This window comes from Flavipsychrobacter stenotrophus (assembly GCF_002954265.1).
GTDB lineage: Bacteria > Bacteroidota > Bacteroidia > Chitinophagales > Chitinophagaceae > Flavipsychrobacter > Flavipsychrobacter stenotrophus.
In genome coordinates this window covers 461,371-692,056 of record NZ_PPSL01000002.1, presented here as the reverse complement: position 1 = coordinate 692,056, position 230,686 = coordinate 461,371, and the positions used below count along the sequence as shown (strand labels likewise).

The window sequence follows — 230,686 nt, the reverse complement described above, 5'->3', positions numbered from 1 at the left end:
GTTAGCAATAAAAGTCAGACATTCGCGTTTTGTATTGTTGCCACATCTGTTGGTGGTTCGAATTTTGAGTATTTAAGATATGCGTAAATTACTGGTACCTGTTATATTAATAACCTTTCTTCTTGCGGGTAAGTCCTCGTTTGCGCAGTCTTATTTCACCGCCAATGAATACGGCATTTCGTTTGGTGGCAGCCAGTACTTTGGAGACCTCAACGAAAATTATGGTTTTCATACTATTAACATGGCTTACGGACTTTACGGCCGCAGGCGCATGAATTCATATATAGCATTGAAACTCTCTGCCAATTATACGCAGGTGGGTTATGACGACAAGTACAATACCATTCCCTACAAAGTATCCCGTAATCTCAATTTCAAAAGCAAGGTCATAGAAGCTACTTTCCAGGCTGAGTTTAACTTCTTCAGATTTGTTACCGGCGACAAGAGCTTCCGGTTTACACCCTATCTTACAGGTGGCATAGGGGCATTTTACTACAATCCATATACTACTTACAATGGTTATACCTACGATCTACGTCCTTTGGGTACTGAAGGTCAGAATACCGGGTTATACGACAGTCGTAAGTATAACAGTATAGGTGTTTGTTTCCCCATTGGTGCCGGTATTAAATACTGGATAGCTCCCGGGGTCAACTTTACCTTTGAAATTGCAGACCGACTTACCGCTACCGACTACCTCGATGATGTAAGCCAGACCTACGTGGGTGTAGATAAATTCCCGCGTAGCACAGCATTAAACCCCGCCAAATCCCTCCAGGACCGTAGCATTGAAATTGCAGGTAATCCCGAACTGGGTCGCACAGGTAAGCAACGTGGCAACTCAAGCAGCCGCGATCAATACCTTATGGCCGTAATTAGCCTGTCTTTCAACTTTACCACCTACAAGTGCCCGGCATTTATGGGCAGGGATCTGATAAAGACATATTAGAATGTTCTCCTTTATTTCTGACCTTGGCAAATTTTGACAACTAACCAAGGTTCAGCACTGCATTCACCCATTCAGGATCAAAGCTGGCATCAAACTTTTTGTAGAAATTGAGCGCGGGTTCATTCCATTCCAGCACCTGCCACACTATTCCGCTGAATTTCTTTTCTTTAGCCTCTTCTATCAGTGCATCCATCAGCATCTTGCCCAGTTTGCGGCCACGTGCTGCTTCAGTAACTATAATGTCTTCCAGATACATACGCTGTCCCTTCCAGGTGCTGTAGCGGATATAGTAGAGCGCAAATCCCTGTATCATGCCATCTTCTTCCACAACAAATGCCCACCACACGGGGTTAGCGCCAAAACCACTTGTTATAAAATGCTCCAGCGTTACCGTTACTTCGTCAGGAGCACGCTCATATAGCGCCAGTTCCCGCACCAATTCCAGCATACGTGGGCAATCTTCAACTATAGCTCTTCTTACTATGGGCGTTGGCATAATGTTAATGTGTTATTACTGAATGCAATACTAAACACGTGTGGGCGTTATTCCAAGTATTCCTCCTGTCAAACTTGCGTTAAACTAATTTTTAAATGCAGGCTTCCCCAATAATTTCAATAAATTTATCTGATCTTAAAACACACACCGAAAAATGAGTACACAAGGGGAGATACTATGGGTAGACGATGAAATTGATTCGCTCAAGTCGCAGATCATGTTCCTTACCAATAAAGGATATATTGTTACCCCGCTTTCCAATGGCTATGATGCCCTTGAACTATTGAAAGAAAAGATCGTAGATGTGGTGCTGCTGGACGAGAGTATGCCCGGTCTTACAGGGCTGGAAACGCTTGGGAAAATAAAAGAAATGCTGCCACAGCTGCCGGTGGTGATGATCACCAAAAATGAGGCGGAGAACATAATGGAGGAAGCCCTTGGATCACAGATCACAGACTATCTGATTAAGCCGGTGAATCCTAACCAGGTGTTGCTTTCATTGAAGAAAATAATGGATGGCAAGCGCCTTGTTTCTGAGAAAACTACTGTGGCCTACCAACAGGACTTCCGCAATCTGTTTATGGCACTGAACGACAACCCCAACCACGAAGAATGGAAGGAGCTATACAAGCGCCTGGTGTATTGGGAACTGGAGATTGGTAAGAGCGATAGTTCTGAAATGATGGAAGTATTGCAAACACAAAAAGCGGAAGCCAACAGCGAGTTCTTTAAGTACATCAGCAAGAATTATGCAGGATGGATAAAAGACAACAACAAAACAGGGCCACTGTTCTCTCACAAATTGTTTGAGACCAAGATAGCGCCGCATATAAAGGCCGGTCAACCCACATTTATGATTGTGGTCGATAACCTCCGTTATGATCACTGGAAGGCTTTCCAGTCTATCATTACAGAGTCTTTCCGTATCACAGAAGAAGATCTTTATTACAGTATATTACCTACGGCTACACAGTATTGCCGCAATGCAATATTTGCAGGCATGATGCCGATAGATATTGAAAAACACTTTCCGCTGGAGTGGAAGAACGATGATGAAGACGGCGGTAAGAATCTCTATGAAGAATTCTTCTTTGCCAACCAGCTGAAGCATTTGAAAATGGATAAGCTGAAGTGGCAATACGTGAAGATCACTAACAATGATGATGCAAAGTTGCTGGAAGATAACATTCACAACTACCTGACTAACGACCTCACCGTTGTGGTGTACAACTTTGTAGATATGCTGTCCCACGCCCGCACCGAAATGGAGGTACTGAAGGAGCTTGCAGGCGATGAGATCTCTTACCGCTCTCTGGTTACCAGCTGGTTCGAGCACTCACCATTGCACAGGGCACTGCGCAAAATAGCGGAGAAGAATATACAGGTGTTTATGACCACCGATCATGGCAGCACGAAGGTAAAGACCCCGAGCAAGTGTGTGGGAGACAGGCAGACAACCGCCAACCTCCGCTACAAGCACGGCCGCAACCTGCAGTTTGAAAGTCGCGATGTATTGGCATTTAAAGACCCTAAGCTGGCAGGGTTACCCACACCTAATGTTAGCTCCACATTCATTTTTGCGAAGGAAGACGTATTCCTGTGTTACCCTAATAACTACAATCATTACGTCAACTACTACCGCAATACATTTCAGCACGGTGGCGTTTCAATAGAGGAGATGGTTATTCCTATAATAAGAATGGAGAGCAAGTAAGTTAAATAGAGATAAAAAAATGAACGGGTGTCAACTTGATAGTTGGCACCCGTTTCTTAATAGTATTTTGTATCAGAGTTATTCGCTATAGCCCGGGGGAACGAAAAAATACTTTGAGGGTTGAGCTACTATCCTTTCAACCAATCTTCAGGGTTCAGCTTTGCAGCCCCTTCTCCCTTTGATCTCCATACCTGGAAATTAAATGATGGCTTCTTTTTATCAACATCATTGGCTACAAGTCCCAATTCCTGTCCGGCTACTACCTCCTGACCAATTTTTACACCTATTGATGCAAGTCCGGTATATACAGTAAAGTAAGCACCATGTTGTATAACTACTACCTGCATTGTGCCTGTCATAAATACAGACGATACCTTACCTTTAAATACCGATCTTACCGGGGCATTTGCAGCAGTCGTGAAATCTACCCCCGCATTGTCAACTTCTACTCCCTTTGCTGTAGGGTGGTGCTGTTTTCCAAAATGTGAGGTTATTGCACCATTGACAGGGTATTGAAGCTTGCCCTTACTCTCTTCAAATTTTTTTGTTAATACTGTGTTTTCATTCGCCGGGGCTACAGTCTCTGTAACCATCTGCGGCTGCATTGGATTTACGGGACGCTGTGCAAAGCAGGGTAGCGACAGACCAAGAATAGCAATTGTAACAATTATCTTCATAATTTAAATTTATAAGATTAAAAATCGGTCATTTCAATACTGCTTAATGATCCATACCTCAGGATCCAGCTTTGTTCGCTCTGCCTTCTTAGGTCCCGCCTTCCATATCTGAAAGTTCAGGCTCGGCTCACCGTCATCATTAGCGGCTACTGTTCCTATTTCCTGGTTGGCAGTGATCTTGTCTCCGGTTTTTACTGCTGTTTGCGTAACACCATTATATACCGTAAAGTAATTACCATGCTGGAGTATCACAACTTTATTCTCATTATCATCAACACTGAAAATTTTCGATACCACGCCATCGTAGACAGCCCGTACACATGATCCTGAATGACAATTAATGCTAATGCCTGGTACAGGGTGGTATTGAATATGGTACTTAGCAACCGGTATTTCTTTTGCAACAACTCGTTCCACAGGTAACCGTAAATTTCCCTTTTGTGCTTCAAATTGCTGAGACAATATATCTTCTTCTGTAAGCACTTTGGGTTTGCTGTGCTGCACTACTGCACTATGGTGGCGACTGTGATGAGACCTATGTGCCACGGAATGATGATGACTACTGCGATGGTGGTGTTTATGGCGGTGTTTCGCCATACTTGGGCCACAGATAAACAGCAATATAATAGCTACAGCGTATCTCATAAGCATTGATATTGGTTAGTAATTTAAGAGCCGTTTATGTACGTTACCGTTTTGCACTTGAGGGCAAAAGAAACATTACAGCAACAGGGTGCTTTTTACTTTTAAGTTTTTACTTTTTACTTATCAATGTGCTTTCCCTATCCAAGTCTCCGGATTAAGTTTCACCTTAGCCCCTTTACCTGCAGACTTCCATATCTGGAAGTTCACCGTTGGTTCACCTTCATCATTATTGGCTACTATACCTATTGGCTGGCGTGTATCTACGTGCTGGCCGTTCTTTACAGACACACTTGCCAGTCCGTTATAAACCGTGAAGTAGTTACCATGCTGTATGATCACAATAAGATCACTGCCCCCAGTAGAGAACACGCTGCTTACAGTTCCTTCAAATACAGCTCTTACAGCAGCACTAGGCGATGTGCGTATATCTATACCTGCCTGGTCTACCATTACACTCTTTGCAAGCGGGTGTGGGTGTGTACCAAAGTGGTCAGATATAGACCCCTGTGCTACAGGCCAGTAAAGCTTACCATGGTTACCCTCAAAGTTTGCCGCAAGAGCTACTTCCGTTGGGGTCATCATCAATGGTGGTGCATCCGCTTTCGCAGGTTTTGGTTTGGGTGCTATATAAGGTAACGAAGGGTCTGGCTTGCCATTACCCGCAGGTCTTGTGTCCTTTGGATTAGATGCCGGAGTAACTGGTTTACCTGCCGCGGCAAGCCTTCTCTTTTCTTCATCTTCTGCCTTCTTCAATGCGGCAGCCATCTCACGTTCTATAATTACACCAATTGCTTTGTTTATCCTGTTGGCAACAATCCTGTTCTTCTCTATTTCTTTTGCCAGTTCTGCTTCCTTGCCCTTTAGTCCTTGTATTACTGTATTGGTTTGTTGCACGTCTCCCTGTAGGGCTACCGTTTGTTGCTTCTGGTTCAGTAACAGTTGGTCTTTTTCTTGCTTTTCCTTATTCAGGTCACCTATCTTATGCTCTATCTGGTTCTGTGTCTGGCGTATCTGGTCAACCTGCTGCTTGCGGAACTCCCTGAATTTTTTCAGGTACTTCATCCTGCGCACGGCATCATTAAAGTCTTGCGATGAGAATAGAAATGCCAGCATGTCATAAGAACTACGGGTCTGGTAAGCGTAGCGTAGAGACTGTGCATACCGTACTTTCAGCAGTTCCAGCTTTTGCTTCAGCGTCATTATTTCCTTAGAAGAAGACACTATCGTATTGTCAATGCTACCTATTTCCTCATTGATATTGCCTATCAGCGTCTGTCTTTGTGCCAGCTTATATTGCAATGCCCTCAACTGGCTCATTGTGGCATTCTTATTCTTCTTTATCTCCTCCAGTTGGTGCTCTGTATCATTGATGGCATCCTGTATCTCCTTACGTTTGGCTTCCAGTTGAGCCTTGGTAGGGGGTACATACTCCTTTTGCTGCGCGGTAGCAACAAAAGAAAAAGCCAGCAAAAATAGTAAACAACTTTTACGCATGAGGAACCGTGAGTGAGAAACAAATATACCCATTTATTAAAGTCATTGTTAACAGCCCCTTCGTTTTTAGATAATTTTATCAATTGTGCTGAAGAAAATACGGTGTTGCTACTGGCGTGAGGGAATAAATATTAGTTCGTAAATAGCGATGGTACAGGCGTCTCCTCGCTATCGTAAACCATGATAAATTGGTTTTATTGTAAAACTTTGTTTTCTTTTGTTGCAAATAAGTAAGTTATGTTATACTCAATGACTGGTTTTGGCCGGGCAGATGCCGCAATTGGCAATCGCCAGGTAGTAGTGGAAATGAAGGCGCTTAACGGCAAGCAATTTGAATTGATGACCAAGCTGCCACCCATACTTCGCAACTATGAACTGGACATCCGCAATCTGCTGAATAGCGCATTGATGCGTGGTACTATAGATGTAACCATAACGGTAAAGCAGGAAGGTGCCTCTAAGCCAATGGTGGTAAATACCGATCTGGCAATGTTCTATTACCAGGGTATGAAGCAGATAGCTGAACAGGTAGGTATTCCTACAGACAATATCATATCTACTTTAATGCGTATGCCGGAAGTAGTAGCGCCCGATCAGGATGCACTTGCCGTTGAAGATTGGGAAAAGGTGAAGATAGTAGTAGAAAAAGCAGCCGCTAACCTGATGGAGCACCGCAGACATGAAGGCGAGGTGCTGTATAAGGATATACACTCCCGTATCAGCAACATAGAGCAGCTTTTGGAAAAAGTTATACCTCTGGAAGGCGAGCGCACCACACGCGTAAGGGCAAAAATTGAACAGTGGCTCATAGATGTTGTGGGCAAACAAAAGATAGATGAGAATCGTCTGGAGCAGGAAATGATCTACTACCTCGAGCGTATGGACATCAGCGAAGAAAAGACCCGTCTCAAACAGCATTGCGTATACTTCCACGAAACCGTTGACAATAAGGACACTGCCATAGGCCGCAAACTCAACTTCATACTACAGGAAATAGGTCGTGAAGTAAATACTTTGGGGTCGAAAGCTAATCATGCCGAAATTCAACAGATCGTTATCAATATGAAGGACGAACTGGAGAAAGCAAAGGAGCAAATTTTGAACATACTATAAGTTATTGTAGGGTTTATATCTGGTAAAACAGACATTACAAAATAAAACACCAAAGACAACACCGTCTTTGGTGTTTTTGTTTTTAAGAAACAGGTTTAAATAATAGCTACGCCAGTATATGCCGCCACATTAATACTATCCTATGAGATACGTCACTATTGTTAGTGATCGCCATTAGCTTTGCCTGCGAGCTATGGATCTAGTTTTGCGGCCAATAACGAGTCATTGAATGAAATACTGGGTAAAACGCACTCATGCCGAACTGGACAGGAAAATAACTGAAGCACTTGCCCGCAATGTCAGTTACACACAAAATGTATGCCTGGGTGTACCTGCGTCTACGCTCGATCAGCACGTATTTTATGAGCATGCTGCCTTTCTTAAAGATGCGCCACTTTTAAGAGCCTATGTCCAGAATCCCAACCACATCGGCTGCCACACCTTCGGCGACTCCGAACCGTTTTTTGAAGGCACTCACGAGTTGGAGAAAGAACTGATTGAGTTGTTATGCGTTGATATGTTCAAGGCCGCAGATCATTCATGCGATGGCTATGTAGCATCCGGCGGAACAGAAGCCAATATTCAGGCGGCATGGATCTACAGGAACTATTTTGTCTCTGAGCATAGCGCTGCTCAAAATCAGATAGCCTTACTTAGCTCTGCAGATACGCACTACTCAGTTGCCAAAGCAGCTAACCTACTCAATATTGAAATGTATACCGTGCCGGTCAATGACAATGACAGGCAAATAGAATATATACAGCTGGACCGCACAGTGAAACAGGCAATTGCAGCGGGTATAAGTTACTTCATTGTTTTCTGCAACATGGGCACCACCATGTTTGGTAGTGTAGACAGCCCTGATCTGTACAAACAAGTACTGGATGCAAATGATGTACTATTTAAGTTGCACGTAGACGGAGCATTCGGCGGTTTTGTTTATCCTATGACCGACAAGAAAAGTCAGCTCAATTTTGCCAACCCTGTTGTCTCCTCAATCACCCTCGATGCCCACAAAATGCTGCAGGCGCCATATGGTACAGGCATATTCCTGGCCCGCAAAGGGTTAATGCAACATGCATATACCAAGCATGCAAGCTATGTAAGCGGTATGGATATGACGCTAAGCGGTAGTCGCGGTGGTGTCAACGCTATTGCCATATGGATGATCCTGTTTACATATGGTCACTTCGGCTGGTTGGAAAAGATCAATAAACTACTCTACCGCACTCAATGGATCTGTGATAAGTTGGATAAACTTGGCGTCGCATATTATTGCCACCCCAGAATGAACATTGTGACCATAAGAGCCGCACATATTGCTCCGGCTTTGGCCGACAAGTACAAACTTGTACCCAACAACCATCATGGAGATGCAGCATGGTACAAGATAGTTGTAATGGACCATGTAAGCATCGATCAGCTTCAGGCATTCATCAGAGACTTACAGAATGAACTCGTTAAAATCTGACTTTCCACCAGCCAGTGCATTAAATCAATTAGAGGCCGAAGCGCTTCGAAGTGTAACTGATCGTCTTCAATTATTTTTTTAGCTCGTTCCCACAGCAGTACCCATCTGCCCATACTTATTCACTATCTCAAACACCTTCAGGTTGATCTCATGCTTAAGTCCCGCAAGGGTACTGTCTTCCGGCAACGGGTGCGGCAGGTGATAGGCCACCACCAGCTGAAAAGTTTCTTTCTCAAAATTGTCAAGCGATACTGTTATCGGATCTTTCACTACCTCCATTTCATGTAGCGTCTTCTTTACTTCTGCTATTAGTTGATTCAGCCCATCATTACTGATCCCATATTTAATGTTGGCTGTAAGTTTTAGCCCGCGTGTACTGCGATTAGAGAGATTGATCAGGTTCTGGCTCACCAGGTTCTGGTTAGGAATAATATATGCCGAGCCATCTGTGTTACGCAACCTTGTACTACGGAAACCAATACGCTCAACCGTTGCCTCTATTTCACCCAGCTTTATGACATCACCTGTCTGAAAGGGCTTATCAGATAGAATAGTAAATGCAGCGAAGAAGTTCTCTACTGTTTCCTTACCCGCCAATGCTATGGCCACACCACCAATACCCAAACCGGTTATCAACGCCGGCACATTCACATGAAACACCGACCCTAGTATCCAGAACGCACTCAAGGTCCAGGTAATGAGCTTAGATATCTCCTTGATGAGTGGCAGCATCTGTTGGTTAGACAGGTTATGCTCTTCGTTGGCCTTTCCCATTCTTATGTAGTACAGGAAATCTATTATTCTTGTTACTACCTGCGTAAGGAACAGGATAAATATCAGCAGGAATAAGTGATCGGTAAGGGAGCCCAGGTTTATGTTCATACCCTTTTTGCTTCCACCCGCCCTATGTATGTCTACACTATCCAACAGAGGTGCTATCTGTTCAGTGGCTACAAAATAGAGTATGATCTGTAGCAGTCGCTCCACCGGTTTAAAGAGGATTTCTCTTATGGTATCCCGGTGCTTCATGTAGCTATACTTAGAGGCTATCCTTGTACTCAACTTCGTGAGTAACCCTGCCAACGGCTTCTTTAGCACTATGGTAAGCAGTATAATTACAGCAAACAGGATATAGTCCGACAGCTTTACATTGCTGTAGGTTCTGTTAAACACGCCCCAATCTATATCCAGTAATAACACACTCATATCGTTCCTCCTCAATTATACGGCAACATTAAACTCTCTCAGCGCATCATTCAGACTTGTCTTCAGGTCGGTAGATGCCTTACGCGTACCAATGATCAGCGCACAACTTACCTGGTAATCTCCTGCGGGGAATTTCTTGGTATAGCTGCCCGGTATTACTACGCTGCGTGCAGGTACACGGCCCTTATATTCTATCGGCTCAGGTCCGCTCACATCTATTATCTTGGTCGATTGTGTCAATACTACATTGGCACCCAGCACAGCTTCTTTCTCAACAATAACACCTTCTACCACTATACAGCGCGACCCAATAAAACAACCATCTTCTATGATCACCGGCGAAGCCTGCAAAGGCTCCAATACACCACCAATACCCACACCACCACTCAGGTGCACGCCTTTGCCTATCTGCGCACAAGAACCTACCGTTGCCCACGTATCCACCATAGTACCTTCATCTACATAGGCACCTATGTTCACGTAAGAGGGCATAAGCACCACATTACGGGCGATAAACGCACCGTAGCGGGCAACAGCCGTAGGTACTGCACGTACGCCTAACCCTGCATAGTCTTTCTTCAGCAACATCTTGTCATAAAACTCCATCGGCCCTACCTCCCATGTCTGCATGGGCTGTATGCCAAAGTAAAGCAGGATGGCCTTCTTCACCCATTCCTGCACTTCCCACCCATTATTGGTTGGCATGGCCACACGCAGGCGCCCTTTGTCTACTTCTTCTATTACGGCACGTATTGTATCCTTATAAGCTTCTTCCTTCAGCAGTTCTCTGTTTGCAAATACCGCTTCTATATTTTTTTGCCATTCCTGGTGCATAGTATATACGTTGTGTGATTTTATAAAAGTCCGAAGGCGCAAAGATAAATACTATCTGTTTGCGCCTTCGGTAGAATTATTATGTCAATGAAAAAATTACTTCTTTATAAACATGTCCATTATTGCAAACACCCTGTTCATATCTGCCTGTGTAAGATTAGAACCTGATGGCAGGCAAAGGCCATTTTCAAACAATCTTTCAGAAACACCCGTACCGTAATAAGGGTACTTGCTGAAGATTGGCTGCATATGCATTGGCTTCCACAACGGGCGACTTTCAATATTGTCTTTTTCCAACCCCAGTCGCAGATCTTCACGGGTAAACCCGGCTATTGCAGGATCTATCATTAATGCTGATAACCACCTGTTGCTGAAATAGCCCGCTGGCTCAGCTACAAAGCTTATTCCCTTTGCACCACTGTATCTATCTACATATTGCTGATAAACTGCTCTTCTCTGCTCTATACGCTTAGCCAGCACTTCCATCTGTCCGCGGCCTACACCTGCACACAGGTTGCTGATGCGGTAGTTGTAGCCGATCTTAGAATGCTGGTAATGTGGTGCCTCATCGCGTGCCTGAGTAGCCAGGAATCGTGCTTCTTTCACTATCGACTCATCGTCAGATATAAGCGCACCACCACCAGATGTAGTGATGATCTTATTGCCGTTGAACGAAAGGATGCCGATCCTTCCAAAAGTGCCGCACATTTTTCCGTTAATAGAAGATCCCAGCGCTTCAGCTGCATCTTCCAATACCGGAATGTCATAACGGTTAGCAACAGCCATGATCTCATGCATCTTGGCAGGCATACCATACAGGTGCACAGGTATAATTGCTTTTGGCTTTTTACCGTTCGCTATGCGGTCTTTGATTGCCTCCTCCAGCAGTGTTGGCGACATGTTCCATGTATCTTCTTCACTATCTACAAATACAGGTATTGCACCAACATAAGCAATAGGATTAGCAGATGCTGAGAAAGTCATACTCTGGCAGATCACTTCATCACCTGCCACTACACCCAGTAATACCAGGCCCAGGTGCAAACCTGCAGTGCCCGAGCTCAATGCAGCTACATGCGTTTTACCACCATGAAATAAAGTAAGGTCCTGCTCGAAGCCATTCACATTAGGGCCCAATGGGGCTACCCAGTTAGTATCAAAAGCTTCCTTTACAAAGGCTTGTTCGTTTCCGCCCATGTGCGGCGATGACAACCATATTTTAGGATTCATTTCTTTTATAATTTTTTATACGTGTTTCGTTTTTATCACTTTTGCCGGCACACCTACTGCGGTTGAATAGTCGGGAATATCCCTCACTACCGCTGCCCCGGCACCTATTGTGCACCACTTACCTATTCTTATACCCTGTATTACCGACGCGCCGCTGCCTATATGTGTGCCTTCACCCACATGCACATCACCACTAAGTGTTGCATTGGGCGAAATATGCACAAAATCTGCCAGCACACAGTCGTGATCTATAGATGCGCAGGTGTTCACTATACAGTGTTTACCCACTCTCGTGTCGGGGTTTATTCTCACACCCGCCATCACTACTGTTCCTTCATCAACCGTAGCTCTTTTAGATATATATGCATCGGCATGTATTGCCGTCCCAAATTCTACTGTGTTCGCAAATCGCTCAGCTACTCGCTTTCTGGTGGCATTCACGCCAATGCTAATTACCATCTTCCCCGGCATTACCGATCCCGGCGGCAATGGCTTTTCTACAGGGTATTCCCACATATCGGGTTTAGCTGCGTCATCCCATACCCTTATGTCGGTATCGTTGTTGCTTTCCAGTATCTCCAGTATTACTTTGCCATGGCCACTGGCCCCGTACATGATCATATCTTATTTGGCTTTACCTGAAACCGTTTCCTGCATACTGAATGATCCCGGATCGTTCCGCATGTTTTATTCTGCCTTTCCTTCTGTGGCTTTCTTTCCCATTAGCTTCGTCACCCACTTCTTATCCATAAATGGTCTTTCAATATACAGGTAGAATACTGATGATATTGCAAGTATCGCAAACATCAGCACTGTAAACTGAAATAGGAGATTAGGGAAAAAATAGTCCGTAAATTTTATCTTAGCTGTAAACCTACCCAGCATGGAGATAATTGTATAGTGCAGCAAATAAATAGTGTAGCACATGCCACCTATAATAGGTACAAACTTAAAACTGAACACCGACTTTACTATAGCGTTATTGAGGATGATGTAATAAAACAGACCAATAAGAAACGGCAACAGAATTTTATACTGAATATTCTCGAAACCAGCCATATGACCCATTGGCATCAGGAACATAAACAGAAATACAGCAATGCCTGTTAATGCCATCCATTTCTGCGCAAAAAAATCTTTGGCAATGCCACATACATAAAAATCAGCTATCAGCATCCCGATAAGAAAGTGCTGAATGTTTCCATATATACTTAGAAATGTAGGAGGATAGATATTCTGTAACAATATAAAACCAATAATAGCACCGCTTATCAGCAGGCGTCTGGTCACAGCCGATAGCTTTAATATGCGAAACATGAACGGTGCAATAATGTAATACTGTATTTCTACTTCCAGTGTCCATGCAACAACTGTAACCAGTGGTGTGGCATGAAAGATAAGGTTATGTGAATAGATAAGCGATGCAAGAAGGCTTGGAAATAGCGCTTTGAATGTGTACACATGCATAGCTATCTGAGCCAGGAATATAATGGTCATTACTATGAAATATGGCGGCTCCAATCTGGTGACCCTTCGCACAAAATAATTCTTCAACTCTATTTTCCTTCCACCCTTTATATAATGGTTAGCAAACGGGAGGCACAATATAAACCCGCTGATAGCAAAAAATAACGGCACGCTTCTGTCGGCACCAGCCATAAATCTATTGAACCAGTAGTAGTTGTCCGGATTGTCGGCAAAAACTATTTTAGTTTTCTCCATGAAATAACCATGGATATGAAAAAGAGTGACAAGCGTTAGAGAAAGAAACCTCATCCCATCAATTTCGGCCATGTAGACCCCGTTGCTGGTTATCCGCCTGAACTTATTACCTAAATATGTAAACATATATATTACACGCTGTTAATCTACAAATGTATTCATCAATTTCTGAAAACCGTAATTTCGGTGATTATCTTATCTATACCTAAGTAGAAAGCGAGGATTATTGCACTTTTCAGGATATTTACTTTAAAAATATTTTATATGTGGTGGATATATGCATTACTATCGGCCGTCTTTGCTGCACTTGTAGCTGTTTTTGCTAAGGTGGGCATTAAGGGCGTAGATTCTGATCTGGCAACAGCCATTCGCACCGTTATCATTTTAATGTTGGCTTGGGGCATTGTGCTGGCCAAAGGCTCTGTTACCCAACTCAGCACCCTCACCCGCACCAACTGGCTGTTCCTTATACTATCCGGTGCGGCAACAGGTCTATCGTGGCTGTTTTATTTTCGTGCATTGCAGCTAGGTGATGTATCAAGGGTAGCACCTATCGACAAGCTGAGCGTAGCACTGGCAATTATTATATCAGTTATTTTCCTTCATGAAAAACTATCCTGGCAGGAAGTTGGCGGTGTAGTGCTCATCATTGGCGGCACTTTGTTGCTGATATTTAAGTGATAAGCTAACTAATACAGGCAATACGGGTTCAACTAATTCTGTATATTATCATTACCTTCATACGGGTATTACCTATATGTCTATGAAGAGGATGCTGCTTACTATATGGTTACTCACTTACTTTCTTTCTGCATCTGGTCAGTTAGAGACCACTCCGCTATTCCCCGGTAACAATGATAGTCTATTCCTGAAAAACCTGATCAGCTTCAATTCAGATTCAGCGGGCAACTATTCTATGTTCTATAAATATATGATAGAAGACAGGGGGATGGTGTATGAATTAAAACGGGTGTATGCTTCCGAAAAAGGGCAATATGTCTTATCTGATACCTTTAACTACTACGAGGAGCAAGATCAATTACAGATATTTGGAGACACCCGCAACAAAAAATACCATTGCAAATTTTAAAAAAGCAACTATATATTCGGCCCTTACGAACCGATATTCAAAATTCGCTACTCCGCTTCGTCTACTCACATTGCTGTTACTACAGAGGATAACAATGTGATGAAACTGTATATCAATAACATGCAAATGGCCGTTATCGACTCTGCTGACACCAGGCCTTTTCCGTATGCCGATTGGTGCACATTTAGTGCCAATGGTAATCTCCTTTATTATATTCCCGCCAGAACAAAATATACATTATATCTTAACAACAAACCAATCAATATTTCGGAAAAGCCCTTTAGGGCAATGTCGGTAAATAATGGCGGAAAGTACGCTTATGTTAAGGAGGAAATGGACAGACAGTATTTAGTAACCTCGGATACTACTATCGGGCCTTTTTATAAAAATAAGAGCGCGGAGGGTCCTTACGGAAATATACAAAATTCAGGCAATTATGCATATACCATAGAAGACAGCGCCGGAGCTTATATGATTATAAATGGCGGGGTACATCGCACACATGACGGCGATAGCAAATTAAGTACTCGCGGCCATATTGTATGCAGTTACAAAGACGACTCCGCTTATAAAAAGAACACCTTTAAATCAAAATCAAATGAAGTTTACGGATTCCGAAACCGCTATAGTGATCGTGACCTGACAATGCGTAACTACCACAATACAGTTGAAATTGATGCGCCATTCCTTATAAACATAGATGGCCAAACTAAATACACAAAATACAACAAGATATATGCACTGGGTGTAAACGACAAAGGGCAAATTTACTTTTGTGGACAGAGAAATTATTGTATTTACCGCAATATAAATGGAAAGGAACTTCCGGAACCTATCACAAAATATGGAGTAAGGCCGCATATATTTTCTATGACCGCAGAAGGAAGCACTGTTCATTCATTCACTACCGATGATTCGGAATATCTGTATCATGATGAAGAATTACTATATAAATGCGCCAGGGGAAAACCGGGAATATTTTATGTAGCAGGCTACAACTTGGTTAAAAGATCAGATGAGACACCCAAAAATCTGTATGGGTTAGCTACTGATACCAACATGTATGTTATCTATAATGGGGAGTTTTCAAAACCGATCGGCAGTACCATTGCGGTAGGTAATTTAGTGTATGGTACAATCGAGGACCCTGTAACTGGAGAAAAAGCCTATACGAACGAAAAAGAAATAGATCCGCAGATCATCAAGTCTGGTGGAGACGGTAGAAATTTTTTCTTTATCCAAAAAATGACCGACAACAAGTATGTGATTTTGTACAACAACAAAATAATCGCCACACTTACAAAAGATGAACTTGGAGATATTAGCAGTGCCGTTTCTAATGAGTACTACATAGACAAGCAGCAATTAATATTTTATGGTATAAAAAATGGCAAGGTATGCCACTACAATGCTAAATTATGAGTATAAAGAGCGTATTATATTTGTTGCTGCTACTGGTTCTGCCCTTCATGAGCATGGGCCAGAAAATGCCCGATGATTATTATGAGGAAGGGAAGGCAGCCGTGTTAACCGGAGATTATGCAAAGGTTCAGGCAGATTACAAATATTTATCTGCACATTACCCCCAATACGATAAATATAAAGGTGTTTATTATGCCGCCGCCACAGGCTATTTGCTGAATAAACAATACAACGAAGCACTTTCGATCTTAAAGGTTCAGTTCGCGGACACATTGAGTGCTGTGAGGCATATGAGGTATGGAGCTGTGATGGATGTGTATGAGTGCTATAAGGGTTTGAAACAGTATGACAGTGCGCTATACTATATAACCCTTGCAGATACGGGTTGCAGATACAACACAGATTGTGGCAATGACGCGGAAGATGAAGCGGCCAGAAGGCTGGTGAAAATTAAAAACCTGTACTTGCTTATGAATGACACTTTAAATGCCGAAAAAGTACTGTTGAGAATCTCTTTGTTAGAAATAGGCCCCAAACGTGTTGAAGAGCTTTTACAGTATTTATCAAAGGATAATAGTGCATCTGATTTGAAAAAACAATTCACTGCGGCAATGAAGGTCAATTACCATGACCCGCATCCCGTTTCAACCTTATTCAGAAACAATTATATTGTCTTTTTAGGAAATAGAATGTATTGGGGCGATTTTGGCGGAGGAACCGAGTACGCAAAATCAGTGAAAAATACCCTCTTCTATAATATGTTGATGAAGCTACCAGATGATAATCCTGCAAAGAAGCGGTAATATCAGCATTCTACCTTGTACTTTAGACTTTCTACTCCTTCATAGATTCCCCCTATCGTACCATTGAACCATTCAAAAATTGCCCTCTTAAAATTATCTACCTTTGCACCTCTAAATTGAAAACATGGGCAAAGTAGCCATCAATATAGCAACAGGCTCCCTGTTGCAGGAAGAAATAATAGTAGGAATAGACCTGGGTACCACCAACAGCCTCATAGCCATAGTAAAAAGTGACACCCACGAGCCTATCGCACTCCGCGAGATCGACGGACTCACTTTGGTGCCGTCAATTGTGCATTTCGATGAATATGGTAATGTAACCGTCGGCAATCCGGCTAAAGATCTGTTGGTAAAAGAACCTGAACGTACCATATATAGTGCTAAAAGGCTCATGGGCAAATCTTACAAAGATGTAAGCCACGATGCCGGTTTCTTTGCTTACAATGTAATAGACGATGGTACCGATGCACTGGTAAAAGTGCAGGTAGGTGATAAGTTCTATTCTCCTATCGAACTGTCTTCTTATATACTGAAGGAATTAAAGAAACGTGCTGAACACATTCTTAAGACAACTGTATCCAAAGCAGTGATCACTGTTCCTGCATATTTTAATGATGCCCAAAGGCAGGCTACTCGCGATGCGGGCCGTCTGGCGGGACTAGATGTATTGCGCATTATCAACGAACCTACCGCGGCCAGCCTGGCATACGGCCTTGGTGCTAAAGCCGGCGAAGACAAAACAATAGCTGTTTACGATCTTGGCGGTGGCACTTTCGATATATCCATCCTCACCATCAGCGCTGGCATTTTTGAAGTGCTGGCAACTAATGGGGATACTTACCTCGGTGGCGATGATATGGATAACCTGCTGGTGCGCTACTGGCAGGAAGATGCCGGTGTAGACGGTACTTCACTTGGTTTCGGCAGTCATATAGACAAGAGCCTGGCGCAGCAAATGAGGGTAACCGCCGAAGAAGCTAAAAAGCACCTCACTAACAATGAAGTTTTTGAAGGAACAATAGATGGCAAAGCTGTTCGTATAACCCGTGAAGAGTTCAACGAACTCATACAACCGCTTATCGATCGCACCATTACATCTTGCGCCAATGCACTCCGCGATGCAGGATTGACTGTAGATCAGATAGATGCAGTAGTGATGGTAGGTGGCAGCACCCGTGTACCATTGGTAAAGGAAAGCGTAAAGAACTTCTTTGGCCGAGACGTACATGACAAACTCAATCCTGATGAAGTAGTAGCCCTTGGCGCAGCAGTGCAGGCAGATATTCTTGCAGGTAACAACACAGAAATGTTGCTGCTCGATGTTACTCCGCTATCACTGGGTATCGAAACCATGGGCGGCCTGATGGATGTGCTTGTTCCCCGCAACTCTAAGATACCAACAAAGGCAGGCCGTCAATATACCACTCAAAAAGACGGACAAAGTGGTATGCGCATCTCTGTATTCCAGGGAGAACGCGATATGGTACAGGACAACCGCAAACTGGCTGAATTCAATTTGTCAGGTATCCCCGCCATGCCTGCAGGTCTGCCTAAAGTAGAAGTGACATTCCTTCTGGATGCCGACGGCATTCTGAAAGTGAGTGCAACTGAACTACGTAGCGGCGTAGCTACCAGCATAGATGTGCAGCCCAAATATGGCCTTACAGATGAAGCCGTAGAGCAGATGCTTATAGACTCGCTTACAAATGCCAAAGACGACATAAAACTCCGCGCCCTCACTGAGGCCACAACCGAAGCGATACAGATGCTGGACACCACTGAAAAGTTTATATCCAAGCATCGTGACATCCTGACTGAGGAAGAGGTGAATAAAACCCTCGCCGGTATGCAAAACCTGCGTTATGCCATTGATGCAAAAGATAAAGACAAGGTACAACACGAGACCGAAGCACTCAATGAAGTCTCCCGCCCATATGCAGAACGTGTAATGGATGCGGCATTGAAAGATGCAATGAGAGGTAAGAAAATATTGTAATTTACGATCAGACCATAAATGAAATAAGGGAAGCAATATTGCCTCCCTTATTTCATTATACTAAGATGGTTTTTCGGGCTTTATCTTTTCCACAACTGGTTTGCCCGTTTTATGGTCTTTACCGGTAAACTCTATATACTCAATATTGGGGTTCATAGGCGAACCGCCATTTATCTTCAGGTATACTTTATTCAGCGCTATTGTCTTGCCGTTTACGGAAACAAAAGCATTGTATTTTTTCGGTGATTTTGCCGGCGCGGGTTTCAGCATAATATCTATGCTTTTATACGCGACAAGGTTTAGCTTAAATGTCTTTTCGGCAGCATCTACAATTTCAGTCTTGGCACCGTATGCAAACTTCTTCTCTATTTCCAGCAACTCTTCCTTTTGTCCGCCCTTCATGTATTTTATCCAATACACGTGTACCGGGTCAACAGTATTAATACTGCCATCGGCCATGTAATTGATGTCGTATACTATGGTGTTGGTGTTAGGATCTCTCTGCAGATAAAATAGCCTTTCCTTGCTGTCAGCAGGAGTCGGAAACGTTGTTTGTCCGTGCGAGATCATAGTGAACAAACAGAGCAGAGCGGGTAGTAATGTAAAGCGCAACATGGTATATCTTTCTCTTATAACGGGAATATAACAATAATAGTGCCATCCTCAATTCTACTTCTAATATACAATAAAATTAAAAACCGCCCACTATATGAGGGCGGTCTAAATAAATGACCGTCTGAGAAACTATCATTTCTTAACAATTATTTTGTTGATATCCTTTTGATCCTTGCATCATGCCAATCAAGGTTCAGACTTTACAATTCTTTTCTCAATCTTGCTACCGGAATATTCAACTGCTCCCTGTACTTGGCTACAGTACGGCGGGCTATATGATACCCCTTTTCTACCAGCATATCGGTAAGGTGTTCATCCGAGAATGGCTTCCGTTTATTTTCGGCACCTATTATCTCATTCAGTATCATCTTTACCTCGCGGGTACTTACCTCTTCACCACTATCCAGTTGCAGGGCTTCGGAGAAGAAGTACTTGAGTTTGTGCGTGCCGTATTCTGTTTGTACAAACTTACTATTGGCCACACGGCTCACTGTCGATACATCCAGCAAGGTAAGCTGGGCTATATCTTTCAATATCATTGGCCTCAGCGCCGCCTCATCGCCCGTCAGGAAGAATTCTTTTTGAAAATCCATGATCGCCTGCATAGTGTGCAACAGTGTATGTTGGCGCTGCTTTATGGCATCAATAAACCACTTGGCAGAGTCCAGTTTTTGTTTGATAAACATTACCGCTTCTTTCTGTCGCTTATCCTTCTTTTGGCCTCTCTCATATGCCCTCATCATCTCCTTATACCCCTCTGACACGCGTAGTTCAGGGGCATTTTTAGAGTTAAGTGACAATTCGAGTATGCCATTATTGTTATAGACAAAGAAGTCGGGTATGATATAGCTTTCTGCCTTGTTCAATACCGCAAATGAAGACCCCGGCTTAGGATTCAGCTTGATGATGATGTTGATGACAGCCTTAAAGTCTTCATCATTCAGGTTCAGCTGGCGTTGTATCTTATCGTAGTGCTTCTTAATGAACTCATTAAAGTATTTGTCCAGTACAATTATCGCATCCCTCAGTGGCTTGGAATCAGGCATGCGCTTCAACTGCAGCAACAGGCACTCCTGCAGGTTCCACACGCATATCCCCGCCGGGTCAAATTGCTGTATTTGCTTGATCAGTTCATTGATCTCGTCTTCGGTAGTCTCTATATTCTGCCCGAAAGCCAGGTCATCCGCCAGTGAGGTTACTTCCCTTCTCAGGTAGCCATCTTCATCCAGGCTGCCTATTATCTGCTCGGCTATCTTATGCCTGCGCTCATCAAGCTCCAGCATACCCAGCTGATCCAGCACATGGTCATGAAAATTGGTTTCTACCCTGGCCGGTGTTACCTGTCGCTCATTATCAGCACCATAGTAGTCATCTCCATAGTCATAGTTCCTGTCTCCGTCATCTTCATGTTTCAGAAAATCATCCAGGTCTACTTTATCGGCGGTGTCATTACTTAGCTCTACATCATCGCCACCTTCATCATAGTCGTTATCGTCACCATCATCATTACCACCCAGGTCGTATTCGTCGTCATCCTGTCCCACTTCATTTTCTAATGCGGGGTTTTCCTCCAGTTCTTCCTGTATGCGATCCTCAAGGCTGGCCGTAGGTATCTGCAGCAACTTCATTAACTGAATCTGCTGTGGTGAAAGTTTTTGTAAAAGCCTTTGTTGGTTCGATTGTCTTAGCATAATATGTCTTGCACTTCGTTGCAAAAATAGAATTTAAAGCTACACAATACGCATCAAAATCAACACTTATCAAATTCATAAATCGTCAGGATCAGGCAATTGTTAAATTACTTTTTTTATATGTAGCAATACTGTATCTTGTGAGGTCTAAAGAGTCATGAATTCTGCTCAATGAGTAAAAAACCATACATATCTCCGTCTTTCTCTTACACACCACTGGAGGAAACTTTACAGATCATTCCTAAAAAAAAACAGCTATTTATAGGTATTCCTAAAGAGACCTCTTTCCAGGAAAACAGGGTGCCTCTGACACCCGAGGGTGTATCTGTACTCATTAACCAGGGACATGATATAGCGGTAGAACATGGGGCGGGAGAAGGATCTTTTTACTTCGACAATGACTATAGCGAGGTAGGTGCACGAATAGTGTATGACAAGGCCGAACTATATAAGGCTACCACAATACTCAAATCAGCACCAATTTCGGAAGAGGAAGCGGGTCTGCTGCAGGTGAACCAGGTAGTTATATCGCCTATTCACATGCCCATGCTTAAGACCGGGCTGCTGGAGCAACTGATATCTAAGAAAATAATAGCCATAGCATTTGAGTCTATAATGGATGAAAATGGCAGCTTTCCTATTGTACGCTCTATGAGCGAGATAGCTGGTAACTATGCCATACTCACTGCTGCCCGCTATCTCGGCAATACCGACAATGGCAAGGGTGTATTACTGGGTGGTATCTCCGGTGTACCACCGGCAAGGGTATTGATAATAGGTGCAGGTATAGTGGCTGAGTTTGCTGCTCGTGCCGCATTTGGTCTGGGTGCATCGGTTAAGATATTCGACAACTCTATTTACCGCCTTATGAAGTTGCAAAACAACATAGGCAGGCGTTGCTTTACCTCGGTAATAGACCCTGTGACACTGGCGGAAGAACTGAGAAATGCAGACGTAGCTATTGGCGCACTGAAACCTATTAACGGTGTAACACCAATGGTGGTATCTGAGCAGATGGTGAGTAACATGAAGGCCGGCTCTGTGATCATAGACGTAAGTATAGACCGCGGTGGTTGCTTTGAAACTTCGCGCGTTACCAGCCATGAAAGGCCCGTATATAAGAAATACGATGTGATCCATTATTGCGTACCCAACATAGCATCAGGCGTTTCCCGCACCGCATCACGTGCCATCAGCAATGTATTGATGCCTATCTTGCAACAGTGTGCCGATACAGGAGGTGTAGAAGAGGTAATTCAGACACGCAACGGTATCCGTAATGGTGTTTATCTCTACAAGGGCTGCGTAACCAATGCTCCTATAGCCAAGAAATTCGGGTTTAAGTACACCGATCTGGATCTGTTGTTTACCGGCCAGTTCTAGAACTCTGAATCAGGATGGTCTGGATTTTAGGAAAAGGTGGGCCATATAGTGATTAAGCATAATGAACCACTTCATCCCTACTTTCTGTTATCTACTAACGACTATCTGCTATTTATCAGCAACTGCGTCCACAATATCCATTGTAACAGATGATGCGTCTTTCACATGACTTACTTTTATTTTGAAGTCAACAGATGATCCGGGCTTAGCCACATCATCAAGTGTGTGTTTCTGCTTATCTACAGTAGATCCATCATTAGAAAGGAAAGTGAGCTGTATCTCTATATTCTTATAACTGGTAAGCGTGGCATGATTAGACACTTCACCCTCTACCACTTCCTGACTCACCAGGTTGCGCCGGTGCGAACCTGATATTTTCAAAAACTTCAGCGGACTCTCTTTCTCCATGTCGGCCATTGAAGCTTTTTTCTCTTCATACTTAGTACTTGGACGCTGATTATTGGCAGAGTTGCAGCTAACGGACAAGGTACATATTATCAGGGCGGCAATGGCGTACTTCATAGTTTTCATTTGTGTATCAAACATAATACATATTTATAAACAGCACAAAGATACACGACCAAAACAAAATAAAGCCACCTGCCCCACATGGGGGCAAGTGACTTATTATAAAACACACCTATTCTACTTCTTCGTCATTACAGCTTTTGTCTCCTTAGTAGTTTTTACCACCTTACTCTTGTGCGTTGTAGTCCGCGTCTTAGTGCCGTTTTCAGTAGTTTTCAATTCCAGCGTTTTAGTGTCGCTTTCCACCTTTGTCTGCTTCTTGGCCGCAGCAGTATTTGTTTGCTGCATTTCGGTTTTAGACACCTTCTTAGTTTTAATAACACTCTGAGCATTAGCCATGGTGGTTGTCAATAATGCGCCTACCATTGTGGCTGCTACGATGATCTTTTTCATAAACGTTGTTTGATTTGTTAGGTGTATTTCACAATCCGTGCCACATTTCATTTTGTAAAAGTTAAAGAAAAATAAAGAGTTGTAAGTTGATAGTCTTAATTCAAAAGTCCTGCGTAGTTGATGAGGCCGGGGCCAGTAAAGACCTCTGCTTAATTAAATATAGCTTTCTACCTTCTGCTTTACACTTTCTACTAAAATAATTAAGCCGTCTATCTACTATGTACTAATGACTATGTACTAAAAACTCCCTATCTTGACTAAAATTTCCATCAATGGCTGATGCTCAGGACATAAAATCAACGTCTTCCAACTCGGGGGCGCTATCAACCTTAGTTACTGTATTCTTTTTCTGGGGCTTTATTGCCGCCGGCAACGGGGTGTTCATTCCTTTTTGCAAGCACTACTTCCATCTCGATCAGTTCCAATCTCAGCTGATAGATTTTGCATTTTACTTTGCTTATTATCTCGGCGCACTTGTGCTATACATCATATCGTATATCCTGCAAAGAGAGATAGTAGGGCGATGGGGATACAAGAATAGCATTGTATACGGCCTTTTGTTCTCGGCTATAGGCGCAGTGATGATGATAGTAGCCGTTAACGCCAACACCTTCCCCGGCATGCTGGGCGGGCTGTTTGTAGTAGCACTTGGCTTTTCATTACAGCAAACAGCCGCCAATCCATTTGCAGCATTACTTGGCTCACCGGAAACCGGTGCACAGCGTATAACATTGGGTGGTGGTATTAACTCATTCGGTACGGCTATAGGCCCTATAGTAGTAGCACTGGCATTGTTTGGTGCTACAAAAGCAAATGATGCACAGATACAGTCTCTAGGTCTGGACAAGGTGTCTGTACTATATGCCTGTGTAGCTGCATTGTTTGTAATAGCCGCCGGGTTATTCTTCTTTTCTAAGAAACTGCCAGAGCGCAAGTATGATGATATTACTGAGCGTTCGCCTAAGGCGCTGATGGCACTGCTGGTGATGACTGCATTATTGATAGTCATCTTTGTAATGGTATTTAAGAGTTATGCTGTTGTGACTACTGATGCGTTGTTACTGGCTGAGGTAGAAGATACACGTGTTAAACTGGCACTGGCAGGGCTTGGCGTTATACTTGCTACCTTGTTCATATCACTACTTAGCGCTAAGAAGAATGTTACGGGCTGGGGAGCGATGAAGTACCCGCAGCTGGTACTCGGCATGCTGGCTATATTTACTTACGTAGGTGTTGAGGTGACCATTCAAAGCAACATGGGTGCACTATTGGAACAGCCTGCATTTGGCGGTTATACATCGGCTCAGATAGCACCATTTATTTCCATGTACTGGGGTAGCCTGATGGTTGGCCGTTGGACAGGATCAATAAAAATATTCGAACCATCTAAACCCATGAATACGCTGTTATTATTCCTGGTACCACTTGTTGCATTTGGCGTGGTATTACTCGTTAACTCCATTGCTCAAAATGATGTAAGTGCGTTGTATGGTTACGTGGTTTGTATAATGATACAGGGTATTGCATTCTACATCAGCAAGGATAAGCCGGCTCGTACTTTAATGATATTTTCGCTACTCGGAGTAGGCAGTATGCTGTTTGGCATTGCCACTACGGGAACCACTGCGATCTATGCTTTTATGAGCGGCGGGCTTTTCTGCTCTATAATGTGGCCATGTATCTTCGCTTTGGCTATTGCAGGGCTGGGCAAGCTTACCGCACAAGGCTCTGCATTCTTAGTAATGATGATATTGGGTGGCGCTATAATACCGCCTATACAAGGTAAACTGGCAGATATGCCTTCCATTGGTATCCACCAATCTTACTGGATACCGGTGATCGGATTTGCGTATCTGGCGTGGTATGGTTTCGGCGTACGCCGTATGTTACAAAAACAAGGAATAGATTATGACGCAAGCACTGGCGCTGGGCATTGATATCGGCGGAACAAACACAGCATTTGGAGTAGTAAACAGGCGGGGAGAGATCGTAACCAAGGGCAGCATGCCTACCCGCGGACATGAAACGCCGCACCATTATATAGCCGCCTTGCAGCAGGCACTGCAACCTATTATAGAACAGGCCGGCAGAGATAATTTTGTAGGCGCAGGCATAGGAGCGCCCAATGGCAACTTTTATAGCGGCGACATCGTATTTGCACCCAACCTGCCATGGGAAGGGGTAATACCTATGGCCAAAATGGTATCGGACGCGCTGCATATGAAAGCGGTACTGACCAATGATGCCAATGCAGCAGCTGTGGGTGAAATGACCTATGGCGCGGCAAAGGGCCTTAAAGATTTTATACTGGTAACGCTGGGTACGGGCCTGGGTAGCGGCTTTGTGGCTAATGGCGAACTGATCTATGGTCACGATGGATTTGCAGGTGAATTGGGTCATGTAATAGCGGTGCGTAACGGGCGTAAGTGCGGCTGCGGTCGCATGGGCTGCCTGGAGACCTATGCATCTGCAACCGGTATTGTGCGCACGGCACACCTACTGCTGGCCGACAGAGATGACGCTACTATACTCCGCGGTCAGGGCGATGAAATTTCGGCACGCAGCATTTATATAGCTGCAAAAGCCGGTGATCATTTTGCATTGGAGCTGATGGAATATACCGGCAGGATACTGGGCCAGACGCTTGCTGATGCAGTGGCTATAACCTCTCCTGAAGCTATTATCTTCTTCGGCGGACTGGCCAATGCCGGGGAGATGCTGCTGGATCCTGTTCGTGCACACATGGAAGCCAACCTGCTTAATATTTATAAGAACAAAGTGGCGCTCATTCAGTCGGCACTGCCGGATGCTGATGCGGCTATTTTGGGGGCGAGTGCGTTAGCTTGGTAACAAATATATTAGCATGTAATCTTCTCGCATTACCTCCGAATGTCATGGGAGTATCATCCTGGCGCTCTCGAAGGACGAACCATGACAATTGAACCATCGGGCCGGTTCTCTTTGAGAAGTAACAATATCTCTTGGGTCTCAAAACGAATACGTCCCGATGCGCCTACCTATCATGGTTCGAGAGCCTCAACCGTGAAAGGCACGCGGTGTTTAATGCTACTCCCGGAGATATTTATTAACCCAGTTCAATGTGTCAGGGAATATAATATTGGACGACTTGAAATCCCTGGGAGTTATTAACATCGATGCAAAGGATTTATTTTCTGGATTATAGATCACCGGAAAAGTCTTTCCAATAAAATGTTCATTGCAATCGTTAAGGGGTATTAAATTTTCTGTTTTCGAACGAATATTATTAAAGGCATCTACCTGGTATTCATATACTAAACTTATTGAACCTCCTGATTTGGAGAGGAATCGACATTCGATAACCTTGCCAATGGTAATTTTATGATTTTTTAGTAACTGGCATCTTTGATATAGGAAATAAATTATCCCTAATACGATAACGGTTAAAAATAAAGAGAATAAAATTCTACTCGTTTTGGGATTCATTTTTAATCCTTTTAAGCACTTCGATTGCAGCAACATGAACACAAAGCGAATACGTCCCGATGCGCCTACCTATCATGGTTCGAGAACCTCACCATGACAGGTAGTCGGGATGCCGTTCGGTATCTGAGTTATTTTATCCATTTTCAAATTGTCAAATTGCCGAACCTGCCAGCCGACAGTTAGCTAATTCAGCAAATGCGGGCGTTCTCTGTATACCTTCCAGACAAACTCGCCGAACAGGGTATTGGCCCAGGCGAACCATGGACGGGTGAATTTGGTGGCGTCGTCTTTATGGAATGATTCATGCATAAATCCGGTATTGGCATGGGTGCGCTGCAGCGTGGCAAGGCAGTTCTTTATTTCGGCCTCGTCGGTGCTGGTGAGGCCGCGCATAATGATGCTGATGGGCCATATCATATCTGCACCTACGTGAGGACCACCCACGCCCTCTCCCGCTGTTCCTTTGAAATAAAATGGATTTTCGTCTGATAGTACGAACCTGCGGGTGTTGTTATATGTGGGTCGGTCGAGCAGTTTGCTTTCGTTGCCCAGCAGGTATGACAGCGATAGTAAGGATGGTACATTGGCATCATCCATAAGGTTATAACTACCGAAACCATTTGTTTCATAGCTATACATAGCTACATTCTTACTATTCTTTACCGTGGCTACTTTCAGCAGACCTTCTTCTACCTGACTGGCCAGCATGTATATGGATGCCGTTTCGTTTGGTTCTACCAACTCCATCATAGTGGCCATCTGGTGCAGCGATGATACTGCGAATATATTTGATGGGATCAGGTAAGGATAGATAGTGGCATCGTCGCTGGGGCGGAACATAGAGCAGATAAGTCCGTTGGGCTTAGCCGGATAGCCATAGCCGCCCATAGGGATGCTATCTGTAGCATATGGGCTGCTGCGCATAAAGCTGTAAGGGCCTTTGTCTTTCATGCGCTGCTGTACAGTAAATGTTTCCACTATCAGCTTCATAGCTTCCTTCCACGATGTGTCCATGTGGCTCATATCGCCCGTTTCCTGCCAGTAGCCGAATGATAATCTGATGGGGTAGCACAGGCTGTCTATCTCCCATTTACGCTCGTGGGTGCCGGGTTGCATTTTGGTCTGGTCATTATGCCACTCGCTTACCTTGCTTTCGTCTTTATAGAAGGCATTGGCATAGGGGTCTTTAAGTATACACCTTACCTGGCGGCTGATCACTCCCTTGATCATTTGCTGCAATGCCTTATCATCTTTACAGAGCGGCAGATAGGGCCACACCTGTGCCGATGAATCTCTCAGCCACATGGCATCAATATCTCCGGTTATTACATAGGTGTCTGGTTTGCCGTTTACGTTGGTATGGTCTACTGTGGTATCTAATGTGTTGGGGAAGCAATTTTCGAACATCCAGGCTATTTCCTTATTGCCAATGTTCTTTTTAACCTCTCCTATAAGGTTTTCCACTGCTTTGCTGGTAAACTTCCGCTTATCGGCAGGTGTGCGTACTGCCGGGAATGCAGTTATATTGTTGCCTCCTGCTATTGCATAACGGGATGCCAGTATTCCGGCGGTTGCCAATGCGGAGGTCTTTACGAAAAAACGCCTGTTCATGGTTTAAATGTAGAGAATATTGGTGTTAAGTAAAAGTTGTGTGATTGCTGAACTATGGTTAGGCTGAAATCAGATGCCGTTTTTGTCTCCGTTTTGCAGATGCCCGACGGAAATGTAATTCTAATCGGGCATGGATTGGAGGTTAATTGATTGTTTTTCATTTGGTTGTGATTTTGGGTTATGCCCGATCGTGCCCGATAAAATGAGAGCGAGAGGGGAGAGCGTTGTCTCAAAGAGAACCGGCCCGATGCGTCAAAGATTGTCGCGGTTCGAGGGCCTCACCGTGACAATCTTTGACGGTGTTTTATGAACGTTGCTTATTATATGCCCGATGAAAACTAAAAAATAATCGGGCATCGGGTTGTGGTTAATTTATTGATTTTCATGTGTTTGTGATTTTTGGGTATGCCCGATCGTGCCCGATAAAATGAGTGCGAGAGCGGAAGGGCGGAGAGCGGTGTCTCAAAGAGAACCGGCCCGATGCGTCAAAGATTGTCGCGGTTCGAGGGCCTCACCGTGACAATCTTTGACGGTGTTTTATGAGCGTTGCTTATTATATGCCCGATGAGAAATAAGTACTAATCGGGCATGGAGTTGGGGTAACTATACCCAATTACACGCAGGTGCTAAATAAGTAGGGTAACTATCGAAAACAGGGCTGCCATTGCGGCCTATTTTGTTATCTTTACTGTATATGAAATACGCTCTCCTAATCTTTGGACTTATTATGCTATGCTCTAAAAATAGTATAGCGCAGCAAACCGCCCCCGCTTCTGCATCTCCGTCCTACATTATAATAAAACATTCGTTGTGGTGGGGGTGGAAAATGAAGCATGTAGATAAACCACAAAAAAAACTCCGCAAGTGGCATTACGATACAAAGACTAACACATACTTTCGTATGAAGTCTGGTTATGGGATAAACGTACTACTAAGAGGCTAATTTAAAACCGAGGAACCCTAAAATACTATAACGTCTTATTAAAATTCAAATTGAGACACTACCTGCGATTCCATTTCTTCCTGTATATCCATAAAAAAAGGCTACTTTAAGGTAGCCTTTTTCTTTGGTTGATTCGGTGTAAGGTCTCTATATTTTAATCTGTTCCCGTGTGCGTTTTTTATTGCTGCTAAGAACTTTTCCTGAGTAGTAGTAGTGCGTGTATTGTAGTGGTGTGCAAATTCATCGCAATACCTTTGCAAGTGCTGAGGGCTAACAAAGTGAAACGTGCCTATTATGCCCCTTTTAAGTATGCTCCAGTAACCTTCTATGTTGTTGGTGTGTTCGTCTCCCTTAGTCCTGTAATCGCCAACAGTGTGCTTAATAGATATGTGGTTGTAGTCCTTACGCAATTCAACGTAAGAAGCTAATGCGTCAGATATTATACGTGAGTCTGTCTCCACATTAGCCCGCATAATGGGATTTAAAACGTCTGCCTGTCTGTTAGGTACAACAAACGTTCTTACCTTACCATCCCTTTGCAGGATGCCTAATACCATAGTCTTTGGAGTTACAATCTTTTCATCCAGTTTGCGGCTAATCTTAGAACGCTTAACCTTCTCACTGATATGCTTATTCTTTTCCAAACCACCGACAAAAGTTTCATCTACTTCAATTGTACCTGTCAATAACTCTGGGGCTGTTTCTGTCAGCATAGCACGTAAACGGTGATTAATAAACCACGCTGTTTTCTGAGATACACCGATACGGGTTGCAAGTTCTACGCTGCTAATACCTTTCTTAGAAATTGATATTTCGTAAGAAGCCTGAAACCACTTGCGCAATTCTACTTTAGAGCCTTCAAATATGCTACCTGTACGAACTGTGAAAGGCAAACTGCAAGCCCTTTCAGAACAGCGATAAGAAGGTATATCAATGAACTTGCCACGTGCTTTTACTGTGTATGGTTTCTTTGCTGTAGCGCAATGTGGGCATACTGGAACACCGTTCCAACGCTGAGTCTCAAGAAACTCATAGCATGTCTTTTCGTCTTTAAAAAAATCGTTGAATTCTGATATGTTTTTGAAAGTAAAGTCCATAATCGGTGTGTTTGATAATGTAAAATTAGAACATCCTACACGCAAAAACAAATTTATTTGAAAATATTTTTAAAAGATTTTTCCCTTGTCGGTTTTAATTTGAAATGTTTATTAGCTATAGCATTGAATATCAATATATAATAAATACCTGTCAACTATATGTTACATATTGTTGTTTTTATAAAATTCCTTTTCGTAATTTTGAATTGCGAAAATCATACAAGATGAATACAGAACAAAATTCCAATCCAGAAATAACAGAGGGGAAGGCTCGGAAGTCAATAGAGCGAAGTGCTGCTTATCCCGCATACAGCATAGAGTATTGCCTATCATTCACGGGAGAAGTTTACAAGCACTTTAGAAATAGCTTCGCAAAAAGGGACGATATACTATCCTTAATTAAAGGAGCGCATCCTAGTAAAATAGCGGCCTGTGGGCACTATGGTTTTTTAGAGAGAGAGAAGGATACCTATAAAGTATCCGAACTTTATAAAAAAATAGTCAACCACCTTACCCCAGAAGAAAAGGCTGAAGCATTACTAAAGGCGTTTATAACGCCAACCCTCAATGCGGATATTGTAGAGAAATTTGATGGCGACATTCTGCCCCAAAACTTACACATCCACCTTTTTAGGTTTCACCGTATATCAGAGGGCGCATCGCAAGCGGCTGCTGACGTTTTTATATCAAATGCACAATATGTCGGAGTACTGAGTGATAGTAATAAGCTGTGCTATAATGAAGTGCTTCGATTCATTCCATCTGGCAGGCCTATCCCAGAATTTGCAGACAATGAACCTCCTGTGCAAGTAGTCCCTGTGACTAGTAGCCCAACACCAGCTACACAAACCGAAAAAAACGTTACATCTGCGGTACAGGATGAAGCAAAACCCGCACTGCTACTTACAGAGATTGCAGGAGAAGAGAGGCTTCCGATAAAGTTAACAGAGGGCAAAAGGGCTTACCTATCATACCCGAAGGACTTAAAAGAAAAAGACATAACTATATTGAAGTTACAACTAGAGGCTTTAGCACTAACTCTATAAAAAAAGGGCGGAACGAGTCCACCCAATAGTTAGTTTTTTTGCGAAAATCATAACTTCTGTAAAGGTACTTAAATAAATAATAAAGGGCAAACTTAATTGCCCAATAAGATACTTAATACGCAGGTCAGAGGCGGTCTCATTAGCCGTTCCGAGATGGAAGGTGAAAACTTCTAACTGCTTTTTTTAGCTGTTGACGCAGCAAACAAACCAATAGGCGAAACAAACAGATGTTAGCCGAACCTCATTATACTCACTGCCTCATTAGCAGTCCCTCATTAGGAGCGAGAAGTACATGGGGGTTGTTTTGTTTTTACAAAGGTAAGAATATTATTGTATAAATTTGCACTACATGGCTAAGGCAGTAAAAAAGAAAGCTCCCGTAAAGAAGGAGCGTGGCACATATGAAGAGCCGCTAACGGTTAACGGGTCATTCATGGATATTATGAAGGCTGCAGTTAAACATGCTGACAATAACAGCAAGTCAAAAAAGAAGTCTTAAAAATGGCAAAACAGCTATTTGTGCTCGTAATAGTCTTAGGTAGTTGCACCACAGCATATAAAGCGAAGAAAATAGACTACCAAACAAGCAGAAATAAGGTAGAAAACGCTCTTGGGATTCCAATTTGGTGTAATACTAGCAACGATTTTTGCTATTACAAAGTAAGAGTTGGTCTATTTTTCAGAAGAGATACTTGTTACGTAAAATACGATAACGGGAGAGTTACCAAAATTTTTATTGGACGCTCTCGTTCCCCCGTTCAACTTTAGTGTGCGTGTAATTGGGTATAGTTACCGGAGTTGGGGTTAATTGATTGTTTTTCATGTGTTTGTGATTTTTGGGTATGCCCGATCGTGCCCGATAAAATGAGAGCGAGAGCGGAAGAGCGGTGTCTCAAAAAAAACCGGCCGGATGCGAGACTGCTTCGTTCCTCGCAGTGACGTCTTAGCGAAACTAAAGAGAGCCGGCCCGATGGTCGTCGGTCAGAGACCGACAACAGGCGTTTTCTGAAGTATGCCCGGTGAAAAATAAAATTTAATCGGGCATGGATTGGAGGTTAATTGATTGTTTTTCATTTGGTTGTGATTTTTGGTTATGCCCGATCGTGCCCGATAAAATGAGAGCGAGAGCGGAAGAGCGGAGAGCGGTGTCTAAAAGAGAACCGGTCTCCCGACCTGTGATTGGGATCGATTGGATACCGACAGCAGGCGCTTTGGGGGGGGGTGCCCGGTCGTACCCGATGGTCGGGGCAAGAAGTGTTTCTGTCCAGTTGCATGGGAGACGCAATTATGCGTCTTTACCAAAAAGTTGGTTGTTGAAGGTTTTGTTGAGGTTCATAAGGTCAAAGATCGCTTCGTAATATTTTTTCTGTCCTTGGGTAAACTAAGGGTGAAAACAATAATCCGAGGTGCAAATTAATGTGTGGAAATGAGTTTGAAAAATAAAGATATTCACAAAAATGTGGATATCTTTTGATTGTGGAGGGAGGATTAATTAGTTAGCGATGGTTACTTGAAGTGTTGTATATTTTTTGTTGTTATGAAATGTGGGTGGGTTATATCTTATTTTTTCATTTCCTACTTAGTAAGAAGGGCTGTATACTTCTTTATTTGTGATATAATTGTTACATTGCATCATTGTTATTATAATCAATAAACTATTTTGCATATGTATTTTAATGGTACAAAATGCCAACTGCTCTTATTCAGTTGTTTATTATCGGTATCTGCCCTTGCTAAAGACGTGAAATCACTAAATGCGGGTGGTTTGCAAAAGCCACTTTGCTTTGTAGAAAATAAAGGACAGGTGCTGGATGAGAACAATCATTCCCGTAGTGATATCCAATTTAAACTCTCGGGCAAAGGAGTGAGTTTATTTGTTGGTAATGGTCAGTTGCATTACCAGTTTAAAAAAGTAGTAGCAGGAGATAAAAGGCCTGATATCACAACGTATGCAATGGACGTGAAGTTGCTAGGCGCAAACCCTTATGCAGCTGTCAAAGAGTCTGACATTGTAGATTACCAGGAAAATTATTACATACCCCAGTCGGGACCTGGTGGGTTTCACGCATTGGCATACCGTAAAATTACCTATTCAAATGTATACCCTAATATTGACTGGGTGTTGTACGTGAAAGATAATAACGTAGAGTATGATTTTGTGGTGCGCGAAGGTGGTGATGTAAAAAATATACGATTACAATATGGCGGTGCAACCGAATTGAGCGTTACTGCCGATGGCGGCATACTTGCACGTACCCCAATGGGTGATGTAACAGAGAAAAAGCCATTTGCTTATGAAAGTGCTACTCACAAAAAAGTGTCTTCGCGTTTTTCCCTAAAAGACAATATCGTAAGTTTTGAAACAGGGAGCTATTCGGGTGTGTTGACTATTGATCCGTATCTCCAATGGTCTACCTATTTTGGTGGAACAAATGAAGATGTAGCCACCGCGGTAAAGATCTCTGCTAGCGGCAGTGTGTATGTATGTGGTTATACTGCGAGTACCGGGTTAGGTACTGGTACAGCTCCTATTACAACGTTTGGCGGTGGAAACTATGATGCATTTGTTGTTCGTTATCCTACAGCAGGTAATCTGGTTACATGGGCTACTTACTTTGGAGGCAGTGGAGAAGATAAAGCAATGGGTATGGCTATTGATGCTTCAGGCATTTACATGGTAGGCTCTTCATCGACGTCTCTTACCTCTATTGCTTCGGGAGCACCGGCACCATTTCAGTCAACGAATGGTGGTGGCAGCGATATTATCGTAGCTAAAATTGCCGGTGGTGGTGGAATAACATGGGCTACTTATCTGGGAGGAATAGATGATGAGTTCGGGTATTCGATCACACTGGATCAGTCTAACAACGTGTATGTAGCAGGAAGTACTGAAAGCGCAGGTCTTGCAACTGATGCGACTAACCTGAATGGTACAAGAGACGGTATAATGGCTAAATTCAGCAGTGCAGGGGTTAACCAGTTTGTTACTTATTATGGCGGAACGGGCGAAGATGAAATACGCGGTGTAACATTAAACACAACCACTGCCACAGCATTTGTAGCCGTTACCGGTTTAACCAACAGTATTGTTGGCATTGCTACAATACCTGCTTATCAATCAGCAATAGGCGGTACTACAGATGGCTTTCTTGCACGTTATTCAGTTAATACAGCTACTCCTTCCATTTTGTGGAGTACATATATTGGAGGCAGCAGCGATGATATAGGGAATTCAGTTGGATCTGATGCTGCAAACAACGTTTTTGTTACCGGTAATACATCAGCCAACGACGCTATAGCATCAGGTATTTCATATACCAGCACTTATGGTGGATTGCAGGATGGATTCCTTATGAAATTTAACGTAGCCGGCAATAAGCAATGGGGAACTTATCTTGGTGGAATAGATTCAGATTATGCACAAGCTATTGTTGTTGACGGTATGGGATTCATTGCCATAACCGGTGGTACAAAGAGTGCGGGTATTGCTTCAGCAGGCGCACTTCAGACCGGGCTAAGCGGCGTTTGTGACGCTTTTGTAGCAAAGTATAATACTTTGGGACAAAAGCTATATACAACCTATTTTGGCAGAAGCGGGAACGACTTCGCAAATGGTATTACTGTTGATGGAACTGCTACAGCCGGCGCAACTAACAGTATTGTTATAGCAGGCCGAACAACAAGCCCAACCGGATCAGGATTCGCTACAACCGGAGCTGCCAGTACTACTAACAATGGTAATACTGAAGCGTTCGCAAGTAAATTCGCAAGAGATACTATCGTAGGTTTCCGCCAGATATTTATGGATACGTTGCTTTGCGCGGGTTCTTCTATTACTGTTCATGATACTGTTAACTACAACTTTGGTGCGGGTAATATCTTCAGGGTGCAACTGTCTGATGCTACAGGTAGCTTTGCTGCCCCTGTTGTGATAGGCTCTGTTACTTCATCTACGTTTGGTGCTATACCCGCTATCATACCGGCAGGTACAGCGGCAGGTACAGGTTATCGCATCCGTATAGTGTCTACCAACCCGGTGACAACATCGGTTGATGATAATATCAACATCAATATTGTTACTACATTACCAGCTACTACGGTTACTGCCAATTCACCGGTGTGTGTGGGTCAAACTATCAATTTCACGGTTACCGCACCTTATTCAGTAAATGGTTACTCATGGTCCGGCCCTGCAGGGTTTACTTCTACCTTGCAGAACCCTTCTATACCATCGGTTACCACTGCTAATGGCGGTACTTATTCTGTAACTGTAACCCATGCTAATAACTGCCCGGCTTATATTAATACAGTGCCGGTGCTGGTGAATTCATTTATACCGCCTACACCACTCGATAGTTCTAACTCACCATTGTGTGCGGGTAGTACTTTGCAGTTGTTCGCTAACCCTAACTTCTCGGGTATATTCACGTATCATTGGTCAGGACCAGGTGGCTTCAGTTCTAATCTGCAGAACCCTGTTATCCCGTCTATAGCTTACGCAGATACCGGTTTCTATTACCTTACAGATACATTGGATGCATGTCCTTCATTGAGGGATTCTATCCACATCGTTATCAACCCTACAGACACACCGAACATTGTGATCACGGTAACTCCTGACGATACTGTTTGCGTAGGTACAACTTTCCATTTCCATGTGGCGGTAACCAATGGTGGTTTCTCACCACAGTACCAGTGGTTGTATGGTCCTACTTACCCAATAGTAGGCGCTATATTCGATAACTATGCATCAGCATCATTGGCCAGTGGCGCAAACATAAGCTGCGTACTGACCAGCAGTATTGCCTGCCCTGATAAGCCGCATGATACCAGTAACATAATAGTGGTGACAGTATTAAATAACACACCTGTGGTGAGCATTACATCTACCGCTACGTCGGTATTGGTAGGTTCTACAGTAACCCTTACCGGTTATGCATCAGGTCCTAGTATTGTTGGTTATGTTTGGTATGTAAATGGTGTGGTAGTGCCAGGTGCTACGACTACTACGCTTGTATTGAGCGGCCTTACACACAGCGACACAGTAAGAATGGAAGTGTTGAGCACAGGTCTTTGCGCAAGCCTTGGAGTGAGCAATACCATCATTGTACATGTAGGTACTGTAGTAGTCAACACAGTTCCTGAATTCAGCGCGATAGAAATGTTCCCTAACCCTAACAATGGTAGTTTCGCCATCAAGGGTCAGCTGGATAATATAGCAGACGGACAGGCGAGTGTGCAGGTAACCAACGCTATCGGTCAGGTTGTCTATCTCTCAGAAGCTACGATAGCCAACGGGCAGCTGGACAAGTCTGTAGATATGTCGAACGTGCCTGCGGGTATCTACCTGCTGCGCCTGAACAAGGATGGAGCAAGTAAGGTATTCAAGTTTGTAAAAGAGTAAAACACACAGCACTATTTCATAGTAAAGCGCCCCGGTTTCCGGGACGCTTTTTTGTGGGTGGGGAGGGGCAGGTGCGGCCTTGCTGTCAATGACATCAGGTTAAGAGCAATTCGCTTAGTCAGACATCCGATACCTTCGGCATCGTTTCCAATTTACGACTGACTTTGCTATAAACATCTGATACCTTCGGCATCATAACATGTTATTTGTCCTTAACTTAATGACATTGCCCTACGGGGCGCCGGACAAAAACAGATAAACAAGGCTACAAAGTATAAACTTCCCGCACTTATCAGATTTGACAAATTTTAGGAAAGTTGTCAAATCTAAATACCCAACAACCCCCTACATTATCTTAAAAGCGACCGGTAATACATACACCGTTCTAACAGCTTTGCCATTTATTTTTCCGGGATGCCACGGTGGCATGGCCTTTACCACTCTTACTGCTTCTTCATCGCAGCTATAACCTATACCTTTTATGACCTTTACGTTGGTAATAGTGCCATGTTCATCTACCATAAACCGCACAATTACTTTGCCTTGTATATAGTTTTCCCTGGCCCCATCGGGGTAGCGCAATGTCTTGTCGAGATACTTGTCTAATTCGGCGGCGCCACCTTTGAACTCGGGTTGCTGTTCTACGGAGGTAAATACCTCAGGTGGCATCTGTACAGCTACTATACAGTCTCTCGGCTGCAATACACGCATGCCGCGTTGCGCCTTCTTCTTTGGCTGTTGTGCTGCAACCATATTGACAACCAGCAGAGCTGTAAGCAACAATAATGTATACCTCATCAGCTTTGTTTTTTACCTCGTAAGGGTCGGGTCATTCTCTGCCAGATATTGGCTTTCTTTCTAAGCGGCTCAACATAATGCACAGGAATTCCACCATAAGTTCTGACGTTTATATCAGGCATGATAAGATCATGCTGTTGCAATGTTTGCACTTGATACGCATAAAGTACAAGTTCCTTATTGTTGACCACGTCGGCGAAAGTCATTGTATCTTCTATTATCATGTCACTGCCTGTGTAGTTGGGCAGGGAGCCCAGCAATAATAGATGCGCCATATTAAAGTTGTCGGGTAGCGTGAGGACAAACATACCGTACTTATCAGTAACGCTATCTATCTGTGTATCGTTTATCCATACACGCGCTCCGGCTATTGGCTCCTTGCTGCCATAGTTGAGCACACGGCCGCATATCTGTAGTTTGCTGGTCTTTACAGCTGTTTTTTGCTTGTCGGCCTGCTGGTTAACCGTAGCCTTCTTTGCCTGCTGCGCCAGTGCTGCTATTGTTACAGACTGAAACAAAATAAGCATTGCCGCAGCCCGCTTCATGATCATACTGAAAAAATATGGTCTGTACCTAGTATCTACCAACTCCCTGTTCAGTTGCGTTTCCAGGAAGTACCCGCACGGCGGATTATCTTTTGCCTTTTTGAAAACATCCAGTATCTCACCATCACTCAGCAATGTAAAATCTACCACCGTCTTACAACACTGCGCGCAATGGCGCCCCCTATCTGTAGGCGTCATCTGCTGCCAATCGGCATCGCAGGGTTGTGGTAGTGTTATTATATTTTTTGCGTCGCTCATCACGTAGTTGTTTTCCTTCATCAAGCTATGCATTCCTATATCTAAAGACGATATCTACACCGGTAATCTTTGCTTCCTGATAAAATAAGAAAAGTGCGGTTTATCTAATCTGTACACATTATTTCTTCTTACCCATCCAGTAATTGGTCAACCTTCCCCACACCGTTTTCTCCGACCGCGCTGCAATTAAATCTTTCGGCAGCTTGATGACGGGCTTACGAAATGTACTGTCTCCCTTTACCAGGGTATATACAGTACATACATAATTCTTCAGCCAGTCAACGGTAGTAATCATTGGAATGGGGCCCGGCGAAGCGCCTGCAACGGTAATAACACCCGGGTTATAAATTGTAAATGCGGTCGATTCATACCTTACATGCACTTCCAGCGCGCCACCATTTTTTGTTTTAGTTACTGCAACGGTTTGTTCGGGAATGGGTACAGTTGGAGATTGTAACGCTGCTACTACCCCCGTATTATCGATGTAGATTTTTCGGTTCACCAGCACCGATACAGAATCAAGTTCGGCAGGCATGGCAAATGAAAATTGACCGTTCAAATCAGTAAACACCGTAGTGTCGATCTGTTTGATATAAATACTCATATGGGATAGCGGTTGCTTGCTTAGTGTATCTATAAGCTTACCCGATACCTGTATGCGACCCAGCGAGTCTGTGTCGTATTCGTGATATTGCTCCACAGTGACCATATGGCTTTTTGCCTGCTGAGCCATAGCTGTTGAGGCCGACTGCACCAGCAATACCATTGCGGCAATACGCTTAACCAGCGTACCAATGAAAGTTGTTTTTGGCCGGGTATCCAATAATGGTCGGTCTAACTGCGAAGGGAGGTACCGTCCACAAGGATGGCGGCCACCCGCTTTCTTAAACACATCCAGTATCTGGCCATCACTCATCAACGTAAAATCTATCACAGTCTTCTGACAAGCACCACAGTACCTGCCCTGTTGCACAGGTGTCATTGCATCCCAGTTTTCGTGGCATGGATCGGGGATGGATATGATGGGGTTACTTCGCTTCATTGGTCTTGTTCTTTTTTCTGAACGGCTTGGCAATGCGCTCCCAAAACGTGGGCTTATCCTTAGGCACAATAGCAGGTGTGCTACTTTTCGCATTTGGTGCGGCTCCACCTCTCTTTTGTTGATAAATGCCCGGAGTCGTTGCAACAAGATCATTTGGCTCTGCCCCACCGATCATGCGGATCAAATCTGACTTTCCGGAAGGCGAGTTTATTATCTTCATGCTTGGCTGCAAGTATAAAGACACATATGCACCGTCCTTAATATCCACGGTTACTCCGCCAATTGTACTGCTATTCACTTCTGCTACCAGCAATAGCTGTTTAGCCTGTAACGTATCTGGCAGCAAGAGCGTAAACTCACCGGTATCATCTGTCACAGCATCTACAGGCATCCCCTTTATATGTACCGTAATACCCGCCATAGTAGCATTATGCACATCTCTTACTCTTCCGTGTATCTCTCTTAATTGTTTGGGGTCGAGAGTATTCTTCACCGTTTGATGCATGGCGCCCATATCTGGACCAGCCTGCTGCGACCAAGCCGGAGTTATGACAACCAGTAAAAACACAATTATTGCAGCCAACCGAGTTGACGTAATCAATGTAAAGTCCATCACTATCTTCTGGCAGGCAGCGCAATACCTGCCCCTGTCGGCAACAGGCATACGCTCCCAATCCTCGTTACAAGGGTTATGCAGAGTCAGTATGTTTTGCTGGTGCTTCATCGTTTCTTATATTATTGACGGTCTGTCCTATATTAAAGGCGTTTATTAGTCTGTTTATCTTTGATCGCTTGTAAATGAAGGTTTTCAATTTCACTTCTTTCGCCCTTCCAGTATGCGGTCAACCGCTTCCATACTGTTGATGTTTTAGGAAAGTTCATCAGGGTAGTGCGTGGATCTTTCGTCCATAATGTTGGAAGGTCAACAGTTTGTTGCCGGGGAGTAGTCATTGTAGTAAACCCTGTTACCGCCGGCACATCAATGGGTTTTGCAGGCACTGATGGATTAGGGAAGGTTCCCGCAACAGACACTATTAGAGGCTTAGAGCTCAATACTATCTCCTTACCAGCTGCAATATCTGAATAGCGTACCTGTTTGTGCATGACCTCGTAATAGGAGAATGTATATGGTGGTGTTGATCTGTCCTCCTCAATAATAATTTTAGCACTATCAAATCCGTCAGGCAGCTGCAATACAAAACGGCCATTTCGGTCTGTTTTAGTCGTGATATCTGTTCCCCTTATTTTTAGCGCAATACCTGCTCTATATTCTTTGAGGATACCTGTCACCCGTCCCTTTATTTGTAGTGGCAACTGAGGTAAAATTGCAGTATCTTTTTTGTCAGTTTGCTCTACTCTTACACTGTCCTTTTGCTGGGCTGTTGCCGCACTCACCATTGACTGAACCAGCAACACCATCGCAGCTATTCTTTTAATTAATATTCCGGGAATGGTACTTCTGCTGATTGGAGCCACCAGGTCTCGGTTCAGTTGAGCAGGTAAAAATCTGCCGCACATTACACTGTCGGTGCTGTGGGCAAAAAAGGCCGGCATCTGCTCATCACTCATTGTTGTGAAGTCAGTCACCGACTTTTGGCAGGCAGCACAATGCCGCCCCTGCTGAGCAGGTCTCATAGCGTTCCAATCTTCATGACAAGGATTGGCGATGGTGATATGCGGGGTACTTTTCACTTACCCTAAATTTACACCATTACACGCATAAATATTTAAAGCCCGCAGGTGCGGGCTTTAAAATAAAAGTTAAATTTCAATATATTATTACTTGCAGTTAAAGCTCAATACCTAATAAAGTGCATCACACACTTTTTACTTTTAACTTGGTCAAGCTATTCTTCAGTCTTCTTCTTCTTGGCAGCAGCTTTCTTAGCAGGTTTTTCTTCACCTTCAGCACCATCTTCAGCTACAGCTTTCTTTTTTGCAGCTTTCTTGGCAGGCTTTTCTTCAGCTACCGGTTCAGCAACAGCAGCCGGCGCTTCTACTGCAGGTGCAGCTTCTTCGTTAGCAGCATTATCTTCAGCTATCTGTGCATCAAAATTAAGCAGATCATTTGCCTTCAGCAGTTCAAACCACTTCAGCATCTTCTTCATATCGCTTACGTATACCCTTTCCTCGTCAAATTCAGGGAATACGCTCTTGAAATATCCAGATACGCCTTCTTTAGTAGCCGTCTTAGGATCTACAGGAGGTATAGATGTTTCATGCTCCACCATTTTCTGGAATACATTATGTAAGCGCACGTTCTCAGCTATAGTGTATACTTCTATACTTTCAAGCGGCGTTACATTATGTTGGCGGGCAGATATAAACTTGGTTGTTTTATCGCCAATGTTGCGCACAATAGCACCATCACTCTTGGTGGTCAATAATTGGTAAAGGCCACTAAGGCCGGTTACAGAAACTATTTCTTTATACTGCATATTTTTAATGTAAAGGGTGGCAAAAATAGAATTTTTTACGCCAATTAGCTAATCTGCCAATTTATTTTTGCCCTTCCCGTTTAAAATCGCCCTTTCAGGCATTAAGAAATCATTATTTTCTAACTATTTCACTGCATTATCGCATTCCATCACATTTCCTCCACAGTCCATCACATTGCCGCATTTTCATCTAGCATTGAGCCATTAAGCCATTGCGCAATTCAGCCATTCTCAGGGCACCGGATTATTGATCTCTCCAAGCTTCTGTCGTGCTACCTGCACAAATGTACTTCCCGGAAAATCTATGATCAGCTTCTCGTAATACTCTTTGGCGCTGTCTTTCTTGTTCAGGTTGTAGTTATAGATCTCTGCCATGGTAAACACCGCATCATCGGCCAATACATCTTCAGGAAATTTCTGAACTATTTCTGTAAGGAAGGTGATCGCTTTGTCGTAGTTGGTATGCTTCATGGCTATTTTAGCATGCTGCATCAGTATGTCGTCATTCAGCGGATGTTTAGGGAATGCGGTGGAAATGCTATCCAATAAAGCTTCTGCCTGCTTATCCTTGTTTTGGAACAGCAACAGGTCGGCATATGCGAAACGTGCCAGGGGGTAAAAATTGCTGTCCTGCACATTTTCGGTTATCTGTACCGACAGAAACAGTGCATCATTGGCTATAAGCTCTGTAGTAGAGCGTTTCAATACGCTCAGCATGCTCTGCGCCCACTCAAAGTCGCCGCGATAGTAATGAAGTTTAGCATTACGGAAGCGGGCATCTTCACCCAGCATATCTTGTTTGAACTGTTTGTCTACCTGGCTATATATAAGCGATGCATCCCACACCTTACCCTTGATCACATAATAATCGCCTAACTGCAAACTCAGTGCACCTACCTGCTGCACTCTTGTACCGGGATAAGTAATGGCATATTTCAGGATGGCAATTGCCTTATCTATACTATCCGCATACTGCGCGGCTATCATTGCATAATCGCTTGCGGCAGGGGTAGAGTAGTTTTGCGGATAGGCTACAAAAACTGCGTCGTATTCCTTCAGCAGGGCAGTGATGCTTTCGGGCTGTATGTTGGGTGTGGTCTTCAGCTGAGCCAGTTGTGCAGTTATCTTTTCGCTCTTCGCTGCTCCGTAGAGTGGCTTGTCAGCACCCTTGGCTATCACATCGTCATAGGCCTTAAAGGCTATATCATATTTCTTAGCTGCGGCAGCTACGTGGGCAAAGTCTATCAGGGTCTTGCCGGTCTCGTTGTTGCGCTCATCAACAGCTTCCATTTGTATCAATGCGCCGTCCCAGTCATTCTTCTGGGTATATATCCACGTAAGCAGGCTCACGTAGTAAGTGTTATTAGGCTCTTCATTAATTCTGCCCATCAGGTATTTCTGGGCGGTCTGCAATTTCTTTGGGTCTGTACCCATCCATTGCAGAAACAAGGCTTTCACATTGTCTACAGTTATGAACTGACCGGGGCTACCGGTCATCACCACATCCATGGCTTTATCTATCTGGTTGTTTTTGGCGTAGAGGTTGGCCAGCTGCACTGCATATAAATATGGATTGCCTAATCTCTGTATTGCCTGCTCATAGGCCTTAATAGCATACTCAGGAAGGTCGGCATCGGTAAACGCTTTTACTATCCGCTGTGTGAGCATGTCGTCGCCATTGATCTTTGCTACCGCTTTTTCAAAAAGCTCAACGGCCTTTTTATCCTTGCCTTCCAGTTTATATACACGTCCCAGGTCTACTTCGGGTACAAACTTATCGGTATACTTATCCTGATAAGACGAAGCCAGTTTCTCTGCGTCCTTATACTTCTTTGCTTCAAGCAGTGTATTGAAATAAGGGGTGTACATGGCTTCGCCACTCTCCTCATAGAGCTTCTTGTAAATGATTATGGCGCTATCATAGTTTTTTGTAGCTACATAACCCTGGGCTTTCTCCAGATAGTTTACAGGGGGAGGAGCCGGCGGTGTCCATGTCAACTGCGCATTGGCAGTATAAGATGCACAGATCAACCCCGCACTCACCATTAACATCTTCGGCCACTTACTCACCTGCATATTTTTCATTCAGTATTATCTTCTCAAATGTAATGCTTATTATCTTTTTACATTCTTATGGAAAACATAAATGTTATCATGTTTCTTCAATTTTTATTCGATCCCCGAAATGCAATCAGGTGTAAATCTTTACACAATGTGTAAAGATTTGCTTATCTTTGAGTGTGTATGTTATAGAGCCACAAACGAATCAGAAACACAAAGCGGACGTATTGATAGTTGATAGTAATGACTATAAAATCATTACTGCGAAACAGTTCTTTTTCCAATGGAAGAAAGAAAGAGCTCCTGCGATCACCTATAAATTAGTTATATTAAATGAGCAACTATTAGGTGTAATATCGCTCATTCGCTATGACTCGGAATACAGAATTGAAATAAAATTATTGGCTGTTTCAACAGACAATAAGGGAAAGAGCAAAAAATATGATAGAGTAGCCGGCTGCCTTATTGCTTTCGCAGCATCAGAAGCCCTTACGTTATATGGCGAATTGGGTTGCGTTTCGCTTATCCCTAAAACAGAACTAAAACAACACTACATCCGGCAATACGGAATGATTGATGCCGGCTGGCAGCTTTACCTGGAAGGCAGACAATTATTACAACTACTTAAAGCATACTTATGATGAGCGTTATTAAAGTTAATGAGCTATTTGAGCAGAACACACCGGCAGAACTTGCTGAAGCTTATGTATTCCCTGTAAAGCTTACAAAAAAGCAAAAGGAGGAAGCTGTTGCGCAGCTAAGTGAAGCAAGGGCAAAATTGCGCAAGGAAATAACACAGGAAGAAGTTCTTTCTTTAAAACTAATGCGTTTTAAGTTGCTTTTAGAAAAATATATAAAGAGCACTGAATTTAAAATCGATTATAGCTTCGGTTACTTTCTTTCGATTTATATTGACACCATCGGCAAAAAGAGAACAGAGTTTGCTGATGAGATCGACATACACGAAACATTATTGAGTCAATTGATCAATAATAAGCGTGAACCAAATGAGAGTCTAATGATCAGATTGGAAATACATTCAAACGGCACGATTCCTGCATTAGATTGGCTCAAACTTGTTGAGAAGAAAAAAGAGAACTATATCAGCACTGATAAGGAAATAAGAAAAGTAGAAAGACAATTTGTCAAAAATCATCTTGCAGTAAGTTTTTAGCCTATTCCGTCTCATGCCCTTCCAAGCACTCCGTTCAGGCAATATCACGCTCCACCTTATCACAGAAGCTAATGCAGATGAGGTGCTGGATATGTTTGCCGTTTTCCCCGATGCTGATGAACTACTGAAAGAGATAAAAGAAAACTACCTGCCCGAATATGAAGACGAACAAAGGACACAATATGGCTTTTACACAACCGTAGGTGATAAACTGGCAGGACTTAGTCTGCTGAGTGTAGATAGCTTTAATGAACGCAGAGGCTCTACCGGGGCCGATACTTTATTGCACATGCGGGGCAAGGGAATAGCTCCTATGTCAAAACCACACCTTTTCTATCTTGGGTTCGAGCTACTGGGGCTCAACCGCATAGAGACCGGCTGTCTGGTTTCCAATATATCATCTAAACGATCGATAGAGAAAACAGCCGGATTTCAATTTGAGGGTATTATGCGCGAGTCGGGTCTGAATGATAAAGGAGATTTGGAGGATCAATATCTATTTTCCATTTTGCGAAAGGATTGGCAAAAGATCTATTATTCAGTAAAAGTGGAAGTGATTCACTAACCCTTTTGTTCCAGCAACGGCCTTGGGTCAAACACCACTCTCAGCATATTTATCTTGCCTTCTTTAACGTGGTACCAGCCGCAGCCATAAATGGCTTTTCCACCCATCAGCAGGTCGTATAGCAGGCACACATCATCGCCTTCGGCAAACACCTTATGTACCTGATATCTTATCTTCTTTAGTTCCAGGTAGTCAACATAGGCATCTCCGCCATCGCTGGATCCCATTACGCCCAGGAATACCATCTGGTCGGAAACGTAAGTACGGGCTTCTTTATAATCTCCATTGTTAACAGCCTCTACGCACGACAGCACAGTGTCGGCGGCTAAGCTATTTTCCCGTTGAGATGGATTGTCTGTGATCATGGTTGCAGATTTTATTGATTAAAGTTAAGCCATACATCTGAACAGACCTCAACAAACGGCAATACCACCGTGCCGGCATCAAGCCCCGGCAACGGTGGTTGGGAATTATCCCTCATCTCATTTATTTTATACCAAATAGACCTCTATTTTACACTTTTGAATACGTCAACCACTCTCCTCCTTTTGAAGGAGGAGTACGCTAAGTTTCGGCTTTTTCTGCCGAAACTTAGGGGGAGGTGGTTATTTCATTGGGTGTATATTTAAAGTCGAACTGGTTTTACTTTTTACCTTGATACTAATCTTCGCGGCTACCGTCATCGGCCATTCTTACCATTTTAGGCTTGAACTTAGCAACTACATCTACAAGGTCTGTCTGGCCCGCCATTACCTTGTTTATGTCCTTGTAGGCCATTGGTGCTTCATCAAGGCCTGCACCTATCAGGGTTACATCATTAGCTTTAAGTATAGCGCTCATTTCCGCCTTAGTAATGTTCTTTGTGGCAGCGGTCCGGCTCATCTGCCTTCCCGCACCGTGCGATGCTGAGTTTAGCGACTGTTCTGCACCCTTTCCACGCACCAGGAATCCCGGCGCGGTCATACTTCCCGGTATTATTCCCATCACTCCCTTTCCTGCGGGAGTAGCACCTTTACGGTGAACGATCACCTCTTCTCCGTTCCACATTTCCTTCCATGCAAAATTGTGGTGGTTCTCCACCCTGGCCAGTACCTGTCCGCCAATGGCGGCAGTCAGTTTACGGTGTATCACATCATGACAAGCCGATGCATAATCTCCCGCAAGGTTCATGGCCAGCCAGTATTCCTGACCCGCTTCACTGTTCATGTCCAGATAGGCAAGGTCCTGTGCGCCTTGTGGCAGCTTACAAAGGTTCTTAGCTATTCTGGTATAGTGCCCTGCAATAGTGGCCCCAAATCCGCGCGAACCGGAATGCGTTAACAGCGCCACATACTTACCTGCGGGCATGTTCAATGCTTCATCTGCCTCAGCAAACTCAATGATACCCCATTCCACAAAGTGGTTACCACCGCCCGATGATCCCAGCTGCTTAGCAGCCTTGCTATGCATATCCTTTATAAAAGAAGTGATGTTGAAATCGGCACTATCCAATAGAGCATGCTCTGCTTTGTCTTTTCCCTTAAATCCACCACCTGCACCAAAGTTAGTCTGGGCAATCAGCTCTCTTTTAAACTTAGCCTGGTTCTGCAGGAAAAAGTCTTCGGTAATATCAAAGACCGACAAAGCCATACGGCAACCAATATCCACTCCCACTCCATAGGGTATGATCGCGTTCTTTGTAGCCAGTACACCACCTATGGGCAAGCCATAACCCTGATGGGCATCGGGCATCAACGCACCCGCCACAGTTACCGGCAGCCGCATAGCAGTAGCCATCTGCTTTCTGGCACCTTCTTCTATATGGTCAGCACCGTAGATAACATAGTCGTCGCCAATTTCTTTTATAGGTATAATATCATTAGGGTCAGGCTTACCGGCACCAAGTGCTCTTGCTATTGGGGATAATACCTCATGGAGAACATATGATTCAGGCTCTTGCAGAACCTTTGTGAGCAACGCCATTAGTTTACCCTTATCTTCTTCCGCAATATTCTTGTTGGCTATATTCATAGCCTTACCTAAAGCTCTGCCTTCCGTGTACCCAATGGCTAATAGATCTTGTCCTGTTATCTGTAATGTCTTCATCTTTTTGTAGTTCTAAAAATTGTTAGTGAATAGGCAAATGGAAACAGCATAACTCAACGATTTGGTTACTATTCGATATAAACTGCTGTTTTCTCATTGACAATACAAAGGTGAAACACTACTGCGCAATCAATCTGCGCAGTGGAAAATAATTTTATTTTTATTTTGAAGATGCCGGGAATCAGAATTTGGCGCGAATATTGTGGATTGTAAATCATTATTTTGTACACCTAAAATCAGTCTGCTATGGCACATCCCCGCATTGTCCTTTTAAGCACCTTATTGTCAATTGGAACACTGACTACAATAGTCGGCACATCTTGCGGACCTGAAAAATGCAGTGTAGTCTGTATCAATGGTGGTACCTGCAATGATAAACAATGCATTTGCCCGGTAAGCCATACAGGTGTAAACTGCGAGAAGACCACCATACTAGATAATTGGCTAGGGAATGATAACAACATTACCAATTCATCAACCTATCAGCAACAGATAGCTATAGCCCGGTCCACTACAGATACCACACAGATACTCATCGGGTTTTCTCAGGGTTTTGCAGCAGGACACGTCATTAATGGTACACTGAGTGCAGATGGCGCCATAGTTACTTATTCCAAACAGCTGATACCCACAAGTACCACCCCAGATACGGTATCGGGCAGAATAGTACTACTCACCACCACAACGGTATCTAATAACTATACTTACAATAATAGCCACGATGGCATTATATACAGTATACAAGGAAATTATTCAAAGTAAGACAGCAGCAGCAGATCAGGCTTTGGCTATCTGAGTGCCATCATAAATGTCTGCGAGCGGCAGTGATACTTTTATTGAGTTAAGAGACAGTGTATCACTAATGTTATTAAACTCCTTCAAAGCCCATTCAGATTCTGCATTGATGTAAAAGGCCTCTATACTTATCCTTTCTGGATCAATGAGAATATATTCCTTTAGAGAAGGGATATCTCGGTATAATTTAAACTTATCGCCGCGGTCGTAGCTCCTGCTTGATGCAGAGAGAACTTCAATGATGATAACCGGGTTTAAAAGATTGAATTGATCATCGTTAAGAAATTCCGGTTCCCCGCACACAATTGAAACATCAGGATAAGTGAACAAGGTATTCTTAGGTATGTAGATACGCATGTCACTACTGTTGGGCCGGCATGGCTTCTTTTTCAATTTTATCCTGAGAGCCGCCGTCAGGTTAATAGTAACTATGTCGTGTTCATGCTTTGCTCCAGACATAGCAAATATCTCTCCCTGATAGTACTCATGCTTTTCATCCGTAGCATTTTCCATCTCAAGGTATTCCTCGATGGTGAATTTCTGGTTTCTATAAGCTAGTGCGGGTTCTCGTACGTACATAGGATAAAGGTAAGAAAAAAGAATATTAGTGCATCCCGCTCTCCTTCCTCAATACCTCATTCACCATGCCCAACCATATCTGCATGCCATTGTTATTCCAGTGTGTATCACCGGATCTGTAGAGGCGGCTGGGGTTAGCGTCGCTTTTAAAGATGGGGTATAGGTCTATGAGTGGCATGTTCATGTTGGGGTGAGCACTTACCCTGGGCAGAAAATGATTGTAGCGTGCCGGTTGTAGTATGGTTACCGGGGTAGGGATAACCGACAGATACACCTCATCAAAACCCTCAGCCTTATAATGATCATAAACACTATCAAACTCCTTTACGAACCAGTCTATATCGCTGTTGGGGAGTACCTGATAACTGCTATAGCCGTGCTTAGGTAAAATTGTTTCTTTGATAAACAAATTCCTGCCGTTATCTGATATTACAACATTCCCCGAGCCACGGTTGAAGAGCAGATAGTTCATATCAGCTTTCAGAAATCGGGGCTTATTGAGGAAGTTATAATTGAAGAGAAGGAACTCAAGATTCTGGTTAATATGCCCTTCAAAAAAATCTTCAATACCCACATTTATACCTAAGGCGGCATAACTATTAGTAACCTTAAAAGTAGCACCAATTGCTGTTCCGGTGTCTTTCTCGCGGGATACTGAATTGTAAATGCTTCTGTAGCTAAAATATGGCCTTGCAAACCTTTCACTGGTCTCAATGATCAGCACATTACGTTTGCTCTTGTCCAGCTTATAATGCAGTTCTTCATAGTATGTTCGCCCAAAGTGATAATTGGCTACATGGGCAAATGCTTTTTCCGGTACATCTTCCAGGTAGCTGTCGCCCCATACATACAGATCTATGTTCTTTGCCCCGGTATCAGCAGGTGTTGTAAACACATAGTCTTTAGGTGATCGGAATGTATTGATATCATCGAGATAAGCCATATTCACCAGGTCGCCGTTATCACTATGATGTTCTCCCCACCAGCTTTTATTGTTCTGGTAATACTTCTTGCCGTGCACAAAATTAAATAGCTCGGATGAAGTACCGAAGACCAGCACTGCCAAACCAAACACTATACATATCCATGAGAGTATCTTTTTCATAGCGTCAGAATTGAAAGTATATAAACTGGTTTTCGCCAAATACACCCAGGAAATAGCATGCTGCAACCATTACCGCACAATATGCCGCAAAGCCCGCATCACTGCGTATAAGGTGCCTTCTGAACTTATATTCCCGCACCATAAGTATACCTACCAGCAGCACGCACAACCACATTTCCATAGTGTTCAGTCCATAGAAAGTAACCCCTTTACCAATTGCGAACATACCCTTCAAATAACTGATAGCCACCCCCACACTCTGTGCCCTGAAGAATACCCAGCATAGCGTTACGACCAGAAAATTGATGATGCCAAACAATACAGCACTCCATAGCCTTGCTTTCTTACTACCTCTATTAGGTAGCAGCGTAACAAGCAGTCCATGCAGCATACCCCATATGATAAACGTAAAGTTGGCGCCATGCCATATACCACTCAGCAGGAATACTATAAACACATTGATCTTTCTTCTTATTTCGCTCTTTCTGCTGCCGCCCAGTGGTATATACACATAGTCGCGAAACCAGGAGGAAAGGGAGATATGCCAGCGTGTCCAGAACTCAGTAATGCTGCGCGAAATATAAGGCTGCTTAAAATTCTCCATCAGCTTTACACCCATCACCCGCGCTGCACCCAACGCTATATCTGAATAGCCCGAAAAATCGCAATAGATCTGAAAGGAATAGAACATAGCCCCCACCCACATAGCCCATGGCGATAGTCCTGTGTGTCCGTAGGCATAATCTACTACCAGCGATAGCCGGTCGGCAATGACCACCTTCTTAAAAAATCCCCACAACATACGTGCAAGACCTTCCTTTACATTGTCCCATTTATATTCCTTCCGCTCATGTAGCTGTGGCAGTATATTCTGCGGCCTTTCTATTGGCCCGGCTACCAACTGCGGATAGAACATAACATAGAGCGCATACACAATAAAGTTCCGCTCAGGTGGTTGCTTCCCTCTGTACACCTCTATGGTATAGCTCATAGCCTGGAAGGTATGGAATGACAAACCTATGGGCAGCACAATATCCAGGTAGGGTATGTGCGCATGGGGGAACAATGGCTTTATGGCCGGTGCAACAGTATCGAGAAAGAAATTGGTGTATTTGAAGAACACGAGTATCCCCACGTTCACTATGATGCTAACCGTGAGCCACGCTTTACGCTTCCTGCCTTCGCTGCTACCAATAACAATACCCGCCACATAGTCTATCACTATTGTGCCCGCCAATATCAGCAGATACTTGGGTACAAAACTCATGTAGAAATAGCAACTGGCTATCAGCAGCAACCACACCCGCTGCTTTTGCTGCGGCATGCGGTAGTAGAGCAGCGTTACCACCATGAAAAAGACTAAAAACTGCAACGAATTAAAAAGCATGGGTACCTAATGCTATAGATTTTCTGACCAATGGAAACAACTTGAACCGCTTACGACTTATGACTATCTACTAACTACTATGATCAGCAACCACCACCCACTGTCCTTTTATCTTTTTGATCAGCAGTGTATAGCTGCCACCTACATCACCGGCACTACGTTTCAGCGCCCACGTACCCACCACAAAGTAGCATTTGCCCGACAACTTTTCCATACGGGTGATCACCGATGTAAGCTGCCCCATATGTGCAAGGTCGGGGTAGGCCTCTTTATATTTCTTTAAGGTAACGTCATATCCATATCTCGACCCCTTAGAGCCTATGAACAGCAGGCTGTCATTTTCCCAGTAGCCATGCATGTACCCTTCTATGTTTCCCTTGTTCCATTCTGTTACCTGGGCTGTGAGCATGGCTCGGATGGCTTGCTCACTTTTGTTGATGCCATAAGAGGCCATGCTGATGGCGAGCGCCATAATGACAAAAAGAAACCGCTTCATAAAATTATATTGTTGGGGTGTAAAACTAAATGAATTTCAACTGCTGAGGTAACGCGTACACGAGCCTATACCCATCAGCAGCATAAAAGCACCTGCCAGGGTAATATAAATACCCACCTTTTCCAGTTTGGCAAAGTCATTTACCCATGCTACAACGGTAAGTATAAAACCACAAAAGATTGTTATTACCCCTATGGCAAAAGCAATAAAAACGAAACTCAATATGTGCATACCAATGATAGGGTGATGAACAATAATACAAAATTAGGTTTACGTATCTTTTTTTATCACAAAATAATATCGCCATAACCTGCAATTAAAATAAAATATATTGGAACCGTTTATTTGTATTCCTCAATAAAATAGTTACCTTAATACACTAAACATTTGCGATGTATGAAAATAGTAGAAATTAAAGCGATGAACGGGCCTAACTACTGGTCCTCAACAAGACATAAACTTATAGTCATGGTGCTTGATCTCGAAGAGATGGAACAGCGCCCTACAGATACTATTCCCGGATTTATAGATCGTATATCTGCACTCATGCCCTCACTTTATAGCCACCGCTGTTCAGAAGGTGTGCCAGGTGGCTTTTATACCCGCATTAAAGAAGGCACATGGATGGGCCATGTCATAGAGCATATTGCACTTGAGCTGCAGACCCTTGCCGGCATGGACACAGGCTTTGGCCGTACCCGCGAAACTTCAGACCCGGGCATATACCATGTTGTATTTTCTTACCAGGAAGCTAAAGCGGGTATCTATACCGCTAAGGCAGCTGTGAAGATAGCACAGGCATTGGTAGACAATATCCCTTATGATCTGGCTGACGACATTCAGAACCTGCGTGAGATACGTGAGGACGAACGTCTTGGACCTAGTACCGGCTCTATAGTAGATGAGGCGATAAAAAGAAAGATACCATATATCAGGCTCAACCGCCACTCGCTGGTGCAGCTGGGTTATGGTGTAAATCAGCGCAGGGTGCAGGCTACCATTGCCAGTACTACAAGCAGTATAGCTGTAGAGATTGCATGCGATAAGGAAGAAACCAAAAACCTGCTGGAAGCAGCAGAGATACCGGTTCCTCGCGGACGTATCATTTATGATGAGGAAGACCTGCAGGCCGCTATTGATAAGATCGGCTATCCTATTGTTACCAAGCCGGTAAACGGCAATCATGGTAAGGGTGCTACTACCAACATCCGCAACTGGGAAGACGCTGTAACCGGCCTTAAGGCTGCTAAGGTTTATGGCCGTGCCGTTATCTGCGAAAAGTTCATTACAGGCCGCGACTTCCGTGTGCTTGTTGTGAACTACAAGTTTGTAGCTGCAGCATTGCGTACACCAGCCGCCGTCATAGGTGATGGCAAACATACCGTGCAGCAGCTGATAGATATAGTGAACCAGGATCCGCGTCGTGGTTATGGACATGAAAAGGTACTGACCGCTATTAAGATCGATGACTTTACCATGGATATGCTGGCTAAGAAGGGTTATACCCTGGAAACCGTTATTGCCGACAAGGAAGAACTGTGGCTGAAGCCAACAGCTAACCTTAGCACCGGCGGTACCGCTACCGATGTTACCGACTATGTGCATCCTACCAATGTATTTATGGCAGAGCGTATTGCACGTATCATTGGGCTTAACATCTGCGGTATAGATATTATGGCCGATGACTTGTCTACTCCATTGGTAGAAAGCGGTGGTGCTGTACTGGAAGTAAATGCGGCTCCTGGTTTCCGTATGCACCTTGATCCTACAGAAGGATTGCCAAGGAATGTGGCCGAGCCGGTTATTGATATGTTGTACCCTCCTGGCACCAGCGCACGTATACCTATTGTAGCTGTTTCCGGCACAAATGGTAAGACAACTACTACCCGCCTTATTGCACACATTGTAAAGCAAATGGGCTTTAAGGTAGGTTACACTACCACCGACGGTGTGTACATTCAGAATCAGATAATGATGCGTGGCGACTGTACAGGGCCTGTTTCTGCTGAGTTTGTATTGAAAGATCCTACGGTAGACTATGCTGTACTGGAGTGTGCCCGTGGCGGTATACTGCGTGCAGGTCTTGGCTTCCACAATTGCGATGTAGCTGTGGTTACCAATGTGGCCGAAGATCACCTGGGATTGGGTGGTATCGATACCATAGAAAAGCTGGCAAGGGTAAAGGCAGTTGCTGCCAATACAGTGTTCCCTAACGGCTATGCGATATTGAATGCCGATGACGACCTGGTATATGAAATGCACAAAGATCTGTCTTGCAAGGTGGCCTACTTCTCGCTCAGTGAAAATAATGAAAGGATCATCAAGCATTGTGCGAAGGGCGGCCTGGCGGCTATCTATGAGCATGGCTATATAACTATATTGAAGGGTAGCTGGAAGATTAGAGTGGAAAAGGTGACCAATATTCCGCTTACCTTCTCGGGTATGGCTGAATTCAATATTGCCAATGTACTGGCGGCAACACTGGCCGTTTACGTGCAGGACTTTAAGACGGAAGACATTCGTGAAGCGCTGCAGACATTTGTACCATCACCGGCGCAAACACCGGGCCGTATGAATATGTTCCACTTCCGCAATTACTCCGTGATGCTCGACTATGCACACAATACTCATGGACTTAGGGCTATAGGTAAATTCCTGAATTCTGTGAACGCATCTGTGAAAGTAGGTCTGATAGCGGGTGTTGGTGACAGAAGAGATGAAGACATCATATCACTGGGTGAGGCTGCTGCACAGATATTCGACGAGATCATCATCAGGCAGGATAAACACCTGCGTGGCAGAACGGAAGAAGAGATCATTGGTTTGATGACCAAGGGTATACATTCTGTTGATCCGCTGAAGAAGATAACAGTGATCAAGAAGGAAGCCGAGGCTATTGATTTCGCAATGAAGAATGCGATAAAGGATAGTTTCATAGTGATCATTAGTGATGTAATACCAGATGCACTGGAGCAGGTGAAAGAGTACAAAGCCAAAGAAGACGGTGCAGTGCTTGCTGACTAGACAATAGCATTATTTTGTTGAGCCCCCGGTCTGTGATCGGGGGCTTTTTTAATGCACCAACACTATTTATTCCTCCCCTTATGACCGGGATAAAGTTCCTGAACAATGAGGCTTTGCCAGTATTGTTTAGTGTCAACGTTCATGGCGCTGAGCTTGCCGTAAAAGGCGGCGCCGGTATCTATGTTCCATACGTTGCAGCCCTGCATGGGCTCTTCAACATCGTAGTACAGTGTAGGGGTATGGCCTATAAATATTTCATCGTAAAGCAGTAGCCGCTTAGGGTAAAGTTTTGAGTCTTTCGCTATGCGGGTATCCATAGTCCGGGCCACTTCCCATAATGTTCTGTCCCATGAGTAGTTGCTCTCAAAAGGCTCTTTGGAGGGGCCGTGCATAGAGGCAAAACCGGCATGAATAAACAGCCTGCTATGGTCGTCTTCGTAATAGTTGATGAGCTTATTGAAAAACGCAATGTGCTTGAGCTTTCGTTCCGCACTTATCCCTTTATAGCTATCTACAGTGGCTATGCCGCCATGGAACAGCCAGGTAGTATCAGGTGCACCACCATTCAGCCATTCCGCACACCACAGGTCATGGTTACCTTTTATGAAGATGCAGTCATATTGAGTGTCCAGTTCTATGAGGTAGTCAATTACCTGTGCCGATTCCGGCCATCCATCTACATAATCTCCAAGAAATATAAGTTGATCATTGTCCTTTAGTTTCAGCGCAGCTATTACCTGCTGCAAAGCCGCTAGCGCCCCATGTATATCGCCTACTACAAATGTTCTTTGCTGTTGCATTTTTTACCTCCAGATCTTTTCCCTCAAACACTAAATCCCATTCTCCGTCCACGAATTCTCATCATCGGGAAACATCACATGGCTACTGAGGCGGTTGCGGTCATCAAACTTGAACTGGTGAATGATCATTTGTTTTTCGCCGTTCACATCGTTAGCCACGCCTATGTAGAAGACCGACCTGTTAGATGCGTCTAAATAGTGCTGGCGGCGTTCATCATACTTAAACCCGTACTGCACCCGTGCAAACTTGTTGTAGCTCCAGAAATCCCAGTCGTAAAAGTCTTTTGATTCCAGCAGTACAGATCCTTTGAAGAGTGCTTTTCGATATTGCTCAGGCGATATCAGAAACCCATTGGCCATATCATTCAATATAAGGTAGCAATAGGCTTTGTCGGTATTGGTAAATGCAATGTCCGACCGGGTCATCAGCCTGTTGAAGGCCGGCGGATTTTCTACATCAACCTGCTCGCCCGACTTCACATAAACGGCAAAGTGCCGCTTGGGGCATAGCTCGCAAGTCACCTTGTTCCCATTTATAGCAGAGCGCCCCGGCAGAAAGGAGAAGACTTTTATATGCGGGAAATAGCCTTTAAACACTTCGTATGCATTGCCATAGTATCTGCCGCCTATTATCTCTTCTGCAGTTGCCGAATGATTCAGCGACTGCTCGTACCTCAGGCCTATCAACTTCTTCAGGCTATCGTCTGCAAGTTGAGCATGGGTATGATTGGCTAGTATTGCCAGCAATACCTGCACCAGTAAGTAATATTTTATCCTCGACATGTGCATTGTGCAGTGTTTTTTATTCAAAATTTGTTTGCGAAACGGGCAGTATTACAGTGAACACAGCACCCTTGCCCGGTTCGCTTTCCGCATATATTTGTCCATGATGGTTCTCCGCTATCTTTTTACAAATGGCCAGTCCTATACCCGTTCCCTGATGGGTTTTCTCCAGTCGTTGAAATGTTTCAAAGATCCTGTCTGCAAATTTAGCTTCAAAGCCAATACCATTGTCCGAAAAGGTGATCTTGTAAAACTGCTCTGCATCCCAGAATCTTTTTTCACTGCCCGAGAATTTAAAGTGCGCCCTTATAAGATCATCGTTAATTATATCGGCACCTCTTATCATTGATGCGTTAATACTGATAACCGGCGGGCGGGCAGGGTCGGCAAATTTTATAGCATTGGCAATGAGATTCTGAAACAGCTGGCACATTTGTGTGCCATTCGCATCTACAACAGGCATTTTCCCCGGTATAATTACCACACTACTACTTTCAATGATCACCTCCAGGTTACTGCCCACTGTTTTCAGCACATCATTCAGGTCGGTTTTGCTGTAAATGAGTTTGGTTTCAGCAGTAGCTATTTGCGAAAAAGCCAGTATGTCATCTATAAGCCTCTTCATCCTTGCCGCGGCATGATCTACCTTGCTTAGATATAATGCCCCGTTGCCTGCAAGTTCCGTATTCTCCCCTTGCAACCTGGATATGAATGTCCTGATCTTTCTTAGTGGTTCCTGCAGGTCGTGAGAGGCCACGTAGGCAAATTTTTCCAGCTCGGCATTTTTCATTTCCAGCTCGGCTGTCTTTATTCGTAGCTCCTGCCAGTTCAGCGGCAGTTTTAAGGGAGAAAGCCGTGGGCAAAAGGCGGATCAGGTAATACACGGTAACCCAGCTGATGATACCTGTTATAAACCGCGCAATGGCACTGAGCCTGTAAACGGGATGCCAGAAGGTAATTGCATCTAACAGATGGGTAAAACCGCAGGCCAGGATGAATGCCGCAAAGAGGAAATAGATCTTATGGAAACGTGCACTGGTTTGTTTGGCTATATACCGCACTATAAGTACCGGCATAGTGAAGTAGGCTGAGAATACCAGCAGGTCGCTGATGATGTACAACCATCCGTGAAAATCGGTCCAGCGGCCGCAATGCCAGCGCGGCGGCCAGGATGATGTATCTAATATCCCACTAAAAAACTCAACCACCTGATCCATAATGACCATAAAATTTGCCCCAGATTTAATGGCACAATGAAAGTATAAAAAAAAGACAGATTGAAAGTAACTTGTTGGATATAATAGTCAGGCGGCTCTACCTCGACGTAGTTTTTTGTTTTATGCCCGATGAGTGTGAAAAATATAATCGGGCATGCAGATGTCATAAATTATTTATAGTTAATGTGTTATGTAAAATGTCTATGCCCGATCGTGCCCGATGCTGATTATCTGAATCAAGATGGTCAGGATTTCAGGAACAGGAGGATTGTGTAGGCATTTTTATATCATGCCTGATGAAACAGAAAATTCTAATCGGGCATGGATCGGTGTTAATTGTTTGTTTTTCATGCTGTTGTGAATTTTGGATATGCCCGATCGTGCCCGATAAACGAAGAGCGAGGGTGAAATAGCGATAGCGGTGTTCATAAGATCCAGCCTGATGTTCGGGTCAGAGATCCGTTAAATTTTGTCGTCACAAGAGCGCTACGCTAACTCTTGCGACAGTAAAAAGAGCCGGCCTGATGGCTGTTGGTCAGAAGACGCAACAGCGGCGAACACGGTGTTACTTTTAGCGAAAATGAAAAGTGGCAGTTTTTCAAGAAAGTGGCAGTTTTGTATAGGGGTATTCGGCGGTAATGCACTGTGGATAGCCGTTTCGGGGTATTTTAACAAACTGCTACTTTCTGCCACTTTCTGCTACTTTCTGCCACATGTTGCCACTTTTTTTGCTTACCTCGTCCCTAATTAGGTTACACATTGATTTATCACGGGCGTTACAAACGCCCTGCCGATCGATCCTCGTTACAAACGAGGACCAGTGCCTAGAACCGGCAATTCTTGCAATTGTTGTGGTTAGGCGCGGTTTACCATGACATTTGGGGGAATTGCATAATGATGTAATAAGGGTCTATATGTCAAAGAGCGAAAAGATTTTCACCTGAATCAGGTGCAAATTAATATAGGGAAATGGATTTCTAAAATAAAGATATTCACAAAAGGCTACGTCTGCGTAGCATGTAATGTGCTGTGGGCAAGGCTTTGGGTAGGGTGATTTTCTGTGGATATGTTTTTAGACACAGATATTCCAAGTATAGTAAGGTGGGGGTTAAACATCATCCCTGTTACAAAAAAGCCGCACCGAAAATTCGGTACGGCTCTGATATATTGGAATTTTTGACTTGTTGTTTGAATTACAGTTTTATAACACGTACATGATGCATGATACCATCAAGGCCATATACATTAAGAGTATAGTCGCCCGGTGCATATGTGCTCATGTCGAAGTCAACTGCGCTCATGCCATTTGCATCTTGTGAAGTGTGGTAAATGTGACCTGCCATGTCTACAACATCGATATACAATGTGCCTATACCTGTGTTGGGCAATACTATACGCGTGCTTGCAGATACAGGGTTAGGATATACAGTAAGGTCGTTGTTTGAACTAATGTTAGTTACTGAAGACGGACCGACACCTGTATAAGCCCTTCTCATGCTGATGTCTTTTACCGGAGTGCCATAGCCAATCTGGCCGGCCGGTGTAGGATCTGTAGCGGAAGTACCCTTGTGATAACCACTAACAGCAGCATTCATATCATACAGTACAGAATAGTTTCCCTGCACGGCACTGTCGCCATAATAGTTAGCCGCCATGAAACCAAAGTTAGCGTCAGCTGCTTCATCGAAAGCGATATTCATATGGGCATTATTGTAGGTAGTATTGTGCACCAGCAAAGAAAGAATAGTATTCAGGCTGATATCTGTGTTGATGTATCCGCTTGAACCATTACCGTAACCCATTGTGCCATTACCTGTGTTGAATTTGATCATAGCACCTGTGTTGGCATCAAAGCCAAACATCTGAGTAGTTGCATCGCCATTATAACCTGTATAGGCTACTGATATAATATTGGCCGAAGCACCTACATTAGCATCGCCGGTTACATATTGTGTAGCTGCATCTGTAGCTACAATAGTACCTGTGGCCGCATTAATGCGAACATTTACTGTGCCGTTGTTGCCGATCACCCTTATTTGATTGTTGTCTGTAGGAATGAATCTGAAACCAACGTTTACATACACACCTGAACCATCGTCTGAGCCGAGGTCAAGGCTTATAGCACTGGTGTTAACCGCTGTTGCGCTACCCGAAGCTGAATCTATAGTGTATAACTGATAAGAGTGACCTACTGAATTATAACCCAGACCATACAAGGTGCCGGAAGCTGAGTAATCTATGGCCACCATGGTCTGACCCGCTGATATGCCTGCCAATCTGATCATACGGCGGATGTTGCTCGGGTGATCAGAATCGAGGAACAACATGTTGCGATGGTTAAGTGACAACGCGGTAATAAGGTGGCCTGTGATTGCTGAAGTAGAGTCGCGATAAACAGGGAAGGCAATATCCTTTGCAGATAAAGAACCGGAACCGATGGCACCTAAGTCAGTCATTGTGCCGGCGCTGCCTGTAGCCATGTTATAGCTGTATAGGTGCGTGCCCAATGCACTTGATGCAGACATGTAGATCATATTTGCATTGGTAGTTGTATCATAAATTGCATCCATACCCACACTGGCGCTGCTACTAATAATAGCACCGGTAGACAGGCCTATAGAATGAAGTGTATAATGCTCATTATCAAAGCCATTTGCAAATGAAGCCGCATCGAACGACACCAATACATTGTTTACGGCATCATAACCTACCTGGGTAGTAGCATCTGCACCATAAAAACTATTAGTATACGCTGTTCCTGTTATCAGATTGCCAGCCAGTCCATGAACATCAGTAGATGCGAATGAAGTAGCGCCGGTGCCGGTACTTACAATAGACCCGTTATTGGTATTCATAAGGTAGGTGTTGCCATTGCGCCCCATTATGCGGATCTGATTATCCAGCGTCGATATAAAGTCGAATGACGCATTGGTAGTAGAGCCCAGATGAATGGACGGAGTGGCAGGTGCAACGGCGTTGGCCGTATAAGCGGTGCCGCTATTGGTAATAGTGTATAACTGGGCCATAGTAGCTGCAGAATCATATCCCAGGGCATATAGCTTGCCTGTAGATGGTTGATAATCCATAGCCACTAATATCTGTCCCGAGGCTACACCTGCAACCGAGTACGGCCCGCTGATAGAGGAGGGGCTGGAAGCATTAGCCATTGTAAAAATGGAATTAGAACTTGTTAAACCGACCATAGCATGCTGGGCGCGTAAAACGGGGCTGAATGCCATAAGCGCGAGGGAGGCGCTGAGTAATTGTTTTTTCATGACTGTGTCTTTTTAATTATTGATTATTTTTTCTACAGACTTGAAAAACTGTGCCATATGCGTACTTGTATAGCTGCACCAGGCAATACTCAAAGCAAATAGAGGATGAATAGGTATATAAAATACAAGTGATTGTAACTTTAGCTGGGGGAATACCCTGATTTTTAATTTACGATCGCGTTAACAGATATCAATAACGCAAACATTGCCGCAATTATAGCTAACGGGGTGCAAATTGGGGCGGGATTACTCAGAATGTCATTTTAAGGTAAATTGCGACATCGCATTGACCCCTTTAATTGGCGCATAACTACTGCTTCGCTGCGCTTTGTTGCTACTACCTTTAATCTATTTTAAATTATGATCTATGGAGACGATAGCAATTGATAACGACATACTTGTAGCATACATACAGGCCAGTTCTTTTCCTGAACGAGTGATGGCTGTGCACGAGCAGTTGCATCTGCATTTCCCCGGTACAGACAAAAACAGAAAATTCTACGGACTATCGAGGCCGGAGAATGACGGGGCAATAAGTTACAAGGCTGCAGTGGAAGTGCGTGATGAAGCGGAGGCGCAGTTGCAAGGACTGCAAACTCTTATTATACAAAGAGGGAATTATGTGAGCGTGACTATACAAAATTTTATGCAAGACATAGGGTCAATAGGCAGTGCCTTCCAGCACTTATTAATGCAGCCGGGCATTGACCCCAACGGATATTGTGTAGAGGTGTACCTTAATGAAAAAGATGTGCAGTGTATAGTGAGGATAGTGGGGTAGGGTGCGTTCGGACTTTCCGTTACTTCTTATTGATCTGATCGAAGAAATGCTGGAGGTTGGCGAATACGTCTTTGGCGAAGGGGAGTAGATTGCCGGCAAAGCCGAAGAACCATGGTGCAAGGCCGGAGAGCCAGGTGTATGTTTTAGATGAGGCGATAAGTTCGGGAGAGAACATGTTCATGCGGCCGCCTATCCATAAGATGGAGCTCCACAGCACAGCGCCGAGGAAGGCGTAAAGGAGCCCGCCGGCAAGTTTGTTTACCGTGCCCAGCATCATACCTTCTACCGCCTTTTGCAGCATTTTGGCAATGAGCCTGACTACCAGTACCACGCCCACAAATAAGATGATGTAACTGAGCATAGGTGCCCATGCCGATGTCATGTAGCCTTTGAGCAAAAGCCATGCAGCAAAAGATTGCGACAGTTTCAGTGCGCACAATACCCCAAGGAGTATAGCGATCACTGAAAATGCCGCAACAATGAGTCCGCGGGTATACCCACGGATAAAGAATAACAAGATGATGATGAGACCGGTTACATCAAGTGCCACTTATGCCAGTAATTGTTTTACCGCGTCAGAGATAGCCTTTCCATCTATTTTGCCGGCCAACTGTTTGCTGGCAACGCCCATAACTTTGCCCATATCGGCAGGAGATTTAGCGCCTACCTGCTCTATGATGGCCTTTATTTCTTTATGTAATTGCTCAGGAGACATTTGCTCCGGCAGGAATTTTTCTATGATGGCCAGTTCCTCGCGCTCCTTTACGGCAAGATCTTCACGGTTTTGCTTGGTGAATATCTCGAGGGAATCGCGGCGCTGCTTGGCAAGCTTTTGCAGCATCTTCACTTCCTGCGCTTCGGTGATCACATCACTTGCGCCTTCGGCAGTCTTTTCGATGATGATTGCAGATTTGATAGCGCGCAGTGTGCGCAGAGCGGCTTCGTCTTTTGCCTTCATGGCTATCTTCAAGTCATCCATTACTCTTGTTTCGAGAGACATAGTATTTCTTATTTAGGTGTTCCGTTATATTGCGGGGACTAAAGGTACAAAGCTATTTGAATTTGAGCGTGGTGAAAAGATAGTGATAGTTGACCGCGTAGTATCTTTAGGAAAGAATTAAGATGCATTGTTCGTTTTATTAGCCGGATATTCGCATTTTTACCGTGTATCTCACCTTCCCTCAACGGCAGATCATGATCATCAGAATATTGACATTATTTATTTCAGCTATTTTGATCGGGGGTTCCTCGAAGGCACAATCGACCATTACCGTTAATATAAATAACGTAAGAAATTCGAACGGGGTGTGTTGTGTCTTGTTGTTCTCAAATGCTTCTGCATTTCCGGGTGATGCAAGAAAGGCGGTGGCAAGTAAGGTGGTGAAGGCGCAGAAAGGATTGAGGAATATACAATTTGAGAAAATACCTCCCGGCACTTACGCAGTAGCGGTGATACATGACGAAAACGGCGATGGTAAATTGAATACCAATTTCTTTGGCATCCCCAAGGAGGGTTATGGTGCATCTAATAACAATTTACCTATGACCAGTGCGCCCAAATTCAATGGATCATCATTCACGGTTTCGGGGAAAGACAAGACGTTGGATATTGGGTTGAAGTATTTTTAAAAAAAATCCGTGCCCGTGTAATAAATACAACACTCGCACTACTAATAGATAACACACATTTAAACACCTAAAAATTCCCCTCATGATCAGTATCCGGAACATCGTTAAAGAATATGCGGGGCACCGCGCTTTATCGGGTGTAAGCATGGAAATAGAAAAAGGAAAGGTATTTGGCTTACTAGGCCCCAATGGCGCCGGTAAAACATCACTTATCCGCATCATAAACCAGATCACCGCTCCCGATTTGGGGGAGGTATTGTTTAATGGAGAAAAGCTGAATCAGCACCATATAGCCCAGATAGGATACCTGCCCGAGGAACGCGGACTCTACAAAAAGATGGAGATCGGCGAGCAGATAGTGTACCTGGCGCAGCTGAAAGGACTTAGCCAGGCAGAAGCTAAACTGAGAGCGCGCAAGTGGTTCAAAAAACTGGAGATAGAAAGCTGGTGGAAAAAGAAGATAGAAGAGCTGTCGAAAGGGATGCAGCAAAAGGCGCAGTTTGTAGCTACTGTGATACATGAGCCGGAACTGATCATACTTGATGAGCCGTTTACCGGTTTTGATCCTGTAAATGCCGAAATAATCAAGAATGAGATACTGGAATTGAACCGCAATGGCGCAACCATCATCTTCTCTACCCACCGTATGGAAAGTGTGGAAGAGCTATGTGATTCTATAGCGCTGCTTAACCTGTCGCATAAGATACTGGATGGTAAGGTGAAAGAAATAAGAAACCAGTTCCGCACCGGGACCTACATCATAGAGTATGAAGGACAGGGTGTTCAAGTGGGTAGCGATGCGCCTTTTACCGCACTATCGGAAACAATTGCAGATGATCATACCCAACTGACGCTTAGGATAAAGGAAGGCAGGAAAGTAAATGACCTGCTCCACTATATGCTGCCATTGTCGAACATCAGTAAGTTTGAAGAGGTGATACCCACTATGAATGAGATATTCATACAGGCTGTAAGCAAGCAGAAATAAGACAACTCATTCCAAAATATTACTTCAATAGAAATTCCATGAATAAGATATTACTCATAATAAAGCGCGAATACCTGACCAGGGTGATGAAGAAATCATTCCTGATGGTGACCTTTCTTGTGCCTGTGCTCTTTATAGGTATGATGTCGCTGGTGGTGTACCTGGCTGTGAACCAGGGAGGGCTGGGCGATGTAAAGAAGGTGCAGGTGGTAGACGAAAGTGGCTGGTTTGCCAACAAGCTGCAGAGCAGCAAAACCATTCAGTATTCATTTGCTACCGACTACGCAGCAACCAAAAAAACCTTTGTTAAGAATGGCTACGACTACCTTTTGTACGTACCTGCGACAATGAACAAAATACAGTTGTTTGGCGAGAGCACACCGAGCGTCATCAACTCAGGTAAGATAGAAGATGAGCTGACGAGAGTGGCAAGATCTCGCAGGCTTAGTGAAGCACACATAGATTCTGCAGTATTGGCCAATGCCCAGACGGCGCTTACCGTGGAGCCCAAACAAATTGGTGAGAATGGCGAAACGGACGCAAATGTGATGGCCAAATATGGTATAGGGCTTTTTTGTGCATTCCTGATCTACATATCGTTGTTCCTTTATGGAGCGCAGGTAATGCGTGGCGTAATAGAAGAGAAGGTAAGCAGGATAATAGAGGTGATGATATCATCTGTAAAACCCTTCCAGCTGATGCTTGGAAAGATAATAGGTGTAGGCATGGTGGGACTCACGCAGTTTGTTTTGTGGATAGTTTTAACAGCCGTATTGTCGACTGCTGCAGGTAGTGCGGTGGGGTCTAAAATGGCCGCCATGCAGCAGGTGCAAACAGCACAACAAGTGCCAGGCGTTAAAACGGCAATGACGGCTAATGCTGACAAGATGGAGCCTAACAAAGTAGCGGCGGTGATCCATTCATTTGAAAGCCTGCCTATAGCCCAGATAGTATTATGCTTCCTTTTCTACTTCACATTTGGCTACCTGTTGTACAGTGCGTTGTTTGCCGCAGTAGGTTCTGCCGTAGACAATGAGACGGAGACGCAGCAGTTTATGTTGCCGGTTACCATGCCACTCATCTTTACTATTATTTTGTCGCAGTCGGTGATAGTTAACAACCCTGATAGCGCATTGTCGGTTTGGTTGTCTATGATCCCATTCACATCTCCAATAGCCATGATGATCCGCATACCATTTGGTGTGCCCCCATTGCAGATCGCAGCATCAATGGTGCTGATGGTGCTTGGGTTCTTATTTACTACGTGGGTAGCTGCCAGGATTTACAGGGTAGGAATATTGATGTACGGCAAAAAAGCGAGCTACAAGGAGCTGGCCAAATGGTTTATGTATAAAGAGTAGCGCGCATTTTTCAATATGAATTGCAAATAGCCCGGATTTTTCCGGGCTATTTGTTTGTCATAAACTCCCCATTTTTGAATCAATTGCCGTATGTTTTTTTATTAGATAAAGAAAAGTGGGTAATTTACGGGGTAGAAAAACAGAACAAGCAAAACAAAAAGGATGAAAAGAATCTTATCGGGCCTGGCCTTAATGGCGGGCATCTTAAATTGTTCCACCTCGCAAGCAGGTAATTTGTGGGAGAAAATAGACGCACGGTACGCACCTGCCAAGAGCGTAATGGCTTTTCAACCAAAGAACTATAATGTCTATACAATGAATGAGACATCTCTGAAGTTGCAGATGCTCTCTTTGTCTACCGACCCGAATGAGGCGCAGATCATACAACTGCCTATGCCGGATGGCACCATGCGCGATTTTAAGGTATGGCAAACACCTATGCTACCTGAAGCATTGGCTGCACAATATCCCGACATCAACACGTTTACAGCTGAAGCGGTAAACAACCGTAATATAACTGCCAAGATAGACTTTACCATGTATGGTTTCCATGCAATGGTATTTGATGGCGACAATACATTTATGGTAGATCCTTATGATAACTTTCATGATGGTTACTACATGGTGCATCTGAAAAATGATGAGACACGTACCATGGACCAAAGAATGAAGTGCACTTTCAAAAGCAAGAATGATGAAAGCCTTGCAGGTGAAAGTGTTGACTTCGCAGGTAAGGGCTTGCCAAAACTAGCGCAGCGTACTGTGAATGGCTACCAGTTGCGTACATACAAACTGGCACTTGGCTGCTCTCACCAGTATGCGCAGGCTGCTACAGGCTTGGGTTCTCCTACAGTAGCACAAACGCTGGCAAAGATGACCACAACCATGAACCGTGTGAACGGAGTATATGAGCGTGAGTTTTCTGTAACAATGGTATTTGTAAGCGGTGAAAATTCATTGATATTCACCACAACAGCAGGCGACCCTTATGGGCCGGATGATTCTAACCCGGGCAATTTGCTTACAGATAACCAGACCAAGTGTGACGCAGCAATTGGCAATGCCAACTATGATATAGGACATGTGTTCAGCACAGGTGGTGGTGGACTCGCCTTGCTGGGTGTAGTTTGTGAAGCGGGCTTTAAAGCACAGGGTGTTACAGGTAGCAACACACCTACCGGCGATGGATACGATATTGATTTTGTTGCACACGAGATGGGGCATCAGTTTGGCTCTGAGCATACGTTCAACAACGACAATGATGGTTCATGTTTCAGTAACAGATCCGGATCGGATGCTTATGAGCCGGGCAGCGGTTCTACTATTATGGCGTATGCCGGCATCTGTGACCCTGACAACATACAACTGCATAGCGACGCGTATTTCCATGCAAAGAGTTTACTGGCTATACAGGGGTATATTTCTACAGCAGGCGATGTTTGCCCTGTAAAAACACCTACCGGTAATAAGCTGGTCTCTTACGCGGCATTCACCAATACCTATTCTATTCCTTACCTAACACCGTTTGAGTTACTGGCACCAACAGCAGTTGATTCGGTAGCTGACTCGGTAGTGTTGTATTGCTGGGAAGAGTATGATCTGAGCACCTCGGGGACTACGTTTTCTGCTGCTACTACTACAGGACCTATCTTCAGGTCGTACAATCCTGTACAAAACGGGCTGAGGATATTCCCAAAGAACAGCATGGTGTTATCAGGAATATTGAGTAACGCAGGTACTAACAATGCGCAGGGTGAAAAAGTGCCTACAGTAGCACGTACCATGAAGTTCAAATGCACATTCCGCGACATTATTCACAATCATGGTTGCTTTGTGTTTCCTGATGACATGACTACTGTAAATGCAGTAAATACCGGTGCAGGATTTAAAGTTACTAGCCAGAACACGACAGGTATTACTTATGCAGGTGGTAGCAGCCAAACAGTTACGTGGAATGTAGTGGGTACTACTGCAGCGCCGATAAGTGCAGCCAATGTGAATATATACATGTCTGTAGACGGCGGAAATAGCTGGGTATACAATCTTGGTTCATTCCCTAATACGGGTACTGCCAGTACTACCGTGCCTAACCCGGCAACTACCAGCAGCACCGTGCGCTTCAAGGTGAAAGGAACAGGTAATGTGTTCTTTAACGTAAATGCCAGCAACTTTACTGTTACCTACAATTCGGGCTTACCGATATCTGCATCGGTGAACACTGTAGCCAATTTCGCAAGCGATGTGAAGTTGTATCCGGTTCCGGCAACAGATATGCTGCATATAAACGCAGGCAGCCGCAACAATGTACAGGCGATCATTATCAACGCTGTTGGTCAAACAGTATGGCAGGGCCAGGTAAACGGACAAGCAGATGTGAATGTAAGCTTATGGGCTAAGGGCGTTTATCATGCCCGCCTGATGACTGAAGCCGGCAACGAGCAGGCTGTGAAGTCTTTTGTTGTGGAGTAGCAGATAGCTCTGCTTAATTATTTAGTAGAAAGTTGGAAGTCTTTATTCTTCTAAATATAAAAAGAGGTTGTTCGGATAACGGACAACCTCTTTTGTTTTTTAAAGGACGGGGGATACTTAGTATCGATCGAATTTATACACCAGTGAAAGGTTTGCGTTTATGCCTGCAATCGGCTCGCTATAGCTGGTGAGCAAACGTCCTGCATTGTTGGTTCTGTTTACGTTTTCAATTGTGAAGTCGGGTTTTGAGTAGTAGTAGTCGAGATTTAGGGCTACACCAAAATGCTTGCAGAAATCGTATTGTACTGCGGCGCCTGCCTGGAAGCCGATAGTATTGGCATTGGCTGTTTTTTGCTGAAAAGTGCCATCCGTATTGTCTTCCAAGCGCACTTCATAGCCTGCCAACCGTGCATGGACCAGTCCGGTCATTGCACGTAGATCTAGAGATATATGATGGCAAAACGAAACTGAATAATCAGCACCAGCGAGGTAACTGAAAGTATGGTTGTCGTCTTTTACTTTGACAGTTGCGTCGCCAACGGCAAAAGACTCTACAAAGCCACCTGCTATATTTTCAAGTCCTGCCGAACTATATCGCGTATATGAAGCGAGGCCTGTAATGCCCCAATGCTTATTGACCATGTAAGTGCCGGTGATGCCCAAATTAAAGCCTGTAGCAGCAAAGCCTGACTTACTATCGGAGTATTCTGTTTTGGCAAAATTGCCAAGTGGCATACTGGCTCCACCTGTAATGCCTATGTAGACAGAAGGCTTTACTCTTAATAAGAGATCGTGAACCAGAATAGTGTCTTTTTGTGCCATAGCATGGCCTGAGCCCAGTAGCATTATAGCTGCTATGGGCGCTAACTTGTTGAAGAAGCGTTTCATTTTTATTTGTTTTAGGTGGTGAGGTATTAATGTTAATCTACGTGTACACGGAAGTTTACATCTGCATCGATAGAGCCGGGTGCACAGTCGCCATTTTTTACATTAGGCTGATGGTGTAGTGTTACCTCTAAGTTGCCGGTACCTATGAGATTTGTAGTAACCCTGTTTCTAAGGCCTATAGGTAGTGATGGGCTATTCGTGTCATGATCTGTTGGCACTATGCCCAGTGAAAGAGCACCTGATATGCCGAAACATACAAGATGATAGTTGCCCCGCGCTCTTATATCTGCAGTTATATCGCTTGCCGGTGTTTTAGACTCGTCAAGGAATATTACCGAAAGATCGTAAACTGCGCTGTTCTTCAGGTAAAGCACCGCATTTGAAGTATCTAAAGATCCACCAGGAATACTTACCCATTTTGCAGATGGCGTATCGGTAGGATCTTGTGTGTTTACCGCTTTTAGTTGAACTGTTGTGAGCAGTTCGTTAGTGGGCTGCTCTGTGACGTTTTTCTCGGCCTTGGTGCATGAGCTCCAAATGAAGAGCGTCATTATACCGGCTGCAAATAATATTATTGATCGATTTTTCATTGTTAGTTCTTTTGTTGTTAAAATGAATATTTGAGCCTCAGTACGTAATTAGAACCGAGATCATCTGCATAATACCTGAAATGGTTCAGGTAGTCGCGGTAGGCTACATTGCCTACGTTGGTAACACCCACATTTACCGTCAATAAATGTCGTAAAAACGGAGTTGTAAAACCTGCATTTACATTGAACAAAGTATAGCCTGCCGGAGGTGGTGCAAAGTCTGATCCCCGGTTACCCTGTGCCGTAGTATAAAGTGCGCCGGTAGTAGCTGTTGGTACCCTGATCTGCTTGCTGACACTTACATTCTCTACAGTAATGTATGGCTCATTGAGTTTCCAGATCTTATGCACCTGGTAGGTGATGCCATTCTGGAACCTGTTTGCAGGCATGTAAATAAGGTAATCATTTGTAGATTCATTGTAGCCCAACACTATGGTAGTCTTAGACTGGAAAGTAAAGTGCTTCACAAAATCATACTGGAATGACAGATCAATACCCTTGATGTTTACATCGTGCTGCACATACTGGAATTTAGGGAATGTGCCGCTGATCAATACCGTATCTCTGCCGGTAGGCATAGAGTAAATGTAGTTGCCGATTTTATTGTAATAAAGATCGGCAGTAATTCTCCATTTGTCGCCGGTATAGTTGGCAGACAAGGTAGTATTTACTGATCGTTCTGACTTCATTCCTGAATCACCCACTTCAAAGGTCGCGCTGCTGAAATGCTCTCCGTTGATATACATCTCATTGATGCTAGGTGCTCTCCATGCAGTGCCTATATTGCCGGTAAAGGTAAGGTGAGCATTGTAGCGGTAAGAAGCACCGGCGGTACCTGTAAGGTTCTGATAGTTGTAAGTGGTGTTGAATAACTCCAGGGTATTTGTATTGCGCTGGTACACCCGCAGCCACCTGTAGTCATATCGTGCGCCTGCCTCGAAAGTGAACTTCTTATAGTTGTATCTTTCTATGGCAAATGCGCCACCGTTATAGTCGCGGAAGTTGGGAATAAGATACCTGATGCCTGCAAACACATTGCCTGATGTATTGCCGGTAAGACCTGCACTACCAGAGAAGCCGTTCTTTACACCTGAAGTGTATATCAGATCTAATGAATGAGTGATCAACTTAAAGCTTACCTGTGGCTTTTCCAGAACATCGGGGTTGGTAGAGTATGGCAGCGATGCGTCAAACTCTTCCCTGAGATCTTCCTGCCTGCCGAATGTAAGATCCAGTTTGGCATTGTTGGCCAGCTTGTAATTGACATTGGCTTTGAGGAGATCATGCGTTACGTTCTGATAGCTGCGGTTGATCTTATAAGAGAAGTAAGAAGGCGACAATGGCGTAGGGCTGATGATCTTAGCCAAAAGATCTAACGGGCTGCTGCTCTGCGCACCGGCAAATATGCCCATGCGGGCATTGTACTGGCTATAGAATAGATTGAAAGTGAACTTCTTCCACTTATAGGCAGTATTGGCCGAAAAGTCACCTTCTTTCATGCCTGTATTGGCCAGGTAGTAATTGCGTGTGTACGAATTGCCTGCTTGCTTCAAAGTGCCCTGCACTCTCCATGATAACCCTTCCAGCTTTTTGCCAAAAGCTCCCTGCAGTGTGCCCGATACCGCACTGGAATGGCCATTGCTTGCGGCTATGGCATACAGGTTGCCATTGATGCTTTTTTCTGTAGGGAGATCATCGGGTTCGAGCAGTACCACACCGCCAACGGCATCGGCACCATAGCGCACGCTTGCAGCACCCTTTACTACGGTTATCTTATTGGTTACAAAAGGATCGATCTCGGGCGCATGGTCTGAGCCCCATTGCTGTCCGTTCTGCCGCACACCATCATTGATGAGCAATACCCTATTGCTGTGCAAGCCATGAATTACAGGTTTGGATAGACTGGGACCAGTTTGTAATGAGTTTAAACCGGTCATTCCCTTCATGGTCTCACCGAGAGAAGACCCGCGGGTCTGCAGGAGTTTTACGCCCTTTAGTTCGTCGGTAAGTACAGTATGGAGTTCGTGTTTCTTTTCGCCATTTACAACTACTTCTCCCAATTCATTTTCGCTGGTAGATAATGTGATAGTGATGTACCTGTCGGCAGATACATCGATGACCTGAGCTATTTTCTTATAACCAATGAACTCAAAAGAAATATTGTGACTGCCGGGGCAGACATTTGTGAAAGAAAAACTACCGCTGGTATCTGTGGCAGTACCGGTAGAGTCGTTAACCAGGCGAACAATAACACCCGGCATGGGGTGATTGCCTTTATCTGTGACTATGCCGTGTACGAGGTAATTGCAGTTCTGCGCTTTTAAGAAAAAAGGTAGGGAAACAAGTACCGCCAGTAATACCATGGTGTTTATAAAACGAACCATGATCCTGTAATTAGCAAAAAATTGTATAAAATGTTCCGGTAAGACCGGAATTGTCGATTACTCAGCAGACAAAAGCAGGTGGCCCGCGTAGGGAAACTGCCTGATGACCGGTTGAACAATTGAAATAATAAAAGGAAGGCCGCCATGTATTTTCATGAGTGATGAACTCAAATACAAGCAATTCATGCGGTGTAGTTACGAAAGGAGTAAACTCAAAGCCGAGAAAAGAACAGTGATGATGTTCTGGTGTCATTACCGCTTGTCCTTTGACAATTGGCGCGTCAATTTCGTCCTGGTGATTTGCGAACAGGTCATGGATGTATTCCGGAGGGGTAGACCCCACCAGGAACACAATGAGCATAAGGCCCATTCCCATTTTTGTCAGCAACTTTCTCACCAAGATCTAATTTGTGCAAAAATACGTACAATAACCATGCCGAATTATGGTTGTTGCATAGGCATAGGCAATGATAACATTTAGATGACGAAGGTTGTTTAGGTGTATTTTCTGTTAACTTTGGCGCATTCTAAATGAATAATATGCTGCAATTTGAAAAATTTACCCTTGATAACGGACTTAGGGTCATAGTACATAAAGATACGGCTACCCCCATGGTAGCTATGAATATACTGTTTGATGTAGGTGCACGTGATGAAGAAGTAGCCCGCACGGGGTTTGCACATTTGTTTGAGCACTTGATGTTTGGTGGTAGTGTAAACATCCCTGAGTATGATGAGCCGTTACAAATGGCAGGTGGTGAAAATAATGCTTATACAACGAATGATATAACAAACTATTACATACAACTGCCGCTCAAAAATATGGAAACAGCCTTTTGGCTGGAAAGTGACCGTATGCTTTCGCTGGCCTTCAGTGAAAAGAGCCTTGATGTACAGCGAAAAGTGGTATCTGAAGAGTTTAAGGAGCACTACCTTAATAAGCCATACGGTAATGCGTGGCACGAACTGCGCACACTTGCCTACACTACCCACCCGTACCAGTGGCCAACAATTGGCAAGAACCTGGAGCAGATAGAAACGGCCCAGCTAGCTGATGTGAAGGCATTCTTTTTCAAACACTACCGTCCGCAGAACGCGGTAATGTGTGTGGCAGGGAATGTTACGCTGGAACAGGTGCGTGAACTATCTCAAAAATGGTTTGGTGATATACCTGCGGGTGATAAATATACCCGCAATATTGTAGCCGAGCCTAAACAGGAAGTAGACAGAACCCTCACCGTAAATGCTGATGTGCCACTTGATGCACTCTACAAGGCATGGCATATGGCAGGCAGACTAACCGCGCCCTATTACGCAACTGACCTGATCACCGAAATAATGGGTAGCGGATTTTCGTCGAGACTCTACCAAAGGCTTGTGAAAGAGCAGCAATTGTTCAGCAATATCAACTGCTATCATACAGGTAGTCTTGACCCGGGATTGGTGGTAATAGAAGGTAAGATACGTGAGGGTAAGACGATAGAAGCAGCCAATGAAGCAGTAGAAAGAGAAATAGCACTACTGGTGGCTGAAGGTGTGACAGAGAGTGAGCTACAGAAAGCGAAGAACAAGATAGAGGCGATGATATCTTTTGAGGATATGACCTTGCTGAACCGCGCTAACAACCTGGCATTCTACGAATTGCTTGGTGATGCCGAAATGATCAATAAAGAGTGGGATCATTATAAGGCAGTAACGGCTGAATATCTGCAGGAGACTGCCAGAGATATCTTCAGGGCAGGTAATTGTAATACCATGTTCTATTTGAAGAAACAGGCTGAGGTTGTGGCAGCACCTTAGGATGAGCCTCACCCCGGCCCTCTCAAAGGGAGAGGGAGGTATGATATAAATACATTTAATCTAGAAGAACAGGATAAAACACATGTTGTTTCAAGGAAAATTTACAGAAGACGGCACCGCATTTGACAACCGCATAACCCGGTTGTTTGGCATTCAATACCCTATTATACAAGCAGGTATGATATGGGCATCGGGCTGGAAACTGGCCAGTGCAGTAAGTAATGCCGGTGGGTTGGGCATTATTGGTGCCGGTAGTATGTATCCGCATATTCTTAAGGAGCATATACAGCAATATAAGAAGGCATCTGATAAGCCATTTGCTGTGAACCTGCCTTTACTATATCCTGATATTGAGGCACATGTAGCCACAATTATAGAGGAGCGAGTGCCAATAGTATTTACATCGGCAGGTAATCCTAAAACCTGGACGGCGAAGCTAAAGGAGCATGGTATAATTGTGGTTCATGTAGTATCGAGCGCAAAATTTGCGAAGAAGTGCGAAGATGCAGGAGTAGATGCAGTAGTTGCCGAGGGGTTTGAGGCCGGGGGGCATAATGGACGCGAAGAGACAACAACACTGTGCCTGATACCTGCAGTACGCCAGGCGATCAATATTCCGCTGATAGCGGCAGGTGGAATAGCCACAGGGCGTGGGATGCTGGCGGTAATGGCGCTGGGCGGCGAAGGAGCACAAGTAGGCAGCCGCTTTGTTTGCACGCCTGAGGCATCGAGTCACCTGGCTTTTAAAGAGGCAATAGTAGCAGCAAATGAGGGTGATACCATCTTGTCATTGAAGAAACTAACGCCGGTAAGATTGATCAAAAATGAGTTTGCCAATAAGGTCTTTGCTGCAGAAACCGGTGGTGCTAATGCGGAAGCCCTGCAGGAATTACTGGGCCGCGGAAGGGCAAAAAAGGGAATGTTTGAAGGAGATATGACGGAAGGCGAGCTGGAAATAGGACAGGTGAGTAGTATTATAAAGGATATAAAGCCAGCCGCTGAAGTGGTAGCGGAAATATGGGGCGAGTTTAAGAGTGCGGCAGTTAATCCTTTTGGCTGGTAGCAACGAATTTTTAAAAAATTAGCCGGGAAGATGAATCCATCTTTCCGGCTAATTTTTTTCTGCTAATCTATTTATTTTCAGAAGCTGCCATAGCATCGGAAGCCTTCTTCAGAAATTCCTTAGCGAAATCCTTCATTTCTTTAGCCAACTCACCATTTTTAGTGGCACGAGCATAAGTATCAGCCATTGCAAAAAGGGTCTGGAAGTAGAAGTCATTCATTTCGTCTACCATCATTTTAGATGTCCAAAGGTCTATACGCATAGCTTCTTTAGCATCGCCATCCCAAAGACCTAACAGGAAAGCTTTTGCTTTCTGTGGTTCAGAAATGCCACCATCAGGAGCGGTCCATTGAATATGCTCGGGCATCTTATCTTCTGCCAGAGTGATCTCTATGTTTATATGAGAAGTCATAATATCTTATTTTAAGTGGGCAAAATTAGGACGATAATTTGATAACTGAGCCAGTTAAGGCAATTGAAAATCAATAACCCTATTGCCTGTTTAATAATAAATCTCCACATTTGTAGCCTATGAGGGTAGTCATACAAAGGGTAAGCGAGGCTAGCGTAACGATAGATGGTACTGTGAAAGCGTCCATAAAACATGGTTTTATGATATTGCTGGGTATTGAAACAGAGGATACCCGGGAAGATGCCGAATGGCTGTGTGGTAAGATAGCATTACTACGGGTATTTGCGGATGAAGCAGGAATGATGAATAAAGATATTGTCAATGCAGGTGGTGAGGTATTACTCATTAGCCAGTTCACCCTTCATGCACAATACAAAAAAGGCAACCGACCTTCTTTCATTAAAGCGGCAAGACCAGAACAGGCGATTCCGCTTTATGAGTACTTTACTCATTGTCTTTCTGAAAAGACCGGCAAGCCTGTATTAACGGGGACATTTGGTGCCGATATGAAGGTGGCACTGGTGAATGACGGGCCCGTTACGATAGTGATGGATAGTAAGAGCAGGGAGTAAAATCGTTTTTTGCGGAGAATAATGCATGTATTTGCCGCATGCCTATATATATACATCAATTAAAAGGCTGGCCGGGGTTTGCCTGGAATAAAGAAGAGTTGCACTCTTTGCTGACCGAGATACATAGCCGGACAGGCCGCTTATTGGGCAAAATGGAGACGCTTGGGTTTGAATTACAGGACGAGGCAATATTACACACACTAACACAGGATGTAATAAAGTCGAGCGAAATAGAGGGTGAAGTACTAGATGAACAGCAAGTGAGGTCGTCGATAGCACGCAGATTGGGTATGGATATAGCTGGATTGATACCTGCTGACAGGCACGTAGACGGAGTGGTAGAAATGATGCTGGATGCCACGCAACACTACGATGAGTCATTGACCGATGACCGGCTGTTTGGCTGGCAATCGGCACTATTTCCCGGTGGAAGAAGTGGCCTGCATAAAGTTGTTACAGGAGCCTATAGAAATAATACAAAACAAGATCCAATGCAGGTAGTTTCCGGCGCAATGGGTAGAAAGGCAGTACATTTTGAAGCGCCTGCGGCCGAGCGGCTGGCAAGCGAAATGCAGCAATTCATAAGTTGGTTTAATGAGGAAAATAAAGTTGATGCGATAGTGAAAGCTGCTATAGCGCACCTGTGGTTTGTAACCATACACCCTTTTGATGATGGCAATGGCCGAATAGCCCGTGCTATTACCGATATGCAACTTGCAAGGGCTGATGAAACGAGTCAGCGCTTTTATAGTATGAGTAGCCAGATAAGAAAAGAAAGAAAGGGCTACTATGAAGTACTTGAAGCAACACAAAAAGGCGATCTGGAAATAACAGAATGGCTGCAATGGTTTATGCAATGCCTGCTAAGTGCGGTAAAAGCTACCGATGAATTGCTGGCAGATGTACTGACCAAAGCAAAATTCTGGAAACAACATGGCAATACGGTATTTAACGACCGCCAAAAGCAAATGGTCAATAAATTACTCGATGGTTTTGACGGCAAGCTGAACACATCGAAATGGGCCAAGATCACAAAATCATCTCCTGATACAGCACTGAGAGATATACAGGACCTTATAGAGAAAAAGGTTTTGGAAAAGGAAGCTGCGGGCGGCAGAAGTACGAGTTATATGCTGGTAATAGCAGGGTCATAGCTTCAATCCCATCCTAGCTACAAATTCCGGTTTCAGTAATTGCTTTAGCCTGTTGTATGGGATGAAGAGTTTGATTTCTCCATCAGCATAACTGGCTATTTCATAAGGATCGTAGCAAAATGTTATTCCCCTGTCGGCAACGATAAAGTTATTGGTGGCAGGCACTGATGATGTAAGCAATATATCTTCTATAGCTTTACCTGTTGGCACTTTGAACTTAATGCGCGCTTCTGCATCTAACACCCTACTGATAGCAGCGCTGTCAACCTGCATGATATCTGCCAGCTGCCATACCTTTTTTCCTTTTACATCCATATTCACATATCTGGAACCATGATTGCCATGCGCACCTCCTGAATAGTCGTACCATTGATTACCTATCACCACAATGCCATTACTGGTGTACAGCGGAATAATATCTGCATAGCATTCATAACGACCAAGCGGATCGGGAGGAATACTGTCCTTCATCCACTCCTGAGCATCTTTCTTGTAGCCTTCCAGATAATTCTGAACAAATGCTTTTTGATAATCCAGTTGTGTTGCTTGTGAAGCCGGCTTAGTGTCACCTGCAAAACTGAGAAGACCTTGAATGCCGGCGGCAATGAAATCAGCATCATCCTTGTTGACGCTTGATGCCGGCATTATCCCTATACAAGAGGCAATGGCATCACCATTCCAGTTTTTCCCTTTAACTATTACGGAGTCATCGAAACGGGCATAAGCAAATGGATAGGCATCTTTATAATCTTCGTGGAGGCTGATGGTATAGACCGGAGCGCCTTTATCTTTATGAAACTTACCTGATACACTGTCTGCATCAAAGACAACGTCCCAGTAGTTGGTCATTTCGCTGTCTTCATCTGCTGTCTCTTCGTTTGTTTCTCTATCGGTGATCAGTGACTCTTCTATGATCACATGGCCAGCATTAGCAGAATCATTATTTAATGACAAATAGAGTAACTCGCTTTTGTTGACATAGTAATAAGTACCACGCGCAGTATTATCACCAGTGCAGAACAAGTTGACAACTACCGGCTGACCCGCAATGGTGCCTGTATATCGTTTGCACCAGTAACCTTTCAGCGCATTGACAGGCACTTTCTTCTTGCATGCCGTTATCGACAGCAGCGATAACAAAACGAGAAAAAATGATATTTTACGCAACATAAATGCTCTCTTTCAGTTTGGAAATCTACCCTAATATTACAAAATGCCGCAACGACAGAAAATTATATCTTTGAACACATACGATCACCAAACACAAAGAAAACAAAATGCTTGAAGTGAATTTTTCTCCGTTCCCTACTCTTGTTACTGAACGTCTGGTACTGAGGGAGATGACCATGAACGATGCTGATGAGGCATTCTTTTTAAGATCTGACGCGGAAGTAATAAAGTATGTAGACCGTGCACCGGCACAATCTATTGATGAAGCGAAGGCATTTATTCAAATGGTTGACGATAATCGACAGAATAACACAGGCATATCGTGGACGATAACACTGAAGGGTGATGATAAGATGATAGGTAACGTGGCGTTGTGGCGACTGGACAAGGCCAATTACCGGGCTGAAATAGGTTATGTGCTTCACCCCGAGCACCAGGGCAAAGGCATTATGCTGGAAGCCACCCAAGCCATACTACATTATGGATTTTATGAACTGCAGCTGCACAGTGTGGAAGCCAACATAAACCCCGGCAACATGGCATCTCAGCGCTTGCTGGAAAGAGCCGGATTTGTAAAGGAAGCCCTTTTCAAAGAGAACTATTACTATGATGGCAAGTTTCTTGACTCTGTAATTTACTCGCTGTTGACGCCTAAGAAATAATGTTGTAATGCACTTCAAACCACCACTGCTATGCTTGAAGTAAACTTCCTGCCATTTCCGGTAATAACTACTGAAAGGCTTGTGTTACGACAAGCGAAATTTGAAGATGCGCCTGAATTTTTATTCTTACGTTCCGATACCCGTGTGCTACAATACATAGGCAAGGAGCCGATAACGTCATTGGAGGAAGCACAGATGTATGTGCAGCTGCTAACCGACAACCTGAATGACGGTATTGGTATAACCTGGGCTATTACCTTAAAAGGTGATGATAAAATGATAGGCACCATAGCACTGTGGCGATGGATGAAGGAAAGCTGTCGTGCCGAGATAGGCTATGTTATGCATCCGGACTACTGCGGTAAGGGCATAATGCACGAGGCAATGATGACCGTTACGGATCATGGGTTTAATGAAATGGGATTGCACAGCATTGAAGCCAGTGTAAATCCCGCCAATGTAGCCTCGCTGAAAGTAGTAGAACGGGCAGGATTTATTAAGGAAGGTCATTTTAGAGATCGCTGTTGCTTTAGGGGTGTATTCTCCGACAGGGCTATTTATTCATTAATAGCCCCTAAGCAACGATGATGAAATAATCTTGGTTTAAACCAAGAGTGCGGCCTCTAATGCCAGCGATTTTTGCTGCATGAAAAACAACTGGCTCAACAAATCGGAATATCCTTTTCGCTCTAACTACTTTGTGGTTAACGGGCAAAACCTGCATTATATTGATGAGGGGAAAGGCGATACAATGCTTTTCATTCATGGCACACCATCGTGGAGTTTTGACTATCGGAATGTGGTTAAAGCACTGTCTAAACAATACAGGTGTATCGCCATTGACCACATAGGGTTTGGGCTTTCAGACAAGCCGGAGCACTATGATTATTCTACTATTAATCACAGCCTGAGGTTGGAGCGATTTGTTACTGCCAAACAACTAGAGCACATAACACTTGTAGTGCATGACTTTGGCGGGCCTATAGGTTTGAATTTCGCGATCAATAACCCGGAGAAAGTAAAGAGCATAGTTGTGCTTAATTCGTGGTTGTGGAGCAGTGAGCACCAGCCTGACTATATTAAACTGCGTAAGGTGCTGAAGAGTCCATTACTACCATTCTTATATCGGCATCTCAATTTTTCGGCGAGATTCATTCTGCCATCTTCTTTTGGCGCACGGAAGCTAGATGGTAAATTACTGAAACAATACACCGGTCCGTTTGCCACCCGACATCAGAGAGAGGGCACACTGGCATTTGCAAAGTCATTGCTTAATGATCAGGAATGGTTTGAACAACTGTGGAACAAAAAACAATCAATCAATGCAAAGCCTACGCTATTCATATGGGGTATGAAAGACCCTGTGATCACGCCGCCCAACCTTGATAAATTCGTATCCGGGTTTCCCAATTCCACTGTTGTACAATTGGCTACCTGCGGCCATTTCCCGCAGGAGGAGGAGCCGGAGCAGGTAATAAGGGCATTGCTGAAATGGCTTGATTAACAGACTAAAACTGCAACTTGTAAATAAAGTTAGGGAAGAAGCCCAATTGATAACTCGTCATTATGGTTTTACTGCCGTTGTCGTAAGACTGCGAAAAAACATTCTGATGATTGGTGACATTCTGTAGGTCCAGTGAAAAAGTCTGAGATAATTTTCTTGACTTACTATTGAGCGCAAAACCCAGTTTGAAGTCCAACCTAAAGTAGTTATCGTATCGACTGGTATATGCATAGGTGTCGCTTTTAAGTACCGTGTTACCTACCATCTGCGAAGTTGCAAGATCTATTGGGGTATGAAAACGGCCACCTGCATTTGTAAACTTCAAGTCGGTAGTGAATTTGTTTCTCTTATCAGACCCTACTTTAAATTCTTTGCCAACAAGTAGATTGTATACATACTTGCCATTGAAAGCAGTGTTGTGCTCTACCCCGTCGCTGCCCTTATATTTAGATTCGTATACCGAAGAAGTAAAGAGCCCGTAGTAGCCTTTGCTAAAGAATTTTTCGATGGTCAGTTCAGCCCCATAGTTAGTTCCCGTGCCATTATTCTTAAGATTCACAGACAGGTCTGGCTTGAAGCTGGAACCGGTATTGAGCATAGAGTAGCTGCCGGAGATTGAATCGACCGGCACATCGTACAAGTATTGATAATAGATTTCTGCTTTTACACGCCAATCTTTAAACGGTTGCCAATCGTACCCCAATACATAGTGCTGACTTTTTGTGAAGCCCAAATCTTTGTTGGTGGCAGTTGCATTCTGTATCTGATTGTAATAGATATTTATAGGTTGCATCTGCGCATGCAATCCGAATCCCATAGTCAAGCTGCTTTTCTTGCCCACGTCATACTTAAATGCGATACGGGGTTCCAGTGATGTTGATCTTGTGTTGAGGAACAGCTTTTGCGTATGCAGGCCAACATTGGCGGTGAGCCTTTCAGTGATATTATATTTCAGGTGAGCATATGCCTGAGCCAGGTGAGTAGCATTATTGTTATCCCATATCTGCATCCAGTCGGGCATATTTCTGCGGGTACGGTAATACAGGTCTAAGTTGATCAGTTGATCCTGCAGGCCCACCTTGAAGAATAGCCGAGAGTTGATCTTATTGTTGTAGGCAACTGAAGCCGTGTATGCTGTTTGAATTACTTTTTCTTCTTCAATACTCCGGCTGTTATTACTTGAATCTGCTGACGATTGATATTGAGTGTTCTTAGCATAATTGACACCCAAAGATGAGGTGATATAAGAGCGCTTGTTCAATATCTTTACATGTTTGATGCCGATGATCCCAATGGCACTGTAAAGATCTGTATTGTCTGGTGGCGCGTATAAACTTCCACTTTTGCCGCCTGATATGCCAATGCTGCTGTTGGCCAGTATGCCAAATAAACTGAAGGTGCCTAGTTTAGTATTTCCACTGGTTATTTTAAACGAAAGATCTTTGTATGCCGGAGTAGCTGAAGTGCCAATATTAATGCCAAATGTAGATGCCAGAAATGCTACAGACTGGCGATAGGCAACCAGGTAAGACGCACCGCTACCTTTAGCTAGCGGGCCCTCGGTCATACCCTCAAGCCCTGTAACGAGGCCCAGCTGAACTGTATGTTCCCTCTTTTCCGTATTACCAGTTCTGAAACCAAGATCGAAAACACCGGCTATAGCATTGCCATACTCCGCAGGAAAAGCGGAGGTGAAGAAATCAGAGTTTTTGAGCATGTTGGTATTGAGTGCACTTACCGCCCCGCCGGTAGTACCTACTGTGGCAAAGTGGTTAGGGTTGGTAACATTCATACCATCTATCCGCCAGCACACACCTACCGGTGAATTTCCCCTGATCACAATATCATTTCTTGAATCGTCGGGAGCGCTTACGCCTGCAAAATTGGCAACCAGGCGGGCGGGGTCGCTACGACCGCCGGCATACCGGTTCACTTCTTCCATAGAAAAGGTGCGGGCACTTACAGTTGCCAGTTTATTAATGGTAACTCCCTTGTCAGAAGAGCTGATCACTACTTCCTTAAGCCTTTTAAAAGTCTCTTCTATGCTAATGTCTAAGATAGTTTCTTTGCCTGATGCTACTATTACATTGGGCAGATAAACATCTTTATAGCCATTGTTTATTATCCGTAATTCGTACCTGCCGGGAGTTATGCTGCGAAGCGTGTAATTGCCATTTGAGTCGGACAGGGCCTGATGACTAGCTGAATCATTTACGATCTGAACCATAGCGCCCCGAAGCGGCACCAGTGATAACTTGTCGGTAATTGAACCGCGGATGTTCTGCTTATTGCCCTGTGCGTGTAGCGATAATGGAATGACGGCCCAGATCAATAAAAGACAAAACGTAACTATTATGTGTTTTCCGGAATGAAGGTCTCTTTTGATGTTATAACAAGCACGGGGCGATTGCTGCATAAATTCTATTTGCAGTGTTAGACGCCGGCATTGGGGAAATCCTTTTTACTAATATGTATATTGTTTATAGTCAATTGTTCGCGTTGGCATCGAATACCGGAATGGTAATATCTTTTAGAGTAGGACGATGAACAACACACACGATAGATCAAGTCTAAAACGTGTAAGCCACCCGATATAGGTGGCTTACACAATTGACCATTTATTTTCTCCACTAGCTACACCCGGTGGTTGTGCCGCAATTAGGACACATGTAACAAGTGCCGTTACGCAGGGTTATGTTTCCGCATTGGCGACAGGCAGGTGCATCGGCACTGGTGCCCATCATCTTTTTCAAGTCGGCACTGTTCTGCGCCATCATACTTACGGGTGTTGGTGCTATGGCCTGTTTAGGTTTTGCTGTGTTTGCGGCAGGCTGTGTCACCCTCACTTGCGATAGCTCATGTTGTTTCTGCGCCTCCACTTCTTCATGTCGCGGTAGCTTGTCAGGGTCCTGCACGTGCACAAGATCATCACGATCCAGGTATTCGTATGCCAGCAACCTGAAGATATAATCAAGCACTGATGTGGCTGATTTGATATTTGGATGCTCTACAATGCCCGATGGTTCGAAACGGGAGAAGATGAACTTATCTACATACTCTTCAAGCGGTACGCCATATTGCAGACCTACCGATATAGCTATTGCAAAGCTATTGAGCATACTACGCATGGTAGCTCCCTCTTTGGCCATATCTATAAATATTTCTCCGAGTGTACCGTCACCGTATTCACCTGTACGGAGGAACATGGCTTGTCCACCAACCTTGCCTTTTATGGTGTACCCTCTGCGTTTGGCAGGTAATTGTTTGCGTTCTACTATGCGGCTCAGTTCACGCTTCAATTGCGTATCCGGGCTTTCCTGCACGCGGCGGTTCACTTCTTCCAGCAGGTCTTCTACTGTAAGCAGGCTCATATCAACTATCTGCTGCGCATCTGCAACCGGAGTAGCTGATACCTCCTCTTTTGCTTCTTCTTTATCTTTCTTTTTGCTATCGCTCTTAGTACTCAATGGCTGGCTCAGCTTAGAACCATCACGATACAGCGCACAAGCCTTTAGACCCAACTGCCAGCTGAGGAAGTAGCAATCTTTGATCTCGTCAATTGAGGCTTCATTAGGCAGGTTGATGGTCTTGGAAATGGCCCCGCTTATGAAAGGTTGTACCGCACCCATCATGCGGATGTGGCCATGGGCGTGTATGTATCGCTCACCCTTCTTACCACATTTATTAGCGCAATCGAATACAGAAAGGTGTTCTTTCTTCAGTAATGGAGCGCCTTCTATCATCATGGTGCCGCAGGCGTAATCGTTAGCTGCTTCTATTTCTTCATCGGTAAAGCCCAGTTCATGCAGCAGGCTAAAGTCCGGCGCATAATATTGCTCGGGTGTAAAGCCAAGGCGCTGTAAGCAGCTTTCGCCGAGGGTGTATACATTGAATACAAAGCCAGCTTCAAATGCGCTTTCTACAGCAATGTCGAGTTTCTTTATTTCTTCAGCAATAAAGCCCTTTTCGCTCAGGCTCTGATGGTTGATGTAAGGTGCGCCTGCAAATGTACCGTGCCCCTTTGCATACTTCACTATGGCGTCAGCCTCTTCGGCAGTGTAGCCCAGTTTCTTTAACGCAGCAGGTATAGATTGGTTGATGATCTTAAAGTAACCACCACCAGACAGCTTTTTGAATTTGACCAATGCGAAATCAGGCTCTACGCCGGTAGTGTCGCAATCCATTACCAGGCCTATGGTACCTGTAGGTGCTATTACTGTAGCCTGTGCATTGCGGTAACCATATTGTTCGCCCATCTGCACGGCATCGTCCCACGCACGTGTGGCCGCTTTCAGCAGATAATCGGGGCAATACTTGGCATTGATGCCTACAGGTTTTATTTCCAGTCCTTCAAACGCGTCGGTTGCGTCATAAGCAGCTGCACGGTGATTGCGCATCACCTTCATCATGTGCTCTTTGTTCTCATTGTACCTCGCGAATGTGCCCAGACTTGCAGCCATCTCAGCCGATGTCTTGTATGCAACACCATTCATAATAGCGGTGATGGCACCTGCTAGTGCACGGCCTTCTTCGCTGTCGTAGGCTATACCACTTACCATCAGCATAGAGCCGAGGTTGGCATAACCTAATCCGAGTGTACGATAATCATAACTGAGTTGTGCTACTTCGGGAGAAGGGAACTGTGCCATCAATACAGATATTTCCAGCACCACTGTCCATAACCGGGTCATGTATTCAAAGCCAGCTACATCAAACTGTCCTGTCTCTTCATTAAAGAAACGACGCAGGTTGAGGGATGCGAGATTGCAGGCTGTATTGTCGAGGAACATATACTCAGAGCATGGATTAGATGCTCTTATAGCTCCGCCCTCGGGGCAGGTATGCCATTCATTGATGGTAGTGTCATATTGCGTGCCGGGATCTGCACAACGCCATGCCGCATAGGCTATCTTTTCCCACAGTTCTTTTGAAGGAATAGACTTCATTACCTTGCCGGTGCTGCGGGCGGTCATATCCCAGTCGCTGTTATTCTCCAGGCTATGGAAGAACGCATTAGGTATACGTACTGAGTTATTTGAGTTCTGACCTGATACCGTTTTGTAGGCTTCACCCTCATAGTCTGATGGATAACCCGCTGCTATAAGTGCAGCTACTTTCTTTTCTTCCTGTACCTTCCAGTCAATAAAGTCGATCACTTCGGGGTGATCGAGGTCAAGACATACCATCTTGGCAGCCCTACGGGTAGTGCCACCGCTTTTGATAGCACCTGCCGCGCGGTCGCCTATCTTCAGGAAACTCATCAATCCGCTCGATGTACCGCCACCACTTAGTTTTTCGCCTTCCGCACGAATATTGGAATAGTTGGTACCTACGCCGGAACCATATTTAAAAATACGGGCTTCACGTACCCACAGGTCCATAATACCACCATCGTTGACCAGGTCATCATCTACACTTAATATAAAGCAGGCGTGTGGCTGAGGGCGTTCGTAAGCGTTCTTAGATCTTTCCAGTATACAGGTTATCGGATCTACATAATAGTGTCCCTGTGCTTTGCCCTCAATGCCATAGCTGTTGTGCAGCCCTGTGTTGAACCATTGCGGGGAATTGGGCGCACAACTCTGCATGAGTATGCTGAATACCAACTCATCATAAAATACCTGTGCATCTTTGGCCGAAGCGAAATAATTATATTTTTCGCCCCAGGTGCGCCAGCAATCTGCCAGCCTGTTGGCTACTTGTTTTATAGAGGTCTCACCACCGGTCGTTCCATCGGGCATAGGCACGCCTGCCTTGCGGAAGTACTTTTGCGCCAATATATCGGTGGCTATCTGCGACCAGTGCGCAGGCACCTCTACATTGGTCATCTCAAAGACCTTCTCGCCATTGGGGTTTCGGATCACGGAAGTACGATAATCGTACTCAAACATGTCGAACGGATTAACGCCGTCACGTGTGTACTGTCGTTGAAACGGCAGTCCTTTACCTGTAGCTGTTGTGCTCATGAATTAAATGGTTTTGTGCGTTTACGATGTCTTAGTGATGAGGAGCGGGGTGTGTTGTAACTGATTACTAAATTTACCTGAAACTTTTTACCAAAAAGATGACGAGAATATTAACCTATGTGGATAACCCTCCAAAATCAGGCGGGGCTTATGAAATAAATTATTTATTAATGTGACTGATAAATTTAATTTGGAATTCATCTATTAAATTACTACTTTTTGTATTAACACGAGGTTAGAGCAACGTTAAAAAGAATCAATAATTGTAGCTCCCATTCCCTAATTTTCTCAATTAATTTATGACGGCAAAACGCTTTTCTGCTATTTTATTAGTTACAGTATCTATTCTGCTCAACTTAGGCTGCGGGCAGTTTTCAGAGAAAAAAGATAACATTACAGGGCTTTGGAATTTCAGGGGTAATGGAGGCGATGATAACAGCCTGGAGGAAAGTGCCTACCTGAACCTGCGCGAGGATAACACCTACACGTTCTATCAGCCATATTATTTCGATTACGGACACTGGACATTCAAAGACAAGAAGATAAGATTGGTTTCAGAACGAAAGAAGATCCTCTACAAGAAGGAATGGACACTGGATGTGGTGGACAGGGAAAAGGATCTGTTGAAGATCAGCTATCCATTTGCGGATGAGTGGCTGAAATTGCCGGGCCTTACAGGTACTGACGCAATGGAGAAGATAAAATACACAGTGCATAAGAATATATTTCTTGAAAGGAATAATGTGCAGTTTAGCGCAGATAATGACCCCTTCAGCATTGCACATAGTCAATGGCGCATACGGCCCGATCATAAAGAAACCTGCCAGGAAATACAGCAACGGGTGTTGGGCACTACAAAGCACCTTTGTCTGCTGTTTAGTCAATATAACAGGTCGGAAGTGAGTAATGTTTCGTGGCAACACTCACCCAATCCGTTTATACTGGGCAGCAATGGAGTGGCTATGCAGGGGCGGGATCATATTGCTACCGCATGGGTAAATACCTTTTATGACGAGGAGAATGCTGCCGCAGCCTATGACCTGCTGTCGTCACTATTTAAAGAAGATATTGACGTACCTATTCATTTTAAGAAATATTCTGAGATGTGGGTAAGCCTCCTGGGCCAGATGGACAGCATAGGAAGGCAAAAAAGTTTATGTGATGATTCAAAACCAGTTGTAAGGGAAAAAGAATGATGATCCTGGTCAAATTCCTGATTTGAGATTATCATTTCCCGTTTTTTCTCCTATTTTTACCTCAAAATTTATAACAATGGAATTTCCAGCTAATTTACGCTACACAAAGGATCACGAGTGGATAAGTCTTGACGGCAATATCGCAACTGTTGGTATTACTGAATTCGCGCAGCATGAGCTGGGTGATATCGTTTTTGTTGACATCAGCGCAGAAGGTAAGCATGTAGGTGCTAATGAGATCTTCGGTACTGTAGAAGCTGTAAAGACGGTGTCTGACCTGTACTCTCCTGTAGCCGGTACTATCACTGAGGTGAATGGTGGCCTTGAGAACAATCCTGAAAGTGTAAATTCTGATCCATATGGCGCAGGATGGATGATAAAGATGGAAGTAGATAGCGTTGACGAAGTAAATGCATTGATGGATGCTGCCGCATACAAAGCATTGGTAGACTAATTTCCGGGATGCCGAATATATTTTCTCCGGATTCTTCTTATAAAAGACAAGCAAGGTTCATAGCTATTCTATGGACCTTGCTTATTTTATTAGGGTGCTTTATGCCCTCAAGGAGCGTACCGAAGGTGGATGTGCCGCTCATTGATAAATGGGTACATTTTGCATTCTTTGGCGGCTTCTCCTTCTTCTGGCTGTGTACCAATCCTTCAGTTAAAACTGCGAGGCTAGTCACTATTTCGATCATTGCCATTGCCTTTGGTAGTCTTATAGAAATATTGCAGGGCGCTTTTCCTTCGCTGGGGCGGGCATCAGAATTTATGGATGCGGTTGCCGATAGTATCGGTGCGTTGATAGGGATTGTCCTATTCGTAGCCTGTTCAAGGATATTTAGAGAAAAATAATCATCGTATAATATTCTTATTGCTTGTTGCCAGGCCTTCATTTAATTTTTCTATCAAAGTAAAATATAGCAATTAGCGTATTTTTGTATCAAAGTAGTCACAGATATTCTTTTTTACTGCTCACTTTTAAGGTTATACTTTTCTACATGGCAAAACTTTCAGTCAACATCAACAAAATTGCTACGCTACGTAATAGTCGCGGTGGTGATAATCCTAATGTATTGCAGGTGGCAATAGATTGCCAGCAATTTGGCGCGGAGGGTATTACAGTGCATCCCCGCCCCGATGAACGTCATATCCGCTACAGCGACGTGAGGGATATCAAAAAGATCATTACCACTGAATTCAATATAGAAGGCAATCCGCTTGAAGATAAGTTTGTAGCCCTCGTAATGGAAATGAAGCCGACCCAGGTTACCTTGGTGCCCGATGCTCCGGGGCAACTAACTTCCAACCACGGATGGGATACCATAAAGGAAAAGAAATACCTGCAGGATATCATAGGTGTATTTAAAGCTGCCGGTATACGCGTGTCTATTTTCGTTGATCCGATAACGCAAATGGTTGCCGCCGCTGCTGAAACGGGTACGGACAGGATAGAACTATATACCGAAGACTATGCCCGTAACTATCCGTACAACAAGCATGATGCCATTGCGCCGTATATAAAAGCCGCTAGTGTTGCACTTACACACAATCTGGGCATTAATGCCGGTCACGACCTCGACAGGCATAATCTTGCATTCTTCAAACAGTCTATACCCAACCTGCTGGAGGTATCAATAGGACATGCACTGATTGCTGACGCATTGTACTATGGGCTGGAGAATACAATTCAGTTATACAGGAGAGCATTGAAATAATGGCTTAATGTATGTCTATCCGCATAATTTTTCGCGACACACTTTAGATCGTATTATAATTAAGAAAGCCCTCGAGAGAGGGCTTTCTTAATTATAAATTTACTTTCATCATTATTTAGCAATGACCATTTTTGTCGTGTAAACAGTGTTGTTTACTGTTGCAGACAAGAAATATACGCCTGCCGGCACATCCATATTTACTTCTGTAGCCTGGTTAGTGTTCATGGTAAATTCCTTTACTTTGGCGCCAAGTACGTTGGTGATCACAACATTTGCATTTGCAGAAGCTGATGATGGCAGCTGAATGGTAAATGCACCTGTGTTTGGATTAGGCGAAAGGCTCAGCTGCGTATTGTTAGCAGCTACTTCATTAACACCATTCGCGCAATCAATAACTTCAACGTCGAGTGTAGCACTTGTTGTTCCACATGCATTGCTTACCGTGTAGGTAATAGTAGCTGTACCTAACTGAAGACCAACAGCATTACCACCTAAGATAGCAACTGTAAGGAAGTCACTGCTGCTCCATGTACCACCACCAACAGCATCTATAAACATGCTCAACGCGAGTTGGCATATGCTTGCATCACCTATTATTGGCTGAGCCGGAATATTTACTCTTACAGTGTGCGTTGCACTAGCCGTTCCGCATGCGTTGGTGACCGTGTACCTGATAACGGATGTGCCATTTAATCCACCAATTACGTGGCCAGTAGCATCTACGGCAGCAAATTCAGGTATATTGCTTGACCATACTCCGCCCGTTCCTGTAGTGGTCAGGGTAATCGTAGATCCTGCACAAACACTATCAAAGCCCGTAATCACACCTGCAAAAGGCAGTGGGTTGATAAACACTGTGTGAGATACGCTTCCTGTACCGCAGCCATTAGTGAGGGAATAAATAACAGTATCAGCTCCGCTCGTCGCTGAGTCTGCAGTAAGTATACCTGCACTGGTTATTGCACCCAGAGAGGTGCTTGTCCACACGCCGCCTGCGCTTGTATTGCTTAACGTGGTCATTGCACCTGCACACATCGTGTCTGTACCTGTTATGCCTGCAGGCGTAACAATGCCTGTATCTATCGTAATATTCATGGTTGCAGTATCCATACCGCAAGTGCCGGAGGTAATGTAAGAGATAGTTGCTACGCCACCTGCAACACCTGTTACAGCGCCGCCTACAACAGTTGCATCGGCACTAGGAGTGCTCCATGAACCACCGGTAGAAGCTCCTGTAAGTGTTATTGTTCCGCCTACGCAAACCGCACTTGCACCCGCAAGAGGACCTGCCGCGGGTATCGGATCTATTGTTACTGCCTGTGTAGCAGTAGCTGTACCGCAGCTGTTTGTAACAGAATAGCTTATTGTGTCAATGCCGGCAATGATGCCCGAAACGATACCGCCTGAAACTGTTGCATGTGCATTAGACGCCGACCATGTACCACCGGAAACTGAAGCTGTTAGAGTAAATGAAGCACCAATACATACCGAGCTTCCGCCCGATATAGTTCCTGCAACTGGCAGTGGATTTACAGTCACATAGATCATTGTTGTATCGAAAGTAGCACCATCACTTACCTCAACAGAAAATGAATCAATACCCACATAGCCTATGGCAGGGGTATAAGTAAGTCCGGTTGGCGTAATAATAGTGCCTGTAGATGTAGTTGAGAAGCCTGCAGCTAATGTGCCATGCGAGGCGTTTGTGACTACTGACCAGGTTTCGGTTTCACCCAGGTCGGAGTCAGTTATTGCAAGTAAGCCATTAATAGAATAGTGCGGGCCGTTTTCACAAGCGGCTAAAAATTGAGTGTGGCCGCCAGTAAACGTAACCGGGGATGATGCTTTAGCTACATTGCCTGCGCAAAGAAGTAAAACGGAGCAAATAACAAATAATAAATTTTTCTTCATGATGTTTCTTTGGTGCGAAATTATTACCTATAGCTAAGAATGTAAAATATTTTATGGGTATAAAAAGTTAAATAAAATTATATTATTAACTAAGAGCAATCAAAGGGTTAGAAATAGTTAATTGCTTCTGTATTCGTCTGATATGACGAATATTGGTGTTACATTGGACGTAATATTATCCATGAGATCAGGAGTAAGGCACTTTTTTATATTCGGCGTACAAGAGGCACTCTCCTGTATCTTTCCTGCAATTGTATTTGCCGCGCTTGGGCTATCGCACTACGTGACAATACTGCCGCGATACGATTTCATGCTGATAGTTTGCCTTTTAGCTCAATGCGCACTTTATTTCTCAGGGATGGAAAGCAGGGATGAAGTGAAAGTGATCTGCGTATTCCACCTGCTGGGGCTGGCTATGGAATTGTTTAAAGTGCACATCGGTTCGTGGTCTTACCCGGAAGCTGCCTACACTAAATTTGCGGGCGTTCCGCTCTACAGCGGGTTTATGTATGCCAGTGTAGCCAGCTACATGTGCCAGGCGTGGCGTAGATTTGACCTCACCATGGTCAACTGGCCACATCATATACCCGTAAGAATATCGGGTGCGCTAGTATATCTTAATTTCTTTACCAATCACTTTTTTCACGATCTGCGGTACGTCTACGGCATTTTCATCTGCTACCTGTTTCGCAGATCATGGGTGGTCTTTCATATTGAACGAAAGGCTTACAGAATGCCGGTAACGATTTCCTTCCTGCTCATTGGCTTCTTTATATGGCTGGCGGAGAATATAGCCACACTGCTCGGTGCATGGAAATATGCCTACCAACACAAAGGCTGGGCTATGGTCAACTATCAGAAGATCAGCTCGTGGGCATTTCTGGTTATAGTTAGTTATATAATAGTGGCCGAGTTGAGAATGGTGAAAAAGCCTGACACAGATGTGCAAAGTCAATAACTAGTTCACATTTGCAGAAATTATTGATTTCATACTAATGAGCGGACAATATTATAATAGCCCATGTTACGGGCATTTTATACTTTGCAGCACAAATAGGTATAATTGGCGGCTACAGAAGATCATAAATTAGAACGGGGGTTATCTCTTACCCAGGCTACGGCTATCAACATGATAGACATGGTGGGCATAGGCCCGTTCATAGCCATATCTATGGTGTTAACCCACCTCAGCGGTCCATTGTGTTTGCTGGCGTGGTTACTTGGCGCTGTACTGGCTTATACCGATGGTATGGTATGGGCTGAACTGGGTGCCAAATGGCCCGAGGCTGGTGGCAGCTACGTATTTCTCCAAAAGCTGTTTGGCGATAAATGGGGTAAGCTGATGGCCTTCCTGTTCATCTGGCAAACAGTAGTACAGGCGCCGCTGACCGCAGCCAGTAGCGCTATAGGCTTCTCTACCTATCTGGCTTACCTTATACCTTCTATTACTGAGGTACAACAAAAATGCGTAAGTGGCGCTGTAGTGGCCCTTATGGTGTTCCTGCTGTATCGGAATATCAAGAAGATCGGTGCCATTTCATTGGTTCTTTCTATTGTAACCGTGCTTACTATACTATGGATGATCTTTTCTGCAGCCGGGCATTTCAGTTTCGAACGGGCTTTTACATTTGACTCAGCCAGCTTTAGTATAACGCCCATTTTCTTTGTATATCTTGGACAGTCTTCGGTAAAGGCGGTGTACTCTTACATGGGCTACTACAATGTATGCCACCTTGGTGCAGAGATCAAAGACCCCGAGAGGAATATTCCCCGCAGCATGTTTATATCCATTACCGGCATTATGATTCTCTACCTATGTATGCAGCTATCGGTTATAGGGGTTATTCCGTGGCAGGAAGTGGGCGCGTCAAAATTTATTGTGAGCACATATTTCGAATTGATCTATAACCATGCAGTAGCGCAGGTGGCTACTGTATTGGTATTGTGCATAGCACTTGCTTCGTTGTTTTCCTTGCTACTTGGGTATTCCCGTGTGCCCTATGCCGCTGCACTCAACGGCGACTTTTTTCCCGTTTTCGCCAAAGTGCATCCTAAACATAAGTTCCCTCATATCTCGCTGCTTACACTGGGTGCATTAGCCTTTGTTTTCAGCCTGTTATTCAGAATGAGCACCATTATTACAACCATTGTTACCATGCGTATTCTTATACAGTTCGTTTCGCAGGCAATTGGTGTGATGTTGTGGCACAAAAATAAACCTGACGACAGACGGCCTTATAAAATGCCGCTATTCCCGTTGCCGGCAATTATTAGTGCATGTATATGGTTGTACTTGTTACTGACCAGCGATGTATGGTATGTAGTTGGGGCGCTTGGCTTCATTGCCACAGGTGTTATCCTCTATTTTGTGCTGAAAGATAAGCTGGGCAAGAAAATAGAAGCTTAAAAGGATTGGCTTATTGTAATTGTTTTTAAACTATTGCCTGTATAGTTTAATTCAATATTCAGGATAAAATATCTTGCCATATACCCTGTATTTTTGCGGTCAATTACAGCTATCGTGAATCAATATATAGAACAACTCAAAGCGGAAATAGCGCCACTCAGGCAGCAACTCATTGACCATAAGGTATATTCAGCAGTAAAGACAATAGAAGATCTCAACATCTTTATGCAGCATCATGTTTATGCTGTATGGGATTTTATGTCTTTGCTCAAGTCGCTGCAAAGAAATCTCACTTGTACCAATGTGCCGTGGGTGCCTGTAGGCAATGCCCAAACCAGGTATCTTATCAATGAGATAGTGTTGGGAGAAGAATCTGATGTGGATGATCATGGCGTGAGGATCAGTCACTTTGAATTGTACCTGCGCGCTATGCAACAAGCCGGTAGCGATACTACTGCTATTAGTGAGTTGGTAGCGAATATTAAGAATGGCATGCCTGTAGACGAGTGCCTGGAACAAGATGGGGTTCCCGAAGCATCGGGCGCGTTTGTTAAAAACACTTTCTCAGTTATAGCTACAGGTAAGGTGCATATACAGGCAGCGGTATTTACCTTTGGCAGGGAAGATCTTATACCGGGTATGTTCATCAGTTTTGTAAACGAGCTGAATAAAAGCACGGATAATAAGCTGAGCACATTAAAGTACTACCTGGAGCGCCATATTGAAGTGGATGGCGATCACCACTCTCACCTGGGTTTTGAAATGACAGCGGAACTTTGTGGCACTGATGATGCGAAATGGTCGGCAGCAACTGTTGCCATTAAGGATGCGCTGGAGCACCGCATACAACTTTGGGATGCAATAGCAGAGGCAATAAAGGCATAATAGCCTTAATTGAACACAATAAAATAACAACACGTTTCAAAGCATCTGTTATATTTGAGTTCAAAATAACTCAGGTATGAAAAGTATTGTTGTATTCTGCGGGTCGGCGGAAGGGAATAAGCCGGTATATAAAGAAGCAGCCCACCAATTGGGCGCCGCATTGGCCACCCAGGGAATACGACTCATATATGGTGGTGCTAAGGTAGGTATAATGGGTGCGGTAGCAGACGCTGCATTGGCCGCAGGCGGCGAGGTGATTGGTGTTATACCTAATTTTTTACGCACCAAAGAAGTAGCGCACGAAGGACTTACTGAACTGATAGTTACCGAAAACATGCATGAGCGTAAGTTGAAGATGCATGAACTAAGCGACGGCATCATAGCCCTGCCGGGCGGCTGGGGCACTATGGAAGAGTTGTTTGAAATGCTCACCTGGGCGCAGCTGGGGCTACACGTAAGACCGGTAGGGTTGCTAAATGTAAATGGCTACTATAATGCCCTAAATACCCTCTGTGATACTATGGTGAACGAGGGCTTCCTGCCTGCCGATGTGCGCAATATGCTATTGACAAGCAATAGCTCTGATGACCTTTTGCAACAGATGCGCGCCTACGTGCCGATACAAACACCAAAGTGGATCACGAATAGCACTACCTAAAAAAGGACTTTAATTGTATATAAAAAGAGAAATGGCAACTTTTAAAGGTTGCCATTTCTCTTTTATTGTTTTATACCACAACATTGATCATCTTTCCCTTCACGTAAATGAACTTTTTCAGGGGCTTGCCTTCCATCCATTTTTGTACTGCTTCGTTGGCGAGGACTGCTGCCTGCACATCTGCGTCGGCGGCATCGAGCGCGAATTCCAGCTCCAGGCGTGCCTTGCCATTGATGGCTACTGGGTAGTTCTTGCTGTTGTCGACTACGTACTTGTTTTCGTATTGAGGGAACTGTGCGGCTACTACGCTACTGTCGTTACCCAGCTTGTGCCAGAGCTCTTCTGCTATGTGTGGGGCAAACGGACAGATCAAAACAGCCAGTGGCTCCAATATGCCGCGCTTGTGGCAGTTGAGTGCGCCCAGCTCGTTGACCGTGATCATGAACTGGCTTACAGACGTATTGAAGCTGAAGCGCTCCATGTCTTCACTTATCTTCTTTATGGTCTTGTGCAGTATGCGCAGCTCGGCATCGGTAGCGGCTTCGTCAGTCACTATCCAACCTTTCTGCTCATCTGCATATAAACGCCACAGTTTTTTAAGGAAGCGGTGAACGCCTTCTATACCCTTAGTATCCCATGGTTTGCTCATGTCTATAGGGCCAAGGAACATCTCGTACATGCGGAAGGTGTCAGCGCCATATTGTGCTACAATATCGTCAGGATTGACTACGTTGTATTTTGACTTGGACATTTTTTCAACTTCTTCTGTAACTAGAATGAATTTTTGTCCATTTTCTTCATTCCACTTGATTTCATATTCAAACGGCAAGCCGTGAGTAGCTTTGTATTTTTCAAAACTTTTCTCAGTCAATTTGCCATTTGGGTCTACGTAATCATGACCATATCTAAACCTTAGATTAGTTTGTGCAAAGTTTGTGCCCTTATCACGTAATCCTAAATCTTCCCACTCTTTGTCTTGGGAGATAACGAATGTTCTTTCAGATTGCGAAAGTGTCCCTTCCGAAGGAGATGGAAATTGAACCACTTTCAAAAAGTAGGATTTCCCCTGTATCATTCCCTGATTCAACAACTTCTTAAACGGTTCATCGAAGCCGATGTGGCCCAGGTCATACAATGCTTTAGTCCACATGCGGGAGTAGAGGAGGTGGCCTACTGCGTGTTCGGTGCCGCCAATATATAGATCAACCTGCTGCCAGTAGTCTGTGGCGGCGCGGTCGGCAAATTCATGCTCGTTGTGGGGATCCATGTACCGGAGGAAGTACCAGCTACTGCCGGCATAGCCCGGCATGGTGTTGGTTTCGCGGAAAGCTTCACCACGGCCCTCTCCGGTGGAAAGGGAAATATTCATCCACTCGGGTATGTTGGCCAGCGGGCCTTGTCCTTCCGGGCCGGGTTTGTAGTGTTCTACCATTGGCAGTTCTACCGGCAGTGTGCCCAGGTTGTTCTCTCTGTTCACTTCACTTTCGTCGGTGCCATAGGGTACATCATCGATGTACACGATAGGGAATGGCTCACCCCAATAGCGCTGGCGGCTGAAGCCGGCATCGCGTAGGCGGAAGTTGACTTTCTTCTTGCCTACACCGGCCTTTACTAATGCATCTATGGCAGCATCAATAGCATCTGCCACCTTCATGCCGCTTAAGAAATCACTGTTCTCTATAGTGCCGGTTTTGCTGCTGTATGCCGTGTCGCCTGTGTAGCTGTCGCCAAATACATTGGTGATAGGTATCTTGAAGTGAGTAGCAAAAGCATGGTCGCGATCATCGCCGCTAGGCACGGCCATTATAGCGCCTGTGCCATAGCCTGCAAGCACGTATTCAGAGATCCATACGGGCAGTTTTTTGCCTGTAAGCGGATGCGTGACATGCGCGCCTGTGAAGCAACCGGTAACCTGCTTTACTTCGCTCATGCGTTCACGTTCGCTGCGGCTCTTCACGTATTTCTTGTATTCGTCGATTGCGTCTTTTTGTTCTACTGTGGTGATGGTATCTACCAGTTCATGCTCAGGCGCCATTACCATAAAGTCAACACCAAAGATGGTATCGGGGCGGGTAGTGAATACCATCAATGATAGACCTTCGCCAAGATCAAATTTCACCTCAGCGCCATTGCTCTTGCCTATCCAGTTGCGCTGCATTTCCTTCATGGCTTCTGTCCATTCGAGTGTATCTAACGATTTTAATAGCCTGTCGGCAAACTCGGTGATGCGCAGGAACCACTGGCGCATGTTCTTGCGCTCTACGGGGTGGCCACCCCGTTCGCTTACGCCATTTACTACTTCGTCATTGGCCAGTACGGTGCCCAATGCTTCGCACCACCATACTTGTGCATAACCCTGGTAGGCTACACGGTAGTTCATAAGGATAGCGCGTTTTTCTTTTTCACTGTATGCACCCCATTCTGTGTGGGTGAATGATGTAGTATCATCACCGGGGCAAGGAATATTCTTGTTGCCTTCCAGTTCGAAGATGGCAATAAGGTCGGCCATAGGGCGTGCCTTATCAGCACTCCGGTCGTACCAGCTATGAAAGAGCTGCAGGAAGATCCATTGCGTCCATTTATAGTAGTTTGGTTCGCTGGTACGTACCTGGCGATCCCAGTCGTAACAGAAACCTATATTATCCAGTTGTTCGCGGTAGCGGGCAATGTTCTTTTCAGTAGTTACGGCAGGGTGTTGGCCGGTCTCCATAGCATATTGCTCTGCTGGTAGTCCGAATGCATCGAAGCCCATTGGGTGCAACACATTATAGCCGCACAGTTTTTTGTAACGGGCATATATATCGGAAGCGATGTAGCCAAGTGGGTGGCCCACATGCAGGCCCGCACCACTAGGGTAGGGGAACATGTCGAGGATGTAGTATTTTGGTTTAGGTGTAGTGCCCGGTGCAGGGTTTTCTACCTTATATACATTTTTCGTCTTCCACAAGTCTTTTGCGTCACGTTCTATTTGGGAGAAATTATATTCCATATAATTATATAAAAGAAGGCAAAATTAGGTAATAATTGGTTGGTGTGTGGTGTGGGTGTGTACGGTACAAAACGAATACGTCCCGCTACTAGATTGCTTCGTCCCTCGCAATGACCAATTTGGGTGGTCTCAAAGAGAACCGGCCCGATGCCGAATGTCGCGGTTCGAGAGCCTCACCGTGACATTCGGGGGGAATGACTACGCCCAGCTTTTAAAATTCAAGTGTTAGTCCATCATACGCCAGTTGCATGTGAGGGGGTAATGTTTTGGTTACTTCGTCGTGCAGACCTAGTTGGTGACTCATGTGCGTAAAGTAAGTTTCTTTGACATCCAACGACTGAGATATAGCAATCGACTCGCCAAGGGTGAAGTGAGACGGGTGCTTTTCGTGCCGGAGGGCAGTCATCACCAATGCTTCGCTACCATTTACTTTTGCCAGTTGTTCTGGTTCAATATGGTTAGCATCGGTGATGTAGGTAAAGTTGCCAATACGGAATCCTAATACTTCTATCTGATAGTGCACCACCCTTATAGGCGTTATCGATATGCCATTTATAGAAAAAGGCACATCGGGATCTATGGTAATAAGGTCTAGCTGAGGAATGCCCGGGTAGTTAGGTGTATCGAAAACGTATGCGAATTCTCTACGCAGTATAGCCTGTGTTTCAAGAGTAGCATAGATGGGCATGGCTTTCTTCTGGAAGTAATTGAAAGCCCGCACATCATCCAGTCCGGCTACGTGGTCTTTATGACTATGCGTAAATACAATAGCATCCAGCTTTTCCACCTTGGCGCGTAGCATCTGGTAGCGGAAATCGGGGCCTGTATCTATTACTATATTGGCTTCGGGCGTTTCTATAAGAATAGAGCACCGTAGCCTTTTGTTCTTTTTGTCGGTTGATGTACATACCTCGCAATGGCAGCCTATTAGAGGAACGCCCTGCGATGTGCCCGTACCTAAAAATGTTACTTTCACGGTTATATGTCCATTTGTGTTTGTACAGAGTCGGGTTTTCCAAAGTCGGGTTGTTCCCTTAGCTGGCGATACCATTTGAGCATTTCGCCGCTCAGCTCGTCTTCGTTGACCACCAAAGATTGTAATATCTCCAGTAGCGCATTGATACGACCCTCTACATTGAAAAATTTATTGACGACCACCACACGCTTTTCTTCGAGTATGCAGTAGCCACTATTGAAGTTACCCTTCTCAAAACGGATGGTGTACCTGGCCTCTTCAAAAAGCTCTTCCAGTTTTTTTAGCGTGTTTGGTGTATATTTGAAACTCATTATTCCCCTCTCTTTCGATGACTAAAAGTAGAAAATTCGGAGCATTTACCGCAATAGTCTTTTTATTAACAGCTATTACAGGTGTTTCCCGTGTTTTTGCACAGGTGGAAGACGATGCTAATGGTAACCCTAAAATATTTTCGGTTGGTGTGCTGGCCGGCTCCAATTTCTGCCAGGTAGACGGTGATAACTTCGCCGGATATTATAAAGTTGGGTTAAATGTTGGTGGTATCGCTTATGCCAAAGTTCGGAAGAACGCAGCATTGAGCTTTGAGATACTCTATAGCCAGAAGGGGGCCAAAAGTCGTTATGGGCGTTATGGTGACCTCGATAGTGCCTTGTATATAAATAAGTACGCAACTAATCTTAATTACGCCGAAATACCTGTAATGATCAACTTTTTTGACAAGCACAGGAGTCATGCCGGTTTGGGAGTGGCTTATGGCAGGTTGATCAATAGTGATGAAAAGGTGTCAACTAACCCTGTCTATAGCAGAGATCTGAATAAAGATTACCCATTCAAGAAGAATGATTTTCAGTTGATAGCCGGTGCCCAGTTGCACTTGTGGAAGGGATTGTTCATGAACCTGAGGGTGCAATATTCATTGGTGCCTATTCGTACTAACCTACCACCAGGCATTTCACGTTCGTCGCAGTACAATAATCTCTGGACATTCAGGTTAATGTATCTGTTCATATAACTTTACCGGCCAATTCAATGCTATGCCTGTTTTCGTAAAAAGACTTCAATTTCCTTTACTAGTTATTATCCTGTTTATTGGCACTGTAGCCAAAGCGCAGGAAAATACGCCAATGTATGAGGACAGGACCTTTTATGGTGGGTTGATATTGGGCGCAAATCTTACGCAGATAGATGGTGACAATTTTGCCGGCTATACCCGTAAAGGATTGAATGCGGGTGGTATAGTGTTCTTTAAAATGGATGAACATATTGCAGCAAGTATAGAAGTGCTGATATCTCAAAAAGGAAGTGTTTCTAAATCGCCGCAATTGCTGGCAGCAGGGTATTATATTACTAAATATGGCGCAGATCTTACCTATGGAGAGATACCTGTAATGATCAACTATTATGATGATCATAAGAATCATTTTGGTGGTGGTCTGTCTTATTCGCGTCTGGGATCATCGAATGAATATATTTCGACCAATCCGCCTCCAACCACACCTTTCAAGCAGGAGGATTATCCTTTTAAGAAGAGCGATTTTAACCTGTTACTTGGTGGCAATCTGCATTTGTACAAAGGCTTTTTCCTCAATCTGCGTTTCCAGTATTCGTTGATCAGTATACGTAATACGGTACCTAATATCACCCGCGGTGCACAATTCAATAATTTGTGGACGATAAGGTTGATGTATTTGTTTTTGTAGTACATGTTGTCTGAACCAGGATCTTTGGGATTAAAGGATTTATGGATGGTTCTTGCAAAGGCTCGTAGGAAATGTCATGGCAGCTGAGCGGTTGTTCAAAACTGATTTCGTTTTTACATTTTAAGGTTTTTACAAAATATTCTATCCATTGATCCGGTTCAAAAAATACAGCAAAGAATATAACGGGCAGCTCATCATTAAGGCTGATATGGCACTGGATGGCCCATTTTATTGGTTGAAGGGGGAGAATGGATCGGGGAAGTCTACATTGTTCAAATCGATAGCCGGTCTTATTCCGTTTTCCGGACAAATAGAAGTGGAAGGCATAGATATAAACAAGGATAGAATCGGCTATAGGATGATCGTTAACCATGCCGAGGCGGAGCCTTCTTTCCCTACTTTTCTTACCGGAACAGAATTGGTAGATTTCTACACAACTACTAAAAAGGCTGATAAGCAGCATGTAGCGAAACTAATAGCGGCATTGGGAATCGGGGTGTTTGTGGGGAATAAAACCGGAACATATTCGAGCGGCATGCTCAAAAAATTGTCGCTTGTACTAGGTTTTATCGGGCATCCCAAACTTATTTTGCTCGATGAACCGCTCATAACGTTGGATCAGGCATCGGTGTCCAATCTCATATTGCTTATAGAAAATGCTATAGATAGTGGTATTGCCGTCATCATCACATCTCATCAACAGCTGGTAACAGGCAAGCACACATCTTCAAAATTGTCTATAACAGATCACGCACTTATTGAAGGCTAATGCAGCTGGCATAGTTTTTATAACCAGTAGAAGTTTGGTTAAGAACGAAACTTAAAGACACACATTTATCATTAATCCCTTACTAGTGAATCATCTAAGAATTGCATAGTAAAAAATATGATATTATGATTTTATGCCTTTAAATTTAATTTCAGTTCTGTTATAAAATCAGTTGAATGAAATCAAATATCAAAAGAAACCTGCTTGTGGGTTTTGGCTTTTCTTTGTTGTTGCTACTTATCAGTTCGGTTGCCTCGTACAATAGCATTACTAACTTAATGAATAGTAACAGGATGGTAGGGCATACTGATTCTGTCATCCAGCGCCTCGAAGAATTAATTTCTACACTTAAAGATGCGGAAACAGGCCAAAGGGGCTTCCTGCTGACAAAAGATGATAAATTTCTCGATCCCTATAATGGCGCTTATCAGAAATCACTGAATATACTTAACGAGGTAAAGGCATTGACGGTTGATAATAGTGCACAGCAACAGTCAACTGAACAGCTACGATCGGTTATTGCCAACAGGCTTACTGCGCTTGAACACCTGATAGACCTGAAGAGAAAGGATATGCCGATAGATATCGAGTATCTGCAGAGCGGGAAAAAGTATATGGATGAGGCAAGGGCGCTTATAGCGCTTATGGAGGGCAGAGAAAAAGAACTTTTAAATGTCCGAAATGCCAATCTTGTAAAATACGCAACGTTTACGCCCATTGTAATTGTTTCAGCCGCCATACTATCATTGGCCATAACCATTATGTTTTTCTTCCGCATAATAGCAGATGTGAACAAGCGGGCAGAATTGCAAAAGGAGCTGGAAGAAAAGGATGCGGACATTACCCGCCGTATCAATATAATTCAAGACCTGGCAGATAAGATAGCCGATGGACATTACAACATAAGAGTAAAAGATAGCGGTGCTGACAGCCTGGGGAGTGTGGCCAGTTCGCTTAACAAAATGGGAGAAGCACTCCAATATTCTTTTACTACACTTTCTGATAAGGAATGGCAGCAGTCTGGCATTGCAAAGCTAAATGAGAAAATACTGGGAGAAAAAGACCTGGATCTGTTGTCAAATATCATCATCAATTTTGTATCGGAGTATACTAATAGCCAGGCTGCTACATACTACCTGGTGGGTGAGGATGGTGATCTTGTCTATGCGGCAGGTTTTGCAGTCGACTTACCTGAACAAAGAAAAAGATTGTCTGCGGGTAAGGGTTTTGCGGGTCAAAGTCTGCTGGACGGTAAAGACCGATTGTTTGATCACATTGACGAGCATGAGGTGTTGATCACCTATGCCGCCGGAGACCTTAAGCCTCGCACTATTTTCATCCTGCCAACATTCAGCGGGGGTAAGGTAAATGGCGTTATTGAATTGTACACAATTTATGAGTACAATAAAATAAAGCAAGAATTTCTGAGGGCTGTAGCAGGGATAGCGGGTATAGCTATTAATAGCGCTCAGAGCCGTAAGAAACTACAGGAACTACTTGAAGAAACACAGGCTCAGAGCGAAGAGTTACAGGCGCAGCAGAATGAATTGGAGTTATTGAATACTGAACTTGAAACTCAGACTGAAAGCCTGCAGGCATCGGAAGAAGAGCTGAAGATGCAACAGGCAGAGCTGCAACAGTCTAATGTAGATCTGGAAGAGCGCACCCGTCTGCTGGAAGAAAAGAACCAGATGATAGCTGAACGCAATGTTGAGATACAGCAGAAGGCGGAACAACTAGAGCAGAGCACTAAATACAAGTCGGAGTTTCTGGCCAACATGTCTCATGAGCTACGCACACCGCTCAATTCTATTTTGTTGTTGTCGAGGCTGCTATCTGAGAATAACGATCATAACCTTAACGAGGAGCAAATTGAATCGGCCAAAGTAATTCAGAGCTCTGGCAATGGCTTGTTGAGCCTTATCGACGAGATCCTTGATCTGTCGAAGATAGAAGCCGGAAAAATGGATGTGGAGTACACCCATATTTCTGTTAATGAGGTAATTGATGATCTGCGTTCCATTTTTGCGCCGGTGGCCAGAGAGAAAAAGCTGGACCTTAAATTCAATGTTAAAGGCTCTGTGCCGGCAACATTCGAATCGGATAAAATGCGGTTAGAGCAAATACTTAAAAACCTTATCTCCAATGCGCTGAAGTTCACATCGGCCGGATCGGTGTTGATAAACATCGAAACTGAAGGTGCACATCAACATCCTGCCCTACTGTTCAAAGTGATCGATACCGGAATAGGGATACCTGCCGGTAAGCTGGAGTTTGTATTTGAAGCTTTCAGGCAGGCTGACGGATCTACAAAAAGAAAGTATGGAGGCACCGGTCTCGGCTTGTCTATTAGTCGTGAACTTACCAAACTGCTGGGTGGTACTATAAGCGTGCAAAGCACGGAAGGAACCGGCAGTATATTCTCCATTAGTATACCTGTTGTAAAAGGCACGGTACTGGAGGACTCATCATTTACAGCAGCTAATACTACTGAGCGTATACATCTTGAAACTAAAGCAGATGGGCATCAGCAGGAGGAATATATAGGACCTGATATACCAGATGAAATACCCGATGACAGAGATGATATAGTTACTGGGGATAACGTGGTATTGATAATAGAAGATGATACAGCATTTGCAAAGTCGCTACTGGCCTTTACGCGTAAGAGTGGGTATAAGGGGGTAGTGGTAGTTCGCGGAGATAAGGCACAATCATTTGCGCATAAATATAACCCGGTAGCTATACTGCTTGATATTATGCTGCCTCTTAAGAATGGATGGCAGATAATGGATGAACTAAAGAAAGATGCGAAGACGAGACATATACCGGTGCACATGATGTCATCAACAGATGCGCGTAAAGAAAGCCTGCTAAGTGGAGCTGTAGATTTTATAAATAAGCCTATGGCTGTAGAGCAGATGCAGGAAATATTCACCAACTTAAAAGATGCACTCACCCGCGAACCAAGAAAGGTGCTGATAGTAGAAGAGAACACCCGCCATGCACAAGCGTTGGAATACTATCTGTCATCATTCAATATTCAATCTCATATTAGTAGCAGTATACAAGATAGCATGGACTCTCTGCAAAAAAAGGAGATAGATTGTGTGATAATGGATATGGGTGTTCCCGACCAGAATGCTTATGTAACGCTGGAAACGGTGAAGCAGATGCCGGGTTTTGAGAAATTGCCTATAATAGTGTTTACAGGCAAAAACCTATCGAGGGTAGAAGAAAGCAGGATAAAACAATATGCTGATTCTATAGTATTGAAAACAGCACATTCTTATCAACGTATACTTGATGAGGTTGGATTATTTCTTCACCTGGTAGAAGGAAATGAAAAAACAGCAAAGCCGGGAGATAACTTTAGAAAACTGGGCGGACTTGAAGATGTACTGAAAGGGAAAAGGGTGCTTATTGCAGATGATGATGTAAGGAATATATTCTCTCTTACAAAATCGCTGGAGCATAACCAGATGAAAGTAATATCGGCTATAGATGGAAAGGATGCGGTGCAACAACTTACTGAGCACCCCGATGTGGATATAGTGCTGATGGATATGATGATGCCGGAGATGGACGGGTATGAGTCGATAAGAAAAATAAGACAGATGCCTGCGTTCCGCAACCTGCCTATACTGGCAGTAACGGCAAAGGCAATGACAGGAGATAGAAATAAATGTATAGCCGCAGGCGCATCAGATTACATTTCCAAGCCTGTAGATATTGATCAGCTCTTATCGCTGCTAAGAGTATGGTTATACGAAAGTAAAAAATAGAATTACCCTCATAAGGAACAATGCCTTTACAATGATATTAATAGTAGATGATAAGCCGGAAAACATTTTTTCACTAAAGATCCTGTTGGAGACCAACGGATTTGAGGTGGATACGGCTCTGTCGGGCGAGGAAGCACTAAAGAAAATATTGCGAACGGTGTATGCGCTGGTAATCTTGGATGTGCAGATGCCTGATATGGATGGTTTTGAGGTTGCGGAGGCTATGATGGGTTATAGTAAGGCCCGGAACACGCCCATTATATTTTTATCAGCGGTAAATACTGAGAAAAATTTTATTGCCAAGGGATATGCCTCAGGCGGAATTGACTACGTTACCAAGCCATTCGATCCTGATATTTTAATGTTGAAAGTAAGGACGTTTTGCCGGCTTTATGAGCAGACCCGCGAGCTGCATGAAACACAGATAGCCCTGAAGCTGGAAGTGGAGGTAAGAAGGAATGCCCAGCATGAGCAGTATAAAAGGGCTCAGGAATTGCAGTCTGTAATGGAGAGTATTCCACAGATAGCCTTTACTGCCAATGCCGATGGTGTTATAGAATACGTAAATGAAGGCTGGTACGAGTATGCAGATGATAAAAAAACATTTCCTGCGGTATATAATTCTCCGCCACTCAGCGATTACTGGGAGCAGGTGATAAGATCAGATGAGCCGTTCTATCTTGAAGTATGCCTTGTAAAGCAGGGCAGTAAAGAGATAAGGTATCACTTGCTGAGAGTGATGCCGGTGAAGCAGGATAAGGTGATAACAAAATGGGTGGGAACATTTACGGATATTCATGAGCAGAAGGAGGCAAATGAGACGCTGGAGAAGAAAGTGGTGGAGCGTACCCGCGAGTTAAGCGAAATAAATAACGCGTTAGAAATAAGTAATGCCGACCTGCAGCAATTTGCATCAGTGGCCTCTCACGACCTTAAAGAGCCATTGAGGAAGATACAGGTATTCAGCTCAATAGTAAGAGAGCGATATAGAGATGTTTTGCAACCGGAAATTGTTGAATATTTCGATAAGATAATAGCTTCTTCAGACCGTATGGCCAGGCTCATCAATGATCTTTTGGTCTTTTCACGGCTGTCTGTCAATAGTTTATTTGTAGCAACAGATATTAATGAGGTGGTGAAGAGTATTCTTACCGACCTTGAAATAATGATTGGGGAAAAAAATGCCACAATAATTGTGGATGAATTGCCAATAATGGATGTAATTCCAGGTCAGATAAGACAAGTGTTTCAGAATCTGATCAGTAATGCGTTAAAATTTTCATCAGGTGATGTGCCCCCGGTAATTAATGTCAGCTACGATATTGTTAAAGAAATGCACCTTGATAGTATGCCCGATAGGGACGGTGCTTATTACCGCATTTCTGTGAAAGATAATGGCATAGGTTTTAATGAATTATATCTTGAAAAGATCTTTACCATTTTCCAGAGGTTGAATCCAACAGGGAAGTATGAAGGTACCGGTATAGGTTTGGCTATAGCCAAAAAGATCATTGACAAGCATAATGGTATCATATCTGCCAGAAGCAGGGAAAATGAAGGTGCTGAGTTTATCGTTATTTTACCTATCCATCAGGCAGAGCATACCAATTGAAAACATAAAATCTGTGAAAATGAAGAAAGTATTGATCATAGACGACGATACCAGAAACGTCTTTGCGCTTTCAGCTGTGTTAAGATCACGAGGGTACAAGTATGAAGCGGCAACATCTCCGGCCGAAGCATTATTATTGCTAAAGAATAATGCGGATATAGGGATAGTACTGATGGATATGATGATGCCTGAAATGGATGGTTATTCACTTATACCATACATAAGAGAGATTCCACAGTCTGACCCGATACCCATTGTTGCGGTTACAGCACAGGCAATGACAGGCGATAAAGAAAAATGCCTTGCTGCGGGTGCCGATGGGTATCTGGCAAAGCCAATTGATATAGATAAGTTGCTTGCACTCCTAAAAACCTACCTTCAATAAACATGCTCGGAGTTTATATCAGTGATGATGAATTGGAGTTGCTGATCACAGATCTGCACGATATCTACGGGTATGACTTTTCAGATTATTCAAGGGCGTCACTCCGTCGCCGGTTTGAGCGGCTTTATTCTATTGATAAGTACTTGAGTGTAGCCGAGTTGAGGTACAGGATACGAACAGATGCAGACTACCTGAAACGAGTTATAGAAGAGATCACTGTAAACGTAACAGAAATGTTTCGTGACCCTACGTTTTATAAAACGCTGCGAGAAGAAGTGTTGCCGCTTCTGGCTACACATCACTTCATCAGAATATGGCATGCAGGTGCATCTACCGGTGAAGAAGTTTACTCAATGGCCATTATGCTGCATGAGGCCAACCTGTTGAACAAGTCGCTTATTTATGCAACTGACATAAATCCTTCTGTGCTGGAGACAGCACGGAAGGGTATATTCCCCTTGACTAAAATGAAGCAGTATACCGAAAACTACATTGCTTCAGGCGTGCAGAGGGATTTTTCCAACTACTATGCTGCAAAATATGGCCATGCCAAATTCAATGAAGAATTTGGGAAAAGAGTAATATTCTCTACCCATAATCTTGTATCAGATCAAACCTTCAATGAATTTCAGCTGATTGTATGCAGAAATGTGCTCATCTATTTCGATAAAGTACTTCAGGACAGGGTCTTTCAACTTTTTAATGATAGCCTTGACACTTTTGGCTTCCTGGCATTGGGTACAAAGGAAACTTTGAAGTTTTCCAAAGTGGTTAAAGAGTTCAAACTATTAAAGCCCGGCGAGAAAATATGGCGCAAGACAATTTAGAAAAGAAAATTAAATTGTTGGTTATCGGAGGGTCGGCAGGTAGCCTTAGGGTTATCGTTGGTGTGCTCCCCCATTTGCTAAGCCCTCTTCATGTGGCGATAATTATAGTTCTGCATCGTAAAAATACCCATGAGGACTTGCTTACCGAGGTGCTGGCGCCAAAGACTATATTACAGCTAAAAGAGGCAGAAGAAAAAGAAGCGATACTGCCGGGTGTTATATATCTGGCACCTGCCGACTATCATTTACTTATAGAGAACGATCATACATTTTCACTGGATGCTTCAGAAAAAATAAATTTCAGCCGGCCAAGTATCGATACTACAATAGAGTCGGCTGCTTATGCCTATGGAGATGGATTGGCCTGTCTTTTGCTTTCCGGAGCCAATACCGATGGCGTGGCTGGTATGAAAATAGCTAAATCTCAAAATGCAGTTATAGCAATACAGGCACCTCAAAGTGCCGAAATGCCAACAATGCCATATGGCGCATCTATCTCCATGGCGATTGACCATGTTTTATTCCCCAATGAAATAGCGGAATTTATCAATAATCTGTCCTGAAAGTTACCGACGATAAGAAAATGTGGTTATCTTGCAATATATGTTTTCGAGGTTTTTTAAGAGAGAGAAGAGTGACAAAGAAAAATATAATGAGTTACCCATTCCTGAGAATGCGAGTTTTTCATTTTTAGGTGCAGATATGCATTCACATTTGGTGCCCGGCATAGACGACGGCGCTAAAACAATTGAGGATAGTCTATTTCTGCTAAGATCTATGGAGGCTATGGGGTATACACATGTGACCACCACGCCACACATTATGATTGATTTCTATCCCAATACCAGGAATACAATTCTTAGCGGATTGGATACGCTAAGACAACTTGCTTTAGATAATGACATAAAACTAAATATAAATGCTGCAGCAGAATATTATATAGATGAGTATTTTGCAGATTTGGTAGGTAATGAACCTTTACTTACGGTTTATAAAAATGAAGTATTGGTAGAGTTTTCGATGATGTATGAGCCACCAATGCTGAATGACGTTTTATTTAATATGCAGGCAAATGGTTATCGGCCTATTTTGGCTCATCCCGAAAGATATACCTCATTGCATAATAACTTCGACAGATTCCTGGAATTCAAAGACCGAGGCTGCCTGTTGCAGCTTAATTTGTTGTCGCTCACGGGTTATTATGGCGGAAATATCATGAATACGGCAAGGCGCCTACTTGATAAAGGCTTATATGATTATTGTGGGTCAGACATGCATCACGAACGCCATGCGGCTGCTATGAGTGGCATATTGAAAACCGGTGTATATAATACCCTTGTCAATTATCCCTTTTTGAATTCTAAATTATGTTTGTAAGTACCGTTTGATAATGCAGCGGGGAAAGTATATTTTTGCTGAAATTCAACCCCGCAGATTATAGTTTAATCTGCTTTATTTATTTTAAATATTATTTAATGAAAGATTCCCAATTTAATATATCCGTTATTGGTCTGGGTTACGTAGGCTTACCTCTTGCAGTAGAATTTAGTAAATACTATCCTGTAGTTGGTTTTGATATAAATAAAAAAAGAGTTGGTGAGTTGCATGAATATCAAGACATAACGCTTGAGATAGACGAGCCGCTTTTAAAACAGGTTACTGTAACATCGGCTCCGGCAACAGGCTCTAAGGGTTTGTATTGTTCATATAATATTGATGATATACGTGGTTGTAACGTGTACATAGTTACTGTACCCACACCCGTAGATAAAAATAACCGCCCAGATCTTACACCTTTGTATAAAGCAAGTGAAACAGTAGGAAAGGTGTTGAAAAAAGGCGACTATGTCATCTACGAATCAACGGTGTACCCGGGTGTAACGGAAGATGAGTGTGTGCCGGTATTGGAAAAGATCTCCGGCTTAAAGTTCAATGTAGATTTTTATTGTGGCTATTCCCCAGAGCGTATTAATCCGGGAGACAAGTTGCATACAGTAGCTAATATTAAAAAGGTGACTTCAGGATCAACACCTGAAGCCGCAGACGTAGTTGATGCATTATATGGCTCTATTATTACGGCAGGTACATTTAAAGCATCAAGCATAAAGGTTGCTGAAGCAGCTAAGGTGATAGAGAACTCTCAGCGAGACATAAATATCGCATTTGTAAATGAACTTGCTAAGATCTTTAATAAGTTGGGTATCAATACATCTGATGTATTGAAGGCCTCTGGTACAAAATGGAACTTTATGCCATTTAAACCAGGTCTTGTAGGTGGGCACTGTATAGGTGTTGACCCATATTATCTGGCGCAAAAAGCACAGGAAATTGGTTATCATCCCGAAATAATACTGGCAGGTAGAAGGCTCAATGACAGCATGGGGTCATACATTGCAAATGAGTTCGTGAAGCAGATGATCAATAAAGATATCACTATTAAGGGTGCAACAGTATTGCTGTTGGGGATAACGTTTAAAGAAAACTGCCCGGATGTACGTAATACAAAGGTGGTGGATATTGTTAGTGAGTTGAAGTCATATAATATCAATGTAACGATATATGACCCCTGGGCAAAAACAGCTGACGTGGCACATGAATATGGTATAGAAACTATTACAGAATTACCAGCCGGTACACAATATGATTCTTTGATGCTCGCAGTAGCGCATGATGAATTTTTGAAGACCGATTGGCGTAAATATGTAAAAAATGAAGGCGTGATTTATGATGTCAAGGGCTGTCTTGATAACGAGATGGTGACTGCAAGGCTGTAATTTATTAACAACTTTGTTACAACAATATTAATTTAAACTATTTTTGTATAAATTATACGTGATGCTAAGATTATACTTGCAGCGCCTCGGTGGGCTTTTACTATTATCTCTGTTTTTGATTGGCTTCAATTCTTGCGTCACATCTAAAAAATCATTATACTTTCAGAATGTTCCTGATAGTATTGCATCCAATAATCCTTTTATTATTGACAGTGTAACAAAATTTGTTAGCCCGGTAATACTTCCTAATGATCTCTTGGCAATTACTGTTCAAACAATTCAACAAAGTGAATCCAGTACTCCTATTCAACCGACAAAAGGTGTATTTGATCCACTAAGTGGTTTTTTGGTTGATAAAAATGGGAATATCGAAATTTCATTGATCGGATTTGTAAAAGTTGGAGGCCTTACAACCTCAGAAGCACGTGAATTAATAAAAGATAAAGCAAAGGAGTATTACAAAGAGCCTGTTGTAAATCTAAAAATAGCTAATTTCGATATATTTTTCTTAGGAGAAATAGTACAGCACGGCCCGTTTTCATTCCCTAGCGAAAAAGTAAATATTCTGGAGGCTCTAGCTTCTGCAGGTGATGTTCCCCTCACAGCTAAACGTAATAATCTGTTGTTGATCAGAACAGTTGGTGATCGAAAAGAACTGGTGAGATTTAATACTTTAAACACCGATATGTTCAGGTCGCCGTATTTCTATCTTAGACAAAGGGATATTATTTATGTAGAGCCTACTAAATATAGAATTCAGTCAAGTGACAACCGATTAACTAGAACAATAGGCATAATAGGGGGGATTATATCGCTTTCCACTCTAATTCTGTCGTTGAGGAGTTTAAAATAAAGTAAATTTTACATGGAAGAAAATAAAACTAGTGCTACCGGTAATAACAAAAAATCGGAAGACAGTATTTTCAATATTAAATGGTTTGTTTCTACAATACTAACTATCTGGCCGTGGGTTTTGGCCAGTGTAGTAGTTTCGTTGATTATAGGAAATATTAATTTGAGATATGCCACACCAATTTATAAGTCGGTAGCCGAATTGATGATCAATGACTCTAAAAAAGGTGGTTCCAATGGTACTGAAGATATATTGGCCGCTCTTAAAATAAATAACAGTAAGATAAATGTTGACAATGAAATTCAGATTTTAAGAAGCCGTACACTTATGACGGAGGTTGTAAGATCACTGAATCTGAATTATAATTATTCAATAGCCGGCCGATTTAAGAATACAGTTGTTTACTCAAATAAGCCTTTTGAAGTAACTATAGTTGACACAATACAATCTAATTTCGCATGTTACATTAATATAATTGATGACGTATTTTATACTGTCACATTTAATAATAAACACTTTACTAAGGCAAAGTGGGGCGATACTATAAAAGCAGGAGGCAACAACCTTGTAGTTAATAAAACACCCAATTTCGCAAAAAGTAAGCTTCAATACACAATACAGGTAGTACCAATATTAACCGCTGCCAAATCATTCATGAATTCTGTATCCATTACTGCACCAAGCAAGGGAACAAGTTGTTTGTTCCTGTCCATGTTTGATGCCATTCCAGATCGTTCTATTGATGTAATTAATACATTGATGAGGTTATACAAGCAACGTAATATTAATGGGCGTACTTTGATTGCAAACCGTACAATGGAATTTATTGACAATCGGTTAGGGGTTGTTGGTGCAGAATTAACTGGTGTTGAAACTGATATTGTTGATTTCAAACAGAAAAATGGTATTGCCGCCGATGTGGGTAGCCAATCTGCAACTTTAGTAGGAGCGAGTGCAACAGCCTTACAGAAGCTTGAAGAAGAAGAGGTGCAGTTAGAAATGCTTAATAGTGTAAGCGATTACTTGCAAAAAAGTGAAAATGATAAATCGATCATTTTGCCGGCTTCATTGTTAGCCAATCCTGGGCTGGCAGATTTAATGACGAAATTCAATACTCTTCAAATGGATATTGAAACTTCGCTTATCGTAAAGAACCCCGATAATCCGATCATCAAGAACATGCTTATCCAAAAGCAGCAGCTCAAGTATAACATTGTTCAGGCCTTAGCATCTACCAAAAGAGAAAGTCAGATAAAAGTGAATGCGCTGAAAGAGGAAATAAGGTCAATAAACGAAAAAGTAAGATCGGTACCCAATGTTGAAAGGCTATATCTGGACTACGCCAGAATGCAACAAACGAAGCAAGATCTTTATGTATTTCTTTTAAAGAAAAGAGAAGAAACGGCAATTGAAAAGTCATCAACTGTGGCAGATGCGTTAGTTATCGACCCTGCAATTTCGGAAGGGTTCCCTGTTTCTCCTAACAGGTCTAAAACACTAACCACATCTTTAATTATAGGTCTACTACTGCCATTTACTTTTATTTTAATAAGAAGAGGCCTTAATGTAAAAATAATCAGCAAGGGCGATGTTACAAAAATGTCCGCTATTCCAATTATTGGCGAAATAGGTAACAATGTAAGCAAGGAAAGTATTGCAGTAGAGAAAAATAGTAGAACATTGATCTCAGAGCAGTTCAGAGCATTAAGAACAAATCTACAGTTCATGCTTACAAATAAGGAACAAAAAACCCTTATTGTAACTTCAAGTATGAGTAATGAGGGTAAATCATTCATAGCGATGAACCTTGCTATTACTTTTGCGATGTCTGGTAAGAAGGTTGTTTTGCTTGAATTTGACCTTCGCAAACCACGAATTTCCAGGATGCTAGGCATAGATAACAATAATGGATTCTCAAACTATATCATTAATAAAATTAGTTATGAGGACATGATAGTAAAGTCTGGTATAGACGATAACCTATATATACTTCCCTCAGGACCCATCCCCCCTAATCCTGCCGAATTAGTTTTATTAAAGGAAACCGGTGATCTCTTCGAGAGGCTGAAAAGGGAGTTTGACTATATTATTATAGACACATCTCCGGTTGGGTTAGTTACCGATGCTCAATTATTGTATCAATATGCAGATATGGCATTGTACATAGTGCGTCAGGGTCATACAAATAAGGGTCAATTAGGTATTGCTAATGAGCTATATGAATCGGGCAAAATGCCAAAGATGGGCTTTGTGGTAAATGACGTGGTAGCCAATAGAGGATTTGCTTATGGCTATGGATATGAAGAAAATTACGGGTACGGCGGTGGCTATGGTTATGGCTATGGTGCTTCTTACGGAAGTGGTTACTATATCAATGACGACAACAATAAGAAAAAGCGATCAAAAAAATAGTCTTCAAATTTGAATATGAATGAGAACAGGGTAATTAATGATAACACAGAATGGGATAGTGTCATCGGGGAGCAAAAGTCGCAGTTAAACTTTAATTTTAAGGAGATATGGAGATACCGCGACCTGCTGATTCTATTCGTAAAGAGAGATATTGTAACGGTTTACAAGCAAACAATTCTTGGCCCGATATGGTTTCTGCTTCAGCCTGTTTTTACTACGATTATATATGTGGCTATTTTTGGTAGGGTTGCTAAAATTCCAATCGGGACAGCTCCTCCTATCTTGTTTTACTTGGGTAGTGTAACATTGTGGAATTATTTTTCTGACACCCTCAATATCACTTCTAAAACTTTTACTGATAATGCTACCGTATTTGGTAAGGTTTATTTTCCCAGGTTGATACTTCCATTATCAAAAGTGCTATCTGGTATCATAAAACTGGGAATTCAATTCAGCCTTTTCTTTGTGGTGTGGATATATTACATATTTATCAACAAGCAAATAACCCCTACATTATATGTATTCACGTTTCCTTTAATATTGCTCACAATTGCAATGCTCAGTCTGGGAGTTGGTATCATCATTACTTCCATGACTACAAAATATAGAGATCTTACATTTTTAGTGTCTTTTGCAGTACAGTTATTAATGTATGCTACACCTATTATATATCCTATTTCTACAGTATCGGCTAAAAATCAGATTTGGTTATGGTTAAATCCACTAACATCGTTGTTCGAAGCCTTCAAGTTTGCTTTTTTAGGTGAAGGTGTAGTTAACTTTTTTTGGCTTTCTTATAGTGTTTTATTCACTTTCGTAGTTACCTTCATCGGTATATTGGTGTTTAATAAAGTGGAGAAAAGGTTTATAGATAGTGTATAATATACAGTATGAGTAAAGATATAGTCATTAGAATAGAAAATGTCTCCAAGCAATATCGTTTAGGGCAGATTGGTACGGGTACCCTTAGCCATGATCTTAAAAGATGGTGGGCACTCACTCGCGGGAAGGAAGATCCATACCTGAAAATAGGCGTAGAGAATGATCGCACTTCAAAGGCGTCAAGTGAATACGCATGGGCATTAAGAGACATTAGTTTCGAAGTAAATCAGGGAGATACACTTGGAATAATTGGTAAGAATGGCGCCGGGAAGTCTACTTTGCTCAAAGTACTATCGAGAGTTACCGCTCCCACTACAGGACAAATGAAAATAAGAGGTAGGATAGCTGCACTGCTTGAAGTTGGCACCGGTTTTCATCCCGAACTTACAGGAAAGGAGAATATCTACCTTAATGGTGCCATCATGGGAATGACCAAGAAGGAAATATCAAGGAAGTTTGATGAAATTGTGGATTTTGCCGGCGTTCAGTTATACATAAACACGCCTGTTAAGAGGTATTCTTCAGGGATGTACGTTCGATTGGCGTTTGGTGTAGCAGCTCATCTAGAGTCGGAAATTTTAATAATAGATGAAGTGCTCGCAGTTGGAGATGCTGAGTTTCAGAAAAAATGTTTGGGAAAAATGGGTGACGTGGCGGGAGATGGCCGCACGGTAATATTTGTTAGCCACAATATGCAGGCGGTACAAAGCCTTTGTAGCAAAACAATTTACATGAAATCAGGTAAAATTGCAGATATTGGCCCAACCGACCAGATCATCAATAGTTACCTTAGTCGAGAAGTAAATAATCGCGTTTCGGTTTCCTGGGATAATATGGATGATGCTCCAGGTAATTCTGTTGTGAAAATAACAGGAGCAGAAATTATTGCTCAAAACCAGAAAGAGGACGATCCGATTACCATTAAAACAGAAATATGGGTAAAATATAATCTCTATTTGCTTAAGGAAATGAACACTAACTTGAGTGTCCATTTTAACACAGCTTCAGGATTAATGGTGTTCAATGCAGCCAGTCCGATAATGAATTTAGCTGCGGGTCACCACAGTGGTACCATGAAAATACCAGGTAATTTGTTGAATAACGATATTTACAGTATTCGTTTGCTTGTTGTTAAAGATGGCACTACCATCATTTATTCAATAGACGACCTCCTTACATTTGAAATATCTGATATTCAAAGAGAGGGCAACTGGTTTGGTAAATGGGAAGGTGTAATAAGACCCATTTTGGATTTTACTTTAATATGATTTTATGATAAACGTGACCAAGCCGTTTCTTCCGCCGATGGAGGAATATAACAGCTATGTTAAAGGGATATGGGAAAGGAACTGGCTAACAAATAACGGACCGCTGGTAAATGAGCTTGAGCTGAAATTGAAAGAATATCTTTCAGTAAATCATCTTTTGTTTTTATCTAATGGTACCATTGCATTGCAAATAGCCATAAAAGCGCTCAATTTAACTGGTGAGATTATCACCACACCATTTAGTTATGTGGCTACGACGAGCTCAATAGTGTGGGAGGGATGCGAGCCGGTGTTTGTAGACATAGACCGGAAATCATTAAACATCGACCCCAAGCTCATAGAGGCCGCAATTACCGACAAGACCACCGCTATATTAGCAACACATGTATATGGCAATCCTTGTGATGTTGAGGCGATCGATAAAATTGCCTTGAAACACAATTTAAAGGTTATTTATGATGCTGCACATGCTTTTGCGGTTACATATAAAGGAAGGTCTGTTTTTGAGTATGGAGACATCTCAACTACCAGTTTTCACGCGACAAAGGTTTTTCATACTACCGAAGGTGGAGCAGTCTTCACCAAAGATTCTGAATTGCTGAAACGGATGTCAAGGCTTCGCAATTTTGGTCATGTTACACCTGAAACTTTTGATGGTATAGGAGTCAACGGTAAAAACTCGGAATTCCATGCGGCAATGGGTTTGGCAAATCTTAAGTATATAGACGAGATCCTGGCATCAAGAAAGGAGCAAGTTGAAAAATATAAAGTAGCGTTGAAAAATCTCAGGATCGCAACCCCTGAGATACTTAGTGGTGCAGAATGGAACTACTCTTATTTTCCTGTAATTTTCGAAACGGAGGACCAGTTACAAAAGAGCATTCAGGAATTAAATCTAAATTGGGTTTACCCAAGAAGGTATTTTTACCCGAGCCTATCTCACCTGGACTATGTGAATGACTGTGCTACCCCGGTGTCGGACGATATCTGTAAGAGAGTACTTTGCCTACCTCTCTATCATTCTCTGAGATCAGAAGACATCGATTTTATTGCTCGATTGTTATTGAGAGTACAAAACAATTAGCAGCAGTATTCTAGAATAATCATGTACTATATGAAAAGTAATATAGTTTTATTTGGTGGCGGAAATCATTTGCAGTATTCGTTAGATATTATCGAACGGGAAGGTAAATACAATGTTGTCGGAATCATAGATTCTGTTCAGCCGATTGGTGCAATTTTATTTGGTTATAAGGTCATTGGCCGGCAGGAAAATTTGTCTGTATTGATTACGGAATATGGTTTTGATGCTGGGTTAATCACAGTCGGTGATAATTGGATCCGTATGGCAATTCATGATGCAATTATCGAACAATTGCCTAATTTCAGATTTGTAAATGCGCTTCATCCTTCTGTGATCATAGGAAATAACGTGCAGATGGGAACAGGGATAATAGCAATGGCTGGCTGTATTTTCAATCCGGGCGCTAAAGTTGGTGATTTCACTTTTTTCGCCACCGGCGCACAAATTGAGCACGATTGTGAGATCGGAGATTACGCTAGCATATCTGCTGGTACCATCTTGGGTGGGCATGTAAAGATAGGGAAATTTTCAGCCGTGACCCTAAACGTAACAGTGGTCGATAGGCTAACGATTGGCGAGAATACGGTGGTAGGCGCAGGCTCTTTAGTAACAAAGTCGCTACCAGATAATGTTTTGGCCTATGGTATGCCGGCTAAAATAATTAGATCAAGGGAGGCAAGGGAGCGTTTCTTAAAATAGGTATTTCTGTATGATAGATGCTGATATTGTTGTAAGTGTATGTATGATAACATACAGGCAGGAATTATTCATTGCGCAGGCAATAGAAAGTATATTAGCGCAACATACGTCTTTTAAGTTCAAGCTAGTCATCGGTGAAGATTCGAGCCCGGATAAGACACGGCAAATTTGCGAGGAATATGCAGAAAAGTATGGTGAAATTATAGAATTGTTACCATCATACAAAAATTACGGTGCTATAGAGAACTTTAAGAGGACGCTCGCCTTTTGCACAAGCAAGTATATAGCAATTTGCGAAGGTGATGACTATTGGATTGATGAAAACAAATTGCAGAAACAAGTTGATTTTCTCGATAAAAATAAAGATTTTTCATCTTGCTTTTCATTAGTAGAAGTGAAAGACGAATTGGGGTGGAACAAACCATACGATTTTTATTTCCCTAAATATGATAAAAATATATTTACAATAGAAGACTTCATCCTCTCTGATAAGAACATAATACCAACGGGTACAGTATTATTTAGAAATGTAATTCCTAATCCACTTCCTGACTACTTTTCCAATATTTTTAGTGGCGACATAGCACTGCAGCTCATTTTCGCAGATAAAGGCAAGGCCATGCTTTTTAATGAAAAACTGGCGGTATATAGAAACCACGGTGGTGGCGTGTCAAAATCTAAAGAAAACATACTAAAGGGCGAGGAGTCATTGATTGACCTATATACAGGTGCAGACAAATATTTTGGATACCGATATGCAAGCACCTTCAAAAAACGTTTGCAATTAATGTATAAAACAAGGCTGTTTTACGGAGCGAAGGATATAAAAAATCTATATAGATTTGGGCATTACCTAAAGTACATGCCCAAATACATTAAGTATTCAGACAATTTGGCTATAAAAGACTTCATTTATATAAGCCTTGTCGTTCTTTTCCCACGATTACTTAGAAAAAAGTAACGCCCTGTATCGTGTTTAAAAATAGGCTGTATCGTGTATGCTGATACAGCCTATTTTTAAATAATAAATTCTATACTTTCTGCTCTTTTTGAGCATTTATGTGTTTAAAGAAATCTGCAACTCCTTTCTTCTTTATATCGTGGGTATCTTCAACAAATAACCGGTCGAACGAGCCTTTAAATAACAGTTTCTTTTTCCATGCTCCATAGTTGCTGAGATAATCAGGGTCTGTTATCTTAGGGTTGATGTCATAAGACGGACTCACTTCAAAAATATATGGTTCTGTACTTAGGTCATCATTTTGCCAGCCCAGGTCAAAAGCGCCCATAGTAATGTTTAGCTTATTGAATGAGTCAACAATGTTTTGTCGCCATTGTTCGGGGAAGTATTCAAAGTCAACCACACTACCGTGACTTGTAGATGTTGTTTTCCACTTGCTCTTATCTTTATTCTTTCTCCAGTAGTAGTGTACTATTTCGCCGGCCACTAATACTATTCTCATATCCATGGTAATATTGAGCCTTTCCTGCGCCAGGTAATGGCTGTTTTCCAGAATTATGGAGTCATTTCTCAGGGTTAGTAAATAATCTCTGTCAACTACATTAAACTGGCCATAAGAGCCGCTGGAATGTGGTACTTTGATTAAAAACGGAAACGTGGTTTCATTGGCAATGAGCTGTTCAAAGTTAGAATAGATAGTAGTTTTCGGTGATTTTATGCCCAATTTGTCAAACATATTGTGCATATAGATCTTATTTTCCCAATACAAAATTTCATTGTATGATGGGTATACTGTGTTCCTCTGCTCTTCCAGTTGCTGAGTTACCAGCTGGTATGAAGCAGAATAATTTTCAACTTGGAAGAGGTTTATTTTGTCTTTATGAATAGTAAACAGAATGTTTTTATTGCGATACTTACCGATATCCGGGCCTCTATGAATCGTATATTTTTCATTGCATAAGGAAACATATGTAATTAAAAGAATGTCCCAGGTAATAGATTGCTTGAATTGCTTAAAGTTTGGGTAATATAACCAAATGATATTATCCGCGTCTTCGCTCTTAAATTGACTTGCATTTGCTTTCTTATACAACCTGTAAGCAGTAATAAGCCTTATGAACAGTTTTATATTAAATCTGTTCAGTATGTACGTAAAGTAACTTTTAATTCTAAAAGATATTGAATACTGCATTGTCTATGTGTATAATTGAATATTCGTTGCCAAATTGTTTCACAAAATATTTTTTCCCTGTTAGTTCAAATATTGGCTTATCAGTCAGGCTGTCTGAAAAACACACCGAATTGGCAAGATCATAATTTTTGAGGGTGATGAGTTTATTTAATCTTTTCACCTTTTCCCTGCCGAAGCAATCATAACCGTTCATTTTGCCGGTAGCTCGGCCATTTTTCATTTCAATGTTAGTGGCCACCAGAAAAGGAATATTTTTCACGTCACAAAAGTACTTAAGATAAACATCATATCCTGCTGAAGCTATAACAACATCAAACCCAGGATCGGCAATATACTTATCTAACTCTTTAGCTACAATGTCAATCAGTTCAGGAAACACTTGCTTTTCTACAAACTCTTTTGCTTTTTCCTCTAAATAAGAAGCAGTAGTGCCTTTTAGTTGCAGCAATTTTACTTTTTTGTGTATAAGACCTGAATATTTGGGTCTTGTAACCAAGATATTGCAAATAGAATCTAAAATACTAGTTCTGAGGCCTCTTTTTGAAGCAAAATCAGCGAATATATCTGCACTTTGATGCTTATATATCGTCCCACAAAAATCAAAAATCGCTAATTTTTTCCTGTCTTCTGCCATTTGTTTGTATTCGTCATGTCCATTCCAGCTAGGTTAAGAATGGTCAATAATTGTTCTTTTGCTTACAAAAGCAAGATCTGATTTTCTGCGCGGAGTTTATTAATTGCCGTTTTGAAACTGGCTTTTGTGTTCCTTTATAACGGCAAGTATTTTCCCCATTTCCTCTTTTGTACCTATACTTATACGCACACAGTTTTCTAATCCTGCAAAGGAACTACGATCTCTTACAAGGATTTTGTATTCCTTCAATTTTTTAATAAGCTTACCTACTTCTGCAATCTTTATGAGCACGAAATTGGCTTTAGAATCTACAAAATCAACTTGCAATTCCTTAAGGCCGGTTTTAAAAATGCTCATATTTTCATTTACCAGATCTACTCTGTCCTGAATATAGGAAAAGTTATCGAGTGCGGCTTCACCGAGTGCCTGTGCAAATGAATTTACCTCTTTTGTATTTCGGATCTTGTCAATGTGGTGCAACAACTCCTTGTTACAGCAGATATAACCTAGCCTTGCAGATGCCAGTGAAAAGGCTTTTGAGAAGGTACGCGAAACAATAATATTCTTGTGTTCTTTTACTAAATGAACGCATGAGTAGCCGCAAAATTCATAGTACGCCTCATCAATAATGAAAAGTTTGTCGGGATATTTGGATAACAAACCCTCAACTATTTTTGCATCCAGAAAATGGCCAGTAGGATTATTAGGATTGCTAAGGTAGATAACGTCATTTTGCTCAATATCTGATGTTGAATAAGTGTGAGCGCCAAATACGTCGACTATATTAGAGTAGTTAATATTATCGGTAAATACTTTTATGTAAGTTTCAACCTGCGAGTAATGCGGGTAAAAAATAAGTACTTTGGTGTCGGGATTCAGAAAAGTGGTAAATACATAACTTAGTGCAGAGTCGGATCCATTAAAAATCTGAATTTGATCGGCAGACAATCTGCAGTACGCTGCAAGTTTATTGATCAACCGCTCATGATTTATATTAGGGTATTCAGTGAAATTTATTGAAGCAATTGCGGACCGCAATATTGAATAATATTTTTCATCTATAGGCAAATTACATTCATTCCAATCTAGTTTAGCTACTTCTTCATTTCCTCTGTCTGATGGTTTGTATCCTTCAATCGACTTAAGATTAGTATTTACACGAATCATTTATATGTTTTTTATAATTACTTTGATTTAGTGTAATTTTACAGAAGAATGTATCTATAAATATTCACACTATTGGAGTACATTTTTCCTTTTATCTAAAACAAATCAACTTTAATTATTCTGCACTGGAAGTTAGCATAATATTTATAGTTTTGTTTAAACTATGTAATAGGAAAGTGCAAAGTTATTTAAATTTGTCTGTTTTTAAAACCTTCTTTGTATTATCAAAATATAACTGGTTTTCTTTTTTTATCCTTACTACAGTTACACCAATAGCTATTAATGAAAATTCTTATTTTGACGCCCAACTACCCGCGTAGGGGCGCTACGATGAACGGTATATTTATACACCAGCAAGTTAAGGCGCTACAAAGGTTGGGGATAGAATGTCATGTGTTATTGTTACACAAATGGTTTCCGCCCTTTGGTTTACATAAATATCATTCATACTGGCATAGGGGGTTTATTGAAAAGAATAGCTATTTTGATGAATACGAAGGGGTGAAGATTCATGCTGTTCCAATGTTTAAAAGGATGCCTAGTGTCGTATTCAACGAGAGCTTTTTCGATCGGGCAGTAAGATCTCTCGTAAATTATATAAAAGGAAACAAAGAAATATGTAACGCTGATTGGATATATGCTCATTTCCTTACTGATATGGGTTATATAGCTGTAAGAGCAAAAGAAAAACTCAATATAAAAGTTGCAGCAATAACCCGGGGCGATGATGTACACGCATGGCCTGCCAGTAACCCCGCATTGATTGACAACATTAGGTATTGTTTTACCCATGCCGATCTTATGTTGGCCAACAATAAACGTCTTGCAAAAGATGCACTTGAGTTTGCAGATACCCTGCGTCCAGAATTTGGTATTGTTTACAATGGCATTAATTATTGTGATTTTGGAAAATCTATGTCTGTAAGCGAGATAGAAGATATACGTAACAAATATGGCTTGCCATTAAACAAAAAGATATTGATATGCGTTGCCAGGAATGAATATTTAAAAGGGTGGAAAGAACTGTTGGAGGCAATAGCTGAAAATAAGGACCTGTTAGACGGATGGTTGTTGCTGGCTATAACCAGCAATGATAAAGGAAGGTATTCTATAGATATTGAACAGACAGTAAAGGATCTATGTATCGCCTCGCATGTAATAGTTAGAGATTTTATGCCATTTGAAGAGGTGAAGCTTCTATATAAGGCTACCAATGCATTTATTCTGCCCTCGTATAATGAAGGGATATCTAACGCAGTTATGGAGGCAATGGCCTCAGGCCTTTGGGTCATTGCAACCGATGTAGGTGGACATAGCGAAATTATTGAACATTGTAAGAGTGGTTACCTGATTCAGCCGAAATCAAAAGACGAGATCTTAAAAAGTCTTACCTATTTGGTTGCTAATTACGATAATGAACGCAATAAATTTGCGGGTGAGGGATATAAGGCGATGGAAAAGTTGGGTAATTATGATAAGAATGCACAGACACTAATTGCCTATTTATCTGCTAAGTGAAGGTGCCGTCTGCTCATTCCCGCAAATGTTAATAGCATATGAACAGGTAAGATACGTGACGCAAATAATTTACTTTTGCAATATAATTTCAATGCATAACTAAAAATAGAGCCAGATTATTATCGCAAATGGTTAGTATAATAATACCTACTTATAACAGGGCAAATCTTATCGGTTATACACTTAACTCACTTCGGCAAGAATTTCACCCTGGCATATCCATAGAAATACTTGTTGTTGATGATGGATCAGACGATGGTACCGAAGACATGATAAGATCTAATTATGCTCACGTTATTTTTCTGAAGAATAGAGGAAAAGGAGCACCGGCAGCAAGAAATACCGGATTGCATGCTGCAAAAGGGGAATATATTTTATATCTTGATTCTGATGATTTGATTGGACCCGGGTATTTTAAAGAAAAAATCACTTTATTGGAGCAAACCGATTTGGTAAACGCCTGTTATGGAGAATATGATTTCTTTAGATCGGATAATGGTTTCTCTGAAAGTGATATTATTTTTAAGCATAAATACCCACTGATCGAGTCAGAATTTGAGAGTGAATTGCATCTTGTAAATAATTTGGGGGGTAATTATATTCCTCCCAATGCTATTATTTGGAAAACATACTTACTAAAAAAAATAGGCGGTCATGATGAATCGTTGCTTATAAATCAGGATGTTGATTTACTTATCAGAGCAATATTTAATGGCTTGCAGATGAGGGGTATAAAAGACGGTACAAAAGTTTATATACGAAGTCATTCATTGGATACCCGGGTAGGAGCTATAGCAAATTCCACGAATAAGCTGAGAAATATGATCGATCTGCGCAAACGTATTTATGCTGATTTGGTGAAATATAAATTTGATACCCCTGCATGCCTGCTTGCTTTAAGCACTTCTCTGTTTAATTTATGGCGCTCAACCCGCAATGTAAATAGGCAGATTGCCGACGAGTTTTTGCAATTGTCTAAAGAGGTGTACTGGCCGGTTGAAATAAAAGGTAATATTGTGTATCGTGCATTGTCTAAATTGGTAGGTCCGGTAAAAGCAGTTGAATTAAAGTATTCGTTATTAAAAAGAGATTGATATAATGTGCGGAATTCTTTCCATTGTCAATAAAAAAGTTAATAGTACTTCTGGCAGCCTTATAAAGGCATCTTCTATTATCAGGCATCGTGGCCCTGATGATGAGGGTTTTCTTACATGGCAACCATCCACGAACCCGGTAATATGGTCAGGTGGAGATACTGCCGCATCTACCCAGGAACACTGGAAATATGATACGCTTGGCGAAAATGTATCTTTTAAGGTAGGTTTTGGCCATAGGCGCTTGTCTATACTTGACCTTTCACCGGCAGGTCATCAGCCTATGATATATGAAAAGGCAGGATTAACCATCTGTTTTAATGGTGAGGTGTATAACTACCTTGAGATAAAGGCAGAGTTGGCAACAATGGGGCATAAGTTTCATACCACCTGCGATACCGAAGTGATACTGCATGCGTGGGAGCAATGGGGCGTGAAATGTCTTGATAAGTTCAATGGTATGTTTGCTTTTACCATGCTTGATTATCGCAAAAATGAAATGTATGCGGTTAGAGATCGTTTTGGTGTTAAGCCGCTGTATTACTTTGATGGCGCTAATGCACTTTATCTGGCGTCTGAGATCAAGCAAATCAGGACTTCTCCGGATTTTAAGTTTGAACTTAATGAACCAATAGCCCGAAAGTTTTTGGCTACTGGTGCAGTAGATCAGACCAGTGACACTTTCTATAAAAATGTTTTTAGTCTTCCTTGCGGTCATTATTTAAAAATGGATCTTTCGAAGGATGGCAATGCATTTGAGATAAAACAATGGTATAAACTCATTCCAAAGAAGTGGGCCGGGACTTTTGATGAAGCAGTAGTCGAATTCAGAAGATTATTGACAGCCGCAGTAGACCTTAGGTTAAGGTCGGACGTTACGGTAGGGTCGTGTCTTTCAGGTGGATTGGATTCTTCCAGTATTGTATGTATTGCTGCAGACCTTCTCAAGGCCAAGGGCGATTTTGCCGGGCAGGAAACTGTGACAGCTACGTACGATGAAGCAAAATATGATGAGTGGAAGTTTGCAGAAGAAGTTATTAAAAAGACCAATGCACATCCGCATAAAACATTCCCGTCTTTCACACAGCTGAAGCAGGAAATAGATGCTTTTATCTGGCACCAGGATGAGCCAACAGGTAGTACCTCTCAGTTTAGCCAGTGGGCTGTATTTAAGGCTACAAATGAAGCTGGATTGAAGGTGATGATAGATGGTCAGGGTGCCGACGAGCAATTAGCCGGGTATGGTGGCAATGACATATCATTTTATGCCGGGTTAATGAAAGACGGCCAGATTGGTGCAGTGATGGAAGAGGCCAGGGCCTTCAAGAAGGAAAAAGGTTACATGCCTAAGGGGTTTCTTATAGCTGCCATACAACTATCAATGGGGAAGGCACTTACTGCACTAATGCCGGCTAAATTTAAAGTAACTAGAATACCTGATGTTGATTATATTGTAGGCGGAGAGTCCTCGATGATGTATGGTGAACATGCAAAAAGCCTGCACGAGAATCTATTGCGCCAGCTTTATTCTGAACCATTACCAGCATTACTCAGGTACGAAGACCATAATTCAATGGCATGGAGCGTAGAGTCGAGAACACCATTCCTTGATTATAGATTTGTGGAGTTTACTATGGGCCTTCCTGCTCGGTTTGTATATAAAAATGGAGTGCGTAAGCATATACTTCGCGAGGCTATGACTGGTATAATACCTGATGCTATAACCAACAGAAGGGATAAAATGGGCTTTGTTACCCCTGAGGAAACCTGGTTGAAAAGCGAAGGGAAAGAATGGTTTAATGCGGAGATTGATAAAGCCTGTAAAGCATTTGGTGGAAAAATACTTGACGTGGCTAATACAAAGAAGTATGTGGCAGAACTAGTGGATAGTAAGCGCAAGTTTAATTTTATGCCATGGCGTGTAATTTGCTTTAACCGCTGGTTCGAAAGCATTATAAAAGAACAGGCGGGTAATGGCAAATAATAGGTCGATAGCTTTTTTATGCCATCCTTATCATCGAGGGGGAGTAACGCGTTGGATGGCTGATGCAGCCATCGCCTATGCGGATAAGGGCTACACCGTCTATTTTGCTACCCTGGAACCAACCATCACTTTTTTTTCTGGAGAGGGCAGGGAAACTATGCTACAGTTGCTAACCCGGACTAACAATAGTGTGATAGCAGGTAGTATAAAGGTGGGACGTGAATTTGAATTCGGTGCGCCCGAATACCTGGAGTATATTTATAAAAAGACATTGCTGGCTACAGTGCCGCAAGGAGTACCTGTAATATTATCTGATGATAAGAGTGTGTGGGCGGCAGCCGTTTCATTGCATCAAACATATCCTATAGTAGGCGTGTTGCATGCCGATGAGAATGCCTATTACGAGCTCACCAGAAAGTACCACAAACTGACAGATATATTAGTGTCTGTGTCTGCAAGGGTGCAACGAACAGTGAAGGAGCGGTATCCTGATGTGCCTGCTGACAAATTGTTTGTAATACCCTGCGGTGTACATTTGCCGCCGGTTAATCAACGATCTCATAAAGAAGATACGCTGCAGCTCATATACGTAGGAAGGGTCAATGATTATCAGAAACGATCTGGTGACTTGCTGAAAATAGCGGCCTCTTTACGGGAGAAAAATATTTCCTTCAATCTGAATATTATTGGCGATGGAGCGGCGTATAAGACTAATCTTGAAAATCAATTTAAACAGGCCGGCCTAAACGATTCCGTTACTTTCAGAGGATGGTTATCGCAGACAGAGGTGAAGGATTACCTGCAAAAGGCCGATGTGATGATATTGCCTTCTGATTTTGAAGGCATGCCAATCGCCATGATGGAAGGACTGGCATCGGGTTGCGGATTTGTTGGCACCAGGGTAAGCGGGATAGAAGATTATGAAAACGATGCACTCGCTCAGGACTGTTTTAGGGTCTATGAAATAGGAGACATACTGGATGCAGTAATTAAAATACAACAGGTAGCAGCAATACCATTAGCTGCAAGGCATAAAGCCGCAAGACAGTTGGCGGAATCGCAATTTAGTATGGATAATTGCCTGACTAATTACGATAAAGCGATTGCAACAATAAAGCCCAGAGCATATAGCGTGGGTAGTGCATCTATCTCGCCGATTGCTGTTCTCAAGTCGAGAGTAATGGCTATGGCAAGGGCAATGAAGGTGAAGAGAAGTAGATAGTAGATAGTAGATAGTAGATAGTAGATAGTAGATAGTAGATAGTAGATAGTAGGGTGAATAGAGAGATAGTAAATGCATAAAAAAACCTCCGATCGCTCGGAGGTTTTTTAGTGTCAGTAAGTGAATTACTTCAAGTTTGGATGTGGTGGAGGTGGAGCTGATGGGCCTGTTTCGCCATCTTCAGCTGAGCGGAATGATACTACATTCTCGTCATCACCTTTACCATATTGGAAAATAAACCTGTCGCGAAGGATGTTCTGCTTTTCAGTCATGTATTCAATAACTGCATTCACACGCTCCCATGCTTTTTGTTCTTGTTTCTTACCACCGGCACCGCCGCCCATTACTACAACCTTGCAGTTAGGATCAAGCTTCATTTGCGCAGCAAGGGTAGACAGCTGTGCTTCTATACCAGGAGTAACAGTAGCATTGCCTGCAAAACGGCAAGAACCATCTTTAATGTGACCGCACACGCCTTTTCTTCCTGCACCATCGCAAGCTTCAGGGCAAGGGCAATGGCCTACACCATCAGCATCTACCGGCTGGCACTCTGTAGGAGTGATCAACTGCTTGTCTTTAAAGTCAGGAACACCATCACCATCTGTATCCATAGGGCAACCATGGCCGTCAACTGCTACACCTGCAGGAGTTTTAGGGCATTTGTCGAACTGGTCAGTAACACCATCATTGTCTTCATCAGGCAATACCGGGTTAGGCAACAACATGTGGCGTGGGTAAGACAATTCGCTGTAAGCGTGATCAAGTGGGTTGATCCAATACAAAGGCTCAACAGACTTTTTCTTAGTCTTAATATTGTAGTTAACACCTACAGAGAAATAGTTAATACCATCGCTGCTCTGGCTCACGCTCATCTGGTTGCCAATAGCTTTACCCAGACGTGTACCATCCAAATAATCATCACTAGGGAAAGTGTAACGATCTTCTATCTGTACATTGAAAGTTTTGTTGATCTTGATCTCAACGCCTGCACCTAAGCTAGGAGCAAAATCGAGGGTCTTCTTATCAAGTATAGTGCTTGCATTGCTGCTTTTGTCTGCATTGCTTTCGTAGGTTTTATCCATTTTGCTCTGTAGCGCTTTGCGCACAGTCTTGTTATCAGCTTTAGGGTCTATGTTCAGACCGCCTGCGCTGTTACCAAAGTTGTAAGCGCTGTAATTAGCGTCCAAAGCGTTAACACGGGTTTTGTAACCCAATGCCCCCAAGCCGAAGTAGCCATAGAATGACATACCGGTTCTTGCCTGGTGAAAGCTGATATTTTTGATATTCAGTATCAGATCCAGGTTCAGCTGAGAAGACTCCATGCGGGTAGAGCGGTAAACGCTGCTAGCAGGTCTTGCAGTTGTAGCCTGGTTCAACGGGGTGTATCCGTTGTTGCTGTATGGCGCATCGAAACTTTCTGTTGGCTGAACATCGAGGTTCTTGGCTACACCATATATATATTGCAAACGGGTAGAGAATACATATCCCCATGCTTTACGCACCTGCAGATGCAGGCCACCGCCGCCTTTCTGGAAGAAATTCAATGATGGTATGTCTCCTGATACGTTGTACAGACCAAAACCTATACCTACCTCAAACTGGTTGCGTGGAATAGGAGGAAATGCAGTCTGGTGCTCCATGTACTGGTGGTACTGCTTTCTGTGCCTTTTGTCGTAGTAGGCTGAATCAAGGACATCATATCCCTTGCCCCTGTAGGTCATGTCGCGGCTAGACCATTGTGGTGTGCCTGCGGCTGCTGTACCCGATGCAGGTGCAGTAGTTGGTGTAGGTGTTTCCTGTGCAAATAGCGACTGGCTGGCTATCAAAGAAAAACCTGATAATAGAAGTAACTTCTTAATCAGCATAATATGTGTGTTAGTATTAGACAAATTTTTAATTTGCGAAATATGCGACAAAGGTAAAAGACAATTAACTAATACCAAAGTAAAGATTTAACATTAACAGTGGTTTTACAGTTTTATTGCGTGTAAAACCATTGTGCCAATAAATTTTCTTTTCAATTAGCGTTAGTTAATCGACTTTTACAGTCAAATAGTAACACTGCCGCTTTAATGGAACTTGTACACAAGGTAATAGGGAATGAATTGTCATTGTTCGAAAAGAAATTTTCAGAGAGCGTAAAAAGCTCTAATCGCCTGCTGGACCGTATCATGCGCCTTATCATAAAGCGTAAAGGCAAGCAAATGCGGCCAATGTTTGTTTTTCTCTCTGCTAAAATTGCCGGAGGGGTCAATGATGTTACTTTCAGGGCTGCCTCTCTTATAGAATTGCTGCATACAGCTACGCTTGTGCATGACGACGTAGTGGACAACTCCATGATGCGTAGAAATTTTTTCTCAATAAATGCGCTCTGGAAGAATAAAATAGCTGTGCTGGTGGGCGATTACCTGCTATCCAAGGGGTTGTTGTTGTCAATAGATAATGGGGATTATAAAATATTGCAGATCACATCGAGAGCGGTAAAAGAGATGAGCGAGGGTGAATTGCTGCAAATGGAGAAGGCGCGCAAACTGGATATAGATGAGAGCATCTATTTCGAGATCATCAGGGCTAAGACGGCTTCTCTACTGTCTTCCGCGTGTGCAGCGGGAGCGTTATCAGCCGAAGGGGATGAAGCGGTTGCTGAAAAATTCCGGCTTTTTGGAGAAAAGGTTGGTATTGCCTTCCAGATAAAGGATGATCTTTTTGACTACGGCCAGGACAATATCGGAAAGCCGACAGGGATTGACATAAAAGAGAAAAAGATGACATTACCACTTATATATGCGCTGCAACATGCCGATAGTGCTACGAAGAGGCGCATAATCTATACGGTTAAGAACAATAGTACAGACAGAGATAAGGTTAACGAGGTAATTGGTTATGTGCAAAGTTCTGGTGGGATAGCCTATGCAGCAGAAAAAATGATGGAATACAGGAAAGGGGCACTGGACATATTGCACAGCTACCCGCAAACCCCTGCCAGAGATGCTATGGAAGAATTAGTTAATTACGTGATAGACAGGAAATATTAGAAATGATCCGGGAATTTTTATTGAAATATAAAACAGGTTTTATTGTTGCAAATATGGTCTTGGCGCTGGTAACGCTGCAGGGTTGCTTTGGGCTACTGGTAAAGCCTAAGGAAGAGTCAAAATCAGTTTCAATTAATTTGAAATTTACAGTTGATTCGGGTTTTGTAGCTAAAAGTGAAGTATTACCGTTCTTAATTGCAAATGGACTTACCGATACGCTCAATGACTGGTGGAAGCATTGGAAGCCAGCGGACACGATGGGTAAATATTATAGAATGGATTCGGGGGGGAGGTATTTGCTCTGTGTATTGTCGGCAGATAACGACCAGACAGTGGCTACCAATAAACTGATAGAAATTGATAAGACCGGCAAAATGATTGCCACGCAGGATTTTTCGTGCGACTGGTGTGGTATAAATACCCGAACTCAGGCACTTAACAGGCGGGGTAACTATTTTATAACCTACTCATGCGGGCATGGATCTACTTTCTCTTCAAGCTGGTTCACGCTTTTTAAATCGATTGCCGACCGTGAGCGGCAGGGACAAATAATGGAGTCACAATATGAAGGTGCTCCATACTGCCAAAATATTTATTCTGCCTGGAAATTAGTGAATGACACCACCTGTGTTGTCAACTACACAATAGAGAACAGCCGCGTAACACAAAATGGGTGTGAGCCGGCTGATGTATTGAAGACTTCGGTAGCGTATCGAATAAAAAACGGAATATGGGGTGCTGCAGACAGCAGTAAAATAAAGCAGATGCGTATTGCACAATAGGCAAACACTCTTGCTTATTCTCCAACGGTATAATACACACAGGTAGTCACAAAATCGCGAAAATAAGGGATCCATGTTATGGGTTTCCACTGTACGCGCGGCTTCAGGCCGAACTTATACTTGTAAATGGGATTAATAAAATAGTCGCGCTGACTGAGGATCTTCAGGCCGCTTTTCTTTACTATACGTTCAAAACGCTCAATGGTGATCTGCGTTTCTTTTACTTCTATTAATTCCTTTATAGATAGCGGATGCTCGCCGGCAAGTTTCAGCAAGCCTTTGTATAGGAATGTGGGCAGGATATGATAATACGGCATCATAGCGGCCAGCTTATTAGTACATACCTGCTGGTGGCCACCAAATGGCATATACCACGGCGGAAAGCCAAAGAATATCTGCCCACCGGGCTTTAAGAAGTTTTTAAGGTAGGGTATAAATTTTTCCTGCTCAGGAACGTGTTCAATTACATCTTTGAGCATTATTACATCAAAGAATCCTTTGAATTTCGACAGGAAACTGTCTTCATATATATTCTGACAGATCAGTTCCACTTTGCCACTCGCTACTCTGTCTGTCAGGAATTCTTTTGCATCTTCTATACGCTCACCATTTAGGTCTACACCCACGCAGTAAGCCCCTTTGTCAAGAAAAGCCACAAGATTGCCGCCCTCACCGGTGCCTATTTCCAGCACATTTATTCCATTACCTATTGCCTTCGTTTGTTCAATGAAAGGAAGAACATAGTTAAGAGAGTTTTCTACCTGCTGATCAAAACGTACCTGTACGTCTAAATGCTGTTTGAGCGCCAATTGTTGTGATTTTATCTTTTTAAGAGCGGTAAATTTACTTTTTTATTTCTATCTGCGTATTGCCCAGTATAAATAATTGACGGCGAATGCTCTCGTGGTGTATCTTTTCGTACAAATCAACAATGAAATCCTTGTCAAGGCCGTTTACACTGCAACGTGCAGTAGTGCTGTCTACTATTTCGCGCCAGCGTGATGGCTGGTAGGCGGTCATGTTGGCTTGCTTTTTTACCTCTCCCACCTTTTCGCTCAGTTCCATACGGCGGGTGATCAGGTCTATGATCTCGGCGTCTACAGCATCCATCAACTGGCGCAGATGCTCCAATTGCACTTGTGTCCCCATATCGTTGGTAAACTCAGCACGAACGACCAGTTTTTCCAGAATGTCTTTTAACTGCGACGGTGTTATCTGCTGGCGGGCGTCTGTCCAGGCTTCATCGGGAGTAGGATGGGTTTCGATCATTAATCCATCGAAGTGCATGTCGAGCGCTTTCTGCGATACCTCGGCTATACGGTTGCGCTTGCCGCTTATGTGGCTTGGGTCGCAGATGATAGATAACTCCGGCCTGCGTCTTTTCAATTCAATGGGTATAGGCCAGTTGGGTTGATTGCGGTAGCCAACAGCAGAGCTGTAGCCGGAGAAGCCCCGGTGTATGGCCGCAACGTCGGTCAATCCTGCTGCAAGAAAACGCTCAATTGCACCTTCCCACAATTCAATATCAGGGTTCACAGGATTCTTCACCATTACGGGTACTCCGGTTCCTTTCAACGCATCGGCAAGGTGCTGCACATGAAATGGATTGACAGTAGTGCGGGCACCCACCCATATCGCGTCAGCCTCATATTTCAATGCCAGCTCTATATGCTCGGGCTCTGCAACCTCTATAGTATATTTTAAATTATACAGTTTTTTTGCCTCCTGCAGCCACTGCAATGCCTGCTCGCCATTGCCCTCAAAAGACCCCGGTTTGGTGCGGGGTTTCCACACACCAGCCCTGAACATATCAATGTTGATCGGTACAAGCGCAGCTGCAGTTGCCAATACCTGTTCACGGGTTTCTGCACTACACGGGCCTGCTATAATAAAGGGCTTTCCTGTTTTAAAAAAAGACATAATGCAAATGTAGGAGGGTTATAGTAATTAGGGTTAATAGGGATAGTGAATTATACAATATTAACTTAATGGCAAGAAGTAAGAATTATATAAATTTGAAGAAATGGAACAAATACGAAATATAATTTATTATCATATTGCTAAAGGGAACAATCTATATTCACACCTTTGGAGAGTAGGCAATGAATTAGAATTTAGTCCCGGTACAACGAATTACTATTATAAATCTCTCATTGATTGTTTAAATGGTTTGCAAAAAGACTGTAACGAAAAACTAGCGATACTTAAAGCATTGTCTGATGATGAAAAATTAGAGAGAAATTTCAGTAGAGATTTGGCACCAATTAATATTGAGGACCATTATCTGTTTAGCAATATCAGTGATTGTCTTCTAAGCGTAAGTAAAAAGGCAATTTTTTTTAACGATAAGTATACGCAAGTACTAAAAGAGACTATTTTAGAAAAAGAGAGGATTACAAATTATCCACTATACCCTTCTAGAAAGTCGGCATTATGGGTATGTGCAAAAGACGATCTAGCGGAATGGGATGAGTCTTTTTGTGGCAGTGCGAGAGATGTATATAAGGTTGAGCTAACAGGTACTATATTTCATACTGATGGTGGATTAATTGATAGTGTTAATTTCATCGCACCAATGACATTTGACAATCTCGCACAAAAATATTGGGCAGCGACTGAGAATTTTCAAAGGGAAGAATGTCTATTCGAGGGTAAAGTTAAGATTCTTGCTAAGTACGAGTCTGTAAATGAATTATTGAATTCTGATAAGTGATTAAAAATGAACATACCAATAGGCCATAACGTAATAATGCCTTACCTGATGCTGACCGATGCGATGGCATTTGCAGCATTTATGAACAAGGTATTTGATGCGGAAAAGACATTCTCTAAACAAAGGGAGGATAGTGAAGCAGTCATGCACTCTGAGCTGCAGGTGAATGGTGCTACTATAATGTTTTGCGATGCCACAGAGCAATGGCAGCCACAAACAGCCAATATGTTTATCTATGTGCCTGATGCAGACGCCACTTATGCAAAGGCACTAGAAGCAGGCGCTACCAGCGTAATGCCGCCTACAGACCAGAACTATGGCCGCGCCTGTGGTGTTACTGATCCGTTTGGCAATACTTGGTGGATAACGTCAATACAGTAACTATGCATCATTATGCGGGAATACAAGAAAGTGTTTTTCGCATACAAGCCGACTTTTGTCGTAATATTCAGGGCCGAGGTCGGTGAGCGGGTTGTTGTCGATAGGGTCTGTCTTCCATTCCCATTCTTCATCTAACTCCGTTACGTCTTTATTGAACCAATAAAAGAGCATAAGCCCCTCTGCCGCCAGCTCAGTATTAGCTTGTGCTATGGCTGCCATCATTGAGGTATTTATTGGCGCATTTATGTTGTAAATTTCAGTATCATCTTCGTCCATCCATGCCCTGTATGTTTCAGAGAAATCGAGGAACCACGTATCGACGTCTATGTACTTACGCAGCACTTCCATTGTCCGCGTCCTGTCGGAAGGGGTAAAGCCTTGGTATGGTTTGCATTTGACGATAAGGCTGGTGGGGTTACCCATCCAGATAAGATAGTAGAGTCGGTAGTTGTTCAATTCGTTGGGCATATACGCATAAGTTTATGCTACAGTAATAGGTAGCAAGGTGAGCGGTGCAGTTTTCTACAGGAATAAATATTCTGATGATTTGGGTGGGAAAAATCAATAACCATCATCTCCTCTCCAGTTGCCACCCCAGCGCGGATCGTGGGTTTCATTGCAGCTGGCAAAGCGGATGTCCGTAGATAGTCTCATACGTTCGTCATTACAGTCAAGCGTAGCATGAACAATGAACGGAGTATGCAGCACAATGTCGCCTGCTTTAAAGTCGGCATATAGCCAGGGTTTACCTGTTGTATCTGCAATAGCTTTAAGGTCAGCTGTTATCGGGCGTTCATCCTTCTCTGGTTTTTTAAACCTGTTCAGCTGATGGCGCAGTTCATCCTGGTCCACATCATTAGAATCTTTAAGATACACTATGCCGCCACCTTCTAGCGGTACATCACCCAGCGGTATCCATATGGATACTATCTTCTTTGTGCCTTTGTTCAGGTAGGTAAAATCGGCATGCGCGCAAGATGCTACCCCTGTATTATTATAAAAGTGGCGAATAGGTCTTCTTTGCAACAATGTTACCTCTTCATTCATTAAAGAAGTAGCCAGATCCAATAATTTTTTGCTTCGGGTAAATTGTTCAAAAGCATCAGAAGTAACAAACAATGATGCGGGATGTCCCGCTAAACCATGCCTGTAAGGAGAAAACTGGAAGGATCCTGAAAACAAGCCCTGGCGCGGAGATGTGCCTTTTTTTAGAATGATCGGGTCGAATAGTTTAAAATATTCTTCTCTTACATCCAGTACATCTGCCGGGTCTAAAAAGCCCGGAAGATATAAGTAACCATCGTTATTCAGCCTGCGGGTCATATCTGCCACGTCCGATGCATCACCCGCCTCCGCCTGCTCAAAGTATTGAGGCGTAAACGGAATGGGCATGCCATTGGAGAACAAATATGGGGGGCGCTCTGAATTTGTATTGGTTTTCATCAGGTAAACACTTGCTAATTATCAATATTACCTAAAATTACGGCATTATCAAAGTATTACCATGACAAAATCAATAGCGTAAATGAGCGCAAGCCTTTAATTTTAGCATTCTGAATAGCCATAAGCGGTATCGGAAATCTAATAAAAACCAAAAAAAATGATAGCAGCAAAAGGATATGCCGCACAGGCACCTACAACAGATATTGCACCTTTCAGTTTTGAAAGGAGAGAATTAACGCCCAATGATGTGCAGATAGAGATACTTTACTGCGGCGTATGTCACTCAGACCTGCATGTGGCCCGCAATGAATGGCAGCACACCACTTATCCTGTTGTGCCGGGCCATGAAATAGTAGGTAAGGTAACAGCAGTGGGTAGTGCAGTAACCAAATTTAAGGAAGGAGATCTTGCAGGTGTTGGTTGCCTGGTAGACTCATGCAGAGAATGTGTGAATTGCAAAAAAGGATTGGAACAATTTTGTAAGAATGGCTCTACAGGTACTTACAACAGTAAGGATAAGCACACAGGTGGAATGACCTATGGTGGCTATTCTAACCGTGTAGTAGTTGATGAGAGTTTCACATTGCGTATATCTGATAAGTTGCCTCTTGAAGCAGTAGCGCCATTGTTGTGTGCAGGTATTACCACCTACTCGCCGCTCCGCCACTGGAAGGTTGGTAAGGGCCATAAAGTAGGTGTGGTAGGCCTTGGTGGTCTTGGTCACATGGCGGTGAAGCTGGCCGCATCATTTGGTGCAGAGGTAACGTTGCTGAGCACATCTGCAGGTAAAGAGCAGGATGCATACAGGCTGGGTGCAACTAAGTTTGCATTGACAAAAGACCCTGAACAATTAAAAGGCTTGGCCAGCTACTTTGATTTTATCATTGATAGCGTGTCTGCTGAACATGATTATAACACATACTTAAGCATGCTGAATGTGGACGGTGTGATGATATGTGTGGGTGCACCTCCTACACCATCTCAGATAATGGCATTCAGCCTTATTGGCGGCCGTAGAAGCCTTGCTGGCTCATTGATAGGCGGCTTGCCTGAAACGCAGGAGATGCTGGACTATTGTGCAGAGCACAACATAGTATCTGATGTAGAAGTAATAAGAATGGATTACATCAATGAAGCTTACGAACGTATGCTGAAGGGTGATGTGAAATACAGGTTTGTAATAGATATGGCGACTTTATAAAAGTAAAAACTTAAAAGTAAAAAGTGGTGCTTAATTATAGCGTTCTGGCAGACTGCTCGGAAGGATGATTGAGTATCACTTTTTGCTTTTACTTATGACTACATGCTTCTTCCTCGCAATGGGTTTTGCTCGATTCCATTTCTATTGTGGCGTGTTGAATGTTGAAATGCTGCAGTTCATGTTTGATCCGGTGAACAAGCTGTATTTTCTCATCGAATGACAATGTCTCATCGGGGATAAGGTGCGCTGTAAGCGCGTTCTCAGTAGTACTCATTGCCCATATGTGCATATGGTGTATGCTCTGCACGCCACTCATCTGCACTATAGCTTGTTCTATTTCCTGTTTTTTAATATCGGCAGGAACTGCATCGAGTGTAAGTCGCAGGCTACCCATAAGTAACGACCAGGTGCTGATAAGTATGACCAATAATATACCCAGGCTTGTGGCACCATCGAGCCAATACCAATGGGTGTATTGCATAATGATACCGGCTACAACCACACCAAGCGAAACCAGCGCATCTGCCATCAGGTGTAGGTAAGCGCCACGGGTGTTCATCTCTTTGTCTTTATGCTTGAAGAATAGAAATGCCGATCCGAAATTGACCACAATGCCGATTCCCGCTACAATGGCCATAGTGCCACCTTCTACAGGGTGGGGGCGCATTAGTTGCCTTACAGATTCATAACTGAGTAGCCCAACAGATACCAGCAGGATCACCGCATTGGTTAGTGCTGCCAGTATAGTGCTTTTCTTATAGCCATAAGTAAATGAGTCTGACGGCTTCATCTTTGCCAGTCTGAAAGCCAGTAACGATAGAATAAGGCTGGCTACATCACCGAGATTATGACCGGCATCAGACAGCAATGCCATAGAATGATTGGCAAACCCCATCGCCGCCTCTACGATCACATAAGCACTGTTAAGCACAATGCCCACAATAAAGGCAGTACTGGCCGAATCGGCAGCGCTTACCTTGTGGTGGTGATGCCCCTCGTGACTATGATCGTGGTTGTGGTGATGCATCTACTCTTCTCATTGTATATGCAAGTTACGTAGAAATAAAGACTGACTTACTTCTGAGCGAAAAGGTCTTCTAACGATGCCTTGTTGAAGTGTATATCCATATCTCCATCTACATCATGATAGGCTGCACTCACTATGATACTTCTTATGGCGCTGGTCATAATAGCAATAAGGCCCATGCCGCATACAAATATGCCAATACCTAGCCCTTCGTTAATTAGCTCAGAGACAGCAATTGCCGAGATACCTATTGCCATGAATGACAATAAGACCAATCCACTGAAGCTGAAATTTGCTACAACGGCTTCCCCCCATTTTTCTTTCATAAGCTCTATTGACCTCTTGGTAGCTTCTATCGGGGTGAGTTTTTCATAGGCGATAACGGGTATAACAAAAAATGTTGCTGCGCTCCACACAAAGCCTAGTAAGCCTACAATTATTTTCCCAATCGTTCCCAGGTTATCTTGGATGGCTTTTAATAATGTGCCTATTGTAGCGGAGAAAACAGCCCACATGAATATCAATCCCACCCTGCTTATGCTGAAAGAAAGGCCTTTGTATACAGAAAGCTCCTCGCCTTTAAAGTACAGTGTAGTACAATGTATCAATGCCATATTAAAAAATACGATGATGAAGTAGGCTACAAGGTAGAACAGGAATAAGATCGGGTACATTTTGTTGTCTGTTGCTATACTGTCGAACCCGCTTGTAAAGAATACTCCCGCAAAGAATGAACCTACAACTGCCAGTAGGGTAATGCCCGATAATATTGGGAAAATCATTAATTGCTTATTGGCATTCAGCACTCTGAGTGCATTCATAGCTATATTCCAGCCCTTTGACATTCTTGAGAACATAATAGGTAGTGTTTATTGTTTAGGTAGTAAATATAAATATATTCTTCAATGAATCAAAAAGTGTTGTTTTCTATTATTCCCTGCATTGTCGCATCTTTACAGCATGAAATGGGAGACGTTATATACAGACCGGAGAACAGGTGAGCGCGAAGTGAAGGGCAGAACATACGATCCGGTGCGTAATCCGTTCCAGAGAGATTATGACCGAATTATCTTTTCATCTGCATTCAGAAGGTTGCAGAATAAGACACAGGTATTTCCATTGCCCGGTTCAGTATTTGTTCATAACAGACTTACGCATAGCCTTGAGGTGACTTCTGTGGGCCGCTCACTGGGTAAGGCAATAGGGGAGCGCATCGCAGCAAAATACCCGGGCAATAGTACCGAATTCAGAGAGTTCTATCGTCATGAACTGGCCTCGGTCATTGCATCAGCATGTTTAAGCCACGACATAGGCAACCCGCCATTCGGTCACTCCGGCGAAGACGCGATCCGTACTTTTTTTGAAGGTATGGAAGGCGATATGCGCACGATGATCACCGATTCATTAACCGAGAATCAGTTGATGGATTTCAGGAAGTTTGAAGGTAATTCTAATGCACTTCGTGTGCTCACGCACAATTATAATGAGCCTGAGCCCGGCGGCTACAGGCTTAGCTTTCCAACATTAGCATCTATAGTAAAATATCCGTGCGCTTCGCTTGAAGGGTTTAATAAACATATTGGGTTGATAGCTACTAAGAAATCCGGCTTTTTTGATTCTGAGATACCAACATATGTTCAGATAGCTGAAACGCTGGAGATACCTCGTATCGAGGGACATAACCTGGTCTTCGCGCGCCACCCATATGTATATATTACAGAGGCGGCCGATGATATCTGCTACAGAGTTATTGATCTTGAAGATGCACACAGGTTGCACATAGTAACGCTGCAGACCTTTATAGATCTGTTCCTGCCTTTCTTTGATGAAGAGGGCGAGGGCTTCGGTTCTCAGGCCTACGTGTTAAGGAAGATAGCCAACATCAATGACGATAACCAGAAAGTACAATACATACGCGCCAGTTGGATCAACCTGATGATACAGAAAATGGCTGATGTGTTTATGGAGCATGAGAAAGAGTTACTTGCCGGTACTTTGCAGCAAGACCTGCTCAATTGCCTGCCTGAACGTGAGTCGAAACTGATAGATGCGATCAATAATTTTTCTGTAAAGTACATCTATAATTACCGCTCTGTAGTAGAGATAGAAATAGCGGGTTATAACATTATTGGCGGGCTGCTGAAAGAGTTTGTCCACGCAATATTATATCCTAAGCAAAGCCGTTCCGGTAAGCTCATCAGGCTGGTGTCGCCACAGTTCCCGTTAACACTCGATCCTACCAGACGATACGAAGACATACAGAGTCTTGTAGACTTTATTGGCGGCATGACCGACCTCTATGCAATAGACCTTTATCGAAAAATTACCGGTATCACCATACCCGAAATAAAATAAGCATGCACCCCAGGAATCTAAGAATTGAAGATTATACTTACGACTTGCCCGATGCACGTATTGCTCAATATCCATTGCAGCAGCGCGATGCCTCAAAGCTCTTGATCTATACAAATGGACAGATAGCGGAAGATACCTATTCCCATTTGGCCGACCATATACCTGTCAACACTTTGATGGTCTTCAACCAAACAAAAGTGGTACATGCCCGCCTGCCATTTGCCAAGCCAACCGGCGGCGCTATAGAGATCTTCTGCCTGGAACCACATAGCAGTCATAGCGACATACAAACGGCTATGCTGCAAAAAGGCCAGGTGTGGTGGAATTGCCTGGTGGGTAGTGCTAAAAAATGGAAAGATAGCATCACGTTGACGTTACCATGTCCCGAAGCCGGCTTCACGCTTTCAGCTACCATGGTCAATAAAAGTGAGTCGTACTATACCATACAATTAGACTGGGACAACCCGGATATGACATTTGCCGAAGTATTGCATCATGCAGGTAAGGTGCCATTGCCGCCGTATCTAAATCGACTGGCCGATGTAAAAGATGAGGAAAGATACCAGACCATATTTGCGAAAGATGAGGGAAGTGTAGCCGCACCTACAGCAGGGCTTCATTTTACAGATGCTGTAATGAATGAACTTGCGGCAAAGGATGTAGATAAAGCATTTGTTACGCTACACGTCGGTGCTGGTACATTTAAGCCGGTGAAGAGCGAGACCATGCAGGAGCATGATATGCATGCTGAGTGGATAGAGGTAAATGCAAGCACTATTCAGCAATTACTGCAGCATGGTGATAATAAGATAGTGGCCGTTGGTACTACCTCCTTGCGTACCCTTGAAAGCCTTTACTGGATAGGGTGTAAGCTGTTTAAAGGTATGGCAGTTGACATGGAAGGTATTGCCATTAACCAATGGGATGCGTATGAGATAACTGATCCATGTCCTAAAGAAGAAGCGCTAAATGCTTTATTAAATCACATGGCTGTCAATGGCACCAATAAGATAGTAACCCGCACCCGCATACTCATTGCACCAGGTTATACATTCAGAATAATAGATGGCCTGGTAACTAATTTTCATCAGCCTCAAAGCACGCTTCTTTTACTGGTATCTGCACTTATAGGCGAGAACTGGCGTAAGGTCTACGGCTATGCAATGGCTCATGATTTTCGATTCCTTAGCTATGGAGATGGTAGCTTATTGTGGAAACAGAAGTAGTAATGAGCATACCCTTTCTTACTTTCGGTTAAATGAGCTCTAACAACATCTTCGCGCTCTCAAAAAGATACTCCACGTTCTTTGCGTGAACCGTCATAACCCAAATGGCAACATGACTAGAACGGATATCCGATCGCAATATTTAGTATCAGGTTTTCTCTGCGCCACTGGCTATTGCTAAATGCGATCTTGTCAAATACCCATCTATCATTCTCCGGCAACCATGCTTTGCGAATTGGCATACCCAGATCAAGGCGGAGCACCAGTATCTTAAAGTCGAAACGCAGACCGGCACCAACGTTAGCATTAAACTCTTTATAGAAATTGTTGGTGAATTTTCCGCCCGGGTAGGTGGCGTTTTCCCTGTATAGCCATACGTTACCGGCATCCATAAACAAGGCTCCGTTCAGGAATTTGTAAAGGGTCTGCCTTACCTCTAAGTTTGCTTCCAGTTTTATATCGCCGAGCGTTTGTATGTAGCTGGTATTATCAGTACGGTTAGTGGCGTTAAAGGTTCCCGGTCCTGCCAGTCGCGATGCAAATCCTCTAAGATCACTATTGCCACCCGCCCAGAACTGCTTGATATTGGGCAGCTGGCTGGAGTTGCCGTATGGCACACCCAGACCGGCCATCAGTCGGGTTGCAAAATTCGTAGTCCCTGATGCGCGGAAGTAATACCTGAAATCGGGCACCAACTTTATATACTGTGCATACGTTTGTCCGAAGAGCTTTTTAGGGTTGCTGGCATAGTCTGCATTTTCCGCTATACCGAGTATGTTGCCTGAGAGGTCTATCAATCCGTCAAAATAGATGGCATGTTTCTTTTGTGTACCTACCTGCGAGTTATAGGTAAATTCATAGGTAGGGCCAACAATGATACCATCAAATATCAGGTTGCCATAAAGCAATCGCCCTACATTTTCTCTGTTCAGGCTATCTGTTTTTACATAAGTAAAGTTGATAGGAAAGAACTGGTGCTCTTTTCTTGGTCCTTCTTTCCAGTTGTAGCCGTAGGATGCGGTATAAGAGTTGATGCGCAGCAACTCCGATTGAAATTCGTAACGATACTTCAGCTTTATCAGTGTATGTGGCAGGTATTGGCTTTGTGTCTGTATGCTGCCGATAGGCACAACAAAGCGGGGGAAAGAAAGGTTGACCTCCGAGCCAAAGCTGTATATATTCGGACGTTTCTGTGCTCCACTATACTGTGCTTCAAAGCCGCCGTTGATCTTAAAGAGTAGTTCCTCCGCTCCTCTGAAGGTATTGCGGTTTTTCCAGCTTACCGTACCTCTTGTGCCTGCCCGGTTATCATTTTGTGTCAATCCACCTATTTCAAAACGAAGTGATTTTTTGGGATAGGGTGTAAGGTAATAGTATACATCTAGCAGCGAATCACCAATAGGGTCAAACCTGTTCTTCACAAACTTGAAAGTACCCATATTCACCAGTCGGCTTAGTGATTTATTCTGATCATCCATGCTATACAGATCACCTTTTTCAAAGATCATTGCCTGCGAAAATATCTCGGGCTTGAATTTCTTTTTCTGGTCAATTACATAGTAATCATCCACCTGTACCCGGTTGGCTACATTAGTATCTTGCTTGTTTCCCTGCAGGCGGTAATTGGCATAGATGTATATATCGTTGATGGTGTACTTTGCATATACTTCCGGCGGTATTTCTCTGTGTTTTAATTGTACCCTTGCATGTATCTTGTTCTCGCCAATTCCGGTATCCGCCACGATCAGTAAATAGTCGGGGCTAAAATAGAAATATCCCTTTTCTTTTAGCATGCGGTCTATGCGTATGCGTTCCGCTTTGATCAAAGTAAGATTATAGGGTACTCCGGGTTTTAATAAAGATTCAGAAAAGTTCGCCGCTATGTCCTTTGCTATCTCCGACGAATCTTGTCTGAAGGTAACGCTGTCAATAAAATATTGGTTGCCTGCCGACAGGTCGATAATAAGAGTAGATTTTTTCTTTTTATTTACCACGAGGTCCGATTTTACCTTAGCAGTGAAATAACCTCTGTTTTCCATATAGTTTTCTACCAGTGCATTATTGGCTGCAGTTCTTACACTACTGCCCATAATTGGTGGTTCGCCTACTTTTGTGCGCATCCAGTTGCGCAGACCTTTCTTCTTTTTCGGCTCACCTGCAAGGTTATAAATACTAAGTTTCAATCTTATTCCGAACGATTTTTTGTTGGGGCGCGGTCTTACCTGTTCCTGCAGATCTTTTACCAGAAGCTTGCGCTCGCTCTTTTTGCCCGAAAAGTCTTTTATATGCACCTTGCTGCCAATGAACAGGCTCTCACCTTCGGCCAGATGTCGGCTGTTGCTGCATGACGATATCAGCACGCAGCATATAATGGTGGACAATAGGATATATATTCGTCGCAATGGCATGGTGTCTTAATTAATTCGTGTAGTATCAGCGGCTGTTCTCGCCTTCTTTTTCTTAAATACGGTTTTAAATTTGTTGTAGTCAAGACTTACAATAAAGTTTACACCGGTTTCCGTCACAAAGCCCTGTATCACACCCTGGTCATATGCCCGGCGATACCCACGTACTGTGTAGCGACCATCTGCTGATAATAGATAGTCTGCGGCCAGGTTGGTAGGCACATAGCTGGTTTGCTGATTATTTGTTTGTGGACCTTCCAGTTCAAAGTTGTTGCCTACAGTAAGTTTTAGTCTGTCGTCCAGTAATCGCTTCGATGCGGCTACATTAAGATCTGTACGTTGGCGCAGGTCTCCTGTAGTATAATCTTCAGACGTGGCAAGGTCCACCGAAAGGTCCACACCCTTCACTAGCTTGCCGGCAGCCTGGTTCAGCTGTTCTCCTATAAATGTGCTCACACTTTGCAGTGCCGTAAATGTTGCGCTTGATGATGCGTTTGATTTGAATGGGTCGTCTGATACAAATCGGTTCAAAATCAGCACTGCAAATACCTGTTTGTTAAGTTCAGATGTGTCTGTGCGCAACTGGGTTAATTTGCCTTGTATCAATTCTATCTTATCAGATGACAATGGATATACCTTATTGTCCGGTAGCGCAACATTGAAGCTTATGCCGGGTCTTAATACCTGTCCCTTTAGATAGAGCTCTATGTCGAATGGTATGCGTTGCTTGTAGTAGTTGAGCGATGCTTCATCCACCTGCCTTTGCACCAGGTCATACGGGGGTACTACAGCTTCATATACAGCGGTTATGTCCATGTTAGTACCATTTACAGGGTCTCCTGCAAAGATGATGGTACTGCCGTCTTTGATCTTAAATTTACGCTTGATGAAGTTGTAACTGAACTGGTAATTACCGTCATGCAGGGCATAGTTGCCGGTAAGGGCAATGGTGCCATTACGTGCTACAGATGCATTCAGTGAAGCGTCACCACGTACACTCAGGAAGTCTCCGTTGGCCTGGTCAATGATCAGGCTGAACTGAGCATTCTTATCTACCAGCACATTCACATTTATGTCAGATCCTTTGGCTAGCTTGCGTTTTGCAGTTGTGTCTTTTTTCTTGGGTATCAATAGATTTTCCCTTCCGTTGTCTCTGCCATTTACAAATTTCACTATACCCTTCCTGCTTTCTATTTCAGGATTCTTTTCCGGGGTAACAATGGTAAGGTTGGTGCCCTTCAGTATATTCAGACTGCCATCCACAGTTGGTGCCGATGGAGTACCGCTAATATCGAGGTTGGTTGTAATTACAAGGTCTCCGTAAAATACCTTATTGTCTTTTGCGGAAGAGTGAACAGCCCGCCAGTTCTTCGCGTTGATGTGCAGGTCCATTTCCGGGTTGGTCAGTTCATGCATGTTCACGGTGCCATCTATAGTTGCTTTATTGTCAGGGCTGTCCAGTATGTTGAACTTATTGAAGGTGATGACATCTCCACCAAATTTGATTGTTTCTGCCGGAAACTTAAAATTGGAATTTAGTGTAGATATGGTAGTCCTTAGATTATCGGTCTTTATTTGCCCGTTCACTTTAGGGTACACTGTCGTTCCGGTAAGCTTCAGTTCGCCTCTCACAAAACCGGTGCTGTTGCGCACATTACCCATAGCCAGCCCTTCAAAACTCTTTGCCGATAGCGCCTTCATATCAACGGTCATGTCAAAATCATTACCGTCTTTTTTCTCCAGATAGTAAGCGCCGTTTATTGCTATATCATTCTCATGTCCGTTAAGGGTCACCTTGGCATCCAGCACATTTTTGGCTTTATTATTAACAAGAGCCTTAAGGTTCCCCAATGTGTCACCCATTACAGAGAGGTCAAATATTGCCAGGTCGCCCGTTATTTCCTGTCCGCCTGCCTGTGTCTTTTGCATAGTTACCGCTGCGCCAAGTACGCCGTTGGCAAGCACAGTATCGCCTGCGTTAGCTATGCCGGTTATGTTAGAGAGTAAGAAGTTGGTGATGTCTATTTTCAGCACTGCGTCTGCCGACGGTGTTTCGCTATTAGCCTTGATATATTGTCCGGCACTGCTTACCTCAAAGTTCTGTATATAATATCCTCCGGTCGTCAACACTATCCTATTCTCAGGTTTTACTTCCCATGTCTTATAGTTCAGCTTCATGCCTTGCTTTAATGATATTACTTGCAGGTTGCCCTCCTTTGCCATTCCCGCTGCCAGTGCAAATCGTTCCTTCTTTAGTGAATCTGCCACAGTAAAATTAGCTGTTATCATGTTCTGCTCTACGTTGCCGTGCAGGTCCGCGTAATACAATCCCAGTCTTCCGCTCGATATCTTGTCAACCGTTACTTTATAGATGAATGCGGAGTCTGTTCCATATACCGTTACTAAACCATTATTGATGGTATTGCTTCCGTACACCAGTCTTGGTATCTCCACTTTCATTTGTAAGCTACTTTCATTCAGATCGCCATCTATTCTTATTGAATCAAATTCGGTTAACCCCGGAATGATGCTATGCAACATTGGTTTGTCTACCAGGCTTGCCGTTAGTTTCAGGTTATATTCAGCAGGTAGTGTTGTAGTGTCTTTAGGTGGCGTGTTGATTGCCGTGTTAGTAGTTGAGTTGAACAGAATTATGGCCGATGTATCTGCTACCGGTGGTGTGTATTTCTGACTTATTCTGTTGCTTATTATTGAGCCAACCTTTGATAATGGTGTCTTCCCCGTGATCTTTGCACTCAATACATCAAAGTATGCGGTTATATCCTGTCCCTTCGTGGCGTCAGGAGCAGAGATCACATACATGCTATCCAGGTAGTATCTTTTGCCATCTGCATTGATGATCGGTTTGGTCCATGTAAATGTGCCTACCGGGTAGTCGGGATTCAATACAGGGAAATCTGCGTGTATGGTGCCTCTTGCCCTTAGTTCTGTCTTGTACAGTTTCAAAGCCTGCAGGTCTATACTGTCAAGTTGTATGTCTGCCTTTATAGCAATATCTTTTTTGCTGAAATCTCCCGAGCCCTTCATGTGTAGGCGCAGGTTTTTATCTGCAGAAGATAGGGTTAGGTTGCCTTTCGACTGGTTTACGTTGCCATTGAACACAATGTCGTGGTACATGTAGTTTTTAGCGTATGCACTACCTATAGCACCATGCACGGCAGTGTTCATTGTCTTTACATCAAACCCTGTTCCTTTCGCGGTAATTGCGGCGGAGACTTCACCCAGTAGTGTATCTTTTTTAAGGATGCGGCCAATGTTTAGCTTATTGGTCTGCACCAACATGTCGTATCGCTCTTTCCCTTTGCCGGCAGACATAGCCAGCGTTCCCTTTACATAAGCCGTACCATCGGTACTCACTATCATTACATCGGTGGTATAGTCTTTTATTGTGCCCGATACATTACCCGTGAGCCCAAATCTGTCAGGTACTCTCACAGATTCCAATGCCGAAGCAGGTACAAAATCCTCCACTTCCTTTCGCGATGACTGCAACTTGGTTATATGGAAGTTATAGCGAAGGTTTTTTGATTCAGGCAGCCCTGTCATTTTGCCGTTTAACTCTATCTCAGTGTTGTTCATGCTCAGCACATATAGTCGTGCTATGTTCATATTATTGAGCGGGCCATTTATGCGTGCATCCAGCCTTACCTGGGCTTTGGGATATTTTTTGAAAATGTCTTGTTCTATCAGCTGTGGCGCAAATACTAGAATGTCCTCAAAACCTACAATACTCTTGCTGAGGTCTACATTCAAGTGCATATTACCCAGGTCGTTCTTCAGTGCTTTCAATGAGGCATAGTGTACTTCCAGGTGATCTTTAATTACAGTATGTGGAGTAAGCAGGTAAAGGTCTTTAAGTGTAGCGCCTTGTTGGTTGTAATTAAATGCGGTCTTTAGCTCCTGTACATCTACGCCACTTTGTTCCTTCACCGCAAGATGCTTTATGTTGCCCGATATGCTGTCTGAAGTGTATCTGAGGTTGTTCAGGTTTAGTGCTAGTCCCTTAATGTTTAGGTGACTGTAGTCAATGCCCTTTTTTACTTTTGGCATATTCTCATTGTCCATCTTAAATGCCAGTCCGCCCAGGTCTACATTGCCGGCTTTTACAAGCCATCCCTTAATTGAATCTTGTTTTGCTATGGTATCTACAATGCCCGGTGCATCGCTGTGTTTACCAAACAATAGGGTAGCAGCCGTGTTGTTGATAGCGAGTTTATTGATGTCAATGCTGTTGTCGCCCAGGTCAAATTTCTTCAGCTCCAGTTGCAGGTCGCCAAGATTAAGTGCGAACAATAGCTTATTCAGGTCGTCGTTGTAGTTGAAGTTGATGCGCTCCAGGTGCACGTTATCTGCTATAAGCTGCAATTTTGCTTTCTTATTGCTTTTTGGCGATGGTGGCAGGTAAGAGGTATCTTGAGTAAACGATGTTTGCAGGCCCGATACTTCCAGATCTTTTATATGAAAGAGCATGGCATCAATGTCCAGCTTCTTCATTTGCAAGGCAAGATGCTCAAGATTCACCGCCAGAATAGTACCGCCAGTATAGTCATCATAGCGGGCGTGTATGTCATCGATCTTTACTTTGTCTATACTTATCGCAAATGATGATGTGGTGTCTTTCTCCCTTGTCTCTTCTTTAGGCTTTGCTTCTTTGGGCTTTCCGGCAAATGCATCTATGATGTAGGTAAAATTGAAGTTGGTGTCGGGTTGATTACGGTATATATGCGTATGAACACCATTAAGTACTAGTAGTTGCACATCCAGCTTCTTGTGCAGCAACTGTAGCATGGCCAGGTCTATCTTCAATGTATGTACAGATAGTAAGGTATCTTTTGCCCGATCACGTAGAAATACGTCATTGAGTACAATGAATTTCGGCAGCCCATATCCCAGGTGGCCTATGCGTACTTCTGTTTTTAGTTTCTTTTGTAAAAATGCCTCTGCTTTACCTCTTACAAAGTTCTGTCCCCATGGTGTATTCAGCGCAGCTATAGCCAGAAGCAATACAAGTAGTATGCTCCCGACTATATAAAGGCTGATTTTTAATACTTTACGCATCTGTGTAGTTATTCGGGTATAAAATCCATGCCAACTACGAATAACGTAAAAGTACGCAGTTAAAACTACCTCTTCAATTACTTTATCTCAATAGGTATTCTGGATGCTTGATGCACGAATGTCTGGAATTCAATAAATGCTTCATTATACTTACTAGTGTATTTAAAACAAGCCTGAGCTATCTATTTATCTTCAAAATATTTGGAAATAAGTATTTTTTTTTCTTAGTTTTATGAGGAAGAACACTTAGTAGCGTTATGTCCGGAATATGTGGTATTTTGCCGTGCATTATTAGCAGGAGCTATGGGTAAAATGATCTGTGTGTTAGCAAAGTGGTAATGCTGTAATGTATATTGGGTAAGGGTTTCGTTGGTTTAAAAGATAAAATGAATAAGTAGTAGAGTATGGATATGTTAATGGAAAATTAAGTGGAAGGAACATGTGCTGAATGCGATGCAATTGCATTTCGATTTATCACATACAAAAAAAAGATTCCCGAAATAAAAATTATTCCTTTCTCGTTATCCTAAAAAGTATAATTTTGCAACAAAAATTTAAAAACACTATTATGTCTGAAATTGCAAATCGCGTTAAGAAAATCATCGTAGACAAACTGGGTGTAGATGAGTCTGAAGTAACTCCGGAAGCTAGTTTTACTAACGACCTCGGAGCAGATTCTCTGGATACAGTAGAATTGATCATGGAATTCGAAAAAGAATTCAACATATCGATCCCCGATGAGCAGGCTGAGACCATTACTACAGTAGGTCAGGCAGTTGCCTATCTTGAAGAACACGTAAAGTAATTTTCACCATTCCAAGCAAAGAACTGAAAACGTCAAAATGAATTTACCGTATAAACGAGTAGTGATTACGGGCCTCGGCGCCCTTACCCCATTAGGCAATACTATACCAACTTTTTGGGACGGTCTGATCAATGGAGTTGCGGGCGCCGATTTCATAAAACAATTCGACGTCACTAAGTTCAAGACCAAATTTGCATGTGAACTGAAGGGTTTTAACCCCGAAGATTATTTTGAGCGCAAGGAAGCCCGCAAGCTCGATCGTTTCTCTCAGCTGGCACTCGTTGCTGCTGATGAGGCTGTGAAGCATTCGGGTCTACTTGATAGCGATGTGGACAAAGACAGGGTCGGTGTTATCTGGGGATCTGGAATTGGTGGTATGATCACTTTCATTGAGGAAATGAAAAACTTTAATTCAGGTGATGGTACTCCCCGTTTCAACCCCTTCTTCATCCCCAAGCTTATTCTGGATATTGCCCCTGGGCATATATCTATGAAGTACGGTTTCCGTGGCCCCAATTTCGCTACGGTAAGTGCCTGCGCTTCTTCTACCAATGCCATCATCGATGCACTTAACTATATACGCATGGGCAAGGCCGATGCTATTATATGTGGTGGATCTGAGGCGGTGGTGACAGAAGCCGGTATCGGTGGGTTCAATGCTATGAAAGCCCTTTCAGAGCGCAATGATGATCCTAAAACAGCCAGCAGGCCATTCGATCTCGATCGCGATGGTTTTGTATTGGGTGAAGGCTCGGGCGCACTGGTAATGGAAGAGTACGAGCATGCTAAAAGAAGAGGTGCAAACATCATCATAGAGGTAGCCGGTGGCGGCCTTAGTGCAGATGCTTACCATCTTACAGCTCCTCACCCCGAAGGCCTCGGTGCTTACAATGTAATGAGATCAGCCCTTGCGGATGCGGGTATGGTACCTGAAGATATTGATTACATCAATGTGCATGGTACTTCTACACCATTGGGCGATATCAGCGAGATCGCAGCTATACAGCGTGTTTTCGGTGAGCACGCTTACAACCTCAATATCAGCTCTACCAAGTCTATGACAGGTCACCTGTTGGGCGCGGCCGGGGCAATAGAGGCTATTGCAAGTATTCTTGCTGCCACTAATGATATTATCCCTCCTACTATTAATCACTTTACGGACGATCCTTCTTTCGATCCCCGTTTGAATTTCACTTTCCATAAAGCACAAAAGAAAACAGTAAGAGCTGCGCTGAGCAACACTTTCGGTTTTGGTGGCCATAATGCATCTGTGATCTTCAAAAAATATTCAGAATAATTGTGGGAAGGTTTTCCCGTATCCTCAATATTTTTTCTTCCGACAAGGAGCTTCTCGCTCAATTAGAGCAGGTGCTTGGCTTTACGCCAAAGCGCGTAGCATTCTATAAACTTGCCCTCATGCATCGTTCCCGCCCCGAAGAGGCTACCGATAGCAATGAAAGGCTTGAGTTTCTGGGTGATGCCTTCCTGGGTGCTATCATAGCGGAATACCTGTTCAAAAAATACCCTTACGAAGACGAAGGCTATCTCACCGAGTTACGCTCTAAGATAGTCCGTCGGGAAACCATGAACAATGTGGCGCTGCGCATGGGGCTCAATAAGTTGGTCGTTTACAATACCAACGATCGCAGCCTTAGTCGTAGTCACATTTTCGGTAACGCACTTGAGGCACTTATTGGCGCAGTTTACTTAGATCGCGGGCTGGAAGTCACTCGCAAATTCATCATCAACCAACTTGTTCGTCCTTATGTCGATCTCGACACTATGGAAAGTACAGATACTAATTTCAAGAACCAACTACTTAGTTGGGCGCAGAAAAACAACCACACATTGAGCTTCGACACGCTCGATGAAAAGATTGAGAACACCCGTAAACTCTTCACTGTAGGCATTACCGTTAATGGCGAAATGATTGCCAGTGGCACCGGCTACAATAAGAAAGACGCCGGCCAGGTTGCCGCTAAAAATGCCCTTGAGAAATTAGGCCCGATAGGGGAAAGATAACACCGGCGCTAAGTCAAAAGTGAAAACCCCAAAGTGCAAAAGTTATATCCTTCGGGAATCATATTGTAATTCAATTTGTCATTGTACAATTAACTCAACGTTAGTACAAAACTTGTATTGGTATCTGTAATACTTTTTGGTTCTCACTTTTCACTTAGTTTTATTCCAGCACAAACTTCTTCTTCGTCTCCTGGTTTCTTACGTCTATCATTTTTATAAAATAGACACCTCTTGGCCACATGCTTACATCAAGGTCATAGATGCCGTTTATAGCACCTTTCCATGACACTCTGCCGGCCGCGTTATAGACTACCGCATCAACAGAACCTTTGTCGCCTGTAACAATAGTTACCGTGTTGTGAGCGGGTACGGGAAACAGCAATATATCGCCATATATACCCGGATTGCTGATCACAGAAAAGTCCGATCCGTTGATGTTAAAGAATACATTGCCCGCACCTTTCACCTTTATACGTGCCTTGTTAGATGTATTGGCAGGGTTGGGCAAGGTAATGATTGCTGATCCGGTATTAGGGAATCGGCCAAGGTTATACGTCCATGTATAGCCACCGTCTAGCGACAGATAAATATCTACTTCATTAGCACTTATTGGGGCATCAGTGGTATTAGCTACATCCCAGGTTACGGTCTGCACACTGGTACCTATAAACTTCAGATTGGGGGTGCTTTGGCTGGTTACAGTAAATCCTCTGCCCGTGTTGATCACATCAAGGTGTATACTATCATCAGGAAACAGGAAGCAACCCAGTCCATTTAATATGCTGCGTGTGGTCAGTCGGAATGTAAGGAAACGTGCTACTGTAGGCAGTTTTTCACCCTCCGCGTTATTTATCCCCGCATTGCTTTTTTGCCCTTCAAGTACCATTTCTATATGCGGGAAAATGCGCGTGCGGCTTGTGTCGGGCGCATAAGACCTGAACAGTGGACCCGCCACTTCAGTTGAATTCAGCGTCTTTCCAAAATCACCCAGGTTAAACTGTTCCCAGCAATAGGTAGTGAGTGTATCTGCTGCTGAGTCTATAGCTATTGGTGCCGTTAGCTCAAATGGCGTCTGGTAAGGAATATAATAAGACGTGTCGAATGTTGCCAATGCAGGTGGCTTGTTGCCAGAGTTTGTTTTATCAGCGCATACATCGGCTGTGGTGGTCACAAAGGTGTTGATCTGTAGCAGGCTTGCCGTGCTGAAGTAATCATCACTATGTAGTTGCACATTGTCTCCGCCGCATATGCCGGCATAGGCCATCAATGTAGATCCGCTTCCGGGCTCCACTGCTGTTTCCGGATTGGCATTCCCTGCGCAGCTGCCGCTCACGTTGTTATTAAATGTGTGATCTGCACCAAATTCATGCCCTATCTCATGCGCCACATAGTCTATGTCAAAGCCATCGCCGGTAGGCTGGCTGTTGCCGGTTACGCTTTGTGCTTTGTTAGCAACATTACATACGCAACCTATCTGCGAAAGGCCGCCTGCTCCGGTGCTAAACACATGCCCCAGATCATAGTTGGTTGTGCCTATCAGCGAGTCACAATATTTCTGGTTCAGCGTCATCAGTCCAAACGGATTGGAATCCAATGGCCCAAAGGGGTCTGTTGCTTCATTAATAAATAGCAGGGTGTCCTCTTTGTCTACCAGTTGCATAGTAATAGATAGCTCCCTTTCATATACCCCGTTTATGCGGTTCATCGAGGTTATTACCTTATTCAGCGTCTGAAGCTTGTTAGGAGTTTCTGTGCCCACTGCTGCCTGCGCATACTGATGGTCGCACGCTATCGCTATCCGATAAGTGCGCAGCTGATAGCCGTTTACAGTTCTGTAACTATATTTTCTTTCCTTTTGCAGCTCAGCCTTTATCGCCTGGCAACCCGTTTCTACCTCTTTGTGTTTTTCGTCCTTTTTGTATTTGGCTATGTAATTCGTGTTTGTACTAAAGTCACTTACAGGATCTACAAACCACGTGTTATTGCCATTATAGATCATGGCATGAAACCCCGATGGACCAAGATCTATTTTAGCCGTGATGGATGGGCGATCAACTGCCACACCATTGTACGTTTTCAGCTCAGGGTACTTACCTGCTAAGATAGCCGGTAGCAGATGTGTTTCCGTTGTTCTGAACGCCCTCATAGTGCCATCCGGCATAGGCAATTCAATTATGCTCGTTGCAGCAGAATTCAAAGTTGCTACCAAAGCCTCATTATCCAGTTGATATAGTTTGTACTGAGCGTTGTCCACAAGGTGAGCTCTGGTATTGGCTCCTTCGCGTGCAGCTACAGCATGCCACGTGCTCCCGGCGTATACCGGTAAAGAAAATAGGCTAAGTACTATAAATGAAAGTCTCTTCAACTGGTTCATCAGTTATCAATAGTTTATAAGTTCAAAAGGTCTGGTAATTACTCATCTATACCAGGACGCACTTTTTAGTTTCTTCTGTCAATCCCCCAGTACAATTTCTGGCGTATTGTATTCAGGAAGTTGTGTTCATCAGGTCGCACCAGCGATACGGTGAAATTTTCTTTCTTTACCGCCAGTTGCACATTGCTCTTGATGGTCTCTGTTCGGGCATCGAGTGTACACAAAAACTGCTCCGATCTGCCCTCTATCTCAAACGATATCACATTGTCGTCAGGCACCACTATTGGCCGTGTATTCAGGTTATGCGGTGCTACAGGTGTTATTACAAAGCTAGATGTCTGAGGGAATACCACCGGCCCTCCGCAACTTAGAGAATAACCAGTAGACCCCGTAGGCGTTGCTACTATAAGTCCATCTGCCCAATAAGTATTCAGAAACTCTCCGTTCAGGTAAGTATGCACCTTTATCATGGAAGAAGTGTCTTGCCTGTGCAGGGTAAACTCATTCAATGCATACGGCGATCCGTTAAATAATGGAATGTTAGAGTCAAGGTGTATCAATGTCCTTTTCTCCAGCGTATAAGAACCTCTTACCAGCGATATTATGGCACCTTCTACTTCTTCTTCAGGTATTGCCGCAAGGAAGCCTAGCCTGCCCAGGTTTATACCTATCAGTGGTATACCCGAACTACCTACAAAGCATATAGCATCAAGCATTGTACCATCGCCACCCAGGCTGAACAACATATCAGTATTGAGCGGCAGATCCAGTTTGCCCGTAAAAAATCTTACAGGGCTTGCCGGGGTATAGTGTGGTTGCAGTCTGTCATAAAATTCTTTATAAAAAACCAACTGCAACTTATGGTCTTCCAGCAGCTTAAGTATGTGGAGCAACACAGGAACATCCTGCGGATCGAATGTGCGGTTATATAGAGCTACTAGCATGTGTGGTATGGTATACTGCCGGTTTACCCGACAAAACGAATTGTAAATATAATCTTTTTAGCCCTAAATACTTTTACAGCTGGACATCCGGGTTTATTTTATTGTCAACAGCACATCTTATCTGTTCACTCATTCTCAGTAACTTTATACCATGCGCGGGTATCCTCTTTGTGTGTTTTTATTATCTGCTGCCTTAGCTGGCATAATCACATCGTGTGTCCATAAGCCTTACTCGCAGGTGATCACCGCCGATGGTAATTTTCCGCAGGATGTTGCCCGTATAATGGTTGCAAAATGTGCGGTATCCGGCTGTCACAATGCTGCCAGTTATCACAATGCAAGTGAACTGCGCCTGGACACGTGGGATGCTCTGTTCAACGGTGGCTCAAGCGGGGCTGTGGTTGTCCCCTATAATGCGGAGAATAGCCCTTTATTATATTTCGTCAATACCAATGCCGCCAATGGCCCATTGGCCACCCCTACTATGCCCGAAAGTACTACGGCATTCCCCCAATCGCCCCTCACCACAGCTGAATACACTACACTGAAGAACTGGATAGCCAATGGTGCCCCCGATAAAAATGGCAACATTGCCTTCTCCTCCAACCCCGATACAAGGCAAAAAATATACATTACTCAACAAGGCTGCGATCTGTTGGCTGTTATCGATGCCGAAAGACATGTGGTCATGCGGTACATACCTATTGGTGCATCTTCGGCTAAGGTTGAAAGCCCGCATTGCGTGCGTGCGGCAAATGACGGTATGCATATGTATGCCAGCTTTCTCAATGGCGACTATGTGCAAAAAATAGACACCCGAACAGACCAGCTGGCGGGTAGCGCTAATGTAGGGTCTCTAAAAGCAAATGGTTCATGGAATATCCTTTATGTAGCTCCTGCCGATACGGCTGTGGTCACCTCCAGTTGGGTGGGAGATGGTATACTCGCATATCTCAATAGCGCAACGATGAATGTTGATCCGGGCCGCACGTTGGGCGGGGGGAGTACATTGGTTTATCCTCATGGTATCACGTCCAATCGCACATTCGATACGTTTTTTGTTACTGCACAATACGGCAATGTCATTTACAAGATGTCGGCCGATGGTATGATGTATAAGCAATTGAGCCTTAATGGTAGCCCTGCATTTACAAGTACAGACTCTACTATAACAGCGCCTAATCCGCATGAGATACTCATGGCTCCCGACTATTCTCACTACTTCGTTACCTGCCAGACAAGCAATGAGGTAAGGGTGCTGGATGCCCACACCGATAGTGTATTGGCTCACATCTCCGTTGGAACCCTGCCACAGGAAATGGCCTGGTCCACTACGGTGCCTTATCTTTTTGTGTCTTGTATGGAAGACGCCTCTACAGTCTCAGGTATGAGAGGCTCTGTATATGCCATCAACTACAATACCCTCGAAACCATTGCCATTTATGGAGACTTTTACCAACCCCACGGTCTTGCTGTCGATGATCAAAACGGGCTTTTATATGTTGTCTGCACCAATGCCAACCCGGCTGGTCCGGCTCCCCACCATGCAACTGCTTGCTCAGGCCGGGCAGGGTGGTATTCCATTTACGATCTGCATACACTTCAGCCGATCAACAATAAACGGTATCAGCTAACGGTGATGCCTTATTCCGCCGCAACGCGATTCAAATAATCAGTTTTATCGCGCCCATTTGCTGAAAATGTAATGTGTTCCAGGCTTTTTCCTTAGTTAATGATAACTACATATGTTTTTAGTTTATAATTATTTTGCGCGAATCGTGGTTTATATAGAGGAAAAGTGTAATTATTTCGTCCTTTTGAAAGATTTTCGCCAAAAACTTAACATTTTGTTCTGCTAATGAACTAACTTTAATTATATTTACGTCCCTAATACTAAGTTAGGTAATTTCTATTTTTTAGGAAGTAAACAATATTTGTTCAAAATCATTGTCTATGAAGCGAATTTTACGGGTTGTAACGCTCTTATGCCTTATTGCTATACCCTCACTCGTACGTGCTGCTGTTATCCCGGTGACGTTTTCCACTACGTCAAACCGAACCGGTTGTAATTTCCTCAATGTTGCATTTACTGCGACTGCACCCACCTGTTCAGGTACTCAATCTTTTTTGTGGTACTACATCAACAATCCTGCCACTACGTCTGCCGATACTGTTACGGTATCTAGCGGCGCGTCAGCAACGGCCAGCAGGGCTTTCTCTGCAATTGGTAGTTACAACGTAGGTGTGCGTGTGGTTTGTGGAACTGATACAGGCTATTCTTTCCAGAATAACTTCGTTAATGTTACTGCGCCGCCAACTATCGACTTTGCGGTAACCAACCCTGCCGATGCTTCTCCAAGATGTATTGGTAACGTATCTTTTACAAATCTCTCTACTGGTGATACTGTTTGTCCTAGCCACGTCTGGACTTGGATCGTTAGCGGCCCTGCTACTTTCGCCAATCAAAATACAACAAACGCTACCTTTAACTTTACTGTTCCCGGTGACTATACCATTACATTATTATTCAATGGTGCAAGCTGCGGTTGCGGTGGTAATCTTACCCGTACAAGTTATATACACATAGTGGGTAACCCTGTTGCTTGTATTACCCGCACCGATAATAACCTGGGCTGCGTTGCTCCGGTTAATACTACATTCTCTGCAGGTTGCTCTACGGGTGCTACTTCTTATCATTGGTCAGCTACTGGTGGAACTCCTGGTACCTATAATTCAACTGGTCCTAACGACACTACTTTTTCACCTACGTTCAATGCTCCCGGAGATTATCCGGTTGTTTGCACCACGTTCAATGCTGCCGGTTGTTCTTCTATCTCATCGACAATCATGGTGCATGTGGGTAACTTTACTGCCAACTTCCTGCCATCACCCGCTACAGTTTGTCAAAATGCATCAATAACATTTACTGATAATACTACTGTCGATGTGATTGCGCCGGTTACACAATATTTTTACATCGTAAATTCATCCGGAATAACAGTTGAAGGAGGGCCGATGGCTGCTAGTCCGTGGACGGTTACAATAAACCCGGCAACTATGCTTGCAGGAGATTATATTGTACACGATTATCTTGTTAATGGAAATGGTTGCATTTCTGACGCCACGCATCCTTTACACGTTAACCCTGCACCTGTTACTACAGTAACTGCCGATAATCCATACCGTTGTGCTGCTCCACTTACTACTGGTTACCACGCCCTACCGGTTGTAAATTCAAATACTTACAAGTGGCTCACTCCATCTGCTACTGTTACCTCTTTCTCAGCAACTGGTGCTGCAGGTGGTGCTAACCACAGCTTTACCTATAATACAGCAGGCAGCTACAACGTTACTCTGGTTGTAACAGATGCATTGGGTTGTAAAGACTCTACGCTACATGCAGGTATTGCTCGTGTGGCTCCGGCAAACGTAACAATTTCGACAGACGTCGATTCAGGTTGTACACCAATTCACGTGGGTTACCACATGACCATCGACGTTGCTGGTGCTACTATCAATGTCGATAATATCACCTTTGGCGATGGCGGAACTGCTGGTGCGGGTATCTATACAGATACCGGCCATATATACGCTGGGGGTGGTAGCTGGTTAACAACAGTCAACTGGCATCTCGATGCGTCATTAGGCGGTTGTGCAGGCACTGATACAGTAAGGGTATTGATCGGGTCTACTCACCCAACATTTGCTATCGGTACATTCCCGCTTACTGCCGGTGGCCTTCACCTTCCGTATTCCGATTCAGTTTGTCCTAATACTACTGTATTCTTTAAAGATTCCGGTTGTGCAGCATGTACGCATATGTGGACAGTTCCTACAGGGCCTAGTACTCCGAGTTTTTATGGTGATACATTCTCTATTGTTTACCCTACTCCATCAAGCACATTACCAACATCTAACACATACACATACACAGAGGTAAGTTGTCTTGCAGGTTGCTGTGATACTTTCAGGCATAGAATGTGGGTATTCCCTCCTGCTATATTCCCTAACTCGCTCACAGCTGCCAATGCTTACATAGCGGCCGGCTTACCCAATTGTACTCGTCGAGATTCAATTAAATTTACAGCAACCGGAGTAACAGGTGCCTATCGATATCACTGGGATTTTGGTCCTGGTATCTATGACACCGCGTCGACCTCCACCCCTACTGTAGCACATAATTATGGTATAGGTTCCGGCTCTGGAACTTATACTGTAGTGGTAACAGCCATTGGGTTAGGACTTGCAGACTCTTCCAATTGTTATAATTCAGCATCACTGGTTATTAATCTCGGCCCGTCAGATACAACCTGGACTATGGTTGATTCAAATTTTTGTCTGGGTTCAGATCTTTTTGTACATGGGCCACAGCGTCTCGATGGCAGTCCATTCACTCAGTACTTCTGGTCTTGGGGCGATGGTCCGGGTGTCACTACAGTGGCAGCCGACAGTAATGCATCGCACACATATACTGCACCGGGCAACTATAACGTAAGGGTAATTGTAACTAATAATTTTGGTTGTAAAGATACTGCGCAGCGCAAGCGAGCTCATGTGTATGGTGCAATAGGCTCGACTACTTTTGCGCCTAACCCGGTTTGTGTGGGCAGCCTGGTAACATTTACCGATGGTCACACGTTTCCTAACAGTGCATTGTTCAGCCGATCAGTTTCGTATGACTATCCGACTATTACTTTAACGCCTGTTGCCACTACACCTAATACCTTCACACATGCTTTCGCTGAAGGAACATGGACTGTGGCGGTAAGAGATGTAGATAATAGTCCATTGGGTTGTGCTACTTTCGATACATTCGTTGTTAACGCTACTGTACCTCATGCTTACTTCACATCTCCCGATACATTGGGTGCATGTGCAGGCGTACCGGTTTCTTTCCACGATACCAATACTCATTGCCAGTATGTATGGAATTTCGGTGATGGTAGCCCTTCAACTGCACCATCAGCCGCAGATTCTAATATTGTGCATACCTATACTGCTAATGGTAACTGGACAGTAAGTGTAACTATCATTTCTGATGGTACAGGTGGTTATCCATTGGGTTGCTCCAATACATTTACAAGAACTAACTACATACATCTTTCAAACATCAGTGGCATAGCTATCGAGAATTTTGGCGATACTTCTGTTGGTTGTCCTCCTTTGCAGATTGCTATGGGACCTAGCAGTACCTCTACTTCTTATCTGTATACTTATACATGGTCTGTAAGTGGTACACCGGCTACTTCATTCAGTGGTCCCTACTACTTCGATCAGATCTATGGTACAGGTAGCCATACGGTAACTATGATTGCTATTTCTCCTCGTGGTTGTCGCGATACATTGCACAGGAATATATTTGTGGGTGGTCCTACCGGCTTTATTACAGTAACGCCTACATCTGGTTGTGGACCGGTTAGTGTCAATCTGCACTTTACCAATACTGGTTCTGTAGCATTGGGTACCGATTACATCTGGTCTACTTGTCCTTTTGGCTCATTTACAAGTCAAACGGATGATACTACAATAGTATTCTCAACTCCGGGAGATTATTGCCCGCCTTCTGTGATCATACAGAACTCAGGTTGTATTGTAAACATAAACAGTACAGACTCAATACATATTTATGCAACACCAACTGTAGTTGTCACTCATGCGCTTCGTATTTGTTACGGTGGTACAGATGTGCTTACTGCTACAGGTGCTGATACTTATTCATGGGCATCACCAACGGCCGTGATCTGTACCAATTGCTCGTTCATTGCTGTGTCGCCGTTGACAACTACAGTTTACACCGTAACTGGTACTAACGCAAACGGTTGTACTGATACCGCACTGGTAACAGTAGTTGTAGATTCTCCGATCGTTATACACATCTCTGGTAGAGATAGTATGTGTATTGGTCAACAGGATACCCTGACAGCTACAGGTGGTTCAGGTGTATTCACATGGACCACACACCCTGGCCCTGATACGGCAAGTGGCTTGTCTTGTAATGTGTGCAATCCTGTAATTGTAAGAACAACAACTACTAAAACATATTGGGCTATTACTACCAATGCATTGGGTTGTAAAGATTCTGCTTCATTCACAGTTACGGTTAATCCATTGCCAATACTGCACGTAACTCCAGATCCTGCTTATGTCTGCGCCGGAGATTCTACGCAGTTGTTCGCAACGGGTGCTACTACTTACCTGTGGAAACCTCGTATTGGCTTGAGCAATGACTCTGTTGCTAATCCTAAGTCGGGTATCATGGCTAATATCATATATACCCTCACAGGTACTACACAGTATGGTTGCCGCGATTCGATGACAGTACCTGTTGAGAGCTACCATCGTAATGTTACCAGTGTAAGATCAGATACCATTATCTGCGCAGGCGATCAGGCAAGGTTAATTGCACGTGGTGGTCTTAGCTACACATGGCATCCGGGTAATACCCTTAATGACTCTACTATTTACAATCCTATTGCAACGCCTTCGGTTACCACTATATACTCAGTGCATATACAGGAAAACCCTTGCTTTGATACTACTCAGTTTGTAAAGGTTACAGTTATACCACTGCCTATTCTCCGCGTTCCTCCTACAATAACTATTATTGCGGGTAATAGCGTACAGTTGTATGCCGATGCACTGAATCCGGTAACGCTTACTTCTTATGCATGGACACCTGCAGATAGTACGCTTACATGTACCGATTGCCCTCATCCTATAGCAACACCTATTGTTACTACTACTTACTCTGTTACTGCAACTACCATAGAAGGTTGCGCGGGTACAGGAAGTGTTACCATCAAGTTGCTTTGCGAAACAAATCAGGTATTTATACCTAATACCTTCACTCCTAATGGAGACGGAAATAACGATCGCTTCTATGTAAGTGGTAAGGGATTGGGTCTGATCAAGCGTATGGCCGTTTACAACCGTTGGGGTGAATTGGTTTACGAAGCTTACAACGTAAGGCCTAATGATCCTGGTGCAGGATGGGATGGTACTTACAGAGGTGAAATAGTAGCCCCTGATGTGTTCGTTTATGTGCTGGATGTAATGTGTTCAACTGGTGAGCCATTCGTATTCAGAGGTGATATTTCACTGGTACGATAAGATGTACCGTTGATTGTAATGAATAATATGAAATTGTAAAAAACTTATAGATGAAAAATTGTTTAAAGATCGTAGCTGCAGGCCTTTTGTTGGGATTTGGTTCCAACAGCTTTGCGCAGGATATACATTTTTCTCAATTTTATGAGAACTCCATCCTTCGTAATCCGGCCCTTACAGGTATTTTCAGCGGTGATTATAAGGTAGGCCTTGATTATCGTGATCAGTGGGGTAGTGTAGCTAATCCTTATCGTACCGTTTCTGCTACTGCCGAAACAAGGATATTGGCCAACAGGGAAGTTGGTGATTATGTAAGTATTGGTATGGGAGCATTCTATGATAAGGCTGGAGCCATAGACTTTACAAGTCAGGAGATCTATGCATCTGTAGCCTACAATAAGGCTATGAACGATGCGCATAACTCTTACCTGTCAGTAGGGTTCACTGGTGGTTACATGGCTCGTTTTGTAGACATGAACAAAATGACCTTCAGCAGCCAGTACGTAAATGGTTATGATCCATCTAATGCTTCAGGCGAAACTGCTCCGTTCAAGAGCTTGCACAACTTCGATCTGGGTGCGGGTATCAGCCTCAACAGTTCTGTAGATGTAGATAACAGGGTGAATTATTATCTTGGTGCTTCAGTTTATCACCTTAATCATCCTACACAAATATTCAACGGTGGTTATACTCAGGTGAAATTACCAATGAAGTGGCAGTTCTCAGCTGGTGTTAATCTGGTATTCAGCGAGCATTTCAGTCTTGCCTTACATGGTAACTACTCCAGGCAGCAGCCTTACAATGAGACTATCTATGGTGGTCTGTTGTGCTATCATGGTATTACGCCGGGTCTTCCTAGTATATTCGCTTTCAGCTTCGGTGGTTTCTATCGTTATCAGGACGCGTTCATTCCTACTATTAAGATAGATTATGCCAACGTATCATTCGGATATTCTTACGATGCTAACAATTCTACACTGTCTACATCTGGCAGCGGCTCAACAGCCAGTGCTAACGAAATAACGTTCTACATTCGCGGTAAGTACAATCATAAGAACAACCCACGCGATGGTGTAATGTGTCCAAGGTTCGAGAACGAGATCTTGTATCCATTCAATAACTAATACCTTTAAGAGAATTAATAATAGTAAAATGCACCCGAAGGGTGCATTTTTTATTGAGTACACATTCGCCGACGACTTACGAACCTGCCTGCTGTTAGGTAGGTTACATCTTCCTTCCTTAACTTTGACTCATCTATGGACACTAAAGTAAGACTCGACAAATACCTTTGGGCTATAAGAATATTCAAGACCCGCTCTTTAGCTACCGCCGCTATTGACGATGGAAAGGTAAAGTGGAACGGAAACAGCGTTAAGCCATCTCGTAACGTGGCTTTGGGGGATAGGTATGATATACGCACTCCTACCCGTAAATGGACCATTGAAGTAGTTGGTATTATTGGCAACAGAGTACCTTACGAAGAGGCTATAACCAAGTATGTCGATCAGACTTCAGATGAAGATAAGATCATCATCAAGCCCCTTACATCCGGTTTTTACACAGGTAAGCGTATAAGTAAAACAGGTCGCCCCACTAAGAAACAGCGGCGCGACCTGGGTGAATATCTGGGAGATGCTCCCGAAGGAGATTAATATATTGATACGAAATTGCCGGGTATTGTCTTGGTCCAGTTATGGCCAAGATCAGCACTCTGGTAGATACCCTGATTAGTGGCAATGTAAACATACTGTTGTTTCTTGCCGCTCTTAAATACATTCTCTTTAGATGCTATACTACGCACTACCAGGTTTGTGCCAAGGCCATTGCTTACTTGTTCAAATGAATTGGTATTATTGTTGATCGTGTAAAGACCCATAGAATCTGTACCTACCAGGCAGATCTGCTCAAAAGGTGAGGATATGCAGGTAAGCGGTATGTTTGCCGGTACTCCGGCATATGGCTGCCAGGTAGTACCCAGGTCGTCACTGTATGATGCACCTGCCGAACCGTAGTTGTCTATGGCTATGATACGATTGTTGATATGACCCAGTGAATAGAACGTTGATCCTCCGGGCAGATCCAGTGTATCTCCGTTTGGCGACAACATTTCTTTCCATCTTACTGGCAGAGACGTTCTGTAGAAACCTCTTTTAGACGATCCGCCAAGTGCGAAAAGGGTGCCACCTTGCGTAAAGGTAAATGAAGAAATAAATGCGCTGCCAAGATGCACCACCTGCACCGAATCGTAATATTGTTCCGGCACCCATCCGTTCAATCCATCCTGTTCATTCCATGCAATACCAAGATAACTGCTGGCAATTGGTTCGCGAGATGCTATGTAGCCGTGGTTCCATGATTGAACAAATATGCCCATGCTCTGATTCATATCAAAATAACGTCCGCGAATATTAACCCTCGGGTATGTGGCCAGGTCAACAGTACGGTAACTATAGTTGAAATTAACGCCGTTATTTGTGCTCACATATAACGCCGATTTTGCCATCAGAATGTTATTGTTCATGGCAAAAACGCAACGCTGTGATACCCCGTCGGCAGCAAAAATAACTTTCGATGTTTTGCCGTCTGTGCTGTTATACAATGTACCCGCCGTATCAGTAAAGTAAAGGGAATAGGGTGTTTGTATTACCTGGTCGTTGTTGATATTGTTTGTTTTTTTACAGCCAAACATACCAGCAAGCGCAACAGGCGTTAATAGCAAAGCTTTGAACAGGTTTATTTTACTCATGGTCACTTATTTATTATTTGTGTTTACTCTCAAAGATAATGAAAAATGGCAAAATTAGAATATACCATCTCATCCTTGATTTTAAAGGTGAGTTTACAAAGGGCCAACTGTATGATCTGTTCGGTCACATTTCCTGTTAAGGCCGTTTATCAATGACTTGGTATATCATTGGCCAGGTAAACCAGGTAGCAATTGTAGGTTTCGACTTCGGTTTTAATAGATTGCTACAAAATTACCGGGTATAGTTTTCGTCCAGTTATGTCCCAGATCTGAACTCTGGTATATGCCTTGGTTAGTAGCAATATAAATGTACTGCTGCTTAGTGCCGCTCTTAAATACATTCTCTTTAAATGCAATGCTCCTTACCACCAGGTTGGTACCTAGTCCGTTACTCACCTGTTCAAAAGAATTGGTGTTGTTATTGATAGTAAACAATCCCATAGAGTCGGTACCTACCATGCATATCTGCTCAAAGGGCGATGCTATGCAGGTAAGTGGCGTATTGGCTGGTAAGCCTGTATATTGGTGCCAGGTAGCGCCTAGATCATCGCTGTAGCATGCCCCGGCCGATCCGTTATTATCTATAGCTATTACACGATTATTGATATGCCCGAGTGAGTAATTTGTATTACCCCCCGGCATATCCAGAGAATCCGGTATACCGGTAGAAGACTGCATTTCACTCCATCCCAGAGGATTAAAATTGGCCCTATACAAGCCTCTTTTGGTATTGGCATCAAGTGCTATTGCCGTATTATTCTGAAGGCAGGTGAACGATGTCACTCTAATATTACCCACATGTGCCGCTATGACCGTTAGCGGATCATACGTTGATTCAGGTGTCCACCCGTTCAGTCCATCGCTGGCATTCCACGCAAATCCAAAGTAATTGGTCGGATCAGGATCGCGGGAAACAATGTATCCATGGTTACTCCACTGTGGTAGGAATATCGCCATGGACTGGTTCATATCGTAGTACCTGCCATGGTTGTTGGTCTTAGGGTAAGTGGCAACCTTGGCTGCATCATAGCTGTAATTGAAGTTTGTACCATTATCACTGCTTACATATAGCGCAGATTTTGCCATCAGCAAATTGCTGTTCATAGCAAATATGCAGCGGTTAGCAACACCATCTGCCGCAAATATCACGCTCGATGTTCTGCCATCTGTACTACTATATAATGTTCCCGCCGTATCTGTAAAATACAATGAATAAGGCGTAGCAATGACCTGGTTATTATTTATGTTTTTGGTCTTCGTGCAGCCCACTATTGTAAGTATTGCTGCCGGTAACAGCAGTGATCTGACTAGGTTAAATTTATTCATTTGTAGGTATTTATTAAAAATAAACATTGTTTCAAAGATAATATAAATTGTTATAGCGCCAAGCTATAACTCTTGTCCATTGTTAGACGCTAAAAAGTCCCGTAATGTTGGTACATCCGGGACTTTTATTTAAAAACTACCATAAGGTGTATGCTACACTTTTGGGTTTTTACTTTTTACTTTTGCCTTAGAACGCGTGCATGGTCGTATCTATTTCTGCCTGCTGTGCTGCACGGCTTTTCTCCATAGCATCACTTATCCTCATCCCGAAGTCTAGTAACGTCAATATGCTGCTCTCTTCTTTATTGGTGAAGTTGATCTCCATATGAGCTTGCATAGCCCCGTCTTTATATTCGCCACCATTGAAAGCAATATTGGTCAGCAGGTTTTTACTCTCGTTAAAGATGCCCGCATCTTGCGGAGACATTATTGTATTAAGATCTATTCTTTTGATGGTCTCCTGTATATCTATAAACATAGCGAACGGATGTCCGTTCACATTCGCGGCTACATTACTGTTAAGTGGTTGGCCATCCTTATTACCATGAAGTATGTTGCTGGCATTGGCATATTTGTTAGAGAATACCGCATAGTCATTATTAGACAATACAAATACAGAATCTCTCGCACTTACCGGCATCATATAGCCCTCGCCTATAGGCAGCATACCTGCTTGCTTTGCAAAGTTCATCAGCTGATCAAAATTCGCTTTCTTGTTTATTTTCATCACATAGCTCATGCAGTAGTTAGTATTCTGCATAGCATAGGGTATATCTTTTGTAGCAGGTGTGCTCGTTACTGACAGGTTATTAATAGCAAAAGCCATGTCTCCTGTAAAGGCGTCCAGCACATTATCTACATTAGTACCCTGTGCCGATAATCCCGAATTGGCAAGTCCTAAAACACCCGTGCTGTCCATCATATCTTTTAGTGCCTTGGTCGAGAAGTGCGCTGCTACCAGCATACTTAACTCATTGCCCGGTATTCTCGATATCATTTCCTTATTCACATGCTCAGTACCAAATTCTTTATAGATCTTATCCATACTTTTAGAGGTATAGTAGGTCATATCTCCGGTTATCTTGCCCTTTACAAAATCAAATCCACAAGCGAAGGCTGTTTCCTTCCACATAGATTTCGACAGAGACACACCATTCATATTAGGTGACATCCTATCATTATAAGTACTCATTATCTGGTCGTAGTTCACCCACATAGATAGGTCATGTCCCGCACCTTCCAACTTTTCAAAATTCTTATTCGCCTTTATAGAATTGTCGTCCGTTACTGCAAATGCGTTGTCCATCTCTGTAGCCATATCTCCGGCATTGTCAGATAGTACATTCATTATAATAAGCAGGTCCTTATTCCAGCCCATATACATGTTGCCATCAAGCGATGTTACTTTCAGCTTATTGTGTTCCGTAACATTGGCTTGCGGAAAACTCTTCTTCAGGTATGCTTCCCATGCCGCCGCATCATTGAGCGGTACAAGCGCCGTTACTCTCATTCCTGTATTGAACCGGTTGTCGGTTTTTAGGTATACATAGAAAGTATTAAGCACGTCTATCCCCGCTTTATCAATACCACTCATCACATCACTGCCGTTTTTCTTAGGCACCTTCTTTTCCATCTCCTTAAAGATCTTACTGCCGGTGATCATGTTCCAGGCTATCTTCTTGCTCAGGGAGCTCAGGTTGATACCTGCAACTACTGCAGCATCTTTAGGAATGTATTTACGGTGGTCAGGTTTGCTGTGACACGAACTTAAGATAAGCACGGAAATAGCCAGTAGAGTGATGATACGAGAATAACGGAGCATGTGATAATTGCTTTTGGATTATTTAAAAAAAGGAATAAATACTTCTATAGTACTTATTCCTTTTATACTGTCTAAACAGGTTTGTTTAAGCAAACACTTTTTAGATTTTACTTTTAAGTTGTTACTTAGAACGGCAGGTCATCAACTGCTTCCGGAGAAGGTGCTGCACTCTGCTGACTATAGTTATTAGTGTTGTTGGTATTGCTATTGTATGATGGAGCTGGCTGACTGTTATTAGCAGCAGGTGCGCCTGACGCGCTTTCTACTCTCCATGCATCAAGGTTAGAGAAGTAGTTTACTTTACCATCTTTCTCATACTTTGTTCCTTTAATGTTGAAAGATACTTTCACATTATCTCCTGCATTGAACTTGTCAATGATCTCACACTTGTTCTGTACCAGCTGCATCTTAGCGTAGTTAGTATAGATATTGCCATTGATCTCTTCCGCAAGCTCAAGCACGAATTCACGCTTCTTGAATTTTTCAGTTACTTGCTGTGTGTCGTACTTTAACAATAGTTTTCCGGTTACTTCTAAACTCATTTTCTAATTTTTTATAAATAATACAATAAAGATACAATGTTGACCGGCTGCGTTTTACTGCTTTCCCGGGAATACAAATATACTGATATACTATAATTAAAAAAAGTACCCTGAAAGGGTACTTTTTAACTCCACGGGGGAGGATGAAGGGTCTCGAACCCTCGACCCTCAGAACCACAATCTGATGCTCTAACCAACTGAGCTACAACCTCCATGCAATTTTGAGACTGCAAATATAGGGATAAAATCGGTTCGCCATCAATCTTACCCTAAATTTCTACCTTTTTTTACTCACATTTTTTTCAATTACATCACTTACGGCCAATATTATCTCATATGGCATTTTTATTTCGGTATCTGTAAGGTCATACCTGCCTAGTGCCGACCAACTCATTATAAACCTTGGGTACCCATTTATGTTCACCTCGTAGTGCATCCCGTCCTTTCTTAGTTGGGGTACTATTACTGCCAGCAGGGTTTGCCGGTTGTAAACGATCTGTTTTGAAAAACTATTAGCCACGCCACAAAAATAAAGGCATTTCAGGTGTTTAACTTCACCTTTACATTAGCAAAGTATAAAAATGCTATTATTGCTATCTGTATGAAGTATTATTTTCTTGCTGTTGTAGTTCTGTTTTCTGGCTTTGTAAATGCCCAGTCCACTAAGGTCATGCTTAAAGGAACACTCCTCATGGCAACTGGTGAAGAATTTCCATACCGCTTAGAACTTACCGAAAGCAACAATATTATTACCGGTTACAGCTATACATACGATGAACGCGACGAAGCCAAGACCGTTATAAAAGGCAAGGTCGATAAACAGTCTCATAAGCTCACGTTTAAAGAAACTGAAATCGTATCTTCTCATTCGGTCTTCACTAAGGCTTTTATGTGCCTGCTACAGGCATCACTCGAATATCGGAACGGTAAACTCGTTGGTCCTGCTACAAACAAACAATTAGATAATACTTCATGCACCGAGGGCAAACTAACTTTTACAAATACCTCAGAGATCGAACAACTCTTTAGCAGCCACGATCCATATGACGTTGAGATAAGGATGGGGGAGAAGAGGAAAGAAGAACCTGTTGCAGCTGCGCCTAAGCCGGTCTCCGTTGCGGTTGAAGAACCCACAGGCACAGTTAAAATAACAGAAGGTATAGAAAAAAGCTACGACTGGCTTTCAGATAGTGTGGTGGTAGAAGTGTGGGATGGCGGCCGTTTTGATGGAGATATCATATCAATACTATTCGATGGCAAGCCGGTATTGGCCAAATATGTTATAGGGAAACAAAAGAAGAGGTTTGCCATAAAATTGCCGGCTACTGGCGTGCATTCTGTTGCTGTCCTTGCCGAAGATGAAGGCTCAGACCCGCCCAATACAGCTTCTCTGGCTCTTTATGATGGGCAAACAAAGTATAGTGTTCTCGCCTACAACAACAAAGGTCAGCAATCCTTTATTAAGATTAGAAAGGCAAAGTGATAAAATTTGCACGTTCAAATAAGGAAACCAGCTTGGCGGTAATTGAGTCATTGAGCAATTAAGCCATTGAGCAATTTTTTAAAAATTACCTTTGCACCATGCATACCCTCCAGTTAGACATACCCCGCCTGCCGGTGCCAATCGCATACAAAGATGCCATCCTGCTGACCGGGTCATGTTTTACCGAGCACATTGCTGATAGGTTGATACAACATAAGTTCAATGTAGTATCTAATCCTAATGGTATTCTGTTCAACCCGCTCAGCGTGGCAGATAGCCTTAATGGGTACATTGATAATAAACAATACACCGAGGCCGATGTTTTTCGTCTCAATGAACTCTGGAATAGCTGGGATCACCATACCCGTTTTTCTCATGTCAGCGCTGAAGCGGCAGTAGAGGGTATCAACCAGTCTCAGTTACAGGCACATTTGCAGATAAAGAAAGCCAATCACCTCATCATTACTTTGGGCTCATCATTTCAGTACTATCTTAAAGAAAGCGGTAAGCCGGTAGCCAACAATCATCGCGCTCCATCGCAATGGTTTGAAAAGAGATTGTTGAGTGTCGAACAAATTACTACTACGTTAAAGACAACTATCGAAAAACTACTGACCGTTAACCCGGGCATCCAGATAATTTTCACCATAAGCCCCGTCCGTCACATTCGCGATGGTGTGGTGGAAAATAATCGGAGCAAGGCGCGCCTCATAGAAGCCGTTCACCAGCTTTGTGATACTTTTTCATGTGCTTACTATTTCCCCGCTTACGAATTGCTTATTGATATCCTGCGCGATTATAGATATTACGATATAGATTTTGTGCACCCTAACTTCCTGGCCACTTCCTACGTGTGGGAGCGTGTCGTAGAATGCGCCATGAATGAAGACACTATCGCCCTGATGAAACAGGTCAACGAAATTGCTATTGCCGCTAAACACCGTCCCAGGTTTCCCGATACCCAGGCTCATCAGAAGTTCAGATCGGCAACATTGCAAAAATGTATGCTATTACAAGAACAGCATCCCCAAATAGATCTGACAGCCGAATTACAGTATTTTTCATAACATTCTATAATTTTATTATTTATGGTTTTTAATTGACCATTTAAATTTTGACATGTGATACTGCCATTAGCAAAAAAATAATTAAGAAAAATCATGTGTTTTCGATATTCATGGTTATTTTCGCATCCTTAGATTGAATAGAATTAGTCGGGTGGAGCAAGTTTTAAAAGCAGATAATTTATCGGGTAAAATAGATATGACTAATTTAGCAAGTTTCATTGTTATCGATGACGATCCGCTAAATAACACTATTTGCAGGCTTACAATTAAGAAGGCGCTGGGTGTTACAGATGTGAAGACGTTTACTGATCCTCTCGAGGGTTTGGCTTATGTAAGTAACGAGTATCCGGCAACTATCAACGAGAGTTTGCCTACTTTTCTGTTTCTTGATATCAACATGCCCATCATGAATGGCTGGGAATTTCTGGAACAATACGATCTGTTAGCCGACAATATAAAAAAAACAATACGCTTGTACATCCTTTCATCATCTGTAGATGACAGGGATATAGAAAAGGCTAACGCAAATAAGAATATTGTTACCTACCTGGCCAAGCCAATAACTAAAGAAATAATCATCGACTTGGTAAAGCCATAAGTCTTTACTTTCACGTTATAAATTTTATCCCTCCTCACAACGTGTGGAGGGATAATTATTTTATATACTTTTGATCAGAATAAACTTAGGTCTGAATGAAGAGGATATTATTGTCTTTGCTGGTATTACTAACTATCGCACTTACAGCTACAGCGCAAAAGAACAAGGTTAAAATTGAAACAGATTACGGCACTATAGTGGTAATGCTGTACGATAATACCCCATTAAACACCAATAACATGGTGAAACTGGCTAAAGAGCATTATTATGATAGCACCATATTCCACAGGTGCATACCTAAGTTCGTCATTCAGGGTGGTGATTCTACTTCAAAACATGCTAAGCCCGGTCAGGTGCTGGGTGAGGGTGGCCTCGGTTACACCGTCCCTGCTGAGATCAATGACGCAAACTATCATAAACGTGGTGCCTTGGGTGTAGCCCGCGATCAGACGCCGGATAAGTCAGGCTCTGCATGCCAGTTCTACATTGTAGTCGGTAAGCCATTTACCGATGCCGAAATGGATAACCTCACTAAGCGTACAGGTCGTGTATACACTGCGGCTCAAAGAGAAGTATATAAGAAAGACGGTGGCACACCGCATCTTGATGGCAACTACACCGTGTTTGGCGAAGTGATAGAAGGCATGGACATAGTAGACAAAATAGCCAACGAAGCCCGCGATAAGAATGACCGCCCTAATAAAGACATTCGCATGCTAAAGGTCCGCATGATGAAGAAAAAGAAACGCTTCCTTTTCTTCTGATCCTAATTGATATTTGATTGACTGCATTAATACATAAGGTGGCAATTTAGCTACCTTATTTATTAAAAGTTCACTTGCTGCGCTTTACTTTATGCATTGTTTTGCGAATGAGGAACCCAAATGTTAGGCTTATATTTCTATTCTTTACTAATATCGCATCTGTGCTATTACTGATAGGATTAAGATTGGTAAACCCGGTATGATAGCCGGCTCTGAAAAATAATCCCTTCTTGAATTCAATACCCATATTTATACATCCCCCCGCCTCTAATCGTTTCAGGTCATTAGTCTTTTCAGAACCTATTCTTAGGTCTCTGTTATAGATCGTTTTTGGCACTGTTGTCGATGAGCCATTAATGTTGACACCAAAAGTAAGACCCCCACCTACAAAGAAATGATTGCGGTACTGTTTTCCTGTTTTGTAGATAAAGTTAACGGGGAGAACAAGGCTGTTTACATTCATAGTTAGTGGAACGGGATAATAAGAAGTGTTGTAGATATAGAACTTCGTGCCATTCTGCACGTAACTAAGCCCGGATTGTAGAAAGCAACGACGTCCTATTGCTCCGTCTATTATTACACCAATCCTTACGCCGCTTACATATTCTGAAGGACGTATATTGTCTCCGTATTTTTGAATGTAATTGGCCATATTCAATCCGCCTTCCACGCCAAGATTAGCCTGTCCTCGTGATGTGCTCGCCGCGGCAAGCGTCATTGCCGCAAGTATCATTTTTTTCATAGCGTTTATGTATGCTCGTTTATAAAAAGTTGAATTACCCTGCTTGCCAGTACTCATAATCAACTAAAGATCCATTTATACCTTCGCAAGGGTGGCTTTGTCCCCCACTATTTGTGCTCCTACAGGCATGCTGGCTTTTTGCGAGAACCATCTCTGCACATTTTATACTGTGAGCAATATATGTCATTCCGGCATAAGATTGCCCCGCGATCTGCCACTCCTCCTGCTTGTTCTGTTATAATTAAAGAAATAACCCAGGGTCATAGCCAGGTTGCTGCTGGTTGTCGTTATACCCAATGACTTGGGTTTCAAAACACCGCTTTGTGCAGTGGCTCTTATAAACAGTCCTCTTTTAAACTCGCAGCCTGCGTTTACACCTCCGCCCATATCGTAGTTGGTAATATAAAATGCGTCTGATTTAACGTTCATCCCCAGGTAAACTCCCGCGCCGGCAAACAGCCTGTTTTTGCCAGGCTGGCCAAACTTATAAAGGAAATTTAAAGGCACCTCTATGGTATGCACCCTGTAGGTAATGCTGCCTTGAGATATAAAATAGTTTGGCGCATTTACTGCCGTGCCGTTTCTCACATATAATACGCCGGGTTGTAGGTAGCATTTGTCGCCACCCAGCGCCAGGTCAGCTATTAGCCCTAGCCTCACACCAAATACAGAGGTGGCACTATAAGATTTCGTAGGTACTGAATAGTTAGAGAAATTCAATCCGGCCTCGGGCGCAACCTTTATTTGTCCTGAACCCACAAATGCTGTCGCCAGCAAAGAAGTGATAAGCAATAGTTTTTTCATAGCATTATTTGCCGCAAATGTAATAAAACCAATCAGTCGGCAAAGAATAACGAAATAAAAAGACTTTTATACCACAGGATAATTCAAAGTAATAAATAAGGCACGTCATTGTAAGGAGTTATTCGGGTTGCCCCGCAATCATCATCCAATGACAGCCCACCCACGCGATAGCGTGGACATTGGCGCTCCCTTCTCCTTTGGAGAAGGGCTGGGGTTGAGGCTCTGTCATTGCGAGCCCTTCGCGAAGCAATCTCACGTTTGGACGTATTTGTTTTCAGTCGCTATTTGAACTCTGTCATTGACATCCCGCCTGCCGGTAGGCAGGGGACGAAGCAATCTAGTAAGTGGGCGTAATCGTTTTGGATCAACTGGTTACCGACAACTGACTGCCGCTAACCTGGCTCACCTAAAAATCCGTACCCAACCCAAGGTAATACATAGATCCACCCTCGCTGTTCATCGCATAATCAAACCGCACAAAATAGCCGAATAACATGGTGCGTAAACCGGCACCATAGCCTATGCCTAGCTGGCTTTTGTTAGGAACTGTTACTGTCAGCAGCACATTGTTTACCGAGCCCGGCAATGCATATTGTGGGAAATTATAGGTGGTAGACAAATTATCGCCCGATGGCAGGAATCCTCGCCATGCCGAGCCCGCATCGGCAAACAATACCACCTGCAGATTTTTCAGTATCGCTGATTGCACAGGCCTCTTTACAAAAGTAGACACTATAGGCACACGCACCTCAGTACTCAGTACCGAAAAGTTATTACCCTTAAATGCGCCTTGCTTATAACCGCGAAGTGTAGTAGACAGTGCCACAAAGCCATAGTTGCCTGTGCTGCTGGCGCCATTATCTATCTTCGGACTTATCCAGTTATCTATACCGCCTAGTTGATACTGCACTTTGCTAGTGCCATCAGAGTGCGCATAGGCCAATCTTGTAGCCCATGTTATGGTCTTGTACAACTTCTGATAAGTACGGAAGTCAAGTCCGATATTGATCATGTTCTGTTTCTCGCCGCCAAACTCATTGAGGTATTCCGCATATAGCTTATAGCGCGTTCCTTTTCTTATATTCAATATCGGACTCAGTGTATTGTCAAATACATACTCCAGTCTGTTCATAGACCAGTCCTTATTCGTATTAGGTATCTCGTATACAAGGCTCAATGTATCCTGTGCCTTTTGTATTTTTCTGTCCTGGCGGTAGGCTGTAAAGAACCTAAGGCTCCTTAGCCTGTCAAATGGATAGGACAACTCCGCCTGCACCATGTTGGTAACGTTCTTAAACAATTGCTCCCTCACAAAACCATACTGTCCCGATGAGTCTGAGTAGATCACATAGGCATTTTGCTTAGACTGTGTCCGCAGAAACAACACCCCCCAATCTAGTCTGCGCTTGGTGTTTTTATACTGTAAGAAATATGCAGAGCTCGAAAGGTTGACAGGCAATTGAAAGCCCGCAGTTATCTTGTGGTTTTCCATTAGCTCCACCATATTGATCGTGGTCAGCAGGCTCAGGTCAGGATTCTGGTAAGTACCGCCATTAGCACTGTACGGCTGGTATTGAGAGAACAATGTGCTGTTGTCTACCCTTACATTAAATCCGTCCGGCTTAAAGCTCGCACGGTAGGGGGATGGCTTCATTTTCACATAAGCACTGTCATTGATAACAGCAAGGGTAGAACTATCTGCTTCAACAGTAGGTTTGCCATCTTCTACCTTTACCACGTCCACCTTCTTTTGCTTTTTCCTTCTCAGCCCACCGGTAATAGTGTCGGTAAATTCTGTCTGGAATGCATTGCCGCTTTTTACTTCAGGCAATGTGATTGGCTTGTCTACTGGCTTATTGCTGAAGTCAAACTTCACGTTAGATCCTTCTATGTTCGGGTTGTAATCAGGCTTTTCTACAGATAATATCGTTGGTGTAAGCACCTTAGGTTGTGCACTGTCTCCCGGCATTTCCAGCTTGTGGAAATACACCATGTACTTCTTCTTTTCTTGCACCACATCTGCTACACCGCCACTGGCCACATTATATTGGTGGCTGATGATGCTGGTGTTATAATTGGTTACAGGCAGGGCATATGCCGAATCCATATTGTTCTTTGTTCTGCCAAACATCACCACATACTTGTTCACAATGCCATTGCCATCATACAGGTAGGCAAAGTTCTCTATGCCGTATTGTATAGGCTGTGACACATGTCCTGTAGGGAAGTTGGAGATCTGCAGCAGTTCTTTTCTCTTGGTAGTGGTATTGTAAAAATACACGTGCATAGGTCCATTAGGCAGCTGGTTCACACCCACAGGTACATCCATGTTGGCAAGTGGCCTGTTAGACATGAATAGTATGCCCTTGCGCGATGCGCCATTCACAAACACAGGGTTGATGTCATCCCATGCATCATCTGTAATGTTGGTCATCTTCGATCCCTTTATCTTGAACTCATAAAGGTCGGTCTGGCTCTTTTTAATGGCCGACAATACCAGCTTATCATCATCTTCCATGAATGACATGCCTAGTACCCTGTCAAATCTGTTAGGGGGTATAACGTAGTTCTCTATCCTGCCTTTTATAGAGTTATATACCCGCAGGTAGGTCTTCCTTCCTTTCTTGTAGAGTATAGCCAGTTTGTTACCGGCTGCCGACCATGCCATTAGCGGATAGCTTGGGTCTACTGCTTCGGTAAGGTCCTTTTCGCCGCCTTCCAGCAGCACAGATTGTACCTGGTCGAAAGCGGTCTTCTGTGTGTATATCTTAAACTCACCATCGCGCCATGCGACAAAGGCTATCTCGCTTCCTCTAGGCGATACCATTATGTCGCGAATTATAGTATTGTCCTTAGGCACTTTTAGTGATATCAACCCATTAGAACTATCAGGCAACTCCTGCTGCTTAAAGTCCAGTGTGTAGGTGTTCTTATAGTAGGTCATGCAGGAATCATACGCCTTGGTGATCTTCAATCCCAGGTAGTCTTTATCCTTCATTGTCTTATTCAGACTGGTCTTTTGCTGCATTGCACCCAGCAATGCTTTCATCTTTTCATTGCCATAGTTATCTGCAATAAATTTCCAGAACGCCTTACCCGCCACTTCAGGGTATTCCTCCGATAGTTCAAAAAAGCCGGCTTTAGGCCTGGCGTCCAGCAGTCGCTTCCACTCGCTGTTAGCTTCGGGGTTCCAGCCATCTACCAGGTAGGCTATAAATCCTTGTGTTACCCACGGTGGCAGGTTCATCAGTAACTGTGTCTTGGCCATTTTCTTAAAGCTCTCGCCATAGATCATGCGCTCCATTACCACCTGTGCCATACCCGCTTGTATCTGGCGCTGCAGGTCTGTGTGCTTGCCCGTATGGTATACCACCAGCTTATCTCCCACAAGATTCCACGTACCCGATATTGTCATCTGGCTTATCTGCGATTCATCTTTAAGGCCTATATTGGTCTGGCGGTAATCGTCGTAAGAATTGTACAGTACTATATTGAAACGGTCGGGAAACTGACCGCCCATTTTCTTTTCTATTACCTTAATGTTGTTTTCCGCTTCTTCTGCTACATATCTGCCCAATTGCCTTCCGCTACGGTCGTAATGATATACCCTGAAGTGCTTGGTGTCAAAAAACTTCCAGTCAAACTTCCTGTCTTGTACACGATTTTGTCCAAACGTTTCTACATAAGACTGTGCACTGGTAGGGGAGCTAATAAGTAAACCCACACCAATAAGTGCAGGGATAAGGAGAGATATGATACTGGTTTTTTTCACCATGTTGTAGAAAAAGGGACTGCCATTAAACGTAACTTTGCACTATAAAATTGCCTGGGCGCATTGCCTGCGCAAGACTACTTTTGAATACAAATTACAAAAATTATACCGCACAGATATGTTAAATGTTGTTTTTTTTACGTTCAACCCCTTCGATGAGAATACCTACATTATTGCCAATGAGAAAAAGCAATGCTGGATAGTAGACCCCGGCATGTATGACGACACCGAAGTGGCAGCATTAAAAGACTACATCAGCAGCAAGCAATTGCAGCCGCAGGGCATCATTAATACCCATGCGCACATAGATCATATTCTCGGTGTGCAAACACTTATTGATGAATACAACATCCCATTTGGCATTCACAAAGATGAACAAATGATACTCGATCGCGCTGAGGCTACAGCAGCTATGTTTGGCTTTGAGTTTAAGAACCCGCCTAAACAAACACATTACATTTCAGAGCTCGAAACATTGAAGTTAGGTGATGATACACTGAAAGTATTCCTTACTCCCGGTCACTCACCCGGAAGCATATCGTTCTACTATGAGCCCGGTAGTTGGGTTATCTCAGGAGATGTGCTCTTCTCCGGCAGCATCGGCCGCACAGACCTTCCCGGTGGTAATTTCGATACCCTGGTCAGCAGCATCCGCACCCATCTCTTCACGCTCCCGTCAGAAACAAAAGTACTGTCTGGTCATGGCCCTGCCACAGAGATTGGTGAAGAGAAAAAGAATAATCCGTTTTTGAAGTAATGAAAATAGTAGGCTTTGTCGTCTCCATCACTCTATTGCTAACTTGCTTGCAAGCCTGCAGAGGCCCCATCATCGACGACCGAATAAGCGGAAAGTATAGGATGCTGGCAATTGATAATTATGAGCAGGCAGCATTGGAATATGAAGCAGATAACGGCGCTGGCACAGAAATAATTGCTGAAGGAGTATGTGCTGTAGGTTATAATGACAAGTACATTATTGCCAAACAACATCCCGTCGTTCAAAACAAAGTAGATCGTTCAGTGACCAACTATTTTATCGTTACCATACAACTTTCACCCGGTAAAGATGAACCATTCCTACCGGCAGCACCGCTATCATTAAAAGACTTTGAAACACAGAAGCATCGTTTGGGTATTGATGATCTCGCATTCACCAAGGTTTACTACACCATAGACTAGACCGCTTTTGGGGGTATCCTTACCTTGGTGTTAGTGCTGTTAAGCGATCAGGCTACAATTTCTGAACTTTCTTAACTACCATCGCTCCGTTTACGTGGACTACTGCTATATACAACCCCGTCGGTAACGCACTTATATCCATAGACGTTGTACCTGAAGATATAGCTTGCTTACCTACCAGCTGGCCTATTGTGTTGATGAGTTCCACTGTGCCATTGGTATTACTATTAGTCACTTGTACGGAAATGATATTATGCGCCGGGTTAGGAATTATAGTCACATCGTTCATTGCCGTCACATCAAATAACACCCACAGGTGAGAATAGTGTATCGGTATTCGTAGTATCTGCACAGCCCCATGAATTGGTGATGATACACCTGTATTGAGATCCGATAAAAGCTGATGTGACGCCGGTAATTGTCAGCGAATTAGAGGTAACTCCGGAATACGGAAGTGTCGCTGTAAGATTGGTAAAACCGCTACCGGTATTTTGCTGCCACCGGTATACCGGGTTCATAAAGTTGGTAGTGGTAGTGAAAGAACAGGTGCTACCCACTGCCGTATGTACAGATACCGGTTCTGATGTTATCCTGCCGCAGGTATCCCCGTAGTGTACGCTCTCACTATCTGTCAATACCCTGTCGTACAAAAGGATATCATCAATTACTCCTTTGAATGGATAAGGATAACCTGCTGCAACATCCATGGTACTCAATCCTATGCTAATACTATCGGTACTTGTGCCCATGGGAATACCGGGCACTGAAAGTGTAGTTGTATTCATTAATACACCATTTACAAACGTTTTATAAACGGTATCATTAAAGGTAGAAACTACATTATACCAGGTATTGCTTACAATAGCGGGAGTGTAGAATGGTGGCGCAATGTAGCTGCGAAATTCAGTCTGGGTCATAAAGCACTCTGTAGTAGAGTCGAAGCCGGTGCAATCTGAGTTGTCAAAAAAAGCTGCAAAATAGTTACCTACGCCGGTACCCATTTTACCCCTGGTCAATATAGTATTGAACTGACAGTTGCCGCTGTAGTAGCCCATTACCTTCACTCTGCTGCAAATAGTATATTTCTGTACGTTGAATGCCGGGGAAGCGGGTACGCCAATAAAACTGTTACTACCATTAAAGTAATATCCATGGCCGGCAACGCCGTCTGCACCCGGTGCCGCAACAATATTATTAGCATGGCCATTATGGCCACTGCCTGAAATATCATTGACAGTGCTATCCATATTTCAGTGGCCAAGTAAACCCGAAATACCTTGTGCTTGAGCATGTGCGGCTGATAGACACAGCAGCAATAGAGTGTAAAGTTTTTTCATAGTGTTTTTTTTCTAAAGGTAGGGTTTAGTGTATTGATTTGCAATTAATTGTAAATAATGTAATTTCTTCAATATATCGCAAAGGTTTAAATGATCTTATAGCTCATCTACCTCACCGTCTTCTTTTTATTCCTTTCATAATCCTCAAATACAAAACTACCCAATCCGTCAAGTGATGAATAAAAAGCCTTGCCGCCATTCACTTCTGTGAAATTGCGTACAAAGTCCTGCAGGTAAGGGTCTTGCGCTATCATAAAGGTGATAACGGGTATCTTCAGTTTCCTTAACTGCCCCGCCAGATTAAGTGTGCGGTTCAATATCTTGCTGTCTATCCCAAAACTGTTCTTGTAGTACTTGTTGCCTATCTTCAGACAGGTAGGCTTACCATCAGTGATCATGAAGATCTGCTTATTGGGGTTCTTTCTGCGGCGCAGCAGTTCCATTGCCAGCTCCAGGCCCGCTACCGTATTGGTGTGATACGGACCAACCTCCAGATAAGGCAGGTCTTTCATCTCTATCTGCCAGGCATCATTGCCAAACACTACTATGTCCAGTGTATCCTTGGGGTAACGGGTTGTGATCAGCTCACTCAGCGCCATGGCTACGCGCTTGGCGGGCGTTATTCTATCCTCTCCATACAGTATCATAGAGTGACTGATGTCTATCATCAACACCGTAGATGTCTGTGCCTTAAAATCGGTCTCATGTATCTCCAGATCGCTCTGGTGCATGGTCAGTTTATCTATACCATGGTTGATGAATGCATTGTTGAGACTACCTGTATAGTTGATACTCTCCGGTGCATCGCCAAACTCGTATGCTCTCGTTTCCGGATTAGGCTCATCACCCTGCCCGGTCTTAAACGTGCGGTGACTGCCACTCTTCGACTTCTTCAACTTCCCAAATATATCCTCCAATGATCGCTTGCGGATCACTTGTTCTGTCTTGGAAGTTATTTTGAAAGTGCCATTTTGCTCATTCTCTTTTATATAGCCATTCTCCTTCAGGTCGTCGATGAAATCACCGATACCATAATCTTTATTGGTCAGTCCATATTGCTTATCCAACTGGCTCAGCCAGCTCAATGCCTCACCAGCATCGCCATTGGTATATTGCAGCATCTCTGTAAATACACCCAACAACTTATCGAACGGCGTCTTATTAGCATCTTCGGGGGTAAACTTCGAGAACAAAAATCCTTCCATAATTATCAATTCAAAAGCACATATTATCCCGGCAATACACCGGAATTGATCACCACATAAAGTTAGGCTCTTGCATCACAGTAAGCGTATTATTGATTTCTATAGCGGTATTTTTCATGAACTATTTTGACACGTGACACGTTTCACTTACCTTTAAGTAATGATAATTAGTTTTAGTCATAAAGGCCTCAAACTATATTACGAGAAGGGTGATGCATCGAAGCTGCAACAAACTCATATTTCCAAGATCAGGTTGATTCTGACACGATTGGATGCGGCTTCAAGTGCAGAAGAAATGAACGTGCCTGGCTATAGTTTACACCAATTGAGTGGCAATCTCGCAGGATTTTGGTCGGTAAAAGTGAATGGCAATTATCGGATAATATTCCGGTTTTCAGGTGAGCATGCATGTGACGTTGATTATCTTGATTATCATTAAAATGAATTAATATGGCAATGTTTAGCCCCGCCCACCCCGGCGAATTAATAAGGGAAACGATTGAGGCTTTGCGGGAAGAAACCGGAAAACCATTTACTGTACAAGAAATAGCAGAAAATCTGGCTACAACACGAAAGACACTCTCTGCCATTATCAACTGTAAGCAAAGTATCACTCCTGAAATGGCGCTGAAGTTGGCTGCGGCATTCAGAAATACCACTGCTGAGTTTTGGCTAAAGGCACAGAATAATTATGACCTTGCTAATGCGCGCCTGAAAATTGACACAAAAGAGATTAAAGTGCTGTGGAAGGCCGCATAAGCCATCGCAGTTCAAACAACTACTCCCAATCCGGGTACTCGGCATTCCACTTTATCTTTTCGCCGGTTTTGCCCAGGCCCATTAGTTTGTTGAGGGCGAAGTTGATACCTATTTCGTTGTATGCACCCGCTATATGGTAGTAAGAGCGGCCGTAATGTACCTGGAACTTATTGAGGTTAAGCGCTACGCCAAATGCGAAACCCGCCGACCCGGTTTTTGTCTTAATGACCATTTCGCGGCGGCGGAGGTCATTGTAAGATACAGTGACCATCAGGCGCTTACCCAAGCTCAGCTCGGCACCAAAGATAAAGTGCCTGAACAGCTTTTCGCCAAATGAACCTTTTGACGAGGCGGTATCGTTCGATCCCAGTAATCCCGTCCCTACATTGTCGGATGGATTATTGTACTGCACATCCCACTCGTACAGATGGTGCAGGGTAGTGTAAACTCTTAATGGCAGGTGTTTAAATCTCTTGGAGATGCCCAGTTGCAGGTCAAAAGGCAGTGGCTCAGCAGGATTGTTGGGGTTGTACTTCTTTATAGTTCCGCCCATATTTTTAGCTACAATGCCAAAGTCTACAAGAGAGGCCGTGTCGTAATAATTGATACCTACATCCATCAATACCGCCGATGCTTTGGCGTCATATAGCGCAGAGCTGGCATATTTTACAGCCGCGCCATAGCGCCAGTGCTGCAGGTAACTGCGCGAGGCACCAAGAGTGATCGAATAGTCCACCGCATGGAAGTCGCCATAAACATTGCCAAGATCATCGGTATTGGAGAAAGCGCCATAGTTAAGGTACTGTACTCCACCGAAGAAGGAAGTCTGTGTCTTTGGTGCGTAATAGCCATACTGCAGATTCATCACCTTTATATCGCCATAGAAACTATTGTAGTTCAGGCCCAGCTGATTGTGCAGGCCCGGCCGCATCATAGCAGGGTTTTGCAACGCAAGAGAAATATCGTTTTCAGGATTGGCAACACTAATACCGCCTAATGCGGAAACGTGAGGGGAATTGGACAGATTAAGATATTCGAAAGAAGACTGGCCGCCAACCACCTGTGCGGTAGCCAGCCCGCAAGACAGTAAGCCGGCAAATAGTAATGCGTATTTCATTCCTCTCATGGTTCTAAAACGTGTCTTCATCCTGATTATTGCAATAAATGCAAAAATATTGGTCTTCACCTGATGACTAAATGAATACACCACATTGACAAAGCCCATGTGGTGTATTTATATTGATTTTTGTACTCGTCCGCGTTTGTAACGACCGAAATCACCTTACAGCGTATTTGCCTTTGTAATATCTTCTACTATTGGTGTACTTACGCCGGTAAATGAGAACCCACCATCATGGAATAGGTTCTGCATAGTAACCATGCGGGTGTAGTCGCTGAACAGGGATACGCAGTAGTCTGCACATTGTTCTGCACTTGCATTACCCAATGGAGACATTTTCTCAGCATAGTCCAGGAATACATCGAAACCGGCAACACCTGAACCTGCAGTAGTAACTGTTGGTGACTGAGAAACTGTATTTACCCTTACTTTCTTAGCAAAACCGTAATGGTAACCAAAGCTACGGGCAATGCTTTCCAGCATAGCCTTAGCATCAGCCATATCGTTATAACCCGGGAATGCGCGCTGAGCAGCAATGTAGGTCAATGCTACTACAGAACCCCACTCGTTCAGTGCATCCGCTTTCTTTGCAGATTGCAATACTCGGTGCAGGGAAAGAGCAGATATATCAAGCGTCTTTAAGAAATTTTCGTAGTTGGTCTCTGTGTAAGAGAAGTTTTTACGCACATTAGGCGACATGCCTATGGAGTGCAGCATGAAATCCAGCTTACCGCCATGTATTTCCATTGCTTTCTGCATCAGGTTATCCAGGTCGGCAGTAGAGGTGGCATCAGCAGGAATTACTTCTGCATTGCACAACTTAGCCAGTTCATTGATCTTGCCCATACGCAGGGCTATGGGCGCATTTGACAGTGTGATTTCAGCACCTTCAGCCACGCAGGCCAGGGCGGTTTTCCAAGCAATTGAGCGCTCGTCGAGTGCCCCGAATATGATACCTTTTTTTCCTTTCAGCAGTTGGTGAGCCATATAATTGTATTGTTTACGAGGTGTAAATATAGTAAAATAGGAGGAGAGGGGTAATTGTCCGCTAACTATTACCTCATTACCTGCACCTTACAAACCGGCAACAGCACATCTTTACTATCTGTTTTCAGGTAGTAGAGCCCTGCCGGCAGGTTTTGAACATCTATTACTGATAGTGTGCTGTTAAGTGTGCAGCTCATTACCTTCCTACCTAAGCCATCATAAAGTCCGGCCTGTATAGGGTGGCTGAATGAGTAGCCATTGATCGCTATGTTCAATTGCTCGCGGGCAGGGTTAGGAAATACTGACATGTTCGCGCCATTTGTATTGATGCCTGTAATGTCTGTGTGGTTGGCAAAAGCAGAATCTTCTACAGTGATCACATTCATATCATCAATATAGAATCCTGAATAGTTAACTGCGCCATCGCCTATCATAGAGAACCGTACGTTGATCAATCCGCCCAGGTAGTCGCTCAGGTTCAGTTCTTCCTGTACCCAATCCGGGTGCTGACCATCGTATATTGGTTCGTTTGATAGCTGGTTGTTAGTACCCGGTTTGGTGAACCTGCCACACAATGGCTGCCAGTTGGTGAAGCCCACCGGTGTTGCTTCAATGACCATGTAGTCGTAAGACGATTCTATTCCCCAGCGGCAATAGAAATACATAAATGCCTGCTGAGAATGGGTAAGGTCTAAGGTGTCGATAAGCTGTAGTTCTGCAGTTACGTTATCTGCATAATTACTGCAACCACTTGCGCTGCTACCAATAGATGCAGGTGCAGAGTAGTAAATGCTGCTGCATGTGTTCCAATCGCTGGCGCTCCAATCGGTTAGGGTGTTGGTATTAGGAATAGTATTGGTGTTGTATTTGCCGTAGTAAAACTGCACAGTATCATGTTGGTAGTACATGCCATTGTACAGTTTAAGTTCATACTTCAGCAACGTTCCATTGGGTGTTCCTGTGGCTATAGAGTAGGCCATAGAATCCTTGAACTTTTGCAGAATAGTTGGGTTGATGTATGTCTGCGGAGCACCGGTAATGGTGAGGCGGGTATCGAGAGACGTCATCGTTACGGTAAAAGTTGCGGTATCGGGATAGCCCAGTCTTTGCATATCATAATGGAAGAAGCCGGTATTAGCAGTAATGATCTTCTGGTCGTCGGTGTGGATCTCAGAGAACGGCAGCAGTAATGTAGCCGCAGCTATGTTGGTTCTCAGGTTATTCTGGCAATCAGGAATGATGTTGGCTATTGGTGTGTAGAAGCCGAAGTCCGACTTGCCTGTTTCGGGCGTCATAGCAAAGATCTTGTTCTTAGTGGTCTGCTCGCCATAGCCCCAGTCGTCGCTGTCGCCATTGGTCACATAGCCTACTGTCTGGTCGCCAGTGCCATAGCGGTAAGGAGTATGCTCGGTAAGATAACTGCCGATAGACACAAATTGAGAAGAATCTGGTGTAAGCAGTGAGCCTATATAACCCCATGGGTAGATAAGGTCATTACCATAAGTATGATAGTTAAGTGTTGTCTTGAAGTGGTGGTGTTCCGCAATGAATTTCATAGCCTGTGTCTCCGGCTCAGAAAAGGCGCCTGTGCCGCGATACGTGTCGCTCGATGATGTAGGGCTGGAGCCAACATTGTCATATCCCCACTGGAAGCCATAGTTACGGTTGAGGTCTACCCCAATAGTAGTACCTGCATTGTGTCTTCTGTTTTTACGCCACATGCCACCGCCGCCAGGGTTAGTAGATATATTGTAGAGCAATCCATCAGGATTTACGCACGGTACAAAGTAAAGTTCGGTATTATCAATAATGGCTTTTATCTGCGGGTCTGTATTGTAATGCTCCAGTAAGTACCACAGGTAGTAGATGGTAGAAGAGATAGTACCGGGTTCACGGGCATGGTGCAGCGCATCATACAGCATCTGTGGTTTAGCAGGCTGATCTACATTAGGATTGTTAGATACTCGTACCCAATAAATAGGGCGGCCTTCAATAGAATGAAATGTATCAATAGGTGCGCGTGCGCTGATAAGGGCGGGATAGAGCAACGCCATTGAATCGAGTATGCTCAACATTTCGGTATAGGTAAAGTAGCCACCATAAGTGCCCAAATGAAAATGGGCCGGTACGTCTAGCGTGGGGCCCATGTTGCAGTCGGTAGATGTAGTTGTCTTTTGCGCCTTCCCCGGTTTGTTCTGCTCCCGGTAGTGCTTAGACACATCTTTAATAATTATCTGCACCTTAAAGCCTGCCTTGCGGATAGCTTTTAGTTCACTGGCCGAATAGTCTGTAACAAAAAAGGTATTCTTCTTATACTCTCCGTGGTCAACAGCAACGCCCAGCGATGCCAGGTCGCGGATGGTATGATCTTTCGCATTCAGGTAGACCTTGGCGCGCGAGTACTTCTCCTGCTTTTGAGCAAAAGCAATGCTCACAGAAAATATAAACACCAGTAACAGACGTAATGCCTTCATAACAGTAAATTAAGTATTGTATAAATGTATGAAATGTTTGGGGGATTTGTTCGGAATGAGGATTTAGGGGATGCTCACCCTCCTCCCACCACCCGCGCCCCATTCCACAATTGCAAACCAAGTTATTCACAAATGTGCATTACTTTAAAGGTGTAACTTTGAAGAGAGTATTAATTTCGGTTGAGAAAAGTAAAGCAGAGCATGGATATTGAACAATTAATGCCGCACGTTGAGGCCCTCATCTTCGCAAGTGATAAGGCGCTGACACAAATAGAAATAACTGAAATGTTGGGACAGGCGCTCGAAACTCAGATTGAGACAGAGCGTATCTCTGCCTGCATATCAGGTATTATGGAAAAATATGAGGCTGATTATTATCCTTTCCACCTTATGGAAGTAGGCGGTGGCTACCAGTTCCTGACCAAAAAGCAATTTCACAAGACCGTTCTGAAGCTGAATGGCGAAAAGCACATCAAAAAGCTTTCTGCAGCAGCTATGGAAACACTGTCTATCATAGCATACAAGCAACCGATCACCAAGAGCGAAATAGAATATATCCGCGGAGTAAGTGCAGACTACAGCATTCAGAAACTACTGGAAAAAGAATTGATCGTAATAAGTGGCCGTAACGAAGACATGGTAGGTAAGCCATTGATCTACAATACCTCTAAAAACTTCATGGACTACCTCGGCATCAACTCCCCAAAACAATTACCTCAGCTGAAAGACATTACCGACATAGAAATAGTAATGCCTACAGCAGGTGCAGAAGCTTTACCTGAAGACACCCCACAGATTGGTGGCTACGGCGAACTGAAACAAGCATCCTAATCAGCCTTTTAGTGACCCATTATATTTTTAGCAAGTGCAGAACGAAAGTTCTGCACTTTTTTTGTGAATTAACTTAATTTAGCATTGCTATCACTCTGGGCCTAATGAAGATATTCGCATACATATATTATAGAATGTACCAATGGTATGAATCTCGAAATTACTTAGGTAAGAAAACGGCTTATTCGCCTGGCAACATGGCTTTCAAGTATATCTCCTTATTACAGATGGCTGTCGTTTTTCCGTCCCTGGCCTTTGTTAAAAAGTTGATTGCCATTTCGGGGCTTCTCTCAAACTATTACTTAGACAGTATTTTTAAGTTACCCATATTTTGGATAGCCGTTGCTGTTTTTCTCTTTATCTGGACTTATTTACGATATGGTAGAGCACATCCGGACTGGTATAATGAAGAATTTTCCCAATACAATGTACTGAACCGAAATGTGAGGATATGGATGCTTATCGTTTTGCCTGTGGTGATCCTGCTTTCCCATCTCACGGTTTACATTTTACTATTTGGTGGGGTCGTTTTAGGCAGAGATGTTGAAGGTGTCTTTTACTAATTGTTGTTATCTCTCGTCTGCGATTGTATCGCGGATGCCCTGGCAGGGCGTTTGTAACGCCCGAAATACACCATTCCCCATTTATTTTCCCGAATCTCGAAGAAACACGTCGGTACATCAAAAAACATATCCACAGAAGATCACCCCTCCCAAACCCTTGCCCACAGCACATTTCAGCCGAATGCGCCTTAATTTTTGTGGATATGTTTATTTTTCAAATCGAAATACCAGTATTAATTTGCACCCAATTCAGGAAAATCCCCTGTATGCTCTTTGACATATATACCTATCAACTAAAATTACCGCCACAATCGTTGGGGCTGAAGATCTTCGGCCCTGCAACAACTGAGCATCCAACATCAATCACAAACGAGCAAAAGCACTGCGGAAATTGGCGGAAAAACTGCGGAAAACTGCGGAAACTGGTGGTTTTCAAAAACCGTCAAAACCCTTAACCACAAATGCATACACAGGAAACGCACAAAAATAAACTGCCGAAAACGAGAAAAAACCACCACTGGCAGAAAAATACTTCTCGGTGCTGAGCAAAGTCTCTGACTTTGTTCGGCCGGTAGGGAATCTCCCGATTCCCGAATTTCAACCCACATCGGGCACGATCGGGCATGCTCCTCCACACAAAACACTAACTATGAATAACTTACAACTTCCCAATGCCCGATTATTTTTTCAATTTCATCGGGCATTCTCCAAAATCACTCCGCGTTCGCCGCTGTTGTGTCTTCTGACCAACAGCCATCGGACCGGCTCTCTTTGAGACACCGGTGCTGAGCGAAGTCTCTGACTTCGTTCGACCGGTAGGGAATCTCCCGATTCCCGAATTTCAACCCACATCGGGCACGATCGGGCATGACCATTTCACACAAAACACTAACTATGAATAACTTACAACTTTCCAATGCCCGATTATTTTTTCATTTTCATCGGGCATTCTCCAATAACACTCCCGCGTTCGCCGCTGTTGTGTCTTCTGACCAACAGCCAACGGACCGGCTCTCTTTGAGACACCGATGCTGAGCGAAGTCGCTGACTTCGTTCGACCGGTAGGGAATCTCCCGATTCCCGAATTTCAAAACACATCGGGCATGATCGGGCATAACCATTTCACACAATACGCTAACTATGAACAACTTACAACTTTCCAATGCCCGATTATTTTTTCATTTTCATCGGGCAATTTCATCGGGCATCATGTCTATCATTTAATCATGTAAATCATGGTTCAGACAACCCACATCGGGCACGATCGGGCATGACCATTTCACACAAAACACTAACTATGAATAACTTACAACTTACCAATGCCCGATTATTTCTTCATTTTCATCGGGCAATTTCATCGGGCATCATGTCTATCGTGCAATCATGTAAATCATGGTTCAGACAACTCTGTCGGGAATCTGCGAAATCTGTGCAATCATTTTAATCTGTGATTCAGACTACCCACATCGGGCACGATTGGGCATAACCATTTCACACAATACGCTAACTATGAATAACTTACAACTACCCAATGCCCGATTATTTTTTCATATTCATTGGGCATAGTACCAAATAAATCGACTTAGCGGATAACACCCACTTTTATTAACCCATACTTAACCCACCCCTAACAATGCATTTATATCAAATTAGTCTTTTTGTATAACCAAATACTTCGCCGAAGTTTAAGCATGGCAAAAAGAGATGTTGATATATTGGTGTTGTCAGACATACACCTGGGTACTTATGGTTGTCATGCAAAGGAACTGCTTCAGTATTTAAAGACCATCCGCCCCAAAGCCGTGGTGCTGAACGGAGATATAATAGATGTATGGCAGTTCAGCAAGCGATACTGGCCTACCACGCACATGATGGTGGTAAAACATCTGATAGGGCTCATAGCGAAAGAAGTCCCCGTATATTATATACCCGGAAATCATGATGAGATGCTGCGCCGCTTTAAGGGCTTTCAGCTCGGGTCGCTCAAGATCACCAACAAATTGTCATTAAAAGTGAATGATTCACGGGTGTGGATATTTCATGGAGACGTATTTGACGTGGTGATGCAACACAGTCGCTGGTTGGCCAAACTTGGCGCAGTAGGGTATGATACGCTTATTCTTATTAATAGCATGATCAACTGGGTATCTCAGAAGATGGGCAGAGGGAAGATCTCTTTATCTAAAAAGGTGAAGAACAGTGTAAAGGGAGCGGTGAAGTTCATTAATAAATTTGAGGACACCGTGTGCAGTATCGCGGCGGAAAATAAGTACGACTATGTGATATGTGGACATATTCACCACCCTGAGATGAAGAACGTGGTAACAGAGCATGGTTCAGTAATGTACCTTAATTCGGGCGACTGGATAGAAAACCTTACCGCATTAGAGTATACCGGTTCAGAGTGGACTATCTACAATTACTTCCAGGATCCTGTGGCACAGGAGGTAGATATTGATAAGAAAAAACAGACCAAAGAGTCGGCAAAGGCCATGATGGCCAGCCTGATGCTGGAGCTGAATATCAATAGCCATTCATCAAAAAATGAAGAAGGGTTAGATGCAGCATAACACTATAAATATTACTTTCACGCTGTGAAGATACTTTTTGCAATCCAGGGAACGGGCAATGGCCACCTGAGCCGCGCCAGAGATGTATATCCGATACTTGCGCAGTACGGCGATGTTGATGTCTTGATCAGTGGCATACAGGCCGACGTTGATTTCCCCTACCCGGTAAAATACAAATACTACGGACTGAGCTTTATATTCGGCAAGAGTGGCGGAATAGACCTTGGCGCAACCGCTAAGAAACTGAGAGTAGGGCAATTGCTGAAAGATATCCGCAATTTTCCGGCTGAAGAGTATGATATAGTTGTTAACGATTTTGAGCCTATTTCTGCATGGGCCTGTAAGCGCAAAAATCTGCCGTGCATTTCTCTCAGTCATCAGTTCGCTGTTTTACACCCCAATGCGCCACGCCCAGATCATCACGATCTTATAGGTGAAGCGATATTGAGTCGCTACGTGCCGGTAACAGCAGGGTATGGTTTTCATTTCAAGGCATTTGGTGAGAATATATTTACACCGGTCATCCGTAAAGAGATCCGCGAGTTGAAGCCGACCAACGAGGGGCATTACACAGTGTACCTGCCGGCTTATGATGATGAAACTTTGATAAAACACTTATCTCAATTCCCTGATGCTACCTGGGAGGTATTTTCTAAACACAATAAAGAACCAAAGACCATAGGCAATGTGCGCTTGATGAAGATAGACAACACAGCCTTTGTAAAAAGTATGGCCTCGGCCGCGGGCGTATTGTGCGGTGGTGGCTTTGAAGGTCCTGCTGAGGCTATGTACCTGGGCAAAAAGGTGTTGGTGATACCAATGGTAGGCCAATACGAGCAGCAATGCAATGCAGCAGGTGCCGAAGCCATGGGTGCAACAGTGATCAAAATGCTGGATGAGAAGAACTACGGCACCATTAGAAATTGGCTGGATAATGGTAAGCCAGTAGTGGTAGACTACCCTGATATTACAGCGGATATTGTGGCAAAGTTGATGAAGGCGCATGCACCTGTTAATGGCTTAATGGCAAAATAATTTGATTATTAATAGGTAGGCCGGAAAATGCCTGTTCTCGGTCTCTGAACGATCCCACCATAGGTCGGGAATAGTTTCTTTTTGAGATAATTAAGTAGCCACTGCGAATCATGATCCGATGACAAAATCTAAAAGAAGCGGGTCATTGCGAGCCCTTCGCGAAGCAATCTTACGTTTGGACGTATTCGTTTCGGGGGTGCCATTTGCATTCTGTCATTGGCAGCCTGCCTGCCGGTAGGCAGGGAACGAAGCAGTCTCGCATCGGGACGTATTCGTTTTGAAAACCACCTCGCTGGCGCGGTTTTAGTGAGGTGTTTTATGTTTTTCAATAATGCTATTTAATTTTTACATTTCACTTTCACGTCATTCGGTTTTAACTTTGGTCTATTAATTTTCAAAATCAATAAAATAAATTTAATTATGTCTCACACACTTCCCGCATTACCATATGCATTTGATGCACTGGAGCCACATATAGATGCTCAGACCATGCAGATACACCACGACAAGCACCACCAGGCTTATGTAGATAACCTGAACAAGGCACTTGCCGGTACTGATGGCGAAACCAAAACACTGGAAGAGCTGATGGCTGATATCTCTGCTTATCCTGCTGCAGTACGCAACAATGGCGGCGGTCATTATAACCACTCATTGTTCTGGGATATACTGGGCAACAACGGCAGCCAGCCAACAGGTGATCTTGCTGCTGCAATAGATGAGGCTTTTGGTTCATTGGATGCGCTGAAGGGAAAAATGAGTACAGCAGGTGCTACCCGTTTTGGTAGTGGCTGGGCTTGGTTGCTGGTAAACAGCAATGGCAAGCTGGAAGTTTCTTCTACACCTAACCAGGACAATCCGCTGATGGACGTTGCTGAAGTAAAGGGTACTCCAATATTGGGTATTGACGTATGGGAACATGCCTACTACCTGAAGTATCAGAACAAGCGTCCCGACTACCTGAAGGCTATCTTCAACGTAGTAAACTGGGATGCAGTTAACGCCCGCTACAAGGCAGCACTCTAATACTTATTATCATTCCTATTGTAATAGCCTCGCAGTAATGCGGGGCTATTATTATGAGGATCGGTTGATGAGCGGCAGATATGTCTCTGTTAGTGGATGGCCTGATCTAGTGGTGTTACAAAAGATCTACTGCTCATGCTCTTGAGTAAGATGTTCAATAGCGGGTTATAGACTTAAACTACCTTTTTGTTAAAACTCCCCCGCAAACATTATGTTATATGAGATAATGTGCATTAAGTATTACTTTTGAGCGCATTAATAATATTATCGCCCAATGGCATTGTTGAATAATAAAGAAAAAAGTACCGAAGACAGTAAAGGAAAAAAGAAGAAAAACAAGCCAGTCTGGAGAGAATGGCTGGATGCGGGTGTATTTGCCATAGTGGCGGCTACGCTTATCCGTACCCTGGTTTTTGAAGCCTATACCATACCTACAGGATCTATGGAAGGCAGTATGCTGGTGAACGATTACCTGTTTGTCAGCAAGCTGTCTTATGGTCCGCGTATACCTATGACGCCAGTAGCAGTGCCGCTGGTGCATAACTCATTGCCTATAACAGGTGGTGTATCTTACCTGAGCAGCATACAGTGGAAATACCGTCGCATACCGGGCTTTGGGAATATAGAGCGTAATGATGTTGTGGTATTTAACTATCCGGCCGGTGATACGGTGATGGTAGAGCGCCCGGCAGATGATTATTATTCTGCGTTAAGAGATTTTTTCAACAATGATCGTGAAGCACTCAAAGCAAGATTCAAGCTGCTGGTAAGGCCTGTAGATAAGAAGGAGAACTACATTAAGCGTTGTGTAGGTGTGCCGGGTGATAAGATTGAAGTAAAGGATGGTGTGCTGTTTGTAAATGATGCCCCAAGTGTGCGCTTTGCCCACCAGAAGTTGCAATACACTGTAGCCTCTAACGGCGGTGCTGCTACGACTGATTATATCAATGACCATGAGATAGAATCTGTGCCCGCTAGTTATGTTTCGGGAGAGAGCAATGTATTCTTCCTGGAAAATGTACAGGCCGATGAACTGACCAAACTAGGCGCCACAGTGAAGCCTTACGTATATCCTAAGGGCGTGGTAAATGAGCTGGGTGTGTTCCCTCATGACTCTACCAATTACAAGTTCAACCGCGATAATTTTGGTCCCATCATCATTCCTAAAGAAGGGGTAACAGTGCAGCTTAATCAACAGACCATAGCATTATATCGCCGTGTTATCCGCAACTATGAAGGTAATAAGCTGGAAGAAAAGGATGGCAAGATCTTCATCAATGATAAGGAAGCGACTACCTATACTTTTAAGATGGACTACTTCTGGATGATGGGTGATAACAGAGATAACTCATTAGATTCCCGCTACTGGGGCTATGTACCTATGGACCACATAGTAGGTAAGGCGTGGTTCGTATGGTTTAGCTATCATAAAGATGGTATCTCTAAGGGTATCCGCTGGAAGCGCTTGTTCCACAGTGTTCACTCATTGGAAAAGTAAGCAGGTAATGAAGCAATTGATTCTTATAACATTATCTGCATGCCTGCTTGCAGCCTGTAATAACAACGACAATGCCGGTGCCAATAAGCAGCCCGATGTGGTTGTGGTTGAGTCGGCAGGTAAGAAGCTGTTTATCAATAACTGTATGCAGTGTCATGGGCTAAAGACGGATTGCACAGGCCCGGCTTTGGCTGGTGTACTTGGCCGGTGGAAGAACGATACAACAAAACTGACCGCCTTTATTCATAACAGCCAGAAGGTGATAGCAGCAGATGGACCCGACTCCTACGCAGGCAAGTTGTTTGACAAGTGGTACAAGACATCTATGCCGTCATTTGGTGGCATTACAGACGATGAGATAAAGCAGATAGTTGGGTATGCGGATAAGGGAGTGGAATAATGGCTGAATTGCGCAATGGCTTAATGGCTCAATTGAATGTGGCCTTTTAAAGAATAAATCTTAACAATAATTTTCCGGTTTACGAAAGTGAGTGTTCGATAAACTAAGTAATATTGCAGCATGAATACGATAATGAACATAGCTCCAAAACATATGGCAACAGCATGCAAATGCTGGATGCATACTTATGTGGCGGGGTGATAGTTTAAATAATATAGATGAACTTTTCAGAGCCTCCCGCCACAACGGGAGGCTTTTTTTATGTACTGTTTAAATCAATGAAAACAATGAAACTGATCAACAAGAAGATATGCATGGGCAAGGATATTGGCATACATGGTAACGTGTTTGGCGGCTATATCATGTCGTGGATAGATGAGGCCGGTGCGGCATTTGCCACGGAGTACTGCTGCACACCTAATATGGTAACACTACGCGTTGGTGAACTGTTGTTTAAGAAGCCACTGAAGGCAGGTAACCATGTAAGGCTGTATGGCGATGTTGATCATCTGGGTAATACTTCTATAAAGATCAATATTGAAGCACGTAAATTCAACTTATATAGTGGTGAAGAAACGGTTGTCTGCACTACGTCAATCACCTTTGTGAGGATAGATGATGATGGACAGCCCACACCAATAGGAGAGACCGTAAAGCGCAACTACGAGCGCACTAAGGTACCGGAGGAGATGATGGGATAACCGCAAATAAAACGGGTTCAGACTTGTGTCTGAACCCGTTTACAAGATTTGGAATGTCGGCTTTTAAGTAGAACACAGATGCAGTTACTTTCATTATCCTCTACGGTAATGCTGATCTATTTTGATGTAATGACCTCAAATGAATTGAAAAAGCGATCGGCTGCAGCTGTATTCGTCAGGGTGCTATCATAGCCGGTTGTCAGCACATAAGTCCTGACACCTATGAGGTACACCTTCATTTCGAAAATAGTTGTCTGGCCTTCCATTTTTGCTTTAACGTGCTTTCCCGGGTTGCCTTTATAGGTGATGGGTTCTTCAAAGAAGATAGTCGCACCTGTAATTTGTACAAGGGTGTTGATCGTGCCGGCTATGAGTCTGTCTGTATCTTCTTTCGTTATTTTCGGGTTGGTGGGTTTAATAGGATAGTCGGAATAGCTGGCTATGAACAACTTTATTTCGCCAGTCTTAGGCATTAGGCTGGCAACATGCGACACCTGCCACCCATATTCTGATTGTACGTTGCCTAATGCTTCTTCGGGTATACCCGGCATAGATACTTTATAATGGCCATCTTTACTTTCGTATGTTTTCCATGCATCTGTTGCAAAGCTGCAAAGGAAGATGAGTGCCAGTAACGTGGTTGATCTTAGGAACTTGCTCATGATCGTTGTAGTTTATCATTCTTGTTACTTACCCAGCTATTTTACTGCAGTCAACTGGAAAGAGCTGAAGAACTTTTTTACACCTGTGATATCTTTAGCGTCCTTCATATATATGGCTTCCAGGAAGTAGACCCTATTTTTTATTAGGTACATGTCCATTTCCATTACCACATGTTTTTCTTTGATCTCGGCTACCATATGCCTGCCGGGGTATGTTTTGTAGTTCAAGACTACTTTCCTGGTAATGGTGCCGGAGACATTTTTAGCTGCACCATCCATTGCATTGTTAAAGAACATCGTAATGTCTTCTTTAGGCATTTTTGAGTTGACCAGGCTATCGGGGTAGTCGGAATAATTGGCCATGTATACCAATACATCGTCTGACGTCTCGAGCATAGCCATGTGCATTGTGAGCGGTCCGATAGCGCTCTGAATGTCCTGGCTGCTTTCTTCGGGTACGCCGGGTAACAGTACTTTGTAGCCACCCTCGGTATTTTCATATAGTTGCCATGTAGCGGCAGCAAAACTGCTGAATAAGAAAATGATTGCGACTGCCAATGCGCTGAATGATCTTTTCATCTTAATAGATTTATTTATGGTTCTTAATGGTCAACAAAGTACAAACAATAAGGGTATGCTGTTACTATTTATGCCGATTCAGTAAATTTGTAATGACCACGAAAAATATTTGCGCAGGTGCGGTGATATATATCCTGAACAGCGCACTTACTATTATAAACACTCAATCATGCCCGATAATAACACAATAGCTATTTACTGCGGCAGAGCGGGAGCAGCTATTTGAAAAGCTGTATCTGGATATGTTTCCTCGTGTGGCAAGGTATATAAGTAAGCGCGGAGGATCATTTGATGAGGCGAAGGATATTTTTCAGGAGGCTGTGGTTATTTATTACGAGAAGATAACGGGTAGGGGTGTGGATGAAGTGCAGAATACTGATGCCTACCTTATGGGTATAGCCAGGCATTTGTGGATAAAAGCCTGTAAGGATAAAGCAAGGTTGGCAAATGACAGCAGAGATGCTGATGTTGCCGACAACAAAGAATTAAATGCATCTGAAAGGGTGTTGGGATTTCTTACTGTAGCCGGGCAGAAGTGCATGGAATTGTTGCATGCATTTTACTATGACAAGCAAAACATGAAAGAGGTAGCTACAAACTTTGGCTTCTCGAGTGAGCGGTCAGCAACAGTACAGAAGTTTAAGTGCCTGGAGAAGGTGAGAGATATTGTAAAACGAAGATCATTAATTTATGAGGACTTCCTTGATTGAGTTACAGCAGATAGAAGATCACCTGTTTGGCAAGGATTCTACCTCCTTGATAGGTTCATCTATTGTGACTGACGTAGATATGGCAGAGCGGGTGATGTGGCAGAAGGAAGCCTATGCAATGGTTCACCGTTATGGGCGTAATAAGCTGAGGGATGAGCTGGAAGCAATACACAATAAGTTGTTTACAGAATCACGCTATGCGCGTTTTAGAAGGCAGGTGATGAGGTTGTTTTGGTGAACGGTCTGTAGCCGTTAAGCTCGGTACATTTTGTGCCTACCAAAAACATAGCTAAAATAGTTTGTAGAACGAATACGTCCAATCGTGTCATTGCTTCGCGAAGGGCTCGCAATGACACGCCTCTTTTATTTTTTGTACTTGTATTATGATTGCGTGATCGACTGATAGCGCCTTCCTGCTTGGTTGTCGAGATACGGACAACATGTATGTTGCGCTTAGCTGCATTATTCATACACTGTTGTGTATTTGGCGGCACATTTATTATTCCCGATAATTATCAACTATACATAATCATGAACAACAACGAGAGAACACTACAAGACAATATAGACCGGAGAATGCTCGGTGAGCGAACGGTGTTTTTATGGGGGCAGGTTGATGATACGTCTGCAAAACATGTGGTGGAGCGCCTCATGTACCTGGATATGGAAGCACCCGGTAAAGAGATCAAACTCATCATTAATAGTCCGGGTGGATATGTGACTGCGGGCTTTTCAATTTATGATACAATGATGTCTATAAGTAGTCCTGTATCAACTATCTGTAGTGGCTTTGCGGCATCTATGGCGTCCATATTGTTATCGGCAGGTGAGAAGGGCAGGCGGTTTGTATTGAAGCATGCGAGGGTGATGATACATCAGCCCAGTGGTGGTGCCGGTGGTCCGCATGCAGATATAGAGATACAGATAAAGGAGCTGTTAAGAGCTAAAGAACTTGGTGCGCAGATACTTGCCGATAACTGCGGACAGCCAATAGAGAAGATAATGAAAGACTTCAACCGTGATTACCACATGGATGCACAGGAGGCGGTTGACTATGGTATTGTTGATGGTATAATAGAGCGGATATAAGGCTACGCTACAAGTCTATGGAGCTAGTATCTAATATTGTTGACTCTTGTGTATTTATATTATGTCGCCCTTACAGGGCTTATATCCTTAGTATTATCGGTACGGGGGGGGGGTGAAACCCCTCGCTATTTATGTTGATCTTTCAGAGCTAGTCTATCGTCTTAAGATAAGAATGTATTTCTATTTACTACTGAAATTATAATGAGTTTAAAGCCGGGACATGTTGGTGCAACATGTCCCGGCTTAGTAGTATTATGCTTATTTGCTTTTCAAATATTCCAGTGCTTTTTCTGAATGCTCATTGCCGCTGAGCATTGCTCTGAATTTATACACCACCTTGCCCGTGAGATCAATCACAAATGTTTCTCTGCTGGTAAGTGTCAATACACTCTTTATGCCGAATGATTCCAGTACTTTATTGCCCCGGTCGCTGAGTAAGGTGAATGGTAGATTGTGATTGGTTGCAAATGATTTGTGGCTTGCAACAGAACCGGAGTTGATACCGATAACTATGGCTCCGGCTTTTACATAATCCGCGTAGCTATCTCTGAATGCGCATGCTTCTTTCGTGCAAACACTACTTTCATCTTTTGGGTAGAAGTAGATGACCATCTTCTGTTTGCCTACGTAGTTACTTACGTTGAAGTCCTTTCCCTCCTGGTCTTTCAATGTGAATGTGGGGACGTTATCGCCAACCTTGAGAGTGTTCTTCTTTTGCGCACATGCAGCAGTGAAGAACAATAATGAGAGGATACATACAGCTAATTTAATGTAGTTGGCCATTTTACTATTAGGTCATTTAAAAGATTCACAAACTGGTATTATAAAACCAGCTGCTGATACAACAAAGTCAGGGTGATCTCTGGATCGGAGCAGAAGCCGGGGTGTACTTTTGATGATTGCACAACTGTGCTGCGTGTGGCAGTTAGCCAACGGAAACGTTCTGCTACAGCGAATTCGCCGATAGGGCCTGCCAGCTTGCCGCCCGCACATATTTTTTCAAATGACTGCAGGTAACAACTAACATCGTCAATATCCAGTGCAGGCGAAAACGCGGTAAGCCGATCTCTATCGATATGATAGATCGCTTTCAGAAATTTCTTTTGCCTGCAATATAGTACCACACCCACATTCACAAATTCCTCACGCTCTACCTGCGGCACTATGCGGATGACGGCATACTCATATAAGTGCTTGTCTTGCATCGGTAGTGGCTTTTACAAAGGTTTCGGAATGGGCGATGCGGGTATTGAGGAAGGTAGCGTATGCCTGCCTGTGTTCTTTTGCCGTGGTGAATGGCGCATCAATGAGCAACCACTCATTGGGGACCAGTGCAACAATAGCGTTGATACGATCGGGAGTAAGGATAGCCTTGAATGCTGTGTCAACAGCAGATAACTCTGTGGCGTGTTTCAGCAACACATGATCCTTGGCATAACTGAAGGGCTGAGTTGCTTTCTCTTCCCAATTTTGCCATGAGTGGTGGAAGTACAATGAAGCACCATGATCAATGAGCCAAAGCTCTTTATGCCATAGCAACATGTTGGTGTTGCGAGCGGTACGGTCTACGTTTACCAGTAGGCAATCGAGCCATACAATGGCTGATGCTGTGCGGGCGTCTACGGTAGTGACATTGGTATCGAATGTTATAGAGCCGGAGAGGTAATGTACAGCCAGGTTAAGGCCTTCACTGGCTTTCAGGAGGTCTTGTATCTCCTCATCGGGTTCGGTACGACCAAATGCTTCGTCGAGATAAGCAAACACAATTTCGGGCATGCGCAAACCTAATGCGCGGGCTATTTCGCCCCCTATTAATTCGGCTATCAATGCTTTGGGGCCTTGTCCGGCGCCACGGAACTTAAGCACATAAGTGAAGGTGTCATCGGCCTCGGCAATGGCGGGCATGGAGCCACCTTCGCGGAGCGGAGTGATGTACCGTACCACTTGTACGGTGCGCAGATCGGCTTTGTTGTGATCCATAAACGGGGTATTAAGAACAGCAATTTTCCCTGTAGGGATGCTGCAACAAGGGTGTAAATTACTGCTTATTCAGAATATGGGGTGTACGGGTATTTGGAATTGAGTTTGTGAAGAAGTTGTGTCGCCCCTGCCTACCGGCAGGCAGGCTTACAGGGCTATTGTACTTTGGTTTTTATTTCGAGGGGTTGAAACCCCTCGAAATTTATGCCGCTCTTTCAGAGCTATTCTGTTTAGTTAATTTGATCACGCGGTTTTCTTCTTTTTAGATTGCCCGTTCTTCCATATTCCCAGGCGGTTTCTTTTAGCCTGCGCTTCTGCGTTTCTTGCCTGAAGTATAAAGTTTCTGTAGGAAGATCGGCCTACATGCATGGCTATATCGCCATACATTTCTTTTTCGAGTGGAGTCATCTCTCCGTGTACATGTGGGCGTTGCATGGTCATGGCTGCAAAGCAGCCGTTGCGCACGAGATAGGTGTTTAGGGTGTCTTTCCCATCTACGAGCCAGCAATAGGATTGATATGCACCCGGGCGTTTTGGTGTGAATGATTTGTATGTGGTTACCGGTATAACCTGTGCCCGCGGATGTGCTACAAGCCATTCACTGATCACAGCATCTGAGTTGGGGGAGTGCTTTGCCTTAAAGAAACCTGTGCCCAGCAAGCAAATGGAGTGAAGGGTATCTTTTTTATTGTAAGCAAATACAGAGGTGAACTTAAGGTCTTTCAATGCGACCTTAGGTGCAGGGTCAAGCTGGGCGATTGTTTTTAGTGGCAGGCAGGAGAAAAGAACAAAGACGTAGAATAACTTTTTCATTGGGGTACATTTAAAAGGTTATTGGATAGTCATGCATTTACAAATAGTAATGGAAATCCATTAAAATAGTAAACGAACTATACAAAAACTACGCCACCAAAAGACAAGTGTAGTTTGTAGTTAATAGCAAATCAATCAATCGATCTAACTATCAGGCTATCAAAACGTCATTGCGCTAAGCTCTTGCGGATCTCTTTCTTATCTATCTTCCCCACACTGGTTTTGGGGATGGCGGTTACCCATTCAAAATGCTCGGGCATTGCCCACTTGCTTAGTTGCCCGTTCTCTATGAATTGTTGCAGGTGGTCCTGGAGTATTTCTCTAGTCAGGGTTTTGCCGATAGCAGGTACTACGAGTGCGTAGGGGCGTTCGCCCCACTGTGTATCGGGGATACCTACTACGGCAACTTCAGCCACTGCGGGATGCTGCCCTATATAATTCTCAAGCGCCAATGATGATATCCATTCGCCACCGCTTTTAATTACGTCTTTAATGCGGTCTGCTATGTGTATTGCTTTGTGCTTATTTATGGTGGCTACATCGCCGGTATGGAGGTAGCCGCCGGTCCATAATTGTGCGCCTCGTTCATCATCGTGCAGATAACCTTGAGTAAGCCATGGCGCACGTACCAATATCTCGCCGGTTGTATGGTCGTCGTGTGGTACTTCATTGCCGTGCTCGTCGGCAATTTTCATTTCTACAAATGCCGGTGGCATACCTGTGCGGCTGCGGGCTTTGGCCTGCCAGTCAATGTCTTTGTCTTTGCAATGCAAAGGGATATAGCCGCCACAAATAACGGGGCAGGTTTCAGACATGCCATAGCTGGCCCGTAGGTCTATCCCCTTCTGTATTGCCTTTTTTGCTAGCGACTCCGGCATAGATGCTCCACCGGAAACGATCTTCCAACCGGTAAAATCTGTTGGTATTTCTTCTGCTTTGCTAAACAGCATTTGCAGTATAGTAGGCACGCAATGTGAGAACGTTGGTTTTTCGTTGCGGACCAATTGCAATACATTGGCTGCATCGAACTTACCTACATATACCTGCTTGAGTGAGTACATGGTAGCCAAATAGGGGAAGCCCTATGCATGCACATGGAACATGGATGTGAGTGGCATATAGACATCGTCGCTACCGAAACGGCCGGTAGCACCCGCTACAAAACCAAATGTAGCCGCGAGGTGATAGGTGTGTAAAACCAATTGCCGATGTGTATAATAAACTCCTTTTGGATCTCCTGTAGTGCCGGTGGTATAGAACATAGTAGCCACTGCATCTTCATCAAAATCGGGGAAGTTGTATGTTTCCGGCATTGCGGCCAGGAGTGCCTCGTAGTGATCATATTGTTCTCTTATTGTAGCACTGTCATCTGTAGTCACAATGATGTGTTTTACCGATGGCATCTGACCTTCGAAACTTTCTATGAGTGGCAGGAAATCTTCGTGAACTATGATCACTTCGTCTTTTGCGTGCCGTATGGTATAGAGAATCTGTGCGGGGGATAGGCGCCAATTGACGGTATGCAGCACATTGCCCGTCATAGGTATGGCGAAGTAGCATTCCAGGTAGCGGTGGCTGTCGTAGTCGAGCACGGCAACAGGTGCACCGCCTGTTAAGCCAAGGTCTTGCAACAGGTTGGCCAGTTGGCGAATGCGTTTGTTGAGGGCAAAGTAATTATACCTGTGTTTGTTGCTGTATACAATTTCTCTTTCCGGCTCCAGCATCAATGAGTAGGCCAGTATATTCTTTATCAGTAATTGAAAATCATGTGCGCCCGGCGCGGGAGCTATTTTCATAATATTCATCTATGTTCATTTTTCGGTTCGCTAAAGTACAACTTGTTTGTCGGGAACAACCCTGTTATAGTCGGTTTACTACCGCGTTGCATATGCAGGCTCGCTCTATGTTTGCAATATCAAGTAACATGCTAAAACAGACAACATGACAACGATCAATGCATACCTGAATTTTGAGGGTAATTGCCGGGAGGTAATGACCTTTTACAAAGATTGCCTGGGCGGAGACCTTAACTTACAGACAGTAGGGGAATCGCCAATGGCGGACCAGTGTCCTACTGCTATGCACGGACAGATACTACACGCCATGCTGGCGAGCGGCAGTATGGTGATAATGGGTTCTGATATGCAGGGTAAGGTACCATTTGTAAAGGGCGATAATATTGCCTTGTCGCTTAATTGTAGCAGCGAGGAAGAGATCACCAGATTTTACAATAATTTATCTGCAGGCGGTCATATTTACGAAAAACTTGGAGTGATGTTCTGGGGCGCCATGTTTGGCTCATTTACAGATAAATATGGCACAAGGTGGATGCTGAATTATAATGAACACACCTTGTAAGTCCCGAAATTTTTATGATAATTATTTCGTTTTTTGATAATGCGTATTACTTTTACAAAAACATACAAACATGAAAATAGTAAAGATGATATTATTAGTGCTGGTTGCCATTATTGTTATTGCCCTTATTGCCGCGGCATTTATGAAGAAAGACTTCAATATAGAGAGAGAGGTGACCATCAACAAGTCGAGGCAAGAGGTGTTTGACTACATAAAGGTGTTGAAAAACCAGACTCACTACAGTAAGTGGGTAATGATGGATCCTAATGCGAAGATGGAGTACAGGGGTACAGACGGCGCAGTGGGTTCTGTATCGGCATGGGATAGTGAGAATAAGAATGTGGGTAAGGGAGAACAGGAGATCATGAAGCTGGCCGATGGGCAGAAAATGGATCTTGAAGTGCGCTTTAAGAAACCCTTTGAGAGCAAGGCTGACGCATACATGACCACTGAAGACGCAGGCCCTAACCAGACCAAAGTAAAGTGGGGTTTTCATTCAAAAATGGCTTGGCCAACCAACTTATTTACAGCTATGATGAACATGGAAAAGATGGTAGGGGATGATCTGCAAACCGGGCTTACCAACCTAAAAGGTGTGATGGAGAAATAGTCTTTTTTTGCGTACTCTTAGTCCGAGCTTAAGAGAACCGATCGAATGGTTGTTGGTCATAAGACCAACAAGGGCGAAATGGAGAAATAGTTTTACGAATATTCTTTTAAATGCTCCCATAACAACGGGAGCATTTTTTTGTCGAATATTTTGTGCAACCAAAAGGTTTCCTATATTTGTGCAACCAAAAGGTTCCATTTTATGAGAAGAGATGTTTTCCAGGCTATAGCAGACCCCACCAGACGAGCGATACTCAGTAAGCTGGCCAATGAACCGCTGAATGTAAATACGGTAACAGAAGACTTTAATGTGAGCCGTACTGCTATATACAAGCATATGAAAATACTCACGGAGTGCGGACTGGTGGTAATGACCACAAAGGGGCGTGAGCGTTTCGCAGAAGCTAAGCTGGAGCGGCTGAATGAAGTATCGGACTGGGTGGGGCAATACAAGCAATTCTGGAATAAGAAGCTGGACTCACTGGAATTATATCTTGAAGAATTACAAAGCAATCCTGATAAATTAACCTCAAAAAAGAAAAAAAAATGAACACACAACCAATAGTAATTGAGCGTATTTACAACGCACCTGCAGAAAGAGTGTGGCTGGCTATTGCCAGCAAAGAGGGCATGAAAAAATGGTATCTCAACCTGGACGAATTTAAACCGGAAGTAGGCTTCGAATTTAGCTTTACCGGTGGAGAGCCCGGTGGTACCCAATACCTGCACCTGAGCAAAGTAATGGAAGTTATACCCGGCAAAAAACTATCCTACAGCTGGCGCTTTGATGGGTACGAAGGCGACTCTCTGGTGACCTGGGAATTGTTTGCAGAAGGAGATAAAACGCGACTGAGGTTGACGCACGCAGGCATACATACCTTCCCGCAGAGCAACAAGGATTTCTATGCTCCAAAATTCACAGAAGGGTGGACTATTTTGTTGGGTTCGATGCTACAAAAATATGTGGAGACTACTGATAGGGAAATAATTGTGAGCCGATTGTTGAATGCCCCGGTTGAGTTGGTGTTTGAAGTGTGGACAAAACCGGAGCATGTAGCTAAGTGGTATGGCCCTGATGGCTTTACTATTACCACCAGCGATATGAATGTGAAGAAGGGCGCAGAGTGGAATTTTATGATGCACGGACCTGATGGCACAGATTATCCTAACAAGGTACAGTACACGGAAGTGGTGAAGAATGAACGGCTGGAATATATTTACGGATCGGGTGCTGAAAATGGCGAAGGGGATTTTAATGTGACGGTGACCTTTGAGGCACAGGGAGATAAAACATTGCTGACGATGCGCAGCGTATTTGCTACTGCTGAAGAGCGTGATACTGTAGTGACAGACTTTGGTGCAATAGAAGGTGGTAATCAGACTATGAATAAGCTGGAAGCGTATCTTGCTGAACTGAAGTAAATAAACAGGAAGTCATTTTCTCATCAAGAGCCTTGCCCGTAGTGGTGAGGCTTTTGGGCGATATAGGCCAACAACGGCTGAAAACGGTCATTTTGAAGTATATTTATGAAAACCTTTTTATCAAATGAATGGCGAACGTAAGGTAGAGCTGGTGCCATTGACAGAGGATGACAAAGAATTTCTGCTCACTGTGTATAATGTCAAACGGCGATTTTTCTTTAAGGTGTATCCCGTGCTTTTTGTACTGGCTATATTCTTTGGGTCCAGAATTGATTACAGATCAAGATATAGTTGGAAAGTTCGCAGGTGGGAAGAAACGGACGATAGTAAGTTTCTCTCAAGAGGTGGTATGCGAACTGTTGGAATTTGTTTCCTTGAATCTATAGTTATCGGTACCGGTTTGTTTCACTACTACAGAAAAGTTTTGCCTTATAAAAGCGATGTTGACAGTGGGGTAAAGGAAAAGATAGGCTATAAGATAGTGCGGAAGGAGTATTTCGAGCTTATTGACAAATTCTATTTCGCCTTTGATGACCCTAATCACCTACATCACGAAGTAGATGCCGACACTTACCATAGCTGCGATGAAGGTGATACTATGTATGCCTATAGGGCTGTACAATCAAATCATGTGTTTGAGGAAAACGGAAGATTCAATTTGTTCTAATCTACCTTACCCATATGCGCATATTAGGGAGGTCGCGGGGAGAGCAATCGGGGCACGAGGCTTTGATGTCTGTAAAGTCGAGAGAGACGCCGGTTGGGGCTATCTCCAGTAGGTTCATCACTTCTTTGGTTATCTTATTTCCTTTTACCGGTATCACTATATCCTTGCCGGCTATTCTGGTTTTGAGTGTGTATTGCTTTATATAATACGGGTAGCTATAGAGCGAGTTGAGGAACACAATACGGAGGGTGTTTTGTGCGATAATATCTTTCTTAGATGCATCTGTTCCTTTTAATGTTCCTAGTCGGGCAATAGGTTGTGGCGGTTCTTCGCATGTGAAGTTGACTGTGCGAATTATTTTGCCTGAATGCTTGTTGGTAACGGTCAGCCTCATTCTCTTGCTTTTCTTAGGGTAGGGCATAGCCATAAAAGACATGGTATCGTTCTTTATCTCCGGCTGGCTGATCATTAGTCCCCAGTCCAGGCTTTTTACTGCAAGGTCAGTGGCTTTAATAGTTTTGGAGGTCACGTACACCATGTTGTTGGCAGTAGCAAAGAGCACCGGGCTATCTGCTTTGGCGCACCATTTGTTCCATACATAGATACTATCGGTCTGCGCATTAGCCGCGCAACAGGTGGTAAGGAATGTAATAAGCAGCAATAAATTTTTCATAATGGTCTTATGTCGTGCGCAATATAGTGTAATGTAGTTAACTAAGGAAGAGTTGGGGTGAAATGGGTGGTTGGTGGTTGATTGTATGATTGTGTTTAAAAACGAATACGTCTGGTTGTAGTTAACCACCTCCCCCGCCGAAAAGGCGGGTACTCCTCCTTGAAAAAAAGCGGAGAGTGTGTGATGAGCGCATCTCAAAAAGAACCGGCCCGATGCCGAATGTCGTGGTTCGGCGCGGCTCACCATGACATTCGGGTAAAAAGGTGTGCGTTGCAAAATTACTTCACCATTTTAATTACCAGAAATGCCACAACAGCCAGCAGTGTTATTACGACAATTGTTATGATGGTATTGGCATCTGTTTTTGCGGGACGGCGTTTGCCTTTGCGGCTATGCAATGTTTTGTGGAGATTGTGGTTAAGGCGATTTACGGTTACTTTGGTGTCATTCGGTTCCAGCATTTTCAGGCCATCTATGGCATCACTTTCCATGCCCTCGTCGCTCATCCATTGCTCTATTTCATACTGTTCTTCGGGCGTGAGTTGTCCATCGAGATAGGCTGTGAGCTTATCACCTGCAGGCTGCTTACCCTTTGTGTGGAAAGGATTTTCGCCGCTATCTCCGGAAGGAGTGTTCAATATTTCGTCCTTATCGCTCATATATCCCGCGCGCCCAGTTTCTTTAATAATATTGATTTAAGGTTTCGTTTTCCATTTTGTATAAAGCTCTTTACCTGCATGTATGTAAAGCCGGTTTGTGCGGTTATCTGTTCATAGCTTTTCTTCCGCAGGTAGAACAAAGTTATGGTTACTCTTTGTTCTTCGTTCAGTAGCAATATTCCTTCATTCATTTGTTGCAGGGTATATTCCTGCAACCGTATCTCTTCGTTGTCTACAACTGGTGATGCCAATCCATGCAGAGCATCGGTATCGGTGTTGTAGGTTTTATCACGTAAAGACTGCAGGCAATGATTGCGGGTGAGGATATACAGCCAGCCTTTAAAGTTAGTGATCTCTTCTTTAGGCATGTGTGTCAATGCTTTCAGGAAAACCTGCTGCACTGCATCTTCTGCCAGAGTTCTGTCTTTGAGGTACTTCATAGCCACACCCAGCAGCAGGGTAGTATAGCGCTGCAGCAGATGCCCCAGCCACATGTTGTCGCTGGTTTTTCGGTAAGCCTGTAACAGCTCTTCGTCGCTCAATTTGCTATGTCGGTCGCTATTCAAGTAAAAAATTAAAACTTAAAAGTAAAAGGTGTGGTATCAGTGTATGCTTATTAGATGTGGAAATTAGTGTTTTCCATAAAATGGCGCATTATTTTTTTATAGTATTTTATTCTACGTCACAATCCAGAAAGTAGAAGCCGGTGTCCCATTGGGTGTTGCCATCGGGGCTGGTGTATCTTTTATGTACGATCTCGCCCATAGTGATGGGTATTGGCGCTGAGAAAAATGGGGCATTGTAGACAAATGAATGGTACTCTCCGTTTTCACCACATGGGTCTACATTTGCCGGCAGGTCGTTTAACAAACTTGCATCTATTTTTCTACCCAAAAAATCCTTGCCCAGGTACTTATCATTTACACACACAATAATGGCTTCTATACCTGCATCGGCCACCTGGTGAACCAGATCATGTGTGTTCTGTTCCCAAAGCGGGAAGTGGGCTTGTATATTGATCTGCGCCAGTTGTTCTTCGCGGTATGTCTTCAGGTCTTCCAGAAATATGTCTCCGAATGCTGCTGTTGTAATGCCCTCATTTTTCAATCGTTCCATAGCATTGCTCATCGCATCTTTATACAGTGAGTCGTCGGGGCTTGCGGGTAGTTTTACTTTTGTGAGCGGGAGATTCATTTTTTCGGCCTGTATGTCGAGGAGTTTTTCGCGGATACCGTGCATAAATATGCGGTCGTGTTCCAGGCTAAGGGTGGTAAGCAGGTGGGTTACCTTATATTTATTGTGGGCAAGCAGTTTGTAATAGGCCAGTGCGGCATCTTTACCAGAGCTCCAGTTGAGGACTGTGTTGTTCATGGGTGTTATTGTTGGACAAATGTAGTGCGGGAGATGCATGAAAAAAAGCGGCGGCATCCTGAATAAGCCGCCGCTTGAATGGTGAAGATCTATTCCGCCTAACGTATCAGCGTAACTGTACCCTTCAGATCTAAATTAGTGCCATCTGGTTTTGCCAATATGATATGATAGTTATAAACACCCATATCCTGTGGTACACCATTGTAGGTGCCGTTCCAGCCCCTTGTTGGGTTCACACCGTTGAAATATACAAGTTCTCCCCAGCGATTAAAAATGCTGAATTCTACCAGTTTCTTATTCTTCATATTCACAATCCTGAATTCGTCATTGAGACCATCGCCATTGGGCGTAAATGCACTTGGTACGCCTGCTACGCTTGTATCTATAACCCTTATCATCATGCTTGCAGAATCTCTGCAACCCCATTGGTTCATGGCGTGAACCACATACGTTGTTGAGTCGATAGGGCTGGCAATAGGATTATTGATATTGGGATTGGTCAATGATCCGTCAGCAGGTGTCCACCAGTAGATAAGGGGGTAAGCGCTTAAGTTGATCGCATCGAGCTGGATATTATCTCCATAGCCAATGGTGGTATTGCCCGGCAAGGCCGTAACAGATGCCAGAGGTTTTACGTGTAAGTGGATGCTGTCATTGCCTGAGCAGCCTGCTGCGGAGATCACAAAGAGGTTGAGCGCAAAATCTCCCACAGTATTTTGTGTATAAGTAGAATTGAGCAACCCCGGATTGTCAAGGTTAGTACCTGATGTCCATAAGTAAGTATAGGTAGGGTCAAGCGGACTCACCCAGGCATTCAGCCGTACATGCTCACCTGCGCAAAAAGTAGTGTCGCGAGTATGCACCTGCAAATTTTCTACAGTTACGGTGATGTGGTCATGCACAGGCGGGCAGCCTAATCCTGGATATACGCCTGTAAGTATATAGGTCGTTGAGCCAACAACCGGTGGTGCGGTATATGGATTCCACACAGTGTCGTTACTTAGATAAGTAGAGGGAGACCAATGCAAGTGAAGGAATGGATTACCGGTGGAGTTGATAGTAAGTCCCTGCCCAAGGCACACTGTAGTATCGGGTGTAAGTATTTTCAGGTAAAATGAATCGTAAATAGTTATTGTGGCGCTATCAATGATCACAGAAGTTGCCCCGCACGGTATATTGCTCATTATATAAACAGTAACTGTTTTTGTACCGGGAGCAACGCCGGTCAACCCGTAGATGTAGACTATACCTAGGGTATCTCCGGGCGGAATGACTATGCTATCTGCAATGTGTGTGTAGTCGTATCCGTTTACAGCTGTGCCGCCTATAACATAGTGTATGGTTTGTGACGAAGACGAAGTGCCTGTATTGAAATAGAATTTGCCCGGATCGCAGCCTCGCACACAAAATTCACCTGCAAAGGATGTGTCTGCCGGATTGCTACTTATAGGCGCAACAGAAAGACTACCTGATGAAAGGCTGCCGGCTTCAATAAATACTCCGGAATCCAGTATGTCATCAGTGGCATCGGCAATACCTATTTTCAGGTGGTAAGTATCACATGGCGTTACATGAGCTATTGCTGTAAGCGTACTCGTGAGCCCATCATATGTAATAGTTGAACCCGCAGAATTATCTACAAAATATGCGCAGAAGGGAGAGCCGGGGCCCAGAGCCGTGCAGGTAGATAAGACCCCTCCACCGGTGGCTCCGCAGTTAACACTATTGATGCAAACAGGAATAGTAGTGCCTGGTACCAGTGCAATGTTTTGTGGCGTGGCATAACCCGGGCCGGAGATCAGGAATCCAAATACGTCATTAAAGGCTGTACAGGTAAACCCCGGATATTCTTCTGATCCAAAAACATATCTGAATTTGATCGTATCACCTATGGGGCGAAAGTCGAACTCAAGCACACAGGCATCGAAAGTAGGGACGCCGGCCAATGCATCAAGATCTGCATCTCCCGGACCACCACTACCTGTAGACGCGAAGATGGACGCATTACCACCTGCATCTGTTGCCAGCCCCGCCGTGAGTACTATGCCATCACTAAAGCTAAGTGTAGATGGACCGACAAAAGTGCCTTCGGCAGTGCCGGGGCAGGTAAGAACAGGATTCATTACAGTAACTCCAGAGCCTGTGAGCCTTGCCGCTAATGTGGCTGCTGTAGCGCCGGGTGTAATTGTTATCTGTGCGAAACAGGATAATGGTAGTAAGCAAACAAGAGATAATACTCCGCGTAAAAAGAAAGTAGATAATTTCATAGGATAAATAGTTACTGTTAATTGTTTATATAGTAAATGTAAATAAATTCATTTTAAGTATGTGGTATTTTTAAAAATTCTCACACAACCCCTGAATGTGCAACCTTGATGCTACATTCTGATGAACGAATGCGCCGTTGCATAAATTGTGCAGCTAACACCCAAACGCAGCAGGTAATAGAAGTTGGCAACTCTTGCTCAGAAATATTATGCGGCTGTTATAATTTGTTAAGACATTCAGCTTATATACTAAGGTTGGGTTAATTGCCGTCCGTAGAAAAAAAGTAAGATATATTGTTGTTTTTCATAGAAAACTGCTATTTTACCTCACCCTTTGCGGTTCAGTAAAATAAAATCAATATTTTTCTGGTTAGATATTTATTCCATTATATGCCTTTAAAAAGCGCTTACTGATTTTATGATAATAGGTGTATTAAAAGAGCAGGCCCCCGAAACGCGTGTATCGTTAGTGCCTGAAGTAGTTGCGGCCTTTGTAAAGATGGGAGTTACTGTGTGGATAGAGCAAGGTGCGGGAGATACGTCGTTTTACGGCAATCAACTGTATATAAACGCAGGGGCAGAAATAAAATCAGGTACTGATATCAGAGCCACTGCCGATATGGTACTGACCATACAGGCTACCAACGCTGGCGAGGTGAAGCCAGGAGCTGTTTTGATGGGTATATATCAGCCATTATTCAATCCCGAACAAATGCTTGCATGGGCAGGGAAGGGACATACGGTGTTCAGCCTGGATACTATACCTCGTACCACCCGTGCACAATCTATGGATGTGCTGAGTTCGCAGGCTAATATTGCCGGTTATAAGGCTGTATTATTGGCTGCATTCCAGTATAGCCGCTACTTTCCTATGTTCATGACCGCTGCGGGAAGTATACCGCCGGCTAAGGTATTGATATTGGGTGCAGGCGTGGCAGGATTGCAGGCTATTGCCACAGCACGCAGACTAGGTGCTGTGGTGGAGGTGTTTGACACCCGCCCTGCTGTAAAGGAAGAAGTAATGAGCCTGGGGGCGAAATTTGTAGAGGTAGAAGGTGCAGCCGATGCATCTAAAGCCGGCGGCTACGCTGTTGAGCAGAGTGAAGACTTCCAGCGCAAACAGAAAGAAAAGATACACGAGCACGCCAAGAAGTCGGATATCATTATCACCACTGCTCAGATACCGGGCAAAAAGGCGCCTATACTTATCACAACTGCCATGATAGAAGACATGCGTGCCGGGTCGCTGATAGTAGACCTTGCATCCGTAACAGGTGGTAATACTGAACTGACGCAGAATGATAAAGCAGTCATGTATAATGGTGTTACCATCATTGGTAATTCGGCATTAGCAGCTACTACTCCGGCAGATGCCAGCAAGCTATACAGTAAGAACGTCCTCAATTTTGCCAAGCTCATCATCAACAAAGAAGGCGGGATCAACCTGAACTTTGAAGACGACATTGTAAAGGGTACCTGCATTACCAGCGAAGGCAAAATTGTAAACGAACGCGTAGGCGCATTACTTACAGTGGCAAGCTAGGAGTGAGTCATAAGTAGTAAGTCATAAGTCGTAAGGGTGGGTGATAATTGTGTTGTAGCTTTTGACTATAGAAATCAATCAAACTAATCAGTAAAATTTAATTCCAATGATAGAACAAATGCTTGCTTTTTTTAACAGCAATTATCACCTCATAACGATAGTGATATTGTCTATATTTTTAGGAATAGAAGTGATATCGAGGGTGCCGGCAGTGTTGCATACGCCCCTTATGAGTGGCGCTAATGCCATACATGGAGTAGTGATCATTGGTGCCATCATAGTAATGGGCGAAGCGCATGAAGGCGACATTTTGTCGCTGGTACTTGGGTTCCTGGCAGTGGTGCTGGGCACGCTGAATGTTGTGGGCGGGTTTGTGGTTACAGACCGTATGCTGGAAATGTTCGGCAAGAAAAAGAAGAAATAGGCAACACTTCATCAACTTATTCATTCCTGTTCATAATTATAACTAATGGAACAATTTCAAGAATTACTGAGTACTAATCCCTTCCTTTTACTGTCTTACCTTATTGGGTCGATCACCTTTATTATGGGTTTAAAGATGCTGTCTCACCCCGAAACAGCAAGAAAAGGAAACATGATAGCAGCTGTAGGTATGACGCTATCGATATTCACAACCATTTTTCTATACAAGAATCATAACGGCGAAGGGCTGCACAACTACGTTTGGATATTTGCCGCATTGGTAATAGGTACCGTGGTAGGAACCATGGCTGCGAAGAAAGTACAGATGACCTCCATGCCGGAAATGGTAAGTTTATTTAATGGTATGGGCGGTGCCTGCGCCATGCTCATCTCTCTGATAGAGTATAACAGCGATCTGCAGCCAGCCGCCGGAAAGCTAATTATAATAGTACTGGGTATGATCATTGGAACTGTGTCTTTTGCCGGTAGTATGGTAGCGTGGGGCAAACTGAACGGCCGCATTAAAGACAGAACAATTCCCGGTGGACAGGTGATCAATTTTGCCATTTTCGGCGCAGTTATATTTCTGTCGGCAATGGTTGTAGGTGGCTATACAGGCAATCATGCTGTGTTTTATGCTATCCTTGGTTTCGCGGCGCTATATGGTATACTGTTTGTAATGCCGATAGGCGGTGCTGATATGCCGGTGGTTATATCTCTCCTTAACTCTTTTACCGGAGTTGCAGCTGCATTTGGTGGCTTTCTTTATAACAATCCGGTAATGCTTACCGGTGGTATATTGGTAGGCTCGGCTGGTACCATATTGACCATATTGATGTGTAAAGCCATGAATCGTTCACTTATGAATGTATTGATCGGTTCGTTTGGCGCTAAGCCAGGTGCAGCAGGCCCCGGCGGCAATAAAGAACAGGGAAATGCAAAGGAAATATCACTTAATGATACAGCAGTATTAATGGCGTATGCGCAGAAAGTGATGATAATACCGGGCTATGGACTTGCTGTAGCGCAGGCCCAGCACACTTGCCATGAACTGGAAAAGGTGTTGACCGAAAGAGGTGTAGAGGTAAGTTATGGTATACACCCGGTAGCGGGTCGTATGCCGGGCCATATGAACGTATTGCTGGCTGAAGCCGATGTGCCTTATGAGAAACTTCTGGAAATGGAAGATGCCAATGACCAGATGGGCGGTGTGAATGTGGTAATGATACTCGGGGCCAATGACGTTGTGAACCCGGCGGCAAAAGATGACCCGAGCAGCCCTATTTATGGAATGCCAATACTTGAAGTAGAAAAAGCAGACCATGTGATCGTAAACAAGCGCAGTATGAAACCGGGTTACGCCGGTATTGAAAACGAGTTGTTCTTCAGACCTAAAACGTCTATGTTGTTTGGCGATGCGAAAAAAGTACTACAGGATCTGGTTAGCGAACTGAAGAATGTGTAGTTGGTAGATAGACCGCTTAGGTAATTCGTAGAAAGTCGAAAGTAGAAGTATAACGTACCTACGAGCGTGAACCGCAGTAGAGAATTTGCCCTAAACATTCAATATAATTAGCAAGAGACTGCAGGAGTTAAAACTAACTTTTGGTTAAAATGCCGGATAGAATAGCTTGGTGTCAGGGGGCCTAAAACTAAAAAAACACGGATTGCTATTAAAAAATTAAAAACTTTATCTAAATTTATGCCATGCTAAGTAGGAGAGGCAGTATTATTATCGCAGCATTTAGTGCCATATTTTGTTTGTTATCAGTAGCTTACGTTTCGTGTACCAAGGTGGGCAGCAGCCCTGCGTGTAATGGCGTTGTGTGCCTGAATAATGGTTATTGCAAAGCCGGCCGCTGTAAATGCCCCTCGGGTTTTGAGGGAACCAACTGCGGCATTGCAGCCGTGAACAAGTTTTTCGGAACGTGGGATGTACGCCAGACTGTTATAGGTAGTGACTCATCAAAGAAGATAGGCCAGGATTCAGTTTACACAGTGTTCATTAAGAAAACAGCTACACCTACTACGTTCTTTATGGACAATTTCCTGGGGAATGCGTCTTATAATGACCTTCTTTGCACACTCGATACGCTGAACTCACATAATTTCAAGCTGGACACATTGCGCGACTTCAATATGTGGTATGAACATGTTACCATTAAGCCTGCAAGCAATGGATCTATCATCAGCAATGACACAATAATCGATGCCAACGTCATCATTAAGTTTGTCAACACTACCCATAATTTCCAGGTAGACACGTTACATATGATCATGACACCTCACCACTTCTAATAGTGAAAAGGGTTATTGTTCTTTATCTCTGAAAATATTATTTTCATCTTTATTTCTATAATATAATCACTGACTCCTTTTTTTTGAAGAGATTTAGGAAAATGGAGGCAAAAGGTTAAATTTGCACGATTACAAAAAAGTATATGGCACACGAAACACATAATGACGCAAATTCTGAAAGGAATAAATCGATCGTTTCTTTCAAATCTTCGTTTTGGCTGGTAGTTATCCTTGTTGGTCTGTTCGTAGCGGCACTTAACTTCATCAATGTGATGAAGAGTGGAGAAGGTCACGAAGGAAAGGCAGAGACTACAGAAATGCATGGTGAGAAAGCTCATGAAGCTACGCACGAAGGCGCTGCTGAAGAGCACGGTGAGAAGCCTGCACAGGCAGCTACTACAGAAGGCGAAGCTGCAAAAGAGGCTAAGACAGAAAATAAAGACCAACCTAAGGCTGAAGCTGGTAAAGAAACCGCTCCGGAGCATAAATAAGGCAATAGCCTACCATATCCATGCAGGTAAATGATGTTATTGTAGTAACGGGTGCAGCTGGTTTTATCGGTAGCTATCTTACAGGGTTTCTCAACAGTCAGGGTTATAATAACCTGATATTGGTTGACGATTTTGGTAAGGAAGAGAAGTTGCATAACCTGGAACATAAGAAATACCTGCATAAGATACACAGGGAGGATTTTTTTGACTGGGAGGAAGCCCACCCGGGATATGTTAAGTGCATATTCCACCTTGGTGCCCGCACAGATACCACAGAAATGAATTATGCGGTGCATAAAAAATGGAACCTTGACTATTCTATCAGGGTGTGGGAATTGTGTGTGCGTTATAAGATACCACTAGTTTACGCGTCATCTGCAGCCACCTATGGTGGTGGTGAGCATGGGTATAAGGATGATCACCAGATACCTGGGGATCTGCATCCGCTTAATCCTTATGGCGTTTCCAAAAACGAATTCGACATCTGGGCATTAGAACAAAAGCACCGTCCTCCTTTTTGGGCAGGGCTAAAGTTCTTTAATGTTTACGGACCTAATGAATATCATAAAGGTAGAATGGGCTCTGTGGTCATGCATGCATTTAACCAAATCAGCAAAACAGGTGAGGCGAAGTTATTCCGCTCTCACAATCCTCATTATAAAGACGGAGAGCAGATACGTGACTTCATTTACGTGAAAGACGTGGTGCAAATATGTACATGGCTCATGCAGACAAAGCCAGCCAGCGGACTATACAATACCGGCACAGGTACTGCACGCACCTTTAAAGATCTGGTAAAGGCTATATTTTCTACATTGAATCTGCCGGAAAATATTCAATACATAGATACTCCTATAGACATCCGCGACAAGTACCAATACTTTACAGAAGCGGATATGAATAAGCTATTGGCTTCAGGTTATCCTCATACTTTCTATACTTTGGAAGAAGGCGTGAAAGAATATGTGAGTGAGTACCTAAGCTCAGGTAGGTATTACTAAGGAGCCTATTTGTTTTTCCAATAGTGTGGATCTTATACCTATCCCCTTTTTCCCTTAGATTTGTGACATAAATTTTCAGATCATGTTTGTAAAACTAATGTTGCTTATGTCGTTTTTCTTCACTCCTGCACCAAAGGACGTACCGAAGAGTATCTACAATTTTAAAGTGGAAGATCTGAGCGGCGGCCAGATAGACTTTGCTAAATATAAAGGCAAGAAAATACTGATCGTCAATACCGCATCTAAGTGTGGTTATACGCCTCAGTATGAAGCGTTGGAAAAGCTGTATAAAAAATATAGCGGTAAACTGGTAATAATAGGATTCCCTGCCAATAACTTTGGCGCACAGGAGCCTGGTACCAATGCCGAGATAGAAACATTCTGCACAAAGAACTATGGTGTTTCTTTCCCTATGGCAGCCAAGATATCTGTGAAAGGCGAGAACATTGATCCTCTATACCTGTGGCTGACCAAGAAAAAATATAACAACTTCCAGGATTCTGAAGTAAAGTGGAATTTCCAGAAATACCTGATAGATGAAAAGGGCAACCTGGTGAATGTGTGGATGAGTAACGTAACGCCCGATGCAGCTGAGGTTGTCGCTGCAATAGAAAAGTAATTGTCGATTTAATTTGAAGTTCAGAGGGATGGCTAATGCCATCCCTTTTTGTATTTTGCGTTAAACTATCATTTTATGAAAAGAGCAGAGCAAATATTGTGGGTGTTATTTTTGTTGGCAGTTGGCATGAAGATGACCATCAGTAGACATGGATTCTATCCGTTTTCCGCTGGGTTGATCTTAAGCAGTTTTTATTTTTACCTTTCATTTTGGTTGTTTAATAACATCTCGTTTACCGGTGTCTTTAAAAAGGAAAACTACGCTGGGATCACCTCAATGCGGATCATTGGGACGATAGCTATTGGTTTTGCGTACTCTACCGCAGTGATGTCTATTTTATTCAAAATAATGTCCTGGCCGGGATCGCTGATCATGCTTATTCAGTCATGCTTTGGTTTAGTTGTAAGCGGCATAATTATTCTTGTACGACAATCGAGAAAAGACAATGGTCCATTTTATAAAGGATTGCTTTTGAGGGAATGTAATAATGATTGCAATTTGTGGACTTCTTATAGCGATAACCGGTTTGCCACGTGAGCGGCAAAGTAAGATATTTAATAACCCACCAGACCAGAAATCATCTATGTAGGGTATTATTCCACTATCAACTTACTCCGTATAACCTTATTGTTCTCTGTCGTTATATTGACGAGATAAATGCCGGGTGCAAATGAACTGCAATCAACGGAAGAGTTACCATAGCTATCAGCAATGTGATATATCAAACGCCCGGTAGGTTCATATAGATCTATAGAGAATTGTTTGCCCGGTAGAGACAGATTTACAACATGGTTGGCCGGGTTGGGGTATATGGTCAATTGAATTTGCTGCTCGGTGGAATGAGCTATTCCTGTTGAACATCCATAACCAAGGCTGTCAATTTTACCCCATAGTTCATCATCAAAAGGCGAGAAGGCTAATGCTACTCCATAAGCTGACGCACCGGTACGGATGACCACCATATTACGGCTGGGTATCACATAGATCTTCTGGTCGTCTTTGCCCAATGCACAATACATATCGGATGGACCATTCGGCATTAGAGCACCTGCAAATACATATTGGCTGCCGGGGGAAATGAAGTTGGGTTTGCCATTGAGCCACCAGAGGTAACCATATGCAGGGTTAAATGTTTGAGAGGTGTTGACCATAGCATTGAAGTAGGCTGTGTCATGTAAAATAGTATCAGTTCCCCAAACACCACGATTGAGGCTGAGTAGACCGAAGCGCGCCATGCTGCGCGGCTTGCTGTAGAATACACCGTTGTACCATAAGCCTGTCATGCCTGTGATGTTGCCAATATTATTGGAGGTGAACGTGTTATAGTTAAGCCCGCTCGCAGAACTAATGACTGCCTGTAGCTTACGATAAGCACCGGTGTGGTATGCCCAGCGGGTGCCGGCATCTGCAAGATACCGAAGGCAGCCAGCACTGGTATCTTCATTATTACAAGGAGCTGCGGCAGTATCATTTAAGCCACTGGTCATAGTGAGTAAGTGGCGTATGGTTATCAGATTTTCTTTGGCTAATGGAGCGGTTGTCCAACCTGTGCCAATTGAGTTAGACACAAGGTCTGTGATATGCAGCAATCCTTGTTCCTGAGCAATGCCGGTAAGCATAGCAGTCAAACTTTTACTGGCAGATGCCCAATAGTGGACAGAGTCGGCGGTGAAGGTGCCGAAATATTTTTCGAGTACTATCTTGCCATCTTTCAACACAATAAATGCATCGGTATTCCTGCTATCAAGATAGCTATATAATGAATCGATCCTATCCTGACACCAGCCCAGGGAAGACGGTGAAAGGGTATCCCATGTAGTGCCGGTAGCCGGTGGAAAATAAAGCTGGGCATGGGCGCAGTTGCACACCAGCAGCATAAGTATGGTCAACGCTTTTTTCATGGTCTTTCAGTTGATATGAAGTTAGACCATTTTGGGGAATGAGGGTTTAACCTAGCTTTGCCCGGTCATTACTTTGGCCACTTTCCTGTGCCGGCAACTGATCACTTTTCTTAAATTCAATTCCCTCACTCATAACCATTCTTATCAGCTTTATTTCCCTGAAGGTTGTCACCATATACCATATAGCGATAATAGGGAAAGCCACAACCAGTAACATGCCTATTATGTAGATAAGAACAATGGCTGTAACCAGAGTAAAAACGAAAATACCTACTATCGTTTTGATGTATCGCTTTCTATCTTTAAGCTGTAGCACCTTTGGTAGGTATGCGCTATTGAGCATGCAGCTGATTATTTGCGCAATAAAGACTGTAAAGTAACCAAAGAAGAAGTAGTTAATATCGTAAGTGAAAGCCGCATAGCCCCAAGGTATCAACAATGCCAGCAGCTGTGCTGCTAGATCGGCATATTTGAAATAGAGGAGGTTTTTCATGGTAGCGTATATTTCGATGTGTTCTCTTGATCGTTCTGAAGGGTTATATACTTGATCTCTATGCATGTGACCCACAAATACCAAAGATCCATTATCGGGGTAAGCAAAAGGAGCATATAACCGATGATAATTACTGCGTAGAATCCCGATACCATAGTGCCGGAAAAAATGACAATGCCCACTACAAACCCTAGTACCATTCCCATCATAACGACTACAGACAAAAGAGTTTCATATTTGCCCCTGCTTTTATGTTTTAACGTTTGAGGTAAGAAACTCTTATTGAAAAGGCAGCTAATAATCTGGATAATACCGACAGTAGTGTAGCAAAAGAATCCGTTAGAAACATCCTTGCCTGCAACAGCCCATATAAGTGGCACTACTAATGCCAGCAACTGTGCTACCAGATCGGCATATTTGTAATTGACTAGCCTTTTCATAGTTCTCTATATATTTACAAACTGACTTCTGTTGGCTAAGCTACGTGCAAATTTCATTTCTTTATAACTGATCCACATGTACCAGAGTATAACGAAAGGGCTCGTCAGGACGAGTGCATATAAAAAATAGAAGCTAAGGTATTCATTGTTGAGGAGCAACAACCCTGCTACAAGTACAGCAATAGTAAGCAACACAAATTGATAAGTTCTCCTTGCGGCATGTTTTTGATAGTCTTGCAATGCGAAGCCATTAATGATACAACTTAGTACCTGAACTGCGCCTATCCATATAAAGCTGAAAAGCAGGGGATAAGGGTCTTGCACAGCAAAAGCCACAAGTATTGGAGCAAAACCCAATAGCTGTAAATAAAAGTCAATTTGCTTCAGGATGTGTAGCGTCTTCATTGTTGTGTATTTTAAACATTTCGGCTATTGTAATTGTAAAGTACCAGATCGCTAATGCCGGACTGGCAACAACGGTAGCAAAGACAATGCCTTCAATTATATCTGTGATCAAATCGACAGGAATATCAAACCTAAAGTATTCAAAAGGAATACATGCAGCAAGAAATACGCCGATGATCAACTCATATCCGCGGCGGCTTCTCGCTCTGTACTGCTTTTTTAACCCTATCAGATTTGCAGCGCAGCTGAGGACCTGAGCGGCCCCGAGGGCTATCCAACCTGCCATAAATCCTCCATCATGAATCATGATCACCGGTGTAACGAGCAGTGCCAGTAATTGCACTGTCATGTCGATCCATTTGATTAACAGTAATGGTCTCATAACTATTCATTTGGAATGTTCACTCTGTATGTACCTAAGTTTTCAGGATCATTGCGATAGTCGTAACCACCACCACCGGGGCGCTTGTCTATCAATGCGCGCTTGCGAAGACGGAAGAAGATAAACATATTCATGAAGTGCATACCCCCAAGAATGAGAATGATAGCGCCGAGCTTAAGGCTGAGTACTTCAACCAGCTGACGGGCATCTCCTACCACATCATAGGTCTTTAATGTGTAAACAGCATAGCCAATGTTGACCAGGTAGAAGCCAACCCACAGCAGGTTGTTTACGGCTTCGGCCAGTTCTTTATTGCCATGGAAAATATCAATCAAAAATACCTGCCCGTTTTTGAACAATGTATGTGCTACCCATACTGTGAGGATGATGGTAACTATAAGATATGCCGTATATAAAATGAGAATGTAGTTCATAAAAAATGGTTTTAAAAGTGTGTGTAAATAGAGAATTTGGCATGCTATCTGGAAGTAGGTGGCGGGGCGTGTATATATGTCTTCATAAAAATTATTTTGTACTAATTATATTTTCAGAAAATAATGAAAGTTTGAGTGCTTTTAAAAACCGGCTTCCCGGTTGTTGGTCCTTTAATCCCGCAATGAGCGGGACTAAAGAACACTTTTCAAAACAAAACAAACTATTTCAATTTGGCAATTCGACAATGCGACAATGAGGCAATGTCTCGTTGCTTCAACAATTATGTGTAACTATTTAATTAGGCAATTTTCTTTATTGTTTTTCACTCATTGGCAAATTGTCAAATTGCCAAATTGGCTAATTATTTAAACAACTTCAGCAAAGTGCCGGTAAACCAATGTTCATCCATTTTTACCATGCCGTCTATACCCTTGCTGGCCTGGTTAGAGAACTTCTGAATATCCGATATCATACTGATGAACTGCTTTATGTCTTTATCGTTTTTATCTCCTTCTACTTCTTTCAACTGCTCCAGCACTACCAGTACGGGCTCTACTTCGCGGCGCTTACGCTCTTTGATAATGCGCATAGCCACTACCCATATGTCTTTTTCTGCAATGAAGAACTCTTTACGCTCACCGGGTTTCAATATTTTCTCAACTATGCCCCAGTCCATCAGCTCGCGCACATTCATATTGGTATTACCACGGCTTATCTTTAGTTCGGCCATGATCTCATCTGCACTCATAGGCTCAATACTCACCAGTAACAAAGCATGTATCTGCGCCATGGTACGGTTGATACCCCATTGCGTGCCCAGAACGCCCCAGTTAAGAATGAATTGTTGTTTTGCCTCTGTCAGTTTCATAACACAAAGATAAATTGTTATTCTCGAACTTTCAAAATTTACTGAAAGATTTATTTTCTGGTTGTCTGAATCATAAATTAAAAATGATTGCACAGATTACAGAAGACCAATTACACAACCTGATGCAGGTACATACAAAACGAATACGTCCTTCGTAATATGGCTTCGTTCCTCGCCATGACCAGTTTACGTGATCTGTTGTTGCCATTGAAGAGAATCGGCCGATGTGAGAACGTCGCGCTTTGCCCTTCGGTAAGCTCAGCATGACAAAAGCTCAGCATGACATTCGGAGATTGGTAAGTGGATGCATACCTTTACGCTCATGCTGAGGTTGGTTTTATTAGTCATAGTGTTTCTATTGTCGCTGCTTGCGCTGTTCCGTGCACCTACCTATCATTTATGGCTTACGGCTATAGTAGTTACAGAGTTTCCTGTGATAGGGATTACTATTACAACCGGTTTATTGTTGTGGGGGTATAAGGTAGATAAGTACGTGTTGCCGGGAACTATAATTGGTGTTGTTGCACTGCTGATGTTTATATCCCCAATTGTACGGATAATGATGCTGTCATCTACGCTGAAACAAGAGATGAATGTGGCATTAGGTGCGGTTGACAACACTACAAGCGAACCACCGTTCAGCATAAGTAAAATGATAACAGGCCTAGGGGAAAAACAGTTAGAAAGCACAACTCACTTCTATGATGGTCGCCTTACATTGGATTTTTACAAATCGCAGAAGAGTGGTAACAAGCCATGTGTCATAGTAGTCCATGGCGGGTCTTGGGCAGGTGGAGACAGTAAACAATTACCAGAGTTGAATACAGTGTTGGCAAACGAAGGATACCATGTTGCATCTATCAACTACAGGCTGGCACCTGATGTAAAGAGTCCGGCACAGGTAGAAGATGTAGCAAAAGCAATGCATTACCTGCGTCAGCATGCAGGTGAATTGAACATAGATACAACCCAGTTTGTACTGCTGGGGCGCTCTGCAGGTGCGCAGATAACATTGGTTGCGGCATATACTTTTCATGACCCAAGTATAAAAGGAGTGGTCAGTTTCTATGGCCCGGCAGATATGATTTGGGGATATAGTTTGCCTGCTAATAAGCTGGTATTTGATTCGCGTAAGGTAATGGTAGATTACCTGGGAGGTACTTACGAAGAGGTGCCGCAACAATACTTCAATAGCTCGGCCATTGAGTTTGTAACGCCCCGATCTCCGGCAACATTGTTGGTTCACGGCCCTATAGATCCGTTGGTACATTATGATCATAGCACCAGGCTGAGTGCGAAATTGACAAAGAACCATGTGCCATACTACTTCCTGTCATTACCTTGTGGTACGCATGGTTGCGACTATACACTGAATGGACCTTCCGGCCAAATGACCACTTATAGTGTGCTCAGGTTTTTGAAATCGGTGTGTAAATGAGATGAGCTGTTTTCGTAACTTTAGTAGCCATGAAACAGATAGTAGATAATTTTTCTAAAACAGCGGAAGGGTATGCTGCGTTCCGTCCTCAGTCTCCTGATTCGGTGTATGATTTAATATTTGCCCATGCACCTGCATTTGATACTGCATGGGACTGCGGGACAGGAAATGGGCAAGTGGCAATAAGGCTTGCTGGGCAGTTTGAAAAGGTCTACGGTACCGACATCAGTGCCCCACAATTAGCAAGAGCCGCCCAGGCAGGTAACATTATATACAGAGAAGAGCGCGCTGAAAGCACATCTATACCGTCGGGTGCTGTTGACCTGATAACAGTAGGGCAGGCGATCCATTGGTTTGACTTTGAAGCTTTTTACAATGAAGTAGGAAGAGTAGCGAAACCCGGAGCATTACTGGCTGCATGGACATATACCAACCTTCGAATGACAGATGCACTAAATGAGTTAATGAATCACTTCTATATGGTAACTACGCGGGCCTACTGGGATCCGGAAAGAAAATGGGTAGATGAAAAATACGCAACAATACCATTCCCCTTCAGAGAGATAAAAGCACCGCCAATGGATATAATTGTTCACTGGAATTTTGATCAGCTTTGGGGTTACTTACACACATGGTCGGGGGTACAGAATTATATCAGGAAGGAAGGAGTAGATCCATTGTTACTTATTGAAGAAGAACTGCGCACGGCTTGGGGAGAGGATGAGCTCCTGACTGTCAGATTTCCAGTCTATATGAGAGCCGGTTATGTTGACTAGACATGATATTGCCAAAATCACTATTTCATATCAGCACTTCCCCTACTTTTCTTATCTTTGTCGCTTTCCATTTCCGAAAATAAAATGCAATTAGCAGAAAGATTGAATACCATTTCCGAGCCGCAGACCATTAAGATGGCCAAGCTGAGCCGGGAAATGAAAGCACAGGGAATCAGCATAGTAGACCTAAGTTTGGGTGAACCTGATTTCAGAACTCCTGACCACATTAACGAAGCGGCTATTAAGGCTATCAACGAAGGGTACTCTAAGTACACTCCTGTGGCTGGCTATCCCGAATTGCTGGAAGCGATAAGCATTAAGCTCAAAAGAGATAATAACCTCGACTATCCCCCAAACCAGATAATAGTATCAACAGGTGCCAAGCAGAGCCTCATAGACGCTGTGATGAGCATCGTAGATCCGGGTGATGAGGTGATCATACCTACACCGTTCTGGGTGACTTATGCCACGCAGGTGGAAATGGCCGGAGGGATTGTAAAATATGTACGTTGTGGCATAGATCAGGATTTCAAGATGAGCCCTGAACAACTGGAAGCGGCGATTACACCAAAGACCAAACTGTTCATGTTCTCTTCTCCATGTAACCCTACCGGAAGTGTGTATTCAAAAGAAGAGCTGGCTGGGCTTGTAGCGGTATTTAAGCGCTATCCTTATGTGGCTATCATCAGTGATGAGATCTATGAGTACATCAACTTTGTAGGTGGCCATGAGAGCATAGCACAGTTTGAAGAGATAAGGGATAGAGTTGTTGTGATCAACGGCATGTCTAAAGGCTTTGCCATGACCGGCTGGAGACTTGGCTATATGGCTGGTCCGCTGGATATAGTAAAGGCATGTGACAAGCTACAGGCACAGAGCACATCGGGCGCTAATTCGGTAGCTCAAAGGGCATCTATTACCGCATTGCTCAGTGATCTGGAGCCTACTCATAAAATGGTGGCTGCTTATAAAGAGCGTTGCGACTATGTGATAGGTGCATTGAAGAAGATGCCTGGGGTTAAGGCGAACTATCCGCACGGGGCTTTCTATGCCTTCCCGGATATCAGCTCTTTCTTTGGCAAAAGCGATGGTGAAACTGTTATCAATGACGATGTGGATATGAGCATGTACCTGCTTAACAAGGGTCATGTAACAACTGTATGTGGCAGTGCTTTTGGCGATCCGCATTGCTTGCGTTTGTCGTTTGCAACGTCAATGACCAATCTACAGGAGGCCATGACACGTATGGCTGCCGCGCTTAGCAGATTAAGCTAATAACAACAACTGCACATAGAGTAGTAAATGCCCGCCGTAAAGCGGGCATTTTTTATTACCAGTCACTATTGATTTGAATTTTGCAAAAAATGGATTGATTTAAGCAAACAGTATTGTTCGTTTTAGTGCCACCTTTGTGCCTAGAACTTAAAACAAGACGTTATGAAATTATCAGGCAACAAAATTCTAATTACCGGTGGTGCAAGTGGTATAGGGTTAGGGCTCACAGAGCGCTTTATTAGTGAGGGTAACACAGTGATCATATGCGGCAGGCGTGAATCGGTATTGCAGGCAGCGAAAGAAAAGTACCCATCTTTAATAACAAGAGTGTGCGATCTTTCCAGTGAGGCAGAACGAACTGAAATGTACAACTGGATCGCAACGGAGCATAGTGACTTGAACGTGCTGGTGAATAATGCAGGAATACAGAACTGGATGAATGTAGAAGATGATGACTTTTTTGACAAAGCAAAGAACGAGATCGTCACCAACATCGAAGCACCTATCCATTTGACTACATTATTTCAGCAGCTTTCTTCGCTTACAACTATAATGAATGTGACATCTGGTCTCTCCTTTGTACCATTTGCCAAGGTACCGGTATACTCTGCTACAAAGGCGTTCTTCCATTCATTCACATTGTCTCTGCGCTACCTGCTACAGGCAAAAAATATAGAGGTGGTGGAGATCATACCTCCTGCATTGAACACAGACCTTGGTGGGCTGGGACTACATGATTCTGCACCGCCCGTGAGCGTATTTATTGAGGGGATATTTGAGCAATTGAAGGCAGGTAAAACAGAACTTACTTTTGGCTTTAGTGAAGCCATGGCCAATGGTAGCCAGGCTGATCTGAAGGGCGCATTCGGAAGGCTAAACCCATAGTCCAATTAGGAATTTCTACAATAAAAATGCCCGCAAATTGCGGGCATTTTCTAAAAAGGACGTTCACTATCATCATTAGATTTTTACAGCGGGACCAGATTGCGGCTTAATTGTGCCGGAAGGCGAAGGGGCGATAGTTTGCGTTTGCACCGCAGGCGGCACTGCAGGTGCTGCAGCTTTCTTCTTGCGACTCTCCTCTGCATTTATCTGGTCTGCCCTTAAAGTGAGATGGGTATACAGGCTATCCATATCATCGGGGTGATTTTTATACCAGGTGAGGCTTTGTCTGAATTGGTCAGGCGTGATCTTATGGTGCGCCAGGATATCTTTATAATATTCTGCCAACGAATCCATGTTCTTTACACCGCCAAAATTGGTATTGTCGCGCGATTTCGTGCTGTAAGATTCAGCAATACTTATGTCGAACATTACCTGCTCCATTCTCACAGGAGGCAGATGTTCATCGTTCTCCTTATTACAACTAAAAACAGGGCAGAGCAATGCTATAAACAATAAAGATGAAAGGTATTTCGTCATTTCAGGTTGTTATACTTTTGTGCATTCGGTACATCCATAGAGTTCAGCAATGTTATATACTGTCCACGTTCTGACTTAGGGGTTGACGCAAGTAAATGAATGATCTCTTCGCTTTTTGCTGCAAAGAAAAACTGCATGAGCATAGATGTAGGGTTTTCCCTGTTTACATTGTAAAGCTTCTTTAAACCAAATAATATGCGGGTTCTGGATTCTGTGGGTTTGGTATACATACTATCCAGCCCTTCGCGATGCATGGAATACCAAAAGCTGCGCATATCGGCAAAGCGGGTATTGAGCAGCTGATCGGCCAGCCAGTAACGGTTGCGGGTGCCTTCCACAGCTTTCCATCCGCTTATAGATTTGCCTTGCTCAGGCGCATTGTTTACCACATTTTGTGCTTTCTTAAAATAGTTCGTTCCACCTTCCAACGCATAGCTATCATAGTCAAGCCCAATTATTATGTAGGCATAGTAGCCCAATACGGCTGTAAGATTAGATTGCATGGCATCTACTCCACTTACCCGGTTATCATCGAATGAAAGGGCGCCATACTGCGTGAATTTGAATACAAGATCTCTGTCAACATAATTGACCAATGCCGTAGTATAGCCGCTGCTATATACCGGCCTTGATGCTTGTATGCTTAGTGTGCCCGTATATGCATCCGGGTCGCCATTAATTTTATTACCAGTAATGTTGATGAATACGGTTACATCTATCTTTTCATTGGTGGCGAAATCGTCATTGGTCCATTTATGCCCATTCATGAAGTCTATTATGCTGCGCTGCATGGTAACAAACACTTCATTGTCTACCCCTGTTATCTTGTCATGATTTATGTTCACCTTACAGTTAAGCTCTTGCGCGGTTGCTGCAAGGCTTATAAGAGTCATGATCAATATACTAAACAGTCTTCTCAGCATGTCTTAATTTTAAAATATGGTTCACTATTGCCGCGGCGGCATCTTTTTTGCTGAGCAATGGCAAGCTTTCGGGATCGGCATTGCGGGTGAGTAATGTGATCTTGTTTGTATCATGCCCAAAACCGGCACCTTCATCTCTTAATGAATTGAGCACGATCATGTCGGCATTCTTAGCTTCCAGTTTTTTCTTACCATGTTCCAACTCATTTGTAGTCTCCAACGCAAACCCTACTAACGTTTGGGATGGTGTTTTTATTTTACCCAAGGACAGTAATGTGTCTTCTGTTTTGGTCAGTGATATAGATAAGCCTGTATCTGCCTTTTTTATTTTCTCAGTAGCCATCTGCTCAGGGCGATAATCTGCCACGGCTGCTGCCAACACAGCGATGTCGGCTTGTGCAAATGCCTTACTACTTTCTATGTATAGTTCATTGGCGCTTTCTATGCGAACAGTGCGCACCTGCGGGTGAAGTGTTTTTTCGTGAGAAGGACCTAATACCAGAGTTACTTCTGCTCCCATGTTTGCCAGCTCTTCTGCAATAGCAATGCCCATTTTGCCGGTAGAGAAGTTGCCGATAAAACGAACAGGATCAATTCGTTCATAAGTAGGTCCGGCTGTTACTAATGCTTTTTTTCCTTTCAGAGGCTTTGGCGCGGAAAGGAAATCAGATAAGAATATAACGATATCCTCCGGCTCGGCCATGCGACCTTCGCCTACCAAACCACTCGCCAGTTCACCATGGCCTACGGGAATGATGTGATTGCCGTAAGAGCGTACTCGTTTTAGGTTGCCCTGTGTGGAAGCATGTATCCACATGTCTTCATCCATTGCCGGTGCAATAAACATCGGGCAGCGTGCAGAAAGATATACTGCACATACCAGGTTGTCGCACAGTCCATTGGCCAGCTTAGCCAAACTGTTGGCACTGCATGGTGCTATCAGCATAGCATCGGCCCAGAGGCCTAGCTCCACATGATTGTTCCATGTACTTCCATCGCTAACATCACTAAGCACTTGGTG

The 230,686-nt window shown here is 43.4% G+C and carries 210 protein-coding genes, 1 tRNA gene and 1 pseudogene (1 of these 212 cut by a window edge); 112 read left to right on the top strand and 100 right to left on the bottom strand.

Going from position 1 to position 230,686, the window contains the following annotated elements; translation table 11 throughout:
• Window positions 1-79 precede the first annotated feature (79 nt).
• The gene (gene porG / locus CJD36_RS08085; RefSeq protein WP_105038624.1) at window positions 80-949 is read left to right on the top strand and encodes a type IX secretion system protein PorG; all 870 of its coding nucleotides are present in this window, start codon (window positions 80-82) and stop codon (window positions 947-949) included.
• A gap of 40 nt (window positions 950-989) precedes the next feature.
• Here the strand turns inward: porG and CJD36_RS08080 are convergent, their stop codons facing one another.
• Complete coding sequence (locus tag CJD36_RS08080; RefSeq protein ID WP_105038623.1) at window positions 990-1,445, bottom strand: GNAT family N-acetyltransferase; 456 nt, start codon at window positions 1,443-1,445, stop codon at window positions 990-992.
• A gap of 154 nt (window positions 1,446-1,599) precedes the next feature.
• Between CJD36_RS08080 and porX the strand changes: the two genes are divergently transcribed.
• Window positions 1,600-3,159 carry a T9SS response regulator signal transducer PorX gene (gene porX / locus CJD36_RS08075; protein WP_105038622.1) on the top strand — a complete coding sequence of 520 codons (1,560 nt, stop codon included), beginning with the start codon at window positions 1,600-1,602 and terminating at the stop codon, window positions 3,157-3,159.
• Between the two features lie 128 nt (window positions 3,160-3,287).
• Here the strand turns inward: porX and CJD36_RS08070 are convergent, their stop codons facing one another.
• From CJD36_RS08070 to CJD36_RS08060, 3 genes are all read right to left on the bottom strand, one after another.
• Entirely contained in the window at window positions 3,288-3,836 is a 549-nt protein-coding gene (locus tag CJD36_RS08070; RefSeq protein ID WP_105038621.1) for a murein hydrolase activator EnvC family protein, read from the bottom strand.
• Between the two features lie 33 nt (window positions 3,837-3,869).
• The gene (locus tag CJD36_RS08065; RefSeq protein ID WP_161499251.1) at window positions 3,870-4,481 is read right to left on the bottom strand and encodes a murein hydrolase activator EnvC family protein; all 612 of its coding nucleotides are present in this window, start codon (window positions 4,479-4,481) and stop codon (window positions 3,870-3,872) included.
• 123 nt (window positions 4,482-4,604) lie between these two features.
• Window positions 4,605-5,975, bottom strand: a complete 1,371-nt coding sequence (locus tag CJD36_RS08060) for a murein hydrolase activator EnvC family protein (RefSeq protein ID WP_161499250.1) — start codon at window positions 5,973-5,975, stop codon at window positions 4,605-4,607.
• Window positions 5,976-6,212: 237 nt separating this feature from the next.
• Here CJD36_RS08060 and CJD36_RS08055 point away from each other — a divergent pair, with 237 nt between their 5' ends.
• Together CJD36_RS08055 and CJD36_RS08050 are read left to right on the top strand one after the other, a co-directional pair.
• Complete coding sequence (locus CJD36_RS08055; RefSeq protein WP_105038618.1) at window positions 6,213-7,088, top strand: YicC/YloC family endoribonuclease; 876 nt, start codon at window positions 6,213-6,215, stop codon at window positions 7,086-7,088.
• A 229-nt stretch (window positions 7,089-7,317) separates the two neighbouring features.
• On the top strand, window positions 7,318-8,559 hold the full coding sequence (locus CJD36_RS08050) for a pyridoxal phosphate-dependent decarboxylase family protein (protein WP_105038617.1): 1,242 nt from the start codon (window positions 7,318-7,320) through the stop codon (window positions 8,557-8,559).
• Window positions 8,560-8,637: 78 nt separating this feature from the next.
• Here the strand turns inward: CJD36_RS08050 and CJD36_RS08045 are convergent, their stop codons facing one another.
• The 5 genes from CJD36_RS08045 to CJD36_RS08025 form a co-directional block, all read right to left on the bottom strand.
• The gene (locus tag CJD36_RS08045) at window positions 8,638-9,765 is read right to left on the bottom strand and encodes a mechanosensitive ion channel family protein (RefSeq protein ID WP_105038616.1); all 1,128 of its coding nucleotides are present in this window, start codon (window positions 9,763-9,765) and stop codon (window positions 8,638-8,640) included.
• Window positions 9,766-9,780: 15 nt separating this feature from the next.
• Window positions 9,781-10,599 (bottom strand): 2,3,4,5-tetrahydropyridine-2,6-dicarboxylate N-succinyltransferase, encoded by an 819-nt coding sequence (locus CJD36_RS08040; protein WP_105038615.1) that lies wholly within the window; start codon window positions 10,597-10,599, stop codon window positions 9,781-9,783.
• Between the two features lie 96 nt (window positions 10,600-10,695).
• Entirely contained in the window at window positions 10,696-11,829 is a 1,134-nt protein-coding gene (locus tag CJD36_RS08035; protein WP_105038614.1) for a DegT/DnrJ/EryC1/StrS family aminotransferase, read from the bottom strand.
• Between the two features lie 15 nt (window positions 11,830-11,844).
• On the bottom strand, window positions 11,845-12,450 hold the full coding sequence (locus CJD36_RS08030) for an acetyltransferase (RefSeq protein WP_105038613.1): 606 nt from the start codon (window positions 12,448-12,450) through the stop codon (window positions 11,845-11,847).
• Between the two features lie 66 nt (window positions 12,451-12,516).
• Window positions 12,517-13,677, bottom strand: coding sequence for an acyltransferase family protein (locus CJD36_RS08025; protein ID WP_105038612.1), 1,161 nt, complete (start codon window positions 13,675-13,677; stop codon window positions 12,517-12,519).
• A gap of 138 nt (window positions 13,678-13,815) precedes the next feature.
• Between CJD36_RS08025 and CJD36_RS08020 the strand changes: the two genes are divergently transcribed.
• The 5 genes from CJD36_RS08020 (at window position 13,816) to hscA (ending at window position 18,862) form a co-directional block, all read left to right on the top strand.
• A complete protein-coding gene (locus tag CJD36_RS08020; RefSeq protein WP_105038611.1) occupies window positions 13,816-14,232 on the top strand; it encodes an EamA family transporter in 417 nt (138 codons plus the stop codon).
• An 82-nt stretch (window positions 14,233-14,314) separates the two neighbouring features.
• Window positions 14,315-14,641, top strand: a complete 327-nt coding sequence (locus tag CJD36_RS08015) for a hypothetical protein (protein ID WP_133162551.1) — start codon at window positions 14,315-14,317, stop codon at window positions 14,639-14,641.
• A 99-nt stretch (window positions 14,642-14,740) separates the two neighbouring features.
• The gene (locus CJD36_RS08010; protein WP_105038609.1) at window positions 14,741-16,063 is read left to right on the top strand and encodes a hypothetical protein; all 1,323 of its coding nucleotides are present in this window, start codon (window positions 14,741-14,743) and stop codon (window positions 16,061-16,063) included.
• 53 nt (window positions 16,064-16,116) lie between these two features.
• Window positions 16,117-16,866 carry a hypothetical protein gene (locus CJD36_RS08005; protein WP_145959406.1) on the top strand — a complete coding sequence of 250 codons (750 nt, stop codon included), beginning with the start codon at window positions 16,117-16,119 and terminating at the stop codon, window positions 16,864-16,866.
• Window positions 16,867-16,990: 124 nt separating this feature from the next.
• Complete coding sequence (gene hscA, locus CJD36_RS08000; RefSeq protein ID WP_105038607.1) at window positions 16,991-18,862, top strand: Fe-S protein assembly chaperone HscA; 1,872 nt, start codon at window positions 16,991-16,993, stop codon at window positions 18,860-18,862.
• Window positions 18,863-18,922: 60 nt separating this feature from the next.
• On the opposite strand, the gene CJD36_RS07995 is transcribed toward hscA, so the two are convergent.
• Both CJD36_RS07995 and rpoN read right to left on the bottom strand, forming a co-directional pair.
• Window positions 18,923-19,477 (bottom strand): DUF4833 domain-containing protein, encoded by a 555-nt coding sequence (locus tag CJD36_RS07995; protein WP_105038606.1) that lies wholly within the window; start codon window positions 19,475-19,477, stop codon window positions 18,923-18,925.
• Window positions 19,478-19,677: 200 nt separating this feature from the next.
• A complete protein-coding gene (gene rpoN, locus CJD36_RS07990; protein WP_105038605.1) occupies window positions 19,678-21,168 on the bottom strand; it encodes an RNA polymerase factor sigma-54 in 1,491 nt (496 codons plus the stop codon).
• Window positions 21,169-21,339: 171 nt separating this feature from the next.
• On the opposite strand from rpoN, the gene CJD36_RS07985 reads away from it, so the two are divergent.
• Window positions 21,340-22,551, top strand: coding sequence for an alanine dehydrogenase (locus CJD36_RS07985; RefSeq protein ID WP_105038604.1), 1,212 nt, complete (start codon window positions 21,340-21,342; stop codon window positions 22,549-22,551).
• Between the two features lie 108 nt (window positions 22,552-22,659).
• Here the strand turns inward: CJD36_RS07985 and CJD36_RS07980 are convergent, their stop codons facing one another.
• Together CJD36_RS07980 and CJD36_RS07975 are read right to left on the bottom strand one after the other, a co-directional pair.
• Window positions 22,660-23,073 carry a hypothetical protein gene (locus CJD36_RS07980; protein ID WP_133162550.1) on the bottom strand — a complete coding sequence of 138 codons (414 nt, stop codon included), beginning with the start codon at window positions 23,071-23,073 and terminating at the stop codon, window positions 22,660-22,662.
• A gap of 123 nt (window positions 23,074-23,196) precedes the next feature.
• Window positions 23,197-23,472 carry a hypothetical protein gene (locus CJD36_RS07975; RefSeq protein WP_133162549.1) on the bottom strand — a complete coding sequence of 92 codons (276 nt, stop codon included), beginning with the start codon at window positions 23,470-23,472 and terminating at the stop codon, window positions 23,197-23,199.
• Window positions 23,473-23,744: 272 nt separating this feature from the next.
• Between CJD36_RS07975 and CJD36_RS07970 the strand changes: the two genes are divergently transcribed.
• Window positions 23,745-25,409: an MFS transporter gene (locus CJD36_RS07970; protein WP_105038601.1), complete on the top strand. Its 1,665-nt coding sequence runs from the start codon at window positions 23,745-23,747 to the stop codon at window positions 25,407-25,409.
• The gene (locus CJD36_RS07965) at window positions 25,381-26,322 is read left to right on the top strand and encodes an ROK family protein (RefSeq protein WP_105038600.1); all 942 of its coding nucleotides are present in this window, start codon (window positions 25,381-25,383) and stop codon (window positions 26,320-26,322) included. The genes CJD36_RS07970 and CJD36_RS07965 overlap by 29 nt, the downstream gene beginning before the upstream one ends.
• A 798-nt stretch (window positions 26,323-27,120) precedes the next feature.
• Here the strand turns inward: CJD36_RS07965 and CJD36_RS07955 are convergent.
• The gene (locus CJD36_RS07955) at window positions 27,121-28,548 is read right to left on the bottom strand and encodes a glycoside hydrolase family 125 protein (RefSeq protein ID WP_105038598.1); all 1,428 of its coding nucleotides are present in this window, start codon (window positions 28,546-28,548) and stop codon (window positions 27,121-27,123) included.
• A gap of 1,044 nt (window positions 28,549-29,592) precedes the next feature.
• On the bottom strand, window positions 29,593-30,588 hold the full coding sequence (locus CJD36_RS07945) for an IS1595 family transposase (RefSeq protein WP_105038596.1): 996 nt from the start codon (window positions 30,586-30,588) through the stop codon (window positions 29,593-29,595).
• A gap of 224 nt (window positions 30,589-30,812) precedes the next feature.
• Here CJD36_RS07945 and CJD36_RS07940 point away from each other — a divergent pair, with 224 nt between their 5' ends.
• From CJD36_RS07940 to CJD36_RS07935, 3 genes are all read left to right on the top strand, one after another.
• Entirely contained in the window at window positions 30,813-31,634 is an 822-nt protein-coding gene (locus CJD36_RS07940) for a hypothetical protein (RefSeq protein ID WP_105038595.1), read from the top strand.
• Between the two features lie 349 nt (window positions 31,635-31,983).
• Complete coding sequence (locus CJD36_RS23220; RefSeq protein WP_161499249.1) at window positions 31,984-32,133, top strand: hypothetical protein; 150 nt, start codon at window positions 31,984-31,986, stop codon at window positions 32,131-32,133.
• 1,167 nt (window positions 32,134-33,300) lie between these two features.
• Entirely contained in the window at window positions 33,301-37,038 is a 3,738-nt protein-coding gene (locus CJD36_RS07935) for a DUF7948 domain-containing protein (RefSeq protein WP_105038594.1), read from the top strand.
• Between the two features lie 345 nt (window positions 37,039-37,383).
• Here CJD36_RS07935 and CJD36_RS07930 read toward each other — a convergent pair whose 3' ends face one another.
• The 7 genes from CJD36_RS07930 to CJD36_RS07900 all read right to left on the bottom strand — a co-directional run bounded on the left by CJD36_RS07930 (window position 37,384) and on the right by CJD36_RS07900 (window position 44,204).
• Complete coding sequence (locus CJD36_RS07930) at window positions 37,384-37,836, bottom strand: energy transducer TonB (RefSeq protein WP_105038593.1); 453 nt, start codon at window positions 37,834-37,836, stop codon at window positions 37,384-37,386.
• On the bottom strand, window positions 37,836-38,639 hold the full coding sequence (locus CJD36_RS07925) for a peptidase associated/transthyretin-like domain-containing protein (RefSeq protein WP_133162548.1): 804 nt from the start codon (window positions 38,637-38,639) through the stop codon (window positions 37,836-37,838). The genes CJD36_RS07930 and CJD36_RS07925 overlap by 1 nt, the downstream gene beginning before the upstream one ends.
• A 118-nt stretch (window positions 38,640-38,757) precedes the next feature.
• Window positions 38,758-39,681: a peptidase associated/transthyretin-like domain-containing protein gene (locus tag CJD36_RS07920; RefSeq protein ID WP_105038591.1), complete on the bottom strand. Its 924-nt coding sequence runs from the start codon at window positions 39,679-39,681 to the stop codon at window positions 38,758-38,760.
• On the bottom strand, window positions 39,668-40,405 hold the full coding sequence (locus tag CJD36_RS07915) for a carboxypeptidase-like regulatory domain-containing protein (RefSeq protein ID WP_105038590.1): 738 nt from the start codon (window positions 40,403-40,405) through the stop codon (window positions 39,668-39,670). The genes CJD36_RS07920 and CJD36_RS07915 overlap by 14 nt, the downstream gene beginning before the upstream one ends.
• A 32-nt stretch (window positions 40,406-40,437) precedes the next feature.
• Complete coding sequence (locus tag CJD36_RS07910; RefSeq protein ID WP_133162547.1) at window positions 40,438-41,373, bottom strand: hypothetical protein; 936 nt, start codon at window positions 41,371-41,373, stop codon at window positions 40,438-40,440.
• A gap of 155 nt (window positions 41,374-41,528) precedes the next feature.
• Window positions 41,529-42,119 carry a DUF5606 family protein gene (locus tag CJD36_RS07905; protein WP_105038588.1) on the bottom strand — a complete coding sequence of 197 codons (591 nt, stop codon included), beginning with the start codon at window positions 42,117-42,119 and terminating at the stop codon, window positions 41,529-41,531.
• A gap of 231 nt (window positions 42,120-42,350) precedes the next feature.
• Complete coding sequence (locus CJD36_RS07900; protein ID WP_105038587.1) at window positions 42,351-44,204, bottom strand: tetratricopeptide repeat protein; 1,854 nt, start codon at window positions 44,202-44,204, stop codon at window positions 42,351-42,353.
• Window positions 44,205-44,353: 149 nt separating this feature from the next.
• Between CJD36_RS07900 and CJD36_RS07895 the strand changes: the two genes are divergently transcribed.
• The 3 genes from CJD36_RS07895 to CJD36_RS07885 are packed head-to-tail and all read left to right on the top strand — an operon-like array spanning window position 44,354 to window position 45,919.
• Window positions 44,354-44,821: an N-acetyltransferase gene (locus tag CJD36_RS07895; RefSeq protein ID WP_133162546.1), complete on the top strand. Its 468-nt coding sequence runs from the start codon at window positions 44,354-44,356 to the stop codon at window positions 44,819-44,821.
• Window positions 44,818-45,354, top strand: coding sequence for a hypothetical protein (locus CJD36_RS07890; RefSeq protein WP_105038585.1), 537 nt, complete (start codon window positions 44,818-44,820; stop codon window positions 45,352-45,354). Before CJD36_RS07895 ends, CJD36_RS07890 begins: the two co-directional genes overlap by 4 nt.
• Before the next feature lie 13 nt (window positions 45,355-45,367).
• Window positions 45,368-45,919 (top strand): GNAT family N-acetyltransferase, encoded by a 552-nt coding sequence (locus tag CJD36_RS07885; protein ID WP_105038584.1) that lies wholly within the window; start codon window positions 45,368-45,370, stop codon window positions 45,917-45,919.
• Here the strand turns inward: CJD36_RS07885 and CJD36_RS07880 are convergent.
• Window positions 45,916-46,284, bottom strand: coding sequence for a nuclear transport factor 2 family protein (locus tag CJD36_RS07880; protein WP_105038583.1), 369 nt, complete (start codon window positions 46,282-46,284; stop codon window positions 45,916-45,918). The genes CJD36_RS07885 and CJD36_RS07880 overlap by 4 nt on opposite strands.
• A gap of 295 nt (window positions 46,285-46,579) precedes the next feature.
• On the bottom strand, window positions 46,580-48,004 hold the full coding sequence (locus CJD36_RS07875; protein WP_105038582.1) for an RtcB family protein: 1,425 nt from the start codon (window positions 48,002-48,004) through the stop codon (window positions 46,580-46,582).
• Between the two features lie 246 nt (window positions 48,005-48,250).
• Here CJD36_RS07875 and CJD36_RS07870 point away from each other — a divergent pair, with 246 nt between their 5' ends.
• Window positions 48,251-48,766, top strand: a complete 516-nt coding sequence (locus tag CJD36_RS07870) for a hypothetical protein (protein ID WP_105038581.1) — start codon at window positions 48,251-48,253, stop codon at window positions 48,764-48,766.
• A gap of 15 nt (window positions 48,767-48,781) precedes the next feature.
• On the opposite strand, the gene CJD36_RS07865 is transcribed toward CJD36_RS07870, so the two are convergent.
• From CJD36_RS07865 to CJD36_RS07845, 5 genes are all read right to left on the bottom strand, one after another.
• On the bottom strand, window positions 48,782-49,378 hold the full coding sequence (locus CJD36_RS07865) for a Uma2 family endonuclease (RefSeq protein WP_105038580.1): 597 nt from the start codon (window positions 49,376-49,378) through the stop codon (window positions 48,782-48,784).
• Window positions 49,379-49,403: 25 nt separating this feature from the next.
• On the bottom strand, window positions 49,404-50,483 hold the full coding sequence (locus tag CJD36_RS07860) for a hypothetical protein (protein ID WP_105038579.1): 1,080 nt from the start codon (window positions 50,481-50,483) through the stop codon (window positions 49,404-49,406).
• A gap of 4 nt (window positions 50,484-50,487) precedes the next feature.
• Window positions 50,488-51,834: an MBOAT family O-acyltransferase gene (locus tag CJD36_RS07855; protein ID WP_240609324.1), complete on the bottom strand. Its 1,347-nt coding sequence runs from the start codon at window positions 51,832-51,834 to the stop codon at window positions 50,488-50,490.
• A 106-nt stretch (window positions 51,835-51,940) separates the two neighbouring features.
• On the bottom strand, window positions 51,941-52,366 hold the full coding sequence (locus CJD36_RS07850; RefSeq protein WP_105038577.1) for a YybH family protein: 426 nt from the start codon (window positions 52,364-52,366) through the stop codon (window positions 51,941-51,943).
• Window positions 52,367-52,402: 36 nt separating this feature from the next.
• Window positions 52,403-52,597: a hypothetical protein gene (locus CJD36_RS07845; RefSeq protein WP_105038576.1), complete on the bottom strand. Its 195-nt coding sequence runs from the start codon at window positions 52,595-52,597 to the stop codon at window positions 52,403-52,405.
• Window positions 52,598-52,762: 165 nt separating this feature from the next.
• On the opposite strand from CJD36_RS07845, the gene cphA reads away from it, so the two are divergent.
• A complete protein-coding gene (gene cphA, locus CJD36_RS07840) occupies window positions 52,763-55,390 on the top strand; it encodes a cyanophycin synthetase (RefSeq protein ID WP_105038575.1) in 2,628 nt (875 codons plus the stop codon).
• 62 nt (window positions 55,391-55,452) lie between these two features.
• On the opposite strand, the gene CJD36_RS07835 is transcribed toward cphA, so the two are convergent.
• Genes CJD36_RS07835 through CJD36_RS23680 form a run of 4 tightly spaced genes read right to left on the bottom strand, consistent with a single transcriptional unit; the run spans window position 55,453 to window position 58,190 of the window.
• The gene (locus CJD36_RS07835; RefSeq protein ID WP_105038574.1) at window positions 55,453-56,190 is read right to left on the bottom strand and encodes a metallophosphoesterase family protein; all 738 of its coding nucleotides are present in this window, start codon (window positions 56,188-56,190) and stop codon (window positions 55,453-55,455) included.
• 30 nt (window positions 56,191-56,220) lie between these two features.
• Window positions 56,221-56,973 (bottom strand): hypothetical protein, encoded by a 753-nt coding sequence (locus CJD36_RS07830; RefSeq protein WP_133162545.1) that lies wholly within the window; start codon window positions 56,971-56,973, stop codon window positions 56,221-56,223.
• A 19-nt stretch (window positions 56,974-56,992) separates the two neighbouring features.
• Window positions 56,993-57,694 carry a sensor histidine kinase gene (locus CJD36_RS07825; RefSeq protein WP_394337886.1) on the bottom strand — a complete coding sequence of 234 codons (702 nt, stop codon included), beginning with the start codon at window positions 57,692-57,694 and terminating at the stop codon, window positions 56,993-56,995.
• On the bottom strand, window positions 57,579-58,190 hold the full coding sequence (locus CJD36_RS23680; RefSeq protein WP_240609322.1) for a hypothetical protein: 612 nt from the start codon (window positions 58,188-58,190) through the stop codon (window positions 57,579-57,581). Before CJD36_RS23680 ends, CJD36_RS07825 begins: the two co-directional genes overlap by 116 nt.
• 469 nt (window positions 58,191-58,659) lie before the next feature.
• Here CJD36_RS23680 and CJD36_RS23215 point away from each other — a divergent pair, with 469 nt between their 5' ends.
• The gene (locus CJD36_RS23215) at window positions 58,660-58,941 is read left to right on the top strand and encodes a hypothetical protein (RefSeq protein WP_161499248.1); all 282 of its coding nucleotides are present in this window, start codon (window positions 58,660-58,662) and stop codon (window positions 58,939-58,941) included.
• A gap of 442 nt (window positions 58,942-59,383) precedes the next feature.
• Here CJD36_RS23215 and CJD36_RS07820 read toward each other — a convergent pair whose 3' ends face one another.
• Window positions 59,384-61,465 (bottom strand): DUF4394 domain-containing protein, encoded by a 2,082-nt coding sequence (locus tag CJD36_RS07820; protein ID WP_105038571.1) that lies wholly within the window; start codon window positions 61,463-61,465, stop codon window positions 59,384-59,386.
• Between the two features lie 367 nt (window positions 61,466-61,832).
• On the opposite strand from CJD36_RS07820, the gene CJD36_RS07815 reads away from it, so the two are divergent.
• Window positions 61,833-62,246 (top strand): transcriptional regulator, encoded by a 414-nt coding sequence (locus CJD36_RS07815; RefSeq protein WP_105038570.1) that lies wholly within the window; start codon window positions 61,833-61,835, stop codon window positions 62,244-62,246.
• A gap of 19 nt (window positions 62,247-62,265) precedes the next feature.
• On the opposite strand, the gene CJD36_RS07810 is transcribed toward CJD36_RS07815, so the two are convergent.
• Window positions 62,266-62,796, bottom strand: coding sequence for a CvpA family protein (locus CJD36_RS07810; RefSeq protein ID WP_105038569.1), 531 nt, complete (start codon window positions 62,794-62,796; stop codon window positions 62,266-62,268).
• The gene (locus tag CJD36_RS07805; protein WP_105038568.1) at window positions 62,797-63,246 is read right to left on the bottom strand and encodes a GatB/YqeY domain-containing protein; all 450 of its coding nucleotides are present in this window, start codon (window positions 63,244-63,246) and stop codon (window positions 62,797-62,799) included.
• A gap of 194 nt (window positions 63,247-63,440) precedes the next feature.
• Between CJD36_RS07805 and CJD36_RS07800 the strand changes: the two genes are divergently transcribed.
• The 4 genes from CJD36_RS07800 to CJD36_RS07785 all read left to right on the top strand — a co-directional run bounded on the left by CJD36_RS07800 (window position 63,441) and on the right by CJD36_RS07785 (window position 68,693).
• On the top strand, window positions 63,441-63,875 hold the full coding sequence (locus CJD36_RS07800) for a DUF2141 domain-containing protein (protein WP_105038567.1): 435 nt from the start codon (window positions 63,441-63,443) through the stop codon (window positions 63,873-63,875).
• Window positions 63,876-63,957: 82 nt separating this feature from the next.
• Window positions 63,958-64,863 carry an ABC transporter ATP-binding protein gene (locus CJD36_RS07795; protein WP_105038566.1) on the top strand — a complete coding sequence of 302 codons (906 nt, stop codon included), beginning with the start codon at window positions 63,958-63,960 and terminating at the stop codon, window positions 64,861-64,863.
• A 38-nt stretch (window positions 64,864-64,901) separates the two neighbouring features.
• On the top strand, window positions 64,902-66,224 hold the full coding sequence (locus tag CJD36_RS07790) for an ABC transporter permease (protein ID WP_105038565.1): 1,323 nt from the start codon (window positions 64,902-64,904) through the stop codon (window positions 66,222-66,224).
• A gap of 162 nt (window positions 66,225-66,386) precedes the next feature.
• Window positions 66,387-68,693 carry a zinc-dependent metalloprotease gene (locus tag CJD36_RS07785; protein ID WP_105038564.1) on the top strand — a complete coding sequence of 769 codons (2,307 nt, stop codon included), beginning with the start codon at window positions 66,387-66,389 and terminating at the stop codon, window positions 68,691-68,693.
• A gap of 117 nt (window positions 68,694-68,810) precedes the next feature.
• Here CJD36_RS07785 and CJD36_RS07780 read toward each other — a convergent pair whose 3' ends face one another.
• The 4 genes from CJD36_RS07780 to CJD36_RS07765 all read right to left on the bottom strand — a co-directional run bounded on the left by CJD36_RS07780 (window position 68,811) and on the right by CJD36_RS07765 (window position 72,952).
• On the bottom strand, window positions 68,811-69,581 hold the full coding sequence (locus tag CJD36_RS07780) for an outer membrane beta-barrel protein (protein ID WP_105038563.1): 771 nt from the start codon (window positions 69,579-69,581) through the stop codon (window positions 68,811-68,813).
• A 32-nt stretch (window positions 69,582-69,613) separates the two neighbouring features.
• Entirely contained in the window at window positions 69,614-70,171 is a 558-nt protein-coding gene (locus CJD36_RS07775) for a hypothetical protein (protein ID WP_133162544.1), read from the bottom strand.
• A 17-nt stretch (window positions 70,172-70,188) separates the two neighbouring features.
• Window positions 70,189-72,555, bottom strand: coding sequence for a TonB-dependent receptor (locus tag CJD36_RS07770; RefSeq protein WP_105038561.1), 2,367 nt, complete (start codon window positions 72,553-72,555; stop codon window positions 70,189-70,191).
• Window positions 72,556-72,616: 61 nt separating this feature from the next.
• Complete coding sequence (locus CJD36_RS07765) at window positions 72,617-72,952, bottom strand: hypothetical protein (protein WP_105038560.1); 336 nt, start codon at window positions 72,950-72,952, stop codon at window positions 72,617-72,619.
• Window positions 72,953-73,095: 143 nt separating this feature from the next.
• On the opposite strand from CJD36_RS07765, the gene CJD36_RS07760 reads away from it, so the two are divergent.
• A complete protein-coding gene (locus CJD36_RS07760; protein WP_105039046.1) occupies window positions 73,096-74,355 on the top strand; it encodes a M16 family metallopeptidase in 1,260 nt (419 codons plus the stop codon).
• Between the two features lie 82 nt (window positions 74,356-74,437).
• Entirely contained in the window at window positions 74,438-75,418 is a 981-nt protein-coding gene (locus tag CJD36_RS07755) for an NAD(P)H-dependent flavin oxidoreductase (protein WP_105038559.1), read from the top strand.
• A gap of 67 nt (window positions 75,419-75,485) precedes the next feature.
• Here the strand turns inward: CJD36_RS07755 and gldC are convergent, their stop codons facing one another.
• The gene (gene gldC, locus CJD36_RS07750; RefSeq protein ID WP_105038558.1) at window positions 75,486-75,830 is read right to left on the bottom strand and encodes a gliding motility protein GldC; all 345 of its coding nucleotides are present in this window, start codon (window positions 75,828-75,830) and stop codon (window positions 75,486-75,488) included.
• Between the two features lie 119 nt (window positions 75,831-75,949).
• Here gldC and dtd point away from each other — a divergent pair, with 119 nt between their 5' ends.
• Window positions 75,950-76,402 (top strand): D-aminoacyl-tRNA deacylase, encoded by a 453-nt coding sequence (dtd, locus tag CJD36_RS07745; protein ID WP_105038557.1) that lies wholly within the window; start codon window positions 75,950-75,952, stop codon window positions 76,400-76,402.
• A gap of 38 nt (window positions 76,403-76,440) precedes the next feature.
• Window positions 76,441-77,556, top strand: coding sequence for a Fic family protein (locus tag CJD36_RS07740; RefSeq protein ID WP_240609321.1), 1,116 nt, complete (start codon window positions 76,441-76,443; stop codon window positions 77,554-77,556).
• Here CJD36_RS07740 and CJD36_RS07735 read toward each other — a convergent pair.
• On the bottom strand, window positions 77,551-78,726 hold the full coding sequence (locus CJD36_RS07735) for a DUF3298 and DUF4163 domain-containing protein (RefSeq protein WP_105038556.1): 1,176 nt from the start codon (window positions 78,724-78,726) through the stop codon (window positions 77,551-77,553). The two genes, CJD36_RS07740 and CJD36_RS07735, sit on opposite strands and share 6 nt — an antisense overlap.
• Before the next feature lie 107 nt (window positions 78,727-78,833).
• On the opposite strand from CJD36_RS07735, the gene CJD36_RS07730 reads away from it, so the two are divergent.
• Genes CJD36_RS07730 through CJD36_RS07720 form a run of 3 tightly spaced genes read left to right on the top strand, consistent with a single transcriptional unit; the run spans window position 78,834 to window position 80,892 of the window.
• Window positions 78,834-79,388 (top strand): GNAT family N-acetyltransferase, encoded by a 555-nt coding sequence (locus CJD36_RS07730; protein ID WP_105038555.1) that lies wholly within the window; start codon window positions 78,834-78,836, stop codon window positions 79,386-79,388.
• Window positions 79,389-79,418: 30 nt separating this feature from the next.
• Complete coding sequence (locus CJD36_RS07725) at window positions 79,419-79,976, top strand: GNAT family N-acetyltransferase (RefSeq protein ID WP_105038554.1); 558 nt, start codon at window positions 79,419-79,421, stop codon at window positions 79,974-79,976.
• Window positions 79,977-80,034: 58 nt separating this feature from the next.
• Complete coding sequence (locus CJD36_RS07720) at window positions 80,035-80,892, top strand: alpha/beta fold hydrolase (RefSeq protein WP_105038553.1); 858 nt, start codon at window positions 80,035-80,037, stop codon at window positions 80,890-80,892.
• Between the two features lie 4 nt (window positions 80,893-80,896).
• Here CJD36_RS07720 and CJD36_RS07715 read toward each other — a convergent pair whose 3' ends face one another.
• Window positions 80,897-83,308 carry a TonB-dependent receptor gene (locus tag CJD36_RS07715; protein ID WP_105038552.1) on the bottom strand — a complete coding sequence of 804 codons (2,412 nt, stop codon included), beginning with the start codon at window positions 83,306-83,308 and terminating at the stop codon, window positions 80,897-80,899.
• A 214-nt stretch (window positions 83,309-83,522) separates the two neighbouring features.
• Window positions 83,523-86,858, bottom strand: coding sequence for a vitamin B12-dependent ribonucleotide reductase (locus CJD36_RS07710; RefSeq protein ID WP_105038551.1), 3,336 nt, complete (start codon window positions 86,856-86,858; stop codon window positions 83,523-83,525).
• Between the two features lie 299 nt (window positions 86,859-87,157).
• On the opposite strand from CJD36_RS07710, the gene CJD36_RS07705 reads away from it, so the two are divergent.
• The 4 genes from CJD36_RS07705 (at window position 87,158) to CJD36_RS07690 (ending at window position 89,772) form a co-directional block, all read left to right on the top strand.
• Window positions 87,158-88,054, top strand: a complete 897-nt coding sequence (locus CJD36_RS07705; RefSeq protein WP_105038550.1) for a hypothetical protein — start codon at window positions 87,158-87,160, stop codon at window positions 88,052-88,054.
• 76 nt (window positions 88,055-88,130) lie between these two features.
• The gene (gene gcvH / locus CJD36_RS07700) at window positions 88,131-88,508 is read left to right on the top strand and encodes a glycine cleavage system protein GcvH (RefSeq protein WP_105038549.1); all 378 of its coding nucleotides are present in this window, start codon (window positions 88,131-88,133) and stop codon (window positions 88,506-88,508) included.
• 8 nt (window positions 88,509-88,516) lie between these two features.
• Window positions 88,517-88,909 carry a VanZ family protein gene (locus tag CJD36_RS07695; protein WP_105038548.1) on the top strand — a complete coding sequence of 131 codons (393 nt, stop codon included), beginning with the start codon at window positions 88,517-88,519 and terminating at the stop codon, window positions 88,907-88,909.
• 146 nt (window positions 88,910-89,055) lie between these two features.
• A complete protein-coding gene (locus CJD36_RS07690; RefSeq protein WP_105038547.1) occupies window positions 89,056-89,772 on the top strand; it encodes a pyridoxine 5'-phosphate synthase in 717 nt (238 codons plus the stop codon).
• 111 nt (window positions 89,773-89,883) lie between these two features.
• Here the strand turns inward: CJD36_RS07690 and CJD36_RS07685 are convergent, their stop codons facing one another.
• The gene (locus tag CJD36_RS07685) at window positions 89,884-91,683 is read right to left on the bottom strand and encodes a T9SS type A sorting domain-containing protein (protein WP_105038546.1); all 1,800 of its coding nucleotides are present in this window, start codon (window positions 91,681-91,683) and stop codon (window positions 89,884-89,886) included.
• Window positions 91,684-91,864: 181 nt separating this feature from the next.
• On the opposite strand from CJD36_RS07685, the gene CJD36_RS07680 reads away from it, so the two are divergent.
• The 4 genes from CJD36_RS07680 (at window position 91,865) to CJD36_RS07665 (ending at window position 95,633) form a co-directional block, all read left to right on the top strand.
• Entirely contained in the window at window positions 91,865-92,641 is a 777-nt protein-coding gene (locus CJD36_RS07680) for a DUF817 domain-containing protein (protein ID WP_105039044.1), read from the top strand.
• Between the two features lie 105 nt (window positions 92,642-92,746).
• On the top strand, window positions 92,747-94,090 hold the full coding sequence (locus CJD36_RS07675; protein ID WP_205685573.1) for an APC family permease: 1,344 nt from the start codon (window positions 92,747-92,749) through the stop codon (window positions 94,088-94,090).
• Window positions 94,091-94,204: 114 nt separating this feature from the next.
• Entirely contained in the window at window positions 94,205-94,975 is a 771-nt protein-coding gene (locus tag CJD36_RS07670; protein ID WP_105038545.1) for a DUF3050 domain-containing protein, read from the top strand.
• A gap of 76 nt (window positions 94,976-95,051) precedes the next feature.
• Entirely contained in the window at window positions 95,052-95,633 is a 582-nt protein-coding gene (locus tag CJD36_RS07665) for an LOG family protein (RefSeq protein WP_105038544.1), read from the top strand.
• A gap of 70 nt (window positions 95,634-95,703) precedes the next feature.
• Here CJD36_RS07665 and CJD36_RS07660 read toward each other — a convergent pair whose 3' ends face one another.
• The 3 genes from CJD36_RS07660 to CJD36_RS07650 all read right to left on the bottom strand — a co-directional run bounded on the left by CJD36_RS07660 (window position 95,704) and on the right by CJD36_RS07650 (window position 99,909).
• Entirely contained in the window at window positions 95,704-98,622 is a 2,919-nt protein-coding gene (locus CJD36_RS07660; protein WP_105038543.1) for a leucine--tRNA ligase, read from the bottom strand.
• 211 nt (window positions 98,623-98,833) lie between these two features.
• Window positions 98,834-99,598: an MBL fold metallo-hydrolase gene (locus tag CJD36_RS07655; protein ID WP_105038542.1), complete on the bottom strand. Its 765-nt coding sequence runs from the start codon at window positions 99,596-99,598 to the stop codon at window positions 98,834-98,836.
• 2 nt (window positions 99,599-99,600) lie between these two features.
• Window positions 99,601-99,909, bottom strand: coding sequence for a hypothetical protein (locus tag CJD36_RS07650; RefSeq protein WP_105038541.1), 309 nt, complete (start codon window positions 99,907-99,909; stop codon window positions 99,601-99,603).
• A gap of 17 nt (window positions 99,910-99,926) precedes the next feature.
• On the opposite strand from CJD36_RS07650, the gene CJD36_RS07645 reads away from it, so the two are divergent.
• From CJD36_RS07645 to CJD36_RS07565, 17 genes are all read left to right on the top strand, one after another.
• Entirely contained in the window at window positions 99,927-100,610 is a 684-nt protein-coding gene (locus CJD36_RS07645; RefSeq protein ID WP_105038540.1) for an outer membrane beta-barrel protein, read from the top strand.
• Window positions 100,611-100,632: 22 nt separating this feature from the next.
• Window positions 100,633-101,298 (top strand): outer membrane beta-barrel protein, encoded by a 666-nt coding sequence (locus CJD36_RS07640; RefSeq protein ID WP_105038539.1) that lies wholly within the window; start codon window positions 100,633-100,635, stop codon window positions 101,296-101,298.
• A gap of 148 nt (window positions 101,299-101,446) precedes the next feature.
• Complete coding sequence (locus CJD36_RS07635; RefSeq protein ID WP_105038538.1) at window positions 101,447-102,067, top strand: ABC transporter ATP-binding protein; 621 nt, start codon at window positions 101,447-101,449, stop codon at window positions 102,065-102,067.
• Window positions 102,068-102,243: 176 nt separating this feature from the next.
• Window positions 102,244-105,852, top strand: a complete 3,609-nt coding sequence (locus tag CJD36_RS07630; protein WP_105038537.1) for a response regulator — start codon at window positions 102,244-102,246, stop codon at window positions 105,850-105,852.
• 31 nt (window positions 105,853-105,883) lie between these two features.
• A complete protein-coding gene (locus CJD36_RS07625) occupies window positions 105,884-107,464 on the top strand; it encodes a hybrid sensor histidine kinase/response regulator (RefSeq protein WP_105038536.1) in 1,581 nt (526 codons plus the stop codon).
• Between the two features lie 19 nt (window positions 107,465-107,483).
• Window positions 107,484-107,849 carry a response regulator gene (locus CJD36_RS07620; RefSeq protein ID WP_205685571.1) on the top strand — a complete coding sequence of 122 codons (366 nt, stop codon included), beginning with the start codon at window positions 107,484-107,486 and terminating at the stop codon, window positions 107,847-107,849.
• A 2-nt stretch (window positions 107,850-107,851) separates the two neighbouring features.
• Entirely contained in the window at window positions 107,852-108,676 is an 825-nt protein-coding gene (locus CJD36_RS07615) for a CheR family methyltransferase (RefSeq protein WP_105038534.1), read from the top strand.
• A complete protein-coding gene (locus CJD36_RS07610) occupies window positions 108,658-109,239 on the top strand; it encodes a chemotaxis protein CheB (protein ID WP_105038533.1) in 582 nt (193 codons plus the stop codon). Before CJD36_RS07615 ends, CJD36_RS07610 begins: the two co-directional genes overlap by 19 nt.
• A gap of 40 nt (window positions 109,240-109,279) precedes the next feature.
• Window positions 109,280-110,053: a tyrosine-protein phosphatase gene (locus CJD36_RS07605; protein ID WP_105038532.1), complete on the top strand. Its 774-nt coding sequence runs from the start codon at window positions 109,280-109,282 to the stop codon at window positions 110,051-110,053.
• Window positions 110,054-110,151: 98 nt separating this feature from the next.
• Window positions 110,152-111,450 carry a nucleotide sugar dehydrogenase gene (locus tag CJD36_RS07600; RefSeq protein ID WP_105038531.1) on the top strand — a complete coding sequence of 433 codons (1,299 nt, stop codon included), beginning with the start codon at window positions 110,152-110,154 and terminating at the stop codon, window positions 111,448-111,450.
• A gap of 61 nt (window positions 111,451-111,511) precedes the next feature.
• The gene (locus CJD36_RS07595) at window positions 111,512-112,303 is read left to right on the top strand and encodes a polysaccharide biosynthesis/export family protein (protein ID WP_105038530.1); all 792 of its coding nucleotides are present in this window, start codon (window positions 111,512-111,514) and stop codon (window positions 112,301-112,303) included.
• A gap of 12 nt (window positions 112,304-112,315) precedes the next feature.
• On the top strand, window positions 112,316-114,715 hold the full coding sequence (locus CJD36_RS07590; RefSeq protein ID WP_105038529.1) for a GumC family protein: 2,400 nt from the start codon (window positions 112,316-112,318) through the stop codon (window positions 114,713-114,715).
• A gap of 15 nt (window positions 114,716-114,730) precedes the next feature.
• Window positions 114,731-115,597, top strand: coding sequence for an ABC transporter permease (locus CJD36_RS07585; protein ID WP_105038528.1), 867 nt, complete (start codon window positions 114,731-114,733; stop codon window positions 115,595-115,597).
• A gap of 8 nt (window positions 115,598-115,605) precedes the next feature.
• Window positions 115,606-116,865 (top strand): ABC transporter ATP-binding protein, encoded by a 1,260-nt coding sequence (locus CJD36_RS07580; protein WP_105038527.1) that lies wholly within the window; start codon window positions 115,606-115,608, stop codon window positions 116,863-116,865.
• 4 nt (window positions 116,866-116,869) lie between these two features.
• Window positions 116,870-117,949 (top strand): DegT/DnrJ/EryC1/StrS family aminotransferase, encoded by a 1,080-nt coding sequence (locus CJD36_RS07575; protein ID WP_105038526.1) that lies wholly within the window; start codon window positions 116,870-116,872, stop codon window positions 117,947-117,949.
• Window positions 117,950-117,979: 30 nt separating this feature from the next.
• Complete coding sequence (locus CJD36_RS07570) at window positions 117,980-118,648, top strand: NeuD/PglB/VioB family sugar acetyltransferase (protein WP_161499247.1); 669 nt, start codon at window positions 117,980-117,982, stop codon at window positions 118,646-118,648.
• Window positions 118,649-118,658: 10 nt separating this feature from the next.
• Window positions 118,659-119,609, top strand: coding sequence for a glycosyltransferase (locus CJD36_RS07565; RefSeq protein WP_105038524.1), 951 nt, complete (start codon window positions 118,659-118,661; stop codon window positions 119,607-119,609).
• 70 nt (window positions 119,610-119,679) lie between these two features.
• Here the strand turns inward: CJD36_RS07565 and CJD36_RS07560 are convergent, their stop codons facing one another.
• The 3 genes from CJD36_RS07560 to hisC form a co-directional block, all read right to left on the bottom strand.
• A complete protein-coding gene (locus tag CJD36_RS07560; protein WP_105038523.1) occupies window positions 119,680-120,801 on the bottom strand; it encodes an ATP-grasp domain-containing protein in 1,122 nt (373 codons plus the stop codon).
• Window positions 120,779-121,435: an HAD family hydrolase gene (locus CJD36_RS07555; RefSeq protein ID WP_105038522.1), complete on the bottom strand. Its 657-nt coding sequence runs from the start codon at window positions 121,433-121,435 to the stop codon at window positions 120,779-120,781. The genes CJD36_RS07560 and CJD36_RS07555 overlap by 23 nt, the downstream gene beginning before the upstream one ends.
• Window positions 121,436-121,534: 99 nt before the next feature.
• Window positions 121,535-122,602, bottom strand: coding sequence for a histidinol-phosphate transaminase (hisC, locus tag CJD36_RS07550; protein WP_105038521.1), 1,068 nt, complete (start codon window positions 122,600-122,602; stop codon window positions 121,535-121,537).
• A 534-nt stretch (window positions 122,603-123,136) separates the two neighbouring features.
• Between hisC and CJD36_RS07545 the strand changes: the two genes are divergently transcribed.
• From CJD36_RS07545 to CJD36_RS07530, 4 genes are all read left to right on the top strand, one after another.
• Window positions 123,137-124,120: a glycosyltransferase family 4 protein gene (locus CJD36_RS07545; protein ID WP_161499246.1), complete on the top strand. Its 984-nt coding sequence runs from the start codon at window positions 123,137-123,139 to the stop codon at window positions 124,118-124,120.
• 128 nt (window positions 124,121-124,248) lie between these two features.
• Window positions 124,249-125,214 (top strand): glycosyltransferase family 2 protein, encoded by a 966-nt coding sequence (locus tag CJD36_RS07540; protein WP_105038519.1) that lies wholly within the window; start codon window positions 124,249-124,251, stop codon window positions 125,212-125,214.
• A gap of 4 nt (window positions 125,215-125,218) precedes the next feature.
• The gene (asnB, locus tag CJD36_RS07535) at window positions 125,219-127,198 is read left to right on the top strand and encodes an asparagine synthase (glutamine-hydrolyzing) (protein ID WP_105038518.1); all 1,980 of its coding nucleotides are present in this window, start codon (window positions 125,219-125,221) and stop codon (window positions 127,196-127,198) included.
• Window positions 127,188-128,420 (top strand): glycosyltransferase, encoded by a 1,233-nt coding sequence (locus CJD36_RS07530; RefSeq protein ID WP_105038517.1) that lies wholly within the window; start codon window positions 127,188-127,190, stop codon window positions 128,418-128,420. The genes asnB and CJD36_RS07530 overlap by 11 nt, the downstream gene beginning before the upstream one ends.
• Window positions 128,421-128,545: 125 nt before the next feature.
• Here the strand turns inward: CJD36_RS07530 and CJD36_RS07525 are convergent, their stop codons facing one another.
• The gene (locus tag CJD36_RS07525) at window positions 128,546-130,285 is read right to left on the bottom strand and encodes a hypothetical protein (protein WP_105038516.1); all 1,740 of its coding nucleotides are present in this window, start codon (window positions 130,283-130,285) and stop codon (window positions 128,546-128,548) included.
• Between the two features lie 207 nt (window positions 130,286-130,492).
• Between CJD36_RS07525 and CJD36_RS07520 the strand changes: the two genes are divergently transcribed.
• Window positions 130,493-131,455 carry a polyprenyl synthetase family protein gene (locus CJD36_RS07520; protein WP_105038515.1) on the top strand — a complete coding sequence of 321 codons (963 nt, stop codon included), beginning with the start codon at window positions 130,493-130,495 and terminating at the stop codon, window positions 131,453-131,455.
• A 2-nt stretch (window positions 131,456-131,457) separates the two neighbouring features.
• Complete coding sequence (locus CJD36_RS07515; protein WP_105038514.1) at window positions 131,458-132,237, top strand: hypothetical protein; 780 nt, start codon at window positions 131,458-131,460, stop codon at window positions 132,235-132,237.
• Window positions 132,238-132,251: 14 nt separating this feature from the next.
• On the opposite strand, the gene CJD36_RS07510 is transcribed toward CJD36_RS07515, so the two are convergent.
• Both CJD36_RS07510 and CJD36_RS07505 read right to left on the bottom strand, forming a co-directional pair.
• Entirely contained in the window at window positions 132,252-133,046 is a 795-nt protein-coding gene (locus tag CJD36_RS07510; protein WP_105038513.1) for a class I SAM-dependent methyltransferase, read from the bottom strand.
• A gap of 34 nt (window positions 133,047-133,080) precedes the next feature.
• Window positions 133,081-134,157, bottom strand: a complete 1,077-nt coding sequence (locus tag CJD36_RS07505) for a bifunctional 3-deoxy-7-phosphoheptulonate synthase/chorismate mutase type II (RefSeq protein ID WP_105038512.1) — start codon at window positions 134,155-134,157, stop codon at window positions 133,081-133,083.
• Between the two features lie 103 nt (window positions 134,158-134,260).
• Between CJD36_RS07505 and CJD36_RS07500 the strand changes: the two genes are divergently transcribed.
• The gene (locus CJD36_RS07500; RefSeq protein WP_105038511.1) at window positions 134,261-134,950 is read left to right on the top strand and encodes a DUF2441 domain-containing protein; all 690 of its coding nucleotides are present in this window, start codon (window positions 134,261-134,263) and stop codon (window positions 134,948-134,950) included.
• A gap of 6 nt (window positions 134,951-134,956) precedes the next feature.
• Window positions 134,957-135,331 (top strand): VOC family protein, encoded by a 375-nt coding sequence (locus CJD36_RS07495; protein ID WP_105038510.1) that lies wholly within the window; start codon window positions 134,957-134,959, stop codon window positions 135,329-135,331.
• On the opposite strand, the gene CJD36_RS07490 is transcribed toward CJD36_RS07495, so the two are convergent.
• Both CJD36_RS07490 and CJD36_RS07485 read right to left on the bottom strand, forming a co-directional pair.
• Window positions 135,332-135,799, bottom strand: a complete 468-nt coding sequence (locus tag CJD36_RS07490; protein ID WP_133162543.1) for a hypothetical protein — start codon at window positions 135,797-135,799, stop codon at window positions 135,332-135,334.
• Between the two features lie 93 nt (window positions 135,800-135,892).
• Window positions 135,893-136,774: a phytanoyl-CoA dioxygenase family protein gene (locus tag CJD36_RS07485; protein ID WP_105038508.1), complete on the bottom strand. Its 882-nt coding sequence runs from the start codon at window positions 136,772-136,774 to the stop codon at window positions 135,893-135,895.
• A 157-nt stretch (window positions 136,775-136,931) separates the two neighbouring features.
• On the opposite strand from CJD36_RS07485, the gene CJD36_RS07480 reads away from it, so the two are divergent.
• Window positions 136,932-137,975, top strand: coding sequence for an NAD(P)-dependent alcohol dehydrogenase (locus CJD36_RS07480; protein ID WP_105038507.1), 1,044 nt, complete (start codon window positions 136,932-136,934; stop codon window positions 137,973-137,975).
• A gap of 88 nt (window positions 137,976-138,063) precedes the next feature.
• Here CJD36_RS07480 and CJD36_RS07475 read toward each other — a convergent pair whose 3' ends face one another.
• The gene (locus tag CJD36_RS07475) at window positions 138,064-139,002 is read right to left on the bottom strand and encodes a cation diffusion facilitator family transporter (RefSeq protein WP_105038506.1); all 939 of its coding nucleotides are present in this window, start codon (window positions 139,000-139,002) and stop codon (window positions 138,064-138,066) included.
• A 47-nt stretch (window positions 139,003-139,049) separates the two neighbouring features.
• Window positions 139,050-139,859 (bottom strand): DUF6159 family protein, encoded by an 810-nt coding sequence (locus CJD36_RS07470; RefSeq protein WP_105038505.1) that lies wholly within the window; start codon window positions 139,857-139,859, stop codon window positions 139,050-139,052.
• A 103-nt stretch (window positions 139,860-139,962) separates the two neighbouring features.
• On the opposite strand from CJD36_RS07470, the gene dgt reads away from it, so the two are divergent.
• Complete coding sequence (gene dgt, locus CJD36_RS07465) at window positions 139,963-141,357, top strand: dGTP triphosphohydrolase (RefSeq protein WP_105038504.1); 1,395 nt, start codon at window positions 139,963-139,965, stop codon at window positions 141,355-141,357.
• Window positions 141,358-141,359: 2 nt separating this feature from the next.
• Window positions 141,360-142,583, top strand: coding sequence for an S-adenosylmethionine:tRNA ribosyltransferase-isomerase (locus CJD36_RS07460; protein ID WP_105038503.1), 1,224 nt, complete (start codon window positions 141,360-141,362; stop codon window positions 142,581-142,583).
• 116 nt (window positions 142,584-142,699) lie between these two features.
• Here CJD36_RS07460 and tamL read toward each other — a convergent pair whose 3' ends face one another.
• Both tamL and CJD36_RS07450 read right to left on the bottom strand, forming a co-directional pair.
• Entirely contained in the window at window positions 142,700-144,964 is a 2,265-nt protein-coding gene (gene tamL, locus CJD36_RS07455) for a translocation and assembly module lipoprotein TamL (protein ID WP_161499245.1), read from the bottom strand.
• Window positions 144,965-144,997: 33 nt separating this feature from the next.
• The gene (locus CJD36_RS07450; protein ID WP_105038501.1) at window positions 144,998-150,067 is read right to left on the bottom strand and encodes a translocation/assembly module TamB domain-containing protein; all 5,070 of its coding nucleotides are present in this window, start codon (window positions 150,065-150,067) and stop codon (window positions 144,998-145,000) included.
• Window positions 150,068-150,635: 568 nt separating this feature from the next.
• On the opposite strand from CJD36_RS07450, the gene CJD36_RS07445 reads away from it, so the two are divergent.
• From CJD36_RS07445 to rnc, 3 genes are read left to right on the top strand one after another with little or no spacing between them, the layout of a single operon-like run.
• Window positions 150,636-150,872, top strand: a complete 237-nt coding sequence (locus CJD36_RS07445) for an acyl carrier protein (protein ID WP_105038500.1) — start codon at window positions 150,636-150,638, stop codon at window positions 150,870-150,872.
• Window positions 150,873-150,909: 37 nt separating this feature from the next.
• A complete protein-coding gene (gene fabF / locus CJD36_RS07440; protein ID WP_105038499.1) occupies window positions 150,910-152,169 on the top strand; it encodes a beta-ketoacyl-ACP synthase II in 1,260 nt (419 codons plus the stop codon).
• Between the two features lie 2 nt (window positions 152,170-152,171).
• Window positions 152,172-152,894, top strand: a complete 723-nt coding sequence (gene rnc / locus CJD36_RS07435; protein WP_240609320.1) for a ribonuclease III — start codon at window positions 152,172-152,174, stop codon at window positions 152,892-152,894.
• Between the two features lie 160 nt (window positions 152,895-153,054).
• Here rnc and CJD36_RS07430 read toward each other — a convergent pair whose 3' ends face one another.
• Together CJD36_RS07430 and CJD36_RS07425 are read right to left on the bottom strand one after the other, a co-directional pair.
• Window positions 153,055-155,268, bottom strand: a complete 2,214-nt coding sequence (locus CJD36_RS07430) for a reprolysin-like metallopeptidase (protein WP_105038498.1) — start codon at window positions 155,266-155,268, stop codon at window positions 153,055-153,057.
• Between the two features lie 65 nt (window positions 155,269-155,333).
• Complete coding sequence (locus tag CJD36_RS07425) at window positions 155,334-156,212, bottom strand: NAD kinase (protein WP_105038497.1); 879 nt, start codon at window positions 156,210-156,212, stop codon at window positions 155,334-155,336.
• Between the two features lie 151 nt (window positions 156,213-156,363).
• Between CJD36_RS07425 and CJD36_RS07420 the strand changes: the two genes are divergently transcribed.
• The 4 genes from CJD36_RS07420 (at window position 156,364) to CJD36_RS07405 (ending at window position 164,974) form a co-directional block, all read left to right on the top strand.
• Window positions 156,364-157,884, top strand: coding sequence for a YncE family protein (locus CJD36_RS07420; RefSeq protein WP_105038496.1), 1,521 nt, complete (start codon window positions 156,364-156,366; stop codon window positions 157,882-157,884).
• A 281-nt stretch (window positions 157,885-158,165) separates the two neighbouring features.
• Window positions 158,166-163,322 (top strand): PKD domain-containing protein, encoded by a 5,157-nt coding sequence (locus CJD36_RS07415; RefSeq protein WP_105038495.1) that lies wholly within the window; start codon window positions 158,166-158,168, stop codon window positions 163,320-163,322.
• 50 nt (window positions 163,323-163,372) lie between these two features.
• The gene (locus CJD36_RS07410; RefSeq protein ID WP_105038494.1) at window positions 163,373-164,443 is read left to right on the top strand and encodes a PorP/SprF family type IX secretion system membrane protein; all 1,071 of its coding nucleotides are present in this window, start codon (window positions 163,373-163,375) and stop codon (window positions 164,441-164,443) included.
• Between the two features lie 135 nt (window positions 164,444-164,578).
• Complete coding sequence (locus CJD36_RS07405; protein WP_105038493.1) at window positions 164,579-164,974, top strand: RNA-binding S4 domain-containing protein; 396 nt, start codon at window positions 164,579-164,581, stop codon at window positions 164,972-164,974.
• Here CJD36_RS07405 and CJD36_RS07400 read toward each other — a convergent pair.
• The 6 genes from CJD36_RS07400 to CJD36_RS07375 all read right to left on the bottom strand — a co-directional run bounded on the left by CJD36_RS07400 (window position 164,971) and on the right by CJD36_RS07375 (window position 170,278).
• A complete protein-coding gene (locus tag CJD36_RS07400; protein WP_105038492.1) occupies window positions 164,971-166,068 on the bottom strand; it encodes a WD40/YVTN/BNR-like repeat-containing protein in 1,098 nt (365 codons plus the stop codon). The two genes, CJD36_RS07405 and CJD36_RS07400, sit on opposite strands and share 4 nt — an antisense overlap.
• A 213-nt stretch (window positions 166,069-166,281) precedes the next feature.
• On the bottom strand, window positions 166,282-167,394 hold the full coding sequence (locus tag CJD36_RS07395) for a WD40/YVTN/BNR-like repeat-containing protein (protein ID WP_105038491.1): 1,113 nt from the start codon (window positions 167,392-167,394) through the stop codon (window positions 166,282-166,284).
• A gap of 187 nt (window positions 167,395-167,581) precedes the next feature.
• On the bottom strand, window positions 167,582-169,216 hold the full coding sequence (locus tag CJD36_RS07390) for a DUF4836 family protein (protein WP_105038490.1): 1,635 nt from the start codon (window positions 169,214-169,216) through the stop codon (window positions 167,582-167,584).
• Window positions 169,217-169,341: 125 nt separating this feature from the next.
• Window positions 169,342-169,758, bottom strand: a complete 417-nt coding sequence (locus CJD36_RS07385; protein WP_105038489.1) for a DUF3127 domain-containing protein — start codon at window positions 169,756-169,758, stop codon at window positions 169,342-169,344.
• Window positions 169,759-169,896: 138 nt separating this feature from the next.
• Window positions 169,897-169,970, bottom strand: a tRNA-His gene (locus CJD36_RS07380).
• A 65-nt stretch (window positions 169,971-170,035) separates the two neighbouring features.
• A complete protein-coding gene (locus CJD36_RS07375) occupies window positions 170,036-170,278 on the bottom strand; it encodes a hypothetical protein (RefSeq protein ID WP_105038488.1) in 243 nt (80 codons plus the stop codon).
• Between the two features lie 81 nt (window positions 170,279-170,359).
• Here CJD36_RS07375 and CJD36_RS07370 point away from each other — a divergent pair, with 81 nt between their 5' ends.
• The 4 genes from CJD36_RS07370 (at window position 170,360) to CJD36_RS07355 (ending at window position 173,670) form a co-directional block, all read left to right on the top strand.
• On the top strand, window positions 170,360-171,241 hold the full coding sequence (locus tag CJD36_RS07370) for a hypothetical protein (RefSeq protein WP_105038487.1): 882 nt from the start codon (window positions 170,360-170,362) through the stop codon (window positions 171,239-171,241).
• Window positions 171,242-171,339: 98 nt separating this feature from the next.
• A complete protein-coding gene (locus CJD36_RS07365) occupies window positions 171,340-172,308 on the top strand; it encodes a GSCFA domain-containing protein (protein ID WP_105038486.1) in 969 nt (322 codons plus the stop codon).
• A 196-nt stretch (window positions 172,309-172,504) separates the two neighbouring features.
• Complete coding sequence (locus CJD36_RS07360) at window positions 172,505-172,906, top strand: response regulator (RefSeq protein WP_105038485.1); 402 nt, start codon at window positions 172,505-172,507, stop codon at window positions 172,904-172,906.
• Between the two features lie 95 nt (window positions 172,907-173,001).
• Window positions 173,002-173,670 (top strand): peptidylprolyl isomerase, encoded by a 669-nt coding sequence (locus CJD36_RS07355; protein ID WP_105038484.1) that lies wholly within the window; start codon window positions 173,002-173,004, stop codon window positions 173,668-173,670.
• Window positions 173,671-173,740: 70 nt separating this feature from the next.
• Here CJD36_RS07355 and CJD36_RS07350 read toward each other — a convergent pair whose 3' ends face one another.
• From CJD36_RS07350 to CJD36_RS07340, 3 genes are all read right to left on the bottom strand, one after another.
• Complete coding sequence (locus CJD36_RS07350) at window positions 173,741-174,412, bottom strand: porin family protein (protein ID WP_161499244.1); 672 nt, start codon at window positions 174,410-174,412, stop codon at window positions 173,741-173,743.
• A 183-nt stretch (window positions 174,413-174,595) separates the two neighbouring features.
• A complete protein-coding gene (locus tag CJD36_RS07345) occupies window positions 174,596-175,216 on the bottom strand; it encodes a porin family protein (RefSeq protein ID WP_105038482.1) in 621 nt (206 codons plus the stop codon).
• A 406-nt stretch (window positions 175,217-175,622) separates the two neighbouring features.
• The gene (locus CJD36_RS07340) at window positions 175,623-178,991 is read right to left on the bottom strand and encodes a BamA/TamA family outer membrane protein (protein ID WP_105038481.1); all 3,369 of its coding nucleotides are present in this window, start codon (window positions 178,989-178,991) and stop codon (window positions 175,623-175,625) included.
• 115 nt (window positions 178,992-179,106) lie between these two features.
• On the opposite strand from CJD36_RS07340, the gene CJD36_RS07335 reads away from it, so the two are divergent.
• Both CJD36_RS07335 and CJD36_RS07330 read left to right on the top strand, forming a co-directional pair.
• Window positions 179,107-179,745 carry an MBL fold metallo-hydrolase gene (locus CJD36_RS07335; RefSeq protein WP_105038480.1) on the top strand — a complete coding sequence of 213 codons (639 nt, stop codon included), beginning with the start codon at window positions 179,107-179,109 and terminating at the stop codon, window positions 179,743-179,745.
• Window positions 179,745-180,167, top strand: a complete 423-nt coding sequence (locus CJD36_RS07330) for a hypothetical protein (RefSeq protein ID WP_133162542.1) — start codon at window positions 179,745-179,747, stop codon at window positions 180,165-180,167. The genes CJD36_RS07335 and CJD36_RS07330 overlap by 1 nt, the downstream gene beginning before the upstream one ends.
• Window positions 180,168-180,219: 52 nt before the next feature.
• Here CJD36_RS07330 and CJD36_RS07325 read toward each other — a convergent pair whose 3' ends face one another.
• The 3 genes from CJD36_RS07325 to CJD36_RS07315 form a co-directional block, all read right to left on the bottom strand.
• Window positions 180,220-180,519 carry a T9SS type A sorting domain-containing protein gene (locus CJD36_RS07325; RefSeq protein ID WP_133162541.1) on the bottom strand — a complete coding sequence of 100 codons (300 nt, stop codon included), beginning with the start codon at window positions 180,517-180,519 and terminating at the stop codon, window positions 180,220-180,222.
• Window positions 180,467-181,414 carry a LamG-like jellyroll fold domain-containing protein gene (locus CJD36_RS07320; protein ID WP_105038477.1) on the bottom strand — a complete coding sequence of 316 codons (948 nt, stop codon included), beginning with the start codon at window positions 181,412-181,414 and terminating at the stop codon, window positions 180,467-180,469. Before CJD36_RS07320 ends, CJD36_RS07325 begins: the two co-directional genes overlap by 53 nt.
• Window positions 181,415-181,611: 197 nt before the next feature.
• Complete coding sequence (locus CJD36_RS07315) at window positions 181,612-182,709, bottom strand: vWA domain-containing protein (protein WP_105038476.1); 1,098 nt, start codon at window positions 182,707-182,709, stop codon at window positions 181,612-181,614.
• 160 nt (window positions 182,710-182,869) lie between these two features.
• Here CJD36_RS07315 and CJD36_RS07310 point away from each other — a divergent pair, with 160 nt between their 5' ends.
• Both CJD36_RS07310 and CJD36_RS07305 read left to right on the top strand, forming a co-directional pair.
• A complete protein-coding gene (locus CJD36_RS07310) occupies window positions 182,870-183,148 on the top strand; it encodes a type II toxin-antitoxin system RelE/ParE family toxin (RefSeq protein WP_105038475.1) in 279 nt (92 codons plus the stop codon).
• Window positions 183,149-183,159: 11 nt separating this feature from the next.
• Window positions 183,160-183,468, top strand: coding sequence for a HigA family addiction module antitoxin (locus tag CJD36_RS07305; protein WP_105038474.1), 309 nt, complete (start codon window positions 183,160-183,162; stop codon window positions 183,466-183,468).
• A gap of 19 nt (window positions 183,469-183,487) precedes the next feature.
• On the opposite strand, the gene porQ is transcribed toward CJD36_RS07305, so the two are convergent.
• From porQ to CJD36_RS07290, 3 genes are all read right to left on the bottom strand, one after another.
• Complete coding sequence (porQ, locus tag CJD36_RS07300) at window positions 183,488-184,693, bottom strand: type IX secretion system protein PorQ (RefSeq protein ID WP_133162540.1); 1,206 nt, start codon at window positions 184,691-184,693, stop codon at window positions 183,488-183,490.
• Window positions 184,694-184,750: 57 nt separating this feature from the next.
• Window positions 184,751-185,575 carry an enoyl-ACP reductase FabI gene (locus tag CJD36_RS07295; protein ID WP_105038472.1) on the bottom strand — a complete coding sequence of 275 codons (825 nt, stop codon included), beginning with the start codon at window positions 185,573-185,575 and terminating at the stop codon, window positions 184,751-184,753.
• A 68-nt stretch (window positions 185,576-185,643) separates the two neighbouring features.
• Window positions 185,644-188,049: a M14 family zinc carboxypeptidase gene (locus tag CJD36_RS07290; RefSeq protein WP_105038471.1), complete on the bottom strand. Its 2,406-nt coding sequence runs from the start codon at window positions 188,047-188,049 to the stop codon at window positions 185,644-185,646.
• A gap of 201 nt (window positions 188,050-188,250) precedes the next feature.
• On the opposite strand from CJD36_RS07290, the gene scpB reads away from it, so the two are divergent.
• The 8 genes from scpB to CJD36_RS07245 all read left to right on the top strand — a co-directional run bounded on the left by scpB (window position 188,251) and on the right by CJD36_RS07245 (window position 196,673).
• A complete protein-coding gene (gene scpB / locus CJD36_RS07285) occupies window positions 188,251-188,880 on the top strand; it encodes an SMC-Scp complex subunit ScpB (protein WP_105039041.1) in 630 nt (209 codons plus the stop codon).
• Window positions 188,881-188,984: 104 nt separating this feature from the next.
• Entirely contained in the window at window positions 188,985-189,443 is a 459-nt protein-coding gene (locus tag CJD36_RS07280; RefSeq protein ID WP_105038470.1) for a hypothetical protein, read from the top strand.
• Between the two features lie 1,691 nt (window positions 189,444-191,134).
• The gene (locus tag CJD36_RS07270) at window positions 191,135-192,013 is read left to right on the top strand and encodes a UDP-2,3-diacylglucosamine diphosphatase (RefSeq protein WP_105038468.1); all 879 of its coding nucleotides are present in this window, start codon (window positions 191,135-191,137) and stop codon (window positions 192,011-192,013) included.
• Between the two features lie 24 nt (window positions 192,014-192,037).
• Window positions 192,038-193,048 (top strand): glycosyltransferase family protein, encoded by a 1,011-nt coding sequence (locus CJD36_RS07265; RefSeq protein WP_105038467.1) that lies wholly within the window; start codon window positions 192,038-192,040, stop codon window positions 193,046-193,048.
• Window positions 193,049-193,468: 420 nt separating this feature from the next.
• Entirely contained in the window at window positions 193,469-194,074 is a 606-nt protein-coding gene (locus CJD36_RS07260) for a superoxide dismutase (protein ID WP_105038466.1), read from the top strand.
• 274 nt (window positions 194,075-194,348) lie between these two features.
• On the top strand, window positions 194,349-195,572 hold the full coding sequence (gene lepB, locus CJD36_RS07255; RefSeq protein ID WP_105038465.1) for a signal peptidase I: 1,224 nt from the start codon (window positions 194,349-194,351) through the stop codon (window positions 195,570-195,572).
• A gap of 7 nt (window positions 195,573-195,579) precedes the next feature.
• Window positions 195,580-195,972, top strand: a complete 393-nt coding sequence (locus CJD36_RS07250) for a c-type cytochrome (protein WP_161499243.1) — start codon at window positions 195,580-195,582, stop codon at window positions 195,970-195,972.
• Between the two features lie 278 nt (window positions 195,973-196,250).
• Complete coding sequence (locus CJD36_RS07245; RefSeq protein ID WP_161499242.1) at window positions 196,251-196,673, top strand: acyl-CoA thioesterase; 423 nt, start codon at window positions 196,251-196,253, stop codon at window positions 196,671-196,673.
• Between the two features lie 116 nt (window positions 196,674-196,789).
• Here CJD36_RS07245 and CJD36_RS07240 read toward each other — a convergent pair whose 3' ends face one another.
• Both CJD36_RS07240 and CJD36_RS07235 read right to left on the bottom strand, forming a co-directional pair.
• Window positions 196,790-197,335, bottom strand: a complete 546-nt coding sequence (locus CJD36_RS07240; protein ID WP_105038462.1) for a hypothetical protein — start codon at window positions 197,333-197,335, stop codon at window positions 196,790-196,792.
• A 36-nt stretch (window positions 197,336-197,371) separates the two neighbouring features.
• Window positions 197,372-197,914, bottom strand: coding sequence for a hypothetical protein (locus CJD36_RS07235; protein ID WP_105038461.1), 543 nt, complete (start codon window positions 197,912-197,914; stop codon window positions 197,372-197,374).
• A gap of 230 nt (window positions 197,915-198,144) precedes the next feature.
• Between CJD36_RS07235 and CJD36_RS07230 the strand changes: the two genes are divergently transcribed.
• From CJD36_RS07230 to CJD36_RS07220, 3 genes are all read left to right on the top strand, one after another.
• Window positions 198,145-198,624: an RNA polymerase sigma factor gene (locus CJD36_RS07230; RefSeq protein ID WP_262497507.1), complete on the top strand. Its 480-nt coding sequence runs from the start codon at window positions 198,145-198,147 to the stop codon at window positions 198,622-198,624.
• The gene (locus tag CJD36_RS07225; RefSeq protein WP_133162539.1) at window positions 198,605-198,862 is read left to right on the top strand and encodes a hypothetical protein; all 258 of its coding nucleotides are present in this window, start codon (window positions 198,605-198,607) and stop codon (window positions 198,860-198,862) included. Before CJD36_RS07230 ends, CJD36_RS07225 begins: the two co-directional genes overlap by 20 nt.
• Window positions 198,863-199,155: 293 nt before the next feature.
• Window positions 199,156-199,713: a ClpP family protease gene (locus tag CJD36_RS07220; protein ID WP_105038458.1), complete on the top strand. Its 558-nt coding sequence runs from the start codon at window positions 199,156-199,158 to the stop codon at window positions 199,711-199,713.
• 258 nt (window positions 199,714-199,971) lie between these two features.
• Here CJD36_RS07220 and CJD36_RS07215 read toward each other — a convergent pair whose 3' ends face one another.
• The 6 genes and pseudogenes from CJD36_RS07215 to CJD36_RS23670 form a co-directional block, all read right to left on the bottom strand.
• Window positions 199,972-200,496 (bottom strand): peroxiredoxin, encoded by a 525-nt coding sequence (locus CJD36_RS07215; RefSeq protein ID WP_105038457.1) that lies wholly within the window; start codon window positions 200,494-200,496, stop codon window positions 199,972-199,974.
• Window positions 200,497-200,534: 38 nt separating this feature from the next.
• Window positions 200,535-200,918 carry a DUF3037 domain-containing protein gene (locus CJD36_RS07210; protein WP_105038456.1) on the bottom strand — a complete coding sequence of 128 codons (384 nt, stop codon included), beginning with the start codon at window positions 200,916-200,918 and terminating at the stop codon, window positions 200,535-200,537.
• Entirely contained in the window at window positions 200,896-201,693 is a 798-nt protein-coding gene (locus CJD36_RS07205; protein WP_105038455.1) for a HipA family kinase, read from the bottom strand. The genes CJD36_RS07210 and CJD36_RS07205 overlap by 23 nt, the downstream gene beginning before the upstream one ends.
• Window positions 201,694-201,936: 243 nt before the next feature.
• The gene (locus tag CJD36_RS07200; protein ID WP_105038454.1) at window positions 201,937-202,506 is read right to left on the bottom strand and encodes a hypothetical protein; all 570 of its coding nucleotides are present in this window, start codon (window positions 202,504-202,506) and stop codon (window positions 201,937-201,939) included.
• A 167-nt stretch (window positions 202,507-202,673) separates the two neighbouring features.
• Window positions 202,674-202,958, bottom strand: coding sequence for an AMP-binding enzyme (locus CJD36_RS23675; protein ID WP_262497506.1), 285 nt, complete (start codon window positions 202,956-202,958; stop codon window positions 202,674-202,676).
• A 156-nt stretch (window positions 202,959-203,114) separates the two neighbouring features.
• Window positions 203,115-204,230 (bottom strand): annotated as a pseudogene (locus tag CJD36_RS23670) (AMP-binding protein); the annotation flags it as partial.
• A 217-nt stretch (window positions 204,231-204,447) separates the two neighbouring features.
• Here CJD36_RS23670 and CJD36_RS07190 point away from each other — a divergent pair.
• The 5 genes from CJD36_RS07190 to CJD36_RS07170 all read left to right on the top strand — a co-directional run bounded on the left by CJD36_RS07190 (window position 204,448) and on the right by CJD36_RS07170 (window position 207,562).
• A complete protein-coding gene (locus CJD36_RS07190; RefSeq protein WP_105038453.1) occupies window positions 204,448-204,864 on the top strand; it encodes a VOC family protein in 417 nt (138 codons plus the stop codon).
• Between the two features lie 70 nt (window positions 204,865-204,934).
• On the top strand, window positions 204,935-205,474 hold the full coding sequence (locus CJD36_RS07185) for an SRPBCC family protein (protein WP_105038452.1): 540 nt from the start codon (window positions 204,935-204,937) through the stop codon (window positions 205,472-205,474).
• A 201-nt stretch (window positions 205,475-205,675) separates the two neighbouring features.
• The gene (locus tag CJD36_RS07180; RefSeq protein ID WP_105038451.1) at window positions 205,676-206,023 is read left to right on the top strand and encodes an ArsR/SmtB family transcription factor; all 348 of its coding nucleotides are present in this window, start codon (window positions 205,676-205,678) and stop codon (window positions 206,021-206,023) included.
• Entirely contained in the window at window positions 206,020-206,895 is an 876-nt protein-coding gene (locus CJD36_RS07175; RefSeq protein WP_105038450.1) for an SRPBCC domain-containing protein, read from the top strand. The genes CJD36_RS07180 and CJD36_RS07175 overlap by 4 nt, the downstream gene beginning before the upstream one ends.
• A gap of 124 nt (window positions 206,896-207,019) precedes the next feature.
• On the top strand, window positions 207,020-207,562 hold the full coding sequence (locus CJD36_RS07170; RefSeq protein ID WP_105038449.1) for a hypothetical protein: 543 nt from the start codon (window positions 207,020-207,022) through the stop codon (window positions 207,560-207,562).
• A gap of 1 nt (window position 207,563) precedes the next feature.
• Here CJD36_RS07170 and CJD36_RS07165 read toward each other — a convergent pair whose 3' ends face one another.
• The 5 genes from CJD36_RS07165 to CJD36_RS07145 form a co-directional block, all read right to left on the bottom strand.
• The gene (locus CJD36_RS07165; RefSeq protein ID WP_161499241.1) at window positions 207,564-208,235 is read right to left on the bottom strand and encodes a GldM family protein; all 672 of its coding nucleotides are present in this window, start codon (window positions 208,233-208,235) and stop codon (window positions 207,564-207,566) included.
• A 278-nt stretch (window positions 208,236-208,513) separates the two neighbouring features.
• Window positions 208,514-208,894 carry a hypothetical protein gene (locus CJD36_RS07160; protein ID WP_105038447.1) on the bottom strand — a complete coding sequence of 127 codons (381 nt, stop codon included), beginning with the start codon at window positions 208,892-208,894 and terminating at the stop codon, window positions 208,514-208,516.
• Window positions 208,891-209,460, bottom strand: a complete 570-nt coding sequence (locus tag CJD36_RS07155; protein WP_240609318.1) for an RNA polymerase sigma factor — start codon at window positions 209,458-209,460, stop codon at window positions 208,891-208,893. Before CJD36_RS07155 ends, CJD36_RS07160 begins: the two co-directional genes overlap by 4 nt.
• 106 nt (window positions 209,461-209,566) lie before the next feature.
• On the bottom strand, window positions 209,567-210,265 hold the full coding sequence (locus CJD36_RS07150; protein WP_161499240.1) for an adenine nucleotide alpha hydrolase: 699 nt from the start codon (window positions 210,263-210,265) through the stop codon (window positions 209,567-209,569).
• A gap of 98 nt (window positions 210,266-210,363) precedes the next feature.
• On the bottom strand, window positions 210,364-212,532 hold the full coding sequence (locus CJD36_RS07145; protein WP_105038445.1) for a choice-of-anchor L domain-containing protein: 2,169 nt from the start codon (window positions 212,530-212,532) through the stop codon (window positions 210,364-210,366).
• Between the two features lie 418 nt (window positions 212,533-212,950).
• Between CJD36_RS07145 and CJD36_RS07140 the strand changes: the two genes are divergently transcribed.
• The 8 genes from CJD36_RS07140 to CJD36_RS07105 all read left to right on the top strand — a co-directional run bounded on the left by CJD36_RS07140 (window position 212,951) and on the right by CJD36_RS07105 (window position 219,444).
• Window positions 212,951-214,075: a Re/Si-specific NAD(P)(+) transhydrogenase subunit alpha gene (locus CJD36_RS07140; protein WP_105038444.1), complete on the top strand. Its 1,125-nt coding sequence runs from the start codon at window positions 212,951-212,953 to the stop codon at window positions 214,073-214,075.
• Window positions 214,076-214,181: 106 nt separating this feature from the next.
• The gene (locus tag CJD36_RS07135) at window positions 214,182-214,499 is read left to right on the top strand and encodes an NAD(P) transhydrogenase subunit alpha (RefSeq protein WP_240609317.1); all 318 of its coding nucleotides are present in this window, start codon (window positions 214,182-214,184) and stop codon (window positions 214,497-214,499) included.
• Between the two features lie 45 nt (window positions 214,500-214,544).
• The gene (locus CJD36_RS07130; protein WP_205685568.1) at window positions 214,545-215,963 is read left to right on the top strand and encodes an NAD(P)(+) transhydrogenase (Re/Si-specific) subunit beta; all 1,419 of its coding nucleotides are present in this window, start codon (window positions 214,545-214,547) and stop codon (window positions 215,961-215,963) included.
• A gap of 242 nt (window positions 215,964-216,205) precedes the next feature.
• Complete coding sequence (locus CJD36_RS07125; RefSeq protein WP_117601792.1) at window positions 216,206-216,796, top strand: hypothetical protein; 591 nt, start codon at window positions 216,206-216,208, stop codon at window positions 216,794-216,796.
• 143 nt (window positions 216,797-216,939) lie between these two features.
• The gene (locus CJD36_RS07120; RefSeq protein WP_105038442.1) at window positions 216,940-217,287 is read left to right on the top strand and encodes a hypothetical protein; all 348 of its coding nucleotides are present in this window, start codon (window positions 216,940-216,942) and stop codon (window positions 217,285-217,287) included.
• A 20-nt stretch (window positions 217,288-217,307) separates the two neighbouring features.
• The gene (rfaD, locus tag CJD36_RS07115) at window positions 217,308-218,288 is read left to right on the top strand and encodes an ADP-glyceromanno-heptose 6-epimerase (RefSeq protein WP_105038441.1); all 981 of its coding nucleotides are present in this window, start codon (window positions 217,308-217,310) and stop codon (window positions 218,286-218,288) included.
• Between the two features lie 82 nt (window positions 218,289-218,370).
• Window positions 218,371-218,907: a glutathione peroxidase gene (locus tag CJD36_RS07110; protein WP_105038440.1), complete on the top strand. Its 537-nt coding sequence runs from the start codon at window positions 218,371-218,373 to the stop codon at window positions 218,905-218,907.
• A gap of 75 nt (window positions 218,908-218,982) precedes the next feature.
• Window positions 218,983-219,444, top strand: coding sequence for a hypothetical protein (locus CJD36_RS07105; RefSeq protein ID WP_105038439.1), 462 nt, complete (start codon window positions 218,983-218,985; stop codon window positions 219,442-219,444).
• 56 nt (window positions 219,445-219,500) lie between these two features.
• Here CJD36_RS07105 and CJD36_RS07100 read toward each other — a convergent pair whose 3' ends face one another.
• The 7 genes from CJD36_RS07100 to CJD36_RS07070 form a co-directional block, all read right to left on the bottom strand.
• A complete protein-coding gene (locus CJD36_RS07100; protein WP_161499239.1) occupies window positions 219,501-220,808 on the bottom strand; it encodes a serine hydrolase in 1,308 nt (435 codons plus the stop codon).
• A gap of 46 nt (window positions 220,809-220,854) precedes the next feature.
• Entirely contained in the window at window positions 220,855-221,301 is a 447-nt protein-coding gene (locus CJD36_RS07095) for a hypothetical protein (protein WP_105038438.1), read from the bottom strand.
• On the bottom strand, window positions 221,298-221,741 hold the full coding sequence (locus CJD36_RS07090) for a hypothetical protein (RefSeq protein ID WP_105038437.1): 444 nt from the start codon (window positions 221,739-221,741) through the stop codon (window positions 221,298-221,300). Before CJD36_RS07090 ends, CJD36_RS07095 begins: the two co-directional genes overlap by 4 nt.
• Window positions 221,742-221,747: 6 nt before the next feature.
• Complete coding sequence (locus tag CJD36_RS07085; protein ID WP_105038436.1) at window positions 221,748-222,146, bottom strand: hypothetical protein; 399 nt, start codon at window positions 222,144-222,146, stop codon at window positions 221,748-221,750.
• Window positions 222,115-222,528, bottom strand: a complete 414-nt coding sequence (locus CJD36_RS07080; protein WP_133162537.1) for a hypothetical protein — start codon at window positions 222,526-222,528, stop codon at window positions 222,115-222,117. The genes CJD36_RS07085 and CJD36_RS07080 overlap by 32 nt, the downstream gene beginning before the upstream one ends.
• Before the next feature lie 2 nt (window positions 222,529-222,530).
• Window positions 222,531-222,962, bottom strand: coding sequence for a hypothetical protein (locus CJD36_RS07075; protein WP_205685567.1), 432 nt, complete (start codon window positions 222,960-222,962; stop codon window positions 222,531-222,533).
• Window positions 222,963-223,324: 362 nt separating this feature from the next.
• Window positions 223,325-223,831: a GbsR/MarR family transcriptional regulator gene (locus tag CJD36_RS07070; protein WP_105038434.1), complete on the bottom strand. Its 507-nt coding sequence runs from the start codon at window positions 223,829-223,831 to the stop codon at window positions 223,325-223,327.
• 322 nt (window positions 223,832-224,153) lie between these two features.
• On the opposite strand from CJD36_RS07070, the gene CJD36_RS07065 reads away from it, so the two are divergent.
• From CJD36_RS07065 to CJD36_RS07050, 4 genes are all read left to right on the top strand, one after another.
• Window positions 224,154-225,269, top strand: a complete 1,116-nt coding sequence (locus CJD36_RS07065) for an alpha/beta hydrolase (protein WP_105038433.1) — start codon at window positions 224,154-224,156, stop codon at window positions 225,267-225,269.
• Between the two features lie 29 nt (window positions 225,270-225,298).
• Entirely contained in the window at window positions 225,299-226,045 is a 747-nt protein-coding gene (locus CJD36_RS07060) for a class I SAM-dependent methyltransferase (RefSeq protein ID WP_105038432.1), read from the top strand.
• Between the two features lie 84 nt (window positions 226,046-226,129).
• A complete protein-coding gene (locus CJD36_RS07055) occupies window positions 226,130-227,320 on the top strand; it encodes a pyridoxal phosphate-dependent aminotransferase (RefSeq protein WP_105038431.1) in 1,191 nt (396 codons plus the stop codon).
• 162 nt (window positions 227,321-227,482) lie between these two features.
• Window positions 227,483-228,205 (top strand): SDR family oxidoreductase, encoded by a 723-nt coding sequence (locus CJD36_RS07050; RefSeq protein ID WP_105038430.1) that lies wholly within the window; start codon window positions 227,483-227,485, stop codon window positions 228,203-228,205.
• 75 nt (window positions 228,206-228,280) lie between these two features.
• Here the strand turns inward: CJD36_RS07050 and CJD36_RS07045 are convergent, their stop codons facing one another.
• The 3 genes in view from CJD36_RS07045 to coaBC are tightly spaced (each overlapping or abutting the next) and all read right to left on the bottom strand, a layout consistent with a single transcriptional unit that may run on beyond the window.
• Window positions 228,281-228,742 carry a DUF4296 domain-containing protein gene (locus CJD36_RS07045; protein WP_105038429.1) on the bottom strand — a complete coding sequence of 154 codons (462 nt, stop codon included), beginning with the start codon at window positions 228,740-228,742 and terminating at the stop codon, window positions 228,281-228,283.
• Window positions 228,739-229,665, bottom strand: a complete 927-nt coding sequence (gene porD, locus CJD36_RS07040; RefSeq protein WP_105038428.1) for a type IX secretion system protein PorD — start codon at window positions 229,663-229,665, stop codon at window positions 228,739-228,741. The genes CJD36_RS07045 and porD overlap by 4 nt, the downstream gene beginning before the upstream one ends.
• Window positions 229,646-230,686: the 3' portion of a bifunctional phosphopantothenoylcysteine decarboxylase/phosphopantothenate--cysteine ligase CoaBC gene (gene coaBC, locus CJD36_RS07035; RefSeq protein ID WP_105038427.1), read on the bottom strand. The gene runs 171 nt beyond the window's last position; the window shows 1,041 of its 1,212 coding nt (coding positions 172-1,212); its start codon lies beyond the right edge, outside the window; its stop codon occupies window positions 229,646-229,648. The genes porD and coaBC overlap by 20 nt, the downstream gene beginning before the upstream one ends.

Bases quoted from the DNA above. Each gene is read 5' to 3' on its own strand.
- CJD36_RS07390 (WP_105038490.1), bottom strand. From the start codon at position 169,216: ATGCTCCGTTATTCTCGTATCATCACTCTACTGGCTATTTCCGTGCTT.
- CJD36_RS07425 (WP_105038497.1), bottom strand. From the start codon at position 156,212: ATGCTAGTAGCTCTATATAACCGCACATTCGATCCGCAGGATGTTCCT.
- CJD36_RS07680 (WP_105039044.1), top strand. From the start codon at position 91,865: ATGAGATCAGGAGTAAGGCACTTTTTTATATTCGGCGTACAAGAGGCA.
- CJD36_RS08040 (WP_105038615.1), bottom strand. From the start codon at position 10,599: ATGCACCAGGAATGGCAAAAAAATATAGAAGCGGTATTTGCAAACAGA.
- CJD36_RS07280 (WP_105038470.1), top strand. From the start codon at position 188,985: ATGAAGATATTCGCATACATATATTATAGAATGTACCAATGGTATGAA.
- CJD36_RS07625 (WP_105038536.1), top strand. From the start codon at position 105,884: ATGATATTAATAGTAGATGATAAGCCGGAAAACATTTTTTCACTAAAG.
- CJD36_RS07815 (WP_105038570.1), top strand. From the start codon at position 61,833: ATGGAGACGATAGCAATTGATAACGACATACTTGTAGCATACATACAG.
- porD (WP_105038428.1), bottom strand. From the start codon at position 229,665: ATGCTGAGAAGACTGTTTAGTATATTGATCATGACTCTTATAAGCCTT.
- lepB (WP_105038465.1), top strand. From the start codon at position 194,349: ATGGCATTGTTGAATAATAAAGAAAAAAGTACCGAAGACAGTAAAGGA.
- CJD36_RS07110 (WP_105038440.1), top strand. From the start codon at position 218,371: ATGTTTGTAAAACTAATGTTGCTTATGTCGTTTTTCTTCACTCCTGCA.
- CJD36_RS07135 (WP_240609317.1), top strand. From the start codon at position 214,182: ATGATAGAACAAATGCTTGCTTTTTTTAACAGCAATTATCACCTCATA.
- CJD36_RS07150 (WP_161499240.1), bottom strand. From the start codon at position 210,265: ATGAACAACACAGTCCTCAACTGGAGCTCTGGTAAAGATGCCGCACTG.
- CJD36_RS07970 (WP_105038601.1), top strand. From the start codon at position 23,745: ATGGCTGATGCTCAGGACATAAAATCAACGTCTTCCAACTCGGGGGCG.
- CJD36_RS07690 (WP_105038547.1), top strand. From the start codon at position 89,056: ATGGCAAAACTTTCAGTCAACATCAACAAAATTGCTACGCTACGTAAT.
- scpB (WP_105039041.1), top strand. From the start codon at position 188,251: ATGGATATTGAACAATTAATGCCGCACGTTGAGGCCCTCATCTTCGCA.
- CJD36_RS07345 (WP_105038482.1), bottom strand. From the start codon at position 175,216: ATGAAAAAACTATTGCTTATCACTTCTTTGCTGGCGACAGCATTTGTG.
- CJD36_RS07475 (WP_105038506.1), bottom strand. From the start codon at position 139,002: ATGCATCACCACAACCACGATCATAGTCACGAGGGGCATCACCACCAC.
- asnB (WP_105038518.1), top strand. From the start codon at position 125,219: ATGTGCGGAATTCTTTCCATTGTCAATAAAAAAGTTAATAGTACTTCT.
- CJD36_RS07310 (WP_105038475.1), top strand. From the start codon at position 182,870: ATGATAATTAGTTTTAGTCATAAAGGCCTCAAACTATATTACGAGAAG.
- rfaD (WP_105038441.1), top strand. From the start codon at position 217,308: ATGCAGGTAAATGATGTTATTGTAGTAACGGGTGCAGCTGGTTTTATC.
- CJD36_RS07725 (WP_105038554.1), top strand. From the start codon at position 79,419: ATGCTTGAAGTAAACTTCCTGCCATTTCCGGTAATAACTACTGAAAGG.
- fabF (WP_105038499.1), top strand. From the start codon at position 150,910: ATGAATTTACCGTATAAACGAGTAGTGATTACGGGCCTCGGCGCCCTT.
- CJD36_RS07470 (WP_105038505.1), bottom strand. From the start codon at position 139,859: ATGTTCTCAAGAATGTCAAAGGGCTGGAATATAGCTATGAATGCACTC.
- CJD36_RS07795 (WP_105038566.1), top strand. From the start codon at position 63,958: ATGATCAGTATCCGGAACATCGTTAAAGAATATGCGGGGCACCGCGCT.
- CJD36_RS07240 (WP_105038462.1), bottom strand. From the start codon at position 197,335: ATGAGCAAGTTCCTAAGATCAACCACGTTACTGGCACTCATCTTCCTT.
- CJD36_RS07445 (WP_105038500.1), top strand. From the start codon at position 150,636: ATGTCTGAAATTGCAAATCGCGTTAAGAAAATCATCGTAGACAAACTG.
- CJD36_RS07200 (WP_105038454.1), bottom strand. From the start codon at position 202,506: ATGAAAAAGTTATTCTACGTCTTTGTTCTTTTCTCCTGCCTGCCACTA.
- CJD36_RS08055 (WP_105038618.1), top strand. From the start codon at position 6,213: ATGTTATACTCAATGACTGGTTTTGGCCGGGCAGATGCCGCAATTGGC.
- CJD36_RS07980 (WP_133162550.1), bottom strand. From the start codon at position 23,073: ATGAAGTACGCCATTGCCGCCCTGATAATATGTACCTTGTCCGTTAGC.
- CJD36_RS07785 (WP_105038564.1), top strand. From the start codon at position 66,387: ATGAAAAGAATCTTATCGGGCCTGGCCTTAATGGCGGGCATCTTAAAT.
- CJD36_RS07850 (WP_105038577.1), bottom strand. From the start codon at position 52,366: ATGAAGCGGTTTCTTTTTGTCATTATGGCGCTCGCCATCAGCATGGCC.
- CJD36_RS07215 (WP_105038457.1), bottom strand. From the start codon at position 200,496: ATGGCCAACTACATTAAATTAGCTGTATGTATCCTCTCATTATTGTTC.
- CJD36_RS07565 (WP_105038524.1), top strand. From the start codon at position 118,659: ATGATAGATGCTGATATTGTTGTAAGTGTATGTATGATAACATACAGG.
- CJD36_RS07400 (WP_105038492.1), bottom strand. From the start codon at position 166,068: ATGAGTAAAATAAACCTGTTCAAAGCTTTGCTATTAACGCCTGTTGCG.
- CJD36_RS08065 (WP_161499251.1), bottom strand. From the start codon at position 4,481: ATGAGATACGCTGTAGCTATTATATTGCTGTTTATCTGTGGCCCAAGT.
- CJD36_RS07920 (WP_105038591.1), bottom strand. From the start codon at position 39,681: ATGAAGCGAAGTAACCCCATCATATCCATCCCCGATCCATGCCACGAA.
- CJD36_RS07365 (WP_105038486.1), top strand. From the start codon at position 171,340: ATGCATACCCTCCAGTTAGACATACCCCGCCTGCCGGTGCCAATCGCA.
- CJD36_RS08050 (WP_105038617.1), top strand. From the start codon at position 7,318: ATGAAATACTGGGTAAAACGCACTCATGCCGAACTGGACAGGAAAATA.
- CJD36_RS07995 (WP_105038606.1), bottom strand. From the start codon at position 19,477: ATGTTGCGCTTTACATTACTACCCGCTCTGCTCTGTTTGTTCACTATG.
- CJD36_RS07295 (WP_105038472.1), bottom strand. From the start codon at position 185,575: ATGGCTCACCAACTGCTGAAAGGAAAAAAAGGTATCATATTCGGGGCA.
- CJD36_RS07180 (WP_105038451.1), top strand. From the start codon at position 205,676: ATGAGAAGAGATGTTTTCCAGGCTATAGCAGACCCCACCAGACGAGCG.
- CJD36_RS07520 (WP_105038515.1), top strand. From the start codon at position 130,493: ATGGAACTTGTACACAAGGTAATAGGGAATGAATTGTCATTGTTCGAA.
- CJD36_RS07460 (WP_105038503.1), top strand. From the start codon at position 141,360: ATGCACCCCAGGAATCTAAGAATTGAAGATTATACTTACGACTTGCCC.
- CJD36_RS07645 (WP_105038540.1), top strand. From the start codon at position 99,927: ATGACTAAAAGTAGAAAATTCGGAGCATTTACCGCAATAGTCTTTTTA.
- CJD36_RS07330 (WP_133162542.1), top strand. From the start codon at position 179,745: ATGAAAATAGTAGGCTTTGTCGTCTCCATCACTCTATTGCTAACTTGC.
- CJD36_RS07385 (WP_105038489.1), bottom strand. From the start codon at position 169,758: ATGAGTTTAGAAGTAACCGGAAAACTATTGTTAAAGTACGACACACAG.
- CJD36_RS07595 (WP_105038530.1), top strand. From the start codon at position 111,512: ATGCTAAGATTATACTTGCAGCGCCTCGGTGGGCTTTTACTATTATCT.
- CJD36_RS07105 (WP_105038439.1), top strand. From the start codon at position 218,983: ATGAAAAGAGCAGAGCAAATATTGTGGGTGTTATTTTTGTTGGCAGTT.
- gcvH (WP_105038549.1), top strand. From the start codon at position 88,131: ATGGAATTTCCAGCTAATTTACGCTACACAAAGGATCACGAGTGGATA.
- CJD36_RS07420 (WP_105038496.1), top strand. From the start codon at position 156,364: ATGCGCGGGTATCCTCTTTGTGTGTTTTTATTATCTGCTGCCTTAGCT.
- CJD36_RS07140 (WP_105038444.1), top strand. From the start codon at position 212,951: ATGATAATAGGTGTATTAAAAGAGCAGGCCCCCGAAACGCGTGTATCG.
- CJD36_RS07100 (WP_161499239.1), bottom strand. From the start codon at position 220,808: ATGAAAAAAGCGTTGACCATACTTATGCTGCTGGTGTGCAACTGCGCC.
- CJD36_RS07060 (WP_105038432.1), top strand. From the start codon at position 225,299: ATGAAACAGATAGTAGATAATTTTTCTAAAACAGCGGAAGGGTATGCT.
- CJD36_RS07760 (WP_105039046.1), top strand. From the start codon at position 73,096: ATGCTGCAATTTGAAAAATTTACCCTTGATAACGGACTTAGGGTCATA.
- cphA (WP_105038575.1), top strand. From the start codon at position 52,763: ATGAAAATAGTAGAAATTAAAGCGATGAACGGGCCTAACTACTGGTCC.
- CJD36_RS07880 (WP_105038583.1), bottom strand. From the start codon at position 46,284: ATGATCACAGACAATCCATCTCAACGGGAAAATAGCTTAGCCGCCGAC.
- porQ (WP_133162540.1), bottom strand. From the start codon at position 184,693: ATGGGCTTTGTCAATGTGGTGTATTCATTTAGTCATCAGGTGAAGACC.
- hisC (WP_105038521.1), bottom strand. From the start codon at position 122,602: ATGATTCGTGTAAATACTAATCTTAAGTCGATTGAAGGATACAAACCA.
- CJD36_RS07855 (WP_240609324.1), bottom strand. From the start codon at position 51,834: ATGGTGGTAACGCTGCTCTACTACCGCATGCCGCAGCAAAAGCAGCGG.
- CJD36_RS07555 (WP_105038522.1), bottom strand. From the start codon at position 121,435: ATGGCAGAAGACAGGAAAAAATTAGCGATTTTTGATTTTTGTGGGACG.
- CJD36_RS07710 (WP_105038551.1), bottom strand. From the start codon at position 86,858: ATGAGCACAACAGCTACAGGTAAAGGACTGCCGTTTCAACGACAGTAC.
- CJD36_RS07575 (WP_105038526.1), top strand. From the start codon at position 116,870: ATGATAAACGTGACCAAGCCGTTTCTTCCGCCGATGGAGGAATATAAC.
- CJD36_RS07080 (WP_133162537.1), bottom strand. From the start codon at position 222,528: ATGAGACCATTACTGTTAATCAAATGGATCGACATGACAGTGCAATTA.
- CJD36_RS07355 (WP_105038484.1), top strand. From the start codon at position 173,002: ATGAAGAGGATATTATTGTCTTTGCTGGTATTACTAACTATCGCACTT.
- CJD36_RS07620 (WP_205685571.1), top strand. From the start codon at position 107,484: ATGAAGAAAGTATTGATCATAGACGACGATACCAGAAACGTCTTTGCG.
- CJD36_RS07590 (WP_105038529.1), top strand. From the start codon at position 112,316: ATGGAAGAAAATAAAACTAGTGCTACCGGTAATAACAAAAAATCGGAA.
- CJD36_RS07145 (WP_105038445.1), bottom strand. From the start codon at position 212,532: ATGAAATTATCTACTTTCTTTTTACGCGGAGTATTATCTCTTGTTTGC.
- CJD36_RS07985 (WP_105038604.1), top strand. From the start codon at position 21,340: ATGAGTAAAAAACCATACATATCTCCGTCTTTCTCTTACACACCACTG.
- CJD36_RS08015 (WP_133162551.1), top strand. From the start codon at position 14,315: ATGAAGAGGATGCTGCTTACTATATGGTTACTCACTTACTTTCTTTCT.
- CJD36_RS07715 (WP_105038552.1), bottom strand. From the start codon at position 83,308: ATGCAGCAATCGCCCCGTGCTTGTTATAACATCAAAAGAGACCTTCAT.
- CJD36_RS07790 (WP_105038565.1), top strand. From the start codon at position 64,902: ATGAATAAGATATTACTCATAATAAAGCGCGAATACCTGACCAGGGTG.
- CJD36_RS07730 (WP_105038555.1), top strand. From the start codon at position 78,834: ATGCTTGAAGTGAATTTTTCTCCGTTCCCTACTCTTGTTACTGAACGT.
- CJD36_RS07450 (WP_105038501.1), bottom strand. From the start codon at position 150,067: ATGCGTAAAGTATTAAAAATCAGCCTTTATATAGTCGGGAGCATACTA.
- gldC (WP_105038558.1), bottom strand. From the start codon at position 75,830: ATGACTTCTCATATAAACATAGAGATCACTCTGGCAGAAGATAAGATG.
- CJD36_RS07505 (WP_105038512.1), bottom strand. From the start codon at position 134,157: ATGTCTTTTTTTAAAACAGGAAAGCCCTTTATTATAGCAGGCCCGTGT.
- CJD36_RS07925 (WP_133162548.1), bottom strand. From the start codon at position 38,639: ATGAGCGACGCAAAAAATATAATAACACTACCACAACCCTGCGATGCC.
- CJD36_RS07965 (WP_105038600.1), top strand. From the start codon at position 25,381: ATGACGCAAGCACTGGCGCTGGGCATTGATATCGGCGGAACAAACACA.
- CJD36_RS08020 (WP_105038611.1), top strand. From the start codon at position 13,816: ATGTGGTGGATATATGCATTACTATCGGCCGTCTTTGCTGCACTTGTA.
- CJD36_RS07335 (WP_105038480.1), top strand. From the start codon at position 179,107: ATGTTAAATGTTGTTTTTTTTACGTTCAACCCCTTCGATGAGAATACC.
- CJD36_RS07370 (WP_105038487.1), top strand. From the start codon at position 170,360: ATGAAGTATTATTTTCTTGCTGTTGTAGTTCTGTTTTCTGGCTTTGTA.
- CJD36_RS07830 (WP_133162545.1), bottom strand. From the start codon at position 56,973: ATGTCGAGGATAAAATATTACTTACTGGTGCAGGTATTGCTGGCAATA.
- CJD36_RS07805 (WP_105038568.1), bottom strand. From the start codon at position 63,246: ATGTCTCTCGAAACAAGAGTAATGGATGACTTGAAGATAGCCATGAAG.
- CJD36_RS23220 (WP_161499249.1), top strand. From the start codon at position 31,984: ATGGCTAAGGCAGTAAAAAAGAAAGCTCCCGTAAAGAAGGAGCGTGGC.
- CJD36_RS07395 (WP_105038491.1), bottom strand. From the start codon at position 167,394: ATGAATAAATTTAACCTAGTCAGATCACTGCTGTTACCGGCAGCAATA.
- CJD36_RS07665 (WP_105038544.1), top strand. From the start codon at position 95,052: ATGAAAAGTATTGTTGTATTCTGCGGGTCGGCGGAAGGGAATAAGCCG.
- CJD36_RS07190 (WP_105038453.1), top strand. From the start codon at position 204,448: ATGACAACGATCAATGCATACCTGAATTTTGAGGGTAATTGCCGGGAG.
- CJD36_RS07770 (WP_105038561.1), bottom strand. From the start codon at position 72,555: ATGGTTCGTTTTATAAACACCATGGTATTACTGGCGGTACTTGTTTCC.
- CJD36_RS07820 (WP_105038571.1), bottom strand. From the start codon at position 61,465: ATGAAAAAACAATTACTCAGCGCCTCCCTCGCGCTTATGGCATTCAGC.
- CJD36_RS07650 (WP_105038541.1), bottom strand. From the start codon at position 99,909: ATGAGTTTCAAATATACACCAAACACGCTAAAAAAACTGGAAGAGCTT.
- CJD36_RS07630 (WP_105038537.1), top strand. From the start codon at position 102,244: ATGAAATCAAATATCAAAAGAAACCTGCTTGTGGGTTTTGGCTTTTCT.
- CJD36_RS07220 (WP_105038458.1), top strand. From the start codon at position 199,156: ATGAACAACAACGAGAGAACACTACAAGACAATATAGACCGGAGAATG.
- CJD36_RS07045 (WP_105038429.1), bottom strand. From the start codon at position 228,742: ATGACGAAATACCTTTCATCTTTATTGTTTATAGCATTGCTCTGCCCT.
- CJD36_RS07740 (WP_240609321.1), top strand. From the start codon at position 76,441: ATGCCTATATATATACATCAATTAAAAGGCTGGCCGGGGTTTGCCTGG.
- CJD36_RS07485 (WP_105038508.1), bottom strand. From the start codon at position 136,774: ATGAAAACCAATACAAATTCAGAGCGCCCCCCATATTTGTTCTCCAAT.
- CJD36_RS07500 (WP_105038511.1), top strand. From the start codon at position 134,261: ATGGAACAAATACGAAATATAATTTATTATCATATTGCTAAAGGGAAC.
- CJD36_RS07055 (WP_105038431.1), top strand. From the start codon at position 226,130: ATGCAATTAGCAGAAAGATTGAATACCATTTCCGAGCCGCAGACCATT.
- CJD36_RS07580 (WP_105038527.1), top strand. From the start codon at position 115,606: ATGAGTAAAGATATAGTCATTAGAATAGAAAATGTCTCCAAGCAATAT.
- CJD36_RS07430 (WP_105038498.1), bottom strand. From the start codon at position 155,268: ATGAACCAGTTGAAGAGACTTTCATTTATAGTACTTAGCCTATTTTCT.
- CJD36_RS07890 (WP_105038585.1), top strand. From the start codon at position 44,818: ATGATGAGCGTTATTAAAGTTAATGAGCTATTTGAGCAGAACACACCG.
- CJD36_RS07415 (WP_105038495.1), top strand. From the start codon at position 158,166: ATGAAGCGAATTTTACGGGTTGTAACGCTCTTATGCCTTATTGCTATA.
- CJD36_RS08080 (WP_105038623.1), bottom strand. From the start codon at position 1,445: ATGCCAACGCCCATAGTAAGAAGAGCTATAGTTGAAGATTGCCCACGT.
- CJD36_RS07410 (WP_105038494.1), top strand. From the start codon at position 163,373: ATGAAAAATTGTTTAAAGATCGTAGCTGCAGGCCTTTTGTTGGGATTT.
- CJD36_RS07305 (WP_105038474.1), top strand. From the start codon at position 183,160: ATGGCAATGTTTAGCCCCGCCCACCCCGGCGAATTAATAAGGGAAACG.
- dtd (WP_105038557.1), top strand. From the start codon at position 75,950: ATGAGGGTAGTCATACAAAGGGTAAGCGAGGCTAGCGTAACGATAGAT.
- CJD36_RS07600 (WP_105038531.1), top strand. From the start codon at position 110,152: ATGAAAGATTCCCAATTTAATATATCCGTTATTGGTCTGGGTTACGTA.
- CJD36_RS07755 (WP_105038559.1), top strand. From the start codon at position 74,438: ATGTTGTTTCAAGGAAAATTTACAGAAGACGGCACCGCATTTGACAAC.
- CJD36_RS07800 (WP_105038567.1), top strand. From the start codon at position 63,441: ATGATCATCAGAATATTGACATTATTTATTTCAGCTATTTTGATCGGG.
- CJD36_RS07945 (WP_105038596.1), bottom strand. From the start codon at position 30,588: ATGGACTTTACTTTCAAAAACATATCAGAATTCAACGATTTTTTTAAA.
- CJD36_RS07695 (WP_105038548.1), top strand. From the start codon at position 88,517: ATGCCGAATATATTTTCTCCGGATTCTTCTTATAAAAGACAAGCAAGG.
- CJD36_RS07225 (WP_133162539.1), top strand. From the start codon at position 198,605: ATGAGGACTTCCTTGATTGAGTTACAGCAGATAGAAGATCACCTGTTT.
- CJD36_RS07685 (WP_105038546.1), bottom strand. From the start codon at position 91,683: ATGAAGAAAAATTTATTATTTGTTATTTGCTCCGTTTTACTTCTTTGC.
- porX (WP_105038622.1), top strand. From the start codon at position 1,600: ATGAGTACACAAGGGGAGATACTATGGGTAGACGATGAAATTGATTCG.
- CJD36_RS07210 (WP_105038456.1), bottom strand. From the start codon at position 200,918: ATGCAAGACAAGCACTTATATGAGTATGCCGTCATCCGCATAGTGCCG.
- dgt (WP_105038504.1), top strand. From the start codon at position 139,963: ATGAAATGGGAGACGTTATATACAGACCGGAGAACAGGTGAGCGCGAA.
- CJD36_RS07120 (WP_105038442.1), top strand. From the start codon at position 216,940: ATGGCACACGAAACACATAATGACGCAAATTCTGAAAGGAATAAATCG.
- CJD36_RS07660 (WP_105038543.1), bottom strand. From the start codon at position 98,622: ATGGAATATAATTTCTCCCAAATAGAACGTGACGCAAAAGACTTGTGG.
- CJD36_RS07165 (WP_161499241.1), bottom strand. From the start codon at position 208,235: ATGAAAAATTTATTGCTGCTTATTACATTCCTTACCACCTGTTGCGCG.
- CJD36_RS07340 (WP_105038481.1), bottom strand. From the start codon at position 178,991: ATGGTGAAAAAAACCAGTATCATATCTCTCCTTATCCCTGCACTTATT.
- CJD36_RS07350 (WP_161499244.1), bottom strand. From the start codon at position 174,412: ATGAAAAAAATGATACTTGCGGCAATGACGCTTGCCGCGGCGAGCACA.
- CJD36_RS07940 (WP_105038595.1), top strand. From the start codon at position 30,813: ATGAATACAGAACAAAATTCCAATCCAGAAATAACAGAGGGGAAGGCT.
- CJD36_RS07170 (WP_105038449.1), top strand. From the start codon at position 207,020: ATGAATGGCGAACGTAAGGTAGAGCTGGTGCCATTGACAGAGGATGAC.
- CJD36_RS07570 (WP_161499247.1), top strand. From the start codon at position 117,980: ATGAAAAGTAATATAGTTTTATTTGGTGGCGGAAATCATTTGCAGTAT.
- CJD36_RS07515 (WP_105038514.1), top strand. From the start codon at position 131,458: ATGATCCGGGAATTTTTATTGAAATATAAAACAGGTTTTATTGTTGCA.
- CJD36_RS07245 (WP_161499242.1), top strand. From the start codon at position 196,251: ATGAAAACAATGAAACTGATCAACAAGAAGATATGCATGGGCAAGGAT.
- CJD36_RS07735 (WP_105038556.1), bottom strand. From the start codon at position 78,726: ATGTTGCGTAAAATATCATTTTTTCTCGTTTTGTTATCGCTGCTGTCG.
- CJD36_RS07610 (WP_105038533.1), top strand. From the start codon at position 108,658: ATGGCGCAAGACAATTTAGAAAAGAAAATTAAATTGTTGGTTATCGGA.
- CJD36_RS08010 (WP_105038609.1), top strand. From the start codon at position 14,741: ATGAAACTGTATATCAATAACATGCAAATGGCCGTTATCGACTCTGCT.
- CJD36_RS07585 (WP_105038528.1), top strand. From the start codon at position 114,731: ATGAATGAGAACAGGGTAATTAATGATAACACAGAATGGGATAGTGTC.
- CJD36_RS08030 (WP_105038613.1), bottom strand. From the start codon at position 12,450: ATGATCATGTACGGGGCCAGTGGCCATGGCAAAGTAATACTGGAGATA.
- CJD36_RS07480 (WP_105038507.1), top strand. From the start codon at position 136,932: ATGATAGCAGCAAAAGGATATGCCGCACAGGCACCTACAACAGATATT.
- hscA (WP_105038607.1), top strand. From the start codon at position 16,991: ATGGGCAAAGTAGCCATCAATATAGCAACAGGCTCCCTGTTGCAGGAA.
- CJD36_RS23680 (WP_240609322.1), bottom strand. From the start codon at position 58,190: ATGGATCAGGTGGTTGAGTTTTTTAGTGGGATATTAGATACATCATCC.
- CJD36_RS07915 (WP_105038590.1), bottom strand. From the start codon at position 40,405: ATGAAGCACCAGCAAAACATACTGACTCTGCATAACCCTTGTAACGAG.
- CJD36_RS07865 (WP_105038580.1), bottom strand. From the start codon at position 49,378: ATGTACGTACGAGAACCCGCACTAGCTTATAGAAACCAGAAATTCACC.
- CJD36_RS07955 (WP_105038598.1), bottom strand. From the start codon at position 28,548: ATGAACAGGCGTTTTTTCGTAAAGACCTCCGCATTGGCAACCGCCGGA.
- CJD36_RS07875 (WP_105038582.1), bottom strand. From the start codon at position 48,004: ATGAAGACATTACAGATAACAGGACAAGATCTATTAGCCATTGGGTAC.
- CJD36_RS07935 (WP_105038594.1), top strand. From the start codon at position 33,301: ATGTATTTTAATGGTACAAAATGCCAACTGCTCTTATTCAGTTGTTTA.
- CJD36_RS07860 (WP_105038579.1), bottom strand. From the start codon at position 50,483: ATGAAAAAGATACTCTCATGGATATGTATAGTGTTTGGTTTGGCAGTG.
- CJD36_RS07070 (WP_105038434.1), bottom strand. From the start codon at position 223,831: ATGAAACTGACAGAGGCAAAACAACAATTCATTCTTAACTGGGGCGTT.
- CJD36_RS07640 (WP_105038539.1), top strand. From the start codon at position 100,633: ATGCCTGTTTTCGTAAAAAGACTTCAATTTCCTTTACTAGTTATTATC.
- CJD36_RS07975 (WP_133162549.1), bottom strand. From the start codon at position 23,472: ATGAAAAAGATCATCGTAGCAGCCACAATGGTAGGCGCATTATTGACA.
- CJD36_RS07205 (WP_105038455.1), bottom strand. From the start codon at position 201,693: ATGGATCACAACAAAGCCGATCTGCGCACCGTACAAGTGGTACGGTAC.
- CJD36_RS07075 (WP_205685567.1), bottom strand. From the start codon at position 222,962: ATGAACTACATTCTCATTTTATATACGGCATATCTTATAGTTACCATC.
- CJD36_RS07905 (WP_105038588.1), bottom strand. From the start codon at position 42,119: ATGCAGTATAAAGAAATAGTTTCTGTAACCGGCCTTAGTGGCCTTTAC.
- CJD36_RS07845 (WP_105038576.1), bottom strand. From the start codon at position 52,597: ATGCACATATTGAGTTTCGTTTTTATTGCTTTTGCCATAGGGGTAATA.
- CJD36_RS07560 (WP_105038523.1), bottom strand. From the start codon at position 120,801: ATGCAGTATTCAATATCTTTTAGAATTAAAAGTTACTTTACGTACATA.
- CJD36_RS07720 (WP_105038553.1), top strand. From the start codon at position 80,035: ATGAAAAACAACTGGCTCAACAAATCGGAATATCCTTTTCGCTCTAAC.
- CJD36_RS07065 (WP_105038433.1), top strand. From the start codon at position 224,154: ATGCTGAGGTTGGTTTTATTAGTCATAGTGTTTCTATTGTCGCTGCTT.
- CJD36_RS08070 (WP_105038621.1), bottom strand. From the start codon at position 3,836: ATGAAGATAATTGTTACAATTGCTATTCTTGGTCTGTCGCTACCCTGC.
- CJD36_RS07490 (WP_133162543.1), bottom strand. From the start codon at position 135,799: ATGCCCAACGAATTGAACAACTACCGACTCTACTATCTTATCTGGATG.
- CJD36_RS07835 (WP_105038574.1), bottom strand. From the start codon at position 56,190: ATGCAACAGCAAAGAACATTTGTAGTAGGCGATATACATGGGGCGCTA.
- CJD36_RS07495 (WP_105038510.1), top strand. From the start codon at position 134,957: ATGAACATACCAATAGGCCATAACGTAATAATGCCTTACCTGATGCTG.
- CJD36_RS08005 (WP_145959406.1), top strand. From the start codon at position 16,117: ATGGGCCAGAAAATGCCCGATGATTATTATGAGGAAGGGAAGGCAGCC.
- CJD36_RS07185 (WP_105038452.1), top strand. From the start codon at position 204,935: ATGAAAATAGTAAAGATGATATTATTAGTGCTGGTTGCCATTATTGTT.
- porG (WP_105038624.1), top strand. From the start codon at position 80: ATGCGTAAATTACTGGTACCTGTTATATTAATAACCTTTCTTCTTGCG.
- CJD36_RS07090 (WP_105038437.1), bottom strand. From the start codon at position 221,741: ATGAAAAGGCTAGTCAATTACAAATATGCCGATCTGGTAGCACAGTTG.
- CJD36_RS07540 (WP_105038519.1), top strand. From the start codon at position 124,249: ATGGTTAGTATAATAATACCTACTTATAACAGGGCAAATCTTATCGGT.
- CJD36_RS07615 (WP_105038534.1), top strand. From the start codon at position 107,852: ATGCTCGGAGTTTATATCAGTGATGATGAATTGGAGTTGCTGATCACA.
- CJD36_RS07050 (WP_105038430.1), top strand. From the start codon at position 227,483: ATGAAATTATCAGGCAACAAAATTCTAATTACCGGTGGTGCAAGTGGT.
- CJD36_RS07775 (WP_133162544.1), bottom strand. From the start codon at position 70,171: ATGAAAAATCGATCAATAATATTATTTGCAGCCGGTATAATGACGCTC.
- CJD36_RS07705 (WP_105038550.1), top strand. From the start codon at position 87,158: ATGACGGCAAAACGCTTTTCTGCTATTTTATTAGTTACAGTATCTATT.
- CJD36_RS08060 (WP_161499250.1), bottom strand. From the start codon at position 5,975: ATGCGTAAAAGTTGTTTACTATTTTTGCTGGCTTTTTCTTTTGTTGCT.
- CJD36_RS07290 (WP_105038471.1), bottom strand. From the start codon at position 188,049: ATGAAGGCATTACGTCTGTTACTGGTGTTTATATTTTCTGTGAGCATT.
- CJD36_RS07885 (WP_105038584.1), top strand. From the start codon at position 45,368: ATGCCCTTCCAAGCACTCCGTTCAGGCAATATCACGCTCCACCTTATC.
- CJD36_RS07405 (WP_105038493.1), top strand. From the start codon at position 164,579: ATGGACACTAAAGTAAGACTCGACAAATACCTTTGGGCTATAAGAATA.
- CJD36_RS07530 (WP_105038517.1), top strand. From the start codon at position 127,188: ATGGCAAATAATAGGTCGATAGCTTTTTTATGCCATCCTTATCATCGA.
- CJD36_RS07160 (WP_105038447.1), bottom strand. From the start codon at position 208,894: ATGAGCGATAAGGACGAAATATTGAACACTCCTTCCGGAGATAGCGGC.
- CJD36_RS07235 (WP_105038461.1), bottom strand. From the start codon at position 197,914: ATGAAAAGATCATTCAGCGCATTGGCAGTCGCAATCATTTTCTTATTC.
- CJD36_RS07525 (WP_105038516.1), bottom strand. From the start codon at position 130,285: ATGCTGATTAAGAAGTTACTTCTATTATCAGGTTTTTCTTTGATAGCC.
- CJD36_RS07780 (WP_105038563.1), bottom strand. From the start codon at position 69,581: ATGAAACGCTTCTTCAACAAGTTAGCGCCCATAGCAGCTATAATGCTA.
- CJD36_RS07175 (WP_105038450.1), top strand. From the start codon at position 206,020: ATGAACACACAACCAATAGTAATTGAGCGTATTTACAACGCACCTGCA.
- CJD36_RS07250 (WP_161499243.1), top strand. From the start codon at position 195,580: ATGAAGCAATTGATTCTTATAACATTATCTGCATGCCTGCTTGCAGCC.
- CJD36_RS07605 (WP_105038532.1), top strand. From the start codon at position 109,280: ATGTTTTCGAGGTTTTTTAAGAGAGAGAAGAGTGACAAAGAAAAATAT.
- CJD36_RS07320 (WP_105038477.1), bottom strand. From the start codon at position 181,414: ATGGATAGCACTGTCAATGATATTTCAGGCAGTGGCCATAATGGCCAT.
- CJD36_RS08045 (WP_105038616.1), bottom strand. From the start codon at position 9,765: ATGAGTGTGTTATTACTGGATATAGATTGGGGCGTGTTTAACAGAACC.
- CJD36_RS07095 (WP_105038438.1), bottom strand. From the start codon at position 221,301: ATGAAAAACCTCCTCTATTTCAAATATGCCGATCTAGCAGCACAGCTG.
- CJD36_RS08035 (WP_105038614.1), bottom strand. From the start codon at position 11,829: ATGAATCCTAAAATATGGTTGTCATCGCCGCACATGGGCGGAAACGAA.
- CJD36_RS07085 (WP_105038436.1), bottom strand. From the start codon at position 222,146: ATGAAGACGCTACACATCCTGAAGCAAATTGACTTTTATTTACAGCTA.
- CJD36_RS07900 (WP_105038587.1), bottom strand. From the start codon at position 44,204: ATGAAAAATATGCAGGTGAGTAAGTGGCCGAAGATGTTAATGGTGAGT.
- CJD36_RS07545 (WP_161499246.1), top strand. From the start codon at position 123,137: ATGCCTAGTGTCGTATTCAACGAGAGCTTTTTCGATCGGGCAGTAAGA.
- rpoN (WP_105038605.1), bottom strand. From the start codon at position 21,168: ATGCTAAGACAATCGAACCAACAAAGGCTTTTACAAAAACTTTCACCA.
- CJD36_RS07130 (WP_205685568.1), top strand. From the start codon at position 214,545: ATGGAACAATTTCAAGAATTACTGAGTACTAATCCCTTCCTTTTACTG.
- CJD36_RS07315 (WP_105038476.1), bottom strand. From the start codon at position 182,709: ATGGAAGGATTTTTGTTCTCGAAGTTTACCCCCGAAGATGCTAATAAG.
- CJD36_RS08025 (WP_105038612.1), bottom strand. From the start codon at position 13,677: ATGTTTACATATTTAGGTAATAAGTTCAGGCGGATAACCAGCAACGGG.
- CJD36_RS07270 (WP_105038468.1), top strand. From the start codon at position 191,135: ATGGCAAAAAGAGATGTTGATATATTGGTGTTGTCAGACATACACCTG.
- CJD36_RS07870 (WP_105038581.1), top strand. From the start codon at position 48,251: ATGGCACATCCCCGCATTGTCCTTTTAAGCACCTTATTGTCAATTGGA.
- CJD36_RS07930 (WP_105038593.1), bottom strand. From the start codon at position 37,836: ATGAGGTATACATTATTGTTGCTTACAGCTCTGCTGGTTGTCAATATG.
- CJD36_RS07360 (WP_105038485.1), top strand. From the start codon at position 172,505: ATGACTAATTTAGCAAGTTTCATTGTTATCGATGACGATCCGCTAAAT.
- CJD36_RS07125 (WP_117601792.1), top strand. From the start codon at position 216,206: ATGCTAAGTAGGAGAGGCAGTATTATTATCGCAGCATTTAGTGCCATA.
- CJD36_RS07260 (WP_105038466.1), top strand. From the start codon at position 193,469: ATGTCTCACACACTTCCCGCATTACCATATGCATTTGATGCACTGGAG.